Source organism: Thalassotalea ponticola (assembly GCF_041379045.1).
GTDB lineage: Bacteria > Pseudomonadota > Gammaproteobacteria > Enterobacterales > Alteromonadaceae > Thalassotalea_A > Thalassotalea_A ponticola.
In genome coordinates, this window is the sequence record NZ_CP166871.1 from 921706 (window position 1) to 1152391 (window position 230686).

Consider the following 230686-nt stretch of genomic DNA (forward strand, 5'->3'; position numbering starts at 1 on the left):
AAGCTGTCGCGGTGCCATCGCTCTGCTAGAGCATTGTCTGCTTTATTCGGTTATACTCTCAGCTCTAATTAAGCGATGAACAAGAATGTAATTTACTTATGACTAAACAGAGCGGCAATCGAACCTTGATGGGGTTTGATTTTGGCACGCGCCATATCGGTGTGGCGATAGGCCAAGAAATTACACAAAGTGCACGAGGTTTAAAAGCGATAAAAGCCCGCGATGGCATCCCAAACTGGGATGATATCGAAAAGCTGTTGAAAGAGTGGCAGCCTGATTTACTGGTGGTTGGGCTACCGTTAAACATGGATGGCTCGGAGCAACCTCTGACTGCCCGAGTGAAAAAGTTTGCCAATCGCTTGCACGGGCGCTTTGGCGTTATCGTTGAATTACAAGACGAACGGCTAACGACAGCCGATGCCAAAGAGCAGTTATTTAGTGACGGTGGGTTTCGCAACCTACAAAAAGACAACATAGATTGTATGTCAGCAGCACTTATTGTGGAGAGCTACATGGCGAGTAACATCGCCAATGGTTAGTGCGAACAGCTTGCGCCAAAACTCACGTTAATTGAGTAAATACCGCTGGCGCTTAATGTATTCCTTAATGCCTTGAGTGTAGCTTTGCGTTGGCTCGATCATGTCGTCGGCGTAGACAAGCGAGATATTACCCCATTGTAACTTGGCGTGATGAAGCGCCTTTTCTGCGTGGCTAAGCATGTCTTGCAGTTGATAGCCGCTAATTTGGTTGTCGCTAATCCCAGAGCTAATAGTGAGTTCTAGTTTAAATCCCGCCACTGCTGTGGTACTGCTATCTAATGCATCTTGGCGTAATTGTTCAGCCAGAACACTCACTTGCTCGGCATCGCTATTGACTAACAATGCCGCAAATTGGTCATTGCCCAACTCGCCGATTAGGGCGTTACCACCAAAGTGATGACGCATGCGCTTGACGGTAAAGCGCAATAGCCTATCGCTAATATCCATACCGTGCATATGGAAAATACGACGAAACATATCAATATTTACCACCACTAAGCTGACATTTTCTTGACCTTGCTTGGCGACCTGTAACTGTTGCTCGGCGCGTTCGATAAATGCGTCTCTCAACAGTGCACTGGTTACATTGGAATAGTTAGCGCGCCGCTTGCTCTGTCTTAAGCGAGCACGGGCAATGCGGTTAAGTCTTAGCAACCAGGCGATGTATTTGAACGAGGCAATTACGGCGATCACCATGATTGCGGTAAAGAGATAACCGCCCCAAACGTGTAAGCTTATATTATTGGCCAGTTGCCGTTCGCTTTCATTGCGTTGCAGGTAGCTGTCAACAGCAACCCACGACTTTTCAATAGAGTGGCTTATGGCTTGATACAAAAGCGCCTTTTCATTTTCTTTACTCAGTACCTGGCGTTTAAACATCAACAGTTGCTGTTGCCTTTCAAAGCGCTGTTTCGCGGTTAAGTTATCCGCTAATTGCACATCTACTTTTAAAGCGCGTAATAACAATGGATGGTTACCGTATTTCGAGCGGTAGTTAAGAACGGTATCAACAAATATTTGCGCCTCACGTCGATTGCCAAACTGGCTGTTTACTTCGGCCATAACCGTGGCATAACGCAATATATTTAAGTTAAAAGCTGCTTGCTGTACGTCTGGCCATGAGCTCGCCAATAGTTGATAGGCTTGATTCAGGTTGCCTTGATCAAGGTACATGTTAGCGTGCATCCATGTTAATTGGTGGCTTACTAGTGGCTCATTGGCTAACGAGCAAAGCTGCATTGCCTCGTCGAAAGTGGCTTCAATGTTGTTGATTTTTTTCAAGGCATAGGATGATTTAATGCGCTCTCGATTTAAAAAGCACATTTGTCTAACGGTCGGCAATTCCCCGTCGGTTGTAAATAACTGTTCATAGATATCAAGCGCTTGCTGATACTGATGCACATCGTTGTAAAACATCATGAACGTCGTTATTGCATTGACATAAATACCGTTGCGGTGCTTGATTGACGCCATTGACTGTTTTGCCGTCATATACATAGCCGTTGCCATACGGTAGTCTTCTTGTAGCAAGTGCAGTCGCAGCATTTTCGCGTTGGCGCGCAAGCGAAAGTAGGGGTCATTTGACGCGGTATTACGCGCGTGCATGGCGATGGCTTGATCGTATTGTGCGTTAATAGACAAGTGATACGCTTTGAGGAAGTAATACTGCTCTGTTTGTCGCTGCGTCATTCGATTTAGATTGTTTTCAATGCGCTGTAACAATGCCTCACTGCGACTTACATCGCTACTGCGCACGTCAAGCGCTTCGTGAATTAAATCATCGATTTGTTCTTGATAGATAAGATTCTTTATCGGGCTATTTGCTGACACATTAAAGGCTAGCACTATACTCAATAGTGCGAACAGGGCTAACTTAGCCAATGTGTTGTAGCCGCTAGCAGAGCAAAATATCACCGGCGAACGACAGAAAAAACGAATCATAGAGGTATATTGAAGCATCGTCATAGTCCCTTATTTCGCGTGAACGTATGACGCTCGGTCCAATCGGCGCTGAACAAGGCGATATTACTTTTTGCTTCGGGCCATTGTGCTCGGCTAACGGCCATATTCATGTCGGTGAAAAAGTACTTGGCACTTGAGTTACTTTGCACACTGTCACTGATGCCTATGTATAGTGTTACATCACTTTTGCTATAACCAAGTTTTTCAAGTAGCTGATAAAACTGTTGTTCAACAGCTCGCGCAATACCGTGCATCGATGCCGTTAAAATATCATAGCGCACCAAGATAAACTCATTACTTCCGGCACGGGCAATATGGTGTTTATTATCGGTATATTTAGCCAGTAACTTACCAACTTGGATAAGGAGTTCATCGCCTTTTTGATAACCGTGCGTTTCGTTCAGTCGACGCAAGCCCTGTAATCTCAATTGCATACCGGCGTAGTGTACACTTTGATTTGGGTCATTCACATCTATGTGAGCAACCTCTTGATACACGTAGTGTCTAGATAATAGCTTGGTAAGTGGATCTCGTGTCCAAGCATTTCGCTGTTGCAAGATTAATTGGCGGATATGCATTTGTCGACTAAACACCAGCAGCGAAAGGAGCGCGATCACCACAAAGGTTACTCCCCAATAGAGCATGGTCGAATTAAGGTGGTGTAACAGCGACGACTGGCGTTCAACCTCTTCACGGGTAGCCAGTAAGTCATTGGCCTTGCGTTGCTCAATAATCTTCAAGGCGTTGATATTAAGCATGACGTTGCTCAGTTGTCGTTGCCGTTGCAAATCAATATCTAACTCGTCTTGTTGCGTTGTAAGGTAAAGATTTTGAATGCTAAGTGCTTTGTCATATTGCTGGTGCTGATAAGCAAAATTAGCTAAGCGCTCAAGTGCGTACTCTCCGGTAAATGGCAGCAAAGGCATTGACTTAATTGTTTGCCACGCATTATCGGCGACGTCTTTTGCATCGTCAATCAGCTGGCGTTGCTGATATATTTCGGTCATTTGTAGGTAATAACTCAGATGCAGTGTTTTTAGAGGTTGGTTAAAGATGACCAATTTATAATGTTTGAGTAACGCCAAAGCTTGTTCGGTTAACCCGTGAGCGTTAAATATTCGCGCCGCATCGGTAACCAGCAATGTGGTAAAACTCAGTTCACCAAGAGCAACACAGTGTTCAGCAAGGTCGTGAATGCGTCGTTGGTTGTAGTCGTTAAAGGAAAAATGCATATCGATAAGGTCAATAAACACTTGCTTTTGACATTGCTCTTGTTGATTGAACAAGGCTCGATCGAGCAGACTTTGATATAATTTAGCGCCGTCAACGTTGCCGTTGCGCAACAAAAAAAAGCTGATCGCACTGTACATATCATTGCGCTGATGCGGTGTTAACTCACTTTCATTAAGCTCAATCAGTTTGGTTAATGCCGAATATCCAGCAAAAGAGTTACCACTTAGCAAACTAAGCTGTACGCGTTTAACTAAACTCGCCACTTGAATATCGTTAAAAGGCGACTTAGACAAGGCAGAGTAGATAGGTAATGAACGGGTTATGTTTTGCTGAGTTTGCCAAAGCCAATTGGCTTGATGAAGCCATTTTCGATGTTGAGAATACAGCTCAAGGCGCGACAAATTAGTATGTTCACTAGCGTTGTGAAATTTGTTTGTAGGCGCCAGAAGTAGTGGCGTAGATTGCTCGCTACTTGCCAACTCAATCGGGTGTGACCACTGTTTGATGTCAAGGGCACTGCTTGCGGAGCTGATTGAGCGAGCCAAGGGGGACACTGGAGCACTTAGTGCTGCATTTGCTACGAAGGCAGTTAATGCCAATAGGGTTAAGTTACACACCAATCGGGTTAATCGCCAACTGAAGCCAGTGTGTTTACGCGTACACTCACCAGTGGTTAATAAACCATTGGTTGCGTTAAATCGGCATTGCTCTGTGTACTTTACTAACATCTATTACATTCAGGTCTGTGGCTAGCCAACAATATCGGCAATCGCTTTACTCGGCGCTTTAATTGGCGTTAACGTGAAACGGGCACAAGTGTATCACGTCGTGCATTGTAACGGGTAACTATTACCGTATTTGCCTTGGTGCAATGACGCGCGCTTTAACTGTCCGCTTTATCGGTGCTGAGCTTGCGCCAATAAAATGGACAGTCAATGCCAACGTCTAGTGGATTAAACGAGCGCGAATGGTACCGTCAATCGCCCTTAATTGCTGCAGCGCAACTTCACTGTCTCTTGCTTCTACATCAATAACTACATAACCAATTTTTGCATCCGTTTGCAAGTATTGAGCGTTAATATTGATATCGCGTTCGGCAAAGGCGCGAGTGATCTGATTGAGCACGCCCGGCTGGTTTTTGTGAATGTGGAATAAACGCGAGCTACCAGTGTGTGCAGGTAACGATACTTCAGGAAAATTAACAGCGGACAAGGTCGAGCCGTTGTCTGAGTACTTAATGATTTTACTCGCTACTTCGCGACCGATGTTTTCCTGAGCTTCTTTGGTTGAGCCACCAATGTGTGGGGTTAGCAGCACATTGTCAAACCCTCTCAATGGCGAAATAAACTCTTCGTCATTGGTTTTCGGCTCAACCGGAAACACATCGATGGCAGCGCCGCCGACGATATTGTCAGTTAAGGCATTTGCCAAGGCGTCAATGTCAACAACGGTGCCTCGAGAGGCATTAATAAAAATGACTCCTTGTTTCATTTGTTCAAATTCTGCTTCGCCAATCATATTTTGTGTTTCGCGAGTTTCAGGGACGTGCAGTGATATAACATCGGCACAGTTTAACAGCTGTGTTAAACTGGCCACTTGCTCGGCATTGCCTAGAGGGAGTTTGGTTTCAATGTCGTAGAACTTTACCTTCATACCAATGTGCTCGGCCATGATGCCAAGCTGAGTGCCGATGTGACCATAGCCGATAATGCCCAAGGTTTTACCCCGCGCTTCAACTGAGCCCGCTGCTGACTTATGCCAGACACCGCGATGTGCTAAGGCACTTTTTTCAGGAATACCGCGAAACAGCAGCAACAGCTCTCCTAATACCAACTCAGCGACTGAACGAGTGTTTGAAAAGGGCGCATTAAATACCGGAATACCGCGAATTTGCGCTGCATCCAACTCCACTTGATTGGTGCCAATGCAAAAGCAGCCGATTGCCGCAAGTTTATCTGCATGCTCAAGAACTGACTCGGTAATTTGCGTACGTGAACGAATACCTAAAAAGTACACACCTTTGAGTTTGTGCTTTAGCTCCTCATCGGTGATAGAGCCTTTTAGATATTCAATATTTGAGTAACCATTTGCTTTAAATACTTCCAGAGCCGATTGGTGTACACCCTCTAGCAGTAATATTTTAATTTTATCTTTGTTCAGTGACGTTTTACTCATGGTTTCTCTCTATGCTGCAGTCTGTTCAATGCGTTTATTTTGCACCATTTACACATGGTTTGCGCGAGCGGAGTGTGTTCTGCTTTTGCGGTGAATTCCTTGTAATACAACGGTGTTATAAGTATTTTTTGTTATCGTAAACAGGAGGTGAATACTGATGCTTAAATTAGCATATAGAGTGAAAACTCGAAAGTGTTTTTTAGGCGATGTTAATCGCTTTTATATGATCCATCAGAGCGGATAAAAACAGCTAACAACAGAGGGCAGAGCGGCAACGTTGCGCTTGATATTGCACCGCTAAGCGATTGTTACCAATGCAATATCAAGCAAGGGGCCGTGTCACAGCAGCAACAAGTGCGTTGTGTTTTGATGGCTATGGGCGACGAAGTTGGCCAATGACTCGGGTTCCACTGTCGCTACCTAAGATAAGGACATCAGCACCGCGGTGGGCAAATAAGCCATTGGTCACCACCCCAACGATGGCGTTGATATTAGATTCCATTGCTTTGGGATCGAGAATGTCCATATTGTAAACGTCTAAAATGACATTGCCATTGTCGGTTACAACGCCTTGGCGATAAACGGGGTCACCACCGAGTTTGACCAATTCTCGAGCAACATAACTGCGCGCCATAGGAATCACTTCAACGGGCAGTGGAAACTTACCCAGCACGCCTACCTGTTTCGAGTCATCGCAAATACAGATAAAACTTTTCGCCACCGCTGCGACAATTTTTTCACGAGTTAACGCCGCGCCACCGCCTTTGATCATGTGCATGTGTTCGGTGATTTCGTCGGCGCCATCTACATAAACTTCAAGGTTGTCTACACTGTTGAGGTCAAATACTTCGATGCCGTGTTGTTGTAAGCGCTCAGTTGAGGCTTGTGAGCTTGAAACCGCGCCTTTTATCCGATGTTTTATTTCAGCTAGGGCGTCAATAAAGTAGTTCACCGTAGAGCCAGTCCCTACGCCAACAATAGAATCGTCTTCGATAAAGTCAATGGCTTTAATCGCCGCCGCTTTTTTCATTTCATCTTGCGTCATTTGCTTGTCCAAATGGCTTAATGTGGTGATTTAAATTATAACCATGCGCTAGCCAGTCGTCATCAAAAACCTTGTAATATTCAAGGTTTATACCGAAATTATCTCGGGTAATGGCACATCCCAATGCGCAATCGGTAATTGACTCAGTTGCTGACAGCGATGAGCTACGCCAATCGGGTACGGTTGACAGCGCTGTTTTGCTTGCTCGGTTGAGGCGTTCCGATACAGCGTGTGCCAAGACGACAGTGTTCGATCGTAAAATCCTCCCCCCATACCGAGGCGATTGTTACTTTGATCAAAGGCGACTAATGGTGTCACAATGACATCAAGCTGGTTTCTTGGTATGACATGCATTGCGTTTAACGCCGGCTCTAATATGCGATAATCGTTAACGACTAAAGGAGAATCCTGTCGATATTGCAAAAACAGTAGGTGGCCGGAACAAAACGGGTGAATAACCGGTAAATAAACCTGTTTGTTGTGTTGCCAACACCAGGCAATAAACGCACTGAGGTCGAGTTCGCCATCGTTGGCGAGGTACACCGCGATATGCTGAGCCGATTGGACACGTGGGTGTGCGGTTAAGCGATCGCATATTGCCAGTTTAGCGGCCTCTTGTTGTTCTGCTGACAGCGAGCGTCTTTGGTTGCGCACTTGTTGGCGTATGGTTTGTCGTTGCGTTTTTAATGCCTGTGATGCGCCGTCTGGTAAGTGATTGGTGTTCATTAGTTGGTTAACGCCATGACCTGTTCAACCAACTTACCGATAGAGCGGTTAGCTTGGGCAATATTTTCAGCGAGCATGTAGGCCGGTGTTGAAACCACCTGATAGCGCTCATCCACCACTACCTGATCGACGTTACAGTTGACGTGCTGGCCGCCCATCTCATTAATGGCCTTGGCGGTATCGGCATCGTTACCTATGGTTAGTTTTACGCCAGCAGGGTAAACGCGAGGAATAATCACCGGGGCAATACAGGCATAACCTACAGGCTTATTAGCATCGGCAAACGCTTTACAAATATGTAAAACCTGATCGAGTACATACGATTGAGCGCCTTGCTCGGCAAAGTTGGTTAAATTTTTTGCCGCGCCAAAACCGCCGGGTAAAATGAGCGCGTCAAACTGGTCAACATTCAGTTGCGCTAAATCTTGAATATCACCACGGGCAATACGCGCCGATTCCACCAACACATTGCGCGACTCATCGCTTGGTTGTTGTTTAAAGTGGTCGATAACATGATGCTGTTGGATATCGGGGGCAAAGCATTGATACTGTCCGCCGTTGAGTTCAACGTGCAACAGGGTTAACACCGATTCGTGAATTTCACTACCGTCAAAAACACCACAACCACTGAGTATAATGGCTATCTTTTTCATACTATCCTCGTTAACTGACTTGAGTTGCAATACGGTTGTTGGTGATGCCACCAACTGCGAGACAAACGTTGCACCTATTGGCTCAACCGAGCTCGCATCGACCATTGCTACCGGGTAAATAAAGCTTACTGAAAGCGGCTTGACCAAGCAAGCCAAAAGCGATACTAGGCGATGTACTCAAATTACCGATAAAGCATCAAATCAAGACAGTGATAGATGGTTTAGACACATTCAATAAATGAGTAAAACAGTTGGCTGGCGCGGCTTTTTGGGAGGTTGTTTGGGTCGATAACAACCCTTTGATTTAACAGGAGAAAGGTGTTCCCCAAGGTGCCGTCTTCAACGTCAGCCCTTGAACACCGTGTGTTCAAGGCGGAGACCGTGTACTCACCGTAGGCTTCCCAATGAGACTTGGGCATGCTCAATAGCAAATACGGGGCCCCCTAAAGGTAGAAGTATCGGCTCAGGGACATAGTTGAATAAACCAACACCCCAGGGAACATAACATCGGTTCAATTAGATACCGATATAACTAATTATACACAGATAGGTCAGATACCCAACCGCCTGTAGATAAAAAAGTGATATGCGCGAGCATTTCAAAAAATGCCTGAACACCAGGGAGGTTGTGTGGTGAATTCTCAGGCGGCGCGAACTTTACGGAAAATGTTAACGCATTTCAATAGCTTCTTGGTAAATATTGCAAATTATCTAGAACATCGGTGAAAACATCAGCAACACTGGTCGAAATGCGCTGCAAGTGTTAGTATTTGCCTACATTGCAATGTTTTATAACCCCTTAATGGGTACGGCTTAATGATATGAGTAACAACACCAACGTAACTTTCGCTAACGTGCAAGCCTCGTTAGGAGGAGAACACTTTTCGGCGCATGCATCGGAAATACACGGCCTGCTAACCGGTATTGTTGCCGCTGGTTTTAGTTTTGATGATCAGAGCTATTTAACCTTAGTCAGTGACTTTTTTAATAACGGCGAAGGTTTAGGTAAGAGCCTTAAAGATCTGTGCAAACAACTTTATGCCGATATTTGGCAATCGGTTCTAGATGATAACTTCACTTTTCAGTTGTTGCTTCCCGATGATGACGAAGCGTTATTTGAACGCAGTCAGGCATTGGGTTTGTGGGTGCAAGGCTTTAACTTGGGCTTTGGCTTACAGCAAAAAGACAACAAAGAGTATTCGGCTGAAATTAAAGAAATCATTAATGATTTTGCCAATATCGCCAACTTATCGACCGAAATCGATGATGATGAAGATACTGAAAACGCCTATTTTGAAATATTAGAATACGTGCGTATCTCAAGCTTATTGTGTTTTGCCGAACTCGGCGCAAAACCAGCGCAACGAAGCCCCGATAAGATATTGCACTAACTCCACGTATTTTTCACAGAGACTTTTTTGATGATGAAACACACTCGCATTGACGTGGCTGAATTTGTTGAACGCCGCCAACGTCTATTGGCGCAAATGCCTGATAATTCGGTTGCTTTAATTCCGGCTAATAAAGAAGTGACTCGCTCACGCGATACTGAATTTTTATTTTGCCAAGACAAAGACTTTTACTATTTAACAGGCTTTCACGAGCCGGATGCCCTGTTGGTGTTAGTGAAAGGCGAACAATCAGAATCGATTTTATTTTGTCGCGATAAAGATCCGGCACAAGAGGTGTGGCACGGTCGTCGCGTAGGTGCAGAAAAAGCGCAACAAGCGTTTAACTTTGATCTCACTTATACCTTAGATGAGCTTGAGCAAGTGTTGCCAATGTACATCAATCAACGCGATGTGCTGCTGTTTGCCCAAGGCGCGCAGAAGACTTTTGACGAGATGGTGTTTGCGATTCTCGATATTTTGCGAGCCGGCTTTAAACACGGCTTTAAAGCACCTCATACGCTAACCGATATTCGCGATTTGATTCACGAAATGCGCCTGTTTAAGTCGCCGGCAGAAATTGCCATTATGCGCGAAGCGAACGCGATCACTGGTAACGCCCATTGTCGAGCGATGAAGTTTTGCCAACACGGCGTGTTTGAGTATCAAGTTGAAGCGGAAATCTTACACGAGTTTGCCAAAAACGGTGCGCGTACCGCCGCTTATGGCTCAATTGTTGGAGGCGGTGAAAACGCAACCATTTTACACTACACCGACAACGATGAAGTATTGATTAATGACGAGTTACTGCTTATCGATGCTGGTGCAGAGCTCAGCGGTTATGCCGCTGATATCACCCGAACATTTCCGGTAAATGGCAAGTTTAGCGAACAACAAAAAGCCTTGTACAACGTGGTGCTCGATGCGCAAAATGCCACAATTGAGGCGATAAAGCCAGGTGTGTCGTTTGCCCAATTGAATACCATTGCCTGTGACGTGTTAACACGTGGCTTATACGATTTGGGGCTACTCACCGGCGACTTGGACCAGCTGATTGAAGAAAAAGCGTGTAAACAGTACTTTATTCACGGCTTGGGACACTGGTTGGGCTTAGATGTTCACGATGTTGGTGACTATCACGTCGACCAAGACAAAAACCAGCGCCGTCCATTTGAACCGGGTATGGTTTTGACCATTGAGCCTGGTTTGTACATCGATGCTGAAGCCGATGTTGACGAGCACTACCAGGGGCTGGGTATTCGCATTGAAGACAATATTTTAGTGACTGAAAACGGATTCGAAAACTTAACCGTTAACGTGCCCAAAACGGTCGATGAAATTGAAGCACTTATGGCGACCAGCAACCAGTAAATAGGGTGTGCTTTTTAAGCACACCTAGCCGACAGGAATCACGCGATGCAAACAGGCAAATATTTTGATGTCATCATCTCTGGCGGTGGTTTAGCTGGCGCGTCGATGGCTTTGGCCTTAGCTAAGCAAAGCCAACACAATAAACGCCCTTTGTCGATTGCCCTCATCGATGCCGCGCCAGTTGATAAGCAATTGCCGTCGAGCTTCGACGCTCGTGTTCTCGCCTTAGCTAATGGCAGTGCAGAGTATTTGCAGCAACTGGGGGTATGGCAACAGATCAAAGCCGATGCAACGGCGATCAAATCCATTCACGTTTCTGATCGTGGACATTACGGCAAAGCGCGTCTGTACCACCAAGACTACAACGTTGACGCTTTGGGTTATGTGGTGGAAATGCAGGTTATCGGACGGGCGTTATATCAGGCGTTAAAAAATTACCCTTCGGTTGCATTGTTTAATGCTCAACAGATCGGTGATGTTCATTGGCATCGCGATCGCGTAGAAGTCATACTCAACCCGTCGTCAATAGCGGACAACACCGATGACATTCCAGGCTCTCAGTCGCTGAGCGCGACGTTGCTTATTGGTTGCGACGGTGGTCAGTCGGTATGTCGTCGCCAAGCCAAGATTCAAACCACAGAATTCGATTATCAGCAAACCGCGATAATAGCCAATGTAGAGTGTGAGGCCCCCCATTTAGGTCGTGCTTTTGAACGCTTTACTGACAGTGGGCCTCTGGCCATGTTGCCTATGAGTAACACCGCCGTGACTATGTCATCTGGGCAAACGGATAGCGCGCTCTGTAGTTTGGTGTGGACGCTTAAACCTGAGCAGGTGGCGCCACTGATGTCGATGAGCGATGGTGATTTTGCCCATGCGCTAGCCGAGCAGTTTGGTCTGTGGTTGGGACGAGTAACTAAAATAGGTAAACGCGATCGCTTTGATTTGAAGTTAATTCAAGCCAATGACAGCATTGCTCATCGCATGGCATTAGTGGGTAATGCAGCGCATACGTTACACCCGATTGCTGGGCAAGGTTTTAACTTGGGAATTCGCGATGTAAAACAGCTAGCCCAGCAAATTATAAAGGCGAAACAAAGCGGTGCTGATATCGGTGATTTTAGCTTGTTACAAGAGTATGCGCAGCATCGCGCAAATGATCACCAGCAAGTCATTCACTTTACCGACTCTATGGTACACCTGTTTTCTAATGACTATCTGCCATTGGCACTCGGGCGCGGTATTGGCTTAAAATTGTTAAACTATATTGCTCCGCTCAAACAAGCACTTGCTCATAAAGCCATGGGGCATCACAACTGATGGTTATCAAAGCACATTAGCGACACAACGAGATAAGACGTAAATAGTATGCAACAGTATGATATTGCCATTGTGGGTGGCGGAATGGTTGGCTTAAGTGCCGCGTTGGCAATACGCGCGGTTGCTGACTTGCGCGTTGCGGTTATAGAACCAAAACCGATAACCGAGTTAAGCGCTGAGCCGTGTTTGCGAGTGAGTGCAATTAACGATGCCAGTGAAAATCTGTTGCGCCAACTCGGTGTTTGGTCACTGATCACTCAGCAGCGTCACCAAGCGTATCGACACATGCACGTGTGGGACAAAGACGGCATCGGCAAACTTGATTTTAGCGTGGCTGATGGTCCACATCTAAGCAAAGAAAAAAATGATATCGGTCACATTATCGAAAATGATGTGATTCGCAAGGCGTTGTGGCACAAGGTGGAGCAAGACAGTGGTATTGAGCTTATCAATGACACGATAACCAATATGGCCATGGGGGAGTCGGAAGTATTTATCAGTTTGGCTAAGCAAGGAGCCTTATTGAGTAAGTTGTTAGTCGCTGCCGATGGGGCAAATTCGTGGGTACGCCAGCAACTTGAGTTGCCACTCACCTTTAGAGATTACGACCACCACGCCATCGTTGCGACAGTTAACGTTGAACACGGTCATCAGGATACCGCGTGGCAAGTGTTTTTAGACACTGGACCACTAGCCTTGTTGCCACTGTTTGAGCGCAACAGCTGTTCGATTGTTTGGTCGCTACCGCCCGAGCAAGCCGCGCAAATGATGGCCTTAGACCCTGCTGAGTTTGACAAACGGATCAGTGCGGCAAGTGATGGCAAACTCGGTTTGGTTACACTTAGCAGTGAGCGCGTGTCGTTTCCTTTAACCATGCGTTTAAACCGCAGCTTTGTTAAACAGCGCGCTATTTTTATTGGCGACGCTGCACATACGATTCACCCTTTAGCTGGCCAAGGTGTTAATTTGGGCTTTGTTGACGTAGCGGCATTTGCCCAGACACTAGAGGCAATTTTGCAAGATAATGCCGAGCTCAATGACAACAAAGCTTGGCAAAAGTTTAGCCGTTGGCGAAAATCGGATGCGGTGGAGATGATGGCGGCAATGGAAGCGATAAAGCAAGGCTTTGCCATGCAAGCGAAGCTGCCAAAATTTATCCGCGGCATTGGTATGTCAATGTTAAATCAAATAAAACCACTCAAACAGCTGATGCTCAAACACGCCATGGGACAGCGCAGCGATTTACCTCCTCTTTGTCATTATAAACAAGACCTCTAATTAACCTTGTGAGCCACAATAGGCTAGGGCTGTTAAGGCTCGCCTATTGGCTGGTGATAGACAGACTTTCAACACCAAAATATCGAGACGAGCGAGTAATACTGTGGTGTTACCTCAAGCAATTTTTCTGTCTAAGTGTGGATTGGTTAGCATTCTGTTAACAAAAGCATTGGCGTTAGGTGAGATTTGTGAAATTAAATTTTGCATTTGGCTTTATATGCAAATTTAATTCGTCTTGGGTTTGTTTTGTTGTTTTTTGTTTTAAATGTGTGCATTTTAAAATTGATTGGCTGTTCGCTTTTCAGTATAATTTGGCGCAAATTTTTTAACGCTTTGGTTACGAATCGTTACTAATGCCGTTTGCCCGTTAACTTAGGCTGTTTATAGCGCCTAACGTTACAGCTAACCTATTGAAAAAGTGAACATTATGACAAATAAAACCGTTCTTCATGGCAAGCACTTAGAAGCTGGCGCTAAAATGGTCGATTTCCACGGTTGGGAAATGCCAATTAACTATGGCTCTCAAATTGAAGAGCATCACGTTGTGCGCAATGACGCAGGCATGTTTGATGTATCGCACATGACTATCGTTGATGTTAACGGTACGCAAGCAAAAGACTTCTTACGACGCTTAGTTATTAACGACGTGGCAAAATTAGATGTCGCAGGTAAAGCCCTTTACACTGGCATGTGTAACGAGCAAGGTGGTGTTATTGACGACTTGATCATTTATTACTTCACCGATACCGATTATCGCTTAGTCGTTAACTCGGCTACACGTGAAAAAGACTTAGTATGGATCAATGAGCAAGCGAAGAATTTTGACGTAACCATTACCGAGCGTCCTGAATTTGCGATGATCGCTGTGCAGGGCCCACAAGCGAAAGCAAAAGTAGCAACCATTTTAAACGGTGAACAAACGGCAGCGGTTGATGGTATGAAGCCATTTTTTGCGGTTCAAGCGGGCGACTTATTTATAGCCACGACTGGTTACACTGGCGAAGCAGGTTACGAAATTGCCGTAGCTCAAGAGCAAGCGGCAGACCTATGGCAAGCACTTGTCGATGCCGGTGTAAAACCTTGTGGTTTAGGTGCACGTGATACGTTGCGTTTAGAAGCGGGGATGAACCTTTACGGCCAAGACATGGATGAGAGCATCACCCCACTTGCAGCGAACATGGCATGGACCATTGCCTGGGATGATGCCGAGCGCAACTTTATTGGTAAAGACGCGTTAGCCACTTTGCGAGAAGCGGGTACCGAACCAAAACTAGTTGGTTTAGTGATGGAGCAAAAAGGCGTGTTGCGCGGTGGCTTAAAAGTGATCACCGAACACGGCGAAGGCGTTATCACTTCGGGTACGTTCTCACCAACACTAGGTCATTCAATTGCGATGGCGCGTGTACCAAGAGCTACGCAGCTAGGTGATACAGTTCAGGTAGAAATGCGTAAAAAGCTGGTAGATGTGCAAGTAATTAAGCCAAGCTTTGCTCGCAACGGTAAAAAAGCGTTTTAATTGACGTCGCTAAAACGTCGGTCATAAGAATATAGACAAGCCTTGTCGTTATATTTGATATAAGGCTTTTCATCTGTAATTTATTGGCTAAAATGAAGGCAATCTTGCGCTGTAACAGAGCAGTAATAAGGCCGAGATCCGATAGATTTCAGGGTAAAAAGTTAACCATTTACAAAACATTTTAGGAACAAGAAAATGAGCAACATTCCTTCAGAGTTAAAATATGCGTCTTCTCATGAGTGGGTTCGCGTTGAAGGCGACGGTACAGTAACTGTTGGTATCACTGAACACGCACAAGAACTACTTGGCGATATGGTTTTCGTTGAATTGCCAGAAGTTGGCGACGACGTTGATGCAGGTGATGACGTTGCGGTAGCTGAGTCAGTAAAAGCGGCTTCAGATATCTACGCCCCAGTTAGCGGTGAAATCATTGAAGTAAATGACGATCTTGAAGACTCTCCAGAGCTTGTTAACTCTGATGCCTTTGGCGACGGTTGGATGTTTAAAATTAAACTAAGCGACGAAGGTGAGCTTGACTCATTATTAGACGCTGAAGGCTACCAAAACGTTGTTGACGAAGAATAATTTCGTATAAACAAGTATGTATAAACCCTGAGTAAAAACTCGGGGTTTATTGTTTATTTACCAAGGGGATTATGGCTGATTATGGTTTTAGTGCCTAGCAATATCACAGATGTTGTGGGTAGCTAAAATTTTGCCTTTGCCCTTGGTATCCCTCTTTTCAAAGAAAGTGAAGTAAAAGTCTATGTCTACGCAAACTTTGAGTCAGTTAGAGCAAACTGAAGATTTTAGCCGTCGCCACATTGGTCCGGATGCAGAACAAACTGCCGCCATGTTAAAAGAAATTGGCGCTGACAGCGTTGATGCGCTAATTGATGAAATTGTTCCTGCCAACATTCGCCTTGATAACTTGCCAAACATTGGTGAGAGCAAAAGCGAAGTAAAAGCGTTAAGCGACTTAAAAGCAGTAGCGGGTAAAAACAAAGTATTCCAATCAAACATCGGTTTAGGTTACTACCCAACGTTAACACCAAACGTTATTTTGCGTAACGTATTGGAAAATCCAGGTTGGTATACAGCTTACACGCCATACCAGCCAGAGATTGCACAAGGTCGTCTAGAGTCACTCCTTAACTACCAACAAATGTGTATGGACCTAACCGGTCTAGACTTAGCAAGTGCGTCGTTACTTGACGAAGGTACAGCGGCTGCTGAAGCGATGGCATTAGCGAAGCGTGTTTCTAAAAACAAAAAATGTAATGCGTTTTTCATCGCTAATAACGTTTACCCACAAACTATCGACGTTGTTAAGCAACGCGCGGAAATGTTTGGTTTTGACATCATCGAAGGTGATGCAGCGGATGTTGTTAATCACGATGTGTTTGGTGCATTACTACAATACCCAGGCGCAGAAGGTGAGATTGTTGATATCGCACCATTAATAGCTGCGGTACAAGCCAACAAAGGTGTTGTAGCAGTAGCTGCTGACATCATGGCGTTAACGCTATTAAAAGCACCGGGTGAGCTAGGCGCAGACGTCGTAATTGGTTCAAGCCAACGCTTTGGTGTACCAATGGGCTACGGCGGACCACACGCGGCATTCTTTACTACCAAAGATAAGCACAAGCGTTCATTGCCAGGTCGTATCATCGGTGTATCAAAAGATACCCGCGGTAAAGACGCATTGCGCATGGCGATGCAAACGCGTGAACAGCACATTCGTCGTGAAAAAGCCAACTCAAACATTTGTACTGCTCAGGTATTACTAGCCAATATGGCGGCGTTCTACGCCATTTACCACGGTCCAAAAGGCTTAAAAACCATTGCTAACCGCATTAACCGTTTCGCTAACATTTTAGCGTTGGGTACGGCACAAAAAGGTTTGCCTGCATTACACGCTAACTTCTTTGATACGCTAACGTTTGCGGTAGAAAATAAAGACGCTATCGTTGCCCGTGCATTAGCGGTGAATGTTAACTTACGTACAGATGTTGACGGTAAAGTGTCTGTTTCTTTAGATGAAACAACAACACGTGAGCACGTAGCCAAACTATTTGATATCTTACTAGGTGAAGGCCACGGTTTAGACGTAGCAGAATTAGACGCAGCGGTTATTGCTTCTGGCGAGTCGTCAATTCCGGCTGAGTTAGTACGTGAATCTGCGATTTTAACGCACCCAGTATTTAACTCGTACCACTCTGAAACAGAGATGCTACGTTACATCAAAAAGCTTGAGAACAAAGACCTTGCATTGAACCACTCAATGATTTCACTTGGTTCTTGTACCATGAAGCTAAACGCAACAGCGCAAATGATCCCAGTATCATGGCCTGAATTTGCCAACATGCACCCGTTTGCACCACTAGATCAAGCGCAAGGTTACTCAGAAATGATTAACGAGCTTGGCGATTGGTTAGTAGAGCTTACTGGCTACGACAACATCTCAATGCAGCCTAATTCAGGTGCACAAGGTGAGTACGCCGGTCTTATCGCGATTCACAAGTATCACGAGAGCCGTGGTGAGAGTCATCGTAACATCTGTTTGATCCCATCATCAGCGCACGGTACTAACCCTGCTTCTGCGCAAATGGTTGGTATGAAAGTTGTTGTAACGGCATGTGACAAAGACGGTAACGTTGACTTAGCAGATCTTCGCGCGAAAGCCGAAGAGCACGCTGAAAACCTATCGTGTATCATGATCACCTACCCATCAACGCACGGTGTTTACGAAGAAACCATCACCGAAGTGTGTGAAATCATTCACGCTAACGGCGGTCAGGTTTACCTAGATGGCGCCAACATGAACGCTCAGGTTGGTATCACTAGCCCAGGTTTCATCGGTGCTGACGTATCTCACCTTAACTTACACAAAACCTTCGCTATCCCTCACGGTGGCGGTGGTCCAGGTATGGGCCCAATCGGTGTTAAATCTCACCTTGCGCCATTCTTACCAGGTCATGCGTTAGTTGAGTTTAACAGCGATCTTAACGGCAACGGTGCGGTATCAGCAGCGCCATTTGGCTCAGCGGGTATCTTATGTATTTCTTACATGTACATTGCTATGTTAGGTAAGAAAGGTGTGACTGATTCGACTAAGTACGCAATCACCAACGCTAACTACTTAGCGCACAAACTAAGCCAACACTACCCAATTTTATACACGGGTAACAATGGCCGCGTAGCGCACGAGTGTATCGTTGACCTTCGCCCACTGAAAGAAGCATCTGGCATTACTGAGATGGACGTTGCTAAGCGTTTAATGGACTACGGTTTCCACGCACCAACGATGTCATTCCCAGTAGCTGGCACACTAATGATTGAGCCAACAGAATCTGAAAGCAAAGTTGAGCTTGACCGTTTCGTTGAAGCGATGACGTCAATCCGCGCTGAAATTGCCAAAGTTGAATCAGGTGAGTGGACTGTTGAAGACAACCCTCTTCACAACGCGCCACACACATTAGCCGATATTACTGACGCTAACTGGAACCGAGCATACAGCACAAGCGAGGCCGTATTCCCAGTACCAGCTGCAGCAGCTAACAAGTTCTGGCCAACCGTTAACCGTATCGATGATGTATACGGTGACCGTAACCTAATTTGTTCATGCCCTGCAGTTGAGACGTACATCGACGCAGAGTAAGTGCTGTCACTTTCGAATAAAGTTTGAAAGTAAAACTTAGAAAAAACGAGCTCAATTGAGCTCGTTTTTTTATGCTTTAAACATTGTAATAAAACCAAATATCTCAGAAACTTAACCCTAACATTTCGGTTGAAATATGCAAAATGCGATAACAAGCCAAATCGCAATATATTGATTCATATTATAAAAACTCAATAACACCCTCTTATAATAAAATCAGGGTGCCTAAACCTAAAAACACAACAAAGCCGACGATATCGGTTACAGTCGTTAATATTACAGAACCAGATAATGCGGGATCGATTTTAAATTTATCTAGGGCGACAGGCACAACAACACCAACTAAGGCCGCTGCTAAGATGTTTAAACAAATCGCGACAGCAATAACAGCACCGATCAGGCTGTCATTAAACCAAAACATTGCCAGCAACCCAATAACCACGGCCCAGACCACCCCGTTTAATCCACCGACTTTAAGCTCTTTTTTTAATAATGCCCCAAGGTTCGCCTTTGTTATTTGATTTAATGCCAAGCCCCTAATTATTAGAGTTAATGATTGGCTGCCTGCAATTCCTCCCATACTCGCCACTATGGGCATTAACACTGCGAGTGCGACAACTTGCTGTATTGTAGCTTCAAATATGCTAATAAAAGCACTGGCTAATAAGGCCGTTATTAAGTTAATACCTAACCATAGCGCGCGGCTTTGAGCGCTTTTTTTCACAGGTGAGAATAGATCTTCATCTTCATTCATACCTGCGCTGGCCATTAACTGCCGTTCGTAGTACTCACTAATCAAGTCGGAGGCAGCCAAGGCATCTAGTCTTCCTATCAGCTTCATATTTTCATCTATAACAGGCAACGCACTATAGCCAGAATGGTGAACATTAGTTGCGGCTTCGTGAGTTAATGATGTTGCTTCTAAGACAGGAAATTCTTCAATAGTTAAGTCGGCTAATGGAATGTGCTCGGGTTGGCCGTATATATCTACGATTGAAATGGCATCAGAAAAATGACCAAATCGATTAACCAAAAATATCGTGTCGCAAAGCTTTGGCACATCTCTACGTAATAATCTATTTGCATCCCTTACACGAGCGTTAATAGGAAGAATTAAAAAATTATGATTAACCCAATGTCCAACTTGATCTTCGGGAAATTCATTGGCTTTTGTAAAGTAAGATTTTTGTACTTTATCCAGAGCATTATATGCTTGTTCCATCAACTCATGAGGAAAGGAGCTGGCTAATTCTAGTAAGTCTTCCGCATTGATCTCTTGAAAAATTTCTGCCCACTGTTCTTCATCAGTTGCATTAACTAACACCTCACGAGGGTCACCGCGCATATCTATCAGCACATTAAGCTTTTTGTTTACCGGGATTTTTTCCCAAAGAGATATGCGCTCTTCTATTGGTAACGATTCAAGTAAAAGAGAAAGTTCACTCGCATCCGTCTGAATAACAACATCACTTGCAATATCGGCGTTTGTGTCTTTGTCTAATATTTCTTTAATTAAATCGGGTAATGGCTCAGTCATTGAAGCTCTCATTTTTATGCTTGTATTTATCGGCGTAGCGTTAAGTCAACGTTTTAAGGTTTAACTTATAATTTGGTCATCTGGTTTTCTTGGTGGTATCGAGATAACTGGAAAACTATATATAAATCTACGCTTCAAGAACAATGGAAATGGGCAGTAAAAATAAAACAGCTATTATATTTCATTGCCTTACTACAGTTGAATGGTGAAGATTAACAGTTTATAACGTTAGCAAACCCCAAGCAATTAGATTGTATGAGGCTTATACAGAGGTAAGGCATTTCTTTAAAGAAAAAATTGTAGCCCTCCCTTAAAATCAGAATCGCTTTTATAGAGTTTTCCGTTTACTGTTAACCTAACGGAGACAACAATATGAAAAACAACGATTCACGGAAACACAAATCTTCGCCATTTTGCAAGAAGATGAAAGGGGCGGATTAACGGTACTCTATTTAAATCGTAAGCACGGAGCATCTATTACCAGAGGAAGTCCCAATACGGTGAAATGAAGCAGTTGATACTCCTCTTAAAGTCTTGCTCATTCTATAGAGCTTTTTTGAGGCCGACTTGAGAGATAGAGAACTAAAACACCCCATAAGGCAGATAAGATTGATCCTAAAATAATTGCCAATCGATCAATTCTAGCTTCACCTGCACCGCCATGAGCAAAAGCCAATGAAGCAATAAATAGACTCATTGTAAAACCAATACCACATAATACTGACGTTCCATAAAGCTGTCCCCAATTACTTCCTTGAGGCAACTGACAAAGCTTGAGTTTAATGGCGATAAAACTGAAGCTAAATACGCCCAATTGCTTACCGATAAAAAGCCCCAATACAATACCGGCAGGCACTGATGTAAATAGATTACTCAAATTCGTAGTATCGAGTTGAACCCCTGCATTAGCAAATGCGAATAGGGGTAACACACCTATTGCTACGTAAGGATGTAAGTTGTGAAGCAGCTGACTGAGCAGGCCATTTTTATGATCTGTTTTTCCTGCTTTGGAAAGCGTTAAAGGAATAAAAAAGGCGTTAACCACACCAGCAATGGTGGCATGAACACCTGACTTTAAAAAACAAATCCAGATAAAAATACCAACTAACAAATAAGGCGCTATTCGATTAACACCAGTTCGATTGAATGTGAATAGGATAAGATAACCAATACTTGCCAAAAGTAACGACAGCCAAGAAATAGAATCGGTATAGAAAAAAGCGATAATAATAATGCCAGCCAGATCATCTAGAATAGCTAACGTCATCAAAAATAATTTTAGGCTCGTTGGCACCCGATTTCCTAATATCGAAAGCACTGCTAGGGCAAACGCAATATCTGTTGCCGTAGGTATTGCCCAGCCATGAGCTGATAGTGTGTTGCCCCAGTTAAGGGATAAATATATTAATGCAGGAACCAGTACTCCACCTAAAGCTCCTACAACGGGTAACATCAGCGTGCGTCGATCTGAGAGCTTACCAACTAAAAGCTCTTTTTTTAACTCAAGCCCGACTACAAAAAAGAAAATCGCCATAATACCGTCATTTATCCACAGCAATAACGGTTTGTTGATACTAAAGGCTTCTGCTCTGATTTCTATCTCAGCAAAAAGCAGAGCATTATAGGCTTCTGCTCCTCCCGTATTTTTAATGAGCATGGCAAGCACAGCCATTATTAATAGCAATATGCCAGACAAGCTTTCAATCGTAAAAAACTTACGGGTTGAGTCCAGGGTTCTCATGATTACTCCACTAGTCAATGTGTCGAACTTGCTTTTGCCTGCATAGCTTTAATATCACATTATTTATCGTATTCGACAATACGATACAAACGTCTATCTATTCAAAATATTCTGCAGAGAATAATAAGTTCTTTATTTATGCGCCAAAAGTAAAAAACTTTATTAAGTTGACTCAATCTCAAGGTGACTATTTTTATCAGGAAGAATTGGCGGAGTACGTTAAGCCTTAACGACATACTCTGATAGCCACGTAGAGAAATAAGTTATCACGCCCTGCTCAGCTCTTACGAGTCGTTAAATGGTATTTATCAATTAACACATGTCGCTTACTTGGTAATATGTTTAACTGATCAAGGTTACCCTTGGTTACCTCAATTAGACGCTTATCCATTACTTTGAACCAAAACCACGGTATATAGGCGATCACAAACATGCCAAAATAGCCGTTGGGTAGTGAGGGCAGGTCTGCGAAGTGCCTTAACGATTGATAGCTTCGCGAGGCATTGGCGTGGTGATCAGAGTGGCGTTGCAGGTTAAACAGCGCCCAGTTTGAAAAGACATGATTACTGTTCCAGCTGTGCTGTGGTTGTGGTCGCTCGTATCTACCCGATGCGAGCTTTTTGCGTTTGAGACCATAGTGTTCAACGTAATTGGCCGAGGTAAGCTGCCACATTGACCAAAACGCAGCAATCAGTAAGTAAGGAACCACGGCTAATCCCAGCCATAAGCCCATAGCAAGGTACACACTAAGAGTCATCAGCACGGTTTGCAGAAATTCATTTTTTAGCGTCCAAGGCGACAGCCCTTTAGATATAAAACGCTGCTTTTCAACGTTATAGGCGCGAACAAAGCCGCCCGGTAATTCTCGAAGGGCAAACTGATAAATACTCTCGCCCATTTTGGCTGAAGCGGGATCTTCAGGGGTGGCAACATGGGCGTGATGGCCGCGATTGTGTTCAATAAAAAAATGGCCGTAAGCGGCAATAGCTAATACGGTTTTTGCCATCCACTTATCTAATTTATGTCGTTTATGACCTAGCTCGTGACCAATATTTAAACCATGACCGCCCACGTAGCCGGCAAGTAATGCCGTTGCTAAATAACCGAGTAGTGATAAATCAACATGCGCGACAAACCAGCCGAGAAAAATAAAGCTCGCGATGACAACGGGGACATGGATTAAAGCGATGATGCGATAGTAAGGATCGGCTTCTAATTGCGCAATGACCGATTCTGGTGGGTTACTGCTATCTTCGCCCAAGATCACATCGAGCAGTGGAAACAGGCCGTACCAAATAATTAAAAAAGCCCATAAAAACAACTCACGGTGAAATTGCATATGCAGAAGCGGCCCCGTTATCGCAATAACAGGAATGAGCAGTGAAACAAGCCACATGTAACGCTTGTTATCGATGTAGGTGTCACCATTATCCGCAACAAAGGTATTGCTAGTACTCATTGTTTGAGTCTCGACGTATTTTCGCTAAGTGACTACAAGTATAAGAAATGATTTACTTTTTTAAAGCGAAGAGGAAAATTGCTAAGGGCCTACAGCAAAGGTAAAGGTATTTACATTTAACTGTTTTTATCTTACTCTCAAGGGGCTTTCACTGTTGATGATACTATGACTAAATCAATAACTACTCACATACTGCTTATGGTTACGCTTATTGCCTTGATTGGGCAAGCGTTTGCGTTTGCGGGTATGTCGTGTGAGATGATGAGTCATGGAGCGCAGCAAGAACTACACAGCCTGAAACACGGCTCTGCAGGTCACAGTTCTATGTCACACGGTTCAATGTCACACGGTTCAATGTCGCACGGTTCAATGTCGCAAGGTGAAATTAAGCACAGCGGCATGGAACACAGCGCAATGCAACACACGGATATGGACCATAGTAAATCAGCAGCAAGTCATATAGCCTTCAATGGTGCAACAGACAGCGAAAATTGCTGTGGCGCCGAATGTACATGTCCTGACAATGCCTGTTCATCGACGAGTGCCGTTGCATCCCATGCGCATTCAACCGCGTATATGACTAATTTAGCTATTCGCATCGTTGCCTCGCAACAGCATGCATTGCACCTATCTACCTCTCTCTATCGACCACCCATATTTGCCTAATACGGGATTAGTACGCCTATTTTTTAGCAAAAATAGGGTGTTTGTACTTATACCGCGCGTTTTTACTATCTACTCGACCTGTTTTGGTAACGAGATAACCTGTTTACTTTAGGCAAAATGAAACATTTTTTATTAATTTGGTCAGCTTTGACGCTGTCACAAGACGATAACGCGAGTGCAGTTGACAGCGTTGTAAATCGCTATAAGGAGCTGCTGTAATGTCACTTTCTTCGAAGGCTAAATTCATCGCTTTATTCGGCTTGATGCAAGGCGCGATAATCAATGGTGCTGCCGCGAATAGCACGACTATTGTGCAACCGATAACGCTTGAGCAAGCGGTAGAACTAGCACAACAAAATGATCCTTGGTTACACAGTAATACATTGCAGCAGCAAGCACTTGAACAACAGAGCGTTGCGGCTGGGACATTACCCGATCCGACGGTATCGCTCAGTTTAATGAATATGCCAACCGATAGCTGGGACTTTGGTCAAGAAGGCATGACACAACTCAAAGTTGGTGTAACGCAAAAATTTGTGCGCGGCGATAGCCTGGCCATTAAACAACAGCAACTGGCGATTGAAAGTAGTAAATTTCCGTTGCTAAGAGAAAACCGACAAGCGATGGTTAAGCGCACTGTTGCTGAATTGTGGTTGGATGCGTATTTGGCACAACAAACCGTTGCTTTAATTGAGGCTGATCGCACGTTGTTTTTGCAGATGGCGGAGATCGCCACCGCCAACTATGCCAATGTGATTGGCAATACCAAGCAACAAGATGTGATTCGCGCCCAGTTAGAGTTGATTCAACTTGATGACCGGCTCACCGTTGAACAACAAAAATTAGAAACGGCGTTGGCGCGTTTACACGAGTGGCTGTACGTATACGATGTCAATACCGCATCGCCAACATTCGATTTTGATAAACAAGTCACGCTTTCGGCGGTCGATTCTACTTTGCCTGTTGTGGTTCTAAATAGACCATCGCTGTTAAATCAAAATAATTATTCGCGTAATGCGTTGGCGCAAGAGTTAGCAACTCACCCGGCGGTATTGGCTATTGATGTGCAGCAACAAGCGAAGCAACAAGCGGTATTGCTCGCCAAACAACAATACAAACCGCAATGGGCGGTGAATGCCAGTTATGGCTATCGCGATAATACGCCCGCTGGCGATGACCGAGCGGATTTGTTTTCACTAGGCGTGAGCTTCGATGTGCCGCTATTTACTGCTAATAAACAAGACAAAACCGTCGCTGCATCGGTAGCGGAAAGCGAAGCGGTAAAAACCGAAAAATTATTGCTGATAAAGCAAATGATCAGCGCCGTTGAAGCCGAAGTAAAACAACTACATCGCTTATCCGAGCGTCAAGCCCTTTATCAACAACAACTGTTAACACAAACACATGATCACGCAGAAGCAACGTTAACGGCTTATACCAATGATAATGGTAACTTTGTTGATGTAGTACGCGCTCGAATTAGCGAATTAAATGCGCGGATTTCGGCGTTGCAAATTGATGTGAACGCATTAAAAACCGTTGCCCGAATTAATTACTTTTTACCTCAACCTGGCAATACTGAGGCGAATGCCGATGAGCGCGTTTCAACCGTATCAGCTCAAAATCTTGGAGAACACTAATGTCAACGAACAAAAACACCTCAGCGATAAAACTGCTTGCTGCCGTTGCAATCGGAGCGGCCCTTGGCGCAGCTGGCTGGCACCTTTTGTTCGCTGACAATACAGCGACCGATAACTCTGCTGGTGAAGAAAAAGAGAAAAAACCTTTGTACTGGGTTGCGCCTATGGATTCAAACTATCGCCGTGACAAACCTGGTAAATCGCCAATGGGTATGGATCTTATCCCGGTTTATGAGGAAGATAATGCCGGCGATGATTTCGGCCCTGGCGCTGTGAAAATAGCGCCTCATGTGATTAATAACCTTGGTGTGCGCACAGCGCTTGTTGAGCAAAACCACATCGACATGGAAATCGCCACGGTTGGTTATGTAAAGTACGACCAAGACAAAATGGTTCATGTTCATCCGCGTGTTGACGGTTGGATAGAAAAGTTGTTTGTAAAAGCCGAAGGCGACCCGGTCAAAAAAGATCAAGCGTTGTACAGCTTGTATTCACCGCAATTGGTGAATGCGCAAGAAGAATTGCTTCTCGCCATAAAACGCAATAACCGCAACTTAATTGATGCGGCAAAAAGTCGTTTAGAGGCATTGCAATTATCGCCACAGTTTATCCAGCGTCTCGAGCGCTCGGGCAAGGCGCAGCAATATATTACCTTTTATGCGCCACAAGATGGCGTTGTCGATGGCTTAAACGTCCGCGAGGGTTTTTATGTTACCCCGACCAATACCTTGTTGAGTATTGCCCAGCTTGACCAAGTCTGGGTAGAGGCGGAAGTGTTCGAACGCGATGCGCAACTCATCGCCCCTGGTTTATCGGTGTCGATGACCTTAGATTATTTACCCGGCAAAACTTGGCAAGGCGTGGTGGATTACATTTATCCTACGTTAAATCGCGCTAACCGCACCCTGCGGTTGCGCTTAAAGTTTGATAACCCACAGCAGCTACTCAAGCCCAATATGTTTGCTCAAGTCACTATTGATGCCAAACAACACCGCGCTAGCTTGCTAGTCCCTAAGCAAGCGGTGATCCGCACCGGTAAGCAAGACCGCGTTGTGCTGGCGTTAGGCGATGGCCAGTTTAAGTCGGTTGCGGTAACTCTTGGTCGAGTGAGCTCTGAGCATATTGAAATTCTCGATGGTATAGAAGAAGGTGATGAAGTGGTGACTTCGGCGCAGTTTTTGATTGATTCCGAATCAAGTAAAAACTCTGACTTTGAGCGCATGAGTGTTAGTGAGCAACCTGCATCGGTTTGGATGGCGGGGGAAGTGAATAATGTTATGGCCGATCACAATATGGTCAATATCACTCATGAAGCTGTAGCCGAATGGGAGTGGCCTGAAATGACCATGGACTTTATGGTCGGTGACAGCGTCGATATAGACAGTTTAAAGGCAGGGCAAACGCTGCACTTTGAAGTAACCAAAAGCGATGACGGTCAGTACCAAGTCACGGGCATTCACATTATGTCAGAGCCTTCGGACGCAGAAGAAACAGTCTCAACGGCGACCGTAAAAGGGATGATCAATGCTATTGATAACCAATCTCGGATAGTCAATATCAGCCGTGAGGCGATCGAAAAATGGGGACGACCAGCGGCAACCATGGAGTTTATCGTCGATGATAACATCGATTTAACGGCGTTTGCTGAAGGCGATGAAATCACCTTTACCTTTGAAGTAAGAGACGATTTTGTCATTGTCGACATGAGCAGTGCAACTGAGCAAGATGAACATATGAACCATACGGAACATATGGATCACAGCCAGCACCATTAAACACGAGTAATAGGCGATATATAAATGATAGAACGTATTATTCACTGGTCGGTATTTAACCGTTTTTTCGTGTTGTTGGCTACAGCCATATTGGTTGGTTCGGGTATTTTTGCTCTTAAAAACACCCCGGTTGATGCCATTCCCGATTTATCCGATGTGCAGGTGATCATTAAAACCTCATACCCGGGGCAGGCGCCACAGGTTGTCGAAGATCAAGTCACTTATCCATTGACGAGTGCCATGCTGTCGGTACCTGGCGCGCAAACCGTGCGCGGTTACTCGTTTTTTGGCGATTCGTATGTGTACATCATTTTTGATGACGACACCGATTTGTACTGGGCTCGCTCGCGCGTATTGGAGTACCTATCGCAAGTAGCACCGCGCTTACCCGAAACGGCTAAACCGGAACTTGGCCCCGATGCCACCGGGGTTGGTTGGGTATATCTGTATGCCTTGGTTGATAAAACCGGTCAACACGACATCAGCCAACTACGCAGTATTCAAGACTGGTTTTTAAAGTATGAGTTGCAAACGGTAGACGGCGTTTCTGAGGTGGCGGCGATCGGCGGTATGGTTAAGCAATACCAAGTAATGGTTAACCCAGAAAAACTGCGCGCCTACGATATACCGCTTAGCCTTATTCAAACCGCCATCAAACAAGGTAACCAAGAAGTGGGCGCCTCGGTGGTGGAAATGGCTGAAGCCGAGTATATGGTCACCGCGTCGGGTTATATTCAATCAATCGCTGATTTAGAGGCTATTCCGCTAGGGCTTAATGTCAATGGCACACCTTTGCTGCTGGGCGATGTGGCCGACATTAACTTAGGTCCACAAATGCGTCGGGGTGTTGCTGAGCTCAACGGCGAAGGTGAAACGGTTGGTGGTGTGGTGGTGATGCGCTTTGGTGAAAATGCGCAGCAAACCATCGCGGGCGTTAAACAAAAGCTGGAACAGCTCAAGCGCGGCTTACCTGACGGTGTTGAAATCGTCACCGTTTATGACCGCTCGGGTTTGATTGAACGGGCGGTAGATAATCTTTGGTCAAAGCTGCTCGAAGAGTTGGCGGTAGTCGCCCTAGTTTGTGTGGTGTTCTTGTTCCATATCCGCTCATCGGTGGTGGCGATTATCAGCTTACCGCTAGGTATTCTCGTGGCGTTTGTCATCATGTATTTTCAGGGGGTTAACGCCAACATCATGTCGTTAGGCGGGATTGCCATTGCTATTGGAGCTATGACTGATGGCGCGATTGTGATGATTGAAAATATGCACAAGCATATGGAAAAAACGCCACTAACCGAGCAAAACCGCTGGGAAATTGTCGCTAAGTCGGCATCGGAAGTCGGCCCTGCGCTGTTTTTTAGTTTGTTAATCATTACCGTCAGCTTTTTACCGGTGTTTATTTTAGAAGCGCAAGAAGGGCGTATGTTTGCCCCATTGGCTTACACCAAAACTTACGCGATGGCGGCTTCTGCGGGTTTAGCGATAACGCTAATTCCGGTGCTGATGGGCTATTTTGTTCGTGGCAAAATTATTTCAGAACATAAAAACCCAGTAAACCGTTTACTGATTGCCGGCTATAAACCGCTGTTAAAGCAAGTGCTAACCTACCCGAAAGCGACGATTATCGCCGCGGTGATTATCACTTGGTTTGGTTTTACACCGCTTGATGATATTGGTAGTGAGTTTATTCCTGAGCTCGATGAAGGCGATTTGATGTATATGCCAACCACTTATCCTGGTATATCGATTGGTAAAGCGCGTGAGTTATTGCAACAAACCGACAAGCTTATTCGCACCGTACCTGAAGTGGAAAACGTGTTTGGTAAAGTCGGCCGCGCCGAAACGGCAACCGATCCAGCACCGCTAACCATGATTGAAACCTTTATTCAGTTAAAGCCTCGCGACCAGTGGCGCGAAGGGGTTACCACTGACAGCCTCAAACAAGAGTTTGATAAGTTGGTTAAGTTTCCTGGCTTAACCAATGCTTGGGTGATGCCGATTAAAACCCGTATCGATATGTTAGCGACTGGCATCAAAACGCCGGTCGGTGTCAAGGTGGCCGGTGCGGATTTGGCTGTTATTCAACAGATCGGTCAGCAAATTGAACAGGTGCTGAAAGACTATCCCGGCACCGCTTCCGTTTATTCTGAGCGAGTGGCTGGTGGTCGTTACATTAAGGTGGATATCGACAGGGTTAAAGCCGCTCGCTATGGTTTGAACATCAGCGATGTGCAACAAGTCGTCGCAACCGCCATCGGTGGCATGAACGTTGCGCAAACCGTTGAAGGCCTCGAGCGTTATCCGGTGAACTTGCGTTATCCACAGGATTACCGTGACTCGCCAGAGCAGTTAAAAAGACTACCTATTGTCAGTGCTAACGGCCAGCGCATTGCCTTGGCCGATGTCGCAAATGTGTATGTTGAAGACGGTCCGCCAGGTATTAAAAGTGAAAATGCGCGAATCAACGGTTGGACCTTTATCGATATTGACGGTGTCGACATCGGCCGTTACGTCGAAGGTGCCAAAGCGAAAGTCGCCAGTGACATCGATTTGCCTGCGGGTTATTCCATTAGCTGGGCAGGGCAATATGAATACATGCAACGCGCGCAAGAAAAGCTAACTTATGTGGTGCCGTTAACCTTGGCTATTATTGTTGTCTTGTTGTATCTCAACTTTCGCAGCTTTGCTGAAGTTATCATCATTATGGCGACGTTACCCTTGGCGATGATCGGCGGTATCTGGCTGATCTATCTAGAAGGCTTTAATTTCTCGGTTGCTGTGGGGGTTGGCTTTATTGCCCTTGCCGGGGTGGCAGTAGAAATAGGCGTGATTATGTTGGTTTACCTAAACCAAGCGTATCAACACGCTATTGAGCAAGCGAAAGCTGAACAACGCTCATTTACCCATAAGGATCTTATCAACGCCATTACACAAGGCGCAGGTCTTCGCGTACGTCCGGTGATGATGACAGTCGCAACCATCATCATTGGTTTATTGCCGATTTTATACGGTACAGGTACCGGCTCTGAGGTAATGAGTCGTATTGCTGCCCCTATGGTCGGCGGTATGGCGAGTGCGGTGATCCTAACCTTATTAGTATTGCCCGCGGTGTACCTGTTGTGGAAGAGCCGAACGATAGAGGACGATAACAAGCCGCCATTTAATGCGTTGAAATCCAGTCGCAAGTATCACAAATGGTTGATGGCATTCATCGGCGTGCAGTTCCTGTTCTGGTCAGTTAGTGGCGTGTATATGGTGAGCATGGATATTCACCATATACACGGCGAAACATTAGTCAAAAACGATAACCCACCACTTGAATTAAGCCAGGTTCATTATACGACTGACGCATTACTCGATGCGTTTCCTGCTGCTTCCAATATTTCGCTTGATAAGCTGTTAGATAAACACGTGTATCGTTTTACCAATGGCGAACACGGTAAACTAGCCATCGATGCAAGTACGGGGGAGGTTGTACCTCGTATTGATCAAACCACAGCCAGCAAAATCGCACAGTATCACTATTCTGGCTCGGGTCAGATAGATACGATCACGCTGATGACGTCAGCATCCGAGATGCCTGCAGAGCTCTCGCCACGGCATTTGCCATTTTGGCAGATAAAGTTTGAGGGCCTTTCAACGCCGACCTTATACATAAGTGAGCACACGGGTGAGTTGGTGGCTAAACGGCACAATTTTTGGCGATTGTTTGATTGGATGTGGCGTTTCCACATAATGGACTACGACGATGGTGAGAATGTATCAAACTGGTTTTTATTTGTAATTGCAACACTAGGACTATTAGCAGCCTTCTCTGGAGCCGTGTTGACCTATTACCGCGTCGCTTTCCCAAATAGAAGTGAGGCGCTTTGATGTCGTTAATTAAATCAACCAAAACTGTTCATAAATGGCTTTCATTAGTCGTTGGTGTGCAACTGATCATTTGGTTGGCAACCGGTGTTTATTTTAATTTGAGCGATCACCATAAAGCCGGTGGGCACGAATACCGCGCTCATTCACACAGTGAACAACGCTTATCAGCGTTTGAATTAACGCCGATAACCGCAATAGCAAGCAAACAACCTATCAGCGTAAAACTGATATGGGTACTGGAACGTCCATACTATTACTTTGTTTACCAAATGGGAGAGCACAACTATCAGAAAAAACACGCTGAATTATTCGATGCCGTGACAGGAGAGCCATTTAGTTTATCTGCCTCTCAGGCGCTAATGATTGCTCAGCAGTCGTATTCTGGTCCAGGTCAGCTGAACCAAGCTGAATTGGTCCAGCCTCCATTTGACGATTATGTGGCGCAGCAAAATCCGCTGTGGAAAGTTGACGTAGCAGATGACAACAACACAACCATCTATTTAGATGCGGTTACAGGGCAAGTGCTTCGTCATGCCAATGACGACTTTCGGCTTAACGATTTAATGTTGAAACTGCACTTCATGGATTATGGCAATTCTGGCGGTTTTAATCATTGGCTGATAATCTGTTTTGCCATTTTTACCTTATTGTTATCGATTACCGGGGGAATTTGGTTAATTCAACAATACCAAAATGGGTTACTAAAACTGAGTTGGAGTCGAAACTTTCAAACCGTTTCGGTGACGTTTGCTGGTACTGGAACACGCTGCGATATTTCAGCCAATGAAAGTGATTCTATCTTAGAAGGGTTAGCCAGTTCTCGCGTTCATTTGCCGTCGAGCTGCGGCGGTGGAGGAACGTGTGGAAAATGTTTGTTTAAGAGTGTCAAACCATTACCGATAACCTCAGCAGAAACAGAACAATTATCAGAGCAGCAACTCGCTCAGGGGTATCGACTCGGCTGTCAGCATAAAATTGCCGAAATCGACGAAGTAGAAGCTATCTCTAGCAGTGACGTAGGTGCGCACGAATTAATGGTTGTGTCGTCAACATTTATCACCCCGTTTATCAAAGAATTGAAATGTAAAGTTAAGTCGGGTAAGCCACTAACGTTTAAGGCTGGTGCCTATATGGAGTTTGATATACCAGCGGGTACGAATCAGTTACGCCCTACCGACATGCCCAAAGCGTTTGAAAAGTACTGGCGCCAATACGCACCGACAACCTTCAGCCACGACGGCGGAAGTCGTCATTATTCGCTAGTAAACTTTGATCAAGAAACGGATCAGTTAACTTTTAATATACGCTGGCAAATTAGCGAAGATGGGCACAGAGCTGGAGTTGGTTCTTCTTATTTGGCGGCACTTGAAGTGGGAGATACGGTCATAGCAAAAGGGCCTTACTCTGACTTTTTTGCCACGTCAAATCAAGCATCTGATCAGCAGCGACGCATATTTATCGGTGCTGGATCTGGGCTAGCGCCACTGAGAGCAATTATTTTTGAGCAACTGAAAAAATACCACTGTCAACAACCGATGATGCTGATCTATGGTGCTAGAACGGAAGATGATTTGCTCTACCACACAGAGCTAGAAGAACTCGATGAGCACTACGACAATTTTACTTATATTCCCACCTTATCGTTAGCGTCATCGCAGTGGCAAGGCCATCGGGGGTACGTACAAAAAGTCTTGGCAGCGCAACTCAATGAAGCGATGGACCTGGATACCAGCGAATTTTATCTGTGTGGTCCAATCGCCATGATGAAAGAGGTTGAAACGATGCTCCTCGATATTGGTGTGCCTGAGCGGCTGATATTCAAAGATAGATTTAGTCGTTAATCGACAACCTTGTTCAGACGATTAGCAATCAGAGCTTCAAATTGAAAAACGAACTCTAAAACAGACCTGATGCGCTGTGTTTAGTGCGTTTGAAATGGCAGGTTTACTCATCTTGTTAATTTAGTAAGGTGTTGATATATAGAACGTATTAGCCTTGTGGTGATAAACGTGGTAGAAAAACAGTACGGCTTATTGAACGACGCTGTCAGCTAAGAGACAGCGGTAGGTGTACTGTTATGAAAGTTCGGCACGTTATTTTTTTCACCCTGATCATCGCCAATGTGGTGGTGTTACTCACTCATTGGTATGGTTGGTTGCTGTTGACGATACCGTTGTTGGTGTTAGCAGCTTATGACGTATGGCAAAAACGGCATACCATATTACAGATTTATCCGGTGATTGGTCATTTGCGTTATCTGTTTGAGAGCATTCGCCCTGAAATTCAGCAGTACTTTGTTGAATCGAATATTAATGGTCGCCCGTTTAACCGCGAATATCGCGCGCTTGTGTATCAGCGAGCCAAAGGAGAAACCGACAAACGCCCGTTTGGTACTCAATTTGACGTATATCGAAGTGGTTATGAATGGATAGAGCACTCATTATCGCCTAAAGCGATCATTACTGATAACTTAACTGTGCGCTTTGGCGGTGATGATTGCCAGCAACCCTACACCGCATCGCCGTTTAATATTTCAGCGATGAGCTATGGGGCGCTCAGTAAAAATGCCATTATGGCGCTGAATAAAGGAGCTAAATTGGGCGGCTTTGCTCATAACACTGGCGAAGGCGGCTTGAGTCCTCATCATTTAAAATACGGTGGTGATTTGATATGGCAGATTGGTACGGGCTATTTCGGTTGTCGCGATGAAGCGGGACAATTCGATGCTCAGCTGTTTGCGCAAAAAGCGAGTTTAGAGTCCGTTAAAATGATAGAGCTAAAATTATCACAAGGTGCCAAGCCGGGCCACGGTGGTATTTTACCAGCGCAAAAGTTAACTGAAGAAATAGCAGCTATTCGCCATGTGCCAATGGGTCAAGACGTGTTATCACCAATGGCACATTCCGCCTTTTCCTCGCCGACAGGATTGTTAAAGTTTATTCGCGAGTTACGTCACTTGTCCGCGGGTAAACCGGTTGGCTTTAAGTTTTGCTTGGGTAATAAGTGCGAATTTTTTGCCATCGCTAAAGCCATGTTAGCGACTAACATAACCCCTGACTTTATTACCGTAGATGGTTCAGAGGGGGGCACGGGGGCCGCGCCGATAGAGTTTACTAATTCGGTTGGCACGCCGTTACTCGATGCGATTATTTTTGTCGATGATGTGTTGGTCAGTCTCGGTCTTCGCGAGCATATTAAGATCATCGCTTCGGGAAAAATAATTTCCGCATTTCACATTGCGAAAATTATTGCGGTTGGCGCTGATGCGGTGAACTCGGCGAGAGGGATGATGTTCGCGCTAGGCTGTATTCAATCAAGGTCTTGTAACACCGATAAATGCCCAACCGGCATTGCGACACAAGACCCAAGTCGCTATCGGTTCTTAGACATTGACGAAAAAAGTCAACGAGTGTGCAATTATCACAACGCGACGATGCGCCATTTGACTGAGTTATTACAAGCTTGTGCAATTACTGATCTCCAGCAACTGACTCGCCAACATATAAAGCGACGTATAAACGCCACCAGCAGTACGGATTACGAGGCGTTGCACCCAAGTCAACGTGAAGGCTGTTTGCTCAAACCAGACACCGTTCCCGTGCAGTGGGCTACCGATTGGCATCGCGCCAGCGCCGAACACTGGTAATCCATGAACCGAGTAATTAATCTCAATAATCAGCATAACATATTGTAAATTAATGCTTTTAGCGATAAGTTAAACGATATCTTGGCGTAGGCGTTTGTTTGCTGGTTATCAACCAAATGCCGTATTTATTTGAACCAATTATTGAGGCCTAATATGATCACACTAGCTAGAAGCTGTGCCGTTACCTTGTGTTTAGTACCCAGTGTACTGTTTGCCGCGGATTATAAAATTCTGCACATTGGCAAGTTGCTAGCGGTACCCGGTGAACAGGTACAAACTCAGCAGTCGCTTGTCATAAAAGACAACAAAATAGAGCGCCGTGTTAGCGGTTATATCGACGCTGTTGAGGTTGATAAAAACGCAAAGGTAATAGATTTAAAAGACAAATTTGTATTACCGGGTTTGATGGATATGCACGTCCATTTGCAATATGAATTTAGCCCGAAAAGCAAATTAGAAGCGGTTACTCTGTCAGCCGAAGACGTGGCGATGCGCAGCGTTCACTTTGCTGAAAAAACACTGCAAGCGGGGTTTACCTTAGTGCGCGACCTCGGCGGCGATCCACAGCCTATGTATGCGTTGCGCGACGGCATAAATAAGCAGTGGATTGCAGGCCCGCGCATTGTCGCATCGGGTCGAGTACCGGTAACTGGCGGTCATGCTGACGTAGATGGCATGCGCCACGATTTGCTGGAAAAATACACCTCAGATACGGTGTGTAATGGTCCTTACCAATGTCGTGCAGCCACCCGTAAAGCAATTAAATATGGTGCCGATGTTATTAAGATCACCTCAACCGGAGGGGTATTATCAGATACCGATACGGGGACGGGAGTACAAATGGCCGACGACGAACTTGAAGAAATTGTCACAACGGCTCACGCCCTAGGGCGCAAAGTTGCCAGTCATGCCCATGCGGCTGATGGCATCAATGCCGCCTTGCGAGCAGGAGTCGACTCAATTGAACACGGCAGTTATGCCGACCGAGAATCGATAGAGTTGTTCAAAGCTGGTGGTGCTTACCTTGTACCAACCTTGCTTGCCGGTGATACTGTCGTGCAAATGGCCAAAAATAGTGACTTTATGTCACCGGCTATCAAAGCAAAGGCGTTGCGCGTGGGCAGTGATATGATGGCGAATTTTAGTAACGCCTACAAAAGCGGAGTAAAAATTGCCTTTGGCACCGATTCAGGTGTGTCAAAACACGGTCGAAATGCCGATGAAGCGCTGTTGATGCATCAAGCGGGGATGCAGCCGATGGATATCATTGTATCTGCCACAGTAAATGCGGCTGATTTGGTTGATATGAGTGACCAACTCGGCAGCTTAGAAGTGGGCAAGTTGGCCGACATCATTGCCGTTGACGACGACCCTTTACAAGATATCAGTGCCTTACAGCGGGTTAGCTTTGTGATGAAAGACGGTCAAGTGTATAAACACGTCGACTAGGTGAACATTTGCCTAGTCGCACACCTGGAATGTTCGCTCCAATCACCGCAACGCAGATAGGTTTTTGCATTATTTATCTGCGTTAGCCTGTTGTTTTAATTCACTATAAATAGCTATTGCTAGGTTGAAATACAGATTTTTGCCTATAGTTAATAATGTAAGCGCGGTCAACGTTTTGAGATCTGTTGTTGCAGGTTCGACTTAACGCAGGATGATTGTTATCAATGTATCTATGTTTGCGTAACTGCATATGTCTTCTCATTGAGTCATTGTTAATTGGGGCAGGTTCTGATGATGGCAACCGACATACGTTCTGCAATTATCGCCGAAGGCGGTGGTCAAAAAGGCATCTTTACCGCGGGGGTACTCGATGCTTTTTTAGAACAAAAATTTTACCCGTTCGATCTTAAAGTCGGCGTTTCTGCTGGAGCGCAAAATATCGCTGCCTACTGTGCTCGCGCACACCAGTACGGCCAGCAAGCCATTGAAGTATTAACCACCGAACAACAGTTTTTTCGTCCGGCGCGCTTTTTTACCGGTGGTAATGTCATTGACTTAGATTGGTATTTTCACCAGGTTGAACACCACCAAAAGTTGCGGTTTCCAACACAACCACGCAATTTGACGCCAAACAGTAATTTTTACGCGGTTGCCAGCCACTATCAGTCATTTGAACCACATTATCTGCACACGTGGCATGACAATATGGTGGCTCATCTAAAAGCTTCAAGCGCGATCCCATTTTTATATCGCCCCATGGTCAATGTAGACGCAAATATCATGGTCGATGGTGGTGTTGCCGATCCTATCCCTGTGCGTTGGGCCCACCAACAAGGAGCGACACACATTTGGGTTATTCGCACCGTTGAGGCACACATTGACGGAAAAATGCAGGTTATGGAGCGATTGAAACCGATTATGCGCCGCATCAAGCAATCACCCCGAGTGTTTGATATGTATCACCATCATCAGAACCGCTACGCAGAAGCAGTCGACTTTCTCAATGCGCCTCCGGTTGGCGTTAATATCGTACAAATTGCTCCAACTAGGCCGCTCAAATCTATGGTACTTGGCTCTAGTCTTGAGGCGTTAAAAGACGATTATCAACACGGTGTTGAGCAAGGCTTACAAGCGGTTCACCAGTATCGTGCAGTGATAGAACAAGCAATGCTAAACAAGGTCGTTGCTGAGCCGTAATTAGCCCGCGTATTTACCCTCTTTATTCGCCTCTTTATTTGTACTAATGTCAACTTGGTTTTGTATCGGTGAAATGTTGTTTACATCGAATTAACAAGGTCGTGGGGTCTTGGTTAAACGGTAATTTAACTTAAGTGTCTGTTTTTATTGCTTTTGATTTATTGGTTTTTCGGCTGATTATACAGAGTGGATTAACAAGTCATAATCCCTTTGTTAACACCGGTGCTACAAAATGCTACACAAATGAACTTACGTCTGACCGCCAAATGCGTTTATATCTTATGCAGCCAAATTTACTTGGCGATAATAATTATAACGACATTTTGGAGTTGAAAGTGAGAATAAACACCATCACAAGTGCGTTAGCGGTTGCTTTGTATAGCGCCGGTTCAATGTACGCTGCTGCGGGTATAGCACCAGAAAATGACGTTCACACGTTAAACAAGCTAAACCTGACTCAGGAGCAAATTAATCAATACCAACTGAGCGCTAACGGGCAAACCGCTACCGGTTCAATGTTGGAAAATGATGGATTAAACGTTCAAGTTAATTCGCAACGCGCTAAGTTCCAGCACGAAGCCGATATCACGGGCGAGCATGTCTACGTCGTCCGCTTAAAAGACAAGCCAACCGCATTGTACAAAGGCGGTATTCTCGGTCTACAGGGAACACATGTACAAACCTTAAACCGCGACTTAGGTATCAGCAGCCTTTACGAAGCGGGTAAGCCTACTAGCGATCGCGTTGTTGCTTACACTAACTATCTTGAAAACAAGCAGTTAGCAACAATAGCAGAAATGAATCGCGTTGTTGGTACGAAACAAATTCGCAACCAATACACAACAGCGGTAAACGCCTACACGGTTGAATTGACCCAAGAAGAGGCGATGCGAGTTTCTCAATTGCCGCAAGTCGAATTTGTACATCGCGCTAAAACCTATGAGCTGCACACTGATGCAGGTCCACAAAAAATAAGTGCCGATCAGGTTTGGACAGGTTCAACAGAGCAGGGCGTACCGTACAAGGGTGAAGGCATCATCATGGGTATCATTGATACCGGTATTAACTCTGATCATCCTTCTTTTGCTGATGTTGGCGACGACGGTTACGATCACACTAACCCTTGGGGTAGTGGTGTATACGTAGGCGCTTGTGCTGAAGCCGGTAATGAAAACCTGTGTAACGATAAATTAATCGGTATTCGCACCTATGATGTTATCACCGATGCGTTTGACGCTATGATCCCTGGTTTCCCAGCCATTGGTGAAGATTATCAGGGCCACGGCTCACACGTAGCAGGTACGGCGGCGGGCAACGTGTTAAACAATGTTGATTACGTACTGCCAGAATACACGGGACAGCCAGCTGACGGTACCGTTATTAAAGAAGACATGTTCAACCTGTCTGGTGTCGCGCCACACGCGAATATTATTTCGTATCAGGTATGTCACGCATCCAATGACTCGGGTTACCGAGGCTGTCCATGGGAGTCGATGATTGGCGGTATTGAAGACTCAATCAAAGACGGCGTTGATGTCATCAACTTCTCTATCGGTGGTCAAGACGATACATCACCTTGGGATGACGGCATAGAACTAGGTTTCTTAGCAGCACGCGAAGCGGGCATCAATGTTGCTGTGGCAGCGGGTAATGGTGGCCAAGCCGGTGGTGCAAAAGAGTTCTTTGGTTCAATTGACCATGCCTCACCTTGGTTGGCCTCTGTTGCGGCAACCACACACGACCGGGTGATTAAGGTTGACACGCCAGTTACTTTTGAAGGTTTTGCAACCGATGCCGACGGAGCGCCTCTAGGTTCTGAAGTACCTTGGTGGAGCGACACAGGACGCGTGGGTGGCGCTATTAACGAAAGCGAAATTACCGGTGTTGTTGTTTGGGCCAAAGACTACGTCGATGTTAATGGTAACAAAGACTGGCGTGGATATTGTGGTACAGAGTATCCAGCGGGAACGTTCGATTTTTACAAAGACGGTACACCTATTGTCGGTGCGGCTGAAGGTGATACTAACGTAATCGTCGTTTGTGCGCGTAACGATTTACGCGATCCAAATGGTATCGCTCGTACTGCGAAAGTCGCTAATGTAAAAGCGGGTGGTGCTGATGGCTTCATCATGTACAACTATGCCAAAGGCGATGGGGTTCCCAGTGTGTCTTACGAATTGCCAGCTGTTCACCTTACTTATGAACAGTGGGAAGGTGAAGTTACCACTTGGGGCGAGCCAGGATATAACTACGGTTTTAAAGACTGGATTGATTCATACTCTGAAAAGGGTCATATGATCACCATTGGCGCAACGGCAATATTTAACGATCACAATCCTGAACACGGTGACTGGTTAGCTCCGTTCTCGTCTCGTGGTCCAAGTAATTCAACACCAGAAATGCTTATTCCGCAAATTGCTGCACCGGGTGTAAACATCTATGCTGCATACGCCGATGAACATCCATTTGTTGGTAATATGGGTAATACCGATTATGTCGCTATTAGTGGTACCTCAATGGCATCGCCACATGTTGCTGGTGCGATGGCGCTAATTCGTCAAGCTCACCCTGATTGGACACCGACTGAAGTGCAATCAGCACTGATGCTAACTGCCGATAACGTTGTTCGGTATCGCCGTTTGAACCAAGCGAATGGCGATGTTGGCGAAGCGTTTATTTATCGCGCTGGCGCGGGTCGTATTAATGTGGCCGAAGCTATCGATACCGGCCTAGTTATGGATGAAACCATTGAAAACTTCAAACTGGCTAATCCAAATAACGGTGGTCAAGTACACCGCTTGAACATTCCTCAGTTAGTCAACATGGAATGTAAGCCAGTGTGTCAGTGGACTCGTACATTTAGAGCGACCAAAGACGGCTCTTGGACTGTCGATCACAGCGATGTTGTTAACTGGAACTTCGACCTTCGCAGCCAATCAGCGCAAAACGGCGTGAATATTTCTGCAACGCCAAGTGAATTCACGCTAAATGCTGGTGAAACACAAACAGTTGTATTTGAAGCGTCAATAATGGATACCCAAGACTGGTTCTCTAATGCTGAAGTCGAATTACACTCAGATGTTATTTTGACCGAAGTAAGCGGTGCTAGCTCAGAGGTTCACCTGCCAGTGGCCTTTAAGTTCTCGAAAAACGGTATGCCTGCTCGCCTTCGCGCTGTCGCTCACCGCAACGAGGGTAGCTTCCAGTTTAACGGTTTAGAATTACCTGCATTAGACACACCTTACACGCGTGTGTATCAACCGGTTAAAGCCGACGTCAAAACCGTTGCCTTGCCAAAAGATGATGATGGTTACTTCCCGTGGTCGTCAAATTCAGATGATGTTCCAGCATCATTCCGTATGGATGAAGCGACACACGTTGAAATGATCGAAGTACCAGCTGGTGCGAAACGCCTTATCGCAGAAGTGCAAGGCACCGTTCAGTCAGATCTTCACGGTCATATCGACGAGGGTAATGCGCTGATATACGTTGGTAAGGATTATAACCAAAACGGTGAAGCAGATGTGTCTGAGGAAATTCTTTGTGTATCAAATCACATTGAATTTAACAACTTCTGTAACATCAATAATCCTGAAGAAGGTACCTACTGGGCGGTAATATACAACCCAGGTAAATTGACTGGGCAAGCGCCTAATTGGACTGAACGATACCCAGATATTGCTGATGAGGAATTTGCTTATACAGTTGCTGTGGTAACCGATAGCGTTGCCTCTGATATGTCACTACACGTTGAGCCAACGGATGGTAAAAATACCGTCAGTGCGACATTAAGCTACAACATGCCAGAGATGGCGGAAGGCGATATTTACTACTCAGTACTTGATTTCGGTACCTCTGAAATCAACGCAGGTAACGTCGGTAAAGTTGCGTTCAAGCTTGAACGTGGTGTTGATGACATCAATCTAGATGTTACTCAAACCAAAGCGCGTGCGGGCGATGTGATTCCATACACATTCGAAGTACAACCGAATGATACCGGTGCTGATCGCGCGTTTACCATCACCGCTAACATGCCTCAAGGTTTGCGTTTTTCTGCGGAGGATATTTTTACCTCTAACGACGAAATCGTTACCGATATCAGTGTTGATGGTAATGTTGTAACCATTTCAGGTGTGCAACCAAACACCGCAGGTATTAAACCGCGATACATTCAAACAACCAACGTTGAAGATGCAATGTGTCGTATGCCTAACTTTGGCAACTCAAACCCAGGTGGTTATGTCGACCTTGAAGAGTTTGGTTTTGCGCCAATATTCGGAGGTTTCAATAAAGGCGTTGACGAAAATGGCAACCCAACCGGTGATAACAACATTTTAATGCGCGAAGGTATTCAGCTACCTATCTCGGCATTATTTAATGGACGTTATGACGCTTGGCACTTGTACAACAACTCGGATCGTTTGAATATTAACCCTCAAAACTCGATTCAGTTACGCGGTACTGGTGTGTTCGATTTATGGCAACAACCATTCTTCTTCCCATACCACTTGGGCTTCCCGTATAACTCATTCCCGTATGAGTCGGTAGGACCACTATGGCGTGGCATGGGCATTGGTGAAATGGGTACAGGCCCTGAATTTATGTCGGTTCCATTAATCAACAATTGGACTGAAAAAGCGGGTATTTCTTTAGCGAGTACGCAAACAGGTTGGGGCATCATCGAAGTCGATAATGCGCGCAGCTACCGTTCGCTAGGTAGAGATTACACTCAGCCTAACCGTCCGTTCAAATGGGAAGAAAAAGACGACCGCTTTGATTACCAGCTAGTGTTTAACGTCAACACTCGTCACGGTAAAAATGAGCATGAAATCTATTACGCGTACGACAACATTGATTTTGGTTCACAAAACGGCCGCGGTGCTATTGGTTTACAAGGCTTTACCGGACCAGTTTACTCGCGAGGCCCGATTTCAGGTGGGTTCCTTGGCGAAGAGTATGCGTATGATGATCTCGACAGCAAATTGCACGACGGCTTAGTCATTTGTTACGACTACTATGGTCCTGAGTCTTCACAATTTGAAGTTACGGTATGGACACAAGTTGAGCGAGATGCGACTGGCGTCGACCAGGTCATGACAGCCACCAGTGTTGTTGACGGCATGGCAAACGTTGAAATGAGTCATACTTTAGCGGTACCAACCAATATTCAGCTATCAGCTATTGCAGACATGGACGTTGCCGAGAATGACTCTGTGCAATTCAATGTCTACTACGCAGATAACTCTGAATTGGCAAGCGTAAATGAGATTATGGTCTCTGGTGAGAATATCTCAGCAACGGTTGAAGGTCATGAGCCAGGTTCTGCGATTACGATTACACCGAAGAAAAACTTCCACGGTGAGACACAAGTAACGGTAACCGTTGCGGATATTGAGAATCCAGCAGATAAAGCAAGTACGACGTTTGTGCTTAATGTTATCTCGGATGGCAAGCAAAAAGGTTGTACCGATAGCTCGGCAAACAACTACGATGCTAACGCTAACGAAGATGACGGTAGCTGTGAATATCCTGAACTTGCTGAGAAAGATTCAGATAGCTCAGGTGGTTCTTTAGGTTACTTTGCAGTGATGCTATTAACCATGCTTGGATTGCGTCGTCGCATGCGCTAAGCACCTCGAAATAAAGATAAACTGAGTTTTATCCTATCAAGTAAAGCCGAGACACGAGTCTCGGCTTTTTTTATGCTCACTCATGACATAGCTATGTCATGCTCTATCGATGAAAAGCCCTAGCGAGGGTGCTTTTTGTTAAAATTTTGGTAAGGATCAAAGGTCTTTTCAGCTGTGCTCTGGGCATCTGTGTGTGATCGTTGATCTGTGCTTTTGGCGGTGTTTTTACGAGTTTGTTGTCTCACCATTTGGTTACCAGACCACGGTGAGTTGCGGTTGTCACGCTGTCTAGAGGCGCTGGCTTTTTTTAATCGCAATCGCTCAGCATCTTCTAAGCTCAGCTCTTGTGGCGCTCTTGGCTTTTGCTCTAACGGGACAATTCGCTCTCGCGGCGGCAACTCAAACATCTCATCAGTGGCGCGAGGTAGGTTTTTGAACTGGTAAAGATAGAAACTTTCAACTTTGTGTTGCGCCCATTCGGTTTTCTTTACAAACTTTATACTGGCTTTGATGCTTGGGTTTTTCTTGAAGCAATTGAGGTTGAGGTATGCTGCCAGAATTTCCCAACCGTAATGGTCAACGAGCTCGGTTAGCACCTGTTCAAGGCTTGTACCGTGTAAAGGGTTATTTTCATATTCTTGCTGAGTATACATGGGTCCGTACTCTGTTACTGAATCGATACGCTATCTGAATCTGCGCTATGTGGGTTGCGCTATAGCAGTTGCGCTATGGTAGTTGATAGTATAAATCTTTTTTTGATAGTCAGCTTGAGCAATGTGCTTTTGAGATCTGTGACAGGTCAGTCTTTACTCAGTTTCGGCGCCACTGTGGTCGCTTTTGGCAAATGAACTACGACAGCGCGTCTGCTGTTGGACACAAACGGGGAATGCTAACGCTGACCCTTGCCCCACCGAGCGAGGCGGCGCTTTTAGTCAATTTACCATGGTGGCGGTTTACAATAGATTCAACAATGTACAGTCCTAAGCCAAACCCGGTTGTGGTGCCTTGGTTATTTACTCGCGGCTTGTTAGCGTCAAAACCTGGCCCGTCATCGTCAATGTGGAAGGTGACATTTTCTGGTTCAACATCCACACTGACCGACACTTTTTGCCGCGCATAGCGCAGGGCGTTATTCAGTAAGTTAGACAGGGCTAATTCTAGTTGTGCTTTATTAGCGTTTATTTGCGTGTCTTGCTGATGGTAAACAATATCAACACCAGTGTGCAGGTGTTGGTATTTGTCTGCTAAATTGGTGAGTAACGACTTGACGCTAATACTTTGCAGATACTGGGGATCAACCTGTTGAGAGCTGCTAAATACCATGTAGTCAGTGGCTAGGGTTTCTAACTCTGCAACGTCCATTAACATGCGGCTTAAGTGCTTATCCTCGATGTTACCTTCTATTCGCTTTAATACGAACTTCATTCGAGCCAGTGGGGTACGCACTTCATGGGCAATAATTTTAGCAACATCTTTTTGTAAGCTAACAAACTCAACTAAGCGATTACTCATGGTATACAAGGCGTGGGCTAGGGGGTATACGGTTGATTTCTTACTGATCGTAAGAGGTTGGGTTTGCTGATTTTCACCAAATTGCAACGCGCATCTTTGTAAAAAGGCCAAATCGCGAAACATCGGCCACATCAATACTAAAAAGATAATCGCCAGCGCACTGTAAAAAAATAAAATTAGATAATTGTCGTTTACAGGTTCTAATTTGGTCGGTATTGGTCCCCATTGTACATAGGTTTTTGTGTCGTGCTCGCGCAAGTAGTAGGTGTGTTCACCAACGCTATAGGCGATTAACTCGTTATTGTTCAATCGCCTCATTAGCTGAGCAGAAAGCTGAATATTGGCTTTATCGAGGTAGCTAAAGCTTGCCCCTGTGGCGCTGTGTTGGGCGGTAAATACGGCGTCAACAGGGATGTTATACTGCACAGGTGGCGCATAAAACTGGGTATATAGTTTGCTGAAGCTAAAGACGAGAGCAAATACCGCAAGTAATATAAATGAATAAAAACGAATAAAATGACTATGCATTATTGAGATAGGCCCAGTATTTAAAGACGTAGCCTTTACTGCGAATTGAAACAATGGTTAATTCATCAAAGCCGGCCGCAAGAAGTTTCTTGCGCAAACGGCTGATGCGTAGATCGGCGGCTCGATCTTTGCCGTCATAGCTGCGGCCAATGAGGTCAGTAAATAGACTATCGCGATCGACCACATCGTCTCCGCGTTGAGCAAAGTACCAAATAACTTCAAATTCTTGTGCAGTTAAATCGAGCGTTTCACCACAGTATTTGGCTTGCGAGGTGGTTTTATCAAGACTGAGGTTACCCAAGGTTAGTGATGAGGCAAGTGCTCTTCTTTCGACCATGCGAATATTCGCCCTCACTCGAGCTAACAGTACTTCGGGATCCACGGGCTTTAAAATATAGTCGCAAGCGCCGGCGTTCAAGCCCTTAACTTGAGATGACGAGTCGGTCATTGCGGTGAGAAATAGTACTGGTACGTGCGGGTTACTCAAGAAACTGGGGAGCAGATTAAAACCGTCGGTATCCGGCAACATGATATCGCAGAGAATGATATCGAATCGATTTTGCTGAATTTGGCGCAGCGCGTTTTCACCGTCATTGACACAAACGACATTAAATTCAAAATCACTCAGGTAATCACTTACTAACTCGGCAAGTGGTAAATCATCTTCAATTAACAGAAGGTCGTAGTTTTTAACCGCCATTATAATATCCACCCTAGATTTCGTCTCGGACGCTGGTTAGCTGGTTTAAACTCAGCAATAGCGAGCGTTTTTGAATAAACAAGGTCATTGTTATCGGAATTTACGATGGTAATCGTGGTATTTTCGTCGATAGACAACAGCTGTTGAAACTTCACCTGTTTAACGTGAACAAAGCACTGTTTGATGTTTAACGCTTCAATGAGTAAACATATATTCATTGGCGTAGTGAATTTTAGCTCGGCATCAAGTTCTACTTGGCACGATTCACTGAGCTGATCGCGAATACAAACTTGCGGTGTGATATGGACTTCAGCTAGGTTTGATGAAGTCGACAATGCCTGTTGCGCCATCGCCATAAAGGTTGGCGCACAGTACGTGATAATCGTCAGCAGGTGTTTCGAAAGTGGCGTGAATCTCATGTTAAAGCCTGTACGAAACGCCGATAAAACCAGCAGAGTAGTGTGTTTTATCAACTAAAAGACTGGCTTTCATTTTACTGTCAAACCAATGATGTCGATATGAAAAGCCTAGCGACCAAGTTGGATTAAAGTGATAGCGCAAGCTCAAGCCTGCCCATGAAGATATGGTGTCACCAACCGCGTTTTGCCGTATGTAAATGGTGTTTTCTTGCGTTGTTAACGAGTAATAGTAATCGCTGATATCTGATGATTTATAGGTTGCCCCGATCTGAGCGTTGACACTTAAACTCTGCCAACGCATCGGCTTAGATAAAGTTAATGACAGCTCCTCACCATGATGGACAGAGGTTACATCTTTGGCGATGGAGAAATTGAGCCGATATAACGAACTAACTCGGCTCAGATTAAAGCCCGCCATATAACTGAGATCTCGCTCGACGTCCTTTAGATTTAGTGGCTCTTTATTCACTTGCCAAGGTGTTTGGCCAAGACCGGCTATTGAGGCAATTTTTTCGCCACTCGATTGAGCAAAAAAATAACCATCGCTATTGACATAGCCATATGCATCGAACATCCAGCTAGGTGACTCGAACAAGCTGTAGCCGACAACCAGATTTTCAATATACACCTTGTCACCGTAATAACTGAATTCTGGTAATAGCGGCGAGCGAATGTGCTGTCGTTGTTTTAAGGGATTTTCAATACCACCAAAACCGGCGGTCAAGCGCAGGTCAAATACGCCGGGCTGCACCGTTGTTGTTTGCTCATAGGGCTGAGCCAACGATACCGGGCTACTTATTAGCGAAGCGATAACAGTGAAAAGAAAAACAGCGTACTTCATTGGTAATACATATCGCTTATTGGCAAAAAAGGTTAATTCGTAATCAACGGTTTTTTAATATAAATGGCATCGTATTGCAATCAACTAACGGCTTTTTTATGTACAGATTTGTAGATTTAACCTTGTATTAACAATTTGTTAATGTATCAGTGATGTTTGGGCGTTTCGTTGATGTTGCTATTTAGCGCATTTGGCAGTTGAATGAGGAGAGTTAAAACAGATGTTGCCAACCGAGTTTTGCTAAGCCAAAAGTCGACACAATAGCTAAACAGGCAACAGAGGATGGGGCCTCTGACCATCAAACGTACCTCGTTTAGACCGCTAAGATTGGTTTGTTGTGTTGCAGGATAAAACCGAGGGTACCCAACATTGCTGTGGCTCGGGTATATGTTTACAGCTGATCTTCAACGGGTAGTAACGAAATAAACCATACTTTGAAACGTTCCCAAGCGGAGGTTTTTGGCTCATTGTCAAACCGTTCACCACTGAGTTTATCCGACCAAATTAATGCGTCTGTATTAGGTTGCTCCAATTCCACTTGCCATGCGTATTCTGCCAGTTTTTCGTCAATCCATTGAGCCAGTAATGAGCTTAGCTTTTCACTTGCTATCAGTACCCCCATTTCGGTGTTTAAGTGAAACGAACGAGGATCTAAATTCATCGTTCCAATGAAGATCTTTTTATCGTCAAAGGCCATAGTTTTTGCGTGCAGGCTTGCTTGTGATGAGCCGGAGATTTTTTTACCCTTTTTACGTTTTTTCGCCACTAAATCACTTGGCTTTAGCTCCCACAATTGGACCCCAGCGCGCAATAAGTCGGTGCGATATTTGGCATAACCAGAGTGCACTGCCGCGACATCAGTTGCCGATAACGAATTGGTTAAAACGATCACTTCAACCCCGTTTTGAGTCCATTTACTGAGCAACTCAACCCCTTGCTCGGTAGGAATGAAATAGGGCGAAACAATAATCGCTTGGTTGCTGGGATCACCCATTTCTTCAAATAGCGCAGCCGACATATTTGCTGACTTATCATCTACGTTATTTATCAGTTTGTCTGGGTGATCGTAAAATAATAACGCTGGTTGCCAGTCCAGGTTGAGCTCTTGCCCGAGTAGGCGATCAACAAAGGTGCTTTGTTTTAACAGGTTAACGTAATTACTGTTCTCATTAGCGATTAAATAGTCGGTGAGCTCATTGCCTACGCTTGCTAAGGCTTGTTGAGTGCTGGTACCCCTCAGAAGCTCAATGGGATACGACAATGAGTGGTTCCAATAAAGATCAAACGCCGTAGATGCTTCTGGGACTATTTTGCCAACCGCCATGACATCGAGATCGATAAATTCCGAGGTATCTGTTGCCGAAAAATAAGCGTTGCCCATATTGCGACCACCGGTGATAAACACACGGTTATCGACGATAAAACTCTTGTTGTGCATGCGCCGTGAAAGCTGGCCGTAGTCAGTGATAAATCCCATGGCACGCACCGCCCTGTTTGGAAACGGGTTAAACAAACGAATTTCAAAGTTAGGGTGTACAGCAAGGGCTGCCAAGTCGATTTCATTTTCAGCTTGCCCTAAGTCATCGAGAAGTAATCGCACTCTGACTCCGCGATTGGCGGCATCCAATAAAAATTTGGTGAATATAAGCGTCGTTTGCTGGCGATGATATAAGTAATACTGAACATCGATAGTGTGTTCTGCGGCTTGAATAAGCGCCAAGCGGGCGACAAACGCATCGACGCCATCAGCTAACGGATGAAAGCCACTGAGTTCAGGATCGTGATCCTTGATGGCGCTGGCGATAAGGCTTGGGGTATTGGCCGCAATGGCATAACTCGGTTCTATGTTGTCGCGTTCGGGGAGTTGCGCACAAGCTGAAATTAGTAAAAGAAAAACGGCAACAAGAAGCGATTTGGCCTGGTTTCGTTGCAACATATGGTTTCCTGCCTAAGAGATGGACCTCAACTGAGTTTTTACATTCATACTTACCGCGATTTACAATCGCAACCGGGCCATTTAGCCTGTGATGAAATTGTTATAACTATAGCTTATATAAAAGAAAAAGCGTTGAAGTCTAACCGAGTAATGACAGCGCTGATATTGGCTAGGGCGGCAAAAATAACATTTGAATTAACCCTAACGTTTCTTTAGTGCTATCTTTAATGGGACAGTCAGAACCATAGGGGATACAAATGAAATACTTAATTGTCGTATTGACGTTTTTAATGTTGTTAACAGCCTGTGAGGACAGTAAAAAAGTCGCTGACCAAATGACGGATGCAGCCAAAGATGCAGCGCAAAGTGTGACCGATTATGTCGACTCAATTGATTTTAGTCAGTTTGGAGAGGCAGCCGATCAAGCCAAGGACCTTGCGACCTCCATTCAAGAGGCAGTCAGTGTGGATATGAATGACTCGGATGCGGTTGAGTCAGTCAAAAACAGTATCGCTAATGCGTATAATTGCTTTGCTGGTTCTACTTCTGACGAGGAAGCAACCGATTTTGTCACTATGTTGATCGACAAAATTAAAAATGAAGATATTGTCAGTTTGATCAACCAAGCAATAGAAAACGCGGCAACCATTGGTGAGTGCATGACTCAGTAACCGTAAGACGCTGTCAGCAAGTATGCATTGGCATCACTCTCAGCGTTTGTGGTAGCTTGTACTACCGCAAGCGTTGTGCTGACAGCATTACACACCTAGCAACCGTCCCCCCATCCACGCACGCACCCGCCCATCCACGCATCATTGACGATACCCGCCTAACACGGTGAGGCCATAACTTGGTTCAAACAGCCAGCTCAAATGAGTACATCAATCTAGAAAAAGCTGCGAAAAGGCAATCGATTAGCACCTCATTAAATGTGCAAAATGCTTTTGTAGGTGGCAATGTTGACGTCAAAGTTAAAGTGCTGATTTAAATGATCGCGAAATGCCTCACTTGCATCCGGTTCGCCGTGAACCAAATAGATAGAGGTGCCTTGCTTTAACTTTGAATCTTTTAACCACTGGCTCAGGCCGAGATAGTCAGCGTGACCCGATAAACTGTGCAGAACCTCAACTCGCGCTTTTACCGGTAGCCACTCTCCGTGAATCTTGACCGAATCATTACCTTGGATCATTTTTGCTCCACGAGTCCCCCCTGATTGGAAGCCGGTAAACAGCACCGTGGTTCTATAATCACTTACCAAGCGCTTTAAATGATGTAGGATGCGGCCGCCTGTGGCCATGCCGCTACCGGCGATAATAATATGTGGCATGGTGACCTCACTGATGGCTTTTGACTCATCGACAGAGCGAGTTTGTTCGGCGATTTTGCACATCTGATTGCATTGCTCAGCTGACAGTTTGATCAACTCACTATATTGCAGATAAAAGTCCAACACGTTAATCGCCATTGGGCTGTCTAAAAAAATCGGTAGCTTAGGTATGCGCTGTTGTTCAATCAAGCTGGCGAGAATATGCTGTACTGCCTCGGTGCGACCAACAGCAAAACTGGGAATCAACACAACCCCACCTTTTTGCGCGGTTTCATTGACTAACTTGGCAACGACTTCAAACGGATCTTCTGGTTTGTGCAGTCGATTGCCATAGGTTGATTCAAGTAATAAATAGTCTAACTCTGGCAGCGTTTTTGGGGGGGACATAATGACATCGTCGCTCTTGCCCACATCGCCAGAAAAGCCAATGGTTTTGCCTTCTGCCCGCACAATTGCCGTCGCAGCACCGAGAATATGGCCAGCACTTTGTAGATAAATATCGAAGTCACCAACGCTAAATTGTTGCTCAAATTTAACCGTTTTAAATAAGCTCAAACTCGCTTGGGCTGTCGCCTCGTCGTAAAGCGGACGCGGTTCGTCGTGTTTGCTGAGTTTGTGCTTTTTATAAAACTTGCTATCGTCTTCTTGGATACGACCACTGTCGGGTAATAAAATTGAGCAAAGCGCCGCACTTGCGTGATGGGTATATATAGGCCCTTTAAATCCTTGCTGATAAATAGCAGGAATAAAACCAGAGTGATCTAAGTGAGCGTGGGTTAACACGATTGCGTCGAGATCATTAATGTTCAATGGCAAGGGTTCTCGATTGCGACGTCGCAACCATTTGTAGCCTTGGTATAAACCGCAGTCGATTAGTATTTTGCTGTTGTCAGTTTCAACTAAATATTTTGAGCCGGTTACGGTTTCGGTACCACCTAAAAATGTAATTCGCATGACAAAACCCTCTATCTCGTTGGTGAATATTGCAATCTAGATTGCGGCGAATCAGGTACGGCCTTTAATCGCGCATCACATGGCTATGCTAACTCTTGGCTACCACCACCGGCGTTGTTAATGAGTGTGGTCAGTGACCCGAATGCGGCAACGGTATCGCTGACAACCGCCTCTAACTCGTTTTGTTTGGTGATATCACATTGTAGGGCTATGGCATGTCCACCGTTGGCATTAATCCCATCTGCGACCTGTTTGGCATCGTCCAAGTTGCGATCGGATACTGCGACTTTGGCGCCTGCACTGGCAAAGGTTTCGGCAATGGCTTGACCAATACCGGCTCCTGCTCCTGTGATAAGTGCCACTTGATCACTCATGGTAAAATCATTTGGATTAAACATATCGGCAACTCGTATATAGCACACTAAAAAGGGGTACGTTAACCATAGTTGTTGGCCGGTTAACTGACAAGTCTCGTCGCCATTTGGGCACCTTAGAAAATGATTAATTTACTTAACTTTATGGCTGATTTTTATATCGTGAGCTAGGCTAAATCACAAAGCGCTCAATGGTGGGCGCTTTGTGATGGAGATGAACATGACTACGAAATTAATTAAGGTTTGGCTGTTTTCATTGCTAACTTTTGTTGCCGTACAAAATGCCTATGCTGATAATCACGAACCACCGTTTATTGGCGGCCATTATTGGGAAGTTACTGGCATTAAATTAGCCGATGGCGCGGGCTTGAAATACGCAAAATGGCTAGCGACAGAGTGGCGAAAAAACCTTGAGTTTGCCAAAAAACAAGGTTGGATAGAAAGCTATCATATCTTGAGTAATACTCATCCTCGCTCAGACGAGCCCGATTTGTATCTAGTGCGCATCTTTAGCCAACAAGCATCGGTTGAAGAGGGCGAAAATCGCCGTAAAACCTATATGGCGTGGGCGAAAAAAAGCATGGAACAAATGCAATCAGAAAGTGGTAATAGAGCGGAATACCGAACCGTTATGAGCACGGTGCAGTTACAGGAAATGCTGTTTAGAAAGTAACAATATAAACGATATCAAGGTACCAAGAGCTAGCCTTACTGTGGACATCGATTTTGGGGCGAGAGCTTTTTTTTATGCTGCGTACGGTTGTGTTCGTCACGCGGTTAAACGACATCACTTATCGCCTTCAAGGCACTTATTGTGCAGATAAAAAAAAGCGAACCTTAAGGTTCGCTTTTTATCGTTAAATAATAGTTAAACACAGTGTGTTTTTATTATTTTTTACCTAGGGCACGACGGCCAACTAGAGGCAACAACAATAGTAAGTAGAACAAGCTACCACCTGAAGACTTGTCGTCTTTTTCAGCAAGATCTTTGTCTTTGATCTTCTTAACAACACTTACGGTAACAGAGGCTGATGCTTCGTACATACCGTCAGATACGGTTACAGTGTACTCGTATTCACCTACCGCTAAGTCGCTGATAGTTGGTGTTGCAGTATTTGCATCGGTAATCGTACCTTGACCTTCCCACTCAAACGTTAGCGCATCGCCATCAGCGTCTGCAGCCATTGCGTTAAGAGTAACAGAATCACCTTCTTCAACTTCAACAACAGCAGCGTCGAATGCCACGGTTGGCATATCGGCTTCTGGCATTACTGTTAACATGAAGCTTGTGGTGTAGCTATCTGATGGGTATAGGTTATCGGTAACGGTAACAAATACTTCGGTTTCGCCACTAAAGTCAGCAGCTGGGATGATATCAATCATTGAACCAGGCTCATGACCGTGAACCGTTGCACTGATGTTGTCACCAGTAACGGTAATGGTATTCGCACCTTGGTCTGAATCAGAGTATGCAACCATGATACCTTCTAGCACAGAGTCTTCAGCAACCATTTGATCGTTGATAGCACCGACTTTGATGTTACTAGGAACTTCAACAATGTGCTCAACAACCATTGCGTCTAGACCTTCAACGTTATTGTCTACATTGAATACTAGTGTATTACCCGTAGCGTTTTCGTTGATGCGTGCTTGGAAAGTCATCTCAAATTGAGACGCTTCTGGGCCCACTAAGTCGTAACAAATGATCAAGTCATCTTCAAGTTTGTCTTGCAAACCATTGTAGCTAAATGACGTACCTTTGTAGCCATACAGTGGCGCGAAACTGCTGCGCGCACCGTGGAAACCTTGTACACCGATTGAGCCGTCGCCCGATGATGAACCAAAGTCAAGGTTGTCATACGCTTTGATGATTTCAAAGTCGCCTTTGTTGTAGCTAGTGTTCATGTTTAGGATTACTTGGAAGTCATAGCTGTCACCGTGCATCGGTTCGAAAATAGGCTCCCATGTATCCCAATTTGTGCCAACGTAGGTTTCGCTTTGTGCGTTGTCCCACTCAATAATAAGTTGCTTATCTTGAGTCATCGCAACAGAGACACCGGCATTTAGCTCTGGGTCGTTGTGTGGCATGAACGGAACGCTCATCGACGCACCATCACTTGACAAGAAGCCACCTTTCCACATAACACCAATCATTTGGTCAGGGAAGCTCCAGTAAGGGAATGGCAAGTGAGCATCAAAGAACATTGGCATACCATTTAATTCAACGTAACCGCGAGGGCTCACGTGAATACTGCGCGTACCGGCGTACTCGTGGTTGTCGTATAACGCATACTCAACATCGTCGTACCAGAACAGGTTAAATGGCAATTCAACGTTTTGCGTGTTACCACCAAAGCTTGGGTAAATACCAAACTGTTGAAGGTCAACGTAACCACCGTCAGATGGGCCACCAAAATTAGGTGTCATACACATCGCATCGTTGAGACTCGTGGTCATTACATATTCGTATTCCATGTCTCGTGAGTCGAATTGTGTTGCTTCAACGGTAAAGCCGTTATTCATTTCTTCGATTTGTGCATCGAATTGGCTTTTCACGCTAACTGAACCAGGGATCAAGGTTGCACCTTCAGGCATAGCGGCCGCTAAGCTGATGTTGCGATCTTGACCGGTTTTGTTAGCAACAACCTTTAAGGTAACATCAACGATGTCTCCACCTTTTGCTTGGTCTTGGCTTGCGTCAACGCTAACTTCGTTAACACCACGCTCCAAGCGAACAGGCACAAGACCTACGTTGCCAGGGTTACCAGCGTCAGTACCGATATCAAATGCAGAGTAAACGATCTCACCTTTTTCAAGGCCGTCGAAGTTCCAGTGCATTTCAACTGCGTACGGAGCGATACCATCTGTGGTTGTAGGACCTGTTACGGTGATCTCGTTGGTTACTTGGTCGCTGACAACAGCCGTCGCCATGCGGTAAGTATCTTCAGGACGGTCGCCGTCCCAGTACATTTTGTGGTTGTGAACAACAACCCAGTACTTACCAGCGTCAGGATTGTTGATGTTACACCAGTTGGTTTCCCAAGCGGCATTTGACCAACAAATCGCTTCTTCTTGCAATTGTACTTCGCCATCGCCGTTAGCATCGATACCCATAAGCAGTGATGAAACGCCTTTGTCCCACTCGTTAGCCGCTGTTGACGACACGTGACCAAGCATTTCAGCGATAACGCGCTTGCTACCAGCAGGTACGTCAATCCACACAACCTTGTCACTGTCTTCAATTAAACCGTCATTAAACGGGCTGTAGCTATCGTCATCTTGAGGTAAGGTGAACTCGATTACATTAGCTTTTTCAGGTTGGAATGCACGCGAAGTAAAGTCTTGGATGGCTTCCGTTTGTAGGCCACCAATAACCTCTTTGCCACTGTCGCGGTGGATAACACTTTCAACTTTAGTTGGTAATGCACCGTGATCAAATCGCAATGCTGCAGGCCATAACACTGAAGGTATTTCAGGGTTGTCTGCGGTTAAGCGGATTTTACCGTGTACTTCTAACTCAGAACCGTGCAGACGGTTTTGGCTGTCAAGTACTTCACCTTCGATAAGGATGGTTTGGATGTCACCAGCTTTAAGCTCAAAGGTTTCAGGGTAAGCGCGAAGCTTAACACTGTACTCACTTGTTTCTGTTGAAACAGTCCATGTACCGTCGCGTGTTGCCTTAACGGTTCTTACCCACACACATTTTTGCTTACAGTTCATGTCAAGCACTTGTGGTAAGTTCAAGTTGCGAGGGTCGCCACCGTTTTGAGGGTTAGCGTCCATAAAGTTTTCAATACTTTCGTCCATGATTAGACCAGCATTGATCGCATTAGCAACGTTGATAACACCGGTACCAGCATCGTAGAAGCTTGCTTCTTTAGGACCTTGCCAATCTACAACTTTCGCTGGAGTCGCAGTCATTTGCAACGCAGATTGAACTTCAGTTGGCGTCCACTCTGGGTGAGCTTGTTGTACAAGAGTTAAAGCACCTGCAACGTGCGGGCTTGCCATTGATGTACCACTTAAACTAGCCCAATCAGCTGATGATGGGTACATAGTGAATGGATGCTCATCGGCATACGGCGCGTAAATACCAACACCTGGCGCAGCAATTGTAGGTACAAACAAGTGTTTGTGAGTAACAGATGGACCACGCGATGAGAAATCGGCAATGACATCAACGCGTTCTTCGTTGATACGTGTTGAAATCTCACTAGCGGTAATTGTTGCCATATGGCCTTCGCCTGTTGACAACCACTCCACTAATTGTGAACCACCTCGTGCATCAATATGCGCACCAGGAAGTGAGTACACATCATTGACAATATTGCCTTCTGGGCCGTAGTACTGTTCATTGTATAAAACAAAACCACCAGCGCCACCGGCTAATACGTTATCGGCCTTAGCTACACGTGCCAGTTCACCGCGCTTACAGACAACGATTTCACCGTTGAACGTACCTTCCGGGAACGGCTCAGCACATAATTCATCACCGTAGCTAGCCGCTAAAACGATGTTCGAGCTGTAAGCGTCTGAGATACCGCCACCAGTAATATCCATTGGAGGCGTGGTATCACCGCCGCTCATTTCAGCAATTGATTTACCTTCAACGGCTATCTCACGACCGTGTTCACTTGCGGCAACAATGGTTTGCCAAGGAGCCGTGTGAGAGATGTTGTAGTGACCAGCGTTACCAGCTGCTACTGCTACGTTGATACCGGCTTCGCGAGCCGCTAGGAAACCAAGCTCCATCGCGTCTTCCCAAGGGAAAGGCTCACCACCACCGATAGAGAAGTTAATGGCATCAACACCGTCTTTAATCGCATCTTCAATCGATGCAAGAATCGACTCGTCAGGACAACCCACATAAGGATCGTTGCCACCACCAGGGTAACATACTTGGTACGAGATAATGTTGGCATGAGGAGCAACACCAGATACTCGAGGGAAAGTAAAGCCTGTTTCAATACCGTCGCCGTCACCTGGCTCGGCTTGCATTAATGGTGCGTCGAAAATAACGTTACCAGCAGCAGTACCAGCTACGTGAGAACCGTGACCATTGTAATCTTCACCGTTTTTCGGGCGAATTAGCTCATTTGGAGCCCAAGGATTAGGGTTGTCTTGGAACTCATCAGCGTCGTATACGTCGGTAATGACACTGTAACTGCGAACACCAATAAGTTTATCGTTACACATGTGCTCTTGGCCGGCTACAGTACAGTCACCGACGTAAACACCTTCACCCCATGGGTTAGTGTGATCGTAGCCGTCACCGCCGATGTCGGCGAATGCCACGTGGTCGGTATTGACACCAGTATCGATGATACCGACGATCATGCCTTCACCTTTAAGCTCGGTTTGCACCACGGTGTCACCTGTCCATGCTTTATCGGCTTCGATGTGCTCTGGACCCACGTCGGTTAGTAGCTCTTTCATACGAGAGCGTTGAATGCTCGCAACTTCCGGTAATTTCGCTAAACGCACCGCTTGTTCTTGGGTCATGCGAACCGACATACCGTTAAATGCAGTGGTGTATTGGAAGCGTGGCTGCAACTGAATACCTACGGCATTGCTTGCTTTTTGTAAAAAGCTACCTTGCTTGCTTAGTAGGTAATTCTCATATTTGGCAATTGCTTGTTTATTATCACGTGTCGCTGAGAACAATTTATGCTCGCCAGTTGCTTGAGTGGCGTTTAAGGCAGTTGCCTCGTAGCCTGAGATGTGACCATTGTAAGTCGCAACTGGGTTGTCATTAAGGCGAATGATATAGGTTTGTTCACCGGTTACGTCTGCTTCAGGAACAAATTTACGCTTGCTTCCTAGCGGTTGTAAATGGCGGTTAACACTACCACGAGGGTTTTTCATTGAACGTTCGTTGTGTTTTACAACGCCGTCTCTTTTTAATTTGCTTAATGCTGCTTGAGGAATATCAAGTCCCTTCAACGTTGAACCATTCATTGGTGCAACATCGTTGGCAGCTGCTATGGCACTGTAGCTGTAAAGTACGGTACCGATAGCTAAAGCTACGGATTTCATTTTCAAGGTTTTATCTCCTGTTATTATTATCGGGTTACATGTTTTGGTGAGCGTGTTGCGAAGCTTTTAAGGTTAAACGTCGTAACAAATATTCAACAAAAACGTAACGCCCTATTATCAGTACCATAGATGGATGAGTGATATTGTTCGAAATTGTTTGAGTTGTTACAGAGCGTTGTTCACCGGCCAATTTGATCGCGGGCAAAGCTTGTTTTAGGGTTAACGAATAATGCTTATTTTGGTGATAGACAGTGGTTAAATTGCTTGCTAGTATGCACAAACAGTTCACAATCATTACAAGTTGTTAACCACTTTTCATGTTGTATCGTTCACTAGCAATGCTGTTATTTTGCTGTATTAGTGCAATTGGCAATGTAATCGCAAACGAAGATGATCAGGTGGCCATCAAACAATGGCACTTTTCTTTATCTGCAGGCTATGGTGTTATTGAAACACCGATAGCGCGTAACGATGACTTAGAATTTTATCTTTACCCCCGCGTAAGCTATTACAGCGACCGATTTTTCATTGAAAATACTACCTTAGGCTACGCTGTGTATGAGCAGGGGCCGGTGATTATTGATGTGGTCGGTAGACTCAACGAGGATGGTTTGTATTTTAAACTGGACGACGTTGGCGTACTCAGTGCGGTGGGGTTTGATGCTGGGCGAGGTGAGCAGTTTTACGGTGTTGATGACGTTGAGCGCGATTTGTCGTATCTCGCAGGGGTCGCGGTGAACTATGATCTTGACTTTGTTTACGCCACGGCGGGTTATTATCACGATATCAGTGCTGTACATCACGGTGATGAAATCGATTTAAGCCTGTCTAAAGTACTCACGATTGATCAGCTTTCTGTGCGCTTAGAACTACAAGCCAATCGAAAAAGTCGTGATTTAATTGATTATTATTATCAAATTTTGCCTGAAGAATCGGTGATTTTTGTTGGCACTTACCAACCCGGTAAGGCCAGCATTAACTACCAAACAAGTGTTAGCTTTGATTATCAGCTATCGCGTCGTTGGTCACTTACTGCTTTTTATCGCAAAACGTGGTTAGGCGATGGCATTAGCGACAGTCTCATTATCGACACCGACTCGGTTGACTTATTTTTTACCGGGGTAACATATAGGTTTAACCGATAATGAATAAGCCGTTGTATTTCTCTGTTATCCTTGTGTTCGTGTACTTTGCCAGTGCATCCAATGCACACGCTGATGATTCGTCAATAAAAGACTCTCGCGGTATTTTATGGGGAGAACACAAGGCACAAAAACGCAACCAATTGCTTACCTTGCAACCGGCGATTTGTGTTGTTGAACAGCGCGGCGACCTGTGTGAGCAGACAGTGACCGTGCGTTTGGCCTTGCCCAAGCGCACCGCTATTTGTATTTATCAAGACGGTATTAAGACACCGCTTTGGTGTCATGACAAGGCGCAGTATCAACTGTTTTCGATAACCGTTAAATCAGACAAAAATATTAATCTTTATATAGAAGAGCAAGCCCATAAAACGGTGATTGGCTCATCGCAAATTTCGGTAAATGTATTTCAACCGGCGCCCACACGGAAAAAGCGCCGTTATGGTTTAGGGTTTTTGTAATGCAAACACACGATAGTTCTATTTTATTGATTGAAGATGATATTCCGCTAGCCAATTTAATTAAAACGTATCTCGAGTCAAACCGTTGCAGTGTCACCCATATAGCCAGAGGCCTTGATGTCAAAAAACTCGCTAATGATCGTCAGTTTGATTTGGTCGTATGCGATGTCATGCTACCCGACATAGATGGTTTTCGATTGCAGCCCATTTTGCAAAAGAAATTGTCCTGTGAAGTTATATTCTTAACCGCTATTAACGAAGACAACTCGCATATAAAAGGGCTAGAGCTCGGTGCTATCGATTATATTGTAAAGCCCGTCGAGCCTAAGGTTTTACTGGCACGGATCCGCGCTAATCTAAGAAAAAGCTTACCGCACGTGTCGTTGGACATGTTAAAACTGGGTGACTTGGTGCTCGATAGAAAGCGCAAAGTGATTGAATATCAGGGCAAGCCATTAGAACTCACAGACAACGATTTCGACTTGATGTGGATCTTTTCGCAACATCAAGGGGAACCTCTGTCTCGAGAGTTTTTATTTCAAGCCGTTGTCGGGCGCGAATACAATGGGTTAGACCGTATTATTGACGCACGAACCATGCGTTTGCGCAAAAAAATCAGTGACTTCAATATTCCAGGCCTGTCTATATCCACTCTTTGGGGCAAGGGCTATTTATTTACCTACACTCAACACTAACGGCGTTGAGTAAGTCAGCTAACACGAGCACGTATGCGCTACCAATTTTACCGTTTTTATTTATTGCTGATCTTATTGGCAAGCATCATCATTTTGTCGTTTAACCAAATCGTCAAGACCTTGGATGACTCAAGTGAACACTACTCAATTAACATCGATTATTTGTTTTCTGCCTTTGAGCATCAAACCAACAAGCTTGGAGAATCGAAGCTTGGTCTACCACAATTTGAGTATTTGAATGCTGGTGATTTGGCGCTCCCTGAGTCGTTGCAAAGCAGTCTTAGCCAAGGTCAGGCCATCGCGTTACTCAATGACGACAAGCAAACCTATTACTACCGTAGGGCAATACATAGCGATCAAGTGATTCGACTTGGTCCCGTTGCCGTAGAAAGAGAAAAAAATAGTTACTTTATTTACTTGGTGATGGTGTTTTACGCCTGTTTAGCCATGTTGTTATTGGCGATGATGCGTCCGCTATTTAGAGACTTACAACGGTTGCAGAACGACGCCGATAATTTTGGTCGACAACCGGTCACAATGCAAAGCCAGATCAAACCGTCATCGAGTATATACCCACTTGCCAAAGCCTTTAACCGAATGTCCAGTAAGATCGTTGGTTTAATTGATATGAACAAGGACTTATCGCGGGCGATATCACATGAGATACGAACGCCCTTAGCGCGGATGAAATTTATGTTGGCGATTATTTCAGACAAACTCGATGGCCAACAACAGCAACAAATATCGAGTGACATCCATGAAATTGAGTTTTTGGTTAATGACTATTTGTCATTTGCAAAGGTCGAAGGGCACACGGAAAAAGACAACTTTAAACTCTATTCTCCGCGTTCATTTTTAAAACTTATTCAGCAAAAATTTGCCATTTATGCCGACGACATTGATTTTCAAATGAACGCAGGTGTCGAAAAAGCGCGTTTTGACAAGGACAGTTTAGCGCTAGCAACACAAAACTTACTCACCAATGCCCTGCGTTATGCCGATAGCCAAATAAGGGTAAGTTTCTACGTTAAAGATCGGCGCTGTTATTTACAGGTTGAAGACGATGGACCTGGTATTGCAGAGCAAAGTGACAGCTTACAACAAGCATTTAAACGAGACAGCAGTGATGACGATGCGCACCAAGGTTTTGGTTTGGGCTTGTATATCGTGAAAAACATCAGTTTGTTGTACGAAGGGGAGTTTACCATCGCTCGGTCATCCGAACTTGGTGGCGCAAGCATGTTGTTGAGTTGGCCAAACGAACGCTAGAGTAGAGCATGTGTCGAGTAAGCAACAAGGATTATGGCTTACTCGAATCAGCATTTGCTCCTTGTCGCGTTACCACAAAAGGTGTGATCGTGATGCCTAGTACCCGCGCCAAAGCGATAGTTGGGCTTGATAAAGAGGACTGTCTTTATTGCTCTGACGGTGATTTTATTGGTGTGATAAAGCCGGCAAACTGCGCATTCGTTCAATAGCCTAACGAAGCGAAGCACAACCGCTGCTAGCTTTGATCTAGTTTGCACTGGCGATTGCGTTAGCGACTGTGGCATTATGTGCTAATACGTTTTTACTCACCACAATACACGGCGCCTTACCTATGCTTACAACCTTTATTGCTGACCAATTATTTGATGGTCATCAGTTTTACCAACAGCGACCGATAACAATTGAAAATGGCAAGGTCGTGTCGTTTGATAGGGTGCAAGGGGCGAAACAACAACGCTTATCAGGATTACTGGTACCTGGGTTTATTGACGTGCAAGTTAACGGCGGTGGCGGGATACTGTTTAACGATTTCCCCAATGTTGAAACCTTAGCCACTATGGTTAAAGCGCATGCGCGATTTGGCACCACAGCGATGCTACCGACGGTTATCACCAGTGACTTTAGCACCCAATTACAAGCCGCCGATGCGGTGAGCAATGCGATACAACAAGGCATTGCCGGGGTGATCGGTATCCACTTTGAAGGGCCACATATTTCAATTCCCAAACGGGGCATTCACAGCCAACAGCACATTCGAGAGTTAACGAAGCAAGAGCTTGAGCTTTACTGTAGAGATGATCTTGGTATTAAAATGGTCACTTTGGCTCCAGAGCAAGTCGATGAGCAGTTAATAAAATTGCTAACCGCTAACCACGTGATCGTCTGTCTTGGTCACTCCAATGCCACGTATCAACAAACCCAACACGCGTTGCAAGCTGGGGCGCGCGGTTTTACTCATTTGTACAACGCCATGTCAGCGTTTACCTCACGCGAACCGAATATGGTTGGCGCAGCGCTAGAAGATGAAAACAGTTGGTGCGGATTAATTTTAGATGGTCATCACGTTCATCCGGCGAGTGCAAAGTTGGCGTTAAAAGCCAAGCCTCAAGGCAAACTCATGCTGGTTACTGATGCGATGTCGACTGTTGGCAGTGAGCAGCGCTCGTTTCAGTTTGAACAGCACCAGATTGAGCAACACGGCAACAAACTCGTCAGCCAAACGGGGCAATTGGCGGGATCGGCTTTAACTATGATTGACGCGGTAAACAATGCGCGCCATATGTTAGCATTAAACGCCGAGGAATCTTTGCGCATGGCGAGCTTGTATCCCGCTCAGTTTACGCGGTGTCACTCACGTGGGCAGTTGGTTGTCGGCGGGGCGGCAGACTTTGCGTTGCTGCAATTAATTGACGACAGTTATCGCGTCACGAGCACGTGGATTGGTGGCCAGAAAGTGGCGGTAAACTAAGCGAAGGTTCACCGTTCAAAAGGCACCCGCAGAGGCGTCCTTTATGCCACTTTTAATCAGCAAACGGATAACACCATAAATGGCGGTGGTTAAAACACATTCGCACCTAGCTTTTCGGCGATATAATCAATGGCTTTTTGCGCTCTGACACTATTGCCAGCGCTGTCTAGGCGTGGCGAAAATACGGCGATAGAAAACTGTCCAGGGGCAACGGCGATAATACCGCCACCAACACCACTTTTGGCTGGAAGTCCAACTTTATACGCCCAGTCACCGCTGGTTTCATACAAACCGGCAGTCGACATTACCGCGAGCAAATGTTCGACATTGTCTTCGCTCATCAGTTGTTTGTTGGTAATTGGGTGTTTGCCATTATTGGCCAACGGCGCTGTCATTATCGCAAGGTCTTTGGCGGTAACGCCGATTGAGCATTGGCGAGTGTACAAATCTAAGTTCATTGCCACATCACCGTAAAAGCGTTGATGGGCTTTGAGTAATTGTGCGATGGCTAAATTGCGATCGTTGGTTTCGGTTTCTGACTGGTAAACCGCGTCTAGAACCGGCAACTTCGCGTTGGCAAATTCGTTGTACCAAGATGCAACTCGTTGCCACTTCGTGGTCTCGTTGCCGTCTAACAAGCTCATCGTTGCCATGGCACCGGCATTAACCAGCGGATTAATGCTGCGCGCTTGGTTAAGCTCAATGGCTATAATTGAGTTAAAGGGCATGCCCGAGGCGTTAACCCCCACTTTTTCGGCTACTGTATCAGCGCCTTGTTGTTCAAGTGCCAACGCCAAGGTAAAAACCTTTGAAATCGATTGAATAGAAAAGCGCTGTTCAACATCGCCATAGCTATACACTTTGCCATCAGTAGTGACCAAGGCGATACCAAATAATTCGGAATCGACTTCGGCTAAAGCGGGAATGTAATCGGCGTTGGCCCCTGTTTTATCCATTTTATACAAGCTGTGGGCACTGGCCAATATGGCATTTATATCAACGTCTTTGCTGGTTTGAGCACAAGCCGACACGGGCACCAAAAGGGTAATAATCAATAACCATCTACTGAACATGTTTGATCCTTAGTATTTAAATGCGAACGATGTTTGAATACGGGTGTTGTCAGCACTCTGACCCACTTTGTTTTCAACCTCGCCATACTGCAATTCGATACCTATTTTACTCATCGCAATTGGCGACCAGATGACGTTGAGAGTAGTGTACAAACTCTTTGCAAAGGCATTGTCAAATTGGCTGGCCAAATTGTCGAGTTCAATGTAGCTTAGCCCAACCGAACTGCTGATGCTTTGCTGCCACTGGTGATCTAAGTAGACAAAGCCGCCGATCGCTTTTATCGCGCGAAGATCGCCTTGCTGATTTACTCCCGCGTCAGCACCACCGGTTTGGTCTGCGTAGTAATTACAACACGGATCATTGAGGTATCGGCTGATCCCTTTACCGTAAACGAGTTGGTATTTGACCGTGTCTGCACTAGAAACCGCGTATGCGCCAGAAAGATTAACCCCCCAGGCATAAGTGCTATCACGAGCACTACCACCGTCGATAAATTGTGCTTCATAGCCGAGCTTTCTGATAATAAAAGAGCTCTTGAAGTGACCAAAGGCGCCACTTTGATAATAATAGGCGGTAATATCGGGTAGCTCGTTTACTTCGTCGTATTGGTAGCTCGACGGGGCAAGTAAATTTGGCAGCGCAAAATCAGAATCTGAACGTTCGATGGAGAATGCTAACCTTTCGTTTTCACTGAGCAAATAGGTATATCGCAGCAAAGGTTGACGGGCAAAAACCATCGAGTTTGGTCCCCAGTATTCCAGTGTGTTGGGGAAGGCATCAATATCCATGAACCCGGTAAAGGTTTGTCCGGCACCAAAATTACCCAGCTCTCCCCATAAGTGCAACAAGTTAAAGCTGGCATTGCCATCTTGTTGAAACATATCAAATTCAAATCGCGTTTTCATATCGCCATATGCGGTGGGGGTGATGCTCTTAACATACAGCTTTGATTGGCCGGCAGTTAGCAAGGTATTATCATCGACAGTATCGTTTTCAAAGGCAATTGACGAGGGCTGAAAGCCGGCGCGATTGGTCATTTCACCACTGTTGTAGATAGCATCAAGCCATATTTGACCGCCAATTTGTAAGCGTGTATTAGTGCCGCTTAAGCGAATCGAACGGTCAGGGGTTTGATATTTGTGACTGGAGCGTTGTTTGAATGCGCGTACAGCGCGAAAAGTTTTATCATCGTCGATTGCTTGTTGCTGGTTAATTTGCTCTGCTTGAATCTGATCTTTCAAGCTTTCAATTTGTTCATCCTTGTCGGTCAGCACTTGCTCCAAAACCTGCAAGCGTTGCTCTAACTCGGTCATTCTGGTATTGATATCGTTATCTTCCGCTCGGGTTAGATTAGATGCTAGAGATAAGCTAACAGCTGAGATTGTGAGTATCGACTTAACGTGTGTTGGCCGTAGCGTTCGGTCAGTAGTGGTAGCCATGAAATTTCCCAGTATCGGTGTTATTGTTTTACAACCTGTGTTGTGTAACCGGTGATTGTTCAAGTCTAGGTCAGCAGCTTAAAACTCGCCAGACAAAGCCTTGTCGATAAGATAATAAGTAATTGTTTTTAAAAATCTTGCTTGTTATTAGTAAGCTAATTGAAGTCAGTCCGATATCGTTGATAAAAGTGTGTTTGTTAACAGAGGCTACAAACACTTGGTATTGGCCGATTGAAGTGGTATAGCTAATATAACAATATCAGCGCAGTTGATGCGCGCTGCTAAGATAAAGCCTAATAACAACTATGACAGATCACCAGAGTCGAAGCGTAGCAGGTACCAAGAGAGTCACACTATAAATGATTAAATTAAATAAAATCAGATCGTTATTGGCAGTGTTTAGTCTGCTGCTCATTACGTGGTCAAGTTTAGCGAAACAAGCGCCAGTTGTGGTGTTTGTTCACGGCTCGTGGGGCGGTGGTTGGGACTATAAAACGATGCAATCTCTGTTACAGCAGCGCGGTTTTGTTGTGTACCGGCCAACCTTAACCGGACTGGGAGAGCGGGTGCATTTAAACACACCCGACGTAAATCTAGATACTCATATTCTCGATATTGTTAATCTGATTGTGTTTGAAGAGTTAGACGATGTCATTCTCGTTGGCCATAGCTACGGCGGCATGGTGATCAGTGGTGTCGCTGATAAAATTCCTGAAAAGATCAAACACCTTGTGTACATGGATGCGTTATTACCAGAGCACGGCGAATCGGTATTTAGCTTAAGTGAGCCAGAATATGTCGCTCATCTGAAGCAACTTGCCGACAACAACAAAGGTCAAGAGTGGGCCATTCCACCGTATTGGCCGGATTGGGGCAAAGATGTTCCTCACCCTATGGCGACCTATCAACAGCCAATTTCCCTAACTAACCCCAAAGCCAAAAATATTGCGGCTACCTATGTTTTAGCGGTTGAGCCCAGCAGCGACAACGACAGTTTTAAGATGTTTGCCGAGCGAGCGAAACAACGCAATTATCGCTATCTAGAGTTACCCACATCGCACAATATGCAACGCACTATGCCTGAACGATATGCCGACATTATTAACGACCTGCGTTAATGCGTCGGTATCGATAAATTAACCCCACTCGCCGATGTTAATTGCAAAGCTGGTGCTTTGCTGGTGTTGGCAAATATCTCACCTTTTCGACCTTTAAACTATATTGTTTATACGGTACTAATTGACCAAGGTAGCTTAGCGAAACGCATTCAGCTCGTTACCTTGGCACCGAAACACTAATCCATATGAGGTACTGTTCTATCTTATATTAGACAAATCTAAAATAAGATAGTATATTAGCTTTATCTTATATAAGTTGATGTGTGCAAGCGCTGGCTTTTAACTCAGCTTGATATCACATCAACCAGGTTAGTCGCGGTATTTTATGAGCTATTCACATTTACTTAATTGGGCATTAAATAAGCCAAAGCAGGTATACGCCATCATCTTAACCATGGTACTTGTCGCGTGTGCCATGTTGCCGTTTTTACAAATAGATACTGATCCTGAAAATATGCTTGATCAGCATGCTCCGGCTCGAGTATTTCACAATCAAATAAAACAACAGTTCGTGATGCACGATATGGTCGTGGTGGGCTTGGTGAGCGATAGCTCAATTTACAGCGTCGAAAACCTGACAGCGTTGCACACCTTATCTACCTATATTCAAAGCTTAGACAATGTCATTTTACAAGACTTCCTCGCCTTGGATGTGGTTGACAATATATCTCAGCTTTATGACAGTGACGGCAATAACCAAGGGATCAAATTTTCTTATTTGATGAAACAAGCGCCTGAATCGGGCGTTGAGGCCAGTGCTATACAAACGGCGGTCAAGCGATTGCCTTTGCTGGAAAACACCTTAGTTTCACAAGACAACAAGGCAGCAGCTATCTATATTCCCCTAACATCGAAAGACGTTAGCTATCAAGTCGCTGAGCAAATACGCCAATATGCCGATAATATGAAGACTGATCTTGCGGTTCATATTACCGGCTTGCCCATTGCTGAAGATCAATTTGGTTACGAGATGTTTGTGCAAATGGGCGTGGCTGCGCCACTGGCTGGTTTGGCCATTTTTATCTTGCTTTGGTACTTTTTTAGAAACCTGCAGTTGGTTATTGCGCCAATGGTTGTCGCCATGGCGACGGTGCTCATTATTATGGGGGCGCTGATTGGCATGGGCTATACCGTGCATATTATGTCGTCGATGATCGCCATCTTTTTGATGCCTATTGCAGTGGTTGACTCGGTTCACATCTTATCGGAATTTGCTGATCGCTACCGTGCAGGCGATAAGGTGAGCGACGTACTCGGAAAGGTGATGAAACACCTGTACAAACCCATGTTGTTCACCTCGCTGACATCATCGGTAGGCTTTTTCTCGTTACTACTGACACCGATCCCGCCGGTTAAAGTGTTTGGTGCATTCATTGGTGCGGGTATTTTACTGGCTTTTGCCTTTACCGTATTGTTTATTCCTGCTTATATTTCACGCATGTCACCACAGGCTATTGAACACTTACATGACTCTGTTGCCCGACTAGAGCAAAAAGGCCTGTTGTCAAATGTATTAGTAGCACTTGGCCGTTTCGCCCGAACCAAAGGCAAGCTCATTATCGCCGTGGCTGTGGCGCTATTGGTCTTCAGTGTTGTCGGTATTAGTCGCATCCAAATTAACGATAATCCGGTTAACTGGTTCAAACAAGATCACCAAATACGCGTTGCCGACAAAGTGTTAAATGAGCATTTTGCAGGTACTTACGACGCCTGGTTGGTGTCATCGAGCAATGCTGATAACAGTCAAGACAATAGCGCAATTGAGCAGCAACTAAGCCAGCTAAGCGAGCAAGGACTTGACGTTTCTCTGTTGTTATCACATCTAGAGCAACGCGGTATTGATCAGGACTTGCTGTTTATGATTGATGACTTGTCGTTCACGGCTGATAGCAAATTCGCTAACAACATAACATCAATCGCTGAGTTGGCTGAACGCAGTTTAAATAAACAAAAGGTGTTTACTCAGCCCGAAATGCTTGAATGGCAAAGTCAGTTACAAGCAAAACTGATTGAGTCGGGATTAGTGGGCAAAGTCAATTCGATCACCGAAATTGTTAAAACGGTAAATCGAGAGCTTCAATCGGGCGACGACAAGGACTACGCAATTCCATCCTCAAGTGATGCGGTGGCACAAACCTTATTGCAGTATCAATCGTCGCACAGGCCACAAGACTTATGGCACTTTGTTAATACCGACTACACGCAAAGCCTAATGTGGTTGCAAATGGTCAGTGGCGACAATCAACACATGAGCGCAGTCGTGGAGTGGGTTGAAACCTATATTGCGGCTAACCCTGCGCCGATTGACCTCGAGGTAAACTGGGCGGGTAAGTCGTATCTCAATGTGATTTGGCAAGACCTTATGGTCAGTGGCATGTTAAGCAGTTTGCTGTCGAGTTTTGTCATTGTGTTTTTAATGATGGTGTTACTGTTCCGCTCGCTTAAATACGGCTTGTTGGCTATGTTGCCACTAACGTTTACCATCACCGCTATATACGGTCTCATTGGCTGGGGCGGTAAGGCCTATGACATGCCTATTGCGGTACTTTCGGCGTTAACCTTGGGGTTATCAATTGATTTTGCCATCCACTTCTTACAACGTCTAAGAGAGCTACGCCAAGAGTTAGGCTCAATGCAGTTGGCGTTGGAACAAATGTGTTTTGAACCGAGCAAAGCGATTTCACGCAATGCGATTGTCATAGCCATTGGTTTCACACCATTGTTATTGTCACCGCTGGTACCGTATATAACGGTTGGCTTTTTCTTAGCGAGCATTATGGCTGTTTCGGCAATGGTCACCTTAGTGTTACTGCCAAGCATTTTATCAATGCTTGATCGAAGTTAGTGACACCTTTGTTTAACAAGGTTCAGAAATAGGAGTACTTTATGAAAGACATTTTAAAAAACACAGTATTACTTAGTGCGTTTGTGTATTTTAGCGCGACTGCCCAAACCATGCCTGTTGAGCAGATCATTGATAAAGCCAATCTAGTGTCATATTACGCGGCAGATGATGGTACAACAGAAGCCAGAATGATGATTGTTGATCAAAACGGCAATAAGCAGATGCGCCAATTTCGTATATATCGCAAAGACATCAGTGATCGCGGCGCGCAAAAGATGCTGGTTGTTTTTTCGCGTCCAACCGATGTAAAAGGTACGGTATTTCGCGTTGAAAAACACGTTGAAAGCGACGATAACCGCTGGCTTTATTTACCTGCATTAGATTTAGTAAAACGCATATCGGCAGGTGATAAACGCACATCGTTTGTCGGCTCTCATTTTTATTACGAAGACGTATCGGGGAGAAATCCAAACGATGACACCTATGAGTTAATCGCCACTGATGAATCGTATTATCAAATCAAAGGTACCCCTAAAGACGCTGGCTCGGTAGAGTTTGCTTACTATCAAGTAAAAATCGACAACAGCACGTTTTTGCCGATGGAAATGATCTACTTTGATCAACAAGGTAAGGCAATGCGCAAAATGACGGTGAAAAAAGTGGCCGTGATCGATGGCCACCCAACGGTGATGCATTCACGTATAGAGCAGCTTGCCGACGGCTCGTATACCGAAATGCAGTTTCGCAATGTGCGTTATGATCAGGGCTTAGACGACAGCTTGTTCAGCGACCGCAGTTATCGCAATCCACCAAGCCAATAGTCGTTCAGCAAAAGTGGTAAATCGTTATGCAAAACGCTATGCGAAGCAATAGACAACATACTCAGCCAAATACTGGGCAACACACTAAGCACAACAGCTTGTTGACGACTTTGGTGGCCTTGTCGATATCAATGAGTCACACCAGTGCCTTGGCAAGCCAAGCATTGGCTGCAGAGCTCGGAGAAATGGGTTCGTATACCGCAACCCCTAGTGCTTTTTACGAGGCTCAAGAGTCGCCAGTTAAGCAATCGCAACACGCTCAAAACCCCGCACAGAGCAATACAGAAAGCGATAAAGACAGCAATACAAAAAGCGATGACTGGAGTGATCAAGAGTGGGGTGATGACAACCAAGATCAGTCACCTTGGCGTATCTCGGGTTTTACCGAGCTAGCTTACGGTGCGTTTATTGATGATCACGTGACCGATAACGCGCAGTCAATATCGGAATTGCGGGTGCGACTTGACGCCGCTTATAGCACTGATGCGTTAACGGTGAATGCAAAAATTGATGCATTGGCGGATATGCTGCTCAATGACAATGATTACGATGTTCGGGAGCTTAATATAGGCTTTAGTCCCACAGCGCAAACGGATGTTATCGCTGGTCGTCAAGTCATTACCTGGGGTACCGGTGATTACTTATTTTTGAATGATTTATTTGCCAAAGACTGGCAAAGCTTTTTTGCGGGCCGTGATGACGCTTATTTAAAAGCGCCCAATGACGCCTTGCGAGTGTTGCATTATGCAAAAAGCTTTACCCTAGATGTTGTCTATGCGCCAGAGTTTCACGCGGATAATTATATTCGAGGCGAGCGATTTTCATTTTACTCGCCAGTAGAGCAAGCCGTTGTAGCACCGAGCGAGTTTAACGTGCTAGACAGTGACAGCGAGCAATATGCCATGCGTTTGGCCGCCACACAAAATGGTATTGAATACGCCTTATATGGCTACAAGGGCGTGTGGACAACTCCGATGGGGAGCTCGGTTGAACCTCCCTTTGCCGGTTACAGTTATTTTCCTAGCCTTAACAGCTATGGTGCCAGCATGCGTCGGCCAGCTTTTGGTGGATTATTTAATACCGAAGTTGCGGTATACAACAGCCTTGATGACAGCCAAGGTGATAACCCGTTTGTGGCCAATGATCAAATTCGCTTTTTACTAGGCTATGAGCGAGAAGTGATCGCTAACACAACGGCATCGGTGCAATTTTATTTAGAGCACACGCAGGACTACCAAGCACTAAAGCAAGCGCATAACCAAACACCGATGCTTGCCTCGACACCATTGATTGATCAAAACAGACAAGTGCTTACCTTGCGCTTGACCTCGCGAGCAATGCAACAAGCACTGACTACAACGTTATTCGTGTTTTACTCACCGACTGATCAAGACGCTTACATTAAGCCGTCGATAAGTTATCGCGTTAATGATAACTGGCAGCTGGCAACAGGCGCTAATGTGTTTGTCGGAGAGCAGCAAGTGACATTTTTTGGACAGCACAAAGCCAATTCAAATATTTGGTTACGTGCCCGTTATAATTTTTAGGAGCGCATTATGACCGTAGAAAAAGCAGTCTTTCGTTTTGCCGGATTTATGATTTTGTTATCACTGGCGTTAACCCATTTTGTACACCCAGCATTTTTCTGGTTTACCGCCTTTATTGGCGCAAACATGTTTCAATACTCATTTTCTGGATTTTGCCCTGCCGCAAGCGTATTTAAAAAGCTCGGTTTAAAAACCGAAGCACAAGTTGCAACGAGCAAATAGCCATGTGAACCAAACGCTTGGCTAACCAATTTAGCTAGGCGTTTGCTACTATAACTAAACGAGTCGATATCGCATCTGGGAGTATTGCTCGATAAAACAAAGCACAAATGCGTCAGGGGGATGGGTGAAAATAACCGTTTTAGTAGGGCCACCTTGCAGTGGTAAGTCAAGCTTCCTTAAGCGGCTTGACTATGACTTTGCGATTTCATCTGACGCAATTGTTGAGCAATTATGTCGGCATAACGAGATAGCGTATCACCAGTTTTTTCAGCTACCTGCAAATCATATTATTCGGCAACAACACAAACATTTGTTTGAAGCAGCCATCGAACAAAGTAAACAGTATCAGCACGTGATTTGGGATTTAACCAACTTAACGCGAAAATCGCGAGCACGAATTTTCAGTTACTACCCCAGTGCCGAGTTTAACGCTGTGGTGTTTGATTTCGTAGGTTATGAACACCTACTATTAGCGCGTAACGAGCAACGCTCAAAGCTAACCGGTAAATACATCGACCCAGAGGTGTTACGAGCCATGTGCCAAAGCTATCAAACAGTTGATTTAAACGAGGGATTTCGCCACATAGAGCACGTTAGCATTGTTAATGATTAACGCTACATATAGCAATCGGTAGCGATTACTAACTATCATCAACAAGCACAAAGGCAAGTGAGTTATTCGAATATTACCTTCCTAGCTTAGCTTTAACTGCAAATCGCGCTGATATTCACTTGCGCGTTAATGCGCAAGTGAACGGCTACTTTCCTGCTTGCTGTCGGTTTGTTCACGTGACGAGTTTATCAACCAACTCGCCCACAAAGCAGCTAGAACCGAAGAAACCAGCACCCCTAGCTTAACTTGTTCAAAATAATTATTGGTATCGCCTTCAAAGGCCAGCGAGCCAATGAATAAGCTCATGGTAAAACCGATACCACAAAGCACACAAACACTGTACAGTTGCAACCAACTGGCGCCTTTGGGTAATTTGGCTAAACCAAGTTGTATTGCCAGCCAGCATGCACCAAAAATACCCACTTGCTTACCAATAAATAAACCACAAATCACCCCGAGCGTTACAGGGTGCAGTAAATCATCAATACTCAGACCGGTGAGTACAATACCGGCATTGGCAAACGCAAATATCGGTAAAATAGCAAACGCCACCCAAGGCTGCACGCTGTGTTCTAGGTCGAGCAAAATTGAATTTCCGTCTTCATTTTTAACATCAAATGGAATAAACATCGCAAGCGCAAAACCAGCCAACGTGGCGTGAACGCCCGATTTAAGTACCGCGGCCCACATAATAATACCCACCAATATGTATGCAGAGTGGTAGCGCACGCGATTGCGATTGAGCAGGTAAAGTACGATTAAACAGCTTACCGCCACAAGTAGCGACAACGGCGATAAGTCTTGTGAGTAGAACAAGGCAATAATAATAATGGCGCCGATGTCATCGAAAATAGCGACAGAGAGTAAAAACAGTTTAAGCGATAAGGGCACATAGCGAGAAAACAAACTAAACACCCCTAAGGCAAAGGCGATGTCGGTTGCTGATGGCACCGCCCATCCTGCTATAGAGTTAGGGTTGCCCCAATTAAACCAGGTGTATAACAGTGCGGGAAATACAATACCCGCTAAAGCGGCAATCGCCGGTAGCATTATTTGATCGCGAGAGGATAGCTCGCCATCGATAATTTCGCGTTTTACCTCTAAGCCAATTAAGAAGAAAAATATCGCCATTAATCCATCGTTAACCCACAGTAATAAAGGTTTAGCGATGGCAAAGTCGTCAATGCGAATTGACACAGGAACATTGAGAAAGTGTTGGTACATAGGATTCAAAGATGAGTTAGCGATAATCATCGCCAGTACTGCAGCAAGAACCAGTAACAAGCCGCCTGTTGCGTCATGTTGGATCATTTTTCGAAAAATAGTTTTTGTCATATGGTTAGACATACTCCTTTATGAAAACGATAACCTATTCAATATAAATAAATTTATAACGAATATCAATTCAGTTTTCCTATTGATAAGCTTTGCTTTAAGCGAGTAGTAAGTAGCAAAAACGTCAACTTCTTTGCTGTTTGCGTAAAGAAGCGCTAACGAAGATTGTATATAATGAGGGTTTAGTTATTAAAACGGTTTTTAAAGTCTAAAACAACCAGTTTTACATGGCTTTTTAAGCAGCCCATTCGCTTTGTCACATCAAAACATGCCATATCGTACTTTTGCATAAAAATACACTTTTACGGGTGAGGTTTGTCTGTGTCTCGTGCATCAATAGGCATCATTGTTTCGTTAGTGTTAATGCGATGTTTCAGTACTTCTTCTGTAGTTGGCTTTTTAACCGAGCAGGAGCAGGTAGCTCATTGGACGTTGATAGAGCGACTCATTTCAAGTAGACTAACGACGCTTTTTTAGAGCATATATTCAAGTCATAAAATAACATAACCATAATAACCTCTGGCATTGAATGTTTTAGTTAGTACAACGAGTATCAAAAGCGCCTTTACTAAATTAGTAATAACACAAAAAGGCACTTTAAAAATGGATTTTAACGACTTTGTAAGAGCAATAGTCTCTAACAAGTAATAATACCACATATACCCGCTATAACAGGTGTTGGCCGATGTGGTAAATAAGGATAATAAAACAAGGTTAATGCATAGATTGTGCGTATTTGTGGGTAACTCTGAGCGACAAACCAAAACATTGCTTGCCCGCAATCACGCATACCGCAACAAGAATCAAAGCCTTTAAATACTCGAGATATCGAGTTGATAAATAATAAATTGAAGATATCCCGTTAAAGCATACTTAGGTGCATTAACTAAGTGCATTAGCAACTGCATTAGCAACTGCATTAACGCTGATATCGCTTTGTGCAATGAGGTCATACACAGATCTCATCGCTAACAAGAAAAATTGAAAGTACAGCATAAATTACCGCGTTGAGGAGCTAGACCTTTGGGCGGAAGCGTGGATAAAAACATAAATATTTTAATCGAAAAATGAGCCTTCTATCTCAACCTAAAAAGCGAAACTCCTGGCAAATTATGGTCGATACTGTAAAAGCCTTGCTTTTGCGCGAAGTAAAAACACGATTTGGAGGTAGTCGTATGGGCTATTTTTGGGCGTTATTTGATCCCATTGCGCAAATGGCGTTCTTGGGGGCGATTTTTACGCTCATCGGTAGAGAGAGTATAACCGGTGTACCCATCGCTATTTTCTTAGTCGTAGCCATTATGCCGTATAAGTTGTTTTCTAAATTATTACCACAGCTCTCCGCGGCAGTGTCAGCTAATAAAGCCTTATTTGGTTACCGACAAGTGGCGCCAATTGACCCGGTGATAACCCGTTTGCTCATTGAAATTGTTACCTTCGTCGTGGTTTACTTTTTGGTACTGGTGATTATGGGATGGCTTGGAATCGACTCCGTACCAGATGACTTTTTAAAACTTGTGCTGGTAATTTTTGCTCTGATTTCAATGAGTCTTGGTTTGGGCTTGCTGTTGTGTAGTGCCGCGTTGTATTGGCAAGATACGCCGAAGCTACTGAATATAGCGCTAATGCCCATGTTCTTTATTTCAGGCATCTTTTTTTGGGCAACTATGATCCCGTCGCAATACTGGTTTTTATTTGATTGGAATCCGGTGTTTCATATTACAGAATTAAGCCGCGATGCCTTTTTTGAAAGCTATAACACTCCTATCGGTGACTTAGGTTATGTTGCCACTGTGGCGTTGGGTTGTTTAGCTGCTGGACTGATCACATTTCATATTAATCGTGTTAGGTTTATCACCCTATGATTCGCTTTGAAAATGTTAGCAAGTTTTATAAAACCAAGCAGGGCCGTCATTACATCTTAAAAGATGTAAATATTGAATTACCCACCGATAGAAATATTGCCATTTTAGGCCCAAATGGCGTTGGTAAGTCAACGCTTATTCGCATGATGGGCGGAGCCGATTTACCGAATAAAGGACAGATCACCTCGCCCAAACGAATTTCCTGGCCACTTGGCTTACAAGGTGGTTTACAAGGGTCGATGAGTGGCCGAGAAAATGTGCGCTTTGTGGCGCGAATTCACGGCTACAAAAATACTAAAGAAATTGAAGACAAAGTTGGTGAGTTTGCTGAAATAGGTAAATTCTTCGATGAACCGGTAAAAAGTTATTCCAGTGGTATGCGCTCTAGAGTAACGTTTGGCCTGACCATGGGCTTTGATTTTAATTTTGATGTTTTATTGATTGATGAGCTTTCAGCGGTTGGCGATGCAAACTTTAAGAAAAAAAGTGAAGCATTAATGCGCGAAAAATATGCTCAAACAAAATTGATTATGGTTAACCACTCGATGGGGGAATTACGCAAATTTTGTGATGCTGGGGTCGTGATTATGGACCAACAGTTACATTATTTTGATTCTCTTGACAATGCGATAAAAGAATACGAAACACGTTATGTCTCAAACAGCTAAAAAATTAACACCATTACAACGAAAGGTCCGCAAGTTTAAGCGCGATCCTAAATTATTTGTCGCTGACTCGAAAGCGTTTGTTCAAACTAGACACACTATATACCTGACGTGGGCAAAGCTTGGCACGTTCGCGTTAGTGGTCTTAGCGTCATTGCTGGTGATTGTTTATTACACCGTTATTGCAAGCCCTAGGTTTGTGAGCGAATCACAGTTTGTGGTAAAAGAAGCCGGCTCCAACGAGGTCGCATTAGGTGGATTGGCTGCCTTAGGTGGTTCTTCACCCTCTATGCGTGATGCTCTTATTTTGCAAACTTTTATTGAGTCGCGTGAAATGGCAATGAAACTAGATGCCGCTGTGCAATTAAAAGCACATTATGAAAACACCGACTGGGATTTCTTTTCAAGACTAGAAGCAAATAGCTCAAAAGAGGAATACATCGAATATTATCAACGACATATTAAAGTATTCCACGACGAAATGTCGGATGTGTTATTGGTTGAAATACAGACGTTTGATGAAAACTACTCACTTGAGGTTGCTAACGAATTACTGCGTATCAGCGAAGAGTTTATCAACCAGTTAAGCGATAAAATGGTGTTGCAGCAACTTGATTATGCACAAAACGAAGTGAAGCGAGCCTATCAAGAGTTAAGTGACCAACAAAGTAAGCTAGTGCAATTTCAAGACGACTTCAAACTCTATAGCCCAGAGATAAAAGGCGGTGCGTTAGTTGAGGCCATTAATCAGTTGGAAATGGCACTTATCAACGAAGAAGCTGAGTTAAAGTCTCTACTTGTGGTAATGCGTGAAGACTCGGTAGATGTTCTAACGAAAAAGATTCGCATTGATTCGCTCAAAGCTCAAATCGCCCAAGAACAAGCTAAATTAACGCAAAAAGATCAGGTCTCGTTAAATAAAGTAAATCGCGAATTTAAAGAAATTCAGTTAAAGAGTGAATTGGCTGCCGATTTATATACCTCAGCATTGGTTAACTTAGAAACGGTAAGAGCTGATGCATATGGTAAGGTCAAACACCTACTTGTCATTGAATATCCAGCATTAGCTGAAGATCAAAAATATCCACGCCGCTTGTACAGTATTTTTACTTGGTTTGTTGCCTTGTTACTTATTTATGCAGTTGGGCGAATGGTTTACACAATAATAAAGGAACATCAAGAATGATAAAGTCGTTACTGCTTTCAGCAGGCTTAGTATTGTTCTCTGCTGCAGCGCACAGCAGCATCTCGATAGCACAAAGCGCCTCTGATGAAAATCCACAAACCATCGATCAAACAAACCTGAAGAACCTATATGGTGATTGGGTATTTAAAGGTGGCTTTAAAGATACTACGTTTTCAGCAATAAACCCGGCGTACAAAATTGCTCAAGGCGACTCGTTGTTGGTGCAACTTTGGGGTGGGGTTAACTTTCAAGAAACGATTATCGTTGACCCTCGTGGCAATATTTTTATTCCTAAAGTTGGCCCAATTAACGTATTAGGGGTGAGTAACAGTGACTTAAACGATGTTATTAATAAAAGTATTCAACGGGTATACAAAGCCAATGTTGAAGCATACGTTAGCTTAGTGTCGAGTCAAAAAGTAAAAATTTTCCTGTCTGGTTTGGTTCAAAAGCCAGGTCTTTACGAAGGTCAAAGTGCCGATAGTATTTTTCGCTTTATCGATTTAGCCGGTGGGGTGCGTCGTGATATTGGTAGCATGCGTCATATTCAAGTAAAGCGTAATAACCAGATTAAATACAACATTGATCTTTATGCGTTTTTACAACGCGGTGAACTGCCGGTTATGCAGTTACAAGATGGCGATGTGATCTTTGTGGGCCCTAAACGAGGCGAAGTGGAGATTGAAGGGGAAGTTGGTTTTCAAGGAAAGTATGAAATTAAAGAGTCAACCGCTAACCTCGACAATATTATGTCAGCGGTTATAGCCAATGACAAAGCCACGCACATTACCATAATAGAGCCGCAACACAACAAGCTGGTAAGCGCTGCGGTAAAAGAAATAACCGCACAACAATACCCAATAAACAGCACTCAGCTTGCCGATATTGAGGTGGAAGCAGGTGCCTTGATAAAGGTGTCATCGCAGCTAAAGCCAACCAGCATTAGTGTTGACGTGTTAGGCGAGCACGACAGTGAATTTGAAATGGTTTTACCTTGGGGTGCTAGCTTAGAAGATTTGTTAAATCGCGTTGAGTTTAACAAGCTGTCAAACGACAAAGCAATTCAGTTGTTTCGAAAGTCAGTCGCCAAGCGCCAAAAAGAAATGCTTAACGCGTCTTTATCGTCTCTTGAGCAAACCGTACTCACCACACGCTCAGATTCAACCGAAGCTGCACAGCTTCGCGAGGCAGAGGCAAACACCATTTTACAATGGATTGAAAAGGCCAGACAGGTGCAGCCTAAAGGACAGGTACTGTTGTCTGAGGGCTATGAACCAGCAAAGATTATTTTGCAACAGGGTGACCAAGTTGTTATCCCAAGTAAACGCAATTTAGTGATGGTACATGGTGAAGTATTATTCCCAACCGCAATCGCTTTTAAAGAGAAAATGAGCGTTAAAGAGCTCATTGGAAAAGCTGGTGGCGCCACCGCAGATTGGGACGAAATGAATATTTTGCTGCAAAAGCCAAACGGTGACTTCGTTAAAATCGATAACGGTAACCTGAAAGAAAAGAATTTAGTTAAAGCAGGAGATGAAATTTTTGTACTGGCCAAACCTGACATGAAGGAATGGCAGCTTACCAAAGACATCTTCCAAGTCATATATCAAATAGCAGTATCAGCTGCTGTTGTAGTCGGTTTATAAGAAATAAAGGATCTCGCTATGAAAAAAATAATAGTAACAGGCATGGAACAGCCTGAATTTAGGGAAATTGCACTGTCATTGAATACTTTATTCAATGCAGATGACAATTTGCAGATTAATAAGCAATTGTTCACTGGTAGTATTTTAGAAAGAGACAAAGAAGATAAACGCTATATTCTTCTTTACACATCCGTGGAATGCTATTTGGCTAGCAAGTTTAAAAATCAAGAAGTGAGTCAAACCAAACTAGCCGACGCTATTGATTATTGGATGGAGTGCCATTCGCAGATGTTGCACTTTTATAATCGAAATTCGGATAGAGCTATTTTAGTAAATATAGAGGCTATTGGCTGTTCAGAGGATGTTATAAGTGCTATTGACGCAGCGTGCAATACTTTCGCTGTTAAGAAGGATTTCTCTCACTCTTCACCTGAATTAAACGTCCCTTCTTATAACGAAGGTGAATTGTCTCTGATAAAAACGATTACCAACCTATATTCTGATGAGCCGGCCTCACTCTATGCTGATATGGAAGCTGTGGCAAATATCAATCGAGAGTTTAACCGAGATAATATGAGTTTACTTTCAGCGTGGAATTTTATTAACGAAAGTGTTTCCAAGTCGCATCAGTTCATCGAATTAGAGTCGCAAATCGAAGACTTAGAGAATTCAAATAGCGAACTGAAAAACCTCGTTCGTACGCATGAATTGGATAACGAGACTCTATATTCAAATCTTCACGCTTTGCAAATTGAAATTGAAGAATTGAACATAAAACTTCACTCTGCAGCCGCAAATTATCATGGTGCGCTTTTACAAAAAGATGATGAAATTAAGTCCATTAAAGATGAAAAGCTTAGAGTCGATAAACAGGTAACGATTAAATCTGATGCTTTGGAAGAGACGCGCAAAGAACTACGACATGTTAAATGGCTCAATACAAAGTTAGAGCAGGAAAACTTGGAGACTATAAAACAGCTTTTATCGGTACAAGAGTCTTATGAAAAGCTGACCTTAAAAGTTGAAAATGACGCTGTAAATTATCAAACCGCACTGTTACAAAAAGATGGCGACATCAAATCTATCACAAATGAAAAGTTTAGAGCCGATAAACAAGTAACAATAAAATCTGAAGCGCTAGAAGAAACACGCAAAGAATTGCGACATTTTAAGTGGCTTAGTAATAAATTACAGCAAGAAAACGAAGAGAGCTTAAAGCAACTTCTATTAGTGCAAGAAAAATACGAAGAGTTATTTGAGAAGAAAACAGCAAAGCAAACTTCTGTTACACAGCAAGTGACGCCGATAAAAGCTGTAAACACGACCGTTAAAATTACTCCGTTAACAAATAAGCAACGCAAACTTCGCAAACTAAGAACGCGCCCTGTCATGTTTATTACGGATGCAGTCAAAAATAAAATCCAACCTAGAAAAATTGCCAGTTAAGAGCTTGACGTGAAAGTACATTCAAAATTAGTAGATAAGCTATCTATATTAAAAGAAATTTATCCCATTAACGGAGCGATACAAATAGGTGTCAACGAGTCTATCGTAAACCGCTGTATTGATTTAAACATCGAAAAAGTATTTTTTGTTGAAGCCGATGGTAAAGTCGTCGATAAGTTAAAGCCTAAAATACAACATCGAGACTGGCTAATTAGAGAAAAAGTGGTTGCCAAAGACAACCAAGAACGCTCTTTTTACTACGCCAATAACCCTAAGCATAATGGTTTAGTTGAAATAGAATCACTGAAAAAGTATTGGCGTAATCTAAAAATTGCTCATGTTAATAGCGTAAAAACAGTTAATTTAGATGAACTTATGGCAAGTTTAAAGCAAAATGCAAACTGGTTGACTATCGATTGCTTGCCAGCGGTAGAAGTCTTAAAAGGCTACGTTGATCGACTTAGCGAGTTAGATGTCATAGTTATTAAAGCAATATTAGATAAGCCTGATGATTCGTTACTCAACAGTACTGTGTCTGAAGCTGATGATTTTTTAGCTACTTTCGGCTTTGAAAGTATCTCTATCGACGATGATTTAAACCCTAATATTGGCCATGTTATCTATATTCGAAAGCATCAAAGTAAAGAACCAAACTCTTTGGTATCTCAAGATGTATTCAATACTCTAGAGCAGAAGTATAAGCAACTAGTAGAGAATACTGCCAATCAAAATAAAACAATTGAAGCACAGCAGTTTGATCTTCAAAACTCGCTTGAAGCGCAAGAAAAACTCAATATATTACTTGAAGAAATGCAAACCGCATTAGAAGAAAAAATAGCTGAAGTTGAGCGGTTAGAGCAGGTGCGTCAAGAGAACCAAACTTGTTCAAAACAATTAGCATTATTGGCCACGAATAAACTATCTTTGGAAGAAAAAATAGCAACTGTTGAGTTCAACCTTGATGACTTAAAAGTTGAAAACTCACGTTTAAATAAGGTTGTTACGGACTTAAGTTTGGAAAATACAGAGTTAAAAAAGCAGCTTGAATCTAGCTATAAGGTTGCGGAACAACTTTCGTCTCAAAATCAAACTTTAAGTCAGCTGGCTGAAAATCAGCAGAAGATGTTCTCATCGTTAGAAAATAACATAGTTAATAAATTTCAAACCGGTCTCCTAAACTCGGTTAAACAAATCGAGTCTTATATCGGAGTTCAAAACTATCTTGAGACTGGTAATTTGGCAATGGATTACCATGGATGGCCAATTAGTAGTGATATCGCTTTATTTCTTCTAAATAAAATAGAACGAAATAACTACGATCTCATCATCGAGTTTGGTAGTGGGACATCAACGTTGCTATTCGCAAAAGCGTTAAAAAACAAACAACAGCACAAATTACAAAACAGCGCTCCGCGATTAGAGTCCGTGGAAGTGTTAAATGATAATACGCCAGGGAAATACTTAGATCTTCCTAAACAAATTGTGACATTTGAGCATAACAAAAAGTATTTCGAAAAGACTATGACATCACTCACCGATGCAGGAGTGAATGAACTGGTTGACTTGATCCATGCTCCTTTGGTTGATTGTCGGGTCAATGGACAGGATTTCTTATACTACTCGTGTGAATCAATGTTAAACCAGTTAAAGCATGTGTTTGCAGGAAGAGTTGCAAAAGTACTTGTGTTAATTGATGGACCACCTGCGAAGACAGGCCCTTTAGCGAGACTACCCGGTGTCCCCTTATTGTTAAATTACTTAGCAAACCATCAACTTGATATTGTACTTGATGATTTCAATCGTCAAGAAGAAAAGGATATTGTTCAAAGTTGGAAAAAAGTATTTGATGATCGATTTATCAGTTACGAAGAGGAAGAGGTCATGTGTGAAAAAGGTGCTTACTTCTGTCGAATTAACCCTTAATAGACCAAACCTTAAATATCTAAGTAACAATCCACTAATTAGAATTTCCGCAAATTATTATGATAGAAAGTATTTTTTCCCAAGCAAATAGCGCCTATTTAAATGGCGATTACTTTAGAGCTAAAAAGCTTTATGAACAAGCCGGCAATAAATATGGTGCAGATTTCGTAAAGTTAAATATTAAACGTTGTATTGAAGCACTATCTGAAACACAGGCCAATGCAACGAACTTAAAGAAAGTGAATGATGTATTTGATCATGTTTACATGGTTAATTTACAACATAAGATAGAAAATAGATTAAAAGTCGCTACTCATTTAAAAGCTAATGACATTGACTTTGAATTGTTCGAAGCGACTAATGGTTATGTAGGTGAGCCAGCCGAAATTTTTCAAAAATATCAAGCAAGAAGTCTAGGCCAGCTAACAAAGTTTCCTCAATTTAATGAGCTTGAAGTTAAGCGAGGTAAAGGTTTTATAGAATCTGCCGGTGCTATCGGTTATATATTCACATACTTACGTATCGTGCGTGACGCAAAGCAAAAAGGGTATAAACGAATTCTTATTGTAGAAGATGATGTCTTATTATCCGAAACCTTTGATCAAGACTTTACCCGCTTTATTGATAACGTTGCGGATGATTGGAAAATTTTGCAACTTGGTGCATCTCAGTATAACTGGGATAGTGTCGATGTTGCCAAGGCGACTCAACAAGGTTTTTATTTGCCTCGTAGACTCGATACGTGTGGTTCATTTGCAATAGCTCTCGATTCAAGTATTTTTGATGAGTTAATTGAAGTTCAAGAGGCATTTGAGGCACCGTTCGATCATATTTCACTTGGTGCAATTTATGAAAAGTATTTAGGAAAGTGCTTTGTTGCTTTTCCAAATATCATAATGCCAGATGTAGAGGATAGCAGCATTCGTGGAGGTCGCTGTCAATCATCACATGGAGCAAAAATGAAATGGCAAGTAGAACGGTTCGATTTTCCGCTAAGCAAACCAACCATAAATGTTGTTATTGATTCAAAAGAAGCTCTGAGATATTTACCTAGTTTCGATAAACCAGCAGAACAGCCATTTGAGTTAAGGGTGTTTATAAATACTGTCGACGGACCTAGGGTCATCCACAATTTAGAGTTAATGGAACTCGATTATAATCAACTACAACCAGTTTCAGGTCGCCTAACTTTACCTGAAGCCAATTACTCCGTGAAAGTCGCGCCTTTAAAATATCTTACAGAATCAGATATAGCTGATTTTATCGAGTTTTCTTTAGGCATGGTCGATAAAAACGGTTCTAACTTAGAGTTGCTAGACGTAGAGTATCCTAACATTGTCGAAGGGCGTATTTCGGTAATTATCCCAACATATAAACGTCCAACAAATCTTGCCAATGCGCTGCGTTCTGCAGCATCACAAGCATACTTTGATAAAGAAATTTTAGTTGTTAGTGATAATGGAGATGAAACTAAATATAACGATGAAACCAGTAAGATAGTTGAACAAGTTAAAGCAGAGTTTCCTCAAGTACTTATCAATTTATTGTTCCATAAGAAAAATAGAAATGGCGCTGCGGCAAGAAACACGGGACTTTTTGCTTCAACAGGCGAATTTGTATGCTACCTAGATGATGATGATATTTATCTTCCGGGGCGTTTAGATAAAAGCGTAGAGGCATTGCGTAACCAACCTAAAACTGTTGGCGGTGTATATGGTGGCTTTCTAGGTTGGAACTCGCCCGTAAATGACGAAAATCGCTATGCCACAGGTGATTTAACCAAAGAAATTTTAACTTTGGATTACATGAAACATTATTTGCATACTAATACGGCGACATACAGACGAAGTGCAGTTTTAGCTATAAATGGTTTTGATGAATCATATCGCCGCCATCAGGACTTGGAGTTTAACTTACGCTATTTCGAATTGTTCCAGATAGGAGCTGTAAATCACTCTATGGTGCGCATGAACCCAGAACCATCGGATGTAAGCAATAAAGTTTTCAATACCGGCATGCTAGAATTAAAAGCTAAGTTTTTGGGGCAGTTTAGTTCCACCATTGAGTCATTCGGCAAGGAAACTGCTGAACTTATATACAGAACTCATTGGAAGGAAGTATCTCGTTACACAAATCGCCTCGACGAAATGAAAGATTTCTTAACCTCACAATATAACAATGGCCAACTACAGATCGCGTTGGAGCTTGTTGAAAATAAATAAAAGCTTTTATTAATATCCATGTGCTCAAGCACCTAAAAACCACTTATGGTAACGTAGGTGTATACATTTTCTTACTTATCATTTGTAAAAAACGCTTCAGGATGATGAGTACTTGATAACTAGTTACACCTTAAAATAATGCTTTTATAAAGGCTAAAAAATGTTGTATTACCAATCTAATAAAACGGACTTTTTGTTATCAAACTTTGAAAGTCACGTTAATTTACCCAATGAAATGAGTCGAAAATATAATGAAACTCGACTTTTTGGGTATTGTTTAAATTCTGAAGATTACTTTCGTAACGAAGCTATTGATGAAGATTGTTTTTCAGCTTTGAAAAAACAAAATATTGATTTATCTGGGGTCTTCTTAGCTTTGAATTTAAATGAACATAGTGCAGAGTTGGTCATAGACCCTTTGTGTCAATTTAATATCTTTTATTATTCAGATGGAACGAAATTTGCTGTATCTAGTTGTTTGGAAGCATTAAGTAAATATGTTGCTTTGAAGGACATTAATGTAACTTACTTGTACGATCAAATAGCCTATCAAAGCCCCATGCGTGGCGAGACCATTTTAAAAGATGTTTTTTATATTCAATTCGACGACATATCTTATAACCAAAGCTCGAGAAAAGAATTTACGTTTGTAGATTCGCACCCGCTTATAAGTATCAATCGACCAGACTATGATAAGTATGACCACTTTAGCTTTTCTGACTTAAAAAAACTTTACGCTCAGCGCTTAAATTCACGAGCTAATGTTGTTGCGAATACTTTTGATAAAGTTAGTCTTCAATTAACAGGCGGAGCCGATAGTAGACTAGCTGTTAGTAGCTTTTCCAAATTTGATAATATTGAATGCTATGTTTATGGAAATGGTGAGAGCCAAGATCGGTTGATCTTCGAGGAGATTATTAAGGCGCGTAACATATCACCAGCTACAAATGTCAGGTTTATTGGGCAGTCTCTTAGCACTCCATATCGCATAGTGAAGGGATTAAAAGATAGTAACTTTCTCAAGTTGAATAATCTCAACACTTACATGAATGGTCCAATCCCTGGCGACGCTAAATATTGTAAAATCACTGGGTATTATGGTGCTAACATAAGTGGCGGAGTCGCTCTTCCTCCTAGTGACACTTCGTCAAATGCAAGGTTAAAAAACATACCTGAACACTTGTTTACCTACCATGATTATGTGGAAGAATTTTCACAAAGAAACAATAAATTGCGTCCATCAGCGATTAATGATTTATTTTATATAAATAATCGTGGCAAAAGTCATTACGCGGCCCACTCCATTGCAGAAAATAAAAATGTAGCTTCAATAGACATTCTATATGACTTTCTTAATTTGTTACTTGTCAAAAAGTGTCCATATAGTGATTGGGAAATAGATAAAAATGCTATCTCTATCGATTTGATTTATGAAAATGATAAAGCCTTAGCCTTATTTCCATATGATAATAGAGCGGTTCCCAAATATAGACTGTTTGAAGATATTCCGCTTATAAATTGCTTTGATGGTTATAGATTTCAATCAAAAAAGGTAAAAGATTTTGACGTTGTAAGACCGCAAGTCGAATTCGAAAATTATGGCTTTTTGGTGAAAGGAAGCGAATTTTTATCTACACAAGAGATGTTAAACTTAAGCGAACTAAATGAAATTGCGAAAAGCTATGATGGATTGTCTTACCTTACCCAACAAGCTGATATACAAGCAAATATATATTTATACTTTTTACTAGCGCAAAAGTTCTTACAAAGTTAGCTAATCGTAATTACCCACAAATTACTCCAAGAGAAGTTGTAAATTTAATGAATATTACTATCGCCGGTACAGGTTATGTAGGCCTGTCTAGTGCTGTCTTGCTCGCACAGCACAATGACGTTATCGCATTAGATATCGTTGCTGAAAAAGTCGAGTTAATTAACAATCGTAAATCGCCAATCGTTGATGCTGAAATCGAGCAATTTTTATTGCGTGATGATTTGAGCTTGTTGGCGACAACCGACAAACAAATGGCGTATAAAAACGCTGATTACGTGTTGATTGCAACACCAACCGATTACGACCCAGAAACCAACTACTTCAACACTAAGTCTGTTGAAGCTGTGATCAACGATGTAATGGCAATAAACCCTGATGCGGTGATGATTATTAAGTCAACCGTACCGGTTGGTTTTACTGCCAAAATGAAAGACGAGTTGGGCTGTGAAAATCTAATTTTCTCACCAGAGTTCTTGCGTGAAGGTAAAGCATTACACGACAACTTATATCCATCTCGTATCATTGTTGGTGAAGAATCAGAGCGTGCATCGGTTTACACCGAGCTATTAATGCAAGGTGCGCTAAAAGAAGACATTCCAGTATTATTTACTAACTCAACTGAAGCCGAAGCCATTAAGTTATTTTCTAATACTTACTTGGCAATGCGCGTTGCTTACTTTAATGAGCTAGACAGCTACGCTGAATCACACGGTTTAGACACGCGCCAAATTATTGAAGGCGTGAGTTTAGACCCGCGTATTGGCAGCCATTACAATAACCCTTCGTTTGGTTATGGTGGTTACTGTTTGCCTAAAGATACCAAGCAGTTATTGGCTAACTACCAAGACGTGCCAAACAATATGATCCAAGCGATTGTTGATGCCAACGTTACCCGTAAAGATTTCATTGCTAACTCAATTATCAAACGCGACCCAAAGGTTGTTGGGATATACCGCCTAGTGATGAAGTCGGGCTCAGATAACTTCCGTGCGTCGTCAATTCAAGGTGTAATGAAGCGTATCAAGGCCAAGGGTATCGAAGTGGTAATCTATGAGCCGGTAATGGAAGAAGACGAGTTTTTCCACTCAAAAGTTATTAAAGACTTGAATGAGTTTAAACAAATGTCTGATGTCATCATCGCCAACCGTAAAACCGACAACCTCAGTGACGTGGTTGACAAGGTATACACTCGAGACTTATTCGGTAACGACTAATTTAAATTTGTTACGAGCGCATGGCCACTAGGTCATGCGCTTTTTATCCTATGCAAAATCTATTTAAACAAGCAGCGTTAAAATATACCTCAGGCGATTACGATGGTGCGCTGGCACTCTATCAGCAAGCCCGAGATAAATTTGGCGATGAGCTTGTTCGTTACAATATTGCCTTATGTGAACAAAAACTCGGTAACCGCGTAGATAACACAACAACCGATGTTGAGCACGATGCAACTTGGTTTAACACCTACTTTGATAAAGTGTATGTGGTCAACCTTGAACACGATTTAGCAAAACGCTTTAAAATGACCCGACAGCTGACGCAATGTCACATTGAGTTTGAATTGTTTACGGCATCCAATGGTTATGCTGATAACTTATATCAGCAATTTGTACAGTATCAGCAAACCCCAAATGGTGCTCTAGAGTTTTTTGCTAAATTTAATTCTGTTGAAAAGCAACGCAGCACAAAGTTTATTGAATCTCCTGGCGCATGGGGCTATTTACACACCTATATTCGCCTCTTAAGGCAAGCCAAAGAGTCCGGTTATAAACGCATTTTAATACTTGAAGATGACGTAATCCTAGCCGATAACTTTTTTACCAAATTTAAGCAGTTCGCGACGACCATTCCTAGCGATTGGAAGGTGTTGCAGTTAGGTGCGTCACAGTATAACTGGCAACATGTAAATGTAGCTGACGCGCAGAAAAATGGTTTTTATAAGCCTTCACTGCTTGATACCTGTGGCTCGTTTGCCATAGCGATCGACGTGTCTATCGTTGATGAGCTTATTGAACTCGCGAGCACCTTTGAGGCACCGTTTGACCATTTGCCGTTAGGGCATATTTATCAAAACCATTCAACGTCGTGTTTTGTCGCGTTTCCTAATTTAGTAATGCCAGATGTCAGTGACAGCTCAATTCGAGATAGTCGATGCCAAATCGAGCATGCGCAATTGATGAAGTGGGACGTGTCGCAATTTGAATATCCTCAGTCATTGGTATCAATTGGTGTTGTGGTTGAGTCAATTGATAGTCTTCGTTATTTTGCAACTTTTGCACCGGCTAATGACAGGCCGTTTTTGTTGAATTTATACGCAAATACGTCGCTGGGGATGATACCGTTGCACAATATGGAGGTTGCGCAAAAATACGCAGGAGATTTTCAAGCGCTTGAACACTCTTTGCTGCCGCCTGATTGCGATCTGTCTGCGGTTATTAAGGCAGAGCATGTACTCAGTGAATTAGATATTGTCAATTTTATCAGCAACCAGTTAGGCGGTAACAATCGCAACTACACACAGTTATGCGAGTTACCAAGTCGTGCAAAAACCTTGGTCGACGGGCGTATATCGGTGATTATCCCAACATACGGACGCGCTGAATCTTTACACCAAGCGTTGCTTAGCGTCGTCAGTCAATGCTATGACAATACGGAAGTGATTGTTGTTGATGACAATGGTCTGCACAGTGACAACCAAGAGCGCGTAGCGGCTATAGTGCAAGATATCAAAGATCATCATCCAAACTTTAACCTGCACTATATTGTGCATCCGCGCAATCGCAATGGTTCTGCAGCGCGAAACACGGGGTTTCTCGCATCTACAGGTGAGTATGTGTGCTTTCTTGACGATGATGATGTGTATTTACCTGGGCGCTTAACCTTGTGTGTAGACAAGCTAAAGTCAACCAATGCAGACGTTGGTGCGGTGTATTGTGGCTACATTAATGGCAACGAACAAGGGCAAAATCAAAAACGCTACGTTGGTGGCGACCTAAGCGAAGATATACTGCTGTTAAACTATCAAAACAATTATCTGCATACCAACACCGTAACCTATAAACGGGCGGCGGTAACAAAACTAAATGGCTTTGATGAATCGTATATTCGCCATCAGGACCTGGAATTCAATTTACGCTTTTTCCAGCACTATAAAATCGATGTCGTCGCCAAGCCCTTAGTGCATATTCGACCGATGCAGGTCACTCATGAAAATAAAGTATACAATGAGACGATGATGGCAGTTAAATTTAAGTTTTTAACTCAGTTTCACTCGTTGATAGCGTCATTTAGTGATAAAATTCAGCGCAAAATTTATCAACGTCATTGGCATGAGCTTCTAGAGTTCAGTTCATCTCGCAAAGCGTTAAAGCAGAAATTAAAGCAACGTGATAATCGTATCGATTTAAATTTGTTTAAATAAAAAAGTATCAACATTTTGACCTACACGCCTCACCCCAATTTTCAACTTAGTGTGATTGTTCCCGTGCGTTTAATTAAAGAGCGCATGGACATCGTCGATCGTCTCGGTTTTTGTCAAACCGGTTATCAAGAAAACACTGTCGAGTTTATTGTCGTTGACGATGGTTCTGTGGTGGAAAATGCTAAGTTGCTAAAGTGTAAGTGCCTAGAGTTGGGAATACGATACGAGACAACAGGTGCCGATTCAGCAACACCGTTTAATTTGGCTCGTGCTCGAAATTACGGTGCTAAAGTTGCCACTGCTGAGTTAATCATGTTTATGGATGCTGATCTCATTCCATATCCAGGTTTTTACGACGATCTGCTTATTGAAGCTGAGTTGCTTAATATGCGTACCACCGTTGACCATCTGTTAATGTGTCCGGTGATATACCTAACGGAAGAAGGCTACCGTTTATACAACAGCACCGAGCAAAGATTGCGCAAGTCGTTTTGTATCAATCAAATGATCGAATCGAACAAGCAGTATGTATCAAAGTACTCACATGGCACGTCTGTGGTGTTGGTGAATCGATACTTTTACTTAAGTTGTGGTGGTCAAAACGAACATTTTGAAGGGTGGGGGTACGAAGACTACGAGTTTACAACTCGCATGATCCGTAAAAATATGCGCTATCCACAACCTAGGAATTGGCACTCCATGAAGGGTAACTTCATGAATATTCGTAAATATCGAGGTTGGAAGTCTATTTATCGCTTATATGGTGACTGGTTAGGCTCAAAAGGTATTTATTTGATTCATGCGCCACACCCGATCGATGGCGAATATCATCAATTTAAGCGCAAAAACGAAAAAATACTCAAAGAGCAACTTGAGCGAGATATCAATGTCATTGAACCAAAACCGATCACGGTCGCAGCTGACACTGTAACCGCTCTTTACAAACAAAATCGCTACAGCGAAAACCGTTATTTACATAATTTTCTTGGTAACAGCGTTACCTACAATGGGCTGATGTTTGATAGCGATACGAGTATCAAACAGTGGATTGAGAAAAATAATGTCACGCAGTTTTTATTTGAATTACCACTGATAAGCGATAATTGCCTGGCGCTACACACTTGGTGTGTCAATAACAACTTTAACTATATTTGCTGTGGTCGCGGTGCGTTGCCTAATTCAATATTTTTTGAGCGCAATAACTCGGTGCGCTTGCAAAAACATTTGCCCGATGATTGTTGGAATAAGTCGCTGTCACCTGAACAGGTTATCAAGGTTTCAAACTACATTGAGCACAAAGAAGCTAAACGCAAAAAGAAGTTAGAAAAGCTGACTAGCGGTTTATTTGCCAACGTAAATAAAAAGATTCTGCTATTCACCGCATGCGATGAATACTGCACATTAGCAGATGATGAACTATCGACCATTATTGTGTATATGTCGCAGCAATTGGGGCATGAATGGTTAATCGTTTATCCACAGAGTCGAGAGCTTAATATTGAGATGACCGATCGTATAATCGCCGTTGACGAGGACGATCTGTTCGAAGCAGAAGAATTAGCAGATTCGCTAGTGGCATTGAATGCAGCCTCTGCCGTGCATGGTTTGATTTGCAATAAGCCAGTATATTTATTGGAGCAAACTTGGTACTCCCATCCGCTGCTAAATGTGACGGTGCATTCAAATCAAGCGTTGGTTAGTGCGATCAAGCAAGGCTTTCGACCGAGTACCACGCATGTAATGCGCTTCGTTTATTTTTTACGCTTTAAGTTGTATTCATTTACCCAATATCCAACCCAGTACATTAAAGACATGGATATGACCAACGTTGTGGCGGATAAATTTATAGAAATTCGCGGGCTTGCTGAACACACCATTCATTTTAATCGCGGTCGTGACGTGATTCCTTTTAGCAGTCCACAATTTGATCGCTATTGGAGTGACAACTACCAACGTTTAAATTATCTAAAAATGGTTGCCTCGCGTAAGAGTTTAAAAAAATTCGTTGCAAACTTATTTAAGAAAATAGCCTAACTTTACCCGTAAAATATTTAATGACTCTTTGGACTTCATCAAAAGGGATTTTTCAGCGTCGTGCCGTAATTGAGGCATGCTTGCAGGAAAAACTCGCGTTACTCAAGCCGTTTAGTAAACCCGGTTCAACGGATACCGTTGTAGGGTGGGGCTTAAAAAAGAATACGCAAAAAGCAAAACGTTTTGCCTCAATTAATAACCTTGATTATCTCTACCTGGAAGATGGCTTTATTGGTTATGTAGGGCACCCTGCGACTAATGGTCACAGTGTATCTCTTATTGCCGACGCAAACGGGCTCTACTACGATGCACGGACGGTATCAAAATTAGAACAGCTTATCACTGTAGAAAAGTCTGATGCGCAACTCGACCGTAGCCAATTATTAATGAGTAGTTTATGTGCTAATGGCATTACTAAATACAATTGTTATTCGTCACCGGAGCTAACAGAATCACTGCGCGATAAATTTGCTAAAGACGAGCACAACAAAGTCCTTGTCATTGACCAAGTTGCCGGTGACTTATCTATCGAAGGGGCACTTGCCAGTGAGCAAAGCTTTATCGATATGCTTGATAGCGCGCGCGCAAACCATCCCAACGCCACCATTTACGTACGCGTTCATCCGGATACCAAATTTGGTAAAAAGGTTGGGGTATTAGCGAGTCAAAAACTCGACAATGTTGAAATAATTGATGACATTTGCCATCCGCATGCATTGCTCAAGGCTGTTGATTATGTTTACACGGTGTCATCGCAAATGGGGTTTGAAGCCCTGTTGTTAGATAAACCGGTTTATTGCTTTGGTATGCCGTTTTACGCGGGCTGGGGGCTTACCCAGGACGCATTAAAAAGTAGTCGTCGTAAGGGCGTTAGTTTGCAAGCTTTGGTACACGCGTCGTTAATAGACTACCCGAAGTACGTTAATCCAATTACCAAGCAAGTATGTGAGGTGGAAGATATTGTCGAGCTAATCGTCGCGCAATATGTCCAACCTAAGTGGCAAACCTTGTATGCGGTAAACTTTTCAACGTGGAAAAAGGCCTTTATTGAGTCGTTCTGTAAAAAATATGCCATCAATGTACGCCATGTTAATAACGTACCAGACTCACTGAATAAACATGAACAAGTCTTGTTATGGGGAATGAAAAACGCACAATTAACCGGCGCACTTAGAGTTGAGGATGGCTTTATTCGTTCGGCCGGTTTAGGCTCAGATTTATGCCGCCCTTCTTCGCTGGCGTTTGATGATATGGGTATGTATTTTGATAGCTCAAAACCGAGTCGACTCGAGCAATTAATCAGCAGCGCAAATCTGTCATCAACTCAATTAGCAAGGGCAAAGGCATTGCTCAATACCTTAAGACAAAACCAGGTGAGTAAATACAACGTGGGGCAAGTCAGTGACTATCAGTGTCAGAATGTTAAATCACCGATTTTACTGGTGGTTGGTCAAGTTGATGGCGATGCATCGCTAGCCCAAGGTAGCCCATTTATTGGCTCTAATGAAGAGCTATTGCGCGCTGTGCGTGATGCAAATCCAACCGCACACATTATTTACAAGCCACACCCCGATGTTGTTGCAGGTAATCGCGACGGGAAAATATCATCGCATTGCAAGCAATACTGCGTCGACGAAGAAATTACCGAATTGTCTTTAAGCAGTTTGTATGCGCATATCGATCAACTGCATACCATGACTTCGTTAAGTGGCTTTGAAGCGCTTGTTCAAGGGGTGAAGGTAGTCACTTGGGGGCAACCGTTTTATGCCGGCTGGGGATTAACCAAAGATATGCACCCTCTAACACGACGCACTAAATGCAAAACTCTAGAAGAGTTGGCTTTTGCTGCGCTGATTCAATACCCAATATACATCGACTGGACAACTGGCTTATTCACCTCAGCTGAAAATATTGTTCAACAGATTCAACAACAGCAACTAAATCAAAAGATTTCACTATCGCCCATGCAAAGAATTTTTACCAAGCTTGGCTATTTATGGCAAGCATTGACAATGCGTTTATCATTTTAACGGAGTACTAATGAAACACGTATTATTTCTGCAAAGTCCGTTAGGCACCTTTTTTAAACATCTTGCCAATCACTTTTCTGTGCGAGGGCATAAAACTTTCAAAATTAATTTTAATGGCGGAGACCGCGTCTACGCTGGCGCAGACCATCAGTTTGACTATCAGGGAACATCGGCTGATTGGGGGCGCTATTTGATCAGTTTTATTGAACAACACAATATCACTGACCTCGCGTTATACGGTGATTGTCGCTTTTATCACCGTGTCGCGATTACCGTTGCTAAGGCGAAAGGGCTGCGGGTTTGGTGTTTTGAAGAGGGCTATTTACGCGCTGGTTTTGTTACCTTAGAGCAAGATGGCTGCAATGCATATTCATCTTTAAATCGATCTGTTGATGTCATAAAGTCAACCAAGGCAATGCCTGTTAAGAGCAATGTGCAAGTAGGTCCAACCTTCAAAAAAAGGCTTTGGTATGCAGTGCGTTATTACGTGAATACTACTTTGAAGCAAAAGGAGTTTCCGCACTATGAGCATCACCGACCGTGGACCAGTTGGCAAGAATGTGGTTTCTGGCTTAATAACTTCAAGCAAAAAGTTATATCTCGAATTACCGACCCTGCAGTTAAACGCAAGGTGTTTAGGCAATTCGATAAGCGCTTTTTCTTGTTGCCACTGCAAGTGCAGGTAGATTATCAGTTGCGCGAACACTCACCTTTTTCATCTGTTGCTGAAGTCATTGAGCACGTGATCATCTCATTTGCAAAGCACGCTGATAAAAACGACGCATTGTTAATTAAACATCACCCTCAAGATCGCGGTTTTTGCAACTATCAATCGCTAATCCACAAACTTGCTGGGCAACATAACTTGAAAAACCGTGTTTACTACGTACACGATGTCAACTTACCAGATATTTACCGACATGCCAAAGGTGTGGTTACCGTTAATTCAACGGTAGGGATTTCGGCGCTAATTCATCATTTGCCCACCATTACCTTAGGTAAAGCCATGTACGACATTGAAGGTATTACCTACCAAGGGAAACTTGATCAGTTTTGGACTTCAGGTTTTCAAGTTGACCAAGCGTTGTTCGCTAAATTTCATAGCTATGTTCAGCAACAGACTCAAATTCCTGGAGATTTTTACAAAGGTCGTCGACCGCTAATTAATCAGGTTTACGATGTGATCCAGTCTTCTTCTCAAATTACTGAAGTTCGCAAAGCGAGCTAAATCAAAGGATACTTTTTATGACTCACAATGAGCAACTTAAGCAAGTAAAAAAAGCAGTCATTCCGGTTGCGGGTCTAGGCACGCGCATGTTGCCAGCAACCAAAGCCATTCCAAAGGAAATGTTGCCTGTAGTTGATAAACCACTGATTCAGTACATTGTTAACGAATGCATTGCTGCCGGTATCAAAGAGATTGTATTAGTAACGCATTCATCGAAAAATGCGATTGAAAATCATTTTGATAAATCTTTCGAGCTGGAAACAACACTTGAAAATCGAGTAAAGCGCCAGCTACTTGAAGAGGTTCAGGCTATCTGTCCAAAAGATGTAACCATCATGCACGTGCGTCAAGGTGAGGCCAAAGGCTTAGGGCATGCTGTGCTAAAGGCCTTACCCATTGTTGGTAATGAGCCATTTGCAGTTGTGTTACCTGATGTTCTTATTGACGATGTGACCAGTAATTTAAAAACCGAAAACCTTGCCGCAATGCTAACTCGTTTTAACGAAACTGGCACCAGTCAAATTATGGTTGAGCCAGTGGCGCAAGAACTTGTGAGCAGCTATGGCGTGGTCGACTGTGGTGGTCAACAACTATCGGCAAGCGAATCTTGTCAAATGACAGCGATAGTTGAAAAGCCAGCGGTTGAAGACGCACCATCAAATTTGGCGGTTGTCGGTCGTTACGTTTTATCGAAAGAGATTTGGCAACTACTTGAAATGACCCCTCCGGGTGCCGGTGATGAGATTCAATTGACTGATGCTATTGCCACGTTGATGAAGTTAGAAACCGTAGAGGCGTTTCACATGACCGGTAAATCTCACGATTGTGGTTCAAAACTCGGTTATATGAAAGCCAATGTTGAATACGGCTTACGCCATCCTCAATTGGCTGAAGAATTTGCAACTTACTTGCGAAGTCTTTCATTGTAATTACTTTTCTTTTTTCTAAACGATTTAAAACCAGAGCTTGCTCTGGTTTTTTTATGCCTATTTGAACACTAAATTCAGTCTCTTTGTTGCGCAAATGAAGTTCGTTGCCTACGTTTAAAAATGTACCTACACGGAAGTCAAAGGGCGGTATTACTGGTGCCGTTTTTTGGTGATTGTTAATCTTTCTTTGCCATTTATTTTTACCCGTAATTCGCAAAACAAATTTCTTAAGGATTTTTTCCAACAATAAGAATAGAGGTTTTGCAACATATGCTATCCATTCGCACACACTCGTGCTTGAAGGTAGCGTTGCTCGCAAGTGTGATGTTTTCACAGCATGGAGTAGCTTTGGAACACGAAGTCGCATTTTCGTATGGGCAACCTATTGAAGAGCAAAATATTGACATACAAAAGCTTGAACTAAGTTACTTTTTTCCCGAATCGAACGCGGTGAATTCACTACCGGTCTATTGGTACCCAGTGGTAAACGCTGGACAGCTACAGACGTCGGCAGGCTCTGGCACCATTGCTGGTGGAGGACTTGGCTTAAGTTGGTATTTGGCTAACCAATTTAAAATTGCCGTTGAAGGTGGGATGTACTACTACGATAATTTTCAATTTGGTGAAAAGGGCGTTGCTTACAAAGATTACGGCGGGCCATGGCAATTTTATTATCGCATTGGGCCATCGTATCGATTTGATAAACATGCCCGAGCCGGCATTGCCTTTCAACATATATCTAACGGCGATCGCTACAATTCAAACCCGGCGTTTGACGCTTATCAAGTCTATTTTGCCTATTTGTTTTGACCAAAGCCGGTGTTACACGTCGACCAATAGGGGAGACCTAAAAAAGCGCTAGTGCATAACTAGCGCTTTTTTAATGACAATGTAGGTTATGGCTGTTGAATTGGTAACTCGGGTTTTAATAACTTGCTGTAATAGGTGGCGATATCACCAATTCGCGCCGGGATGATTGTCGGAAAGTCACTGCGCAAATGGTATTGCTCAAAGGTGGTCGAAAAAATCGTACTCTTGCTGATTCGGTCGAGTTCCGTTAACAGTGTTTTTGCATTGTGCTGGTGATCTAGGCAGCAATCATAGTATTGGCGCACAACCTCAAGTACTGACGAACCCTGCTGTTGCAGCTGATGATCGACTGTCATAAAGTAAGCAACACCCGACCAATTCACGCGCTGTATTGCACCATTGCGCCACATGTTTTCACTCACCGTTGCTAGCGTGCCACGCATCGTCCGGGTATTGGTTTGGCCGCGTTCAAGTCCTAAATTCAGTTGTTTGATCAATTCTTGCTTATCATAAATAGCGGCATTATACATCGTAAGGTGTTGCAGATAGGTGGCAAAGCCTTCACTTAGCCAAGCAACATTCAATTTAAGGTGTGGCCAATACAAATGCGCCATTTGATGATAAACGGTTTTGTCTTGGCGCAGTTGTTGTGCCGTTGCGGTTGAGTTGATGGTAAAGATGAGTTGGTTGTAATCGTTGTTTTCATGTAAAGCCGTGCGCACAATTGCAAATGGAACGGGCTCATCACCACTACTTTGCACTTTTATATTGACGGGTAATTTTGCTTGTTTCAGCTCGGTTAAGGTTTTTTCAGTGGCCCGTTTAGCAAATTCAAGCCAAGCGATTATTTTCTCTTGTTCGCTCGCTTCTCGTGCGTTTGTTTCTACTTCTAATTGCACCGCCTGACTCGGTAATGCCAACACTGCGATAACAGCAAAAATCAGGTGCACTAACACGTGTTGTAACCCGCGATAATGTTTAGACAGCATATAGATTTCCTCACAGCTTAACCAATCTAATCTCAATTAAACGTTGTACATTGTTGTTTTTAACCTTGTTAACGTTTTTAGCTTAACCTTTAAAAGCATTGCTGAGCAAGCCATTACACAAACCGCGAAAAAAGGAACTGACATCCAAATACTCGATGAACGCCGAGTTTATTTTGCGAACATTAGGGTTGTGCTTTGCTAAGCATAGACCGATTTTTGAAGGAAAACGCGACTTTAACCAATGCCCGGTAACTGAATACGGTTTGAACAGCTAAATAGCTGTCGTGTTTATTCTCGTAATCTTGCTAGGTATAATAAATCTTATTCAGAACACTTATTACCCAAAAAACGCAATCTTAAGTAGTGAGTTACAGCAACACTGTGCTTATTACCACGATTCAACAACAAAGGCATTAATATGACTCAGCATATCGACAGCAACCCGCACAACAGTGAATATCACATTGGCACTCCCGGACAAAAGTGGCAACCAAAACACGTTGCCATGTGGTTGGCTGAACAAACCATTAAACGCAGTTATGTGCAACAGGTGGTTAATAAAATTGATGCGTTGTCAGAACGTTTTGAAGTCATTGAATACGGCCAACTAAATTACACACAAGGACAGTACCCGTTATATGCGTTGATTAAGAAATCCGCTGACGATAACAAGCCCTGGGTACTGGTAACCGGCGGTGTTCACGGTTACGAAACTTCAGGGGTACAAGGTGCACTTCGCTTTGCAGAAACGGAGGCTGAGCGATACAGCCAACAGGTTAATCTGGTTATTTTACCGTGTATTAGTCCTTGGGGTTACGAAACCATCAATCGCTGGAATGAGTCTGCCATCGATCCAAATCGTTCGTTCTATAGCGATTCACCAGCCCCAGAATCCGAGCAAGCGATGGCGTTTGTTCATCAGCTAGGGCAGGTTTTTTTATTGCATATCGATTTACACGAAACCACCGATAGCGATAACAGTGAATTTCGCCCGGCACTTGCCGCGCGCGATGCCATTGTACAAAAAACGTGGAACATCCCCGATGGCTTTTACCTTGTTGCCGATAGTGATCGTCCAGAGCCACAATTGCAAAAGGCGATAATAGATGAAGTTGCTAAGGTAACCCACATTGCACTAGCCGATGAGCAAAATAAACTCATTGGCGTCGATCTAGAACAGTTTGGTGTGATCAACTACGCGGCGAAAAAGCTCGGTTTGTGTATGGGGTTAACCAATGCGCCTTATGTCACCACCACCGAGGTATATCCAGATAGCCCAAAAGTTGATGACGAAAATTGTATTTTAGCGCAAGTGGCAGCAATTACGGGTGCCCTTGATTATGTGCTGTCACGCTAATGCGATGTGTCGTGAATCGTTGTAATACAAGGCACAGAGTGTTTTGAGTAATTCAAGTCAAGCGCTACTGCAGCGCTATTTACAGCAACAGCAGTTATCCCAATCTCAGCTGTTGCAATCGCTGTGGAGCGGTTATGGGAAAATTGTTCGCTACTACAATAGCCAAGATGACGTATCGGTGGTTGCCAAGCAAATCCAATTGCCCGATACACTCAATCATCCGCGCGGTTGGAGCTCAAATACGTCGCATCAACGAAAAGTCACCTCGTATCAAGTAGAACGTGACTTTTATCAGTATGTGGCGCCATTGTTATCACATTGCCGACTTCCTCGTTTATTGCATAGTTTCGGCGACATGCCCGATCTGGTTTTGGTGCTCGAAGATTTAGACCAGGCAGGTTTTAACAAGCGCTACGTCGCATTAGATGACAATATACCGCTTAGCGCTATTCGTTTGTGTTTACACTGGTTAGCGCAGCTTCACGGTCAGGGACTGTTATTAACCCATTCGACAACTCAGTCGAATAACCAAGCCCTGTCGCACCTTTGGACAACAGGCTGCTATTGGCATTTGGCAACCCGGCAAGACGAATTTAACAGTATGGCAGAACAACCGTTAAAGCGCTGTGCTAAACGGCTTGATTTAGCGCTTAGCAACGCGCGTTTTCAAACCGTGGTTCACGGCGATGCGAAAATTGCCAATTTTTGTTTTGCACAAGACGACAGTGCGGTTGCCGCCGTCGATTTTCAGTACACTGGGCTGGGCGTTGGGGTAAGAGATGTGATGTATCTGTTTACCAGCTGTTTAGATCAAACAGCGCTGGAATTACACCATCAATCACTACTTGATTACTATTTTGATTGTTTACAGCGGGTTATTGCGGCTACTAGCATAGGCCTCAATGGGGCTGAGCTTGAGGCGGAATGGCGATCGCTTTATCTGGTTTGTTGGGCAGACTTTCATCGATTTTTAATAGGTTGGTCACCGGATCATTACAAAATTAATGCCTTTATGCAGAAAATGAGTGAGCAAGCGCTAGCTGAGTTTACTTGATGCAAAGCCAACACAGGACAGGGCGTATCTGACGCTGTCCTGTGGTTAAATATAGCCCCTAGTTAGCCAGTTGGCTGACAACCTGCTGTAGCTGTTGATTTAACTCTTCGTTGATCAGTTTGCCGCGTTCAACATCAAAATTGTCGTAAAAACTCGGCAGTGAAAATGTGCCCTTAACAATACCATCAAAAAATGGTGCTGACTGCTGGGCAGTTGCCAATACGCTCTTGGCACCGCCTGGCCCCGGTGATGTTGCCAGTAAAATCATCGACTTGTTTTGATACACCTTCATGTTAACTCGAGAAGTCCAGTCGAACAGGTTTTTAAAAGCCGCGGTGTAACTGCCGTTGTGTTCTGCGTACGAAATTACCAGCGCGTCGGCACTGCCTATTTTATCAAAAAATGCTTGGGCCAGTTCGGGTTTGCCTAACTCGGCTTCCGCATCTTCACTAAACAGTGGTAATTGGTAATCGTTAAGATCAATAACTTCGACATCAGCGCCATCAACCATGTTGGCAGCATAGGTCACCAATTGTTTGTTGATAGACTTTGAACTTGATGAGGCAGCGAAAGCAATAATTTTCATAAAAATTTCCTTGCGACAATAAAAAACAACAGCGAACATATATCAGTTGTCGTATCATGCCTAAATTAGCCGATAATAACTAGCGCTATATATCGAAAGGGATATTCGATTTTTACGAATATTCCTGTATCGATGGCTTTCGCGTTGGCCTAGGCGTCGGTCACATAGTCGGTCACATAATTACGCCGTGTCAATGTAAACTAAAGTGTCTGTTTTTGTCGTATGACGTGCAGACAATGCACAAATCGCATACCATTTTTATAAAAATAGTGTTATTACCGTATCTATGATCATTAAAAAATATTTCGCTTTATTCATCGCGCTATTCGTTGGCTTCATTTCATCCGCTCACGCGAACGAAGGCAAGCCGCTATCACTGGATCTCAGTGCAGATAAACCCCTTTGGGAAATGGGGTTATTTAACGCCGCCTTTTACGGGCCAATTTATCCCGCGGCAGAAGATTATCAAAGCAAGGTACTGCCGGTGCCGTTTGTTATTTACCGAGGTAAGGTATTTCGCTTGGGGGACGACTCGATTGTTAAAGCCGTTGCGGTTGAGCAGGAGCGTTTTAAGTTAGACTTGAGTTTAGGCGGTGCCTTTAATGCCGATTCAGAAGACGCTCGAATACGTCAAGGCATGCCCGATCTTGACTTCATGTTTGAAGTAGGACCCGAAGCGAGCTTTTTAATGACCGAATTTTCAACCTTGCCCGAAGGCTTTGATGACAACGGTGAGCTGTGGTTAAATTTGCAATTACGCGCTGCATTCTCAACGGATTTTGACAGCATTACCCAACGGGGTTATGTATTTCAACCTGAGCTTGCCTTCACTTTAGACGATGCTTTGGTTGAGGACTCGAGGTTCTTTTTCAGCATCGCGCCGACCTTTAGCAGTGATAAAAATCAACAGTATTTCTATGATGTCGGTCAAGCTTATGTATTGCCTAATCGTCCCTATTACAAAAGTCACGGTGGTTATTTGGGGACCAAAGTATCCGTTGCCCACCGAGTCCAGATCAACAAAAGCATGATGCTATTTGGGGCAGTACAATTAGGTTTTTGGCAGCAAGGGCAAAATATTGACAGTCCGTTGTACCGCGAGGAGTTTACCTACTCTCTCGCCTTGGGGTTAAAGTGGACCTTGTTTAGCTCAAAACAAACGGTGGGTTTGTAAACCACCTAGAGCCAACCTGTTTACCGGCACTGATAAGGTAAACAGGTGGCTGATACTAAGGCATTGTAGTCTTTGCAACCTGCAAATAAACACGTACAATCTGGTCTAACCAGGCAAAATCCTTATTTTTTATGTCGTTACCTATAAAACAAACATCCGTTTTCGTCAGTGTTGACGAACAACAATTGCACATGCGTCATATTTTTGCCGATTGCGATGCAGAGCAAAAGCGGCCCGCTCCGATATTGATGGTTCACGGTGCCATTGAAAACGGACGTATATTTTATACCGAGTCGGGTAAAGGGTTAGCCTGTTTTTTGGCTCGCCATGGTTTCGATGTGTACGTCATGGATATGCGTGGACGCGGCAAGAGTACGCCAACACTCAACGGCCAATCGGATTACGGCCAACGCGAAACGATATGTACCGACATCCCCGCCTGTATTGATTTTATTTATCAGCATCACGCAGAGCCACTGCACTTTATTTGTCACTCGTGGGGCGGGGTATTAGTGGCTAGCTTACTGGCTAGATTTCCTCAATACATTGACAAGGTGCGCAGCCAAGTGTGTTTTGGTACCAAGCGAAGTATCTATCAACAAAATCTTGAAAAATGGCTCAAGGTGGATCTGATTTGGAATCGTATCGCCCCGTTACTCGCTAAAAAACACGGATTTTTTGATGCTAAGCGTTTTAATATTGGCGCCGATAGCGAGTCGCAGAAAAGTTTAGCCGACAGCGTCGCTTGGGTTAAAAAAGGCCCTTGGCGCGATCGCCAAGATGGCTTTGACTACTTTGCTGCGGCGCAAAGCACACCGTGGCCGGCCACGTGGCACCTAACCGGTATCAATGACAGTATTTTAGGTCATAAAGATGATGTGCAACGCTTTATCAAAGAGTGCAACATTAGCCACGCGAAATTTACCTTACTGGCAAAGAAGTACGGAAATTTGGTGGACTATGACCACAACAATATCTTAACTCAACCGAAAGATAATCAAAGTAGACATTAATAAACATCAGGTAAGGGCAAAAGCTACCTTTTTCATTTAATCATTAGCATTGAATGTTTATGTAGATACTTTATAGTGGCTCGCCAATCTACTTGAGGCTTATTTATTTTTATTAGAGTAGGTTCTGCCTTTTCATAGTTTGTGGCGATTAACTAATCATGTTATCTATCACCTTAATCAGCTCATGATCTTGCCAGTCATCTAACGCGTCTCCTATTTGAATTTCAATACGACAGCTATTGTCGTCTGTTTTAATAATTCTATCGAATAACCAAATCTTGTCACTTTTAGCGAGGGCAAGTGCTTTGCGTTCTAATTCATCAGCCTCAATAGGTAGTTCAATTAAGAAACTATTACACTGCACAGGATTTGGAATAGCTTTAGAGCCAAACGCCCTTTTAATGGAGTGACTCAATTCTAGTGCTCGTTCGTGAAACTCTGGAATTCTAGGCAAATAATTTTCTATCCCCCATAAAGCAGTCAATACATAAGGAAAAGCAGTAAACAGTTCCCCTCCCAATCGACTTCTCCAAGGCTTTAATTGCTCTACGAAGTCTGCATTTCCTGCAATGATTCCTCCAGCGGCTGCGCCGAGTGTTTTATATAAAGATATGTATACAGAATCACCAAGTGCGGCAACTTCTTCATATGGTCTATCATAATGGCACGCTGATTCAAAAAGTCTGGCGCCATCAATATGCAGTGGAATGTTATTTTCTTTTGCAAATTGTTTTAAATAGATGAGCGATTCCCATGTTGGTAATTTAAACCCAGCTCGCCTAGTAGGTAACTCTACGCATATAGTAGAGAGGGCTTTAGGTAGGTTTTCTATATCTTTGGTGTCAATCGCTTTATCAGGTTTTCCGAACATAACGGCGTCTAGCCCTAACAGCTCTTTATAAGCAAACTCTTCGTCAACTTCCATATGAGATTGGGGGTGAATGGCTACTTTCTTGAAATTAGACAGTGAAGACCAATGCAGTAAAGCACTATGTTGGCCTAACGTGCCTTTGGGAACGAAAAGCGCACGTTCTTTACCTAGAATAGTTGCTATTTTTTGTTCAAGTAGCTCTATAGTTGGCCCCGTGCCAAATAAATCAATATTTTGATAAAACCCTAAACTTTGCTCCATTCTTTCAATCCATTGCTTATGACTAAGTGGCTTGTGCCGAGTTAAGAACTTATTACATTCCGACATCAATGGGTGACCGAGTAAAACACCTTTGTACATGTTATTTCCTATTCGTTTGTGGGTACATAAGTGGACGCATAAATGCTTGGCTAAAATTAGCGATTAATGAGCACAATCGAAGCGTTTTGCGTCCTTTAAATTAACTTATTAGGCTCATAATTTATTACTTCATATTGACATAATATAATAAATGCAATAAATTGCGCAATATATTGCGTATATTTGAGTGGTTCATCAATTTGAAAAATATAGAAACAGCTCGAAGGGGGTTCACTCCTAAGTTAGCTTTGGATTTTGCTTCCTTAATTGAGAAACAAGCAAAGCCAATATATGAAAGAATAGGATTGAAAATTCCGGTGATAACTTCATCAACTGTGGTCGTTCTAATTGAACATGAAACGGCCTCACTATTAGATATTGCAAGATATCTCGACATTCCTCATCAGTTAGCATCACAGCGAGTGAAAACTCTTTTAAAACTAAATGTGATTTGTGCTTATAAAGACCCGTCCGACAAGAGAAAGACAAATTACCAGTTAACTGAATTTGGAATCGAACAGGGCAGTATCCTCATGGACTACTTAGACAAAGCCGACTTGGTTTTTGAAGAGCTAAATGATGAGTTAGGGCTGGACTTAAAGAGTCTCCTAACCCTATTAAATAAGAGCTTTGAAATAACAACATTAGAACAAAGAGTTTTTAGCGGGGAATAATAATGAATAAATTGATTTTATTGTTGATTGTTAGCGTGCTTTTTAGCCATGCCTATGCAGCTGATAACAAGCAAGCCCTTCTGCAAGCGGCTGACGTCATTGAGTCTCAATTTTATTCAGAAAAGGTAGCTCAAAGCTTATCTAGCCATTTGCGAAAAAAAGAGTTTTTGAAAAAATATTCTGAGCTGAGAGATAAGCAAGAGTTCGCAGAAAAGGTATCGCAAGAGCTTCGAACTTTGTCTGGAGACAACCACATAGGCATTGTCTATTCTGAAAAGGATGTTAAGAGATATAAACTACGTGCACAAGCACAATCGAATAAGCAAGCTGAACAAGAAAACGCTAGAAATTATCAGCGTAAGCTCGCAGAATCTAAAGCGGCTAATTTTGGTATTCAGCAAGTCAGAATGCTAGAAGGAAATGTCGGGTATATTGAATTTAGTTATTTTGATGGTTTTGTTGATGAAAGCACTCCTGTCTATGATTCAGTGATGAATTTTCTAGAAAATTCGGAAATGGTGATAATAGACCTTCGAAGGAACGGTGGAGGCAATAGCCGTATTTTGCCACTAGTCTTAGGGTATTTTTTAGGGCCTGAGCCAATACATTTCGCTGACAAAATAGAACGATGGCAAAATAAACATACGAAGCTGTTAACAATTAGCTCTGCAAATGGGGCAAAGCATTTTAATAAGCCACTGTATATTCTGACAAGTGGTACTACATTTAGTCTCGCTGAACATTTTACTTACCATTTGAAAGCGTTCTCTCGTGCAACAGTTGTTGGTGAAAGAACTTACGGAGGTGGTAAGGCCTTTGATCCTGTAGTGCTAAATGATGAGTTCTATTTAAGACTTCCAAGAATAGAAATGAACAATTCAATCACCGGAAAAATGTTTGAAGAAGGCACAGGTCTTTTTCCAGACATAAATACAAGTTCAGAACTCGCATTTGATGTTGCTTATTTAGATGCTTTAAAAGTTTTAAAAAGTCAAAATGCTGACGAAGAGAATAAAAGCTATTACAACTGGCTATCAAGGACTGTCGGTGCCAGAGTCAATAGAGATTCTTTAAAATTCTACTTACCTGATTTAGTTAGAAACCATAAGTTTGGTGAATTTGTTTTTGAAGTGAAATCTGGCGAGTTATGGATGTCTTTCCGTGGTTTACCCTGGGTTAAATTGATCAACTTAGGCAACGGTTATTTTTATGACGATAGGTCAATTCAAAGGCAATTCTTATTTAAAGAGCATAATGGAAAAACAGAGTTGCATGTTTTCAGGCTTTGGCATCAACCTAAGGTCATAGTTGAAAACTAAGAGCGTGTGTTTATAGAGAAGCGCCGATTATTCAGCCTTATCTTTGAACTCACACAAGTCTTCAATAATACAAGCACCACAGCGAGGCTTACGCGCAACACAAGTATAACGACCGTGTAAGATTAACCAGTGATGAACATCAACTTTAAATTCTTTTGGCACCACTTTAAGCAGTTTTCGTTCAACTTCCACCACGTTTTTACCCATTGCGAATTTAGTACGGTTTGAAACTCGGTCTATATGTGTATCCACCGCTATGGTAGGCCACCCTAAGGCGGTAACCGATCACTTTCCAGAGGTTGCAACGTGGTTGGCACATCACTAGTGTTAGTTTTTAGCGGATCTCGGTTCGACGCATTAACTACGTACCGATAATAATCGCCGTTTACGCTGGTCAGATGAGATTATCAGGTAGCCTAAATGGCTATAATTTCATATAATTTCGGCATATGTTTCGCTGTATTTTTTATTCGCACTAGGAGTCTCTATGCGCTTTTTATCTCGTCGTTTGGTGATGCCAAGCGACCTTAACTATGCCAATTCGTTATTTGGTGGTCGCGCTCTTGAATGGATTGATGAAGAAGCGGCGATTTACGCCATTTGTCAATTAGAAACCAACTGTTTGGTAACGAAACACATTGGCGAGATAAGCTTTGAATCGCCTGCGTTACAAGGCGATATCGTTGAATTTGGTTTGGCTACCAAGGCTGTGGGACGCACGTCAATCACGGTTACCTGTTTAGTGCGCAACAAAGAAACCAAAAAGACCATTTGTTTAGCCGACGATATTGTCTTCGTGCAGGTTGATCCACAAACTCGCCAACCGATTGCCCATGGTAAAACACAAGAACAGCTTATCGGTCAAACCGAGCGCGAATTGCGAGCTCTAAACCTACTCGACACCTAACCTTTATTGCTCATCGGATGGTGTTATGGCGTATGCAGGGTCAAAGCTATAAGCTGTAAGCTGTAAGCTTTAAGGCTGTAAGGTTAGAAGCTGTAAGCTATAAGCTGTAAGGCTGTATAGTAGTAAGGCTATAAGGTTAGAAGCTGTAAGCTATAAGCTGTAAGGCTGTATAGTAGTAAGGCTATAAGGTTAGAAGCGGTAAGCTATAAGGATAGAAGCTACAAGCGATAAGTCGTAACACCTACATTACTTTGTTATCGGTTACGTTGCTCACACCACGCCCGTTGTTGCTCAGTTGACATAAAACTCCAAGCGACAAAGCGACTGATTTTATGACCTTGTGCCATTTTTACGACTTCCACGACTTGTGGATTAACTTTCTTTAACGCGCGTTTTATTTGGCTGACATTGTCTTTGTTGGAAACCAAGGTGGTGAACCACATCACTTGCTGGCCGTAGTATTTGCTTTCATTAACCATACGGCGAATAAATTTTAATTCGCCACCAGAGGTGTGCAGCTCGTTGTGTTTACCGCCAAAGTTAAAGTTATCAGCGGGCAGTGACGCCGCTGTGTGCTTGGCAAGCTTTTGCCATTTGCGTTGGTTGGCTTGTCGGGCTTGTGCAAGCGAGTCAAAAAAAGGCGGGTTGCAGATAGTCATATCTATCAGCTCGCCTGGTTTAATGACGTTGTTAAAACAGGTGTTGCTGTTGACTTGATGGCGCAGTTGGATTGCGCCGGACAATTGATTTTTGTCGATAATCGTTTGCGCGTTGTTCAGTGATGTTTTAGCGATATCACTGGCAATCACCTGCCAACCATATACTCGGTGGGCGAGCAGTGGGTAAATAACACTCGCCCCTGTGCCAATGTCTAATAGCGTTATTTGCGTTGGGTGTTTGGCGATTGTATTGTCATTAGCGCGCTTGAGAATATCGGCTAAATAGTGAATATAATCAACGCGACCTGGAATTGGCGGACACAGATGACCTTGCGGTAAATGCCAGTATGAAATTTGGTAGTGATGCTTCAACAGAGCACGATTAAGTAACACGACGGCGGCGTTATTACTAAAATCAATGGTCTGTTTACCGCCTTTGTTAACAACTAATGGGGCGAGTTTAGGCTCAGCCTCAATTAATTGCTTAAAGTCGTAATCGCCTTGATGCAGGTTGCGCGAATGCATTATCACAGATCTTACGGGCGCAGACCTAAACGGTAACTGCCGTCGGGAAAAAACTGCACCGCTTGTTTGGCTTTTTTGGCAATTAACAGTGGCCCATCATCCATCATTAAGAAGTTTTTCCAACAGCGAATAAACACATCAAAGCGAGTTTCTATGACTTGTTTGCGCGAATTGCAAAAATAAACGGTGGCGTTATCTTGCCAATCGCTAAGGTAATCGCTAAGCAGCTCAGGTAAAGCGTCATCGTCACTCTCCCACGCATCTTGCCAGTTGCCGTTTTCCTGCCATGTATTGCTTTGACCAGGCCAGTCTCGCTCATCGATAAAGTCTGGGTGGTCGGCGTGCTTCGCGATAAATTGCCCCCACAATGTGGCTGAACGCGCCGTGGTCATGGCTTTTATGTGCTGGCGATCATCATCGCTAATGGGCAGTTGTTTAAAGCGAAATACCCAAGCGTATTTTAGCTCATCTAAATTGATGTAATTCATTGCCGATAGTTTCTGCAGGTTGTCGATTAGATTGCCTGATTATAACAAACTGTCTGCTAAATTAATGATATAACGGCCCGTATTTATCAATTTGGGTCAAATAAAGGCGTAAATGTAATTCAACCTGATGATAATCACTCATCATGTGCTCACACAATTGATAAAATGCCTTGTTGTGCTGTTTTTCTTTTAGATGTGCTAATTCGTGCACACAAATCATTTTTAAAAACGGCTCTGGAGTTCGCTTAAACAATTGGGCTATGCGTATTTCATTACTGCGCTTAAGCTTGTTGCCGTGTACTTTGGTAATGTAGCTGTGTAAGCCTAGGGCATTGTTGATGACGTGAATTTTATTGTCAAAACACACCTTGTTCAACACCGCCGATTTCTTTAAGTAACGCTGTTTGAGGTTGAGCACGTAATCGCGTAATTGCCCATCGTTAGCAATTTGATGACAGCTCGGGTACCGCGCTAATAACCAATTGCCAAGCACATTGTCAGCAAGCAGTTTTTCTGCTTGCTCAACAATAGCTGGGGGATAGCCTTGTAAGTAGTTCATGGTACTCATTGCTAGGGCGTGTTTATTTTAGCCAAATATGCTGCGCATTAATTGCATAGCTTGTTCAACACTTTTACCGTTACTTACACTTTTGATCAAGGTATCGCGCAAGTCGTGAAGAAAGTCTTCTACGCCGTCTTCAGCTAGCGCTTTATCAACGATCATCGCCGCCGTTTCTTTACTGCGCTTGCCGGCTTTATTGATACCTGCGCTGACTTTAACCGCTTTTGGCTTATCGCGCATACGCACGTAGTTTGAGCGAGCTGCTTGGCCTTCATCGGCGTAAAAAAACAAATCAAACATCAGTGCTCGATGTTGCCAAATAAAGGCTTGTTCATCGTCTTCTGGCATGTCACAGCGATACCAGGCGAGTACCGGTAGTACTTGAATGAGCTCGGTGTAGTAGGCGTCAAAATCTTGGTTGCTAAATTTAGTAATATTTAAACCTTTGCAAAACGCCGATAATTTGCCATTGGTGATCGGCACAAAAACATCCGGACGACGCATTGCCAGCAAACGCGTTGCCGGCATAAGTGGTGCTTTATCACCGTCACCATGCAGCGCAAATATCGCTTTGTAGTCGGTTACAAACTGGCTGTAGTGAGTTTTTTCAACCTCGCCTTGCAACGGAATGTGACTGAGCGCTTGTTCAAACAACTCGGTGTGATTAACCAGTAAACGATGAAATGTTTTGGCTGCTTTGGTCGAGCCAAACCATTCAACGTCGAATGGGTAGTTGTCGATATCGTGATTGGCGCTGTGCTTACCTGCGATAGTTTGCAAGTCAACCAAACTCAACTCGCTTAACGGCAGTTGGCGAATTGTATTAATGTACTCGAGTAAGCGTTTGCGCTCCGCCAGTGATTGGCGCTCGGCCATTGCATCAATAGCCTGATAAAAAATTGGCCAAGGTGCGACGCGAAGCATTTTTAGCTGCACTTGTGAAATACCTTGCGACAAACACTCTTCGAGTTTTTTCAAAACCGGTAGTTGCTTGTCATCGAGTAAGTCAAAATTGATCTCTTTTTCACAGACGTGAAGTAGCTTTTGGCACCAGCCGAGAAAGTCTTCGGGGTAATCGTTAACTTTTACCGCCATTAAATTCAGGGCAAGATCGGTAATACAGGTCAATGCATTTTGGTAGATCGCATCTTCAACAGGGCAGGTGTTTAATTTAGCAGGAAGAGTAAGCAGCTTTCTCATTTAAGGCACAGCTCCAATTCGGGAATCGAGATTAAGGGCGGCGATTCTACCGAGATGGCAATTGATAGCAAGGCAAACTCTGTAGCTTTTTGTGAATTTTTTAACAAACGCTCAATAAACCATCAGACAAAAGTAACCCAGAGTTAAAATATGTTATTTGTCGGGTAATACAGATGAATAAACAGCCAGAAAAGCAGCGAGTATAAACGGCGAGTGTAAACGGATGTCGCGGTTGCGTTTAGGCAATAGTTGGCTAGCATAAACGTTACCAGCATCAAATTTAATGCTCGTGTTAACCCAAGTCACCATAGCGAACCGACAATGAATAGCCGTGCCACTCCAATAACCGTATTGGTTGTTGACGACAATGCCGACAATATTGATATTTTGCGGCAAATTTTGCGTTCTGAGTACAAGGTCAAAGCCGCCAAAAACGGTGAGCTTGCTTTGCTGATCGCCACGACAAAACCCAAGCCTGATTTAATTTTACTCGATGTAATGATGCCTGGCATGGATGGCTATGAAGTTTGCCGACAATTAAAAGCCAATCCGATCACCGCAGCGATTCCGGTGATCTTCGTTACCGCCAAAAGTGAGGAGCAAGACGAGCAAAAGGGGTTGTCTTTAGGTGCCGTTGATTACATTACCAAACCCGTCAGTGTACCTATTGTTCGGGCGCGAGTACGCACTCACTTAGCACTGTATCATCGCCGACAGCAGCTCAATGCTTTGGTTGCTAAGCGCACCCAAGAGTTGGAACACACTCGGCTTGAAATTATTCGCCGCCTAGGGCGTGCCGCTGAATACAAAGACAACGAAACGGGGATGCACGTGGTGCGGATGAGTTATTATGCCAAATTGCTAGCAGAGCAAATAGGCGCCAGTGACGAATGGGTAGAACTGTTGTATAACGCTGCCCCGATGCATGATATCGGCAAAATTGGCATCGCCGACTCAATTTTGATGAAACCCGCCAAACTCGATCATCACGAGCGTCAAGAAATGCAAAAGCACGTTGAATACGGCGCTGATATTATCGGTTTAAACAGCTCTGCGTTACTTACCATGGCAAGAGAGGTGTGTTTGTATCACCATGAAAAGTACGACGGCTCAGGCTACCCGCACGGCATAGCAGGTTCTGCCATTCCGTTAAGTGCGCGTATTATCACAGTAGCTGATGTGTTTGATGCGCTAACCTCAGAGCGGCCCTATAAACAAGCGTGGACTTACCAGCAGGCGATTGACTACCTACAGCAGCATGCAGGATCCATATTCGATCCAGACTTGGTAACTGCCTTTATCGCCTGTGAACAACAAGTCAAACACGTGATGCAGCAATACAACGATGCCCATGAACAACAGCTGTTTGGCAATAAAGTGCCTTAACCACAAACGTCGGCTGATATTGGCACAATCACCACGGCCAGTATTGGCGATGGTTGTGTTTTTTATCAGCACGGTAACAATCGTTTTATCAAACCGACTGTGTTGACCGTTAGTTTGGTGATAATATCGACGCAATACCGCCACCAACAGCCCTAATCGCAAGGCAAATACAGACTTTTCCCTATAAAAACTAAGTTTTTTTAATTTTTTGTAGTTTTTTTTAAATTTCCTATTGAAAAAATATTGGCCACGCCCCACTTACCAATATATCTAAGATGTAATTAAATTTTTTTTCGGAGATCCTCAAGATGGGCAAAATTATTGGTATTGACCTAGGGACAACTAACTCTTGTGTTGCGGTTCTAGACGGCGACAAAGTTAAAGTTATTGAAAACGCAGAAGGCGATCGCACAACCCCTTCAATTATTGCGTACACAGCAGACGGTGAAACGTTAGTTGGTCAACCAGCTAAGCGTCAGGCTGTAACAAACCCTGAAAATACATTATTTGCTATTAAGCGCCTAATTGGTCGTCGCTTTGAAGACAAAGAAGTTCAGCGCGATATTGAAATCATGCCATTTGCTATCAAAAAGGCCGACAATGGCGACGCTTGGGTTGAAGCCAAAGGTCAACTTATGGCACCACCACAAGTATCGGCTGAAGTTCTAAAGAAAATGAAGAAAACAGCAGAAGATTACCTCGGTGAAGAAGTAACCGAAGCTGTTATCACAGTACCTGCATACTTTAACGACTCACAACGTCAAGCAACCAAAGATGCTGGTCGCATCGCTGGTTTAGACGTAAAGCGTATTATCAACGAGCCAACAGCGGCAGCCCTTGCTTACGGTATGGACAAGCAAAAAGGTGATCGCGTTGTAGCCGTATACGACCTTGGTGGTGGTACATTCGATATTTCAATCATCGAAATTGATGAAGTTGAAGGCGAGCACACCTTTGAAGTACTTGCGACTAACGGTGACACTCACTTAGGTGGTGAAGACTTCGATAACCGCTTAATCAACTACCTAGTTGAAGAGTTCAAAAAAGAACAGTCAATTGACTTAACTAAAGATCCACTGGCGATGCAGCGCTTAAAAGAAGCTGCTGAAAAAGCTAAGTGTGAGTTGTCGTCTGCACAACAAACAGATGTTAACTTACCGTACATCACTGCCGATGCAACGGGTCCTAAGCACATGAACATCAAAGTGACTCGCGCTAAGCTAGAGTCATTAGTTGAAGACATGGTTAAAGCCACACTTGAGCCGTTAAAAGTCGCTCTTGCTGACGCAGATTTATCAACCTCAGAAGTGACTGATATTATCCTAGTTGGTGGTCAAACACGTATGCCACTAGTACAAAAAATGGTAACAGACTTCTTTGGTCGCGAGCCGCGTAAAGACGTTAACCCTGACGAAGCGGTAGCTTCTGGTGCAGCGGTACAAGCGGGTGTTCTTGCTGGTGATGTAACCGACGTTCTACTACTAGACGTAACGCCATTGTCATTGGGTATCGAGACCATGGGTGGCGTAATGACCAAGGTTATCGAGAAGAATACGACGATTCCAACCAAGCAATCGCAAACCTTCTCAACGGCGGAAGACAACCAAGCAGCGGTAACTGTACACGTTGTTCAAGGTGAGCGTAAGCAAGCATCACTGAACAAGTCTCTTGGTCAATTTAACCTAGAAGGTATTGATCCAGCGCCACGTGGTGTACCGCAAATCGAAGTGACATTCGACATCGATGCGGACGGTATTCTGCACGTAACAGCGAAAGATAAGAACACAGGCAAAGAGCAGAAGATCACCATTAAGGCATCTTCAGGTCTGTCGGACGATGAAGTAGAGCAAATGGTACGCGATGCAGAAGCAAACGCTGATGCGGATGCGAAATTTGAAGAGCTAGTGAGCGCGCGCAACCAAGCGGATGCGATGGCACACGCTACGCGCACTCAAATCACTGAAGCGGGCGACGACTTGCCAAGCGAAGACAAAGAGAAAATCGAAGCGGCTTTATCTGAACTTGACGCGGCAATCAAAGGCGATGACAAAGACGCGATTGAAGCAAAATCTCAAGCGGTAATGGAAGCATCGGCGAAATTGATGGAAATCGCTCAAGCCAAGGCACAAGCTGCACAAGGTGGCGCAGAGCAAGCTGAGCCGCAAGCAAAACCTGCAGATGACGTTGTTGACGCAGAGTTTGAAGAAGTCAAAGACGACAAAAAATAATTAACCGTACGGTTAATCATTGAGATAGAGCGCTGTTGTCAATTATTGATCTCAGCGCTTTATTGTTTGATCCACAAGCTGAACATTCAGCTGGCCTAAACAGAAGTAAATACAGGTATGTCAAAACGCGATTATTATGAAGTGCTCGGTGTGTCAAAAGACGCAGGAGAGCGCGAAATTAAGAAAGCCTACAAGCGTATGGCGATGAAGTTTCATCCCGATCGCACCAAAGGCGACAAAGACAAAGAAGAGCAGTTTAAGCAAGTCAAAGAAGCTTATGAAGTGCTTAACGACTCGCAAAAGCGTGCAGCCTACGATCAATACGGCCATGCAGCGTTTGAGCAAGGTGGCTTTGGCGGTGGCGGCTTTGGTGGCGGTGGTGCTGACTTTGGCGATATCTTTGGCGACGTATTTGGCGATATTTTTGGTGGTGGCCGAGGTCGAGGTGGCCAGTCACACGCGCGCCGTGGTGCCGATTTACGCTACAACCTAGACATGAGTCTAGAAGAAGCGGTAAAAGGTAAAACAGTCGAACTAAAAGTGCCGACCTACGTAAACTGTGAGCCGTGTGATGGTTCAGGTGCGAAAAAAGGCTCTTCGGCAAGTACCTGTCAAACTTGTCACGGTCACGGCCAAGTGCAAATGCGCCAAGGCATGTTTGCCGTTCAGCAAACCTGTCCAACCTGTTCAGGACGCGGTAAGGTTATCAAAGACCCGTGTACTTCATGTCACGGTCAAGGTCGCGTTAAGAAAACCAAAACCCTATCGGCGAAAATCCCAGCAGGCGTGGACACTGGCGATCGCATTCGCTTAACCGGTGAAGGCGAAGCGGGTGAAATGGGCGCTCCTGCGGGCGATCTTTACGTTCAGGTTAACGTTCGCGATCACGAAATATTCGTCCGTGATGAAAACAACCTTTACTGTGAAGTACCGATTAGCTTTACCAAAGCGGCGTTAGGTGGCGAGATTGAAGTACCGACGCTAGACGGCAAGGTGAAACTGAAAATTCCAAGCGAAACGCAAACCGGAAAAATGTTCCGCATGCGCGGTAAAGGTGTGAAGTCAGTTCGCAGCGCAGTGACGGGTGATTTAATGTGTAAAGTGGTCATTGAAACACCGGTGAATCTAAATAGCGAACAAGTTGAGCTACTAGAGAAGCTGCAGGAAAGCATGGGCGAGGGCGCGGATGCCGCTCGATATCGCCCCAAAGAGCAAGGCTTTTTTGATGGCGTAAAGAAGTTCTTTGACTCATTAAAATAATATCGAAAAGGCTGCAGTGCAGCCTTTTTTTGTTATACATAGTCGCTCAAAATTTTGAAACTATTAGCCGTCATCTAGGTGAAGACCGACAGCTCCTAGGAGGTTCCAGCCAAAAACATACTGGAATGACGGCCAATATTAATAACTCATGTGTAGGCATTATGGCTAGATTAAAACAGCAATACCCAGCCAATGGCTTCTTTGGTATTGGTGTGTTTAACAACAAAGAGCAAGTAAATATCGGCACCTTGTGGCGCAGTGCTTATATTATGGGCGCTGCTTTTATCTTTACCGTTGACAGCAAATATAAAAAGCACACCAGTGATGTGATTAATACCTGGCAGAAGATTCCGTTATTTCACTACCGCGACATGGACGATTTAATCGATCACTTACCTTATGATACGCGTCTTGTTGGCGTCGAGCTCGACGATAGGGCAGTTGATATTGCTACCTATCAACACCCATGCCGATGTGTGTATTTACTGGGTAATGAGCAGTCGGGTTTACCACGCGATGTGATCGCGCGTTGTCACCAGCTGATCAAGCTACCGGGCGAATACAGTTTAAATGTCTCGGTGGCAGGTTCGATAGTCCTCTATGACCGTCAGCTTAAAAAGCCAACGTAAATCGGGCTTAGATACAATTAGTTGAACAATATCACCGTGTTTTTGTCTGTTATAGTAGGTGGTTTGTCAACGTCAAGTTAACCTTAGCACATTAACTTGTGCAAACGAGTTTTGCTACAATATCAATAGCGTAGCGTTTTATCAGCGCACCAGGCCAAGCGTTAGTAAACCTGGTAGCTAGATTGGGGAGAGAGATGAACAAAAAAACGATAACGGCCATGCTTTGGCTGATAGCGAGCCAACCGGCTTTCGCTGAAATCCAAGAGGCTGTGGAAATGATCAATCGCGGTGATTTTATCGGTGCCGTTGAAGAGTTGAAACCGATGGTAGAATTAGGTCACCCCGTTGCTCTTTATCACCAAGCGGGTTTGTACGAAACTGGGCGAGGGGTAGAAAAAAGCGATATTAAAGCGTTTGAATTGTATCAACGCGCGGCCAATCGAGGCATTGCCGAAGCACAGTTCAATTTGGCACAAATGTATTTAGAAGGGCGTGGAACACCGGTTAATAAACGCCAAGGCTTTGAATACACGCGCAGGGCTGCACAAAAAGGTTTGGCTGCCGCACAATACAACTTAGCGTTGATGTATCACCACGGGGTTAACACCAGTCAAAACTTCGTCAAGGCGGCAACGTGGTACGAAGACGCGGCGAAACAAAACTACGCTTTGGCTCAGTTTAATTTAGCTATTTTGTATTACGAGGGTAAGGGCGTTTCCAAGGATATACAGCAGTCTTATATTTGGAATCGCGTAGCGGCGTTTAACGGTTACGGCCCAGCTGAGCAAAGTATGGATATGGACTCTCGGGAGCTATCGCGAGATCAAATAAAGCGCGCTCGCGAACAAGCTGATCAATTGTATTTAAAAATAGCCCCCAAAGAAAACGAATACAAGCCATTTAGTTGGCAACAATAAAGATCTGGTGTGCTGGGTGAACTAGGTTGATATGCGGGCGAAAAAAAAAGCTATAACGGATTGTCGTTATAGCTTTTTTTATGTCGTCTACAGCGCTTAGCTTAAGCGCAATTCGGTGCCTGTCTAGCCTTGACAAAACCCGGTGATCTTAGCGATCAAGCCTGCTGCATCAATGCCCAGCTCTTGGTGGATTTCAGCTTGCGTACCGTGCTTGATAAATTCATCGGGTAAACCGATGTTAAGCATCTTGTTGGCATAACCTTGGGCGAGCATATATTCGTTTACCGCAGAGCCCGCGCCACCGGCAACGGCATTGTCTTCTACCGTAACAATGTAGTCGTGAGAGGCGGCTAAATCATCGATAAGTGTCTTATCGAGTGGCTTGGCAAAGCGCATATCGGCGACGCTGGCATTGATCTCGTCTGCGGCTTGTACGGCCACTTGCAGCATGGTGCCAAACGACAAAATGGCAACGTTTTCACCCTTGCGTTGTACCCGCCCTTTACCAATTTCTATGGTCTGATCAATTGGCTGTAATTCAACGCCGATTGCATTGCCGCGCGGGTAGCGCACGGCAGCAGGTCCATTGTGTTTGTGTCCAGTGGTGAGCATCAAACGGCATTCCGATTCATCGGCAGGACACATGATCACCATATTCGGGATACAACGCATAAAGCTCAAGTCAAATGCGCCTTGATGTGTCGGACCATCGGCACCAACAATACCAGCGCGATCGATAGCAAACAACACCGGTAGGTTTTGAATCGCAACGTCGTGAATTAACTGGTCATAAGCGCGCTGTAAAAAGCTCGAATAAATAGCCACCACCGGGTGGTTGCCACCAATGGCCAAACCCGCTGCAAAAGTTACTGCGTGTTGCTCTGCGATGGCTACGTCAAAGTACTTATCGGGGAAGCGCTGACTAAATTCAACCATACCCGAGCCTTCGCGCATTGCCGGAGTGATTGCGACTAGCTTGTCGTCCTGCTCCGCCATCGCACATAGCCAGTCACCAAAAACCTTAGAGTAGGTGGGCAAACCTGGTGCGCTTTTCGGTAACGATTGGCTGCTCGGATCAAATTTAGGTACCGCGTGATACTTGATTGGATCTTGCTCTGCTTGCTCATAACCTTTACCTTTTTTGGTCACCACATGCAAAATTTGCGGCCCCTTGAGGTGCTGCATATTGCGAATGGTATCGACCAAAGCGTTGACATCGTGACCGTCGATGGGGCCGATGTAGTTAAAGCCCAATTCTTCAAAAAATGTTGACGGTACCACCATACCCTTGATGTGCTCTTCTGCTCGCGACGCCAATTCTTTGATCGGCGGAATAGAGTTTAAAATGCGTTTCGAGCTTTCTTTGAGACCAGTGTATAAACTACCGGAGAGCAATTTGGCTAAGTGTTTGTTTAATGCACCGACGTTTTCTGAAATGCTCATTTCGTTGTCGTTCAACACAATGAGCATATCTTTGTGAATATCGCCACCGTGGTTTAACGCTTCAAACGCCATACCTGCGGTCATTGCGCCATCGCCAATAACAGCAACCGTTTTGCGTCCTTTGCCTTCTTTTTCTGCGGCTACAGTCATGCCCAGTGCGGCTGAAATCGAGGTACTCGAATGACCAACACTGAGTACGTCGTATTCACTTTCTTCACGCCAAGGAAACGGGTGTAGCCCGTCTTTTTGTCGAATACTGTGCAGTTGATCGCGACGCTTGGTCAAAATTTTGTGCCCATAGGCTTGATGACCTACATCCCAAATAAGATTGTCAAACGGGGTGTTATACACGTAATGTAAGGCAACGGTGAGCTCTATCGCACCTAATCCAGAGGCAAAGTGACCACTGCTCTTACTCACCGAGTTGAGTAGGTACTGGCGCAACTCATTGCTGACTTGCTCTAGTTGGTCCTGAGCAAGACTGCGCAATTGATGAGGCTCGTCTATCGTTGCTAGCAATGGGTAATCAGACATTTCTATAGTCATAATAATCAAATATATTTAATGGGCACGTTTAATGATAAACGTTGAAAAATCAGCTAAACCTTGGGTGTCATAAGGTAACGTAGCTAAAGCGCTAAGGGCATTTTCGAACAGCTGTTGTTCTTTTTCAATCGCGCCTTGTAAGCCGAGTAATGCAGGATACGTAGATTTGTTTGCTTGCAGATCAGATCCTGACGGTTTCCCCAACGTCTCGTCGTTACTGGTTATGTCAATAATATCATCGTGAACTTGATATGCGAGGCCGATTTGTTCAGCAAACCGGCGCAACGCACTAGTTGCCTGCGCCGACAACTCGCGACAACAGCTCGCAGGCATCATGATCGATGCGCTCAATAACGCACCGGTTTTTAGCTTGTGGATAGTTTGCAAATGTTCAAGGCTGACTTGCTTGTCGGTCGCCGCTAAATCCATGGCCTGTCCACCGCACATACCGACATAACCGGCGGCACGTGCTAACTGTTGAACAAGTTGCAATTGGCCCTGGGCGTCAATGTGTCTAAATTGATGGTTTGCTATGATATCAAAGGCTAAGCTTTGCAACGCGTCACCGGCTAATATAGCGGTCGCTTCGTCAAATTTGATATGGCACGTGGGCTGCCCACGGCGCAGTTCGTCATCATCCATTGCTGGCAAGTCATCGTGAATCAATGAATAGGCGTGAATACACTCCAATGCGCCGGCGATAGGATCGATGTCGGCCAAATCTAATTGCAACATGTCCGCGGTAATGTAGGCCAAATAAGGGCGCATTCGCTTGCCACCAATCAATAAACCATGGCGCATTGCCGCTAGTAAACGGGGATCGTTACACTCCAGGTTATCTAACTGGTTAGTTAAATACGCATCGATACGTTGTTGATAATCGGCTAGGTTGTGCAACTGCATTAGATTTCTGTGTCGTCACTAGGGTTAAATGGCGCAAGCTGTTGCTCGCCATTTTTGTTGAGTAGTATTTGGATCTTTTGCTCAGCAGTGTCCAGTTTTTTTTGGCTTGCTTGGCTTAACGCCAATCCGCGCTCAAATAATTTCATTGAATCTTCGAGCGACAATTCACCTTGTTCTAATTGAGCTACAATATCTTCTAACTCTGTAATAGACTCTTCAAAGCTTTGATTTTCAGGCTTTTTCACTGTTATCACCGTTATTGCTTCGAGTTTATCCCGAGCTCGTTCATGAATAAACGTTCATTTTAACCTGTATTGCCGAGAAATGGTATAGACTTTAAATACCTACATACATTGGCGAATCGCTTTATCGTTCGTGTATAATACCTCAGTTTTTTTAATCGCTCGGTTTTGATAATGAAATTTATCGTAAAGTTACAACCTGAAATTACCATTAAGTCGCGTCCCGTGCGCAAACGCTTCACCAAAATCTTAGAGTCGAACATCAAAAATGTATTGCGTCGCGTTGACGATAACGTTCGCACTAAGATGAACTGGGACAATATCGAAGTAACCAGTACATCGCAATCTATTGAAAACCGCCTTAAGTTAATTGAAACACTTAAGTGCATTCCCGGCATCACGCATTTTCTCGAAGTGGTTGAATATCCGTTTGAGTCGATGCATGACTGCTTTGAAAAAACCTTAGCAATACACGCTCATACGATTGAAAATAAAAGCTTTTGTGTGCGAGCTAAACGGGTGGGAGAGCATGACTTTAGCTCGCTGCAGCTAGAGCAATACGTCGGTGGCGGGTTGAATCAAAGTGTTGAATCGGCACGAGTACAGTTGAAAAAGCCGGATGTAACCATTCGCATCGAGGTCAATCGAGACAGGCTGTTTATCATCAGTGAGCGTCACCAAGCGTTAGGCGGCTTTCCAATTCCAACTCAAGAAGATGTGTTATCGCTGATGTCTGGCGGATTTGATTCAGGCGTCGCCAGTTATCAAATGATCAAAAAGGGCGCTCGTACCCATTTTTGCTTTTTCAATTTAGGTGGTGCCGCCCATGAATTAGGGGTTAAGCAGGTGAGCTATTACCTGTGGAATAAGTACGGCGCATCGCATAAAGTGAAATTTATTGCCGTTGATTTTGAGCCTGTTGTCGCCGAGATACTTGAGAAAATCGACAACGGTCAAATGGGCGTGGTGTTGAAGCGGATGATGATGCGCGCAGCAACGCTAGTGGCTGATAAAATGGGCATTGAAGCGCTCGTTACCGGAGAAGCCTTGGGGCAGGTGTCAAGCCAAACACTAACCAACCTCGGGGTTATCGACAGAGTAACGGAAAAACTTATTTTGCGCCCGTTAACGGTCTATGACAAGCAAGATATTATTGATATTGCCCGCCAAATTGGTACCGAAGATTTTGCTAAAGTAATGCCGGAGTACTGCGGCGTCATTTCGCAAAAGCCAACCGTGAAAGCGGTGTTGTCAAAAATCGAAGCGGAAGAAGCGAATTTTGACCTAAGTTTAATCGAACGCGTGGTAGAGCAAGCGCGGGTAATGGACGTTCGCGACATCAATGCTGAAACAGAGCAGGAAGTGCAAACCATCCAAGAGGTTGAGATGGTTGCCGATGCCGGTGCCGAGCACGTGGTATTGGATATTCGCAGCCCAGAAGAAGAAGATGCGAAACCGCTCGACCTTGAGCACGTCGAGGTTAAGCACATTCCTTTTTACAAGTTAGCAACGCAGTTTGGTGATTTGGCGCAAGACAAAACCTACTTACTGTATTGTGACCGCGGGGTGATGAGCAAACTACAAGCTTTGTATTTACACGAAAGCGGTTTTGCCAATGTGAAGGTGTACCGCCCACAATAGCGATAATTCATTCTGTACATGATCAGCCGGTGCAACGTATGTTGCGCCGGCTTTTTTGTTACATATTACGAGCAAGCTAGGTGACACCCTCGCCCGTTATCAGGCTATGTGACAGAGCAATGCGGCCCTGTAAACTTTGTTATTTCACGAGATTCAACCTAATCCAGTAGTTAACTGTACACACCCTGTACAGTTAACTACTGGGCTTGTCGTGACATTTTTACTATACTTTGGCGTATCAAGGATAACGATGCGCTAATCAGTACTTAGCTAACGGGACGAGCTCCCAAGCTAGCAAGGATAGGCACGAAAGGGCGCGCAATAGAAATTAGCTCCTATACCTTTAATTGGTGCTAGGGCTTTGCTTGTGTTGGCATAAGCCAGAGCGTTGGCAACCTATTGGCGCGCTCATTTATAACAATAATGTTAGGGTTTAAGATAATGAATAATAAATTTACCAATTTAGCTGGTGCAGTCGCATTGGCTCTCTCTCTTGTTGGTTGTGGCGGTGATAGTGACAACGAAACCAAGGTCGCTTTTTCACTCGGTGTGTCTGATGCACCTGTTGATGGAGCCAAACAGGTTGTCGTCAGTATTGACCAAATCAAACTCATTCCTGTAAATAGCGATGATGGCTCGGATGATAACGGACGCGATACTGTGGTTATCGACACGTTTGATGGTGCGGATATGGTCACTGTTGACTTACTGCAATACACGGGCTCGGATCAATTAACCATTATCAATGAAGATGATGGTATTGAAGTGGCGTTAGGAAGCTATAAGATGGAACTTGTGGTTGATAATAGCCAATCTTGGGTTACCTTAGACGACGATGTTCAATACGATTTAAAAGTACCTAGTACGCGCTTAAAACTCGGTCAGTTTGATGTGGTCTTGGGGGCAACGCAAACGGCAGAAGGTCCAGCGTATACGGTTGAGTTTGATTTGCGTCAGTCGTTGGTGTTGCGCGGAAATGATGCCGCTAAAAATGGCTTTATCGTCAAGCCTCATGGGGTACGTATCACCGCCAGTAGCAGCAGTGGTCATATCGCCGGCGATGTCGATTTGGTAGCGTTAATTAACGAGTCTGAGCTAAGCGGCGTAATGCCAACCTGTACCGGTGAAAGCCATACGGTGTACTTGTACCAAGGCGATCAAACGGGCAATGAGCTAAACCTCATCGACAATATCGACGTCGATGATATCGAATACATTGTGCCAAGTGCTGACGCATTACCAGAAAACCCTGTGTCCCCATTTGCCAGTACAAAAGTTGAAAAGGTCATGGTCGAAGATGACAACGGTACAGCTGGTGAAGTGGTAGAGTATCGCTACCAATTTGGCTTTGTTCCAAACGGTGAAGGCTTTGCTACGGATGTCGATGCCAATGATGCTGTTTACACACTGGCCTTTGCTTGTAATGTATCAGGTGAAGGATACCAAGACGATCCAGTGCAATACGACGGTTTGTTGATCGCCAACCCTGTGGATCAACTCGCGGTGGTTAATGTGCTGACCGGTGAAACCGTGATCAGCAATTTTCCCGTTGCCACTGAAGCCCAATAGAGTGTAAATAGAAGGCAATAGAGCCGCGCTAATTATCAAGCGGCTGTCCTGTTAAATAAAAAGCGCTAAGAACAGAAGCTCTTAGCGCTTTTTTTATGCCTGCTTAGCGTTGGTTTGGTTAAAGAGCGGTTAAGCCCAGTACCTGCTTGCCTTGCTCAAACACGATATCAACCGGAATATTGGCCTTTTCAAGCTTGGCTAAATCATTGGCCAGTTGCTCTCTGATCAAGCCAAGCTCTGTAACCATCTCAGCCACACCTTGATAGTCGCCATCGCCTTGCAAACTTAAAATACGCTCGGATAACGAGTCTATCGCCGCACTCATTTTCGCCATGTCAACGCGATACAAGCCACGGTCATCACGGGTGAATGCTCCCTGGTCGGCAAAGTAATTAAAGCGCACCATATTGGCTTTACCGTGCGCAGAACTTGCGCCAAAGCGCACTGAGCGGAAAATACCAGCCATAAAAGTGGTGTAGTAATCTTCTAGTTGGCCTTCACTGATAACGTCTTTTTCAAGCAGTTGTCGCACCATATACAAACCTAAAATATCGGCTTTACCTTCCTCTAAAGCCGACGCGTGTTCTTTCAGTGCACTGCGCACCGTACCCTTGTCGTTAATGGTGTTTTTAATGCCTAAACCGTGAGCCACTTCGTGAAACATGGTGTTGGCAAAAAACGCATTGAAAGTGATATGTTTACGCTGGTCTTCGGCGATAAGTTGCTCGGCGATAGGTACCAAAATATGGTCAAACTTGGCTTGCATCGCATTTTTTAACTGCAGACGGCGGGTGCCTTTTTCTAATTGCACTTGTTCGTCATTGGGCAAGTTAATGGCAATGGTTTTGCTACCCGCATTGGAGTGACCCGCGTAGTAAATTACGTCATACGCGTTTAAGTCGGCATCTGAACCCGGTGTTTCAGCTTTGTATTTTTTTGCCACCGGTAAGTCTTTTTGTAACTCGGGTAGGTACTGAGCGTACTTGGCCAGTTTTTCACTCCAAGCCATGTCTTTGACTAACACATACGATTCAAATGCGGCGCGATAACCATATAACTGATCTTCATAGGTTTCAATTGGACCGATAACCACGTCAATGGGATTGTTTTTCATATCCATCCAGGCAAAATCAGACGGTTGATAGTTATCGGTGAGAAGCGCCTTAGCACGCATGGTTAAGTAATTGGCAAACTCGTTGTCTTCGGCAAGCGTTGCTGCTTTGTTGAGTAAAGCGGCTGCGCGTTCAAGTGCTTCAGCGTAAGCTTCTGAGTAAGGCTGAGCGTAGAGTTTTCCCTGTTCGTCTCGACGCACCAGTGTATACAAGCCATCTTTACCGTTGAACTGACTTTGCTCAAACTCTTCTTTACTCATGTCGGCTGGGTAAAATTGTGCCCCCATAGGCTTTACGTCGGTCTCAGATAAAAACGGCTTGTCACCGTTTAACCGATCCCAGGGACCGTAGTTAATCTCGGCGAAACGCTGTGCCTTTGCACCGTCAATTGACGCTAAAAATTGGTCTTTATTATCACCGTATGCTTGACGCCAAAAAAGTTCATCCATAATTTTTGAGGCATCGATAAGCAGCGCCAACATTTGCTTTTGGTTATTGCTAAGGTGGCTCAAGTCGGCGTTTAAGGTGACTTGTTTATAAATATCTAAGCGAGATTGTGCTTCTGGTAACAACTGTGCGCTGTGATGTGTTGCAGTGTGCGTATTATCACAGCTAAAAAGTGTTGTCGCTAATGCGATTGCAGCGGTCACTTTCGCCAGTTTCATTGTCTTCTTCAAAATATATTCCCCAAATATAGGTTGTATTAACCCTAAGAGAATAAAAATAATCAACGCGTTTCGCAAGCAACAGTTGATTAAATCCGGCATCGATAACCGAAAACCAATATTGGACTTGAATACAAAGCTTTGTTATTAATGAGTAATACAGCGTATATTTTTTCTGGTGTTAGGCGAGGGCGTATTATGAGACATGTGGTGATTTCGTTTTTAGGCGATGACAAGCCAGGTTTGGTTGAACAGTTAGCGACCATAATTAAACGTCACAAAGGCAATTGGCAAACCAGCAGTATGCGCCATTTGTCGGGGTGCTTTGCCGGTATTTTAGAGGTGATGGTCGCCAAGGAGAATGCACAAGCATTGATTGATGAGCTAAGTGCATTTGATGCGCTTGATATGCATATTAAAGTTGCCGAGCCGGTACTGTATAACGACAAAAAAATAGCCATCGATATTACCGCCAACGACCGCCCCGGTATTATTGGCGATATTTCAGCGGTGATTCACAAGAGCCATGGCAACTTAGTAAAACTGGTAAGCAGTCAAGGCAATGCGCCGCACTTTGGTCAACCTATTTTTAAGGCGTCGCTTTTAGTGGCCATTAATACCGAGCAGCATTTAGCCCAATTAATCGGTGCGCTTGAAGATATCGAAGACGACTTGATTGTTGATGTAAATATCTAAATAAGATAAAAAAAAACGGCTCGCAAATGCGAGCCGTTTTTACTTGCGCGAGGGAGTTTGTTACAACGACAGACCTAGCTTTTTGAATTCTTTTTCTACCACCGATGCTGGTAGCGGAATGTAACCGTCTTTTTCAACGATTTTTTGACCTTGCTTTGACAACACCATTTTTAAGAACTCCGCTTCTTTTGGCGCAAGAGGCTTGTTTGGGTGTTTGTTTACATACACATATAAGTAACGCGATAGAGGGTAGTCGCCCGACACCGCATTTTCCATATTTGCTTCAACGTAGTTTGTACCTTTTTTGCTTAAAGGTAATGCACGTACGCCTGAGGTTTTGTAACCAATACCTGAGTAGCCAATACCGTTAAGTGATGCCGAAACCGACTGTACTACCGATGCTGAACCCGGTTGTTCGTTAACGGTGTTTTTGAAGTCACCTTTGCACAGTGCTTTCTCCTTGAAGTAACCGTAAGTGCCTGATACGGAGTTGCGACCGTATAACTGGATGTCTTTGCCAGTCCAGTCACCCTCTAAGCCAAGTTTGCCCCAACGATTGATATCTTGCTCGCCTTTACATTTGCGATTTGAAGAGAAAATCGCATCGACTTGCTCAATACTAAGACCTTGGATGGGGTTATCTTTATGTACAAATACTGCTAGTGCATCAATTGCTACACGTACCGCAGTCGGCTTGTAGCCAAATTTTTTCTCAAACGCTTGAATTTCTTTTGACTTCATTTTACGGCTCATCGGGCCCATGTTTGACGTCGCTTCAGTCAATGCCGGCGGCGCAGTAGATGAACCAGCCGCTTGAATCTGAATATTAACGCTTGGGTAGGTGCGTTTAAATTCTTCCGCCCAAAACGTCATCATATTGGCAAGAGTATCTGAACCAACAGATGATAAGTTACCTGAAATGCCACTGGTCTTTTTGTATACCGGTAGGTTTTCATCAAGCGCTAGTGCGTTTGAGCTGGTAAGTGATGCCACAGCTAAACCAACACCGGTTAGTAAGCTTTTAAGTTTCATAGTGTATCTCCACAAGAGTAATATCTAAATTGTTAACTTTATCGATGCAAATACTAATGCGTAAGTGTGACACTTTTATGACAATTAACATTTTTTGTTAAGGCCGTATTGATACCTTAGCGCGATCATGAAGTGCTATGTAGAAAGCTAGGGCTATAGTCAAAGTTTGTAGTCAAAGCATGTTTTTTGAGGCTGCTGTGTAAGATTCAAAACACCAATAACACGGGATGCAGTATCCGTCTTACCACTATTGGTATTTCAGTTATTCGAAAACCAACACTTGGGTGAAGTGAGAGCAAATTTGCGGTAAGCGTCACCATTTATCCTGTCGTTATCTGACCGCATTATTCACCACGCGTTGTGTTATCCTCTAAATTGAGGCAAAAGCAGGCTTTGTGAGCGACAGAACAGAGGTCAGCTGTGTAGAGGTAGCCACACTGCCACAGAGCAATGCTGCACGGGATAATCACACACGTAATGCCAATAAACGTTGCCCAAACTCACGTTTATCAATTGCGCATAGCGTTAGGCATCCATCGTTGATGACTTATCAGGGGGGGATATTCTCGCAACAGGTACGTTAAAATTGTCATTAACATGTTATTAACTGTTCATTTTTTTTGTCAAAAATATGACACATTGTCACAAAAGTGTCATAAACTCATGGCACACTAGCGGCAAATAAGGCTGACACCCAAATTATTTGTATTGTTTGTTAAACCAAACCGGTGTGAGCTGATAAAACTATTTTGTTTAATAGGACTAAGACAATGAACTTAACGAAAACAACTATCGCAGTATCTTTATTAGCAGCTATGAGTGCACCAGCAATGGCGAGCAACGACATTAACTTTTACGGTAAAGCAAATGTTGGTTTACAAAGCTCTGATGAAGGTGGTGAAAAAACCACTGAAGTAAAGTCAAATGCATCTCGATTAGGAGTTAATGGTGAACTGGCTGTAAATGATAACCTGTCGGTTGTTTACAAGGCGGAAATGCAGTTAGAGATGGCTGATGACAGCGCTGATAATATCAAAGCGCGTAACCAATACGTTGGTTTAAAAGGCGACTTCGGTACGGTGTTATTAGGTCGTAACGATACCATGTTAAAGCAATCTCAGGGTAAAATTGATTTATTCAGCGATTACGAAGGTGATATTAAAAACCTTTGGAAAGGTGAGAACCGCATGGGTGAAACCTTAACTTACACTACCCCTAAGTTCGGTGATTTTTATGCTGGTATTACCTATGTTGCAGAAGGTGATAAAGACCAAATAAGCAAAAATAACGGTGACGATGGCTTTTCTGCAGCGTTAATGTACGGTGACGCAAAACTTAAGAAATCACAATTTTTTGCTTCGATTGCAATTGATAGTGATATTGAAGGCTATGACAACATGCGAGCAAGTGCACAAACTAAGTTTGGTGCGTTGACGTTAGGCTTGATTGTACATAATCAAGAAGAAGTTGAGTCAGGCAACGAAACCTCGGGTGTTATGGTTAGCGCCGCATATAAGATCAATGACTTTACTTTAAAAGGTCAAGTACAATCAGCAGAAGAAGATTTTGGTGATGATGTAGAGTACATGGCTTACTCAGTGGGTGTTGATTATGCGCTTGCGAAAAACGCTAAATTGTTTGCGTGGGCAACCTCGATTGACAACGATAAGAGCTTAACAGGTGAAGAAGACAGCACCTTTTTATCAACTGGCATTGAATACAAGTTTTAATGTGTTAGTTAATACGCTCTAATAAAAGCCATGCGCTCGCGCATGGCTTTTATTGTTTTAACGTTGGTGTCGAGAGTATCACATTAGTCAAATAAAGTTATAAAAACGTATTGTAAACATAGGATTATATATAAGCACATGATGTTATAGACGGCTTGCCTGAAGCTGGTATAAGCTGTGTAAAAGCGTTATTCGAAAATGTGATGATTTAATGGTGCTTGTCATAAAAGTGTCATATATGGTTGGCAAAATATGCCTACTCGACCTTTTAGACATTATTTTATGTTGGAACCGCTATGGAACGAAGTATTCTCGTTGTTGAAGATGAAACACCCATTCGTGAAATGATCGCGTTTGTACTCGAACAAAATGGCTTTAATCCAGTTGAAGCGAGTGATTATGAGCAGGCGAAATCCTTATTAACCGATCCGCTTCCGGATCTGGTATTACTTGACTGGATGTTACCGGGGGGGAGCGGTTTAAAAATTGCACGTGAAATAAAACAGCAAGATTACACACGTCATATTCCGATTATTATGCTTACTGCGCGGTCGGATGAAGATGATAAAGTAAAGGGGTTTGACGTTGGCGTTGACGATTATGTCACCAAGCCTTTCTCGCCTAAAGAGCTTATTGCGCGCATTAAAGCAGTAATACGTCGCGTTGCACCAACAGCACTAGAAGAAGTCATCGAATGCCATGGACTAACGCTCGACCCTGTTTCACATCGTGTCGCCATTGATGATATACCGATAGAATTAGGACCTACAGAATTTAAGATGCTGCACTTTTTTATGACCCATCCAGAGCGTGTCTACTCTCGAGAGCAACTGTTGGATAATGTCTGGGGCACCAATGTTTATGTTGAAGACCGCACTGTTGATGTACATATTCGTCGTTTGCGAAAATCCATTGCGGGTCGTGGTCACGATGAATTTGTGCAGACGGTAAGAGGTGCAGGTTACCGCTTTTCTACCAAAGTTACATCGCAATAGACAGAGATTAACACGCCTTATGATATATCGCTTTTCGGCGCGACAGTTTTTAGTGAAACAGCTGGTTATTTTTGCTTGCTGTGGTTGGCTAGGTTATCTGTTTGGCTATATGTGGCCCGCACTGTTACTGTGTGCGGCGGTAACCTTAATTCTACATTATCGCGCTTTGATAGGTTTGATACATTGGTTATGGCATAAAAACTTACTCTACCCGCCGGTATCTAAGGGAGTATGGGGACACGTATATGATGGGTTTTATCGCCGTATTAAGGGCTATCGCAAAAAACAAAAAACGTTAAGTAAAACCATTCGTCAATATCGCGATGGCGCCGAAGCTTTGCCAGATGCTGCCGTTGTTTTAGATCTGCACTTTAACATTCGCTGGTCAAACAAGAAAGCCAATCGTTTGCTCAATATTCGCTGGCCTCAGGACTCCGCTCAACGCATCACCAACTTAGTGCGCTCGCCAGAATTAACGCGCTATTTAAAGAAACGAGAATTTAATGAGCCGTGTTCGCTTGTCTCTCCGGATAAGCCGGAGCAACAACTGGAAATGCGTTTTATGCCTTATGGCCAATATCAGTATTTACTGTTAGCTCGAGATGTCAGCCAACTCAAACGAATTGAGAAGATGCGCCGCGACTTTGTTGCTAATGTTTCTCACGAGTTAAAAACGCCGTTAACGGTTATGCGTGGATACGTAGAAATGATGCTCGACGAAGATACTATGCGCCCCCATTGGCAAAAGAGTTTGCAATCAATGGAGATGCAAGTGTCGCGCATGGATCGCCTTGTACAACAGTTATTAGTACTGTCTAAAGTTGAGCTAAATAACCCCGACGATATGGAACAACGCATCAACATTGCCACGATGATTGATAATATTATCACCGAGGTACAGTGGCTTAACCACCAAAAGGCTCACGATATTCGATTAAATATCGATTCGACGTTAGATCTTTTGGGGGTAGAGTCTGAAATTAAAAGCGCGTTCTCTAATTTGATAATCAATGCCATTAATTACACCGATGATAACGGTGTCATAGAAATCCGCTGGAACAGGAAGGGCGATGAGTGCAGGTTTAGCGTTACCGATAATGGCTGTGGTATCGCACCAAGTGATATTTCAAGATTAACGGAACGCTTTTATCGAGTCGATAAATCTCGTTCGCGTGACACTGGTGGCACGGGGTTGGGGTTAGCGATTGTAAAACACGTCGCTAATAACCATAACGGAGAGCTTATTATTGACTCTGAACTTGGCCAAGGTAGCACCTTTGTCATTGTGTTTCCAAGCTCACAAAGTATCGTCGGTTAAAACTTAGCTGGGCATCAATCAAAATAGCGACTAAAAAGTACTGTTGAGCTAAGTTGCTGCCCGATCAGGGCGTAGGTCACGGATGCCTTAAAAAAATAGATATATTGTTGCGTCCATTTTGGTTATTATTTTCCCTCTTATCTTTTCATTCGATAATCACCCTTACCTTGAAATATAGGTTGGTCTAGGAATTTCATCATGTGGTTTAAAAATTTATTTATTTTTGCGTTTACGCGCCCGTTTACCATCACCGAAGAAGAACTTGAAAGTGCCTTGCAAGAGCACGTATTTGCACCCTGTGGTAAAACAGAAATGTCACGCTTTGGTTGGAGTAGCGCGCTAGGCAAACACGGAGATCGTTTGTTGCACCAAGCAAATGGTTGTATTTTATTGAACGCCCGCAAAGAAGAAAAAATATTGCCCGCATCTGTGGTTAAAGAGCAACTTGAAGCAAAAATAGAGCAACTTGAGCACGAGCATAGCCGCAAGGCCACTAAAAAAGAAAAAGAGCAATTCAAAGAAGACATTACCTTTGAATTATTGCCGCGCGCTTTCTCGCGTATCTCCGACACTCAGGGGTATATTTGTGCTGAAAAGAATATTATCGTGGTCAATACCAGCTCGCGCGGTAAAGCCGAAGACTTTTTAGCTTTACTACGCAAGTGTTTAGGCTCATTACCGGTAACGAGTTTTGCCGCTGAGGCTGGCGCTGAAACGATCATGACCAACTGGCTATTAGAGCAGAGCTTACCCGAGCGTTTTGTTATTGGCTTTGAAGGTGAATTAAAGGCGATGGGCGAAGATGCCGCGGTTATTAAGTGTAAAAACCAAGACTTATTATCAGATGAAATCATCGCTCATTTAAATACCGACAAACAAGTGGTTAAAATTGCGTTTGATTATGAACAAGTGTTGAGCTGTATTTTATGCGATGATCTATCGGTTAAACGGGTTAAGTTTCACGACAGCGTATTTGAACAAAACGATGATATAAACAATGACGACATCTTGGTTAAAATCGATGCCGACTTTACCTTGATGACAGGCGAACTAAACAAGTTTATCGAAGATATGTTAGCCCAATTTGAGCTTACAACCGATGCTTATATAGAATCGTAAAAACCGCTGCACAGCGGTATTTTATCGGGCGCAATTACACTTAGTTACAGCTGTTAACTCAATGTGTATTGCGCCTTTTTGTTATCGGCATTAAAATAGCGCCCTTTTATATATCCAGACAATGTTTAGGGTTTTTAGATTATGTTTGTTCCAGAGTTGTTATCTCCAGCCGGTAGCTTAAAAAATATGCGTTATGCATTTGCCTATGGCGCCGATGCGGTATATGCCGGCCAGCCGCGTTACTCGTTGCGAGTGCGCAATAACGAATTTAACCTTGAAAACCTTAAAATCGGTATCGATGAGGCGCACAGCTTAGGTAAAAAGCTGTATGTGGTTAGTAATATTTCACCGCATAACGCCAAATTAAAAACCTATTTACGCGATATCGAACCGGTTGTGGCGATGAAGCCAGACGCGCTGATTATGAGCGATCCTGGTCTTATTATGATGGTGCGCGAAGCGTATCCAGATATGCCAATTCACTTGTCGGTTCAAGCCAATGCGGTTAACTGGGCAACGGTGAAGTTTTGGTATCAACAAGGTGTGGAGCGCGTTATTTTATCGCGCGAATTAAGCCTAGATGAAATCGAAGAAATCCGTATGCAAGTACCGGAAATGGAAATCGAGGTTTTCGTCCACGGTGCGCTGTGTATGGCCTATTCAGGTCGTTGTTTGTTATCTGGATATATCAACAAGCGAGATCCGAACCAAGGGACCTGTACCAACGCCTGCCGTTGGTCGTACAACGCTCACGATGCCAAGGAAAATGAGCACGGTGATATTATTGCAATAGAACCACAGCAACCTATCATTGGTAGCGAACAGCCTGAAATTTGGACGCCAAATGGCAATGCAGATCCAGAGTTTAAGCCAACCGATGAAGTGTTCTTGTTACAAGAGCAGGGGCGTCCTGGTGAATACATGCCGGCGTTTGAAGACGAGCACGGTACCTACATTATGAACTCAAAAGACTTACGCGCGATTGAGCACGTTGAGCGTTTGGTGAAAATGGGCGTACACTCGTTAAAAATTGAAGGTCGCACTAAGTCGTTCTACTACTGTGCTCGTACAGCGCAAATTTACAAGCAAGCGATTGTGGATGCGGTTGAAGGTCGCAGCTTCAACGAGCGCTTAAAGTTAGACTTAGAGCACTTGGCAAGTCGCGGTTATACCGAAGGGTTCTTATCGCGTCACCGCCACGATGGCTTGCAAAACTTTGAATACGGTTACTCAAAATCCGACTCACAACAATTTGTTGGTGAAGTGTTGGGACGCACTGACGATGGTTTGCTGGAAATCGAGGTGAAGAATAAGTTCTTAACGGGTGATGAAATCGAACTGATGACGCCAAAAGGCAATAAGAGCTTTGTACTAGAGTATATGCAAACCCGTAAAGGCGAAGAAATTCACGATGCCAAAGGCTCGGGTTACATTGTACAAATTAAGTGCGATACCGACCTTGATATCGAATATGGTATTATCATGCGCTACTTAAATGACGGTGAAAACACGCGCCACCCATTTGCACAAAACCAAGACGGCGCCAAAGCGGCAAAAGTCTAGTAACAAAAGAGTTTGTTACGCTTTACGTCGTAAGCGAATAGGGCGGTAAATTACTGCCCTAATGTGCTAGCTAATAATGTCAGTAATTTAGGTACCAATAATGGCTTTAAAGATTCTTGATAGCTGTATCAACTGTGATATGTGCGATCCTGAGTGTCCAAATACAGCGATATACATGGGGGAGGAGATCTATGAGATCGACCCTAACCGATGCACTGAGTGCGTCGGTCACTATGACACGCCGCAGTGTGTTGCCGCTTGCCCAATCGATTGTATAAAGCCAGATCCAGAGCACAAAGAAAGTGAACAAGAGCTTTTAGTTAAATGCTTTGAATTACACGGTATCGACAACTAATCATCAATGCAACACCTCGCTTTATGCGAGGTGTTTTGTTTTCATCAATTTTGTTTTGACAGAAAAATTTAAAGTCGCCAACGTTTAAATAAGATTCTAAGTTATGGATTTCGCAACTACGGTTAGCCCACTTATTAACGGTCTTAGCACCTTCGCTTTAATTTTTATCGCTGAACTCGGCGATAAGTCGCAACTGGTCTGTATGGCATTAGCGGCGCAATATCGCGCACGGTCTGTTCTACTTGGGGCAATTAGTGCGTTTATGTTACTCAATGCATTGGCGGTGGTGGTCGGTATGAGCTTCAGTCAGTTCATACCTGAGGTAGCATTAAAGTTATGCGCCGCTGGTTTATTGTTGTTGTTCGCTTGGAAAACGTGGCAAGGTGATGAGCAAGATCAAGATGATTCGCCCAGTAAACTAACTAAAGGGGTGGCTCTTTCGACATTTTTATTGATTATCGTTGCTGAAATGGGCGATAAAACTCAACTGGCTGTGGCGACGATTAGCATGACGCAAACACCTGTTTTGGTATGGCTAAGTGCCACCTTAGCATTAACCGTTAGTTGTGTGCTTGGCGTCTATGCCGGTAAACGCTGGCTATCTCGTCTTGATGAAGACAAATTAAAACGCGTAACAACATTACTGTTTATCGCCTTTTCGTTGATGATTTTATCATCGTTAGTGTTTTAGTACCTTATTACCATTGGCGATTGGAGAATTGTCAAAATAATCAGTATTGGTATACTGGGCAGTCTTGTCGTTAGCTTTACAAAAACTTATGAGTGGTCAAAAGTCGAGCCGAAATACAGCCAAAGTACGGCATATTATGCTGCCGTCATTTTTGCGAAGAGCAATGCGAGCATTCGAATTAAAGGCGATTATCCGTCAATCAGGATGTGAGCTAACGCGTATTGGTCGCTCTCGGAATTGGCGTTTGAGTGCTAGCCGTGAGCAGTTATTGCAGATAAGTGAGTCGTTGCGCCAGCATGAAGAACCTAGCTGGCAATGGGTGCTGGCATTACTTGAAAGTAAAATAGGGACCTACACAGAGGCCGATATTCTGGAATTTGTAAAGCGCAACCCAAATATCAGTGTTAATGAATTGGTGACGTTAGCTAACTGCACGGTAGCCCAAGCACGTCAAGCATTGGATTCTTATGAGTTTTTAGAATAGTTATTGTAGTAATAATAGCTAGATAGAGGTAAAAAACGCCTGCGCTTTGTAAGTAAGATAGCGCAGGCGTTTTTGTATTTATCGCATATTGTTGCTGTTGGCTATAAACGATTACTTGCTAATACGCTTGTACTTAATACGGTGTGGCTCGTTGGCTTGTGGACCAAGAGTTTTCTTCAACCACGCATCGTATTCGGTGTAGTTACCTTCGAAGAAGTTCACTTGTCCTTCATCGCGATAATCGATGATATGAGTGGCAATGCGGTCTAAGAACCAACGGTCATGGGAGATAACCATGGCACAGCCTGGGAACTCCAGTAACGCTTCTTCCAGTGCACGCAAAGTCTCTACGTCTAGGTCGTTGGTTGGCTCATCCAACAGCAATAAGTTACCACCGGTTTTTACCAATTTCGCTAAGTGGACACGATTGCGCTCACCACCTGATAGATCGCCGATGAACTTTTGTTGATCGTTACCTTTAAAGTTAAAGCGCGATACGTAGGCACGTGCTGGGATTTCGTAATTGCCGATGCGAATGATATCGGCACCTTCTGAAATTTCTTGGTATACGGTGTTAGTATCAACCATGTCATCACGAAACTGATCAACAGATGCCAACTGTACGGTCTCACCTAGGCTCACACTGCCCGAGTCGGGGTGTTCAACACCCGATAGCATTTTAAATAAGGTTGACTTACCGGCACCGTTAGGACCGATAATGCCGACGATTGCGCCTTTGGGAATTGAGAAGCTCAAATCGTCAATCAGTACGCGATCACCGTATGATTTGGTCACGTGCTCAACGTCTAATACTTTGTCACCAAGACGAGGCCCAGGTGGAATGTATAACTCGTTAGTTTCATTGCGCTTTTGATTTTCTTGGCTTTGTAGCTCTTCAAAACGGGCCATACGCGCTTTTGATTTCGCTTGGCGACCTTTGGGGTTTTGACGAACCCATTCAAGCTCTTGTTTGATGGTCTTGGCCATGGCGTTTTCTTGGCGTTTTTCCATTTCTAGACGGGCGTCTTTTTGCTCTAGCCATGACGAGTAGTTACCTTCCCATGGAATGCCTTCACCGCGGTCAAGCTCTAAGATCCAACCGGCAACGTTATCTAAGAAGTAACGGTCATGGGTAATCGCCACCACAGTGCCTGAATAGTCGTGTAAGAAGCGCTCTAACCAAGCAACAGATTCGGCATCCAAGTGGTTGGTTGGCTCGTCCAGTAACAACATGTCGGGTTTTTCAAGTAACAAACGACACAAGGCCACACGACGGCGTTCACCACCGGATAACACGCCAATTTTTTGCTCCCACTCTGGTAAGCGAAGCGCATCGGCTGCGCGCTCAAGGGCGTTGTCAATATTGTGTCCGTCGTGAGCGGCAATGATCGCCTCTAGTTCGCCTTGTTCTTTGGCAAGGGCATCAAAATCAGCGCCTTCTTCGGCGTATTCCATATACACTTGATCTAACCTTGCTAGTGCGTCTTTAACTTCAGACACTGCTTGCTCGACGATTTCGCGTACGGTCGCATTTTCATCGAGCTCCGGCTCTTGTGGAAGGTAACCCACTTTAGTACCCGACAATAACTTTGCTTCACCGTCAAAGTCTTTGTCCACACCCGCCATAATACGCAGTAGGGTTGACTTACCGGCACCGTTAAGACCGAGCACACCAATTTTGGCGCCAGGGAAAAACGAAATAGAAATATCTTTTAAAATGGTTTTCTTTGGAGGCACCACTTTAGAAACGCGGTGCATTGAGTAAATAAACTTGTCAGGCAGAGCCATGAGTTAACCTTAATCAAAGTTGAAATGTAAATAATTATGGGCGTTATTTTAGTTTATAGCCGTCGCCTGTGACAACTAATTTACCGCAATAAAAGCGCCAACAGTCAAGGCTGTCAATCTGCTAGCTAATAGCGTTAGCGTATTAACTGTACAGAGTTAGATAGTGAGCCATTTACCATTATCACCATTCTACGGGGTTCAATATCGAGCCGAATGTGATATAACCTAAAGTATCCATTTCAATCGCTCAACGTTGAGCATTAACTAACCTAAGTAATCGATTTGAAAGCGTTAATTTCTCCAGTGTTATCCACTGTTATGTTGGCTTGGTTGATCCTTTTTACGAGCTCAATCACGCTTAAATCGCATCGCGTAAACGCCAATGAGTTCGTGCCTTCGAGCGAACTGCAATCCAAGTTAGAGCAGGTCAGTGCCATGGCGGATATCGCGGTGGTTGAGCAGCAGATGCTTGAGCTTATCGCTTTATTTGAGCAAGACAGTAACGCAGTCGAACAAATATATCGAGCTTGGGTAATGACCTTGTTTCAGCGTGGTGAGTTAGAAAAGGCTGCCCAAACCGCTATTCTTGGCCGTCAGTATGGTGAGCGCAAACAAACCTTGGAAACGGTGGCTAAATTTCATAAATTGACCGGGGTGATTTATTACTATCAAGGCAATTATTCTCAAGCACTGAGCCAGTATCAGGCGGCTATTGATTACTATATCGAGGCCGACAAACCAATAGAGTTAGCGCATTTATACAATAATATGGGCCTGGTACTCGATGCGAAAGGGGAGCCGACCCTAGCGCTCTCAATATTTAAAAAAGCCAAGGTGCTTTATGATCAAGTAGGCACTGAAGACGATCAGTTGGATATCAACTTTAATATCTCAGGCTTGTATCTTAGCTTGAATCGCTACGATAAAGCGCTGCAAATTTTACCGTCCATTATCAATACCAGAGAACAACGAGGCAATCTGTACGATGCGGCGCAAGCCTATGTTTATATTTCCCTTGCGCACAAGCAAGCGGGTAATTACCAACAGGCCGAGCAGTATTCGTACAAGGCGTTGAGATATTATCAAGATAACAATAAAGAGTACGACGTCATTGGTCAGTACAATAACTTAGCTGAGTTGTATTCGGTGATGGGAGCCTATGAAAAAGCAGCCGATTACGCACACAAGTGCTTAGTTAACGCCGAAAAGAACAATTATTCTAAGATGTATTCAAACTGTTCATACATCAATGCTCAGATACAGTACCAACGGGGTAATATTGACATGGCACTCAAGCATGTCAATGACTCACTCGAATTAAGCCAGCAGCGCGAAGATCAGATGCTTGTGCTTGATAATCAGCGGCTACTGTCACTTATTCTGGCCGCCAAAGGTGAGTTTAAGCAGGCTATGGCCTGGTATCGTCAAAGCGATGCAGACTACACCGAGCTAAGTAACCGTCAACTTTCTCAGCAACTCGATCAGTTTGAATCAGAACAACTAGCACAGCAGTTAAAATTGACTCAAAAGCAGCGTCAATTAGACAGTGAAACCCACCAAAAGAAACAACAGATGAGCGATTTTGTCTTTGTTATTACGATCATGTTGGCCTTATTGGTGTTTCTTATCTATCGCAAATACAAGGACCAAAGATACAATCAAAATTTGGCAAAGCAAGTGCACCAACGCACCCAACAATTTGAACTTGCCAGCGCCAAGTTGGCGAAGGCAAACCGCATTAAAAGTCAATTTCTGGCTAATATGAGTCATGAAATTCGCACGCCTCTTACCGCCATAATTGGCTTGTCTGAGGCCATTGTTCACGGTGAGTTTAAAGCGCAAGACGTTGCCAAAGAAGTCGACGTTATTCACGCCAATAGCAAACATCTATTATTGCTGGTTAACGATATTTTGGATCTCAGTAAAATGGAGGAGAACAAGCTGAGCTTGTCTCCATCACTAAACGACATATCATTGCTCAGTAACGACTTAGCCAATTTATTTGGCGAGCAGGCCAAACAAAAGGGGGTCGACTTTGTCATTGACAATCAGCTTCCTCAGCCATGCTCGGTTTATGTTGATCATTTGCGCATCAGACAAATTATCATCAATTTGTGTGCCAATGCGATAAAGTTTACCGAGCAAGGCTCGGTCTTGGTAACGCTAGGGGTAGAGCACGAGCAGCTTGTGGTAACTGTAAAAGACACTGGCATCGGCATGGATGAAAGTCAATTGTCCTCAATTTTTGACAGTTTTGCTCAAGCTGACGCGAGTATTCACCAACGCTTTGGTGGTTCAGGGCTTGGCTTACATTTGTCAAGCCAGTTGGCCAAACTGATGTCGGCAAAAATATCGGTAACCAGTACCTTAAACAAAGGTAGTTGTTTTAGTTTTTCGATGCCCGTGCAGCGAATTTTTAATGACCAATTATCGGTTAAACAGCTACCAGCTAATGCACTTTCATCGACTAAATTAACCGGTCGGGTGTTACTCGCCGATGACAATACAACGAATCGACGTTATATCGCTCAATTGTTAACGGGGTTAGGTATCGAGGTCTTACTCGCCAGTGACGGCTTAGAGGTGTTAGATACGGTAATAGGCAGTCATCGAGCTACGAGCGATCACACTGAAGATCACAGCGCCATTGATATGATCCTGCTCGATATTCAAATGCCCCGCTTGGATGGCATTGAGACCTTTAAGCAGTTAAGGGCGGCAGGGTATAAGAAGCCGATAATTGCGGTTACTGCTAACGCGATGACCCATGAGGTACAGGGTTATCTCGAGCTTGGTTTTAACGCCCATATTCAAAAGCCGATTGAGCGAGAGCACTTCGTCGCGACATTGGCGCGCTATTTGTCTGAGCGCTCCGATTCACAAACAAAGTCAAATAAACAAGAGAGCTCAGCCAACAGGTGTATCGCCGCGGATATGACCGATTTGATTGAGCAATTCGAGCAAAGCCTACCACATGTAGAACAGCAAGTTATCGACTTTCATCAACGTCAAAACTGGTCAAAATTGCAAGCGGTAGTGCATCAAATTGCGGGCTCGGCATCGCTGTTTGGTTATTCAACACTATCAGAACTTGCCATCCGTTTAGATGAAAAACTGCGCCAATACCTCGCCTCTGACGATGCTATCTTAACGACGCCTGATGATGTTGGCCTTGTAAATCACAACAATGCGTCAACGACACTCAATATTGCACAACGCTGTGTTTTAGACGAGATAAGCGGACTCACAAAGCAACTGCGTGTACAGCTCAAGACCCGCAATATGGCATCGTAATCCGCGGCGCTTAGTCATACTCATTTGGGGTCGGCTTTGATGGGGAAATCGCCGGTGCGCCACAGTTTACCAATTGTTGAGATAATCCAGTTCGCCAATTGCGCAACGCAAGTACCGCCGTTGTACCGTGACGCTTAGGCAGGGGTAATCGGCTATCTTCGTCATTTAACTGATTAAACTCTGCCACCAAACGCTGCAATTTTTGTTGAAAATGATGATTGCTGTGTTGACTGAGCATGCCGTTTAAGACGATCAAACACTCATCGTCGCGTGAAAAGCTACTATCGAGAAAGGCTTGTGCAACAGTACGCTGAAAAAACTGTTGAATAGGTCCGTTTTTTCGCCAGTGGAAATGACTATCAACGAGCAACTTTATGCGATTGTTCGGTTGTAATTCGATGATTTTAAGTTTGTCGAGGGCGATTAATTTTTGCAAGCATTCGGTTTCAGAGAGCTCATAGTAATCAACAATCTCTTGCATCGTCCACTTATTGATAACACATAGGGTGACCAGCAATAGTGTTATATCAGCGACAATGTCTTGTTCTTGTTGCACGCTTAGTTCGGTGAGTGTGGTGCGTTGGCGTTCAATCTGTTTGAGTAAGTCAGTTAACGACATATCCATCATCAACGCCACCATCTCAAGCCGGTGTAATGAAAAATTACCTTCTGAAAACAAACGTTTAATGCTAGCCTGAGAAAGGCCTAGTTGCTTGGCAACATGAGCATAAGTTAATCCGTGACTCTTTAGTAATTTTTTGACGCCATCGAGTAGTACTGAAGTTTGTGACATACGGTAAGGTGAGTAATATCTAAAAAGGTATTGTATATTAATACCTTTGGTAGTGAATATTGCAACAAAAATAATTTTAGTAGCATTTTTTGTGGTGTTGCCGCAGGCTAAGCCCATGACTAATCTCGATAGGATTTCGACTAGATGAAACAATTACTGCGCATAACAGGTTATTTGCCGTACATGGTAATGGTTTTTATTAACGCATTTGTTGATCTTGGCCACAAAATAGTGGTCCAAAACAGTGTGTTCAAGCTGTATGATGGCAATACGCAAATCGTGCTTACAGCTATATTGAATGCATTGATACTGCTGCCATTTATCTTGTTATTTACCGTCTCAGGACATTTGGGCGATAAGTATCCTAAACCACACATTATGCGTATTAGTGCCATCGTTGCAGTTGTTGCAACTAGTGTTATCACCCTGTGTTACTATCAAGGTTGGTTCGAGGCTGCGTTTGTTATGACCTTAGCCATGGGAATTCAATCGGCAATTTATTCGCCGGCAAAATACGGCTATTTAAAAGAGCTCATCGGCATTGAAAACTTAGCCAAAGGCAACGCCAGCGTTCAAGCTGTAACCATTGTTGCCATCCTTGGCGGGACATTTGTCTTTTCTGCATTTTTTGAAATGCTGGTACCAGAAATACGCCCGTTAACGCCACAGACAATCTTGCCATCAATGGTTGTTATCGGTTGGGTGTTTGTCGCGTTGTCATTGATTGAGTGGTATTACGCTAGTAAATTACCCCATACCAAAGACAAAGATCCGTCCAAACAGTTGGTCTTTTCCCGCTATATCCGTGCCAGCTATTTAAAACAAAACCTTAAAAGTATTTGGTCCAATCGGGTTATTTGGTTAGCCATTGTTGGTTTATCCATGTTTTGGTCGGTGTCGCAAGTGATGTTGGCTACATTCCCCTCGTTTGCAAAAGAGGTACTCGCTTCGGACAATGCGCTGATAGTACAAGGCATTATGGCATGTACGGGTATTGGTATTATTATTGGCTCAATCATTGCTGCTAAAGCGTCAGAACACCACATTGAATTAGGCTTAATACCTCTATCTGCGATAACCTTTAGTGGCTGTTTAATTACCATCGCTCAATTGGACTCGGCGTACGCCATGGCTGTGTTATTCTTAATTGCCGGTATTAGCGGAGGGGTGTTCATCGTCCCGTTAAACTCGCTGATTCAATATCACGCCAAAGACGATCAATTGTCTACCGTACTGGCAGGCAATAACTGGATCCAGAATGTGTGCATGTTAACGGCGCTTATCATTACCATTTTATTAGTTAATTGGGGGATTCAAGCCGTTGGTGTATTTAAAGCGCTGTTTGTTATTGCTCTGATTGGCAGTCTATACACTATTTGGCAACTTCCTCATTCGTTGGTACGGATTATCGCCAGCTTTATTATGCGCCGCCGATATAAGCTTGACGTGGTTGGTTTTGACCATCTACCGACGCAAGGCGGTGTACTGTTGTTGGGCAATCATATCAGCTGGATCGATGGCCTATTGGTACAAATGGCCTGTCCGCGCAAAGTGCGCTTTGTGATGTTGCGCAGTATTTATCAACGCTGGTATTTGCGCCCGTTAATGGATTTGTTTGGCGTGATCCCGATCAGTCGTGGCAACTCAAAGGACTCGCTTGCCGCCGTTAACAAAGCCCTTAAAGCGGGACATGTCGTGTGTTTATTTCCCGAAGGGGCTATTTCGCGCACGGGGCATCTAGGTGTGTTTCGCACCGGCTTTGAACGCGTTGTTGATGGTGTTGAAGGCTGTATTGTGCCATTTTATTTACACGGCCTTTGGGGCTCTCGTTTATCGCGTTCATACAGCGAAAGATTGCGTGAAAACACGGCATCAAGTTGGCGACGAGAGGTGGTCATTGCCTTTGGCAAACCATTGCCAATGGAGACTGATGCCCAACAACTTAAGCAATATATCTTTGCCTTGGCCGATGATGCCATTGATCACCAAAGCCAGACTAGCGAACCGTTGATCTCCAGTCTGATTAATAATGCCAAACGCCGGTTGACATCAGCGGCGATGATAGATCAGCAAACGACGATAAGCTACAGTCAAATGATCAGCTCAGCTTGTGTGTTGGCAAGGCAACTGCCTGAGCCAAAAACGGAGCAGCACATCGCCATCCTGTTGGAGTTAAACGCCGATAGCATATTGGCTAATCTCGCGGTCTTAGCCAACGGACAAGCGGTGGTTAACTTAGATCAGCATCAGAGTAGTGAAACACTTTTGGCGCAGTGTAAGGCGGCGAGTGTTGATACGGTGATCACCAGTAAAGCGCTTGCCCACAAGCTAGTTAGCGAGACCCAGCCAATACGTAGCGACAATGATATTAGGGTGTTATACATCGAACAGTTACACTCTGGTGTCTCTGCCTGGCGCGTTTGGCTGTCGACAATGGCTTTGCGCGTTTTGCCTTCAAGTTTGTGTAATAGACTTCTGACTCATCAGGTGAGTATCGACAGCGCCGCGTGCATAGTGTTCCCCTCATCTACCGCTAACAGCCAACAGGGCGTTGCGAACAGCAACTTAACTGGGGTAGTGCTCAGTCATCGCAATATTGGCCGCAATATCCGTCAAATCAGTGATGTTGTATGCGTTCGCGATGGCGATGCGATGATGGCATCAGTGCCGATGTCGCAAGCGCTGGGATTCATCGCTACCAATATGTTAGCACTAATTGAAGGCATCCCTTTGGTGTTTACTCCAGATGGTGATGATGTGTTGAGCTTAGCAAACGCGATTGCTCGTAATCGAGTGACTATGTTGTATTGCAATTTAGAGCAGCTTCGCGCGTTAACCACCAACGAAGAAGTAAAGCCGTTGATGTTACAGTCATTGAGGTTCATTGCAACGGGTAGTGCAGGCTTGACACAAGCACAATGGCAACAGTTGCGCCAGCAGTTTAGCGATAAGTTTAAACTCGATATTTATCAAGGCTACGGGGTTAGTGAAGTGACGCCGGTAGCCAGTTTAAACATTGCCGATAAAATTGATTTATCCGACATGCAAGTACAAGTAGGCAGTAAACCAGGCAGTGTTGGTATGCCATTACCTGGTTGTGCTTTTCGCATTGTCGATCCTCAGACGATGGCGCCATTAGCAACGGGTGATATCGGTCGAGTGTTACTGGCATCGGGTAAAATGATGCTAGGCTATGTCAATGCACCGCAACAAACTGCTGATGCCTTTGTTGAACTTGACGGGCGTCGCTGGTTTAAAACGGGTGATACGGGTTCACTTGATGCGGATGGCTTTTTAACACTGAGTGAGTAAGCCAGAGCTTCTGGTGTTGCGCTGCGAGAGCGAATGTCTGATGTGGACACAAAAAAACGCCTGCAAAAGCAGGCGTTTTTGTTCATCGATAGTACGCGTTGTTATTTAGCTAATAAACCGCGACGCTCGAGTAAGTGATCCGGATTTGGTTCTTGACCGCGGAAGCGTTTATACATTTCCATCGGATCTTCGGTTCCGCCACTTTCTAGTACGTTTTCTCGGTAACTTGTCGCCACGTCTTGGTTAAAGATACCTTTGTCTTTAAATACTTCCCATGTATCGGCATCAAAGATATTTGACCAAATGTAGCCGTAGTAACCCGACGAATAACCGCCTGAGAAAATATGGGCAAAATAGGTTGAGCGGTAGCGCGGTGCAATTTGCTCAATTAAGCCAATTTCTTCCATCGCTGCTTGTTCAAACGCGTCCGCATCTTGTAACTCAGCCGTTTCAAGAGTGTGCCACTTAAGATCGAGAAGTGCTGCTGCCATGTATTCCGTGGTCGCAAAACCTTGATTAAACTTACCGGAGTCTTGGATCTTTTTAACAAGTTCTGCTGGGATCACTTCACCGGTTTTGTAGTGTTTAGCAAATTGTTTCAACACTTGTGGCTCGGTCATCCAGTTTTCCATAACTTGCGACGGGTACTCTACGTAGTCGCGAGGTAGTGAAGTACCGGTTAATGAGCGGTAGTAACCGTCAGATAGCAAGCCTTGAATAGCGTGACCAAATTCGTGGAACAAGGTTGATGCTTGGTCGAAGGTAAGCAGTACTGGCTCATCACCAACTGGAGCAGGGTAGTTTAATACGTTGTAGATCACCGGCTTTTCATTCTCGCCGTACATTTTGTATTGCTTTTGGAATGAGCTCATCCACGCACCGCCGCGTTTTGACGGACGCACGTAAAAGTCAGTCATGTAAACACCAATGCTTGAACCGTCTTTGTCGAACACTTCATAGGTGGTCACATCTGGGTGATATTTTGGTAAGTCATCGCGTTGTTTGAAGGTAACGCCCCAAAGTTGCTCTGCGGTGTAGAACACGCCCTGCATGGTGTTATTTAGTTCAAAATACGGCTTAGTGATTGACTCATCAAGGTCGTATTTTGCTTTGCGTACTTTCTCTGAGTAGTACCACCAATCCCACGCTTTAATTTCGCCTTTAAACCCTTCGCTTTCAGCGTAGGCTTGCATATCGGCAACTTCTTGTTTGGCGCGTTCTAACGACGGACCCCAAACGCGGTTTAATAACTGGTATGCGTTTTCCGGCGTTTTTGCCATGTTGTTTTCTAACACGTAATGGGCGTGGGTTTTGTACCCTAGCAATTGTGCACGTTGGTAGCGAAGCGAGGCCATTTCAGAGGCGATAGCTTTGTTGTCATTGGCGTTGTCATTATCACCGCGGTGTGTGTAGGCGTGAAACATCTGCTTGCGCAATTCGCGGTTGGTTGAGTAGGTTAAAAACGGGTAAAAGCTCGGGCGATGAGTGGTAAATACCCACTTGCCGTCATGGCCGCGCTCTTTAGCCGTAGCCGCTGCCGCCGCAATGATTGACTCTGGTAAACCATCTAGATCGTTTTTGTCATCAATAACCAATTCAAACGCATTGGTTTCCGCTAATAAGTTTTCGCCAAACTCAATAGACAGCTTGGAAATTTTCTTATTCAATTCACGAAGCTTAGTTTTGTCTTGTTCATTTAAGTTGGCACCGGCGCGAACAAACCCCTTGTATGCGTTTTCAAGTAGTGTGTTTTGTTCGGTATTCAAGTTTAACGCGTCTTTTTGCTCATATACCGCTTTTACGCGCTTGAACAGTTTTTCATTTAAGTAAACATCGTCAGCCATCGCCGATAATTTTGGCGAATACTCTTTCGAAATGGCTTGCATTTCAGGCGTAGACATAGAGCCGATCAAACCGTAAAAGGTATTAGTTACCTTGGTTAGTAAGTCGCCTGACATTTCCATTGCTTCAATGGTGTTCTCAAACGTTGGCTTCGCCTTGTTGTTAGCAATCGCTTCAATGGCCGCAATTTGCTCTTCCATCGCGCGGTCAAATGCTGGACGATAGTGAGCGATTTTGATTTTTTCGAACGGTGGAACTTTGTATGGAGTTGTGTAGTCGCTAAAAAATGGATTTTGCATGGTAGCGTCGGCGTCGCTTACTACTGTGGCGACTTGATTTGAATTTACGTCGTTGTTATTGGCATTACAGCCTGCTAAAGCAACAGCCAGAGCGATAGGCGTCAAGATACGTGCTTTCATTTAAACTCCCCTATTAGGTTTTTGATTTCAGCGCAATAAATTTATGATAAACGTCTTATTTATTATATGGTTATCGTAAAGGTTTGCCACTTTATAAGCGTTGGTCACCCCATTTATACGCGGATAAATAATTTTAAGCGCACTCGTTTTATAACAAAGTAGGCGATAAGTAAATGATTTTCGTTGAATTAGCTAAGCTAAATTGTTAGCAAATGCGACACAACTAACAGACCCGAAGCAGATGTGTTGCTTATTGTTCAGGTAAACTTTAGCTCAAACTCGAGCTTGCCCTAGTGATCGTGGTAACAGATAATTAGGTACACGCCTGTTGGCGTCAGCGCCTAATTCAAAATGGTATCCACAGAGGCTTATGTATGTCGCTTAACTTAGATAGAACACAACGCTTGGTGATTAACACCGAGCACATGGATTGGCAACACTCACCCAGCCCTGGGGTGTGGCGCAAAAAATTAGAGCGAGAAGAGCAAGAATCGGGTTTGACCACCAGTATTGTTCGCTACGATGCACATGCTAGTTTTAGTCAACATCATCACCCTGGTGGTGAAGAGATTTTAGTACTCGACGGTGTGTTTGAAGACGAGCACGGCCAGTATCCCGCGGGAAGTTACTTTCGCAACCCGCCAGGTACTAAGCACAGCCCTGCGAGCCAGCAAGGCTGTCAGCTATTTGTTAAATTAAATCAGTTTCAATCGGGCGATGATATACCGGTCAATATCAATACAAGAACACAGCCCTGGTTACCGGGACGCGTACCAGGCCTAACGGTTATGCTTTTGCATTCATTTGCAACCGAGCACACCGCATTGGTACGCTGGCAACCCGGAACCTATTTCCTTGAACACGTGCACCCTGGTGGGGAAGAAATCTTGGTGTTAGATGGCGTGTTTGAGGATGAATACGGTCAATATCCCAAGGGCACTTGGATACGCTCACCTCATTTTTCAAAGCACACGCCGTTCAGTGAGCAAGGTTGTACTTTGTTTGTTAAAACCGGCTATATGCGCTAATCACTCAGCGAGGTGAAGCGGCGAATTGACATCGGCCAAGCCAAAGGGTAGGGCTGAGCCCTAGCAATAGCCGGCAAAGCACTATTTATTGACATTGCTCTGCTTGGCCTCGCTCTGCGCGGCGTTAGACCTGTTCTCTTTGGTGACTAATAAAAACGTTAAATACATCTTTGTTGGCAGGGAAAAGATAAGTCCTGCTGCCATGCAAGCACCGCCTAGAATCAGACCGTTAATGCCCAAGCGCGTCGGCAAGTCACTATAGCTCAATATATAGTGACCGACGAGTAGCAATAGTAAGCCAATGACAATGCTAATTTTCAAATATCGAATTTGCGTTTTCTCATCCATAACACCGTTATCATAACGCATTACAGACTGCGATGAAATCTAGTCATGGTAGATTTCAATCAGGTGTTTCCTGGCGTGACTTTTTCAGCACATAACATCAGAGCCCTGTAAAATTCATAAAAGTGTCAATAAACTGTCATATAACCACGTTATCTTTGTGTGTTAATGGCTTGTAAATTGAGCGCAAGCAGTTTTTTGTTGGGTTAGGTCATGCACAGTCAGTGTAACCATGCTATCTACAGCATTGCAGTGCAAGTTCGTTCCGTGAATCCATATGCTCGCTGAAATAAGTTTAAGGCATTGTTTATAAGCTGTTTTTGTAAAAGTAAATACTCTAATGGGTAGGGTCTGACGCGCTTTTTTTTTCGAATATTTCGGATGTGTAACAAAACTGTCATATTTCTTACTTATAATCGCCACAGCTAATAATTTTACTCAGCATTAAAAGGTTGTTCTGTGTCGATAACAGCAAAAACAATGAAGTCTAGGCAAGTTAAAAATAATCTTGCCCGATGGATGATTTCCGCAGGAGGGGTCAGTGTCCTGTTCACCCTCGTTCTGATCTTCTTATATCTTGTTTACGTGATAAAGCCAGTATTTGAATCAGCAACGGTTGAACCTTCGCAGCAAATACAATCGCTAGCTAAAACTACTTTGGCAACGGGCGTCGATGAATTAAAGGAAATTGCCTTTGATATCGATAATCAAGGTATTATTCGTTTTTATCAAATCCAGGCCGATAACAACCGCCAAAAGAGTCAGTTGTTACTCGAGCGTGACTTAGTTCGCAACGATGAGCAATTAGTCTCGGTATACAGCTCAAATGACGGTCAGTATATTTTGTTGCTCGACGGCGGTTTGGTGCGAATTGTACGACCGACCTTTAAGGCGGAATTTATTGGCGACACGCGTATTATTCATCCAGGCCTTGATTTTCCGCTTGGTGAAGAGGCGATTTTGGTGGATGAACAGCAACAGGCCATTCGTCGTCTGTCGTTTGCGATGAGCACAGAGCGCGCTACTTTTATCGCGGTCACCGCAGATCAACGTTTAATTAAAACATCCTTAGTTGCCGAAGACGACTTCGATTATGACCCTGAGTACTCTGCTGAGTATCAGGTGGTGAAAGAAAATGTTGATGTCATTAATTTTGTAGGCATTACGCCAGATATGAGCACTGCGTTTGTTGCCGTCGGAGATCGCGTTGATGTCTATGACTTTGCCGATGAGTGGGACGTTCCTAAACGCGCCGAATTTATTCCGGTCACCGAGCCTAATCAACACATAACCTCAATGGCTTTGTTATCCGGCTCGAGTTCGGTTTTGTTGGGCACAAGCGACGGCCAAGTTCATCAATACTTTGAAGTGGCGGCGGAAGATGGTCGACACTTCAAACGCATTCGCTCGTTTGCGGTAAGCGATAGTGAAGCGGTTGTTGAACTTTATCCTGAGCGGTATCGCAAAAGCTTTTATGCTGTTACCGAGTCAGGTCTGGTTGGTATTTACTACACCACCTCAGAATCCGAGTTGTGGAAAGGGAAACTATTAAATCGCGGCCAACAAGTTATGGCTATTACGCCTCGAGCGAATGGCCTGGTTATCGCTGTGGATAGCGGTATAGAGCTACTGAAGGTTGATAACGAGCACCCAGAGGTGACTTGGTCTGCGTTATGGCAAGAAGTCTGGTACGAAGGTTATCCAGAGCCAGATTACATTTGGCAATCAACCTCGGGTTCGGATGACTTTGAGGCCAAGTTCTCGTTGATGCCAATCTCGTTTGGTACGATGAAAGCGGCGATGTATGCAATGTTGTTTGCTGTACCGATTGCTATTTCTGCAGCCATTTATACGGCCTACTTTATGCCACCAGTTATGCGTCGTAGCGTTAAGCCTACCATCGAGTTAATGGAAGCGTTGCCGACGGTTATTCTCGGATTTTTGGCTGGCTTGTGGTTGGCGCCGTTAATAGAAAAGAATTTGCCTGCGGTATTTATGCTGTTAATCGTTTTACCATTGACAACGGTTCTCGTGGCATTTGTTTGGTATAACTTACCGAAACAATACAAAGTGTTATTACCAGAAGCGTACTCGCCATTGATATTGTTGCCGTTTTTAGTGTTGGCGTCATGGTTGGCATTTGCTTTGTCAGGTACGGTTGAAGACGCTTTGTTTGCCGGTAATATGCGTCAATATTTAACCAATGACTTAGGTATTGACTTTGATCAGCGCAACTCGTTAGTTGTTGGTATCGCCATGGGCTTTGCGGTTATTCCAACCATCTTCTCAATGGCCGAAGATGCGATATTTTCTGTGCCAAAACACCTCACTTCCGGCTCCCTTGCGTTAGGGGCTACACAATGGCAAACCTTAGTTAAAGTCGTGCTATTAACCGCAAGTCCCGGTATTTTCTCTGCCGTTATGATGGGCTTAGGTCGCGCTGTTGGTGAAACCATGATCGTACTGATGGCAACGGGTAATACGCCGGTAATCGATTGGTCAATCTTCCAAGGTATGCGCACCTTATCAGCCAATATCGCGGTGGAAATGCCTGAATCAGAAGTTGGTAGTTCGCATTATCGCATCTTGTTCTTAGCCGCGTTCGTACTGTTCGTATTTACATTTTTCTTTAACACGTTAGCTGAGTTTGTGCGCCAGCGCCTACGTGAAAAATACAGTTCTCTTTAGGGGTTAATGAACAATGAATAATTGGTTTAAATCAGGTTCTCCTTGGGTGTGGCTAAGCGCCGCCGGTGTGACTATTAGCTTGATTTCTGTTGTTGGCTTATTGTTTTTGATTGCCTCTCGAGGGTTGTCGTACTTTTGGCCATCAGATATCCATCAGTTTCAATTACAAGATCCAAGTGGCGTACGCTCAACGGTTATTGGTGAAATTTATGACACTGAACAAGTCCCTGCCTCGCAGCTAGAGCATATCGAACTCGACCTAGGCGACGCTGAGTATGTCACTCGTTACTTAGTTAAAACCGGTAACCGAGAGTTGGTACCGCTAGATTTTCGTTGGGTGTTGGGGCCGATGATCGTCGAGCGTTCACTGCCGCAAAACGTTGCGGTGATAGAACGTCGCACCAATGGTAACTTTTACGGTTTTATCGAACAGGTATACATGGATGGCAAGCCTGTCGAGGCGGCGCAACTCGACTCGTTTATTGAGCGCGTTAATGACTTGCAGGACGATATTAACGAGTTGCAAAAAGTTGATATCGGCGCCATTAACTACGAGCTAGAACGAATTCGCTTACAAGAGCGAAAAGCGCAACTTGATGGCGAGCTTGATGATAATCTGCAAGCTGAGTTTGACAGTCGCAGACAAGCTCTTAATGCTGAATATTTGCAACTGGAGAGTCGTTTAGCCACCCTCAGAGAGGAGGTGCAGCGCGATAAAATCGTCGTTCGCGCAATGGACGGTACATCGGTCGACATCCCGTTAGACATGGTCATTCAAATTAACTTTAACAATGACATGGGCTTTTTTGCTAAGTTAGGTATGTTCTTTGCGCAAATTGGTGCATTTATTGGTGATGACCCGCGCGAAGCAAACACCGAAGGCGGCGTTTTTCCTGCTATCTTTGGTACCGTGTTAATGGTGTTGTTGATGACCGTGATTGTTGCCCCTCTCGGTGTGGTTGCGGCAATTTATCTACACGAATACGCTGGTAACAACGCGTTTACCAAGTTACTGCGCATTGCCGTTATTAACTTGGCGGGTGTCCCATCAATTGTGTATGGTGTGTTTGGTTTAGGCTTCTTCGTGTATATGGTCGGTGGCTCGCTTGACCAACTCTTTTATCCTGAGTCTTTACCAAGCCCAACATTTGGCTCGCCTGGCGTACTTTGGTCAGCGTTAACACTGGCGATATTAACATTACCGGTGGTTATCGTTTCAACCGAAGAGGGCTTGTCGCGCATTCCCGCGAATATGCGTCATGGCTCATTGGCATTGGGGGCGACGAAAGCGGAAACTCTTTGGCGTATTATTATTCCGATTGCCAGCCCTGCAATCATGACCGGTATCATTTTGGCAATTGCCCGAGCAGCTGGAGAAGTCGCGCCATTGATGTTAGTTGGTGTGGTGAAAATGGCACCGACCTTGCCACTTGACGGTAACTTCCCGTTTTTACATCTAGAACGCAAGTTTATGCACTTAGGCTTTCACATATACGATGTCGGTTTTCAAAGCCCCAATGTTGAAGCTGCGCGCCCATTGGTTTACGCCACGGCACTGTTGCTGGTAACCATCATTGTTACCCTAAATATGACTGCAGTCAGCATTCGTAACCGTTTACGTGAAAAGTATAAGGCGTTAGAGCACTAACGAGATTGTGCTCTAACCACCCATTAAAGATTTAAAACAGAGTATGTATAACCATGATTAATGTGAAACCTGAAATTGCAATGCCAAGCAGTGAGATCATCGATATTAATAACTTATCACCAGAGCAAGTAGCACTGGAAATAAAGGGATTAAATTTATACTACGGTGACAAGCAAGCGTTAAATGACATTTCGATGAAGATACCCAAGGGCCAAGTAACCGCGTTTATTGGACCAAGTGGTTGCGGTAAATCAACTTTACTGCGCTGTATTAACCGCATGAATGACTTAGTCGACAGTTGCCGTATTGAAGGTCAGATAGAGCTTCACGGCGAAAACATTTATGGCAAGCACGTTGATGTTGCTCAGCTGCGTCGCAAAGTCGGTATGGTATTTCAACGTCCGAACCCATTTCCGAAAACCATTTACGAAAACGTCGTATACGGGTTGCGTTTGGTTGGCGAGAACAATCGACGCGTGTTAGATGAAGTATGTGAGCGCTCATTGCGAGCCGCCGCACTGTGGAATGAGGTTAAAGACCGACTGCACGACAGTGCCTTGGGCTTATCAGGTGGACAACAACAACGTTTGGTTATTGCGCGCGCGATAGCCATTGAACCTGAAGTGCTACTATTAGATGAACCTACATCGGCACTGGATCCCATTTCAACACTGACCATTGAAGAACTAATCAATGATCTAAAACAAAAATACACGGTGGTTATAGTAACTCATAACATGCAACAAGCGGCTCGTGTATCCGATCAAACCGCCTTTATGTACATGGGCGATTTAATTGAATACGCAGACACCAACACCTTGTTCACTACACCAAGTAAACAAAAAACAGAAGATTACATTACCGGTCGTTACGGTTAATCAAGGAGTCGTATTATGGATACATTAGATACTGGCCGACACATATCAGGCCAATTTAACCAAGAGCTCGATGCTGTTCGAAATGACGTGATGATCATGGGTGGCTTGGTTGAACAACAGCTCAAAGACGCGTTGCGTTCAGTACATGAAGACAATGAAGAACTCGCACAAAAAGTACTATCAAGTGATTACAAAATTAATCGCATGGAAGTGTCAATTGACGAGGTATGTACGCGTATCATTGCAAAGCGTCAACCAGCTGCCAGTGATTTGCGCTTGATTATGGCTATCATCAAAACAATCGCAGACTTAGAGCGCATTGCCGATGAAGCGGAAAAAATCGCCAAGGTTACATTAGAAGATTTCAGTGCGAAGCAAAAAGAGTTGGTCCTAAGTTTAGAAAACTTAGGACAATTAACCTTGAAAACATTAAATGCATCGCTTGATGCGTTTACTCGTATGGATTTTGATGCTGCGTTAAAAGTACATCAAAGCGATGAGCGAATTGATCGCGAATACGAAGCATTAATGCGTCAGTTAATGACCTACATGATGCAAGACCCTCGTTCAATACCGTCGATTATGTCGGTGATTTGGTCGGCTCGTGCACTAGAGCGCATTGGTGACCGATGTCAAAATATCTGTGAATACGTGATTTACTTTGTTAAAGGCAAGGTGATTCGCCATATTTCGGCCGATGCGGCGCATCAATTATTAGAGCAGTGAAATTCGTCTTTTGACAACAAATTTTGAGAAATAAGCTAGAATTGCTACAGCAAGCCTAGCTTTTAATTTTAATAGGTAAAAATTTAACTTTTTTGTGTGAAAATGGTTGATATTTATACGCTATTTTTTTTAATTTGTAGCGAAATAGTGTATATTGGCAGCGATTTTTAATCACGCAGTTAAGCCTGCAGGATAATAAATATGAGTGGAAATAATATACTGGGTGTGTTTGCAAAGTCACCCATCAAACCTTTGGAAAAACACATTCGTAAAGTACATGAGTGTACGTCGCATTTACCTGACTTTTTTAAAGCTTGTGCTGAAGAAAATTGGGAAAAAGCCGAGGATATTCGCAAAACGATTTCATCACTTGAAAAAGAAGCTGATAAGTTGAAACGTGAAATTCGCAACGAATTACCCAGTGGCATTTTTATGCCAGTGCAACGTACCGATGTACTTGAGTTGGTTAGTCAACAAGACAAAATTGCCAACAAAGCCAAAGACATAGCGGGTCGCTTTTTAGGTCGAAAAATGGAAGCGCCAGCGTCTCTGTTAGCCGACTTTGACGCCTATGTAAGCCGCTGTTTAGACGCAGTAAAACAAGCGGCAAAAGCGATTAATGAACTTGATGATCTACTTGAAGCAGGTTTTCGTGGCCGAGAGGTTGATTTGGTTGAAAATATGATCGAAAAACTGGCCAAAATCGAAGATGATACCGACCGCATGCAGGTTGAGTTGCGTCGCAACTTATTGGCGATTGAAGATCAACTCAACCCAGTTGATGTGATCTTTTTATATCAAATTATTGAGTGGGTTGGCGATTTGGCCGATCTTGCCGAGCGTGTTGGTGCGCGTTTAGAAATTATGCTCGCACGCTAAGGGGTAATTCATGGAAATTTTAATCAATTACGGTAGTGAGCTGGTAATTTTTGCTGCTATCGTAGGTTTCTTCATGGCTTGGGGTATTGGTGCAAACGACGTAGCCAATGCGATGGGAACCTCGGTAGGTTCTAAAGCACTAACCATAAAGCAAGCCATTATTGTGGCGATGATTTTTGAATTCGCCGGTGCGTATTTGGCCGGTGGTGAGGTAACATCAACCATCCGCAAGGGTATCATTGATGCGTCCTACTTTGTCGATATTCCAGAGCAGTTAGTGTTCGGTATGATATCGGCACTATTGGCAGCCGGTACTTGGTTATTGGTTGCCTCGTATATGGGCTGGCCTGTATCAACAACGCACTCAATTGTTGGTGCCATCATTGGTTTCGCCGCTGTTGGCGTCTCTGCTGATACCGTTGCTTGGGGCAAAGTTGGTGGCATTGTTGGTAGCTGGGTTATTACACCGTTAATTGCTGGTGTGTTCTCGTTTATCATTTTCAACAGTGCGCAAAAACTGATTTTCAATACTGAAAACCCGTTAGAAAAAGCCCGTAAATGGGTACCTATGTACATGTTCTTGGCCGGTTTTGTCTTGTCGTTAGTGACCATTAAAAAGGGTCTAAAACACGTTGGTTTGGACTTGGGTACCGCGGAAGGTTATATGTACGCGATTGCAGTAGCGGTTATCGTTGCTATTGTCGGTAAAGTATTTATCGCTCGCCTAAACTTTAAAGATTCAAAGAACAAGAGTGCCGATTACGTCAACGTTGAAAAAGTATTTGCGGTACTTATGGTTATCACCGCTTGTTGTATGGCATTTGCGCACGGCTCAAACGACGTAGCTAACGCTATTGGTCCATTAGCTGCAGTGGTATCAGTTGTTGCCAACGAAGGTGAAATCGTTGCTAAGTCGGCATTAGCGTGGTGGATTTTACCCCTTGGTGGTTTGGGTATTGTTGCCGGTTTAGCCATTTTTGGTCATCGCGTAATTGCCACCATCGGTCACGGTATTACCCATTTAACGCCTAGCCGTGGTTTTGCTGCCGAATTAGCAGCAGCGTGTACCGTTGTGGTTGCCTCAGGTACCGGTTTACCAATTTCGACCACGCAAACGTTAGTTGGTGCGGTACTTGGTGTTGGTATGGCGCGCGGTATCGCCGCTATCGACTTAGGTGTTGTTCGCAACATCGTGGTATCTTGGGTTGTAACTCTGCCAGTTGGTGCTGGTTTATCAATTATCTTCTTCTGGATGATCAAAGGCGCATTCATGTAAGCGCTGCGTTCAGTTGCAAACGCATACGGTAAAACCAGGCTTCGGCCTGGTTTTTTGTTGTTTAGCCAGTAATTTAGGTATCGCTAAGCCCTGACATATACACGATACACAAGTATTCAATTGGCATTTGTTAAGTTGATAGATTAGATTATAACTACCTATGCTTAATAGATTTTTTTAATGAATAATCATTTGCCCAACCTTAAACATCTGCAGTATTTGGTGGCGCTGTACAAACACCAACACTTTCATCACGCAGCAGACGCGTGCTTTGTCTCGCAGTCGACATTGAGCAGCGCGATAATTAAGCTAGAACAATTGTTAGACTGTTCGTTAATAGAGCGTCAGCACAAGCATTTTGTGTTTACACCGCACGGCAAGGTGTTGGTTAGAATGGCAGAGCAAATACTGTATCAAGCGGATCAACTGGTCGACTTTGCCAGCGCTCAGGGGAACATTGATGCCGGCCGAATCTACATAGGCAGTATCCCGACCGTCGCGCCGTTTTTGCTGACTGATGTTGTCGATGTTGTCAAACAGCGTTATCCAAAATTGGAACTGTACATCACCGAGGCGCCAACCGCCGAATTACTGGCTCAATTACGAAGCGGAGATATTGACGTGGCGGTACTGGCGACGCCGGTTGATTTACACGGTCGAGATGACCTCAAAATGACAGAGCTTGGCAATGACCCGTTTTACATCGCTGGTGATAAAAAGCTCGTAGAACAAGTGATTAACGAGTCTTCCTATCAACACCTTCCAGCGCAATCGATCTTTTTACTCTCCGATCAGCACTGCTTAACAGAGCATGCGATGAGTGCCTGTAAATTGATTGATAAAAGCAAACTACACCCCTTCTCAGCAACGTCATTGGCGACGCTATTACAAATGACGATCCATCATTCTGGCATTACCTTTTTACCCGAAATGGCGGTAAAAAAGGGCATCGCTAACTTACCAAAACTGTGTGTATTACCGCTACCTGAGCAACCCCTGCGCACGATCACCATGTTAGAGCGAGTAGACAGTCAACGATCAGCGAGTTTTGCACTACTTGCTAACGTGATTAAGCGTTTATTCGAAAAAAATTAAACGCAGTTAAAACTTTTTTCAAACTTGTCGCGACTATAGCTAACAGAAATAACATGAATGGATTGGACCGTTGTTTGAACGCAGTGAAAAAAGCCTGATAAAACTCGCTCAGCGCGGTAATAAAAGCGCCTGGATGAAGCTCATAGGGCAATACGAAAAACAAGTGTATAACTACGCCTTGCGCATGGTTGGTAATCGCGATGACGCATTGGATTTAATGCAAGATATCTTCATCAGCGTGTTTCGAAATTTAACCACGTTTCGCGGTGACAGCCAATTTAAAACCTGGTTATATCGCATTGCCCACTATCGCTGTGTCGAATTTTATCGTCGTCACAAACCCACCTTGTCGCTTGATGAGTCACCGCCGATGGTTGACGACAGCAATCAATTTTGTCCGTTAACCGATGCTGAGCAGCAGTCGCAAGCTAAGCGCTTGACCATTGCCATGCAGACGTTATCAGTGAATCAACGGGTGGTGATTGAACTGAAGTTTTTTCATCACTTTACGTTTGAAGAAATCGCAACTCAAATCGGTGTTTCAAGTAACACCGTCAAATCGCGCTTATACGCGGCATTAGATAAATTAAAACACGTGCTGGAGGTAGAGTATGTCTGAACGCATCGAAGACGCTTTGTTTAGACGGTGGCTTGATAACACCATTACCGCCGACGAAGCGGAGCAATTAGAACAACTTGCAGCAAAAGACGATGTGCTTGCCGAGCGCTTAGCTAGTGCGCGCTTACTCGAACAGCAAGCGCTGGCTTGGCCGTCTGAAGCTGTGCCCAAGTGGGATAAATCGGTCACTTATGAGTCGAGTCATAAGCCTTGGTGGCAATGGCAAGGGCTATCTGTTGCTTCAATGGCAATGAGTGTGTTAGCGATTGCGCTGGTTTTGTTTAATGTTCAATTTAGCAAGTCAGAGCAAGGGTTTACGGTTCAATTCGGTCAATCTGAGCAGTTACCCAAGGATATAGAAGCACTGATCAATCAACGTTTACTCGCGTTTGCCGAAGAGCAACAGGATGTGCTTGCTGACTTTAATGACGAGCTGTTATCAAGACAACAAGATAACAACCTGAAGTTAGCGACATATGTACTTAGTGCATCGCGCACCGAGCGACAACAAGATATCGCCAGTGTTGTCAATTTCGTCAATGAAACACGCCAAGAAGACAACTTAACACAGTCTATTCAGTGGCAACAATTAAACTATCAATTACAAAACCAATCGTTAGAAGCGCATCTTAATACGCCTCTGCCAACGAACAGTTCTGACCCACAATTTGCACAGTAACAGGAGTAAATACATGAAAATTATAAAATCTTTAATCACTAGCGCGATTACCGCGTCGTGTATAGCGAGCTCTGCTGTTGCGGCGTCTGATTATAAAAATTTACACGAGCAAATCGCCATTATGGAAGATATTTTGACTCGCTCGGCTGTCGAGGGCGATGACAGTAATAGCGCGCGTCGTATGGTCTCGGTAAGTGGCTATTATCTGGCTGAGCAAGGCGCAGTGTTTACAGTTGACCTGAGCCATCGAAGTGCGTTTCACGCGCCCAGAGTTCAGCGTGTATTTAGAACAGCTAAAGCACCCAAAGTCGCGCCAAAGGATGTCACCATAGTGACTGAAAACGGCACGCAGGAGATTGATGAGGAGAGCTTATTTGGCGGCGACTTTGAACTGATCATAGAAGATGCAATAGAAACCGCTAATGTGGCCGTTGAAGTCGCCCGAGTAGATGTTGAAGAGCGACGTCAACTGATGGAGAAGCAGCGTGCGCTAGCGTATCAGTTGCGTGACTTGGCTCGTGAAGAAAGGGACTTAAACTACCAACGCTTACACGTTGAACAAGAACAACAGGACGATGTTAAAAAGCAACTTGAGCAGATAGAACAACGCCGCAAAGAAGTTATGGCGTCAAAGCAGCAAGTACAGCAACAAGTAAGTGCGTATAAACAAGAAGTCAAAGCAATAAGAGAACAGCGTCAAGCAGAACACAAACGCTTTTTAGAGTCACTGGAGACGCAAGTAAGTAAAGCGCTTTGTCTATATGGCAATGGTTTACGCGACTTACCTGATGACGAGCATATTAATGTGGTAGTAAAACCTGGTCGCCATCATGAGCAAGCGCAACAACGGGTGTTGGTATTTAACAAAGAGGATGTTAAACGCTGTGTGCAAGAAAAAATTGATGCTAAAGCGCTGTTAAGCAAAGCCAAGCGCTATAAATTTTAACAACAGACGACAGAGGGACGTGCTTGGCATCATTGAGACAGCTTAACAAGACGTCATCAACGGCTATAAAAAAAACCTCAGCGCGCTGAGGTTTTTTTTATAGCATTAACTCAGTGGGACAATATGGCGGTCAGTAAAACCAGCCTACTGTTCCATTGGTACATAAAAACTGTCTTTAAGCTCGAAGTCACCTTCAGCTTTAACCAATTTGTCGTTTTCAAAGTAAACCGTGAACTTGCGACTTTTGTCTAGTGCGGCCTCTTTACCTGATAAAAATTGATATACGTAGTACCAAGTGTCGTCGTCAAATGTACTGGCTACGACAGGGTTGCCAAGGACAAATTTCACCTGCTCTTTGGTCATTCCCACTTGCAATTTATCTATTTGTTTTTGTTCAATGTAATTGCCCTGTGGTATATCAATTCGATAAGCACACGCTGATGTTAAGCAGACTGCAATACCGATTATCAAAGCTCGTATCATATTCTTACTACCCTAAAAAGTGATGTTGGCATAATAACCAAGCAGACGACCATATGAAAGCTTTTTATCGCCTAAAGTTAACTTGTGGTTAGCATTTGCTGTCTATTTGTTCAAAGCGCGTGTTTTACCTAAACACCGACCTATCACGACTCCAGCAAAGTGGTAACGTTACTCAAAATATACTTCAATACGACATAAAAGAGCCAATACTAAGGTCGTGGTTATTTGCTACGCCGTTAATAGCTCTCTTGCGTTAGCGATACTGTGCTCGGTGATCACATCACCGGCTAACAAGCGAGCGATTTCTCGTTCTCGTTGACCGCGGTCTAATTGGTTTACCTTGGTTTCGGTATGCTTACCATCACTGAGTTTGGCAACAAACAACTGTTGGTGTCCGCGTGAGGCGACTTGCGGTAAATGGGTAACACAAATCACTTGTGTTGACGCGCCTAATGCTTGCAGCTGTTTACCAACCATAGCAGCAGTCGGGCCACTGATACCAACGTCTACTTCATCAAAGATCAGTGTTGGTGTGATAACCTTGGACGATAAAATAACTTGAATAGCTAAACTAATGCGCGAAAGTTCACCACCAGAGGCAACTTTGTGAATGGGCTCTAACGGTTGGCCTGGGTTCATACTGGCAACAAATTCGATTTGCTCGTTGCCATAGGGTTGTACTTTATCATCATCAACAGGGCGAATAGCGACATCAAATCGAGCGTTTTCCATATTCAGTTGTTGCATCGATTTACTGATTTGCAGTGCCAGTTGTTTTCCAGCCTTAATGCGCTTTTGGCTCAAGGCGCGGCATGCTTGTTGATATTGCTCGTGGCACTGCGTTAACTCATTGTCGATAAATTCAAGCCGAGAATCGTCGCTATTGATACTGTTCAATTCGTGCTTGAGCTGGCAGTGGTGCTCAAATAAGTTTTCTGGCATTACTTGATGTTTTCTCGCCAGTTGCATTGCCGTGTTGTAACGCGTTTCGATTAAGGCGTATGTTTCAGGGTCAATATCAATGTTTTGTTGATAGTAACTCAAGTCGTTTTTAGCTTCTTCCAAGGCGATTCGCGCGTCGTTGAGTAGCTCGGCAATCGCAGCGGCTTGACTGTCTAAAGCACTGAGTTGGCTCATCTGTTCGGCGCATTGCTGAGTGAGTGACAAGGCGCTAAATTGTTCGTTCTCGGCCAGTTGTTGCAAACAGCTAGACGATAATTGTAACAGCTGCTGGGTGTTAGCGTGGCGTTTAAAGTCGTTTTCTAGTTGCTCAAATTCATCGGCTTGTAAGCCAAATTCATCTAATTCGTTTACCTGGTATTGCAGTAGCTGTAATTGCGCTTGACGCTGTTCAACACTGGCCAATAACTGCTGCTTCTCTTGAGTTAAGCTGCGGTATTGATGGTAATAGTTTTGTACTTTCTCTAGCTGAGGCTGGTTAGAGGCAAATGCGTCCAGTAACTGACGTTGCTCACTTGCCTTTAACAATAATTGGTGGTCGTGTTGACCGTGAATATTAATCAGCTTTTCGCCAAGCTGTTTTAATTGCGCTAGAGGCACTGGGTTGCCATTAATAAATCCTTTTGAGCGTCCTTCTTTACTGATCACTCGGCGAATAATACACTCGCCATCTTGCTCTAATTCGCAGTGTTTGAGCCATTTTTGTACAGCCGTTAATTTGCCTATATCAAAGCTTGCGCTGATTTCTGTTTTATCGCAGCCAGCACGCACCGTATTGGTTGTTGCTCGATCGCCTAAACACAGCCCCAATGCATCGATGGCAATGGATTTACCCGCCCCTGTTTCACCGGTAATGGTTGTCATACCGCGGTGCCAGTCGATTTCAACAAAGCTGACAATGGCAAAGTTTTTAATAGCAAGATTGGTAAGCATAAACGACACTCATTTATCGACATGTTTCACTGTGTATCGGTATTTTTTTGAGCTTTAGATACACAAAAATAAAACACTGTTAATTTATACAGTAAAATTAACAGTGTTTTTTCAATAATGCAAGTGTGTTTTTTCAACAGATATCAAGGTGAGATCTCGACGGGCTTACCGCAACGTTCAACAGTCCCTAGTACACTTTGTTGCCCCAACCGAGCTTAGTGCGCAATACGTTAAAGTAATCGTGATCTAGGGGGTGAACTAGGCGCAATGTGTACTTGCTTTTTTTAATGTGAATTTCATCACCCGGCATGGCGGCCAAGATTACGTGTCCATCACAACTGACTTGCAGTTCTTCGTGATTTTTTTCGCCAATGACAATTTTTATATGACTGTCGCCATCTACCACTATAGGGCGGGATGACAGGGTGTGGGGAAACATAGGCACCAAACTTAATGCGTTCAATGTTGGGGTCATAATGGGGCCACCTGCTGACATCGAATAGGCTGTTGATCCGGTTGGCGTAGAAATAATAATACCGTCGCTGCGCTGTGAAAACATAAAGGTGTCATCGAGATACACCGCGAACTCCATCATGCTAGCTACTTTGCCGGGGTGCAAAACCGCCTCATTCATCGCGGCGTTGGCGCTTTTTAACTGGCCGTGGCGATACACTTCGGCAAACAGTAGACTGCGGTGTTCGGTATTGGAGTTTCCGGCTAAAATCTGATTTAGCGGCTCGATCACGTTATCGGGGGATAAGTCGGTTAAAAAACCGAGGTTACCGCGGTTGACGCCGATAACGGCAATGTCGTGGTTTGCCAATACCCGGGCTGCACCTAACATGTAGCCGTCACCGCCAACTACAATGGCCAACTGCGCTTGCTTACCGATATCGACAATATCAAAGGTAATGGATTTATCGAAATTGAGCTGTTCACTCACTTTGGTCTCAACCATTACCTGATACCCAAGATCAGTTAAGTGCTCATGCAGTGTATTAATGGTGGCTAGAGCGCCGTCGTGATTGGGTTTTCCAATTAACCCTATTGTTTTATATAACCTGCTCATCAAGTGGCTCGTATAATGGGGAGCTAAATTTAGCAATCGATAATGGCAGTTTTACCAAGAAATTATTGAAAGTAAAGCTTAGCGGCTAATTTTAGTTAAAATTTAGGCTTGAAAGCGTATATAATGCCCCCATAAACAGTTACGTTAAAGTCGGTAACGTCTGGGGAAACTGATCACCTCAGGCTAAGATATTGTGGAGTTATCTATGACCAATGAGTCACATAAACCTGAACAGCAAGAACATATTGAAGAGCCAGTAGTAGCGCAAGAAACCGAGCAAGTGGTAGAAGAGGTTACTGCTCAACAAGGCAACGATGAGACAGATTCAGTTGATGATCAAGCCGACGTTGAATCTTTAACCGAAGAACAACAGCGCATTATTGAGTTAGAGCAAAAGCTGGCCACGGCATTGGCGACTGTCGACGACCAAAAAGACAGTGTTATTCGCGCTAAAGCAGAGATGGATAATATTCGTCGTCGCAGTGCACAAGAAGTGGATAAAGCGAAAAAATTCGCTTTAGAAAAGTTTGCCGCTGAGATGTTGACTGTTGTTGATAATCTTGAGCGCGGTTTAGCAACCATTAACGCGGACGATGAAAACCAAAAAGCAACCTACGAAGGCGTTAACCTGACCTTGCAAGGTTTGTTGTCAGGCTTAGACAAGTTTGGTGTTAAGGCGATTGATCCGCAAGACCAACCGTTTAACCCTGAGCAACATCAAGCAATGTCGATGCAGCCAGTTGAAGGCGTTGAAGCCAACACGGTTGTAGCGGTGATGCAGAAGGGTTATGAGCTAAACGGTCGTTTAATTCGTCCTGCCATGGTTATGGTCTCTAAATAAAACCAGTTGGTTTAAGGTACAAAGCGCGGCGTTATCGCTATCAAACGCGACTCTGAGCAGTAACAAGCTTTTCCCATAAGCTTTTACACTGACGCTTTTACCTAGTGCTATTTTCAATGAAAACGCTCGCAGCTATGCGGGCGTTTTTTTGTGTGTTTTTTATTTTATAGGGATAGGAGATGAGCCGGTCTGACTCGTTTTGAGCAGAGTAACCTTTCTGACAAATGTTATAAATACGCGTACAGAGTGAATAACGGCGTTTCGAGCTAATAAAAAAGCCTGCTTTTAAGGCAGGCTTTTACTTTTACTAGTGACGCTATAACGTCATTTATTTAGCGTTTAGGGTCACGTTTATCGTTCAATATCAATCCGCTGCCAATCATCATCACTGGTAAGGCGAACCGATCTCACCTTGGCACCTTGCGTTGGTACATTGGTATACTCAACATTGACTTGATTAATTTGTCCAGGCCATACATCTTGCAGTGCACGCATACTGATGTAAATTGCGGTTAAGTCTTCGGGTTGGGCGATTTCTTGATACACCCAAAAAAACTTGCCTTCAACTTCAAAGCCGACTTCGCCTAACGCCAGCATTTGCTGGTGTTGATTTAACAAGCGAAACTGCTTTTGAATGTAGTTGGCAAACCGTTGTTGGCTCTCTTTGTCGGCAACTAAATCAGCAGGCGAGCCAAGGATATCGGCAATCGCATGCTCGGCGTCGTGCAGATAAAAGCGATGCGACACTTCAATATGGTGGTTTCTGTCGTTAAACAAAATACTGGTATAAGCCTGCTTTTGCTGATGTGCACGGGTGGTTGTGCATATCAAACAGAATACAAGCGCCAGCAGAGTTAACAGCGATGTTGGCAAAGGCGATTGTTTGAACATGGTTTACTTTTTAAATACCTTAGTTTCGGGCTCTGTCAGCTCTGTTTTGCTGTCGTGCATGATGTCACGGTATTCCATTTTCTTCGACTTTTCTTTCTTGAATGCTTCAACGCGCGATTCAATAATGCGACGAGGGAAGTGGTTGTTATGTACATCAACATCAGCAGTTTCCCAGTGTGGGTCAACGGTTACAGACGCTAACTGTTTGCCTTTTTCAGTGACAATTAACTTGCTCACCGATTTCGGCGAACGACGCCAAATTTCAGCTGGAATGTGCATCGATTCAACGCTGCCATCTTGGTATGTTAGCTCAAGTAAAATTGGCATAACCAAACCGCCTAGGTTAGAGAAGTTAATCACGTAATAGTTCTTATCTTCTTTTACGGCACGAGCAAAGGCTTCGCGCTCCCACGGCTCAAGGCTGTTTAACATTTCCTTGTATTCGTTGCGCTCTTTGTTGGTTACCGTCCAGCGATCGTTGTCATCGTGGAAATCGCGCACGTCAGGGTTTAACTCTAACCATGTTTTGATGCCTTCTTGCTCGTTGCGATCAACGTGCAATGAACTCGGCTTGTTCAGCTCTTCTTGACGACGACGGTCAAAGTCGATATCTGGATTTTTAGTATCTAAACGCAGCTTGTATACGTTGTCTACAGAGATATCAACGTGATCTGTGGTGTAGAACCAACCATACCAGAACCAATCTAAGTCAACACCAGATGCTTCTTCCATGGTACGGAAAAAGTCAGATGGGGTAGGGCGTTTGTTTTTCCAACGCTGTGAGTATTCGCGAAAGGCAAAATCGAATAAATCACGACCTAAGATAACTTCGCGCAAAATGTTTAACGCAGCTGCTGGCTTAGTGTAGGCATTAGGGCCTAAGCGCAACACGCTATCTGACTGGGTCATAACCGGTACTTGTACGTCAGATTTCATGTAGTCAACGATATCGCGAGGTTCAACGCCCCATGGAATTGTAGGATCCCACTCACGACCAGCCACACCGTCTAAAAAGCTGTTCAAGCCTTCGTCCATCCATGTCCACTGACGCTCGTCAGAATTAACGATCATCGGGAAGTAGTTGTGACCGACTTCGTGAATAACCACACCAATTAAATAGCGTTTTTCAGCCAAGGTATAGGTTCGACTGCCGTCTTCGTGCCACTTAGTACGCGGTCCGTTAAAGCTGATCATTGGGTATTCCATACCGCCAACTGGACCGTTTACGCTGATCGCCGTTGGGTATGGGTAATCGAAGGTATAGCGCGAATAAACGTCCATGGTGTGAATAACCGACTCAGTCGAATACTTCTTCCATAAATCGCCGCCTTCTTTTGGAAAGAAAGACATCGCCATGACCAGCTCTTGCTCATCGCCACCCTGGTGGTATCCTTTGGCATCCCACATAAATTTGCGCGATGACGCCCACGCAAAATCGCGCACATTTTCAGCGCTAAAGTGCCAGGTTTTGGTTTTGTTGGTACCCGCTTTTTCGTTTTCGAGCGCTTCTTCTGCGGTTACAACAAACACCGGACGTTTGGCATTTTCAGCTTTTTTAAGGCGTTGACGTTGCTCTTTGGTGAGTACCGAAGACGCGTTTTCTAAAACACCGGTAGAGGCGACAATGTGATCGGCAGGCACCGTCATTTTTACATCGTAATCACCAAACTCGAGGGTGAACTCACCGCGACCTAAAAACTCTTTGTTGTGCCATGCTTCGTAATCAGAAAACGCTGATACGCGTGGAAACCACTGAGCAAGTAAAAAGATGTCGTTGCCACCTTCGTTGGCATCATCTGGAAAGTGCTCGTAACCGGCACGTGCCGAAATCGCATTTTCTTCAACAATGTTGAAGGCAAAATCAATGTTAAAGGCGACATCTTCTCCAGGCTCTAAGGCGTTGGGTAAGTCGATACGCGCTTGGGCACCTACCATAGTGACCTTCATTTCTTTGCCGCGTTGATCAGTAACCGTAAACACATCGTAACCGTAGCTATTATCGGCGTACGCGTGTTGTTTGCGAAGTTCGCCAAAACTGATCTTGCCTGGCTTATCGGCCGTTGGTTTTTCGGTGGCTGGACCGCGACGACCAATGCCGCCAAAATCGGCGCTCAGCTCAGACATTGAATCGCGTTTAAAGCGGTTTTGTTCAAGCTGCAACCAAATGTATTTTAAACGATACGGCGAGTTGTTGTGATAAGTAACCGTTTGCTTCGCTGTTAAACGGCGAGCTTTTTCGTTAAGGGTAACGTCAATATCGTAGTCAACTTGTTGTTGCCAGTATTGTTTACCCGGTTCACCAGCAGCGTTTCGGTAGTCATTTGGCGTAGGAAGAATTTCTTCCATCTGCCGAAACTTGTCTTCAAAATCGCCTTTGGTTTGTTTTACTGCCATGCTAGACGCAGAGCTAGTAAAGGCTGCGCACGCGGTGATGGCAGCCAATATATATTTGAACTTCATTTGAGCCCCTGAAATATAACAATGAAATTAGCGCTAGGGCCGGTATGATATCGCGATAAGTGAGAAGGGCAACAGCAATACGTCAAAATGCAAAATTTTGCGACAAGAGGATGTTGTTAATAGTTTACATCTTTAGCCAATGGGGCGATTTAGAGCCATAAATTCAGTATTTAATGATTGCCACACACCCTATTGGTGGATGCTAAAGCGCAATAAGTTCAGTAAGCTCAGTAATAGGCTCAAGCAACAAAGCACATAACCAGCCAATAACCAACAAAAAACACACCAAGCAAACTTACGCGGTTAATGCGATGTTGAAAATCGACGTTGAATGGCAAACACCAAGGCGCAATACACACTGAAAACTGCTATTGCAACAACAACCAAGTTAACGGCAATGGAGGCAAATAAATCAGGCGCTTTCATAAAGGTACTCATTAGCGAGTCTTGATAATAAAAAAACCAGGGATAACCATCGGCAAAAACAACGTCGTGCATCAACTTAAATAGGCGTTTAAAACCCACCAGTACAAACGTCATCACTACAGCTATGACAACCGTTGCCAGACAAATAATTTTTAACTTCGTACTGGGCACTGGCAGGCGTTTGCTAATATAAAGCATAGCTAGCAGGACGCTGATTGCGCTGGCGATAAGCGCCGTTTGCAAAAACGCGTTAACCACGTTAGCTACATCGTTTAAATGTCCTACTTCATCGTGAGTAAACAGCCGAGTAATTTTTCCTTGGCTGGTAAAACGGATATTTTCTAAGCCCTTGCCGTCGTTGTTTATTGCCCTAACGACTTGTTGAAAAAGAGCCACGTGTTGTTTTTTGTCGGTACTGGCAAAATGCTGCTTGTTAAACCGGTTTTGTGGGGCAAAGGTTAAGATGTGCTCTTTTATATCAAGGCGATCGTACCAACTGCTGTATGCAAAATTAAATTGACTGTTTATCTGCCAACTCGCGCCGAGCGAAGCGATAAACGCACTGCTACAAAACAGCAACCACATAAATGTATTGGTGAGTTTTTTAATGTTATGGTTCATTGGGTATGCAATATTCACCGTACTTACACTACCAGCTTAGTGATATGTTTGTAGACCGTTACTTATCGAATTTTGTTTCATATTGTTTGTGTCGTTTAAGGTGTTTTGCACGGCATAGGTAGCAATATGTTGTTCAATTTCCAGAACATCGTACCAAACCGCGTAGGTGAAGTTTATTTTGCTATTAAGAACCCAACTTAAACCAAAACATACTGCGAGTAAACATATCGATTTAGCTACCCAAGCGGTTGCATAATAAAGTTGAGTTTTTGAACTGTTAGTCACTTGTGTTATTCGATGCAGTAGCTTGTTTGTCGAAAAGATAATAATCGATATATCGATAGCTCAGGATTTCTGACATGTATCTTTACATTTTTCTGTAGTTAACGTGTCAGGAAAATTTACAACTAATTATGATATTTTCTCAGCAATTTGACAAATCGGTATTCCACTCCTAGTTTTTTGTAAGAGCACGGAGTTTGCGATGTTTGGGGATGTCGCTTGTGCAAGGATGAAAAGGGAACGACAAAAAGTGAATAATGATAATGCAAGCGGGCTGTTGCTGGTAGGGTTTGATCTGACGTTAACGTCAAAATGTAGTGAAGTGATATCACAAATGTGCAACTTTGATACGGTGCATTCTATGGACCGTTTGGAAGCTGTGGCGACGTATCTAGAGCCGGAGGCCATTGTATATGTTATGGATTATACGACTTCAACCCACCTCTATAATCTCCAATATTTAAGACAGTCATTTCCAGATGCTTTGCTTTATATTGCAACTACGTCAGTATCGATTCCATTGTTGAAACAAGCTATTCAAATTGGCATTGCCAATGTATACATGTTTCCATTTTCACCAAAAGATGAATTGGAATTTGTCGAGACATTAATGAGTAAGACCTCCTTGCGCTGTGATATAACGGACAACTATTTCAACGTTGTTTCTGATTTGAAGTTTAATCGAGATAACCCTGTTGAGTCATTACTTGATATTATCGAAAGGGATTTTGTAAAGGGGCCAACGTTACAAGATTTATCAGATGGCTTTCACTTAAGTCCAAGTCGTTTATGTCATATGTTTAAAGATTACTGTGGTCTGACTTATAGTCACTATTTGCTTTGTCGACGCTTAGAAGAAAGTGAACGATTATTATCGGATAGTGACAAGTCTGTAACAACTATCGCTTACAGCTTAGGTTTTGCTAACCCGTCTCATTTTAGTCGAAACTTTAAAGAGCACTTCAATATAACGCCAAATGCGTTTTCCCAAGGCGACAGAACCGTAACCTTGAGTAACACTTACATTAGGTATCAGCGATTAAGAGCTAAGTTATTACCATTAGACTCATATGAAGACACCAAGTCTATGCCAACAAAGCAATATGCAGCTCAATAAATTATTAGCTAAGATAGGGAGCACTCTGCTTTATGTGTGTTTCGTATTTACCTCTAGCGCTAATTCTATCGATATTACTATTTCCAACTCCAATAGCGATGCGGTGTTCAGTAACCGCGCCGTCGTTAACTGGTTACCTGACAATCAGCATACTCATTTTTTAGAAAAGTTAGGGCGCCAATATGTGTGGTTTGAAAACGTCACACCGACGGTAACGGGAATGGAACTGTACAAACTGCTGTTTGATCTAGGGTGGCTAGACTACATAGACATTAAAACATCATCGGCAAAACACCTTCTCGAATTAGATGCGAAGCTAACACTTGGCATGTTTAAACTCATCGAGCTGTCGGCTCATTCAGATGGAACCAAAGTTGATTCTGAACAATTGCTGATTAGTGCAGTAGAACAAAATAAAGAAGACGAGCTGTTGTGGTCAATAATTCCCGACTATGTACAGGTAGGGTTACTGAGAGATTATATAGAGCGTTTTCGTCAGTTAGATAAAAAACAATGGCCACAGGTTGACGATAACTTTTATCCTAAGTTAGGCCAAAGTCATGGCAAAGTAAAAGCAATACGACAAATATTACTGTATCTAGGGGACTTACCGAAAGAGGCGCAAACGAGACAACGACAAGACATATTTGACTCAGTCGTGATTGCAGCTTTAAAGAAATTTCAACAACGCCATGGGTTGACCATTGATGGTCGCTTGGGACCTAAAACCTATGAGCAATTGCAGATCACTCCTGGCCAGCGATTAAAGCAATTGCAGATGAATTTATGGCGGTGGTTCACTTATCCTAAGTCTGAGCCTGAACGGTACATCTTAGTTAATATTCCGAGTTATACCTTATTTATGATGGAATCCGGTAACCACGAGTTTGATATGAAAGTGGTTGTAGGTAAGCGAGATAACCAAACTCCTTTGATGATAACGGAAATTAACCGGTTAACAGTTAACCCAACCTGGACACCAACTTGGAATATAATAAAAACTCAGTTGATTCCAGAATATGAAAAAGACTATTTGTCATTACACAGACAAAACTTTCAGTTGCTGACTGGGCCTATCAAAGCACCACAAGTGAAACAAATAGACAAACCTGATATCGATATAGCGCAAATGCTTCAACAGTATCGCTTGGTGCAATCACCCGGTGATAACAACGCCCTTGGGTATTATCGATTCAATATTCCCAATGAATACGCAATATATTTACATGATACGCCAGCCAAATACGCGTTTAATCAGCAAAATAGAGCCTTAAGTTACGGTTGTGTTCGATTAGAAAATGCTTCTTTTCTGGCGCAAAGAATCAGTCAATATGACGACAATATCACTGACGACAACATTTTTAACGCTCTACAATCGGGTAACACGTCGCATTTTAGGTTACATACGCCAATCCCCGTCTTTATTACCTATAAGACGGCTTGGGTAAATGAAAAAGGGGAATTGCAATTTTTTCCAGACGTGTATCGCAAAGATAGAAATTTTGAGGTTCATATTCCAAGGTTCGTTTATCGTGACGACACATTGTCAAAGTTATAGAAAAGTAACTTTATTAAGCCGGAAGGTTCTTAATTTTAAAATATCGAACGTGATAGTAATTACTCATAAATAAGTTTTGAGCGCTGCTTGATTCAATGCTTATTTGGACGCTTTTGTTTAACAACTTTTTATATATTTAGTAATTTATTTGATATATGGAAAGTAATTCATTTTGGATGATCAATTGCATGTTAAATTGCTGCGTTAAATCTGAGGTTAGTTTGTCAATAATCTGATTATCTTTTGTAGATGTGTATGATGAACTAACCAAATACTTTATTTTTTTATTGTTCATTTCTGAGATAATTGCTTCTTTATAAATGTTATAGTTACTATTTTTTTTATCGCTAAAAAATTGACAAATTGGCCAAGAGTAATAGTAGTAGAATGTATTTTTTAAATTTGAATAAGCATCAATTGTAATGGGGGGGCGAGTGGAACAACCTATATACACAAAAGAGCCATAAGCTTCCGTTGGTAATGAACCAATGGTTCGAATAATCTCTGTGTGTTGTGGTGAAAAGTAATTCATTGCTAGCTCAGTTCGTTTAAATCCAAAAGCTAATACAATAGATAAGCAAAGTAGTTGAACAAATTTTGAAATTGATTCTTGTTGAATTAAAATTGCGATAAGAGTAATTAGAACAAGAATTACGGGAGCATAATGGTACTGAATAAACTTCCCCTGTATCAGAACAATAAAAAAACCCAAGATTGCTAAACCAGCTAATCGATTACATAAAATCACGTGCTCAGATTTCTTTTTAGTTATGAAAATAATAAAGAGAGATAAAGCTATAAAAAGAAAAATGCCGGTATATATCAAGCTTGTTGATATAAATAAGTCCCAACTATTTCGTTTTGAATAAAGATTCGTCAATTCAGATAAATATAAAAAGTACTCGGGAGAATAGACGTAGCACCCTAAAATATATATTGCTCCTCCTAGGACAAAAAATGTTAAATTTTTTAATTCTGTGCTGCGTTTTTTATTTTTTCGGTTCCAAAAATAAGTTAATACAGGGACAAGGTAAAAATAGGGTTTTCCGAGTAAGCCTATTAATGCTAATACTAACTCTAATTTTCTGGGCGTATAATTTATGACTACTGACTTTAGTAGCCATGGAGTCAGCAGTAGAAACGATATATAGTCTTTGGCGTAAATTATATTTGGAGAATGAATGAACAAAGTAAACAGAATAATAAAACCAATGAACTGGTAGTGCTCTAATTCAATATCTTTGCATGTTTTTGCTAATAAGATATAAAAAGTTATAGTTAATAAGCAATAGTAAATGGTTAACGCTGTTATTGGTGGTACTCCCAAATTATTCGAGATAATTATCGGGGGAGAGTAATATAGCAGTCCTATAAGTGGAGATATTTCAACAAAATCAATGTAATACTTTTTACCTTCAAAAAAGTTATTTGCAAGCTGACTCAAATAATAGTTATCTGGATGAATCACAAAATTATTGGATAGCAAAAGAATAAAACTACATAAAACAACCAAATGTAGTAATTGGGATTGAAGCATATGACGTCTTACGTTAAGCATTCACATAGACCCAATATTTTAAAACAATATAGCCAATCCATGGCATCGATGCGGCAACTAAGAGTATACAAAGTTCATCAGGGATAGTGAGTTGTTGACAAATTTCAGTAGTAACATAAATTATCAAGCAGTTTAGTAATGCTAATATAAAGTATTTTTTTAAGCTACTTAAAGAAAGTTTATGAGAGAAACTCCATTTTGTATTTAGTGTATAAGCTATTATAAAAGAAAGTAAAAATGCAAATGTGTTTGCTACGAATATGTCAAATAACAATAGCTTAACGCACATATATGCGATAAATATATGCGTTAGTGTATTAGCTATACCTACACAGCAAAATTTAATAAATTCCTTCCTAATAGTTATCATCTATTTAACTCTTTTTTTTCGTCATTACTCGTTTTTTTAGCTATTAAACTTATGGATAAACCTAAAGGGGCGGGGACAAATTTTAATAGCCAAGTTTCAAATCGAAATATATGAAACAAAAAGCTATTCAATAGTTCGTTGGGGGGCGAGGAGCCTGTAGGGGTAACCCTCCTCGTAACTTTGTCGAAAAAACGAGTTAGAACAGCTAAGGGTAACAATAAAAAGTTGAAATACTGTTTATGAACTACTTTAAATCCAGAACTTTCAACTTTTTTAACTAAATCATCTATTTTATAGCGGCGAAAATGATGTAGTTTAATATCGTGAGGACCAAACAATTGCGGAATAGATGGAACAGTAATAAGAATCTTTCCATTATTCTTTAAGCTATCATATAAAACTTTTAATGCATCAACATCTTCTTCTATATGTTCTAAAACATCAAAAAGGCAGACAACGTCAAATGCGTCGTTTGAAAACGGGTACTCGTAGGGGAGTGATCCTTTTATTATTTTTATATCTGTAACCGTCCTCGCAAGTTTGACCGCCTCATCATTCATTTCAATCGCGGTAACAGTGCCATAGTTTCCTAATAGCTCTAAATTACCTCCGACACCACAACCTACTTCAATAATAGATGAGTTGGTATCGGATAAAGTTTCATCTAATAATTTTTTAATAACTAAACGACGTCCTCTAAACCACCAATGGTTTTGCTGTTGTTTAAACATTTCGGTATAGCATGATAGTTCCATATCGGGGTTAATACTCCTTTTCAATTATATAAAGAGGTCTTTGCTTAGCTTCCATATATATTCGGCCAATGTACTCACCTAATATCCCAATTCCAATTAATTGAATTCCACCTAAAAATAAAATAATGACTATTAGTGAAGAGTAGCCAGGTACATCGATTCCAGAAAGCAAAGCTAGTGCTATGATAAACACTCCATAACAGAAAGATAGCAACGCAACTATTACGCCAATATATGTCCAGATTTTAAGTGGGATCGTGGAAAAACTGGTTATGCCCTCTATGGCTAAATTCCATAACTTCCAAAATGTAAATTTACTTTCACCATTTTCTCTACAAGGGCGCGCATAATTGATCGTTGACGATTTAAATCCAACCCAGGAGAATAAACCTTTCATGAATCGTTGAGTTTCTGGTAACTCATTAATATGATCGACAACCACTCGCCCCATCAAACGAAAATCACCAACGTTTTCTGGTATTTTATGGTCAGCCATTTTGTTATGAAAATAATAAAAACCTTTTGCAGTTAGACGTTTTAAATAGCTATCACTGTTTCTGTCTACTCTTTTAGCTAAAACAATTTGATACCCTTTTTGCCATTCATCGAGTAACTTTAAAACTAATTCTGGAGGATCTTGCATATCGACGTCTATCGGAATGACAGCGTCACCTTTGGCATATTTTAATCCTGCGGTTAACGCAGCCTCTTTGCCAAAGTTTCTAGAAAATGAAATAATTCGAATTTGTGGAGTATTACGTTTCTCTTCTCGTAACGTTCGCAAGGTTTCGTCATCTGAGCCGTCATCGATAAATAAAAATTCAAAGCCGACATTTTTGCATTGCATGACCTCTTTCATCTTTTTGATAAAAAGGCCTACACTTTGTTGTTCATTATAAACCGGACATACTATTGATATCATTTATCACTTCCTATGGGTAAATAAACATCGTAGGTTTTGCCACTGATGAAAGAAATTTGGTCACCACTATTGAAGTAGTGTCCTAATATTTTCTTAAGTTGTGGGTTTTTTTTAATAAAGCTTTCATATTTGAAGTTTTCAGTAAAGTAGGATGGCGATTCTGAGCTTTCAATAAATATAGCTTTTGGTTGATAATCCGAAATTTCTTTATAGATTTTATCCATTACTGGTAAAGTTATGTCGTTAATTTTTTGTATTTGGTCTTTAGTTAATTTTTCGGGGGCTCTTTGCATAGTATCAATGGCTGGGAGAGGCCAAAGTGCCGGGAATCCTGATACCCAATTGGCCTTTGTATAGTGTCTTATAAAGGTTGATGGCCAAACATTTGTTGAAAAAACGTAAACGTTCTGATTTGCGAAGTTTCGATTTATGTAATCAGCAGTATCTCGAAAAGAGTCAATTCCCAAAGACTGAAATGATGGTGCCTTTTCTTGTAGTAATTTAGCGACTACGTAACTTTTATTTATTAGGTGATAAGAAGAAAAAAGAATGAGAAAAGTAGCCAGGGTCATTAATGTTTTAGGTGAATTTAAAAATGATGAAATCTGTTTTAAATAAACAATCGTTGTAATGCCAAAACTGAATGTCAATAAAACAGAATGTGGAAGTAACTGATATGAATAGTGTGACTGCAATAAAAATACAAGGAGGCCGATAAAACTTAAATATAAAAAGTAGTGAATTAAATTACGCTCAATTTTATTCTTTATTGTAAAACTTACGGCTATCAAAAATAGCAATAGCAGTAGGTTTACTTCTAAATTGAAAAGTTCAATAGGAATTCCATAAGCCCAATACGTTGCAACGGCCAAGGGAACCATCTTAGGAATATAATTAGGTTCGAGTACAATCAGATAGAGATAAAAAAAACAGCTACAAATTGCAATTAAAGACGATTCTAAGGTGAGTAAATTTTTAACCACTGGTTTTTGAATAAACCTCCAAAGTTCTGCACCTATAAAAAACAAGATAAAATAAGGTTTTATGCAGATACCTATAGTTGCTGAAAATGCCACTATAGTTTTACTTTTAAAAGGTAAGGGGGGGGGATTTAACCCTTGAAAAAAAGTCGAAATAAAATACGGTAAAAGTAATATTATAGCTAGATGGTCTCGCTGACCGAAGTCGTATTGGGCACTTCCATAACAGCTAACAATAACAGCTATAAATAAGTAATACCTTTCGGTCGAGCTAAAATGACTTTGCTTAAAATAACTTACAAAATTAATGATAAAAGGTAGCGTCACGATAAATGCATATAGCTTTAGAGACAATACGCTTGAAAACTCGAACGCCTGATTTATAGCAACGACAGGTACCAACAAGTAAAAAATAATGGGAGGGTTTAACTCCATTATTTCCGAATAAAGTAATTTTCCTGCTAACCACTGTTCTGTTGCAGTGTAAAGCCAGCCAATATCATGATTTAAGTGTAGGGCTAGATTCGAAAATACATAATACAGGATAAGGCTAGCAAGACTTACTAACCTTATCCAATATATGAAACGTTTTATATCGAATGCGTTTGATTTTACAAATAATGCTTTACTAATCATTTTACCTTCATGATGTTCTTTTAAGGTGAGCAAATTGCCGGAAAATATTTGTCAATATCAGGTTTATAATGACTGCAGAGCTTTTCTTTCATGAAATGTTTAGGAGCCTTTCCGTCATAGTCATCAAATACAGAAATATGTCGCTCTGTTATATCAACTATAACAAATTGATTTAACTCGGGTATTAAGGCCAGTTGCCAGTTCTTGTATAAAATAGAACGGTGTATTTTTCCAAGTATCTCTTGGTAAGATTCTTCTTTAACAACAGAGTGTCCTTGCTCGTTTACAGTATAGTGGCCAATAGAGTTATAAATGACACTTTTAACATCGATATCACTATTGTTGAGTGACTTCATCGGTAAAGAAGACTCGACATAAATATAATTTTCTTCTGAGTCTATTGAAGAGACTATTGGTAGTAATCGACCTTCGGTTTGTTCGATTTCTATATCCACTTGTTTGGCGATGGTGGGAATAATATCGAGATTCGAAAATAAGCCATTATGAATTTTGCTCTTACTGACGCTTTGTCCTTTTTCATATTTAGCAAAAGCTAGCAAAATCTGTGATTGGCTATGGTCGAGGACGTTAGTTCCATGGCCATGAGAAGTTGATTTTATATATTCTACATTTGTCGTCATCTTATCTTTATCTAGAGCAAAACTCTCTCCATGGTCAGACACGACATAAACGAGCGCATTGTCCAAGTAGCCCTTGCTATTTAATTTATTCATTAAGTCAGCAAATTGATTATCTACTTGAGGTAGTAAAGATTGATACATAAAGTGTGTGTGATTGCCTTGCCATAGATCTTCGTTAACCTCGATAAAATTTTGAGATGTATATGGCCAATGCAACATACAAAAATGAATAGCTAAAAAGTTTGCTTGAGTCGGAGATAATTGCTCTAGAGCTGCGTCATTAAAGCTGTCGGGTTCAAAAGTCCTACCAACAGCGCGATTCATGTTGATAAATGGCAGGAAGTAATATCCAAATCGAGTATTGGTGAGAATGTTTAAAATTGGAAGATCGGAAGCGCTGTTTATTAAATTGTCTGTTATACCAAGTTTGGGGCCAACTATATTGTCGAAACCATAGCTTGTATCTATGCTGTTAAACCGTCTTTCATCTAATGCCCAAGTGGTGTTATACCCCTCATTTTTAATAGTATTTATGAAAGGTATATTTTTATTTACTAAATTATCTGGAGTTAGATTGAACCGCCCTCCATGTGAAATTGGATATTGGCTTTTCAGCAAGCTTAACCAAGAAACATAAGTTCTTGGGAATACGGTATAAGTTTTGTCAAAGACTTCAGCACTTGTGAGAAACTTATTTAGGTTAGGTAATAAATTGTGTTTGAACCCTTTGTGAGCTAGGTGATCCGGCCTTAATGCATCTACACCTATGATGATGATATTGGGTGTTTTATCTGATTTGAATTTGTTTTCTGGCGTATAAAAAAATGGAGGGGTCAAAAACAAACAGAGTAACGCACACCAAATAATAGCTTGTCTTTTAGTGTGATATTTATAAACGTTATAAACGAATAAAACGAGAATTGTTGTTGTTAAAAATGTAATAAGCGGAATAGAAGATAGCCAAGAAGTGCGCAGTATACCCAAAAGTGACGTGGGACTAACGTAAGCGTTAACGGCCAATACAGTCAGAAAATGAAGAGAACAAATATTAAACCAAACGAGTGTTTTAGCCGAATCATCAGAAAGTTTATTGAAAAAACACTTACAAGAAACCGTAATGACATATGCCCAAACTACATTAATGACTATAAATAGTGTAACAAAAATAATGACTTCTATGATAACTGCAAAATTAATGAGGTTCAGCACTTTTTCATTCGACAAAAGAGTCAGTATGGAAAAGTTTGATATGGGCTGTAATGAGCTTCTAAATGCTAAACAGCACACACTAAACAAGGCTATAAGAGCCAAGGTACGGAAAAATGTTCTTTTAATTGTTATCATTTTTACTCACTACTGATTTACTATTTGTAGACGATTCTTTGTTATCTTTATCTTTAGGTATTACAAACTTTTCAAATTCCGAAATCAGCTTACTCTCCTCTCGTGATGAAGGCCATTGACCTGATTTTATATATCGTTGTGCTGCAATATTTAATTCATCTTCGTCCTGAAAAATGGTCTCTTTAAAGGCGTAGTCCTGATAACCCAAATAAATTATCGGTCCCCAGATAATTGCCAATAGCGCAGTCAACAACGCTTTGTGAAAGTTTTTTTGACTCATTACCGTATCTCCTTACTTAGTAATACTCCGCCTAGCTTTAATCACATTGATAACGAATCTTAAAAAATAAGTTCAAGAAATTTTGGCTAGGTCATTATTCTTTTAGTGATCCTAGATTAGTTATGGATGGGCATTTTTGGCAATTACAGGGACGTATTTGTTCTAAACTTCGCAATTTCGTGTCAAACAATGCAATTTCGTGTTAAGCGAAACCCAAATTAGCCTCTAGTCTTAATCTGTCACTGTGCAAAAACAGTAACATTTGAACAGCAAGGATTGGTGCTTGCTGTTCTTATTTGAATTAATTTCAGGAGATGAATAGATGAATACTTTCAAAAAGTTAATGAAGGACTTTATTGAAGATGAGAGCGGTTTAACAACAGTTGAGTACGCAATAGCTGGAGCGCTAGTTGCAGGATCATTGGTTGTTGCATTTACTCAATTGGGGCAGGCAGTAGGCTCAACAATTAGTTGTTTAACAAGTGCTGTAGGTGGCGGTTCTACAAACTGTTAATCAGTGTATAGCTTACTAACTACGGTGCGTGGTGATGCTCGATTACGTAAAGTTAGCGATGATGTCAGTCATATTGCTAGTGTTTTTAATATCGTTTTATACGGATTTACGTTTTCGACGCATCCCAAACATCTTATGCATCGCTGCACTTTTTGTGGGGCTTGTGTTGCAATTCGTCTATAACGGTATATCTGGACTGGTAGACGGATTACTTTGCGTTGGGCTGGCTTTTCTAATCCTTTTTCCGTTTTTTGCATTACGGGTTCTCGGCGCAGGAGATGTCAAATTGATGATCGCTGTTGCCAGTATGATGAACACCGAATTCTTCTTATTGACGCTTGGTTATGGCATGGTCGTTGGTTTTTTTACCAGCGTACTGTTCGCTCTGTATAAACTGGGGTTCAAAAAATTGATAGCGATAATTCGTCATTACTTACGCTGTTTGTATTTGAGACAGTTTATTTTGAGTAACGATAATGGCCTTATGAAGCTTAAGGTGCCTTATGCACCCGCGTTGGCTCTTGGTTGGGTAATTGCTTGTAGTCAAAACGAAGAAGTATTGTTTTTAGTATCCGCATTTCGTTATCAGGTGGGAATTTAATTATGGGGCTGTTTAATTTCGGTAGGAAAAAGGAACTAAAAATTGAGGAGCCTAAGGCTATGACTCATGCCGCCGAAAATCAGTCTGATGTTCAGGTGGAGACAATGCCTGAAAGCTCTGAATCTGAAAGTAAAGGAACTGAATCTGAACCTAATGCAGATATTTCGTTATTTCAACACATCAGTAGCAGTGAAGTTCAGCAAGAAACGTCGCCATTATTTGAAAGCTTTCAAGAAACTAAAATCGTAGATAATTCGAACAGTAAATTAGTTCATTTAGCGCACTTAGCTCCTCGCCCAAAAGACATCAGTGATACCGGTTTATCCGAAAAAGTATTACTTGAAATATTAATAAAGGCTCTTTATAGCAATGGCGTTTGTACAATTCGAGAACTGGCAAAGTTTACCTGTCTTGCTGGCGGTATTCTGCAAACATTGATTGATATAGCTAAGCAAAAAAAATTAGTAGAGAATCATCAGGTTCAAAATAACCAAATGCGTTTCGGCTTAAGTCATATTGGTGAATTATCCGCTGAAAAAATGCTGGCCAAAGCAGGTTATCAGGGACCCGCACCCGTACCGTTGAATCAGTATGCGCAAATCGCGGTTAAGCAATCGAGCCGTAATCACCTAGTAACGAAAGAGTTGCTGATGAAGGTGTTTTCTAATTTAACCTTTTCTGATGAGTTATTGGAAAAAGTTGGCCCCTCACTAAATTCATTTAAACCCGTACTTATATACGGTGCTCCGGGTACAGGTAAAAGTTATTTCTGTCGTCACCTAAATTTGGTTTTTGGAGATACGGTACTAATTCCTTATTCGATCGAAGTCAATGGTGAAATCATCAGGATTTATGATCCTGAAATTCATCAGAAAGTGCCTGTCGAGCCTGCTGAGCCTGAAAACGGCGTATTGAGTTTAACCCAAGGATTTGACCCTCGCTGGGTATTGTGTCAGCGACCGTTAATTGTTACCGGTGGTGAACTTGATGCAGAAATGCTCGAAGTGCGATTTGATCCGCAAAATAAAACCTATAAAGCGCCACTGCAGTTAAAAGCTAATAACGGCATTTTGCTACTTGACGACCTTGGTCGTCAAAGAATAACGCCTAAACAACTGTTTAACAGATGGATAGTACCATTAGAGGAAAGAAGAGACTTCTTATCTTTGCAATCGGGGGCTCACTTTGAAATTCCATTTGAACTGATTATGTTGTTTTCTACCAACCTTTCTCCAACCGATTTGGTTGATGATGCCTTTTTGCGCCGTCTGGGCTACAAAATTCAATTCGAAGAACTTGCTGAATCTCATTATCGACAAATTTGGGAGCAAGAGTGTGAAAAGTTTGGATTGGTGGGTAATAGCGATGTTTTTGAATACCTTGTTAATCAATTACACAAAACCCACGGTAAGCCTTATCTACCATGTTATCCAAGAGATTTACTATCCATTATAAGTGATCAGGTCAAATACAAGGGGCTCAAAAATGACGTTAATTGCGAACTGTTAAATTTTGCCTGGACAAGCTATTTCGTTAGCGAATAACGATAATAATTGGGAGCAAACAAATGAACAAGAATGTATTGATATTTATATTACTATCCCTAGCTTTTGGAATTGCTGCGGTGTTTATTGCCCAAGATTGGTTGGATGCGAACAAAGTAGGAAATAGTGAAGAGGGTAAGAAGGCGGCAGTCGTCGTTACTTCAGCGTTGCCTGTGGGAACCATTATTGAAGCGAAGCACGTAAAAACTATGCAAGTGTCGGAAAAACTCCTGTCGGAAAAAAGCTTTACTAAAACTGAAGACGTCATTGGCTTAGTTGTTAAGAGTCAGCTTTATCCTAATGACATAGTTCGCAATGAGCGTGTTGCCGAGAAAGGGGCAGGTAGTGCATTAGCAAGCCTTATTGCCCCAAATATGCGTGCGATTAGTATTCGTGTAAATGATGTGGTTGGTGTTTCGGGCTTTATTCTGCCCGGAAATCGCGTTGATGTTTTGATGACTTCGAACCGCACTGGAACAGTACAAACAGAAGTTGTTTTGGAAAATATTAAGATTTTAGCGATTGACCAGCGAGCTTCATCAGATGAAAACAAACCAACGATAGTCAGAGCCGTTACTGTCGAAGTTGACTTAATGCAGGCAGAAGTTTTACTGAGCTCAAGAAACCAAGGGAGTTTGCAATTGGCATTGCGTAATCCAAATGATGAATCGCGCACTATTATCGCGAGTGATCCAGAGCCCGTTAAAGCTGAAGCAGAGATAGAGCAACCAGTAGAAACAGAAAAAGTTATAGCTGCAGTAGATTCTCGTAGAAAAGTCGAGGTGATAAAGGGAGTTAAACGAGAAACGGTGCAAACCACCAATTAATTAAGTTAGGACTATAACAATGAATATAAAACTAATCGTAGTGCCGTTTATTATGCTGACATTAAGTGTTTTTCTAGCAGAACAAGCGTATGCTGGCGGACCATTTAAGAAAGACGGTGATGTCGTCACTGTGCCCATTTTTAAATCAGATAGCCTGAGAGTCAAAGGTGATATTCAACGTATTTCAATTGGCAATCCAAATGTTGCCGATATTTTGATTTTGCGAAGTGATGAATTGTATATCTTGGGTAAAGCATTGGGTACCACAAATGTCATGCTTTGGGACGAAAACGACAAGCTTATAGATGTTATCAATTTACAAGTTACACATGATCTCAATAGCTTAAGAAAAAAATTCCATTACTACCTGCCAAGTGAAGAAATAGGCGTTGAAAGCTCGCAGGGGCAACTTGTGTTAAGTGGACAGTCTTCGTCTCTTGCAAAGATGGATCAAGCGGTGGAATTGGCCCGAGCATACGCTGAATCAGCAAAAAGTATTGGTGGTAAAAAAAGTGAAGTCCTCAACATGTTGAGCGTCGGTGGTGGTCACCAAGTGATGTTGGAAGTCACCGTAGCCGAAGTGCAAAGCGAAATTGCGAGAAAATTAGATTCAAAAATGTTGCTGACCTTTGACGGTTCAGATGGCTATGGCGGTGTGATCAGTGGTGGTGACTTTTGGGATGCCTTAAACGTGGGGCCTGCTCTGAGCAAAGGCTTCTTTGGTACTTACCTTGATGGTGACATGTTATTTCAATTTGCTTTTGATGTTGCCAAGCAACATGGCCTTGCGAAGATTCTTGCCGAACCAAACATTACCGCACTAAGTGGGCAAAAGGCTGAATTTTTATCAGGTGGAGAATTTCCCATTCCTGTTCCGGGGGGAAGTAATAACGGCACAACAATTCAATATCGTGATTTTGGTGTCGGGGTAAGCTTTGTACCAACCGTGTTAGATTCAGGAAAAATTAATTTAAACCTAAATGTGTTAGTGAGTGAATTAAGTACCGCAGCCGCAGTACAACTCGTTCCTGATGGCACAAGCTCACGCTTTAATATTCCCTCTATCGTCAAACGTTCAACGTCTACAACCGTTGAACTAGGCGACGGACAAACTATTGCTATTGGCGGTTTGATCAGCGACACCTTAAGAGAAACCGTCGATAAGATTCCCGGGCTTGGTGATATTCCGATTCTTGGTCAGTTGTTTAAAAGTCAACAGTTCCAAAAATCACAAACCGAGTTGGTCATTATGGTAACACCTCGTCTAGTTCGCCCGTTTAATAAGAAGAGGGTTGTACTGCCCACGGACGGTTTTGTTCCAGCTAACGATTTGGAGTTTTACTTATTAGGTAAAATGACAGACAAGAAACAGCCCGAAAGCTTAGATGTAGCGCCAAATGAAATGGAATATAGCAGTAATGATGTGTTGCCAGATAACGGTGGTACACAATCATCTTATGGTCATGAAATTCAAACAGAGGAAGGAAAATAATGAAAAATATCCTTATCTTGTTGTTAAGCGCAACCCTATTTAGTGGCTGCAGCACCGTACCTGAATATCCTATTTCCGGTACCTACGCAAAAATTAATGAAATGCAAATTCTTGACCCAATGGCGCCTGATAATAACAACGGTATCGTCAATGAGCTAGATGGAAATTATGGTAAGAAAGCAATGAATGCTTATAAAGAATCAACCTACACATCCAAAGAAGGGCGGACCAATACTAGTGCAAAAGAGGTTGGCAACTAGTTGATAATGAGAGAAATATTTGATCGAGGTGAATGATGTTAGAGAGAGGTCAGTCGATTTTTAAACAGAGGGGTAACATCTTGGTGTTGTTCACCTTAGGTATTTTCGTCATTTTAGGTATGGCCGCGTTAGCCCTTGATGGCGGGCATATCATGCTTAACAAAAACCGACTGCAAAACTATGTTGATGCGGCCGCTTTGCATGCGGCAAAAACATTAGATACTGGCGGAAGTCATGCAGAAGCTCGATCTGCAGTGGTCGAAATGTTGACGACTAATCTGGCCCATGGTGACGCATTTGAAATTGCTAACGGTGTCTCGCCGTTGCCGGCACCCGGCACCGTACTAACTAGCAATACAATAACCGCACAGGTGAGCGTCGATTTCTCTTTACGCCCAGATCCTTTTACCAGCAGTACAGATACCGCAGCTCGTTATGTCATGGTTCGCGTTATTGATGTGGAGTTGAATGGTTTCTTTGCTGGTTTATTTGGTTTAGATAAAGAAGTTTCAGCTTCAGCAGTAGCTGGTCCGAGTACCGCAATTACATTCTGCTCTAATGACTTAGTGCCGATGATGATTTGTGGAGATTCATCGCAAACAGCCGAAACTAACTTTGGCTTGGGCGCAGGTGAGCTATTGGCACTTAAAATTGACGCTGATCCTAATTCCCCCATAGGACCAGGTAATTTTCAATTAATCGAACTAGATGGGTTAAGTGGCGCTAACGATTTACGCTATGCCATGGCTGGAGCAGACGCGAGTGAGTACTCATGTTTTTCGCCTGGTGTTGGCAATGCAAGCGTACCGACCCAGCCGGGTAATGTAGTTGGTCCTGTTGCCGACGGCCTCAATACTCGGTTTGGTGATTACCACGGTACGATGAAGGGGGAAGAAACTAGCTACCCAAGAGATCAAAATAATTGTGAAGGTAACCTGATTGATTTTGATGAGGATGGCAATGTTGTTATACCTCAGAAAGATAATGACGACGGTACGACATCAGATGACTACTATACCTATCAAAATTATTTGGATGATATTAGCGCACAAGCCTGTAATACCTCTTCAACGTATATTCGGCAAGGAGACTATATCGATCCGGATAGTAACAATACCGTAAAACCTCATCGCCGTGAAATACGGGTTGTTATAGGTGACTGTGGTGACGGTTCCATCAATGGTTCAAATAATGTCGACTTTTTAGGCTTTGGTTGTTTTTTCCTTACTCAACAAGTTGCACACACTGGAAACGAAGCCTATGTGGTTGGAGAGTTCAATGAAGTCTGCTCTGGCACTGGCACGCCATCAGGTGTCGCGGAAGATAATCCAGGCCCATACACGATAGTTCTTTACCACGTACCAGGAAGTACTACATCATGATACGTCAGAGGAGCTTCGCCAAAAATATTGAAAGGCAGCAAGGTTTGGCCGCAATAGAGTTTACTTTAATTTTACCTTTGCTGCTGTTTTTCACCTTTGTGGTCGCTGAGTTTTCACGTTTGTTGTATCAGTATAATGCCTTAAATCACATTGCCCGAGATGCTTTGCGTTATGCCATAAATGATGCAAGAGATGGCTCGACGGGAAATGTATCAACAACGAATATTGCTGCCGAATCAAGAAATATTGCTATGTATGGAGGGCTTACTGCTAGCGGTATCTTATTACCTAATTTAGCGGCTACTGATTTTGTTTTTACAGATGCGGTGGGTACGGATGGGGAGTTTATTACCTTAACGGTAACCTATGATTGGCAGCCGTTGATTTTTAGCCAGTTGCCTTTGTTTGTCTCTGCTAACCGTATCGACATGACATTTCCTCTCGTTGTGCGTTATACCATGAGAGCGTTATAAGATGAATGTACGCAACAAAGTTAAAGGTTTGTATACGGTAGAATTTGCCATTGTTGGTAGCGTATTTTTACTTTTGTTTTTTGCGGCAATAGAAATTTCTCGTTTGATGTTTACATGGAATGTTTTAACCGAAGTATCAAGACGCGCAGCCAGAGTCGCAACAGTGTGTAATTTACTCACCGACAATACAGATATCACGTCAATACCGGTAGCCACGTCACCACCTTCAGGTGTCACCAGTGCAGCGATTGCAGGCGTGGAGAACATTATCCCAAACTTGAGTGCAGCTAATATCAGAATTTCATATTTAACGCGGACGGGCGCCAATGCATCTTCGTTGTCTACGCTGAATTTGGTTCGAGCCGAAATCATTAATTATCAACATGACCTGCTGATCCCTGGTCTGTTTATCACTCTGAACTCACCAACGTTTAGTACAACGTTACCAGCTGAGAGTTTAGGGGCAACCCGATGGGGATATACAACGTGTTAACAGAAAACATTATTTATTGTGAGGGTCTCATTAGCACAGAATTTTAATACCGAGGATGCGATGAAAAATAAAGTACGTAAATTGTCTGATTGGCAAGAAAATAATAAAGGCTTGAGTCAACCAAAAGTGATAAAGGAAAAATCAATAATGTCTTTACCTGTATTAATCGAATCACTATTTGTTTGCGCTGACCCGAATTTACGAGTGACTGCAGAAACCTTTTTACAGCAAATTAAAAACCTAAAGGTAAGCTATGACAGCCAGCTAAATACTACTAATAAAGACTATCAAGTGGTCTTTATCGCCCATATAGGGAATGAAAATGAGACTAGACGTAATCTAGAACGTGCTAGCAATGCAGGCTATCCAATTGTATTAATTGCTGAAAATATTTCTCAAGAAATTATGAAGCAGGCGATTTCTCTTAAAGTGCAAGATGTATTATCGGTGACTGAATTTGAGAAGGAAGCCTTTAACTCACTCAAAAAAATAAGCGATGAGATCTTAAGTCAAGTTGAATTAGCGCCGGTCATTTCAATTATCAATGGCAAGTCTGGCAGTGGTGCTAGTTTTATTGCCAACTGTATGGCACAACTCGTCGCAGAAGGCAGTAGTAATAATAAAAATATTGCAGTTTTAGATGGTGATTTACAATTTGGCACCTTGGCGGATAGTATGGGGTTTAGCCCCGATTACTATTTAGACCAGGCGCTACAAGATGCGGATGAGCTAGATTCTACTGCGGTTAAAGCCATGATGTGCCATCGTGATAACCTTAGTCTTCTACCGGTAAAATCCTTTTCTCAGTTAAACGAGTTGAGTCATATCGATCAGCTGCAGCTATCCCAACTAATACACAAAATTCGCTCTTGCTACTCTTATTTGTTATGTGACTTATCTCGAGGGTTAGAGCGTTTTTCATTCAATGTTTTGGATGTATCCGATTCAATTTTTATTGTTGTGCAGCAGAATATTGTCAGTATTAGACAAGCCAAGGCGCTTGTTAAACAATTGACCGAACGATTAGGTATTCCTAAACACAAGATTTCGATTCTGCTTAATCGCTACTCTAGCAAGTATAGCACAATCGGCGCTAAAGACGTCGCAGAGGCAACCGGCGTAGAGTCGGTTTTCATTATCGAAAACGACCACCAGTTTGCCAATGCCTGCACCGATTTAGCCAAAACCGTCAAAGACATCGCCAACTCAAAAGTCATTAGACAAAATATTCGCACGGTTATTGCAGAAGCAACACCTGTTGCATGTGCAGAGCAACAAGCCACAGGCAGTTTTTGGTCATTCTTTAAGAGGGATAGGTAAATGGAAATGGTCTCAGAAAATTACTTTGAGTCATTAAGTGTACAAGACTTACAAGTAAAACAAGAACTATATAATCAACTATTAAAAATGATGGATTTGTCGGTATTAGAAACAATGGATTCTGCCAATGCCAAAGAACAAATTACCGAAGCTTGTAACCAGTTACTTAACGAAACATCTCGACCATTAAACTTGTCGGTACGCCAGAAAATTATCAAGCTTATTATCGATGAAATATTAGGTCTTGGTCCATTAGAAACCTTGTTTGCTGATCCGACAATCTCCGATATCTTGGTGAATAATTACGACAACATCTTTGTTGAAAGGCACGGCAAACTCGAACGAGTACCAGTGCAATTCTACGACAATAATCACTTGCTCAATATCATTGATCGCATCGTATCCGGCGTTGGTCGTCGTATCGATGAGTCGTCTCCTATGGTCGATGCTCGCTTAAAAGATGGCTCTCGTGTTAACGCAATTATTCCGCCACTGGCATTAGATGGCCCTTCACTTTCTATTCGCCGTTTCACCGTTGAAAAACTTAAAGCGCGTCAATTAATTGAATATCGCTCTATGAGTGAAGAGATAGGCAAATTGATCCAAGCTGCTGTGCACGGCAAATTGAATGTATTAATTTCTGGTGGTACCGGCAGTGGCAAAACAACACTCCTAAATATTTTATCCGGCTATATACCATCAGATGAGCGCATCATTACCATTGAAGACTCTGCTGAGTTACAACTGCAACAACCACATGTTGTCAGACTGGAAACGCGTGTTGCCAATATAGAAGGTAAGGGGGAGGTGTTACAACGTGATTTGGTAAAAAACTGTTTGCGTATGAGACCGGATCGTATCGTTATTGGTGAGGTACGTGGTGCGGAGGCTATCGACATGTTAGCAGCTATGAATACTGGTCACGAAGGTTCACTAACCACCTTACACGCTAACAGTCCGCGTGACGCACTAAGTCGATTAGAAAATATGGTTTGTATGAGCGGTCTTGAGATGCCTGTTCACAATATTCGTGCACAAATTGCGTCTGCGATCGACTTGGTCGTGCAACTGCAACGCCAAGAAGATGGTAAGCGCCGTATTACGAGTGTTTCAGAAATAAATGGGATGGAAGGAGATGTGATAACCATGTCGGAGATATTTACTTTTCAACGTCGCGGCAAATCAGAAGATGGGGAAATCTTAGGCGAATTTAAAGCGACAGGTGTTGTTCCTAATTTCCACAAACAAATTCTGCTTAAGGGGATAGATTTGCCTCATTCTGTATTTGGTGTAGATATCGAAACCATCAATTTCTAGGAGAAACGTATGAGTACCGAATTAACCTTCCTGTTATTGATTTTTGGTGCGGTGATATTCATGTCACAAACCTTGCTAGTGTCAGTATACAGCCCGCAACGGGCTAAAACCAAAATGCTGAAAAACAAGTTAAAAGATTTGGCAGACTCTGGCGATACACAACTCGACTTGATAAAAGCGAAACGGTTGGAAAAGTTACCTCCAGCACTTCGCTACATTGAAGCTGAAACCTTTGTCGGTGAGATTACTTCCAAACTGGAAATGGGAGGTTCTAAACTATTTGGCTATCAATATATTTTATTTACTCTACTTATTATCGCTGTTGTTTCACCGTTGGTGTGGACGTTTACTCGAGATTGGATATTTGTGGTAGCGGTTGCTGCCATTATTTGTTTTGGCGCATACGTTAAATTAAACCGTGATATCACAAAGCGTTTTGAAAAAATTGAAGAGCAATTTCCCGAAGCATTAGATGTTCTTAAACGTGGTTTACAGGCAGGTTATGCATTTTCAGAGGCATTAAAACTTGTGTGTGAGGAATCTCAAGGTGAATTAGCCTACGAGTTCAATTTAATGTTTCATCAAATCAACTTTGGTAATGACATTAAAACCGCACTGTATAATTTTGTAAATCGCGTTCCTATTACTTCAGCGATGGCATTTGCCAGTGCAGTTAGTATCCAAAAAGAAACCGGTGGTAATCTCGCAGAGAAAATTGAAACGCTATCTCGGGTGATCCGACAGCGATTCAATTTTAAGAGAAAGGTTAAGACTTTGTCCGCCGAGGGGCGTTTATCGGCATGGATATTGGTTTTAACTCCGTTTTTTTTATTTGCCATGCTACATCTTGTTTCACCGGGATATTTAACTCAATTGGTGGCTTCTGAGGAAGGTATTGATCTATTGAAATTTGGTCTGATCAGCATGATGGTGGGTATTTATTGGATCAGCAAACTTATTCAGATCGAGGTTTAGTATGGACTATTTACTGTCACTAATTCGTCAATACACAGATGATCAACAAACGGTGCAAATCATATTTTATACTGTTACGGGGCTGGCTGGAGTTACGTTAGCTGCAGCAATTAGTTTGCTAGTTTCCGGTGTCTATTCACCATTGAAAGTGCAATTGCAACGTCTTAAAAATGGTGAGAAAGAGCCGGTGTCAAGACATGAAGGTTTCACCAAGTCATTGGAGCATACGCTTGATAAATCAAGTTGGTTACCGGCAAAAATGGGTGGTGATAGTGAAAGTAAAACGTTATTAATCCATGCCGGTTATCATAATGAAAATGCTTTAAAAATTTATAATGCCATAAAGCTTTTCTTACTTTTAGCTGCAGGGATTGGCGCGTTAACTGTGTTACAATATCTACCAAACATGTCATCAACAGTACAATTTTATATTGTCCTGTTGATTGTCGGTTTAGGCTATATCTTACCTGGTCTTGTTCTTACCCATCTTGCCAACAAACGCATGAATGGTTTTCGGAAATTTTTCCCCGATGCGTTGGATTTGCTGGTGGTCTGTTGTGAGTCTGGTTTGGGGTTACTTGAAGCATTTCAGCGCGTCAGTAAAGAGATGGAATTTTCTCATCCAGAGCTATCTCATGAGTTAGCGTTAGTGTGTCGCAAAGTTCGTGTTGGTTATTCGATGCAGGAAGCATTGCATGAATTCTCTTATCGAACAGGCCTTGAGGACATACGTGGCTTAAACTCCGTGATCGTACAAAGTTTACGTTTAGGCACGGGGATTGCTGATACATTACGAGTATATGCGGATGAGTACCGTGACAAACGGTTGCAAGCTTCTGAAGAAAAGGCGGCTAAGCTTGCTACTAAGATGTTGTTTCCTATGCTTTTTTGTATTTGGCCGTCATTTTTTATTGTTGCCGTAGGACCTGCTATATTAAAAGTGATGAGTGTTTGGGATAGAGCATTTTAATAAAGCATGGTGGAGTACATATGCATAAGTTTCAAAAAATACTAAAAACAATGTTGGTGATATTTATAATGACAGGGTTATTTGCTTGTCAGTCGATTGAAGAGTCGCCAACCTCAATGCAACAGTATGCAAGACAAGATTTATTGGGTGACGAGAAAACTACTACTCACCTGACAGCTAAAACCTTTGAAAGTGCTTTTGAGCTTGCACAGAAATCCGAAAATTCTGATGACCTAGAACAAGCCCTGTATTACTACATTCAATGTCTAGAATTTCAGCCTGATAACGCTGAGGTGTTGTATCGAATAGCAAGAATCCACGATCGCGCAGGCAATCGTAAAATTGCCACTCGAGCCTACAGAGAAGCTCTGCTAAATGATAATACAATGGTCATGGCGCATAAAGCGCTAGGGATTATTGAGGTTGCAAATGGCAATTTTGAACGTGGTAAGAGTCACTTGTTGCAAGCCATATTTCACGATCAAAAACGTCTAGAAAGCCTTGGTGCGACAAAGGAAATGGGGTCTTTTGTCCCTGACTTGGAATCTCCTATTGAAGCCTATAATGTAATAGGTGTTTTAGAAGACATGGAGAGAAACTTTGGATTAGCGAGAACCTATTATCAACTCGCTCTGAAGGCTAACCCAAGAACCGCTAACATTCTGTCAAATATCGGTTACTCCTACTATCTCTCTGGTGAATTAGTCCTAGCTGAAAGGTATTTCAAAAAAGCTATTAATATCAATAATACATTTGAAAGAGCTTGGACTAACTTGGGGCTGGTCTATGCACGGAAAGGTCAATATGATAGGGCCATTAAAACGTTTAAACAGGTCATGCCTGAACATGATGCTTATAACGATCTCGGATATTTTGTTCTACTCGAGGGGCGCGTAGAAGAGGCCGAATACTTTATTAAAAAGGCAATTAGCCTTTCACCTAAGTATTTTGAAAAGGCCAATGTAAATTTAGAAAAAGTAGAGATGAAAAAGCGCGAACTTAAACTGGATAAAGAGTCAGTTCCGGAAGTTACCACGGGAGCAATATCCTTGCAACAGAGTAATTCGAATGACATGTCTGAAACTGACATTGTTGTGTCTGCAGACACAACAATGGTAAATACGGGTCAATAAAATAATTTAAAAGAGAGTAACTGTGATAGCTGTGAATAAAGGCGAGTTATTGATATCGGAACTAGAACGCAACGAGTTTGGTTCCATTGTGCAAAGAACCATAGCAACCGATATACAAATTGTTGAATTAACGCATAAGAATTTTTCTGCGACTATATCTCTTTACGGCGGTCAGGTATTGAGTTGGAAGCCAAATAAACAACGAGATGTCTTTTGGCTTAGCAAGAGAACGTTTTACGAAAAAGGCAAGGCGATTCGTGGAGGTATTCCTTTATGTTGGCCTTGGTTTGGTGCTCATAAAGACGCTGGCAATCACGGTTTTGCTCGTAATGTCAACTGGCAGTTGGATAACTTCTCTGTAGATTCAAGGGCAATTACCATAAAACTTAGTCTAGAGGGAGAACAGGCGTACAACGTTTGGCCTTATAAGTACCGCGTGGTGCAAACTATAGTCATTTCAGACACATTTTCACAGTCTCTCGTCGTACAAAATTTGAGCGACAGGGTGTTTCAATTTAATGGCGCATTGCATAGCTATTTTCAAGTAAGTGATCCAGCTAATGTTGCTGTACCAGGATTAAATAGTCATTTTTATGATGATAAAATTAGCTCATATCTAAACTGCCCCCCGCGTGATGTACTTGATTGTACTGGGCCAATCGACAGAATTTATCACAGTGATGCATCGGTTACGCTGTTCGATAAAGTATGGAAGAGAGCAATCGAAATTAATAAGTCGAATTGTCCACAGTGGGTGTTATGGAATCCGGGCAAAGACATCGCTTTATCAATGGACGATATTCATCAACTAGGAGAAAACGAATTTGTTTGTCTTGAAGCTGCGAACACGAACGGTGTTACGGTGAATCCAGGAAAATCCGCGGAGCTTTTTCAAGAAATACAAGTTTATAACCTCTAAAAAACTATATGATTTAGTCGGTTAAGCTGGTTTGATTTGAACGGGCTAGTTTACCCGCAAATGATTTAACAAAATTTGATGAGTAAATGGAATTTTTAAGTAAAAACCGCGCGGCAAGGTCATAAACGGTTTGCCGTGCTTATCAAATGCTTGGGTTTTCGCTTTTGAGTTGGCGGCTTTGGGCCTCAGTTGCATGACTTGACCGACTCTGGCGTTAATTTTTTCTACTTCGCCCATGGCAATCATATCGGTCAGTTCTTGCCAATCTTGTGACAACAACAGATCTTCCTCGGCATTTGGTTGCCATAAAAACGGTGTACAGACAATGCGCTCTCGAATAGGAATGTGACGTTCCGATATTATTGGTACCCACAGCACTTTTTTTAATTTGTTGCACACGTGGCTACTTTGCCAGGTTTCGCCAACAAAGCCGGTGAGAGGGGCGACGCAGACAAAAGTGGTTTCCAGTGGTTTTCCGCTAGCGTTAATGGGCAGGGTTTTTAATTCAATACCCAAATCGGGAAAGTCGGGTAATGGCAATGAACCGGCATGAGCGCCCAACACAGTTTCCAGTAATAACCCAATCCAGCCTTTTTCCCGGTTTAGATTATCAGGCACCGCAATGCCGTGTTGTTCAGCGAGTTCGCCCAAGCTACTACCGGCAATAGCATCGGCGTTTTTAAGTAATTGCTGCTCACTAGTGGGAATACGAGTCATAAAGCCTGTTTTGTTATTTAAGCGAGTATTGTTCGCTATTATGTCGCGATTGACAAAAAATATAAATTCTTTGTGTGATTATTTGCTCAAACGACAACTTTGTGGAACAATCAATTTTAACAGCAACGTTTGAACGGGAGTTCTTGTGATTGATGCCGACGGCTATCGCGCCAATGTTGGCATAGTAATTACAAATGGTAAAGGCCAGGTTTTTTGGGCCAGACGCTATAATCAGCACTCGTGGCAGTTTCCGCAAGGCGGTGTCGACGAGGGTGAAACAGCTGAACAAACCATGTATCGGGAATTGTATGAAGAAGTAGGTTTAAAGCCTCACCAAGTCGAAGTGGTCGCTACCTCTAAACACTGGTTAAAATATCGATTGCCCAAACGCTTGATCCGTCACGACAGCAACCCTGTTTGTATCGGACAAAAACAAAAATGGTTCTTGTTAAAGCTCACCTGCGCTGATGAGGATGTTAACTTATTGCATTCATCACACCCTGAGTTTGATGATTGGCGATGGGTTAGTTACTGGTATCCAGTACGACAAGTGGTATCATTTAAACGCGATGTGTATCGTCGGGTGATGAAAGAGTTTATTCCCATGGCTTTGCCAAAAGGACAATTTACTGGGGTCGACGTACCCAACAGTAAAGTGAAAAAAACGAATCACTCACGCCGCAACCATCGACGTCGTAAAGCCAAAAGTTAAAATGTAGTTACTTTGCCTTCACAACAAAAACCACGCTTGTCGTGGTTTTTTCTTTATCATTACTATACAACTCATGCTCGATACAGTTAAGTTGCTGATTTTAAATAACAACTAAAATAGTTTATACTTAGTCGCAAAACGGATGAAAACAACTCGCTACGACCGTACCGTATCGCTGTACGACACCAATCAACAAGAGATAGTATGTTAACCACCTTACGCCGCATAGTTTTGTCATTTTCACAGCAGCCAGAGCTAGATGCGGCGTTAGATAATATGGTGAGTGACGTCAAGCGAGCAATGAACACTGACTGTTGTTCAATTTACTTAGTCGACTACCAGAAACAGCACTTTGTGTTAATGGCCTCAGACGGTTTAGCCAAAGCGTCTCTAGGGCGCACCACCATTGAATTTTCAGAGGGGCTGGTTGGCTTAGTGGGGCAACGCGAAGAACCGATAAACGTGGCCAATGCACGTTCTCATCCGCGTTTTAAGTACGCACCAGAAGTACAAGAAGACGACCTCAATGCCTTTTTGGGCACGCCCATCATTCATCAGCGCAAAGTGTTAGGGGTTATTTCTGTACAGCAACGCAAAGCACGTCAATTTAATGAAACCGAAGAAGCGTTTTTAGTGACATTGGCCGCTCAGCTCGCGGTCGTTATTGCCAATATTGAAAGTAAAGAAGTCTTAAGTCGCAACAAAAACCAACAAAACCGACAAATTATTCAAGGGGTTCCGGCATCACCTGGTTTGGTTATTGGGCCGTTATACGTAAGTTACCCTGAAGCATCTTTAGCGGGCGTTAACTTAGTAAAAACAGACAACGCCGGTAAACAAGCTAAGCTGCTGAGCCGAGCGGTGGCAAAAACCAAGCAAGATTTATTGCAAATGAGCGAGCGGATGCGCGGGGTCATTGCCGACGACACGCTTGATATATTTGAGATGTATCGACACTTGCTTGAAAGCGCCAGTTTAAGTGATGAGATTTTCGCCAAAATAGAGCAGGGCTGGTCAGCCCAAAGTGCGCTTAAGTTAGTGATTGAGCAGTACGTGCTGCAATTTGAGGCGGTAGAAGATGCTTATATCCAAGAGCGCGCTACCGATATTAAAGACTTAGGTAATCGGGTACTGTTTCATTTACAACAACAAAACCAAGTCACTGAACCCGTTCCTACAGGCAGCATTCTTGTTGCTGACGAGGTAACCGTATCATTATTGGCGCAAACGCAAAACAAAGGCGTTAAAGCGATAATCTCCTTAAAAGGTTCAACGAACTCGCATGCGGTTATTCTCGCAAGGGCCTTAGGCATACCGGCGATTGTTGCCGTAGGTGATGTCCCGCTGTCGCTATTTATTGACAAACAAGCGATTATCGATGGTTATTCAGGACAAATTTATCTCTCACCCGATGTCGCAACACTCAAAGAATACCAACTGTTGGTCAAGGAAGAGTCCGAGCTACAGCAATTAATTGCCAAAGATGCGCATTTACCGGCAGTGACGTTAGACGGTCGGACGGTACAGGTATTGTTAAATGCGGGACTGAGTTCGCAATTTAACGAATCAATCAAAAATGGTGCATCGGGTATTGGCTTGTATCGCACAGAAGTGCCGTTTATGGAACGCGCCTGTTTTCCCTCTGAGCACGAACAAATAGACTGGTATAAACGCGTGTTGCAATTGTTTCCACGCCAGTCGGTGGTTATGCGTACACTTGACGTCGGCGGCGATAAAGCGCTGTCGTATTTTCCCATAAGCGAAGACAATCCGTTTTTGGGATGGCGCGGCATCCGCATCACGTTAGATCACCCTGAAATATTTCTCGTACAAGTCAGGGCGATGCTAAAAGCAAATATTGGCATCGGCAATCTCGAAATCATGCTGCCGATGGTGTCTAGATTAAGCGAAGTGGATGATGCTATTAGGTTGATAAATCAGGCCTATTTCGAGGTGGCTAATGAAACTCAACAGGAAATTGAAAAGCCTAAAATCGGTATCATGATCGAAGTGCCATCACTGATTTTTCAGCTTGGCGAACTCGCTGAAAAAGTTGACTTCTTTAGTGTCGGCAGTAACGATCTCACGCAGTATTTACTGGCTGTTGATCGCAACAATGTGCGCGTTGCAGCGCTTTATGATGCGTATCACCCTGCCGTACTGCGAGCGCTGAAAATGATTGCTGATCAGGCGCAACAGAGTCAAATAGAGCTCAGCTTGTGCGGCGAGTTGGCCAGTGAACCAGGTGGAGCATTACTGCTCATGGCCATGGGCTACGATAAACTCAGCATGAGTTCGCACAGCGTGATTAAAATTAAGTGGTTAATCCGCAATGTTAATTATCACCAATCACAACACATATTAGCCCAGTGTTTGGCGCTGCAAAATGCTCACGATGTGCATACGTACCTCAATGCCCAACTCGAATTATTAGGGTTAGGTGGTTTTGTTCGTGCAGGTAAATAATTTGCCGACTATGGTTAACATAGCAGTGCGGTATTTGTCGGTAACCAAGTTGATTGACACAAGAGTGCCATACTCTTTGCCAATCTCGCGATAGTTATACAAGGTCATGTTTCTCTCAGTCTTTTTAGTTTGTATGTTTATAGGCACGCTCGTCGGCTTCCTCGCCGGTTTACTCGGCATAGGTGGTGGCTTGATCATTGTGCCTGCGCTCGCATTTTTACTACCCAAATTTGGTGTTGCCAAAGATATTGTCATGCCCATTGCTCTGGCCTCTTCACTGGCATCTATTGTAATCACCTCGTCCATGGCGGCATTTAATCACCATAAGCTCGGCAACATACCGTGGAAAATTGCCAAGAAGCTGATGCTGTATGTGGCAATAGGCGCCGTTATAGGCGCAAATCTCGCCGACTTACTATCGGCAAAACAGTTAAAAGCAATATTTGCCACCTTTGTGATCATGTTAGCGACTTATATGTTATTTTCGATTCGGCGAGTATCACAACGCGATTTACCCTCTGATCGGGCGTTGAAGTCTACATCTGCGTTTGCCGGTGTCATTGCCAGCTTGATGGGCATCAGTGGCGGCGCTATTTTGGTGCCGTATTTAACCTATTGTGGTATGAATTTGCTACATGCGATTGGTATATCTACCGCATGTGGCATGATAGTATCGCTTTTTGGCACAATGGCGTTTATGATAGCAGGACTTGATAACCCAAATTTACCCGAGTGGAGTTTGGGCTACATTTATTGGCCTGCCGTGCTTGGTATTACCTCAACGTCAACAATATTAGCGCGTTACGGGGTGAAATTAGCAAGTCGCCTACCAGTAAAAACAATAAAAAAAGTGTTTGCCGCCTTCTTAATTATCGTGGCAATAAGAATGATGTTTTAAAACGGAAAGTCTATGACATTAGCAGCAATTCAATTTCCGCAAATTGATCCCATTATATTTTCCATCGGTCCGGTTGCCTTGCGCTGGTACGGATTAATGTACTTAATTGGTTTTGTCTTTGCGTTGGTTTACGCCAACAAAGCCGCCGATAAATCCAATGGTATTTGGACCAGAGAACAAGTCAGTGATTTACTGTTTTATGGTTTTTTAGGGGTGATTATCGGCGGCCGTGTAGGTTACGTTTTATTTTATAATTTTGATTACTTCCTCGCCGATCCCCTGTACTTATTTAAAATATGGACCGGAGGCATGTCGTTTCACGGTGGGTTACTTGGTGTTATTACTGCTCTGTTTGTCTTTGCCCGCAAAGAAAACAAGCGCTTTTTAGATGTTGGCGACTTTGTTGCCCCTTTGGTGCCGTTTGGCCTAGGCGCTGGTCGCATTGGCAATTTTATCAATGCCGAACTTTGGGGGCGTGAAACTGACGTCAGCTGGGCGATGGTATTTCCCACCGATCCGCTCGGTCTCGCCAGACACCCATCGCAACTATACGAGTTTTTCCTCGAAGGTGTGGTGTTGTTTTTCATGGTCTATTTGGTCAGTAAGTACGTTAAAGCGCGCGGCGTTGCCAGCGGTACGTTTTTAGCTGGTTACGGATTATTCCGCTTTATTGTAGAATTTTTCCGCGAGCCAGATGCCCATTTAGGATTTATCTTTAGCTTCGTGTCGATGGGACAAATACTCTCGCTGCCAATGATAATTATCGGTGTTGGCCTAATCGTTTGGGGATTGAATCATCCGACCGCAGTACACACTAACAAGTCAACAAAGGGAGCGTGTTAATGAACCAGTATCTACAACTTTGTCAGCGCATTATCGATGAAGGCGTTTGGGTAGACAACAAACGCACCGGTAAACGTTGTTTAACCGTGATTAATGCCGATTTAGAGTACGACGTAGCCAATAATCAATTTCCGTTAATTACCACTCGCAAGAGTTTTTACAAAGCAGCTATTGCTGAGTTGCTCGGTTATATTAAAGGCTACGATAATGCTGCCGACTTTCGCGCCTTAGGTACCAAAACTTGGGATGCCAATGCCAATGAAAACAGCGCTTGGTTAAACAATCCATACCGCAAAGGCGAAGACGATATGGGACGCGTTTACGGCGTTCAAGGGCGGGCGTGGAAAAAGCCTGACGGTGGCACCATCGATCAGTTAAAAAAGGTGGTAGACAACCTAAAAGACGGCATTGACGATCGCGGTGAGATTATCTCGTTTTACAACCCAGGTGAATTTCACATGGGCTGTTTGCGTCCGTGTATGCACACCCATAATTTCTCACTGCTCGGGGATACCCTTTATTTGACCAGTTTTCAACGCTCTTGTGATGTACCTCTGGGACTCAATTTCAATCAAATTCAGGTATTCACCTTTTTAGCTTTAATAGCGCAAATCACCGGTCACAAAGCGGGCACGGCGTATCACAAAATTGTCAACGCTCACATTTACGAAGACCAGTTAGATTTAATGCAAAATGTGCAATTAAAGCGCAAGCCTTTTCCTGCGCCGCAATTAGAAATTAACCCAGACATTAAATCGCTTGAGGATATTGAAAAGTGGGTAACCGCTGATGACTTTAAAGTAACAGGCTATCAGCATCACGATCCCATTCAGTACCCGTTCTCTGTGTAAGTCGTTAAATCTGCCGTCAGTCGTTCGTTGCGGAGCATCAACCGCATTAGAAATAAAAGGCTACAAATAAAAGGTGAATAGCTGAGCTATTCACCTTGCTTTTTTTGGAAAGGTAACTTATTTGCAATTCACCAAGTGCGTTGTTGGATATTGCAACAAGCTAATAAAAGCGCTTGTTATTGGCGCTAATTTCTTTGGCGACGCAGCAGCAAGCCAGCAACACCACTGAGTAAAATTAACAGCGTGCTTGGTTCAGGTACATCTCTAGGGTCCGGACACCTTGTACCTTGACAGGGTGTGTTACCAACATAGCGTTTGTACAAGGTGATATGTGATACGTCTTGGCGTTTGCCGTCGCTAAAATCGCCTTTGTAAAACACACTTTCCCAACTGATTGAGTACATACTTGATTCATCGTCAAACGCACTGCTTAAATCGATTAAAAAGCCCACGTAACTCGATGACTGGGTATCTTTTGAATTTGAGCCTTTTAAAACAACCATGATTTCATAGCCGTCCATATCACCAAATGTTAACTCACCCATCTGACCATCATCCAAATGATCGTATTTTTCGATAAGCTGCCAGTCGCTATAGCCAAACATTTGATGTTTATTGACGTATAACTCAGATTTAATCTTATCATTGTTGGACTCACCAACATCGCAACCACTGCTGTTTGACACGGCGCTTTCGATTGCATCACCCAACCCTGAGCCAAACTGCTCAGCGCAAGAGATATAAGCGGCCTTAACGCCAAACGGTTGCCACAGCAACAGTACTAATGCGAACAATAGGTATTTTTTGTAATGCATGAAAGCTCCAAGGTGTTGTTATTTATTCACTATTTTCTACTGGGTTAATTTAAGCACTATTCATGCCAGTATTTTGCAGGTGACGTTTTTAATGTGCTAGCGAGGTTTTTTGCATTGATGTCGATAATGCCGTGCTTGCTGATGTAAAAAAAAGCGACACAAAATAATTGTTAACTTGTTGTAGAGCTGATGTTGTTAGGTGTAGTTAAAGACGTTTACACGCCCTAGGGCAGTTAACCGCACTCACAGGTATGCTTGATTAAAAGAGTCTAAGAGATTGTTTTTTGATGAGGTTTTAATCATGAGGGCGCGGTGGTCATCATCGTCCGATAGCAGTGTTAAAAGTTCGTAACATTGCAAGGTAATGCAATTTTTAATGCCGTATCGCTAGTTAATGTGAGGCGACAGACAGTGTTCAGCGATGGGATATGACAGATAAAAAAATACCGCCCTAAGGCGGTATTTCTCAAAAACGTTTTTGCAAAAACTTATCGAGGCAACTTTATAATTAAAGCGCTTTGATTTTTGCATTTAAGCGGCTCTTAGCACGAGCAGCTTTGTTTTTGTGGATTAAACCTTTACTTGCGTAACGGTCTAAAATTGGGGTAGCAGCTGCTAATTCTTTTGCAGCAACTTCTTTATCACCAGCTTCGATAGCAGCGATAACTTTTTTCACGTAAGTACGCATCATAGAGCGACGTGAAGCATTGTGTTGGCGACGCTTTTCAGATTGGATAGCGCGCTTCTTAGCAGTCTTAGAGTTAGCCAAGATGAACTCCTAAAATTTAAATAAATATAGCCATAATTTAAGGATGCGAAATATGCCTGTTTTTTCTGCTCATGTCAAATATTTTATCAGCATAATAGACATTAACTACTTATTGGCTTTAAATAGCGGTTTTAACGCAGCCCCGCAAAGGCTATGATAGTAACACAAATCGCCCTTGAATCGAAAGTTTACTGGGCTTGGTTACGAAAATAATCAAAACAATAACAAAGGAGCAGTAATTTTGGCCAAGCGCTTGCTCAAATCAGGCTTAGTCGTCAGCTTTATGACCTTACTATCTCGAGTACTGGGATTGGTACGGGATGTGGTTATCGCTGATAAGATCGGTACCAGTGCGGGTGCGGATGTATTCTTTTTTGCCAATAAAATTCCTAATTTCTTGCGTCGCCTATTTGCTGAAGGAGCCTTTGCACAGGCGTTCGTTCCCGTCTTGTCGGAGTATCAGCACCTCGATGATGAGAACAATAGTCAAACAAGTCGACAGTTAATCGCTAAGGTCAGTGGTACGTTAGGCGTCATTGTGACCTTGGTTACCGCATTTGGTATGATTGCATCGCCGCTGATGGTTGCGTTGTTTGGTTTTGGCTGGTTCCTCGATTGGCTTAACGACGGCGCCAATGCCGCTAAGTTTGATCTTGCCTCAAGTCTATTGGTGATTACCTTTCCCTATTTGTGGTTTATTTCGCTTACCGCCTTAGCGGGCTCTATTTTAAATACCCTTGGCAAGTTTTCCGCAGCCGCCTTCACCCCGGTGCTACTCAATGTGTGTATTATTTTAGCGGCGATATATGGCTCTGATCTATTTGAACAACCGGCCTATGCGTTAGCGTGGGGGGTATTCTTTGGCGGTTTGAGCCAGTTTTTATTTCAATTACCCTTCCTTTACAAAGCGGGCGTGCTGGTAAAACCGCAATGGGGATGGCGCGATCGCGGGGTTCAAAAAATACGCAAGCTGATCATTCCTGCACTATTTGGCGTATCGGTTACGCAAATTAATTTATTGCTTGATACCTTAATTGCCAGCTTTTTAATTACCGGTTCAATTAGTTGGCTTTACTACGCCGATCGTTTGTTAGAGTTTCCTTTGGGGCTATTTGGCATTGCTATTGCAACGATTATCTTACCGAGTTTATCGCGTTTACATGCAGGACAGAACAAGGCGCAGTTTGCGGCAACGTTGGGTTGGGCGCTAAAAGTTGTTAGCTTATTGGGTTGGCCGGCCATGGCGGGCTTAATCGTATTGGCCCAACCGGTTATCATGGTACTTTTTATGCGTGGCGAATTCAGTCAACACGATGTCCAACAAGTATCGTATGCGTTATTTGCTTATATGAGTGGCTTGGTGAGCTTTATGTTTATCAAAATACTCGCCCCGGGCTATTACGCCCGACAAGACACCACGACACCGGTTAAAATCGGCATCATAGCGATGGTGGTGAACATGGTATTTAACCTTATTCTCGCACCGCTGTTTGGTTATGTGGGACTCGCTATCGCCACCGCTATATCGGCGACGGTTAATGCCACATTGCTTTACATCGGTTTAGTGAAAGCCAATATTTATCGATTGGATAAACACACCTTTATCGTGATGGCTAAATTGGTGGCCAGTGCATTGGCAATGGCGTTACTGCTTTACTGGCTGTCACCGAGCTTTAATCAATGGCTCACTTTTAGTTTGTTCGAAAAAGTATCGCGCTTAGCCATACTTATTGGTGTTGGTGCAATGAGCTATTTTGCTCTAGCGTTGCTGCTTGGAGTAAGAGTTAAGCACTTTACCGATAAGGTGTAAATTAGCAATGCGTTAGTCACAACGCGGCGACCTGTCGACTCGTCACCGCGATTAACGCACTCGCTTATGCAATCTGGATATTGATGTCAAAGTTGCAACACAAACCGTTGCACATTGCTCATCAATCGTAAATTTTCAGATAAAACTTTAAAAAATATACAAACTTGCGTTTAGATGCTGATTATTGCGCCACACTAAGATATAATTCGCTGGTTTTATCAACGTATGATGTGGCTTGTAATGCGTTGCTCTATGCAAAGCAAGTAAACAATTGAGGTAGGGTTCTTATTTAAATGCAATTGGTTAGAGGTATCCATAATATTCGCGATGCGCACAATGGCTGTGTGCTAACCATAGGCAATTTTGATGGCGTTCACCTAGGTCATCAGCGCGTGATTAAGGCTTTGGTTGCAAAAGCAAAAGAAATGAACCTGATGCCGGCCGTTATGGTATTTGAACCTCAACCGCAAGAGCTGTTTAACCCACAGTCAGCGCCAGCGCGTTTAAGCCGCTTGCGCGACAAGTATTCTTTACTCAAAGAGCTTGGCGTAAAACGTCTTATTTGCGTCAACTTTAACTTTGCTTTTGCCGCCCAATCACCTGAGCAATTTGTAGAACAATTACTGGTTCAAAAGCTCGGTGTTAAGCACTTGATCATTGGCGATGATTTTCGCTTTGGCAAAAATCGCTTGGGTGATTTTTCAATGTTACAACGTGCTGGCCAAACTTTTGGTTTTGGCGTTACCGATACCAAGAGTTTTAAGCTGGATCAGTGTCGTATTTCGAGCACTGAAATTAGAAAGGCACTTCAACAAGACGATTTGGCCGAAGCACAAACCATGCTCGGTCGTAAATACAGCATCCGAGGGCGTGTTGTACACGGTGATAAACAGGGACGCCATTTGGGCTTTCCCACAGCAAATGTATTACTAAAGCGCTGCGTATCGCCGATTCGCGGCGTTTATATAGTACAAACCCACTTAGACGGTTTGTCATTTTTTGGCATCGCCAATATTGGTTCGAGACCAACAGTAAGGGGCACCCGACAACAGTTGGAAGTGCACATTTTTGATTTTAAAGGCGATTTATACGGTAAGCAGATTGAAGTGGTGTTATTACACAAACTGCGCGATGAACAGCGTTTTGCTTCAATCAGCGAATTAACCGCACAAATCAGCCGAGATGCAGAACAAGCGCGTCAATATTGCCAACAGCTTGGCTAATACTGAACAATGCACGTAACTAATTGATAGCGACGGATAAATATTTAATGAGTGATTATAAACATACTTTAAATCTTCCAGATACCGAGTTCCCGATGCGTGGTAACTTGCCGCAACGCGAGCCTAAAATGTTAAAAGAGTGGGCTGATAAAGATCTTTACGGTCAAATTCGCGCGGCGAAAAAAGGTAAAAAGTCATTTATTCTGCATGACGGCCCTCCGTACGCAAACGGCAATATTCACTTAGGTCACGCAGTAAATAAGATTTTAAAAGACGTGATAGTCAAAGCGAAAACGCTGTCTGACTTTAACTCGCCTTATGTACCAGGTTGGGATTGTCACGGTTTACCGATTGAGCTCGTAGTGGAAAAAAAATGGGGCAAGCCCGGCAAGAAGCTTGATGCCGCTCAGTTTCGTCAAAAATGTCGCGACTATGCGATGACGCAAGTTGACGGTCAGCGAGAAGACTTTAAGCGTTTAGGGGTTTTTGCTGATTGGGATAAGCCGTATCTAACGATGGACTTTGCCACTGAAGCAAACATCATCCGCGCACTGGGTAAAATTACCGAAAACGGGCACCTCCACCAAGGCTTTAAACCAGTACATTGGTGTACTGACTGTGGTTCGGCATTGGCTGAAGCCGAAGTTGAATACAAAGATAAAGTGTCTCCGGCGATCGATGTCAAATTTAACGCCGACGATAGCGTTGCCGATTTATTTGATCACCCGGATGGTCACAAAGGTGAAGGTCAAATAGGCATCGTTATTTGGACCACCACGCCTTGGACGTTACCGGCTAACCGCGCTGTTTCGGTTCACCCTGAATTGCAATACAGCTTAGTGCAGGTTTCTACCGAGCAGGGGCCAAAGCGCTTTGTGTTAGCCACTGATTTGGTCAAAGACTGTATGGATCGCTTTGGTTTTGAAAAATACCATGCACTGGGTTTTTGCCAGGGCCGCGATTTGGAAAATGTACGTGTTCAACACCCGTTTTACGATATGACCGTGCCGGTTATTTTAGGTGACCACGTTACCACTGACTCTGGTACGGGCTGTGTTCACACCGCGCCAGGCCACGGTGTTGACGATTTTAACGTTGGTCGTAACTACGAGTTAGAAGTTGCTAATCCAGTGGGCGCAAACGGGGTGTACTTAGCGGACACGCCATTATTTGCCGGTCAACACGTATTCAAAGCAAATGACAATGTCGTTGAAGTGTTAAAACAAAACGGCGCATTAGTGCATCACCACGCGTATGAGCATTCATACCCGCATTGCTGGCGTCACAAAACGCCGATTATTTTCCGTGCGACACCTCAGTGGTTTATCAGCATGGACAAAAACAACTTGCGCAATGACTCGTTGAAAGAAATCGCTAACACCAAATGGATCCCTGATTGGGGACAAAGCCGCATTGAGAAAATGGTCGAAGGTCGTCCTGATTGGTGTATTTCTCGCCAACGCACCTGGGGTGTACCAATTGCTTTATTTGTGCACAAAGATACGGGAGCGTTGCACCCTGATTCGGTTGAACTAATTGAAAAGGTCGCCCAACTAGTTGAACAGCAAGGTATTCAGGCGTGGTTTGACTTAGAGCCAGAGCAGTTAATCGGCGATGATGCAACAGAGTACGTGAAAGTGACCGACACACTTGATGTGTGGTTCGACTCTGGTGTATCTCATTACTCTGTAGTTGACGCACGTGAAGAGTTTGACAAACGCGCTGATTTGTATTTAGAGGGCAGCGACCAACACCGAGGTTGGTTTATGTCGTCGATGATGTCATCGGTAGCGATGAACGGCAAAGCACCTTACAGTGAAGTACTGACACACGGTTTTACCGTTGATGTAAACGGGCATAAAATGTCTAAATCGTTGGGCAATGTTGTTACGCCAAGCGAAGTGACCAATAAAATGGGCGCAGATATTTTGCGTTTGTGGGTGGCATCTGTGAACTACACCCAAGAAATTACCGTATCTGATGAAATATTTAAGCGTCAGGCTGATGCTTATCGTCGAATTCGCAACACGTCGCGTTTCTTGTTGGCCAACATGAATGGTTTTGAGCCGAACAAACACATGGTTGCCTTAGACGATATGGTTGCCCTTGATCGCTGGATTGTGGCCAAAGCAGCTAGCTTGCAAAAAGATATTATTGATGCCTACGACAATTATGAATTCCACGCCGTAGTACAAAAGTTAATGAACTTCTGTACAACCGAGCTTGGCGGTTTCTATTTAGATATCATTAAAGATAGACAGTACACTGCAAAAGAAGATTCAGTTGCGCGTCGTTCGTGTCAATCCGCGTTGTTCTTAATTGCCGAAGCGATGGTGCGTTGGATGGCTCCGATCACCTCATTCACCGCGCAAGAAATTTGGTCAGCGCTACCAGGCGAACGCGATGAGTTTGTATTTACCGGTGTTTGGTTTGACGGTTTAAAAGAGCTTGACGAGTCTGTTGAATTAAACGATGCGTATTGGACTGATATTTTAGCCGTGCGTACTGAAGTCAACAAAGCGCTTGAACAAGCTCGACGCGATGAGGTTATTGGTGCGACACTACAAGCTGACGTAACCTTATACGCGACCGACGAACTCGCCGCTAAGCTTAACCACTTGCAGCAAGAGTTGCGTTTTGTGTTAATAACGTCATCGGTCAATGTCGTTGTTGAAGCGGCGCCGCAAAGTGCCTACCAAAGCGCCATTGATGGGTTGTCTGTTGGGGTGACTAAATCAACAGGCCACAAGTGTGAGCGTTGTTGGCACTACACCGATGATGTGGGTACCCATACAGAACACGCAGAGCTTTGCGGTCGCTGTATCACCAACATTGAAGGCGATGGCGAAACACGTCAATTTGCATAAGTTAACGAGTAACGAAGAAGTAGTCTGATGGCACATATTTTTAAACAAACAGGGTTGCGCTGGCTGTGGCTAGCGCTGTTGATGCTTATTGTTGATCAAGCCACCAAGCAATTGGTGGTGGCAACCATGGATTATCGACAAAGTATCGCCGTCATGCCGTTTTTTAATTTGACCTATGTACACAACACCGGCGCTGCATTTAGCTTTTTAGCTGACCAAGGTGGCTGGCAGCGTTGGTTTTTTTCAGCGATAGCGGCGCTGATGAGTGTGTTGTTGGTGGTTTGGATGGCGAAAACCCCGAAACAGCAAAAGCTGATCAGTATTGCCTTTGCGCTCATTTTAAGTGGTGCATTGGGTAATCTTATTGATCGCTTGATGTTTGGCTATGTTATCGATTTTCTAGACTTTTACCTAGGAAATTACCATTGGCCAGCGTTCAACGTTGCTGATTCAGCGATCTTTGTTGGTGCTGCGCTGATGATTTTCGACGCCTTTACCAGTGATGATAAAACAACGCTTAATGCCCAGTCTCAAGAGTAGTATTTTATGAGTGAAGTAACCGTTTCAGAAAACAGCAGTTTGTTAATGCATATCACCATGACCTTGTCAGATGGCTCTGCCGCTGACAGCACCAAAGTGAACAACAAACCTGCCCGCGTCAATTTAGGTGACAGCAGTATCTCACCGGCATTTGAGCAGCAATTGCTCGGTTTGAAGCAAGGCGATGAGAAAGAGTTTACCCTAGAAGCAAAAGATGCATTTGGTGAGGTAAACCCCGAAAATATTCACTATGTTGACCGCCAGCGATTTACCGCTGAAACGCTACCGGAAGTAGGCGCGATTATGACCTTTACCGCTCCTGGTGGCGAAATTCCGGGCGTTATTCGAGAAGTTAATGACCTCGCTGTTACTGTCGACTTTAATCACCCTTTGGCGGGGCAAACGATTAACTTCGCGGTTGAAGTGGTTGAAATATTATAAAGGGCACAAGCTATGGAAATTGTTTTAGCTAATCCGAGAGGTTTTTGCGCCGGTGTAGATCGAGCAATCAGTATTGTTGATCGCGCATTGGATATTTTTGGCGCGCCAATTTATGTGCGTCACGAAGTTGTGCACAATAAGTTTGTGGTCAATGGCCTTAAGCAGCGCGGTGCAGTTTTTGTTGATCAATTATCTGAAGTACCGGACGACAGCACTGTGATATTTTCGGCTCATGGCGTGTCGAAAAAGGTCCGTCAAGAAGCCAAAGACCGAGGCTTAAAAGTATTTGATGCAACGTGTCCATTGGTGACAAAAGTACACATGGAAGTAACCCGTGCTTCGCGTAAAAATCACGAGTGTGTTCTCATCGGTCACGCCGGTCACCCTGAAGTAGAAGGGACGATGGGCCAGTATGAGTCTGAACAAGGCGGTATTTATTTGGTCGAATCGGTTGCCGATGTTGACGCATTGCAAGTAAAGAACCCCGACGTTCTGTTTTACTGCTCGCAAACCACCTTATCGGTTGACGATACCGCTCAGGTCGTTGACGCATTGCGCGCGAAGTTTCCAAATATTGAAGGTCCGCGCAAAGACGACATTTGTTATGCGACACAAAACCGACAAGATGCCGTGCGCTCTATCGCCCAAAAAGTACAGCTATTGCTTGTGGTTGGCGCCAAAAACAGCTCCAACTCAAATCGCTTGCGCGAGCTAGCCGATAAAATGGGTACAACGGCTTACTTGATTGATGGCGCAACCGATATCGAACAGCAGTGGCTTGAGCAAATTGACTCTGTTGGTGTAACGGCTGGGGCATCGGCACCTGAGGTATTGGTAACAGAAGTTGTTGATCGCCTCAAGGCTTTGGGCGGTCGAGTGGTTATCGAAAACCCAGGTAGAGAAGAAACCACGGTATTTGCCGTACCGGCAGAGCTCAAGTAACTCGCTTCACGTATTGCTTGTACCGCACTGAAAAGCTCGCATTAGCGAGCTTTTTTTTTATGGCTAATAACAACGTAAAACCAACAACGCTAAGGTTAAATTGGAGTCACAGTCACTTTCGCTGTTCTGAGTTCTATAATTTGGATGTGGAAATAGCAACGGGTGCTTTTAGCACTCGAGCGGTTGTACCGCTGGTCACCGCTTGTAATAGAGATATCAACAATACAAGGATGTAGAATCGATGTACTCATTATTTTTATCTGTCAGCGCTTGTCTCGTGCTGTGTATTCTCGCGATAGCTGATTGCGTTCGCTTTGTTACGGCTAAATCATTACCTACACGAAGTTGGTTTCGCCAGCGCGGCGTAACCTTAATTGAATTATTAGTGGTGATTACTATTATCGCTATACTATCCACATTTGCCTTGCCAAGCTTCAAACAAATGTGGTTAAAGAGCGTAGTCACAGCTGAAACTACTCGTTGGCAGCAAGCGTTTTCGTTTGCCCGTCAATCAGCCATTTCGCTGTCGTCTATCGTCACTTTGTGTCCGAGTATAGACGGAAAAAGCTGCGCTAAATTTTGGCATCAAGGGGCAATCGTATTTAGCGACAGTGACGGCAATAAGCAAGTCTCGACTAACGAGCACATCCTGTACCGCATCACGCCTAGTTCAGATAAAATACGATTGACTTGGCGAGCCTTTCAAAACAGAAATTACGTGCAATATCAGCATAATGGTTTTACTTGGTACCAAAACGGTACATTGCGCTTATGTGTAAAAGGCGAGTCTCAACACTATAACAGAGCGCTGATTATTACCCGTTCAGGGCGTATACGTGTCTCTAAAGATAGTAACGGTGATGGCATTCACGAGGATGCCAATGGGGTTGATGTACAGTGTTAGGGCGCATTACTCTTTGTTTAATATTTCTACTGAGCGACGAAATCGTTTAAATAAAGGCACAAATGATGTTGTTTCGTCGCCTAAATTCATCAGTTTTAACGCCGAGTCAAACGACTTTCGTCTCAGCCCAAGTAGCTCATTGTAGAACATCTAAACAAAACTCAACACGCCCTGGGGGGCTATTGCACTTTGCGGCTCTTATAAGCAGTGCGTGTTTATTTGGCCTAAGTGATCAAATGCTTGTAATTGTTGCACGTGATCAATCACAAATACGGCACACTGTGTATCGCGCAGCTGTTGCCCCCGGGCGCGTGCCGTTATCACAAATTTATCCACGGAGTGCTTAGCAAAGGTTTTTACCGTCACTGTTAAGCTGTAGTGTTGAGCAAAGCTAAGACTGGTAATTGGCCAATCAGTGTCAGCAAATACTTGTAAATCCTGGTGATAATAGCCGTGGTCAGCAAAAAATTGCATTTGCTTTATCGCCAATTCTATTAAGCTTTGTCGCGCATCATTGCGATGTATTTTCAATATCCAAGACTGATAATAATTAACACTGATCACCGCCATAATGGCGACGATAGCGAGGGTGATGAGTAACTCAATTAAAGTAAATCCCGCTTTTGTACGCACTGTTATTAACGTTGTCATCGCCTGATTTCCTTTGCTTTTGATGTGTCATATCACATACTGAGTAGATAATTCGTATCTCGCCTAGTTGACAGGAGTTGCCGCTTATGGGGCATTATTGGCCACCACCTCAATCGCGATGAGGTGTACCTGTTGAAAATGGGCATCATTATTCACTTTGGTTCGGGTAAACAGGTGAAATAAGTGATGTCTGGGTAACGATGTAGCTGAATTACTGCCGCCGCTGATGTTGTTGTCACTTTTACCTAAGTACACGGCAACGATTTCTGAGTTATCTGATACTCGCTCACCAGTTTGCCAATCTACTAGGTCAAGTGTTAATGAATTATCAATACCGCGATAAAAGCCTTGTATAGCGGTGAGGTCATTGCCGTTTGCTATGTATTGTTGTAGCTTGTTTTTTCCGTAGCGATATAACGCTTCGCTATTGGCATGAGCACGCTGCTGATTGAAAAAAGACTTAAGCTGCGCACTTTGATTTAGCCCCGTTTTATAAATGGCGTTGGCGACAAATAACACGATAACCAATAATATCAAGACAAAAATTAATACAGAGCCTCGCGGGTGGTTGATGGCGGCGGTTGGCATTTTTTTCTCTCCGTGATAAACATGTGTATTCGTGACACTAGACTGCATTTCTGTGTCGTTTGCTAATACGTCATTGTTGATCTCTGCCAATAGCGTTTCTAGGGTGCGGGTTAATTCGCTTAATGGCGTGTCGCTAAGTGATTTGCCGCCGTCCATTTAGTACAATAAGAACGTTTTTTTGAAGCGCTGTCGGTAAAAATTGTCGTTGACGCTGTAAACTGCGTTGCCAATGAGATAACTTTGCTTGTCGACATGTTCTCGATCTCGGCACAATGAGCGCACCAGCAATTCTACCTCTATTGATCTAACAGCCGGCCAATTGGTATTACTGTCGGCGACTTGGTAGTTGTCAATAATCATATCTCCATCTAGATCGAGCCCCAGTGTTACTTGTAAATGTTCAACACCGCGTAATAGCTCTTCTGGTGTCGGTAGCCCTTGCTTAACGGTTTGCCAAAACAATGAGGGGATAGGTAGGCCATGACATAACTGGTTGCTGTCACCAATATAATAACTGTGGGTAAATACTTGATGTTGAGTGCCTGAGTTAAGCGTGTTACTGCTTAGCGCACTATCTTTACCAAAGTAAAAACGAGACTGGACGCCATTGGTTTTAACGTACAAGTGGTTGGCATTGAACGCGGTGGGTAATTCGTGTTTTACACCGCGTAGGGTCAAAATATCTCCATGTATATAGCCATCTTGGGCAATACACGGATAGTTTTGCGTACCGTCGTTAACGACAAAAACCGTTTGTTGTATTGCGCTTGACCAACTTCGAGAGTTAGCCAGACATTCATCGCTGATGGTACTGATATAGGCACTACCCGATAATTGTGTGTGTTGCATTAAGGTCCGCCAATAGCGAACTTCTTTGATGTCATGGGCGATTAAGGCAAAGGCGAAGCGCGCCGTTTCACTGATGTCATTTAATTGACGATGGTAATGCGCGCGTTTGTTGACAGCGACCAAACTTGACACTGCCAATGACAAAATAAATAGACCGAGCGATAAGCTTATCATCAGCTCAACTAAACTTATGCCTTTGATTAATCGGTCGTTACAGCGAGCTTTTTTGTCCTCTATTTTCTGCACTGTCATGGTTGTCATTCAATTGTATAGTGTACACACTGGTAATTTGCGTTATTTGCAGGACAAGGCTCACTGGCGATATTGACACTGCTTAGACGTTGGCTATAAGACCAATAAACGCTAACGTCAATGCGATTGGCATTGGCGCTTACCACACTGGCCGCATTAGGCAGTTCGCGAGCCAGGTCTTGTTGCCAATCGATTAATTGGTATTTAGCCATATCTACCGGGTCGCATTGACTTACTTGGCAATCGACATTGAGTATCGCCTGTGTACTCGAATGGGTGTACTTATCAGCGTGCAGTGGGTTTGCGCGAATATACGCTAACATATTGGCAATAAAAGCGTGTGCTTTAATACTGGCCAAATGATGTTGGTGTAATGAAATACTGTGCAGGTGGACTCTTAACACGCCCATCATGACTATGCTGAGAAGAATTAAGCCGATCAACAATTCAATTAGCGAGTAGCCTTTTTGATCGCCAACCATAGCCTTTATCATAAATACATCCTTGTAATTGTTTTAGTCATAACAGTTAAATGTTTTAGCTACGTAAAACAGCACCACAAAAAACAGAACCTCGTAAACCATGGTCATTTGAATTAACCCAATCAAAATATGGGCTGTAAACAGCTATTGAGTACCGCAGGTGACATAATGTGGCTGATCAAAAGTCTAGTTTGAACTGTAAAAATTGCTTGTGTTGATGAGTAATTTATAAGGGGCAGAGTATCGAAGATATGGTTAATCGCTGTGGCCAATGTTATTTTTTAAAGTATTCAAATTACCCGTCAAATGGTCACACTTATCAACATGAGAAGCGCCTTACTGCCGTTTAACCGCATTACAGGCACTAGCTTCGTTCTATCAATAAGCACTAACTATAAGCGCTAACTGTCAGCAGTAACTGTAAACAGTGTGCTCAAGGCATTTCGACCATTAAAGGCGAGTGTATAAGAGCTAATTGACTTGCTTATAAATGATAAAAAATAGCGGCTATTAACGAGAGTTGTGTATTAATGTACATACTCAAACTTACACACTTAATTAGGCGCAGAACAGACGGCGTTTGCGATGCACTCTCGCTTGTGAAAAATGTGTAAACATTGATGAAAAACAGCCCGTTAGCGATCATAAATGACAATAAAAACTAGCGCATATAGAATTAATGTGCTACGTTGTTTAAAGGTCGTAAAAATAGCGATCAAGCGGTATCAAACCGTACACACTAGGATGCGGTGTATTGGTTTGTTTATTTATCTAAAAAAACTAAATTGGATGTTCAAGCGATACAAGGGAAGCGCTTCTGTAGATAGGATTGTGTCTACAGATGGGGTATTGGAAATAATGAAAAAAATAAACGGCATCACACTTATTGAATTATTAGTCACTATATTCGTGTTGAGTATATTGGTGAGCGTTGCCGTGCCCAGCTTTCTTGACTCTCTAAGAAAACAAAAATTAATTAGTGCCGCCGAACAAATGTACTCGTTTGTTCAACAAGCGCGCTCTGAGTCCCTCGCTCGCTCCGAACCCATTTTTGTTAACCTCGCATCTTTAAATACATCCTCGTGGTCGTACGGGATGAAGGGGGAAGCTTGTAACCCCACCATTACGTCAAATACCGATTCAGCAGCCTGCGTTTTAGTTGTTGATGACGGTGACGGAGTATTTAACGCAGCTGCTGACAGTGTCATACATCGCGTAGACGGCAGTGAACACGACAATATCAACTTAAGCCTAAAAAACGGTAGCGGTAGTACCGCACAAATCGTATTTGATCCTGCGCGAGGCACAGTTGATGCAAGCCAAGACTTTAAATTTTACAATCAACAACAACAGTCAGTGGTCGTGCGCGTTAATAAATTGGGTATTGTCAAAATTTGTTCTGACGATTATGCGGAGTATAAATCATGCAACGCGTAATCAATCACAGTAGACAAATGGGCTTTACCCTAGTTGAATTATTGCTGAGTATGGTATTTGGCTTAATCGTCATTTCTGGCATAACCGCGGTTTACGTGGCCGTCTTGTCTAGTAGCTCAGAAACACTGCGAGCGGCAAAGTTAAACAGCCAGTTGATGACGATGATGACGGTTATCGCTAACGATGTTCGTCGCGCCGGTTATTGGCACAACGAAGACCGAGACTTACCATCAACCAATCCTTTTAATGTCGAAGATGACTCTTTGTTGGCCATTGTTAAATCGATTGGTGATAACAGTAAAATAGTCGAAGACACCGACGAAGCCGGACGGTGTATTTTGTACAGCTATGATCGCAATGAAAATGGTGACGTTGATGATATCGGAGCTGATAACGAATACTTTGGTGTGCGCTTAAATGACGGCGTGGTTGAAATTCGAAACCAAGGTTCGGTTACTGATGGCGACAATTGCAGTAATGGCGTCTGGGAAGCGATTTCAGATGCTGACTTGTATCAAGTCACCGAATTGTCATTTAACCCGGTGGGCTCTGCCTGTGTCAACGCATCAGAACCCAATGATCTCGACTCACCAAATGATGCCGACGCCGATGTTGATAACGACATTGAAGCAGACTGTTACCAAATTGATCCGGTTGCCGGCGATGTGACCGTTGAAACCCGAGAAATTTTAATTACCTTGGCTGCCCAATTAAATGCCGACGCCAACGTGGTTGCTCAAATACAGCAATCGGTACGGGTGAGAAACGACGTTGTGAGGATACGCTAATGAGTCCACTAAAAAAACAACGCGGCTTAGCCACTCTGGCCATATCGATAATTTTACTGATCTTAATTACCTTGGCATCGCTTTACTTAGGGCGAACTCTTATCCAAGAAAAAACCTTGGTGGGTAATGATATTCGCGCTAAACAAGCGTTTGAAGCAGCCGAAGCCGGAATAGCTGTCGCACAAGAGTATTTTGTTAAAGGTATTGCTGAGAATACCGCAGACGGTAAGTATGAAATATTTGCCAGTGTCGCGGGCGAGCCAGATGATTCGTTTCGAGGCACACTTGGCGATAATCGCTTTGAAGTAACCCTCGAAGAAGTTGAAATTGACGGTATTATCGCGATGGCGATTACCTCAACAGGGATAAGTAGCGACGGCAGTGCACGTAAGACGGTTCACTCGGATATTGTAGCGTTAAATCCGCTGCCTAATATCCCTGACAACCCAATAAGTACCAAAGGCGCCTTTATTATTGGCGGCTCTGCAACCGTTACCAATACAGAGGGACACAGTACCATATGGAGTGGTGAAGATGTTGACGTTGGGTCAAATAACTCGACCAAAACAGAAGTAGCCAACCCCAACGACGACGGCTATCCCGCGTGTATGGATATTCCCAATGCGTGTAGCACGATGCAATCGTCGAATCGCGAAATGGCAGGCTTAGATATCATTGAGCACGACACCGATTTAGCTAACTTGACCGCCGAAGAAATGTTCATTAACTTTTTTGGTATTGCGCCGAGTTCTTATAAAGAGACGATGGCGACACGGGTTATTGATCCGTTAAACCCGAGTGAAAGCCGAGGCGATTGCGGTAATAGCTGGGACGGTTGTGCCCATTTAGCACAAAACGAGGTGGTTTGGGTTGAAGGTGACTTGGTTGCGCAGGGCAAAACCGTTGGTTGTGCTGTTGCAGTGACTGGGTCAAATAGCTGTGCAGAGGCGGATGAAGCCCCCAGCATAGTGATTGTTAATGGTGATGCAGAGTTTTCTGGTACACCGCACTTTTATGGCATTTTGTTTATTATGGGCAACCTTAATGGTACCGGTAATATGACAGTACACGGCGCTATGATCTCGGCAGGTCAAGGCCACACGGGCTCTGGTAGTTTAGACGCTTATTACAATTCACGCTTATTAGAAAAATTGCAAAGTAACGGTCCTCGGGCTGTATCTGCTGGCAGTTGGAAAGATTTCTAGGAGAGACAATGAACACTTTTAATAAAAAGAAAGGTTTCGGTCTGATTGAAGTATTAGTGGCGCTAGCAATTATGGCCATTGGCTTTATGGCCGTTGCAACTTTTCACACCTCGCTTATTGGCGAAAGTGCTAACACCAGAAACCGAGCTGAGGCGATGTCTTTGGCGCAGGAGCGCATTGAGCAAATGCGCAACTACACCGACTTAGCCCTTGATCAAGATGCGTTTAATGACTTGTTTCCAATCAGCACAAGCGCAGCCAATCAAACCAGTCACCAGGGTACAAATACCTTGTTTACGCGACAAGAAACGATCACTGAAAATGACGATACTCGCGAAGTGACCGTACAAGTGTTATGGCAAGATGGCAACGGTGAAACGGAAGTTGTGGAATTATCTACAGAGCTTGCTTGGCGCTCGCCAAGTTTAGCCGGTGAAGTCGATGCCACCAAAGCCTCTCAACCGATTGTTCGCTCAGCGACCGGTCGCGCCCGATTAGGTAAAGGGGAAGTGTCAGAGGAAGAGCGCGGACAAGTTGACTATGCCACCAATGGCGATACCACCGGCTTGTTAGATCGCGGTGATGGTGACTTGCGGTTAACCTCGGAAAACGACGTGGTACTGACTCTGGAAGACGCGTGTGAACTCGATAACGGTGAACGTACCAGTAAACCTTGTACTGGTTTTGTTGAAATATCGGGTTCGGTATATATTGACTTGGATGAAGCCGATCTCGATATTTTTGATGTTCACGTTATCGCTTCTGATGCCGCTTATTGTCAGCGTTATATCATCAATGTGCACGGTGAGGCTGAACGCATCGATAAGCACAAAGAGAAAGGCTTATTTACCGCCAATGGTGACTACGAATACTTCAACTACACCTGTTATTTAGGTGGCGGCTGGCACGGTAATATCGGTTTGCTTATTGACGGTCCTGAATGGTCTTGTATGGGCGACCCCAATGCTGATATCAAAGCCGATGAACCGAAAGTAGCCATTCGTCGCGTTTACCGCGGTATGGCGTATAAAATCGATGACAAAGACGATCCAGTAACAAACGCAGATGGTCAAACAATTTATTATTCTGTTGGCGTGGCAGATGCGCTTAAATTGCCAGCAGAGGGGCAGGCTGGTCACGATTTTGTGATCGCCAACTTAGGCTCAAGTGATGATACGGTGTGTACAGAAGATACCCAGCACACTTCAGCAATTATGCTAAAAAACGACGCCACAGTAAATGGTGTTGCAGGTGGTTTGTTTGCCGGTGTGCCGACTGATTTCTTCTGTTTAAATCAAAACGTCGCTTGGGTGGACGATTTGAAAATGACAGCGTTTGATTACCAAATAGACGATACATGCCCATTTGACCCAAGCGATCCGCCGTCTGAGGAGCACATCATCACCGGTGATGTACATATAACCGCAAGTCTTAGCAACGCAAACAACAAGCTAGACAACTTTAATGTGTACACCTCTGATGGTTATGGCAACTGCGAGATTTATTTAGAGTCAGCTAACTTTACTTCTGATTTAAACATTGATGTTAAAGTACCTTATCGTTGTAAAGTCTACGATTGGGGCAACGGCTGGTCAGGTTATGTACAAATTACTCCTGATATTTCAGTATTCACGTGTAATCGATTGACCATTAACGTCAGTGAAGATAATGCCTTAACAGGCGATAAAGATTTGGGTGACTTTAAGTGTACCGATGGTTCAGACTCTGGTACTGATCCACAGCCTAGTCTGGGGACGGTAACGATCACCGGTAACATTGTGCACTCTGGTGGAGCAAAATTGGCATCACTTGTATTTGCTGGTAATCAGTGTGAATTAGCGAGAAATGCCACCTCGTACACCTGTGCAAGTCCTGAAGTTGATTTATCACTGGTGCCAACGTTTAAAGCGGTGTATACCTCGACTAAAGACAATGTATGTGTCACCAGTAGCAGTGCAACTCGCAGTGTTATGTCTGTTGCCGACGGATTACCGACAGCGACGGTCACAGTGGATAGTGCCTCAGCATCGTATAATATCGATATAGGCTTTTCTCCGGACGAATGTAGTAATTTAGCGAATTAGATATGAAAGGAAAAATCAGCGGTTTTACGCTCATAGAGCTTATGGTGGTGGTGGCAATTATCGGTATTTTAGCCGGTATTGCATACCCCTCATTTGCTGACTACGCCATGAAGGCGCGTCGCGCTGACGCCAGAGCCGCAATTATGGATGTGGCACTGGCGCAAGCCAAGCTGCGCACCTCGTGCCCTACCTACGCAAGTATGCTGGATGGGGCGAGTGATTGTGCAGCCGGTAAAGTTGGTGCTGCAACATTGAGTGACAATGGTTATTACAGTCTGGCGTTATCTAATGCCAGCGGTAATGCCTATACCATTACCGCAACGGCCCAGGGAGTGCAGGTGCAAGACACGGAGTGTGCATCGATGACCTATACCGTCAATGCCGCCAATCCTAGAGGATTGAAAGCGCCATCGTCGTGTTGGTAAGTTAAATCTAAGTACTTGCTATAACGTCGATGCAAGTCCGTTTAACATAAAAAAATGGCTACAATGGCCGCTACCGCGTCAACAGCAGTGAGTACAACCTACCTCCTACCGCAAGTTAGCAAACAACATCCAATTACCGTGAATTCTGGGGCGTTAATTTCGACCCGTTAATTCAAGTGATAGCAGAGAATAGCGGTTATTGACTATCTCTGACTATACCTATGCTTAACCCTTAACCCTTAACCCTTAACCCTTAACCCGTAATCCCAATCACTGGTGCCACTCACGAATCTTGACCTCCCGTGATCATCGACCAACAACTGCAAACCGAGTAAGTTATATTCATAGCAGAGTCTACTGCGTGACATGTAGAATCTAAATCGCTTTATACTGACCCTAGCGCTCGTTGGGGACAGGGCTATTTAGCTAATGCCAGAATTGATACATATCGCAGATATAACACGCAGCGGGTCGAATAAGTGGCCTGTGATGTGCTGATAGAAGACTTCATCGAAGAGACCTTATTGAAAAACGTACAGATGAGCTTATTGATAAACGCGATCTGTGGGCGAGTACGAGATAGGGATAAGGGGACTAATACAACAGCAAATACAACAGCAAATACAACAGTAACTATAACTGCTCAGGGGGGATACGCGACTTAATTTTAACTTGACGTTGTTGTATACAATACACGCAAGGTATCTGTTGCTGATTACATTGGCAGGGTTAATGGTTTATGCAAGGGGGGAAGTGGTTATGGTTTAGGCTGATTAATGCCTTGGCGTCGCTGCTAACGACGCCAAGTACTCGTAACTAAGGTATTAAACGCGACTTTGCTGTTCAAGCTGTTTATAGCGGTAGTCGCTAGTTGTTAACCACTGAATAAGGTCACCGCTTGATAGTGCCCTTGATAGCACATAACCTTGTACCATGTCGCATTGGTTGTCGCTGAGCCAGGTAATTGTCGCCTGATCTTCAACGCCCTTGGCAACCACGCGCAAGTTAAGTTGATGAGCTAGGTTAATCATTGAAACTACAATCTTTTGATCATTGGGCTGTTGCATCACGTGATCAATAAAGGTTTTATCGATATTCAATTCTTTAACAGGTAAAAAGCGCAGTTGTGCAAGCGACGAATAGCCAGTACCGTAGTTATCAATCACCAAATTGATACCGTATCGATGCAGTTTGATTATATTATCAACGGCAGCGGACGAGTGGTCATCAAAGGCCTTTTCACAAATTTCAAAACTCAGCATTTCGCGAATGCCGTGGTCATTACTGAGTTTATCGATCAAGTATTGACAAAATTCTGAATCCAATAAGTTTTGCTGTGAAATGTTGATGGCGATCTGCAACACAATACCCTGATTTCGCCATTCTAGGTGTTGCTCAATGCACTTGTCGACGACCCATTTACTCAAGGCGGTAATTTGGCCTGTTTTATCTGCAGTATGAATAAAATTGTCTGGCGTAATTAAGCCGTTAACAGGGTGATTCCAGCGCAGTAGCGCTTCAACACCATCGATACAGTGGCTACTTAGGTCAAGTTTAGGTTGAAATAGCAACATAAACTCATCATTGTCAATTGCCCCGTTAAGGCGATTGACCAGTTGCAGTCGGTCCAGCGTATTTAGGTCGATTTGGCGATCGTATACTTGAAAGTTTAGGTTGTCGCGCTTGGCAAGTTGCATTGCCGAGTCTGATTCTTTCAACACGCGCTTAGGTTGAGACCAACCATCGCTTACCGTCACGCCAATATTGGCTTCTAGATGAATAGCAATCGTTTGATAGATAAATGCCGGTTCAAAAACGCGGTTAATATCCTCTACCACACTATTGATGTCTTTTTGTGTTTTGTGGTCAAAGCGCAGTAAAAAGCCATTTCCAGATATGTGATAAATCGGCTGTGACAGCTTACTTAAGCGATGGGCTACCTCGCTGATCACATCGTCACCGACGTCGTGACCAAAGTTATCATTAATTTCGACAATGCGACGCACGTTTACTTGGCATAAAAGGTAAGGCTCTTTTATACTTTCCATTTCGCGATAAAACTGGCTGCGATTGGGCAAGCCAGTCATAATGTCGCAGTACGCCTCTTGATAAATTTTATCTTCTCGCTCACCAATGGCGCGTTCCATGACTTTTACTTGCTCAGCTAAATCGTGTAGTTCTGCTGTCGCGCCAGCTAGCTGTGTTTGAGTTGGTTGGCCATTAGTAATATTTTTTACTTGGTTGATTAGCGCCGAAATAGGCGATGCTAAGTAGCGCTGGATAAAGTAAGCACCGAGCAGTGCGCCAAGTAAGGTTAACACCGGCACCAAGTACGAATTCGGATTTGCTAGTGCAACTGCGTCACTGAGCTCAGCTTTCGTTTGAAACATCATTAGGTTAACCACAGGCTGCTCAGCCTGACTCAAGGCAATTTGTGTACCGTATAACTGACCTTGGGCGAGAGAGTCTGCAACTTCAGAAATAGACGGGGCAGTATGTAATTCTGCTAATGAATTACTGGTAATAAGCCATTGCTCACTATCGCTGTGATTAATGGCAAGGTGAAAACCGGTAAGCTTGGCTATTTCATCAAAAAATGTTTGGTTCAATTCAAAGCCAACTGCCACATGACCAATAATAACGAAGTCTTGTAAAATCGGTGTCACGAGCAATTGATATACGCGCTTATTGTCAACGTAGTAAGCGTGTACAGGGTGGTCTTTTAGCCATTGTGTTTGACCAAAGCCCTGATTGAGTTGTGTTGCGGGGGAGAGACGTTTTATTTCTTTGTTGCTATCTTTCACCTCAAGTTGACCAAAAATCACCCCGTTGGTGTCAATGGCAAGCGCTAAATCGGCGTCCAGGTGTTTGCGATAGTTGTTTAGTGCCAGCGACACATTTTTGATCGGACTCGCAAATTGGTCGATTAAGGCTTGATCACTGGCGGAGATTTGGGCAAAGGTTGACAGCAATCGACTGCGCATCGCAAGTTTGTCCGATACTAACTGTTGTGCTCTGTCTACGGTTGCTAAAAGCTGTTGTTGATTGCGTTGCTCAATACTGTAGTGATGAGCTATTAAGGAAATCGCCTGAATCGACACGAGTATCAATGCAAATAATAAAAATGCTCTGTTGCGCAGGCTAGAAAATAATGACGTCATAGGGTTTTCACTGTTGCTGAGGAGTCCATTTTTTAACAGTTTATTATCACTGTTCTACAGACAGTTTATCTGCCCTAAGATGACAAATTTTAACTGGAAAAGCAAGTGGTTATTGCTCTTGGCTGATGGTTGATGTCGGCGTTATAAGTGCCATGTCGCCAGCATATCGTCCCACTGAAGTGTGTCCCCTAGACAAATAAAAAAGACGCCCTTGAGCGTCTTTCATTATGGATTTGGTGGACATCTTGTCAAAGAATTGGAACCAATTATCTTCAGAGTTAAGCGATTGGGATGTAGCCCTATCTAGTATTGCTGCTTGAATCTGAGTGAAAAACTTTGACGGCAATCGGTTCAGCGCCCGCTTAGGGAGTTGAATCGCCGTCCGAATGCTCTGTAACAAGCAGAAAAACCTACTTTCATTGGATACAGTATCAGGTTTACTAGCACCTCTGTGTGATTGAACACTGTTGTAATTCAATGATCCCGGACACCATTTTAGGTGTTATTATTACCACTAAATTAGAAATGTTAAATGACAAGAAAACGTCGTACTTTTTCGCAAGAATTTAAATTGGAAGTAGCGAGCCTACTTTTGAATAAAGTCGACTTAGATAGCTTTTTGACCTTTCGTTTTAAACGAACATTATTAAATTAATTCCTTTTTCTAGACTTACTAGTGATGCTCCTTCGGTTGTTAAGTCTAAATATATTATTTACAATCATATACTTGGTATACTACCTTCTATCGAAACGAAGAAAACTTTCGATTCAGGAATTGCCTCCTATTTATGACAAAAATAGCCCAACACAGGATGTGATATAAGAAATGTCTAAAAAGTTAATATTGATAATACTTCTTTTGTTTTCTATCGGAAATGTATATGGTCATTCAGGAGGATTGGATTCAAGCGGTTGTCACGGGGGGAGTAAGCCCTATCATTGTCATAGGGCACAGTCTGAAATGGTTGGTAACCGACTTAGGTGTGATTTAGGTAGTCGCTCTAAGGAGTGCGCCTCCTCTCTTTATGGAGCTACAAACAGTCTGTACGATGAAGCTACAAACAGTCTGTACGATGAAGCTACAAACAGTCTGTACGATGAAGCTACAAACAGTCTGTACGGCAGATATAAAGCCAACAGTTTTCAAAATCAAAAAGAAAAAGACACCCCAGAAATTAGGTACCAGTCGTTTTCTGTTGAAGGACATACAAATTGGTCCATCTTTAAATACTATCCAAATACTAACAATGAATATGTGGTCGCTAGAACAAACAGTGCGAATCAAGTTGGTTCAATTAACTTTTTCTTTGAACCTAACAAGCAGTGCCGTGAAATGCTTTATTTTAGTATTCAAATGTCAAGCAATTATGAAACCGCATTGAATGAGAAAGGAAAACTAACGTTAAGGTTTGATAACCAAGAAGTAAAAGCAATTGACGTAGATTATATAGCGAGCAAAGGTAAAAATTGGCTGTATATAGACTTAACTCCCTTAAAAGATGAACTATTAGCGAGTACCAACTTCGTTTTTCGAGTTGAAGATTTTATTAAAGACAAGCCAAGTTATCAATTTTCACTAATCGGCTCTCGTGCTTCTTATGCAAAGTCAAAAAACATTTGTTTAAATACAAATACCTACATACTCAACTATTAACAAGCAAGCTAAAATGCAAGCCTGCAGTTAAGAAAATCTTATTATTGGTTAGTTGTCAAATAGTTGTGTTACACCTCTAATTAGGTGGCCAAATTTGTTGTACCACTACAATGAAAGGTAAGCAGGTTTGCGAAGACTGTATATAGAGATAATTTTAGATTTAGGTTAGATAAATGGAAATGAAATTAAGAAAAGTAATTATAATATTGCATATAATTTTTGCATTTAACGTTTTGGCCACAGAACCTGAAAAAATTAATGAGGCAAAAGGTTACTGTGAAAGTTTTCAATTCAATATCGCTGACAATGTTCAGCCTCCTCAAAATATTGAAAAAGCGACTTATGTGTTGCTTAATTCGATACCAAAGGCAGCTAAAGCTGATTTTCTAGAAAATGAAGGAAGTTTTAGAAGTTGTCCTCCAAACCTTGTAGTTAATCGAATTAATATTCAATTAGAGAAATATTGGAATTTAGGAAGTAATGAAGGAAGCTTAGTAAGCGAGCTAAATAAAATGGGTTTTTGGGGGGCAATGGAGCAGACACGACTACTCTTAACCTTGACTTGGTATTTAGGAGAGGGGAAATCTGTTGATTTAAACCTTCCGGTGCGTCAAAAGTTTTTAATAGAGCATGACCAGAAGCCTGTTTTATATGCGGATGTACCCTGTACATTCGATACAAAGCAAAATTTTGCTACCTCCGATACAATGATAGGTGGGTATTCAAGGTTTTTACGTTGGGCGCAATGTGAAAATGGTGATGTCATTAATTATTTATGGGAAAGAGGTTGGTTTAAGCCATCAGAATCAGAGTTTCGAAATTTTTGTGAAGAGCCTTTGGGGGACCAGGAAAGCTTTTGCAAATAGTTTTTGTAACCACCCCATTTTTAGATCAGATCCCGATAGAGTTTTCCTTTAATCGTTGCTCGTAAATCTTGGGTGGTAGATCATTGAGCGATTCATGTGGTCGCTCATAATTATATTCTTCTATCCAACTATCGGTTATTTCTCTTACTTCCGTCAACGACTTAAACAAATAACAATCTAAAATTTCATTTCGGTAAGTTCGATTAAATCGCTCGATAAACGCATTTTGAGTAGGCTTACCAGGCTTTATGAAGTCCAGTTTAACACCGTGCTGCTCAGCCCATAATTCAAGGGCATGAGAAATAAATTCGGGACCGTTATCTTGCCTTAAACGTTTGGGATAGCCTCGATATTCAGCTATACGATCCAGAACACGGATCACACGAGTGGCGGGCATGCCAGTATCAATTTCGATAGCTAACAGCTCTCGATTATAATCATCAATGACGTTGAACGTTCGAAACGAACGGCCGCAGCTTAAGCTGTCGTGCATAAAATCCATTGACCAGCAATCATTAGCGCTCGTCGGTACAGAAAGAGGCTCCGGATCACGAGTCGGCAATCGTTGTTTATGTTTGCGTCGAAGGTTTAGTTTCAAACCGCAATAGACGCGATAAACGCGCTTATGATTCCAATGATGCCCAAGTAACCTCAAGCGCTTAAACATCTTTCTAAAGCCGTATCGCGGATGCTTCTGAGCGAGCTCCGCAAGTACATCAATAATCGCCCTGTCATCAGCCGACTTAGGTTGATAATAATACGTGCAACGACTGATCTTAAATGCCTGACACGCCAACACAACACCTAACCCAAGTTGCACATGTGCATATTGAGCTAACCGCTTTCGCTCTGATGGCTTTATAGCTTTTTTCAATAACGTCTTTGAGCGCCATGTTTTGTAAGCTGACATCGGCAAACATCTTTTTGAGCTTTCTATTTTCGTCTTCAAGCTCTCGAAGGCGCGCCAATTCAGATTGCTTCATGCCACCGTACTTTGATTTCCACTGGTAGTAGGTGCTTTGTCCGACACCGTGCTTGCGACATAAGTCGGGGACGGTTAATGCACCCGTTTCACCTTCTTTCAAAATGGCGAAGATTTGCGTTTCCGTGAATCGTTGTTTTTTCATATTGTTGTCTCCGTTAGGTTAACAGTAAACGGAAAACTCTATAAAAGCGATTCTGATTTTAAGGGAGGGTTACAAATGGTTTACGACAATAAAATGCGGTGCCTTGACAAAGTGAACCTTTATGTATAATTTTTAAAAGTGAACTGTGGTGTTTAATTTTGATTAAAGGTAAAAAGAGTAGGCAATGGATGGGAAGCAGAGTCGACTGTTAAGAGGCGCAACGTGGCAAATTGGGTTAAATAGTCTGAATAACCCTAAAAATTCTAATATCAGAGAGTTTCTTAGAAAGCCTAAGTTCAATGTAAAAGATTCTAATATCACATATAGAGTTATACACACTTGGACTAAAGATGGGTTACTAAGTGATAATCGCCCCGAAGGTTCAGTGTCTTGGCGGCGCCTGAATTTTATTGAAGTCATTTGGATTCGAGTTCTTAATGAGCTACGCAAATATGGTTTATCAAAAAAACAGCTAAGAGAATCGTATAGAACAGCTTTTAATTATTTCACAAAACCTGAAAGTGCCTCTCTATTTGAAGTTGCTGTTTGTTTGGTACTTCAAAAAAAATCTATCACTCTGTGCATTTTTGAGGATGGTTGGCTAGAGCCTATGCTCGAAGATGAAACTTCTATAAATAAAATTCTTAACTTACATGGCAGCTATATACAAATAAACCTTAACAGTTTAATGCGTGAAGTGTTCCCAAACGTTGATAAAGAAGAAGTCAAACTTCCTATGGATATATCCAAGGAAGAAGAAGAGGTATTAGCGATTTTAAAAGCTCAAAACTTAACTCAGCTTTCCATAAGTCTGAAAGGTGGGCAATTAGTTAGTTTAGATAAATATTTTGAATTTAATAACTTTGAAGATGCCAATAAATTTTTGTCAAAAGTTAGGTTTGGTGAAATAAAGATAAAGAAACGACATGGGAAGTTTTGCTTCTATGAAGTAATAGATAAAGAAAATATATAAGTACACTTTACTACTGAAATCCTCAGCTTGAGTTTACTTGAAATTTAAAAATAACTAGTTACTGAAAGCCTCAGCTCTAGTCCATTTAGGATTGGTCTATGATACTGAGTGTTGAGGCTGCCCGTAAGATACTGGGCGATTTAGGTAGTGAATTTTCGGACTCTGAAATTGAAAAATTGGTATTTAGTTTAGAAGAAATGGTAAATATTTCATTTAATTGCCTTCTTGAAGAGGTCAAGCCAAATGAAAAGTAGAAAATCTATTTCGCAAAAGCAGTTAGTCGCGAATCAAAAAAATTCAAAACTGGCCGGCGTAAAATCTAAAGCTGGAAAAAATATCACAAAATTAAATGCTATAAAGCATGGTTGTTTGTCTTGCCATATATTGCCGTATGAGTCGCCTGTATTCGATGAAGTAAAAGCACAACTAGAAAAAGAAATGGAACCTAGGTGTCTACTTCAATATTTGTGTATCGAACGAATAGCCTTGCATACGATTCAGCTTAGAAGGATCTCTTTCGCAGTGAATGAATTCTTGCAAGCCGTTGAAGACCCTAGAGTCGTAGAGTCTTATTTGGATGTTCCTATATTCGATGAAACGGTAGTCAATGAAGGTTATCAGCCCCAAGTCTTACCTGCAGATATGGAGAAGCTCCTGCAAATTTATAGCCGATATGAAACGGCAACAGAGAATCGCTTATACCGAGCGATTAAAGAATATAAACAGTTATCAAATTAAAAATGGATTCGTTTGGAAATATGAAAGCAGTCATTTATTGTCGCGTATCTTCGCGCAAACAGGTTGACCAAGGTCACGGTTTAGATGGGCAAGAATCTCGATGTTTTGCTTATGCCGAGAATAATAAAATGGACGTTATATCAGTTTTTAAGGATGAAGCAATTTCTGGTGGTGACGATGTAAGGCCTTCGTTATATGAACTTATTGAATTAGTAGAGCAGCACGATGAAAAAGTATTCGTTATCGTTGATGACATAAATCGCTTAGCTAGAGATGTAGTTCTTCATAGAGGCTTAAAAGCTTTAATTGAAAAAGCTGGAGGTGAATTACGCAGTGTAAATTTGCATTTAGATAACTCACCCGAAGGGCAATTCGTTGAGACTATCGTTGCAGCAACAGGTGAGCTTGAAAGAGAACAAAATAAGCGTAGGGTACTAAGCAGACAAAAGGCGCGTTTAGAAGCAGGGTATTGGACATTCTACCCACCATTAGGTTACCGGTATGAAAAAGATCCTGTTCACGGTAAATTGCTCGTACCATATGAGCCTGCGGCAACCATTATAAGGCAAGCATATGAAAATTTTGCATCAGGTGAATTGGAAACTCAAGCTGATGTTAAAGCATTCTTTGAAACGAGTGGGCTTAAAAACTCTAGGGGCAATAAATATGAAATTCGATTTGAAGAGGTTAAACGTATTTTAACTCGTCAAATATATACAGGATATATTGAATACCCGAAGTGGCAAGTAAAGTTAAGGCAAGGGCATCATAAGCCAATTGTACCTTTTAGTGTCTTTAAAAGAGTTCAGGAAAAGATCAACGGTAAGAAAAAAGCTTATAAAAGCTGTAATGAGGAAGACTTTGCTTTGCGAGGCCTTTTATTGTGCTCTGGCTGCGGTGAGCCTTTAACTGCATCTTGGAGCAAAGGCCGAAATAAGAAATATGCTTATTACCGTTGCAAAAATACACATGGTTGTAGTGTTAAATCTAAAAGTATTAGTAGAGATCAAGTGGAAAATGATTTTGTTGAGGTATTACAAGACATCCATGTGAAATCTGAAGTATTAAAACTAGCTCAGGTGATTAGTGAAAAAGTTTTTAAAAATCGCTCCGAAGATAGAGGTAAACAAACCAAGTTATTGCGAAAGTCGCTGTCAGATATTGAGGATCGGAAGTCTTTAGTCATCGACAAAATTATCAAATCCACAAATGGTATTGTTATTCAAGCGCTAGAAAACGAAGTTGATAAGTTAGAGCAAGAAAAAATAATTGTGGAACAATCTATAAATGACAGTGCAAAAGATAATGTAAATTTATCTGATTTACTCTCTAAAGTTAGTGATTTTTTAATGTCGCCAGCCAGTTATTGGCAAGAAGGTAACTTAAAACAAAAGAGGCTGGTTCAAAACTTAGTATTTACAGATAGAGTTGAGTACTCAAAAATAACTAAATTTGGAACCGCCAATTATTCTTTGCCATTCAAGCTGTTACAGCTTGAGAACGGAAAAAAATGTGAAGTGGTGGAGCGGGGGGGATTTGAACCCCCGTCCGAAAAACCTACATCCTCGGTACTACATGCTTAGTCGTTCTTTTGTTTAACCAGTCAGACCCCGAACGACAGGGTTCTTTCTGGTGAGTCTGATACTGTTTCGCGGTTCACCGTCAGACACAGTTCCCTCGCTAACCCATTTAGTGTGACCATCGCTTCTCAAGCCAATAGGTGAGACTTTGAGAGGATGGCTAGCATTAAGCTGCTAGTGCGAACGTTTCGTCGTTTGCAACTATAGTTTTGCGGCTTTTTACCAGGCCAACCGCCCCTGGGCATGCACCTTGGGTTTCGTGAATCCCGTCGAATCCTGAATCCGCCCCGAGTATCATTTTACCGTTGGTGTAAACACTTACACGATTTAACGCTAAGTGACTGATATCGAGCATTCTAGCCCGTCTGAGTATGATGAGCAAGAGTTAAATTCAAGCTCATTGTGTTTCATTTTGTGTACCACGTTTATTTGGACAAATGTTAATCCACTAAATTCATTTGTAGGTTAAAACTCCTTCAAAATTGTTTGAATCAGTATCTGATTATTATCAATAGTTATTTAATTTTTTTTACCGTTTTTTGGGGATTCTTAGGTCTGACGTTAACCGCGATCTGAATTACTACATGATGGAGCAAGTTTTTACACTATTTGTACAACCGAAAATGTTTTTGTTTTACCGACCCATTCTAATTGCACCCTCCGTGGTTTGGCACTTTTTTTGCTAGGCATGCTGCGAGTTTTTACAGGAGACAAAAAATAACATGAAACAGAAACTACTTATTATATTTATTGCTATTTTAAGTTTGTCAATGACGGCTAAGTCATCGGCTAACTTGATACATCTTGAAGGTGAGATTGAATATCAAACTGACGTCGTTCACATTAGTTTTTCTATTGCTCAAGATACCAGCGATCTTAGATTCTGGACTGACAGCTTTATGAATGGGCTGAACTTCGACCCTATTGCCGCTCTTTGGGATTCTTCTGGAGTGTATATAGGCCAGAGTGATGATAATCCATTTGTTAATCCCGAGACGCAAACAGTCTATGATTCAGGATTCAGTCTTAGCTTTTTGGCAGCGGGTGACTATATCTTGACGATAGCGTCATATTCAAACTTTGCTTCAGGCTCTCATTTAAGTGAAGGATTTAGATATGATAGCTTAGATCCTGTTCCTATTGAGCAACACTGGACGAGAGGAACTGGATATTATAGTGTTTGGCTAGATGGAGTTGACTCAGCCCGAGTGGTTTCAGAGCCAAGTACCATGATGATGGTATTACTCGGCCTGACTGGATTAGTACTGCGTCGATTTAAGCGTCGATAGACATTCTATCTATCGATTAATCAACAACTCGTAAAACTCCGAAAAGCTCTGCCTGCTCTTGCCAGAGCTTCTTGCTTGTTACATAAGGGGCAAATCGATTTTTCACATTGTTGTCTTCATTACGTTGACAAAAAGCGGAAACCCCTAACCAGCCGATTCTAACTCTAGGTGAAGGTTAAACAGGTACAATACGTAGCAAAACCTCACGCGCCAACGATCACATTGCGCCAATTGGTTCTGAAGTTTATCAAAATTAATTTTTTAGAAAACTATCCTGATATCGATGCGCTGAATGCGTACAAACCTTGCGATTTTCCAATCACTTGCTCCCATGTTTATTCTGTAAAGTTTTTGTTAATAAGGTATACTGGCGGTCTTTGAGATTACAACAAAGAATAACAACGAGGTAATGATGGCTCAAAATAAATTATTGGAAGTCTATGAAAAGTGGAGCAAGTTTCCCTTTGGAAATCGACTTTTTTCCTGGTTTTTTGCTCGCTGGGCTCCGTATTTTAAAACCATAAATCCACAGGTCAAAGA

The 230686-nt window shown here is 43.2% G+C and carries 182 protein-coding genes, 2 other RNA genes and 3 pseudogenes (1 of these 187 cut by a window edge); 124 read left to right on the forward strand and 63 right to left on the reverse strand.

Going from position 1 to position 230686, the window contains the following annotated elements:
- Nucleotides 1-98 precede the first annotated feature (98 nt).
- Nucleotides 99-539 (forward strand): Holliday junction resolvase RuvX, encoded by a 441-nt coding sequence (gene ruvX / locus ACAY30_RS04055; protein WP_290250718.1) that lies wholly within the window; start codon nucleotides 99-101, stop codon nucleotides 537-539.
- Nucleotides 540-566: 27 nt separating this feature from the next.
- Here the strand turns inward: ruvX and ACAY30_RS04060 are convergent, their stop codons facing one another.
- The 7 genes from ACAY30_RS04060 to ssrS form a co-directional block, all read right to left on the reverse strand.
- Nucleotides 567-2498 (reverse strand): GGDEF domain-containing protein, encoded by a 1932-nt coding sequence (locus ACAY30_RS04060; protein ID WP_290250717.1) that lies wholly within the window; start codon nucleotides 2496-2498, stop codon nucleotides 567-569.
- 2 nt (nucleotides 2499-2500) lie between these two features.
- On the reverse strand, nucleotides 2501-4462 hold the full coding sequence (locus ACAY30_RS04065; protein ID WP_290250716.1) for a diguanylate cyclase domain-containing protein: 1962 nt from the start codon (nucleotides 4460-4462) through the stop codon (nucleotides 2501-2503).
- Nucleotides 4463-4679: 217 nt separating this feature from the next.
- On the reverse strand, nucleotides 4680-5909 hold the full coding sequence (gene serA, locus ACAY30_RS04070) for a phosphoglycerate dehydrogenase (RefSeq protein ID WP_290250715.1): 1230 nt from the start codon (nucleotides 5907-5909) through the stop codon (nucleotides 4680-4682).
- Between the two features lie 373 nt (nucleotides 5910-6282).
- The gene (rpiA, locus tag ACAY30_RS04075) at nucleotides 6283-6954 is read right to left on the reverse strand and encodes a ribose-5-phosphate isomerase RpiA (protein WP_290250714.1); all 672 of its coding nucleotides are present in this window, start codon (nucleotides 6952-6954) and stop codon (nucleotides 6283-6285) included.
- Nucleotides 6955-7041: 87 nt separating this feature from the next.
- Nucleotides 7042-7680 (reverse strand): 5-formyltetrahydrofolate cyclo-ligase, encoded by a 639-nt coding sequence (locus tag ACAY30_RS04080; protein WP_290250713.1) that lies wholly within the window; start codon nucleotides 7678-7680, stop codon nucleotides 7042-7044.
- Entirely contained in the window at nucleotides 7680-8333 is a 654-nt protein-coding gene (elbB, locus tag ACAY30_RS04085) for an isoprenoid biosynthesis glyoxalase ElbB (RefSeq protein WP_290250915.1), read from the reverse strand. The genes ACAY30_RS04080 and elbB overlap by 1 nt, the downstream gene beginning before the upstream one ends.
- Nucleotides 8334-8651: 318 nt before the next feature.
- Nucleotides 8652-8835, reverse strand: a non-coding RNA gene (gene ssrS / locus ACAY30_RS04090) — 6S RNA.
- Between the two features lie 319 nt (nucleotides 8836-9154).
- Between ssrS and ACAY30_RS04095 the strand changes: the two genes are divergently transcribed.
- The 7 genes from ACAY30_RS04095 (at nucleotide 9155) to gcvP (ending at nucleotide 18867) form a co-directional block, all read left to right on the forward strand.
- Nucleotides 9155-9724 carry a UPF0149 family protein gene (locus ACAY30_RS04095; RefSeq protein ID WP_290250712.1) on the forward strand — a complete coding sequence of 190 codons (570 nt, stop codon included), beginning with the start codon at nucleotides 9155-9157 and terminating at the stop codon, nucleotides 9722-9724.
- Between the two features lie 33 nt (nucleotides 9725-9757).
- Nucleotides 9758-11092 carry a Xaa-Pro aminopeptidase gene (pepP, locus tag ACAY30_RS04100; protein ID WP_371190245.1) on the forward strand — a complete coding sequence of 445 codons (1335 nt, stop codon included), beginning with the start codon at nucleotides 9758-9760 and terminating at the stop codon, nucleotides 11090-11092.
- Between the two features lie 45 nt (nucleotides 11093-11137).
- Nucleotides 11138-12412, forward strand: a complete 1275-nt coding sequence (ubiH, locus tag ACAY30_RS04105) for a 2-octaprenyl-6-methoxyphenyl hydroxylase (RefSeq protein WP_290250710.1) — start codon at nucleotides 11138-11140, stop codon at nucleotides 12410-12412.
- A 48-nt stretch (nucleotides 12413-12460) separates the two neighbouring features.
- On the forward strand, nucleotides 12461-13690 hold the full coding sequence (locus ACAY30_RS04110; protein ID WP_290250709.1) for a UbiH/UbiF/VisC/COQ6 family ubiquinone biosynthesis hydroxylase: 1230 nt from the start codon (nucleotides 12461-12463) through the stop codon (nucleotides 13688-13690).
- 427 nt (nucleotides 13691-14117) lie between these two features.
- A complete protein-coding gene (gene gcvT, locus ACAY30_RS04115; protein WP_290250708.1) occupies nucleotides 14118-15206 on the forward strand; it encodes a glycine cleavage system aminomethyltransferase GcvT in 1089 nt (362 codons plus the stop codon).
- Nucleotides 15207-15401: 195 nt separating this feature from the next.
- On the forward strand, nucleotides 15402-15791 hold the full coding sequence (gene gcvH / locus ACAY30_RS04120; protein WP_290250707.1) for a glycine cleavage system protein GcvH: 390 nt from the start codon (nucleotides 15402-15404) through the stop codon (nucleotides 15789-15791).
- A gap of 181 nt (nucleotides 15792-15972) precedes the next feature.
- Nucleotides 15973-18867: an aminomethyl-transferring glycine dehydrogenase gene (gcvP, locus tag ACAY30_RS04125; protein WP_290250706.1), complete on the forward strand. Its 2895-nt coding sequence runs from the start codon at nucleotides 15973-15975 to the stop codon at nucleotides 18865-18867.
- Nucleotides 18868-19072: 205 nt separating this feature from the next.
- On the opposite strand, the gene ACAY30_RS04130 is transcribed toward gcvP, so the two are convergent.
- From ACAY30_RS04130 to ACAY30_RS04140, 3 genes are all read right to left on the reverse strand, one after another.
- The gene (locus ACAY30_RS04130; RefSeq protein WP_290250705.1) at nucleotides 19073-20404 is read right to left on the reverse strand and encodes a magnesium transporter; all 1332 of its coding nucleotides are present in this window, start codon (nucleotides 20402-20404) and stop codon (nucleotides 19073-19075) included.
- Nucleotides 20405-20942: 538 nt separating this feature from the next.
- A complete protein-coding gene (gene nhaA / locus ACAY30_RS04135) occupies nucleotides 20943-22145 on the reverse strand; it encodes a Na+/H+ antiporter NhaA (protein ID WP_290250704.1) in 1203 nt (400 codons plus the stop codon).
- A gap of 277 nt (nucleotides 22146-22422) precedes the next feature.
- Nucleotides 22423-23604, reverse strand: coding sequence for an alkane 1-monooxygenase (locus tag ACAY30_RS04140; RefSeq protein ID WP_290250703.1), 1182 nt, complete (start codon nucleotides 23602-23604; stop codon nucleotides 22423-22425).
- 165 nt (nucleotides 23605-23769) lie between these two features.
- Between ACAY30_RS04140 and ACAY30_RS04145 the strand changes: the two genes are divergently transcribed.
- From ACAY30_RS04145 to ACAY30_RS04185, 9 genes and pseudogenes are all read left to right on the forward strand, one after another.
- Entirely contained in the window at nucleotides 23770-24270 is a 501-nt protein-coding gene (locus tag ACAY30_RS04145; RefSeq protein WP_290250702.1) for a hypothetical protein, read from the forward strand.
- A gap of 218 nt (nucleotides 24271-24488) precedes the next feature.
- Nucleotides 24489-25910, forward strand: coding sequence for a TolC family protein (locus ACAY30_RS04150; protein WP_290250701.1), 1422 nt, complete (start codon nucleotides 24489-24491; stop codon nucleotides 25908-25910).
- The gene (locus tag ACAY30_RS04155) at nucleotides 25910-27685 is read left to right on the forward strand and encodes an efflux RND transporter periplasmic adaptor subunit (RefSeq protein ID WP_290250700.1); all 1776 of its coding nucleotides are present in this window, start codon (nucleotides 25910-25912) and stop codon (nucleotides 27683-27685) included. Before ACAY30_RS04150 ends, ACAY30_RS04155 begins: the two co-directional genes overlap by 1 nt.
- Before the next feature lie 24 nt (nucleotides 27686-27709).
- A pseudogene (locus tag ACAY30_RS04160) lies at nucleotides 27710-30826 on the forward strand (efflux RND transporter permease subunit); the annotation flags it as partial.
- Between the two features lie 731 nt (nucleotides 30827-31557).
- Nucleotides 31558-33399: a 2Fe-2S iron-sulfur cluster-binding protein gene (locus tag ACAY30_RS04165; RefSeq protein ID WP_290250699.1), complete on the forward strand. Its 1842-nt coding sequence runs from the start codon at nucleotides 31558-31560 to the stop codon at nucleotides 33397-33399.
- A gap of 236 nt (nucleotides 33400-33635) precedes the next feature.
- Nucleotides 33636-35204 (forward strand): FMN-binding glutamate synthase family protein, encoded by a 1569-nt coding sequence (locus ACAY30_RS04170; protein WP_290250698.1) that lies wholly within the window; start codon nucleotides 33636-33638, stop codon nucleotides 35202-35204.
- 153 nt (nucleotides 35205-35357) lie between these two features.
- Nucleotides 35358-36653 (forward strand): amidohydrolase family protein, encoded by a 1296-nt coding sequence (locus tag ACAY30_RS04175; protein WP_290250697.1) that lies wholly within the window; start codon nucleotides 35358-35360, stop codon nucleotides 36651-36653.
- Nucleotides 36654-36944: 291 nt separating this feature from the next.
- On the forward strand, nucleotides 36945-37850 hold the full coding sequence (locus tag ACAY30_RS04180) for a patatin family protein (protein ID WP_290250696.1): 906 nt from the start codon (nucleotides 36945-36947) through the stop codon (nucleotides 37848-37850).
- 335 nt (nucleotides 37851-38185) lie between these two features.
- Nucleotides 38186-43480, forward strand: coding sequence for a S8 family serine peptidase (locus ACAY30_RS04185; RefSeq protein WP_290250695.1), 5295 nt, complete (start codon nucleotides 38186-38188; stop codon nucleotides 43478-43480).
- Nucleotides 43481-43599: 119 nt separating this feature from the next.
- On the opposite strand, the gene ACAY30_RS04190 is transcribed toward ACAY30_RS04185, so the two are convergent.
- The 6 genes from ACAY30_RS04190 to ACAY30_RS04215 all read right to left on the reverse strand — a co-directional run bounded on the left by ACAY30_RS04190 (nucleotide 43600) and on the right by ACAY30_RS04215 (nucleotide 49416).
- On the reverse strand, nucleotides 43600-44133 hold the full coding sequence (locus ACAY30_RS04190) for a VF530 family DNA-binding protein (protein ID WP_290250694.1): 534 nt from the start codon (nucleotides 44131-44133) through the stop codon (nucleotides 43600-43602).
- A gap of 196 nt (nucleotides 44134-44329) precedes the next feature.
- Nucleotides 44330-45418, reverse strand: coding sequence for an ATP-binding protein (locus ACAY30_RS04195; protein ID WP_290250693.1), 1089 nt, complete (start codon nucleotides 45416-45418; stop codon nucleotides 44330-44332).
- 94 nt (nucleotides 45419-45512) lie between these two features.
- Nucleotides 45513-46220, reverse strand: coding sequence for a response regulator transcription factor (locus tag ACAY30_RS04200; RefSeq protein WP_290250692.1), 708 nt, complete (start codon nucleotides 46218-46220; stop codon nucleotides 45513-45515).
- Entirely contained in the window at nucleotides 46220-46639 is a 420-nt protein-coding gene (locus ACAY30_RS04205) for a DUF3019 domain-containing protein (protein WP_290250691.1), read from the reverse strand. The genes ACAY30_RS04200 and ACAY30_RS04205 overlap by 1 nt, the downstream gene beginning before the upstream one ends.
- Nucleotide 46640: 1 nt before the next feature.
- The gene (locus ACAY30_RS04210; RefSeq protein WP_290250690.1) at nucleotides 46641-47480 is read right to left on the reverse strand and encodes a MipA/OmpV family protein; all 840 of its coding nucleotides are present in this window, start codon (nucleotides 47478-47480) and stop codon (nucleotides 46641-46643) included.
- A gap of 391 nt (nucleotides 47481-47871) precedes the next feature.
- Nucleotides 47872-49416 (reverse strand): phospholipase D family protein, encoded by a 1545-nt coding sequence (locus tag ACAY30_RS04215; RefSeq protein ID WP_290250689.1) that lies wholly within the window; start codon nucleotides 49414-49416, stop codon nucleotides 47872-47874.
- Nucleotides 49417-49673: 257 nt separating this feature from the next.
- Here ACAY30_RS04215 and ACAY30_RS04220 point away from each other — a divergent pair, with 257 nt between their 5' ends.
- Complete coding sequence (locus ACAY30_RS04220) at nucleotides 49674-50087, forward strand: hypothetical protein (protein WP_290250688.1); 414 nt, start codon at nucleotides 49674-49676, stop codon at nucleotides 50085-50087.
- A 254-nt stretch (nucleotides 50088-50341) separates the two neighbouring features.
- Here ACAY30_RS04220 and ACAY30_RS04225 read toward each other — a convergent pair whose 3' ends face one another.
- Together ACAY30_RS04225 and ACAY30_RS04230 are read right to left on the reverse strand one after the other, a co-directional pair.
- Nucleotides 50342-51697: an MBL fold metallo-hydrolase RNA specificity domain-containing protein gene (locus ACAY30_RS04225; protein ID WP_290250687.1), complete on the reverse strand. Its 1356-nt coding sequence runs from the start codon at nucleotides 51695-51697 to the stop codon at nucleotides 50342-50344.
- Nucleotides 51698-51780: 83 nt separating this feature from the next.
- Nucleotides 51781-52095 (reverse strand): SDR family NAD(P)-dependent oxidoreductase, encoded by a 315-nt coding sequence (locus ACAY30_RS04230; protein ID WP_290250686.1) that lies wholly within the window; start codon nucleotides 52093-52095, stop codon nucleotides 51781-51783.
- Between the two features lie 196 nt (nucleotides 52096-52291).
- Between ACAY30_RS04230 and ACAY30_RS04235 the strand changes: the two genes are divergently transcribed.
- Nucleotides 52292-52744, forward strand: coding sequence for a hypothetical protein (locus tag ACAY30_RS04235; RefSeq protein WP_290250685.1), 453 nt, complete (start codon nucleotides 52292-52294; stop codon nucleotides 52742-52744).
- 215 nt (nucleotides 52745-52959) lie between these two features.
- Here the strand turns inward: ACAY30_RS04235 and ACAY30_RS04240 are convergent, their stop codons facing one another.
- On the reverse strand, nucleotides 52960-58107 hold the full coding sequence (locus ACAY30_RS04240; protein ID WP_290250684.1) for a S8 family serine peptidase: 5148 nt from the start codon (nucleotides 58105-58107) through the stop codon (nucleotides 52960-52962).
- A 317-nt stretch (nucleotides 58108-58424) separates the two neighbouring features.
- Here ACAY30_RS04240 and ACAY30_RS04245 point away from each other — a divergent pair, with 317 nt between their 5' ends.
- The 5 genes from ACAY30_RS04245 to nagA all read left to right on the forward strand — a co-directional run bounded on the left by ACAY30_RS04245 (nucleotide 58425) and on the right by nagA (nucleotide 63142).
- Nucleotides 58425-59252 (forward strand): MipA/OmpV family protein, encoded by an 828-nt coding sequence (locus tag ACAY30_RS04245; RefSeq protein WP_290250683.1) that lies wholly within the window; start codon nucleotides 58425-58427, stop codon nucleotides 59250-59252.
- On the forward strand, nucleotides 59252-59710 hold the full coding sequence (locus ACAY30_RS04250) for a DUF3019 domain-containing protein (protein ID WP_290250682.1): 459 nt from the start codon (nucleotides 59252-59254) through the stop codon (nucleotides 59708-59710). Before ACAY30_RS04245 ends, ACAY30_RS04250 begins: the two co-directional genes overlap by 1 nt.
- A complete protein-coding gene (locus ACAY30_RS04255) occupies nucleotides 59710-60405 on the forward strand; it encodes a response regulator transcription factor (RefSeq protein ID WP_290250681.1) in 696 nt (231 codons plus the stop codon). Before ACAY30_RS04250 ends, ACAY30_RS04255 begins: the two co-directional genes overlap by 1 nt.
- Before the next feature lie 33 nt (nucleotides 60406-60438).
- The gene (locus ACAY30_RS04260; protein WP_290250680.1) at nucleotides 60439-61674 is read left to right on the forward strand and encodes an ATP-binding protein; all 1236 of its coding nucleotides are present in this window, start codon (nucleotides 60439-60441) and stop codon (nucleotides 61672-61674) included.
- A gap of 331 nt (nucleotides 61675-62005) precedes the next feature.
- Complete coding sequence (gene nagA, locus ACAY30_RS04265) at nucleotides 62006-63142, forward strand: N-acetylglucosamine-6-phosphate deacetylase (protein ID WP_290250679.1); 1137 nt, start codon at nucleotides 62006-62008, stop codon at nucleotides 63140-63142.
- 89 nt (nucleotides 63143-63231) lie between these two features.
- Here nagA and glsA read toward each other — a convergent pair whose 3' ends face one another.
- Nucleotides 63232-64215, reverse strand: a complete 984-nt coding sequence (gene glsA, locus ACAY30_RS04270; protein ID WP_290250678.1) for a glutaminase A — start codon at nucleotides 64213-64215, stop codon at nucleotides 63232-63234.
- 9 nt (nucleotides 64216-64224) lie between these two features.
- Entirely contained in the window at nucleotides 64225-65655 is a 1431-nt protein-coding gene (locus ACAY30_RS04275) for a DcaP family trimeric outer membrane transporter (RefSeq protein WP_290250677.1), read from the reverse strand.
- A 359-nt stretch (nucleotides 65656-66014) separates the two neighbouring features.
- Here ACAY30_RS04275 and ACAY30_RS04280 point away from each other — a divergent pair, with 359 nt between their 5' ends.
- From ACAY30_RS04280 to ACAY30_RS04305, 6 genes are all read left to right on the forward strand, one after another.
- Nucleotides 66015-66773 (forward strand): alpha/beta fold hydrolase, encoded by a 759-nt coding sequence (locus ACAY30_RS04280; RefSeq protein ID WP_290250676.1) that lies wholly within the window; start codon nucleotides 66015-66017, stop codon nucleotides 66771-66773.
- A gap of 325 nt (nucleotides 66774-67098) precedes the next feature.
- On the forward strand, nucleotides 67099-69618 hold the full coding sequence (locus ACAY30_RS04285; RefSeq protein ID WP_290250675.1) for an RND family transporter: 2520 nt from the start codon (nucleotides 67099-67101) through the stop codon (nucleotides 69616-69618).
- Nucleotides 69619-69659: 41 nt separating this feature from the next.
- Entirely contained in the window at nucleotides 69660-70439 is a 780-nt protein-coding gene (locus tag ACAY30_RS04290) for an outer membrane lipoprotein-sorting protein (RefSeq protein ID WP_290250674.1), read from the forward strand.
- Nucleotides 70440-70477: 38 nt separating this feature from the next.
- Nucleotides 70478-71986 carry a hypothetical protein gene (locus tag ACAY30_RS04295; protein WP_290250673.1) on the forward strand — a complete coding sequence of 503 codons (1509 nt, stop codon included), beginning with the start codon at nucleotides 70478-70480 and terminating at the stop codon, nucleotides 71984-71986.
- A gap of 9 nt (nucleotides 71987-71995) precedes the next feature.
- Nucleotides 71996-72208 carry a DUF2892 domain-containing protein gene (locus ACAY30_RS04300; protein WP_290250672.1) on the forward strand — a complete coding sequence of 71 codons (213 nt, stop codon included), beginning with the start codon at nucleotides 71996-71998 and terminating at the stop codon, nucleotides 72206-72208.
- Nucleotides 72209-72332: 124 nt separating this feature from the next.
- Nucleotides 72333-72821: an ATP-binding protein gene (locus ACAY30_RS04305; RefSeq protein WP_290250671.1), complete on the forward strand. Its 489-nt coding sequence runs from the start codon at nucleotides 72333-72335 to the stop codon at nucleotides 72819-72821.
- 126 nt (nucleotides 72822-72947) lie between these two features.
- Here ACAY30_RS04305 and nhaA (ACAY30_RS04310) read toward each other — a convergent pair whose 3' ends face one another.
- The gene (gene nhaA / locus ACAY30_RS04310) at nucleotides 72948-74156 is read right to left on the reverse strand and encodes a Na+/H+ antiporter NhaA (protein WP_290250670.1); all 1209 of its coding nucleotides are present in this window, start codon (nucleotides 74154-74156) and stop codon (nucleotides 72948-72950) included.
- A gap of 812 nt (nucleotides 74157-74968) precedes the next feature.
- On the reverse strand, nucleotides 74969-75109 hold the full coding sequence (locus tag ACAY30_RS04315) for a hypothetical protein (RefSeq protein WP_290250669.1): 141 nt from the start codon (nucleotides 75107-75109) through the stop codon (nucleotides 74969-74971).
- A 222-nt stretch (nucleotides 75110-75331) separates the two neighbouring features.
- Here ACAY30_RS04315 and ACAY30_RS04320 point away from each other — a divergent pair, with 222 nt between their 5' ends.
- The 15 genes from ACAY30_RS04320 to ACAY30_RS04390 all read left to right on the forward strand — a co-directional run bounded on the left by ACAY30_RS04320 (nucleotide 75332) and on the right by ACAY30_RS04390 (nucleotide 97335).
- Nucleotides 75332-76021, forward strand: coding sequence for an ABC transporter permease (locus ACAY30_RS04320; protein WP_371190113.1), 690 nt, complete (start codon nucleotides 75332-75334; stop codon nucleotides 76019-76021).
- Nucleotides 76018-76689, forward strand: a complete 672-nt coding sequence (locus ACAY30_RS04325; RefSeq protein ID WP_290250667.1) for an ABC transporter ATP-binding protein — start codon at nucleotides 76018-76020, stop codon at nucleotides 76687-76689. The genes ACAY30_RS04320 and ACAY30_RS04325 overlap by 4 nt, the downstream gene beginning before the upstream one ends.
- A complete protein-coding gene (locus ACAY30_RS04330; RefSeq protein ID WP_290250666.1) occupies nucleotides 76673-77872 on the forward strand; it encodes a lipopolysaccharide biosynthesis protein in 1200 nt (399 codons plus the stop codon). Before ACAY30_RS04325 ends, ACAY30_RS04330 begins: the two co-directional genes overlap by 17 nt.
- The gene (locus tag ACAY30_RS04335) at nucleotides 77869-79518 is read left to right on the forward strand and encodes a polysaccharide biosynthesis/export family protein (RefSeq protein WP_290250665.1); all 1650 of its coding nucleotides are present in this window, start codon (nucleotides 77869-77871) and stop codon (nucleotides 79516-79518) included. The genes ACAY30_RS04330 and ACAY30_RS04335 overlap by 4 nt, the downstream gene beginning before the upstream one ends.
- 18 nt (nucleotides 79519-79536) lie before the next feature.
- On the forward strand, nucleotides 79537-80964 hold the full coding sequence (locus ACAY30_RS04340) for a hypothetical protein (RefSeq protein WP_290250664.1): 1428 nt from the start codon (nucleotides 79537-79539) through the stop codon (nucleotides 80962-80964).
- Nucleotides 80965-80973: 9 nt separating this feature from the next.
- A complete protein-coding gene (locus ACAY30_RS04345) occupies nucleotides 80974-82887 on the forward strand; it encodes a hypothetical protein (protein ID WP_290250663.1) in 1914 nt (637 codons plus the stop codon).
- Nucleotides 82888-82946: 59 nt separating this feature from the next.
- A complete protein-coding gene (locus ACAY30_RS04350) occupies nucleotides 82947-85109 on the forward strand; it encodes a glycosyltransferase (RefSeq protein ID WP_290250662.1) in 2163 nt (720 codons plus the stop codon).
- Nucleotides 85110-85269: 160 nt separating this feature from the next.
- Nucleotides 85270-86883, forward strand: coding sequence for a hypothetical protein (locus ACAY30_RS04355; protein ID WP_290250661.1), 1614 nt, complete (start codon nucleotides 85270-85272; stop codon nucleotides 86881-86883).
- 47 nt (nucleotides 86884-86930) lie between these two features.
- On the forward strand, nucleotides 86931-88097 hold the full coding sequence (locus ACAY30_RS04360; RefSeq protein ID WP_290250660.1) for a nucleotide sugar dehydrogenase: 1167 nt from the start codon (nucleotides 86931-86933) through the stop codon (nucleotides 88095-88097).
- A 50-nt stretch (nucleotides 88098-88147) separates the two neighbouring features.
- Nucleotides 88148-90304 carry a glycosyltransferase gene (locus ACAY30_RS04365; protein WP_290250659.1) on the forward strand — a complete coding sequence of 719 codons (2157 nt, stop codon included), beginning with the start codon at nucleotides 88148-88150 and terminating at the stop codon, nucleotides 90302-90304.
- Nucleotides 90305-90319: 15 nt separating this feature from the next.
- Nucleotides 90320-92338 carry a glycosyltransferase gene (locus tag ACAY30_RS04370; protein WP_290250658.1) on the forward strand — a complete coding sequence of 673 codons (2019 nt, stop codon included), beginning with the start codon at nucleotides 90320-90322 and terminating at the stop codon, nucleotides 92336-92338.
- A gap of 20 nt (nucleotides 92339-92358) precedes the next feature.
- On the forward strand, nucleotides 92359-94368 hold the full coding sequence (locus ACAY30_RS04375; protein WP_290250657.1) for a capsular polysaccharide biosynthesis protein: 2010 nt from the start codon (nucleotides 92359-92361) through the stop codon (nucleotides 94366-94368).
- Between the two features lie 10 nt (nucleotides 94369-94378).
- The gene (locus ACAY30_RS04380; RefSeq protein ID WP_290250656.1) at nucleotides 94379-95596 is read left to right on the forward strand and encodes a capsule biosynthesis protein; all 1218 of its coding nucleotides are present in this window, start codon (nucleotides 94379-94381) and stop codon (nucleotides 95594-95596) included.
- Between the two features lie 17 nt (nucleotides 95597-95613).
- Nucleotides 95614-96525 carry a UTP--glucose-1-phosphate uridylyltransferase GalU gene (gene galU, locus ACAY30_RS04385; RefSeq protein WP_290250655.1) on the forward strand — a complete coding sequence of 304 codons (912 nt, stop codon included), beginning with the start codon at nucleotides 95614-95616 and terminating at the stop codon, nucleotides 96523-96525.
- Between the two features lie 348 nt (nucleotides 96526-96873).
- On the forward strand, nucleotides 96874-97335 hold the full coding sequence (locus tag ACAY30_RS04390) for an acyloxyacyl hydrolase (protein WP_290250654.1): 462 nt from the start codon (nucleotides 96874-96876) through the stop codon (nucleotides 97333-97335).
- An 86-nt stretch (nucleotides 97336-97421) separates the two neighbouring features.
- On the opposite strand, the gene ACAY30_RS04395 is transcribed toward ACAY30_RS04390, so the two are convergent.
- A complete protein-coding gene (locus tag ACAY30_RS04395; RefSeq protein WP_290250653.1) occupies nucleotides 97422-98324 on the reverse strand; it encodes a hypothetical protein in 903 nt (300 codons plus the stop codon).
- Between the two features lie 418 nt (nucleotides 98325-98742).
- Here ACAY30_RS04395 and ACAY30_RS04400 point away from each other — a divergent pair, with 418 nt between their 5' ends.
- Nucleotides 98743-99681, forward strand: a complete 939-nt coding sequence (locus ACAY30_RS04400) for a M14 family metallocarboxypeptidase (protein ID WP_290250652.1) — start codon at nucleotides 98743-98745, stop codon at nucleotides 99679-99681.
- Nucleotides 99682-99724: 43 nt separating this feature from the next.
- A complete protein-coding gene (locus ACAY30_RS04405; RefSeq protein ID WP_290250651.1) occupies nucleotides 99725-100735 on the forward strand; it encodes a phosphotransferase in 1011 nt (336 codons plus the stop codon).
- A 58-nt stretch (nucleotides 100736-100793) separates the two neighbouring features.
- Here ACAY30_RS04405 and ACAY30_RS04410 read toward each other — a convergent pair whose 3' ends face one another.
- Nucleotides 100794-101321 (reverse strand): NADPH-dependent FMN reductase, encoded by a 528-nt coding sequence (locus ACAY30_RS04410; RefSeq protein WP_290250650.1) that lies wholly within the window; start codon nucleotides 101319-101321, stop codon nucleotides 100794-100796.
- A gap of 286 nt (nucleotides 101322-101607) precedes the next feature.
- Between ACAY30_RS04410 and ACAY30_RS04415 the strand changes: the two genes are divergently transcribed.
- Together ACAY30_RS04415 and ACAY30_RS04420 are read left to right on the forward strand one after the other, a co-directional pair.
- Nucleotides 101608-102495 carry a MipA/OmpV family protein gene (locus ACAY30_RS04415; RefSeq protein WP_290250649.1) on the forward strand — a complete coding sequence of 296 codons (888 nt, stop codon included), beginning with the start codon at nucleotides 101608-101610 and terminating at the stop codon, nucleotides 102493-102495.
- Between the two features lie 131 nt (nucleotides 102496-102626).
- The gene (locus ACAY30_RS04420; protein ID WP_290250647.1) at nucleotides 102627-103508 is read left to right on the forward strand and encodes an alpha/beta fold hydrolase; all 882 of its coding nucleotides are present in this window, start codon (nucleotides 102627-102629) and stop codon (nucleotides 103506-103508) included.
- A 148-nt stretch (nucleotides 103509-103656) separates the two neighbouring features.
- Here the strand turns inward: ACAY30_RS04420 and ACAY30_RS04425 are convergent, their stop codons facing one another.
- On the reverse strand, nucleotides 103657-104739 hold the full coding sequence (locus ACAY30_RS04425) for a low specificity L-threonine aldolase (RefSeq protein WP_290250646.1): 1083 nt from the start codon (nucleotides 104737-104739) through the stop codon (nucleotides 103657-103659).
- A 200-nt stretch (nucleotides 104740-104939) separates the two neighbouring features.
- Between ACAY30_RS04425 and ACAY30_RS04430 the strand changes: the two genes are divergently transcribed.
- A complete protein-coding gene (locus tag ACAY30_RS04430) occupies nucleotides 104940-105413 on the forward strand; it encodes a hypothetical protein (RefSeq protein ID WP_290250645.1) in 474 nt (157 codons plus the stop codon).
- A gap of 2 nt (nucleotides 105414-105415) precedes the next feature.
- Nucleotides 105416-106732 carry a S41 family peptidase gene (locus ACAY30_RS04435; RefSeq protein ID WP_290250644.1) on the forward strand — a complete coding sequence of 439 codons (1317 nt, stop codon included), beginning with the start codon at nucleotides 105416-105418 and terminating at the stop codon, nucleotides 106730-106732.
- Nucleotides 106733-106759: 27 nt separating this feature from the next.
- On the opposite strand, the pseudogene ACAY30_RS04440 reads toward ACAY30_RS04435, so the two are convergent.
- Nucleotides 106760-107011: pseudogene (locus ACAY30_RS04440) on the reverse strand (endonuclease III); the annotation flags it as partial.
- A 208-nt stretch (nucleotides 107012-107219) separates the two neighbouring features.
- Between ACAY30_RS04440 and ACAY30_RS04445 the strand changes: the two are divergent.
- Nucleotides 107220-107639 (forward strand): acyl-CoA thioesterase, encoded by a 420-nt coding sequence (locus ACAY30_RS04445; protein WP_290250643.1) that lies wholly within the window; start codon nucleotides 107220-107222, stop codon nucleotides 107637-107639.
- 254 nt (nucleotides 107640-107893) lie between these two features.
- Here ACAY30_RS04445 and rlmF read toward each other — a convergent pair whose 3' ends face one another.
- From rlmF to ACAY30_RS04465, 4 genes are all read right to left on the reverse strand, one after another.
- Nucleotides 107894-108823: a 23S rRNA (adenine(1618)-N(6))-methyltransferase RlmF gene (rlmF, locus tag ACAY30_RS04450; protein WP_290250642.1), complete on the reverse strand. Its 930-nt coding sequence runs from the start codon at nucleotides 108821-108823 to the stop codon at nucleotides 107894-107896.
- Between the two features lie 11 nt (nucleotides 108824-108834).
- Nucleotides 108835-109311 carry a DUF2947 family protein gene (locus tag ACAY30_RS04455; RefSeq protein WP_290250641.1) on the reverse strand — a complete coding sequence of 159 codons (477 nt, stop codon included), beginning with the start codon at nucleotides 109309-109311 and terminating at the stop codon, nucleotides 108835-108837.
- A 61-nt stretch (nucleotides 109312-109372) separates the two neighbouring features.
- Nucleotides 109373-109870, reverse strand: coding sequence for a M48 family metallopeptidase (locus tag ACAY30_RS04460; RefSeq protein ID WP_290250640.1), 498 nt, complete (start codon nucleotides 109868-109870; stop codon nucleotides 109373-109375).
- 27 nt (nucleotides 109871-109897) lie between these two features.
- Entirely contained in the window at nucleotides 109898-111073 is a 1176-nt protein-coding gene (locus ACAY30_RS04465; RefSeq protein ID WP_290250639.1) for a hypothetical protein, read from the reverse strand.
- A gap of 321 nt (nucleotides 111074-111394) precedes the next feature.
- Between ACAY30_RS04465 and ACAY30_RS04470 the strand changes: the two genes are divergently transcribed.
- The 5 genes from ACAY30_RS04470 (at nucleotide 111395) to ACAY30_RS04490 (ending at nucleotide 117493) form a co-directional block, all read left to right on the forward strand.
- Nucleotides 111395-112459: a two-component system response regulator gene (locus ACAY30_RS04470; protein ID WP_290250638.1), complete on the forward strand. Its 1065-nt coding sequence runs from the start codon at nucleotides 111395-111397 to the stop codon at nucleotides 112457-112459.
- Nucleotides 112460-112767: 308 nt separating this feature from the next.
- The gene (dnaK, locus tag ACAY30_RS04475; protein WP_290250637.1) at nucleotides 112768-114687 is read left to right on the forward strand and encodes a molecular chaperone DnaK; all 1920 of its coding nucleotides are present in this window, start codon (nucleotides 112768-112770) and stop codon (nucleotides 114685-114687) included.
- 117 nt (nucleotides 114688-114804) lie between these two features.
- Nucleotides 114805-115947, forward strand: a complete 1143-nt coding sequence (gene dnaJ / locus ACAY30_RS04480) for a molecular chaperone DnaJ (protein ID WP_290250636.1) — start codon at nucleotides 114805-114807, stop codon at nucleotides 115945-115947.
- Nucleotides 115948-116108: 161 nt separating this feature from the next.
- Nucleotides 116109-116576, forward strand: a complete 468-nt coding sequence (locus ACAY30_RS04485) for an RNA methyltransferase (protein ID WP_290250635.1) — start codon at nucleotides 116109-116111, stop codon at nucleotides 116574-116576.
- 194 nt (nucleotides 116577-116770) lie between these two features.
- The gene (locus ACAY30_RS04490) at nucleotides 116771-117493 is read left to right on the forward strand and encodes a tetratricopeptide repeat protein (protein ID WP_290250634.1); all 723 of its coding nucleotides are present in this window, start codon (nucleotides 116771-116773) and stop codon (nucleotides 117491-117493) included.
- Nucleotides 117494-117616: 123 nt separating this feature from the next.
- Here ACAY30_RS04490 and dxs read toward each other — a convergent pair whose 3' ends face one another.
- Genes dxs through ACAY30_RS04505 form a run of 3 tightly spaced genes read right to left on the reverse strand, consistent with a single transcriptional unit; the run spans nucleotide 117617 to nucleotide 120630 of the window.
- Complete coding sequence (dxs, locus tag ACAY30_RS04495; protein ID WP_290250633.1) at nucleotides 117617-119482, reverse strand: 1-deoxy-D-xylulose-5-phosphate synthase; 1866 nt, start codon at nucleotides 119480-119482, stop codon at nucleotides 117617-117619.
- Nucleotides 119483-119497: 15 nt separating this feature from the next.
- Nucleotides 119498-120385 (reverse strand): (2E,6E)-farnesyl diphosphate synthase, encoded by an 888-nt coding sequence (ispA, locus tag ACAY30_RS04500; RefSeq protein ID WP_290250632.1) that lies wholly within the window; start codon nucleotides 120383-120385, stop codon nucleotides 119498-119500.
- Entirely contained in the window at nucleotides 120385-120630 is a 246-nt protein-coding gene (locus tag ACAY30_RS04505) for an exodeoxyribonuclease VII small subunit (RefSeq protein ID WP_371190125.1), read from the reverse strand. The genes ispA and ACAY30_RS04505 overlap by 1 nt, the downstream gene beginning before the upstream one ends.
- Before the next feature lie 171 nt (nucleotides 120631-120801).
- Here ACAY30_RS04505 and thiI point away from each other — a divergent pair, with 171 nt between their 5' ends.
- Nucleotides 120802-122268: a tRNA uracil 4-sulfurtransferase ThiI gene (gene thiI / locus ACAY30_RS04510; RefSeq protein WP_290250631.1), complete on the forward strand. Its 1467-nt coding sequence runs from the start codon at nucleotides 120802-120804 to the stop codon at nucleotides 122266-122268.
- A gap of 441 nt (nucleotides 122269-122709) precedes the next feature.
- The gene (locus ACAY30_RS04515; RefSeq protein WP_290250630.1) at nucleotides 122710-123837 is read left to right on the forward strand and encodes a DUF4382 domain-containing protein; all 1128 of its coding nucleotides are present in this window, start codon (nucleotides 122710-122712) and stop codon (nucleotides 123835-123837) included.
- 118 nt (nucleotides 123838-123955) lie between these two features.
- Here the strand turns inward: ACAY30_RS04515 and ACAY30_RS04520 are convergent, their stop codons facing one another.
- A complete protein-coding gene (locus ACAY30_RS04520; protein ID WP_290250913.1) occupies nucleotides 123956-125614 on the reverse strand; it encodes a Zn-dependent hydrolase in 1659 nt (552 codons plus the stop codon).
- A gap of 198 nt (nucleotides 125615-125812) precedes the next feature.
- Between ACAY30_RS04520 and ACAY30_RS04525 the strand changes: the two genes are divergently transcribed.
- Nucleotides 125813-126310 (forward strand): glycine cleavage system protein R, encoded by a 498-nt coding sequence (locus tag ACAY30_RS04525; protein WP_290250629.1) that lies wholly within the window; start codon nucleotides 125813-125815, stop codon nucleotides 126308-126310.
- A gap of 60 nt (nucleotides 126311-126370) precedes the next feature.
- On the opposite strand, the gene ACAY30_RS04530 is transcribed toward ACAY30_RS04525, so the two are convergent.
- Entirely contained in the window at nucleotides 126371-127342 is a 972-nt protein-coding gene (locus ACAY30_RS04530) for a PstS family phosphate ABC transporter substrate-binding protein (RefSeq protein ID WP_290250628.1), read from the reverse strand.
- Between the two features lie 770 nt (nucleotides 127343-128112).
- On the opposite strand from ACAY30_RS04530, the gene ACAY30_RS04535 reads away from it, so the two are divergent.
- From ACAY30_RS04535 to ACAY30_RS04570, 8 genes are all read left to right on the forward strand, one after another.
- A complete protein-coding gene (locus tag ACAY30_RS04535) occupies nucleotides 128113-129072 on the forward strand; it encodes a porin (protein WP_290250627.1) in 960 nt (319 codons plus the stop codon).
- A 296-nt stretch (nucleotides 129073-129368) separates the two neighbouring features.
- Entirely contained in the window at nucleotides 129369-130067 is a 699-nt protein-coding gene (gene phoB, locus ACAY30_RS04540; RefSeq protein WP_290250626.1) for a phosphate regulon transcriptional regulator PhoB, read from the forward strand.
- A 19-nt stretch (nucleotides 130068-130086) separates the two neighbouring features.
- Entirely contained in the window at nucleotides 130087-131385 is a 1299-nt protein-coding gene (phoR, locus tag ACAY30_RS04545; RefSeq protein WP_290250625.1) for a phosphate regulon sensor histidine kinase PhoR, read from the forward strand.
- A gap of 198 nt (nucleotides 131386-131583) precedes the next feature.
- The gene (rdgC, locus tag ACAY30_RS04550) at nucleotides 131584-132504 is read left to right on the forward strand and encodes a recombination-associated protein RdgC (protein WP_290250624.1); all 921 of its coding nucleotides are present in this window, start codon (nucleotides 131584-131586) and stop codon (nucleotides 132502-132504) included.
- Nucleotides 132505-132645: 141 nt separating this feature from the next.
- Nucleotides 132646-134067, forward strand: a complete 1422-nt coding sequence (gene yegQ / locus ACAY30_RS04555) for a tRNA 5-hydroxyuridine modification protein YegQ (RefSeq protein WP_290250623.1) — start codon at nucleotides 132646-132648, stop codon at nucleotides 134065-134067.
- Between the two features lie 100 nt (nucleotides 134068-134167).
- Nucleotides 134168-134422, forward strand: a complete 255-nt coding sequence (locus ACAY30_RS04560; RefSeq protein WP_290250622.1) for a YfhL family 4Fe-4S dicluster ferredoxin — start codon at nucleotides 134168-134170, stop codon at nucleotides 134420-134422.
- Nucleotides 134423-134525: 103 nt separating this feature from the next.
- Nucleotides 134526-135113, forward strand: coding sequence for a TMEM165/GDT1 family protein (locus tag ACAY30_RS04565; RefSeq protein ID WP_290250621.1), 588 nt, complete (start codon nucleotides 134526-134528; stop codon nucleotides 135111-135113).
- 163 nt (nucleotides 135114-135276) lie between these two features.
- The gene (locus ACAY30_RS04570) at nucleotides 135277-135597 is read left to right on the forward strand and encodes a ribosome recycling factor family protein (RefSeq protein ID WP_371190129.1); all 321 of its coding nucleotides are present in this window, start codon (nucleotides 135277-135279) and stop codon (nucleotides 135595-135597) included.
- Nucleotides 135598-135708: 111 nt separating this feature from the next.
- Here ACAY30_RS04570 and ettA read toward each other — a convergent pair whose 3' ends face one another.
- Entirely contained in the window at nucleotides 135709-137385 is a 1677-nt protein-coding gene (gene ettA / locus ACAY30_RS04575; RefSeq protein WP_290250620.1) for an energy-dependent translational throttle protein EttA, read from the reverse strand.
- A 282-nt stretch (nucleotides 137386-137667) separates the two neighbouring features.
- Between ettA and ACAY30_RS04580 the strand changes: the two genes are divergently transcribed.
- Entirely contained in the window at nucleotides 137668-140679 is a 3012-nt protein-coding gene (locus ACAY30_RS04580) for an ATP-binding protein (protein WP_290250619.1), read from the forward strand.
- 10 nt (nucleotides 140680-140689) lie between these two features.
- Here ACAY30_RS04580 and ACAY30_RS04585 read toward each other — a convergent pair whose 3' ends face one another.
- On the reverse strand, nucleotides 140690-141472 hold the full coding sequence (locus tag ACAY30_RS04585) for a helix-turn-helix transcriptional regulator (RefSeq protein WP_290250618.1): 783 nt from the start codon (nucleotides 141470-141472) through the stop codon (nucleotides 140690-140692).
- 144 nt (nucleotides 141473-141616) lie between these two features.
- On the opposite strand from ACAY30_RS04585, the gene ACAY30_RS04590 reads away from it, so the two are divergent.
- Nucleotides 141617-144784, forward strand: a complete 3168-nt coding sequence (locus ACAY30_RS04590) for an MFS transporter (protein ID WP_290250617.1) — start codon at nucleotides 141617-141619, stop codon at nucleotides 144782-144784.
- Between the two features lie 101 nt (nucleotides 144785-144885).
- Here ACAY30_RS04590 and ACAY30_RS04595 read toward each other — a convergent pair whose 3' ends face one another.
- Entirely contained in the window at nucleotides 144886-147045 is a 2160-nt protein-coding gene (locus ACAY30_RS04595; RefSeq protein ID WP_290250616.1) for a M3 family metallopeptidase, read from the reverse strand.
- A 374-nt stretch (nucleotides 147046-147419) separates the two neighbouring features.
- On the opposite strand from ACAY30_RS04595, the gene ACAY30_RS04600 reads away from it, so the two are divergent.
- Complete coding sequence (locus ACAY30_RS04600) at nucleotides 147420-148073, forward strand: cupin domain-containing protein (protein ID WP_290250615.1); 654 nt, start codon at nucleotides 147420-147422, stop codon at nucleotides 148071-148073.
- A gap of 81 nt (nucleotides 148074-148154) precedes the next feature.
- Here the strand turns inward: ACAY30_RS04600 and ACAY30_RS04605 are convergent, their stop codons facing one another.
- Entirely contained in the window at nucleotides 148155-148442 is a 288-nt protein-coding gene (locus ACAY30_RS04605; protein WP_290250614.1) for a hypothetical protein, read from the reverse strand.
- Nucleotides 148443-148898: 456 nt separating this feature from the next.
- On the opposite strand from ACAY30_RS04605, the gene ACAY30_RS04610 reads away from it, so the two are divergent.
- From ACAY30_RS04610 to ACAY30_RS04655, 10 genes are all read left to right on the forward strand, one after another.
- On the forward strand, nucleotides 148899-151106 hold the full coding sequence (locus ACAY30_RS04610) for an ABC transporter permease subunit (protein ID WP_290250613.1): 2208 nt from the start codon (nucleotides 148899-148901) through the stop codon (nucleotides 151104-151106).
- Nucleotides 151107-151119: 13 nt separating this feature from the next.
- Nucleotides 151120-152754 (forward strand): phosphate ABC transporter permease PstA, encoded by a 1635-nt coding sequence (gene pstA / locus ACAY30_RS04615; protein ID WP_290250612.1) that lies wholly within the window; start codon nucleotides 151120-151122, stop codon nucleotides 152752-152754.
- A gap of 53 nt (nucleotides 152755-152807) precedes the next feature.
- A complete protein-coding gene (gene pstB, locus ACAY30_RS04620; RefSeq protein ID WP_290250611.1) occupies nucleotides 152808-153632 on the forward strand; it encodes a phosphate ABC transporter ATP-binding protein PstB in 825 nt (274 codons plus the stop codon).
- A gap of 15 nt (nucleotides 153633-153647) precedes the next feature.
- Nucleotides 153648-154358 carry a phosphate signaling complex protein PhoU gene (phoU, locus tag ACAY30_RS04625; RefSeq protein ID WP_290250610.1) on the forward strand — a complete coding sequence of 237 codons (711 nt, stop codon included), beginning with the start codon at nucleotides 153648-153650 and terminating at the stop codon, nucleotides 154356-154358.
- 201 nt (nucleotides 154359-154559) lie between these two features.
- Nucleotides 154560-155237, forward strand: a complete 678-nt coding sequence (locus ACAY30_RS04630; protein WP_290250609.1) for a TIGR00153 family protein — start codon at nucleotides 154560-154562, stop codon at nucleotides 155235-155237.
- Between the two features lie 10 nt (nucleotides 155238-155247).
- Nucleotides 155248-156513, forward strand: coding sequence for an inorganic phosphate transporter (locus tag ACAY30_RS04635; RefSeq protein WP_290250608.1), 1266 nt, complete (start codon nucleotides 155248-155250; stop codon nucleotides 156511-156513).
- A 180-nt stretch (nucleotides 156514-156693) separates the two neighbouring features.
- Nucleotides 156694-157608 carry a LysR substrate-binding domain-containing protein gene (locus tag ACAY30_RS04640; protein WP_290250607.1) on the forward strand — a complete coding sequence of 305 codons (915 nt, stop codon included), beginning with the start codon at nucleotides 156694-156696 and terminating at the stop codon, nucleotides 157606-157608.
- Nucleotides 157609-157678: 70 nt separating this feature from the next.
- Nucleotides 157679-158227: an RNA polymerase sigma factor gene (locus tag ACAY30_RS04645; protein ID WP_290250606.1), complete on the forward strand. Its 549-nt coding sequence runs from the start codon at nucleotides 157679-157681 to the stop codon at nucleotides 158225-158227.
- Nucleotides 158220-158906 (forward strand): hypothetical protein, encoded by a 687-nt coding sequence (locus ACAY30_RS04650; protein ID WP_290250605.1) that lies wholly within the window; start codon nucleotides 158220-158222, stop codon nucleotides 158904-158906. The genes ACAY30_RS04645 and ACAY30_RS04650 overlap by 8 nt, the downstream gene beginning before the upstream one ends.
- A 13-nt stretch (nucleotides 158907-158919) precedes the next feature.
- Nucleotides 158920-159852, forward strand: a complete 933-nt coding sequence (locus ACAY30_RS04655; protein WP_290250604.1) for a hypothetical protein — start codon at nucleotides 158920-158922, stop codon at nucleotides 159850-159852.
- Between the two features lie 144 nt (nucleotides 159853-159996).
- On the opposite strand, the gene ACAY30_RS04660 is transcribed toward ACAY30_RS04655, so the two are convergent.
- The 3 genes from ACAY30_RS04660 to nadK form a co-directional block, all read right to left on the reverse strand.
- On the reverse strand, nucleotides 159997-160335 hold the full coding sequence (locus ACAY30_RS04660; protein ID WP_290250603.1) for an outer membrane protein assembly factor BamE: 339 nt from the start codon (nucleotides 160333-160335) through the stop codon (nucleotides 159997-159999).
- A gap of 228 nt (nucleotides 160336-160563) precedes the next feature.
- The gene (recN, locus tag ACAY30_RS04665) at nucleotides 160564-162228 is read right to left on the reverse strand and encodes a DNA repair protein RecN (protein ID WP_290250602.1); all 1665 of its coding nucleotides are present in this window, start codon (nucleotides 162226-162228) and stop codon (nucleotides 160564-160566) included.
- A gap of 187 nt (nucleotides 162229-162415) precedes the next feature.
- Nucleotides 162416-163297, reverse strand: coding sequence for an NAD(+) kinase (nadK, locus tag ACAY30_RS04670; RefSeq protein WP_290250601.1), 882 nt, complete (start codon nucleotides 163295-163297; stop codon nucleotides 162416-162418).
- Between the two features lie 205 nt (nucleotides 163298-163502).
- Here nadK and grpE point away from each other — a divergent pair, with 205 nt between their 5' ends.
- On the forward strand, nucleotides 163503-164138 hold the full coding sequence (gene grpE / locus ACAY30_RS04675; protein WP_290250600.1) for a nucleotide exchange factor GrpE: 636 nt from the start codon (nucleotides 163503-163505) through the stop codon (nucleotides 164136-164138).
- A 351-nt stretch (nucleotides 164139-164489) separates the two neighbouring features.
- Here grpE and ACAY30_RS04680 read toward each other — a convergent pair whose 3' ends face one another.
- From ACAY30_RS04680 to ACAY30_RS04690, 3 genes are all read right to left on the reverse strand, one after another.
- Complete coding sequence (locus ACAY30_RS04680; RefSeq protein WP_290250599.1) at nucleotides 164490-165029, reverse strand: DUF6702 family protein; 540 nt, start codon at nucleotides 165027-165029, stop codon at nucleotides 164490-164492.
- Nucleotides 165030-165032: 3 nt separating this feature from the next.
- On the reverse strand, nucleotides 165033-167489 hold the full coding sequence (locus ACAY30_RS04685; protein ID WP_290250598.1) for a M1 family metallopeptidase: 2457 nt from the start codon (nucleotides 167487-167489) through the stop codon (nucleotides 165033-165035).
- Nucleotides 167490-167792: 303 nt separating this feature from the next.
- Nucleotides 167793-168536, reverse strand: coding sequence for a DUF1461 domain-containing protein (locus ACAY30_RS04690; protein ID WP_290250597.1), 744 nt, complete (start codon nucleotides 168534-168536; stop codon nucleotides 167793-167795).
- 532 nt (nucleotides 168537-169068) lie between these two features.
- On the opposite strand from ACAY30_RS04690, the gene ACAY30_RS04695 reads away from it, so the two are divergent.
- Entirely contained in the window at nucleotides 169069-169935 is an 867-nt protein-coding gene (locus ACAY30_RS04695) for an AraC family transcriptional regulator (RefSeq protein ID WP_290250596.1), read from the forward strand.
- Between the two features lie 34 nt (nucleotides 169936-169969).
- Nucleotides 169970-171493, forward strand: coding sequence for a L,D-transpeptidase family protein (locus ACAY30_RS04700; RefSeq protein ID WP_371190136.1), 1524 nt, complete (start codon nucleotides 169970-169972; stop codon nucleotides 171491-171493).
- A 136-nt stretch (nucleotides 171494-171629) separates the two neighbouring features.
- Here ACAY30_RS04700 and ACAY30_RS04705 read toward each other — a convergent pair whose 3' ends face one another.
- From ACAY30_RS04705 to ACAY30_RS04735, 7 genes are read right to left on the reverse strand one after another with little or no spacing between them, the layout of a single operon-like run.
- Nucleotides 171630-173030 (reverse strand): hypothetical protein, encoded by a 1401-nt coding sequence (locus ACAY30_RS04705; RefSeq protein ID WP_290250594.1) that lies wholly within the window; start codon nucleotides 173028-173030, stop codon nucleotides 171630-171632.
- A gap of 13 nt (nucleotides 173031-173043) precedes the next feature.
- Nucleotides 173044-173421 (reverse strand): GtrA family protein, encoded by a 378-nt coding sequence (locus tag ACAY30_RS04710; RefSeq protein ID WP_353958575.1) that lies wholly within the window; start codon nucleotides 173419-173421, stop codon nucleotides 173044-173046.
- Nucleotides 173418-174176, reverse strand: coding sequence for a bifunctional 2-polyprenyl-6-hydroxyphenol methylase/3-demethylubiquinol 3-O-methyltransferase UbiG (locus ACAY30_RS04715; protein ID WP_290250593.1), 759 nt, complete (start codon nucleotides 174174-174176; stop codon nucleotides 173418-173420). The genes ACAY30_RS04710 and ACAY30_RS04715 overlap by 4 nt, the downstream gene beginning before the upstream one ends.
- A 7-nt stretch (nucleotides 174177-174183) precedes the next feature.
- A complete protein-coding gene (locus ACAY30_RS04720; protein ID WP_290250592.1) occupies nucleotides 174184-175098 on the reverse strand; it encodes a glycosyltransferase family 2 protein in 915 nt (304 codons plus the stop codon).
- Nucleotides 175095-176714: a hypothetical protein gene (locus tag ACAY30_RS04725; protein WP_290250591.1), complete on the reverse strand. Its 1620-nt coding sequence runs from the start codon at nucleotides 176712-176714 to the stop codon at nucleotides 175095-175097. Before ACAY30_RS04725 ends, ACAY30_RS04720 begins: the two co-directional genes overlap by 4 nt.
- Nucleotides 176715-176734: 20 nt before the next feature.
- Nucleotides 176735-178699 (reverse strand): sulfatase-like hydrolase/transferase, encoded by a 1965-nt coding sequence (locus ACAY30_RS04730; protein WP_290250590.1) that lies wholly within the window; start codon nucleotides 178697-178699, stop codon nucleotides 176735-176737.
- Complete coding sequence (locus tag ACAY30_RS04735; RefSeq protein WP_290250589.1) at nucleotides 178686-178979, reverse strand: hypothetical protein; 294 nt, start codon at nucleotides 178977-178979, stop codon at nucleotides 178686-178688. Before ACAY30_RS04735 ends, ACAY30_RS04730 begins: the two co-directional genes overlap by 14 nt.
- Nucleotides 178980-179301: 322 nt before the next feature.
- On the opposite strand from ACAY30_RS04735, the gene ACAY30_RS04740 reads away from it, so the two are divergent.
- The 15 genes from ACAY30_RS04740 (at nucleotide 179302) to ACAY30_RS04810 (ending at nucleotide 193199) form a co-directional block, all read left to right on the forward strand.
- Complete coding sequence (locus tag ACAY30_RS04740) at nucleotides 179302-179493, forward strand: Flp family type IVb pilin (protein WP_290250588.1); 192 nt, start codon at nucleotides 179302-179304, stop codon at nucleotides 179491-179493.
- A gap of 61 nt (nucleotides 179494-179554) precedes the next feature.
- Nucleotides 179555-180094 (forward strand): prepilin peptidase, encoded by a 540-nt coding sequence (locus tag ACAY30_RS04745; RefSeq protein WP_371190247.1) that lies wholly within the window; start codon nucleotides 179555-179557, stop codon nucleotides 180092-180094.
- A 2-nt stretch (nucleotides 180095-180096) separates the two neighbouring features.
- Complete coding sequence (locus ACAY30_RS04750) at nucleotides 180097-181638, forward strand: AAA family ATPase (RefSeq protein WP_290250587.1); 1542 nt, start codon at nucleotides 180097-180099, stop codon at nucleotides 181636-181638.
- 23 nt (nucleotides 181639-181661) lie between these two features.
- On the forward strand, nucleotides 181662-182465 hold the full coding sequence (gene cpaB / locus ACAY30_RS04755; RefSeq protein WP_290250586.1) for a Flp pilus assembly protein CpaB: 804 nt from the start codon (nucleotides 181662-181664) through the stop codon (nucleotides 182463-182465).
- Between the two features lie 19 nt (nucleotides 182466-182484).
- Nucleotides 182485-183957, forward strand: coding sequence for a type II and III secretion system protein family protein (locus tag ACAY30_RS04760; RefSeq protein ID WP_290250585.1), 1473 nt, complete (start codon nucleotides 182485-182487; stop codon nucleotides 183955-183957).
- Nucleotides 183957-184217 carry a hypothetical protein gene (locus tag ACAY30_RS04765; protein ID WP_290250584.1) on the forward strand — a complete coding sequence of 87 codons (261 nt, stop codon included), beginning with the start codon at nucleotides 183957-183959 and terminating at the stop codon, nucleotides 184215-184217. Before ACAY30_RS04760 ends, ACAY30_RS04765 begins: the two co-directional genes overlap by 1 nt.
- Nucleotides 184218-184249: 32 nt before the next feature.
- Nucleotides 184250-185599: a TadE/TadG family type IV pilus assembly protein gene (locus tag ACAY30_RS04770; RefSeq protein WP_290250583.1), complete on the forward strand. Its 1350-nt coding sequence runs from the start codon at nucleotides 184250-184252 to the stop codon at nucleotides 185597-185599.
- Nucleotides 185600-185643: 44 nt separating this feature from the next.
- Nucleotides 185644-186072 (forward strand): TadE/TadG family type IV pilus assembly protein, encoded by a 429-nt coding sequence (locus ACAY30_RS04775; RefSeq protein WP_290250582.1) that lies wholly within the window; start codon nucleotides 185644-185646, stop codon nucleotides 186070-186072.
- A gap of 1 nt (nucleotide 186073) precedes the next feature.
- Complete coding sequence (locus ACAY30_RS04780) at nucleotides 186074-186565, forward strand: TadE/TadG family type IV pilus assembly protein (RefSeq protein WP_290250581.1); 492 nt, start codon at nucleotides 186074-186076, stop codon at nucleotides 186563-186565.
- A gap of 60 nt (nucleotides 186566-186625) precedes the next feature.
- Complete coding sequence (locus tag ACAY30_RS04785; protein ID WP_290250580.1) at nucleotides 186626-187885, forward strand: AAA family ATPase; 1260 nt, start codon at nucleotides 186626-186628, stop codon at nucleotides 187883-187885.
- Complete coding sequence (locus ACAY30_RS04790; RefSeq protein WP_290250579.1) at nucleotides 187886-189202, forward strand: CpaF family protein; 1317 nt, start codon at nucleotides 187886-187888, stop codon at nucleotides 189200-189202.
- Nucleotides 189203-189211: 9 nt separating this feature from the next.
- Nucleotides 189212-190177: a type II secretion system F family protein gene (locus ACAY30_RS04795; RefSeq protein WP_290250578.1), complete on the forward strand. Its 966-nt coding sequence runs from the start codon at nucleotides 189212-189214 to the stop codon at nucleotides 190175-190177.
- Between the two features lies 1 nt (nucleotide 190178).
- The gene (locus ACAY30_RS04800; RefSeq protein WP_290250577.1) at nucleotides 190179-191147 is read left to right on the forward strand and encodes a type II secretion system F family protein; all 969 of its coding nucleotides are present in this window, start codon (nucleotides 190179-190181) and stop codon (nucleotides 191145-191147) included.
- A gap of 20 nt (nucleotides 191148-191167) precedes the next feature.
- Nucleotides 191168-192280 (forward strand): lipopolysaccharide assembly protein LapB, encoded by a 1113-nt coding sequence (locus ACAY30_RS04805; protein ID WP_290250576.1) that lies wholly within the window; start codon nucleotides 191168-191170, stop codon nucleotides 192278-192280.
- 22 nt (nucleotides 192281-192302) lie between these two features.
- Complete coding sequence (locus tag ACAY30_RS04810; protein ID WP_290250575.1) at nucleotides 192303-193199, forward strand: D-hexose-6-phosphate mutarotase; 897 nt, start codon at nucleotides 192303-192305, stop codon at nucleotides 193197-193199.
- 45 nt (nucleotides 193200-193244) lie between these two features.
- Here ACAY30_RS04810 and mutH read toward each other — a convergent pair whose 3' ends face one another.
- A complete protein-coding gene (gene mutH, locus ACAY30_RS04815; RefSeq protein WP_290250574.1) occupies nucleotides 193245-193916 on the reverse strand; it encodes a DNA mismatch repair endonuclease MutH in 672 nt (223 codons plus the stop codon).
- Between the two features lie 145 nt (nucleotides 193917-194061).
- Between mutH and rppH the strand changes: the two genes are divergently transcribed.
- The 5 genes from rppH to ACAY30_RS04840 all read left to right on the forward strand — a co-directional run bounded on the left by rppH (nucleotide 194062) and on the right by ACAY30_RS04840 (nucleotide 199686).
- Nucleotides 194062-194628, forward strand: a complete 567-nt coding sequence (gene rppH, locus ACAY30_RS04820) for an RNA pyrophosphohydrolase (RefSeq protein WP_290250573.1) — start codon at nucleotides 194062-194064, stop codon at nucleotides 194626-194628.
- A 204-nt stretch (nucleotides 194629-194832) separates the two neighbouring features.
- Nucleotides 194833-197094: a phosphoenolpyruvate--protein phosphotransferase gene (gene ptsP, locus ACAY30_RS04825; RefSeq protein ID WP_290250572.1), complete on the forward strand. Its 2262-nt coding sequence runs from the start codon at nucleotides 194833-194835 to the stop codon at nucleotides 197092-197094.
- Between the two features lie 133 nt (nucleotides 197095-197227).
- A complete protein-coding gene (locus ACAY30_RS04830; protein ID WP_290250571.1) occupies nucleotides 197228-197992 on the forward strand; it encodes a sulfite exporter TauE/SafE family protein in 765 nt (254 codons plus the stop codon).
- Between the two features lie 12 nt (nucleotides 197993-198004).
- The gene (gene lgt, locus ACAY30_RS04835) at nucleotides 198005-198835 is read left to right on the forward strand and encodes a prolipoprotein diacylglyceryl transferase (RefSeq protein WP_290250570.1); all 831 of its coding nucleotides are present in this window, start codon (nucleotides 198005-198007) and stop codon (nucleotides 198833-198835) included.
- The gene (locus tag ACAY30_RS04840) at nucleotides 198835-199686 is read left to right on the forward strand and encodes a thymidylate synthase (RefSeq protein ID WP_290250569.1); all 852 of its coding nucleotides are present in this window, start codon (nucleotides 198835-198837) and stop codon (nucleotides 199684-199686) included. The genes lgt and ACAY30_RS04840 overlap by 1 nt, the downstream gene beginning before the upstream one ends.
- A 185-nt stretch (nucleotides 199687-199871) precedes the next feature.
- On the opposite strand, the gene ACAY30_RS04845 is transcribed toward ACAY30_RS04840, so the two are convergent.
- Both ACAY30_RS04845 and rpsT read right to left on the reverse strand, forming a co-directional pair.
- Nucleotides 199872-200501, reverse strand: coding sequence for a PEP-CTERM sorting domain-containing protein (locus tag ACAY30_RS04845; RefSeq protein ID WP_290250568.1), 630 nt, complete (start codon nucleotides 200499-200501; stop codon nucleotides 199872-199874).
- Nucleotides 200502-201009: 508 nt separating this feature from the next.
- Nucleotides 201010-201270, reverse strand: a complete 261-nt coding sequence (rpsT, locus tag ACAY30_RS04850) for a 30S ribosomal protein S20 (RefSeq protein ID WP_290250567.1) — start codon at nucleotides 201268-201270, stop codon at nucleotides 201010-201012.
- Nucleotides 201271-201511: 241 nt separating this feature from the next.
- Between rpsT and murJ the strand changes: the two genes are divergently transcribed.
- From murJ to ACAY30_RS04885, 7 genes are all read left to right on the forward strand, one after another.
- Entirely contained in the window at nucleotides 201512-203080 is a 1569-nt protein-coding gene (murJ, locus tag ACAY30_RS04855) for a murein biosynthesis integral membrane protein MurJ (RefSeq protein WP_290250566.1), read from the forward strand.
- 293 nt (nucleotides 203081-203373) lie between these two features.
- Nucleotides 203374-204303 (forward strand): bifunctional riboflavin kinase/FAD synthetase, encoded by a 930-nt coding sequence (gene ribF, locus ACAY30_RS04860; protein WP_290250565.1) that lies wholly within the window; start codon nucleotides 203374-203376, stop codon nucleotides 204301-204303.
- Between the two features lie 47 nt (nucleotides 204304-204350).
- Nucleotides 204351-207170, forward strand: coding sequence for an isoleucine--tRNA ligase (gene ileS, locus ACAY30_RS04865; protein WP_290250564.1), 2820 nt, complete (start codon nucleotides 204351-204353; stop codon nucleotides 207168-207170).
- Nucleotides 207171-207197: 27 nt separating this feature from the next.
- Entirely contained in the window at nucleotides 207198-207710 is a 513-nt protein-coding gene (gene lspA / locus ACAY30_RS04870) for a signal peptidase II (protein ID WP_290250563.1), read from the forward strand.
- Nucleotides 207711-207716: 6 nt separating this feature from the next.
- On the forward strand, nucleotides 207717-208151 hold the full coding sequence (gene fkpB / locus ACAY30_RS04875) for an FKBP-type peptidyl-prolyl cis-trans isomerase (protein WP_290250562.1): 435 nt from the start codon (nucleotides 207717-207719) through the stop codon (nucleotides 208149-208151).
- Between the two features lie 12 nt (nucleotides 208152-208163).
- Complete coding sequence (gene ispH / locus ACAY30_RS04880) at nucleotides 208164-209093, forward strand: 4-hydroxy-3-methylbut-2-enyl diphosphate reductase (protein WP_290250561.1); 930 nt, start codon at nucleotides 208164-208166, stop codon at nucleotides 209091-209093.
- A 241-nt stretch (nucleotides 209094-209334) separates the two neighbouring features.
- Nucleotides 209335-209997, forward strand: coding sequence for a GspH/FimT family pseudopilin (locus ACAY30_RS04885; RefSeq protein ID WP_290250560.1), 663 nt, complete (start codon nucleotides 209335-209337; stop codon nucleotides 209995-209997).
- A gap of 198 nt (nucleotides 209998-210195) precedes the next feature.
- Here ACAY30_RS04885 and ACAY30_RS04890 read toward each other — a convergent pair whose 3' ends face one another.
- The 4 genes from ACAY30_RS04890 to ACAY30_RS04905 all read right to left on the reverse strand — a co-directional run bounded on the left by ACAY30_RS04890 (nucleotide 210196) and on the right by ACAY30_RS04905 (nucleotide 212831).
- Entirely contained in the window at nucleotides 210196-210648 is a 453-nt protein-coding gene (locus ACAY30_RS04890) for a type IV pilin protein (protein ID WP_290250559.1), read from the reverse strand.
- Between the two features lie 84 nt (nucleotides 210649-210732).
- Entirely contained in the window at nucleotides 210733-211392 is a 660-nt protein-coding gene (locus ACAY30_RS04895; protein ID WP_290250558.1) for a hypothetical protein, read from the reverse strand.
- A complete protein-coding gene (locus ACAY30_RS04900) occupies nucleotides 211393-212337 on the reverse strand; it encodes a PilW family protein (RefSeq protein ID WP_290250557.1) in 945 nt (314 codons plus the stop codon).
- A 5-nt stretch (nucleotides 212338-212342) separates the two neighbouring features.
- The gene (locus ACAY30_RS04905) at nucleotides 212343-212831 is read right to left on the reverse strand and encodes a prepilin-type N-terminal cleavage/methylation domain-containing protein (protein ID WP_290250556.1); all 489 of its coding nucleotides are present in this window, start codon (nucleotides 212829-212831) and stop codon (nucleotides 212343-212345) included.
- 846 nt (nucleotides 212832-213677) lie between these two features.
- Here ACAY30_RS04905 and ACAY30_RS04910 point away from each other — a divergent pair.
- The 5 genes from ACAY30_RS04910 to ACAY30_RS04930 are packed head-to-tail and all read left to right on the forward strand — an operon-like array spanning nucleotide 213678 to nucleotide 218758.
- The gene (locus ACAY30_RS04910) at nucleotides 213678-214256 is read left to right on the forward strand and encodes a GspH/FimT family pseudopilin (RefSeq protein WP_290250555.1); all 579 of its coding nucleotides are present in this window, start codon (nucleotides 213678-213680) and stop codon (nucleotides 214254-214256) included.
- On the forward strand, nucleotides 214244-215044 hold the full coding sequence (locus tag ACAY30_RS04915) for a hypothetical protein (RefSeq protein WP_290250554.1): 801 nt from the start codon (nucleotides 214244-214246) through the stop codon (nucleotides 215042-215044). The genes ACAY30_RS04910 and ACAY30_RS04915 overlap by 13 nt, the downstream gene beginning before the upstream one ends.
- On the forward strand, nucleotides 215044-216249 hold the full coding sequence (locus tag ACAY30_RS04920) for a PilX N-terminal domain-containing pilus assembly protein (RefSeq protein ID WP_290250553.1): 1206 nt from the start codon (nucleotides 215044-215046) through the stop codon (nucleotides 216247-216249). The genes ACAY30_RS04915 and ACAY30_RS04920 overlap by 1 nt, the downstream gene beginning before the upstream one ends.
- Before the next feature lie 8 nt (nucleotides 216250-216257).
- Entirely contained in the window at nucleotides 216258-218333 is a 2076-nt protein-coding gene (locus ACAY30_RS04925; RefSeq protein WP_290250552.1) for a prepilin-type N-terminal cleavage/methylation domain-containing protein, read from the forward strand.
- A 2-nt stretch (nucleotides 218334-218335) separates the two neighbouring features.
- Complete coding sequence (locus tag ACAY30_RS04930; protein WP_290250551.1) at nucleotides 218336-218758, forward strand: type IV pilin protein; 423 nt, start codon at nucleotides 218336-218338, stop codon at nucleotides 218756-218758.
- Nucleotides 218759-219582: 824 nt separating this feature from the next.
- Here the strand turns inward: ACAY30_RS04930 and ACAY30_RS04935 are convergent.
- A complete protein-coding gene (locus ACAY30_RS04935; RefSeq protein ID WP_290250550.1) occupies nucleotides 219583-221919 on the reverse strand; it encodes an EAL domain-containing protein in 2337 nt (778 codons plus the stop codon).
- An 826-nt stretch (nucleotides 221920-222745) separates the two neighbouring features.
- Here ACAY30_RS04935 and ACAY30_RS04940 point away from each other — a divergent pair.
- A complete protein-coding gene (locus ACAY30_RS04940; protein ID WP_290250549.1) occupies nucleotides 222746-223573 on the forward strand; it encodes a hypothetical protein in 828 nt (275 codons plus the stop codon).
- Between the two features lie 173 nt (nucleotides 223574-223746).
- Complete coding sequence (locus tag ACAY30_RS04945) at nucleotides 223747-224439, forward strand: hypothetical protein (RefSeq protein ID WP_290250548.1); 693 nt, start codon at nucleotides 223747-223749, stop codon at nucleotides 224437-224439.
- Between the two features lie 25 nt (nucleotides 224440-224464).
- Here the strand turns inward: ACAY30_RS04945 and ACAY30_RS04950 are convergent.
- A protein-coding gene (locus tag ACAY30_RS04950; RefSeq protein ID WP_290250547.1) for an IS3 family transposase occupies nucleotides 224465-225566 on the reverse strand; the annotation gives its coding sequence in 2 pieces (ribosomal slippage) (nucleotides 224465-225311 and nucleotides 225310-225566; 1104 coding nt in all).
- A 184-nt stretch (nucleotides 225567-225750) separates the two neighbouring features.
- Here ACAY30_RS04950 and ACAY30_RS04955 point away from each other — a divergent pair.
- The 4 genes and pseudogenes from ACAY30_RS04955 to ACAY30_RS04970 form a co-directional block, all read left to right on the forward strand.
- The gene (locus ACAY30_RS04955; RefSeq protein ID WP_290250546.1) at nucleotides 225751-226539 is read left to right on the forward strand and encodes a hypothetical protein; all 789 of its coding nucleotides are present in this window, start codon (nucleotides 225751-225753) and stop codon (nucleotides 226537-226539) included.
- Between the two features lie 98 nt (nucleotides 226540-226637).
- Nucleotides 226638-226793 (forward strand): hypothetical protein, encoded by a 156-nt coding sequence (locus ACAY30_RS04960; protein WP_290250545.1) that lies wholly within the window; start codon nucleotides 226638-226640, stop codon nucleotides 226791-226793.
- The gene (locus ACAY30_RS04965; protein WP_290250544.1) at nucleotides 226783-227277 is read left to right on the forward strand and encodes a hypothetical protein; all 495 of its coding nucleotides are present in this window, start codon (nucleotides 226783-226785) and stop codon (nucleotides 227275-227277) included. The genes ACAY30_RS04960 and ACAY30_RS04965 overlap by 11 nt, the downstream gene beginning before the upstream one ends.
- A gap of 20 nt (nucleotides 227278-227297) precedes the next feature.
- Nucleotides 227298-228254 (forward strand): annotated as a pseudogene (locus ACAY30_RS04970) (recombinase family protein); the annotation flags it as partial.
- A gap of 541 nt (nucleotides 228255-228795) precedes the next feature.
- Here ACAY30_RS04970 and ssrA read toward each other — a convergent pair.
- Nucleotides 228796-229146, reverse strand: a transfer-messenger RNA (tmRNA) gene (gene ssrA / locus ACAY30_RS04975).
- Nucleotides 229147-229579: 433 nt separating this feature from the next.
- Here ssrA and ACAY30_RS04980 point away from each other — a divergent pair.
- Nucleotides 229580-230146, forward strand: a complete 567-nt coding sequence (locus ACAY30_RS04980; RefSeq protein ID WP_290250543.1) for a DVUA0089 family protein — start codon at nucleotides 229580-229582, stop codon at nucleotides 230144-230146.
- A 412-nt stretch (nucleotides 230147-230558) separates the two neighbouring features.
- On the forward strand, nucleotides 230559-230686 hold the start of the coding sequence (locus tag ACAY30_RS04985; protein ID WP_290250542.1) for a hotdog fold domain-containing protein. It continues 337 nt past the right edge of the window; 128 of the gene's 465 nt are visible here — the first part of the coding sequence; its start codon is at nucleotides 230559-230561; the stop codon falls past the right edge of the window.

Bases quoted from the DNA above. Each gene is read 5' to 3' on its own strand.
- ruvX (WP_290250718.1), top strand. From the start codon at position 99: ATGACTAAACAGAGCGGCAATCGAACCTTGATGGGGTTTGATTTTGGC.
- ACAY30_RS04060 (WP_290250717.1), bottom strand. From the start codon at position 2,498: ATGCTTCAATATACCTCTATGATTCGTTTTTTCTGTCGTTCGCCGGTG.
- ACAY30_RS04065 (WP_290250716.1), bottom strand. From the start codon at position 4,462: ATGTTAGTAAAGTACACAGAGCAATGCCGATTTAACGCAACCAATGGT.
- serA (WP_290250715.1), bottom strand. From the start codon at position 5,909: ATGAGTAAAACGTCACTGAACAAAGATAAAATTAAAATATTACTGCTA.
- rpiA (WP_290250714.1), bottom strand. From the start codon at position 6,954: ATGACGCAAGATGAAATGAAAAAAGCGGCGGCGATTAAAGCCATTGAC.
- ACAY30_RS04080 (WP_290250713.1), bottom strand. From the start codon at position 7,680: ATGAACACCAATCACTTACCAGACGGCGCATCACAGGCATTAAAAACG.
- elbB (WP_290250915.1), bottom strand. From the start codon at position 8,333: ATGAAAAAGATAGCCATTATACTCAGTGGTTGTGGTGTTTTTGACGGT.
- ACAY30_RS04095 (WP_290250712.1), top strand. From the start codon at position 9,155: ATGAGTAACAACACCAACGTAACTTTCGCTAACGTGCAAGCCTCGTTA.
- pepP (WP_371190245.1), top strand. From the start codon at position 9,758: ATGAAACACACTCGCATTGACGTGGCTGAATTTGTTGAACGCCGCCAA.
- ubiH (WP_290250710.1), top strand. From the start codon at position 11,138: ATGCAAACAGGCAAATATTTTGATGTCATCATCTCTGGCGGTGGTTTA.
- ACAY30_RS04110 (WP_290250709.1), top strand. From the start codon at position 12,461: ATGCAACAGTATGATATTGCCATTGTGGGTGGCGGAATGGTTGGCTTA.
- gcvT (WP_290250708.1), top strand. From the start codon at position 14,118: ATGACAAATAAAACCGTTCTTCATGGCAAGCACTTAGAAGCTGGCGCT.
- gcvH (WP_290250707.1), top strand. From the start codon at position 15,402: ATGAGCAACATTCCTTCAGAGTTAAAATATGCGTCTTCTCATGAGTGG.
- gcvP (WP_290250706.1), top strand. From the start codon at position 15,973: ATGTCTACGCAAACTTTGAGTCAGTTAGAGCAAACTGAAGATTTTAGC.
- ACAY30_RS04130 (WP_290250705.1), bottom strand. From the start codon at position 20,404: ATGACTGAGCCATTACCCGATTTAATTAAAGAAATATTAGACAAAGAC.
- nhaA (WP_290250704.1), bottom strand. From the start codon at position 22,145: ATGAGAACCCTGGACTCAACCCGTAAGTTTTTTACGATTGAAAGCTTG.
- ACAY30_RS04140 (WP_290250703.1), bottom strand. From the start codon at position 23,604: ATGAGTACTAGCAATACCTTTGTTGCGGATAATGGTGACACCTACATC.
- ACAY30_RS04145 (WP_290250702.1), top strand. From the start codon at position 23,770: ATGACTAAATCAATAACTACTCACATACTGCTTATGGTTACGCTTATT.
- ACAY30_RS04150 (WP_290250701.1), top strand. From the start codon at position 24,489: ATGTCACTTTCTTCGAAGGCTAAATTCATCGCTTTATTCGGCTTGATG.
- ACAY30_RS04155 (WP_290250700.1), top strand. From the start codon at position 25,910: ATGTCAACGAACAAAAACACCTCAGCGATAAAACTGCTTGCTGCCGTT.
- ACAY30_RS04165 (WP_290250699.1), top strand. From the start codon at position 31,558: ATGTCGTTAATTAAATCAACCAAAACTGTTCATAAATGGCTTTCATTA.
- ACAY30_RS04170 (WP_290250698.1), top strand. From the start codon at position 33,636: ATGAAAGTTCGGCACGTTATTTTTTTCACCCTGATCATCGCCAATGTG.
- ACAY30_RS04175 (WP_290250697.1), top strand. From the start codon at position 35,358: ATGATCACACTAGCTAGAAGCTGTGCCGTTACCTTGTGTTTAGTACCC.
- ACAY30_RS04180 (WP_290250696.1), top strand. From the start codon at position 36,945: ATGATGGCAACCGACATACGTTCTGCAATTATCGCCGAAGGCGGTGGT.
- ACAY30_RS04190 (WP_290250694.1), bottom strand. From the start codon at position 44,133: ATGTATACTCAGCAAGAATATGAAAATAACCCTTTACACGGTACAAGC.
- ACAY30_RS04200 (WP_290250692.1), bottom strand. From the start codon at position 46,220: ATGGCGGTTAAAAACTACGACCTTCTGTTAATTGAAGATGATTTACCA.
- ACAY30_RS04205 (WP_290250691.1), bottom strand. From the start codon at position 46,639: ATGAGATTCACGCCACTTTCGAAACACCTGCTGACGATTATCACGTAC.
- ACAY30_RS04210 (WP_290250690.1), bottom strand. From the start codon at position 47,480: ATGAAGTACGCTGTTTTTCTTTTCACTGTTATCGCTTCGCTAATAAGT.
- ACAY30_RS04215 (WP_290250689.1), bottom strand. From the start codon at position 49,416: ATGTTGCAACGAAACCAGGCCAAATCGCTTCTTGTTGCCGTTTTTCTT.
- ACAY30_RS04220 (WP_290250688.1), top strand. From the start codon at position 49,674: ATGAAATACTTAATTGTCGTATTGACGTTTTTAATGTTGTTAACAGCC.
- ACAY30_RS04225 (WP_290250687.1), bottom strand. From the start codon at position 51,697: ATGCGAATTACATTTTTAGGTGGTACCGAAACCGTAACCGGCTCAAAA.
- ACAY30_RS04230 (WP_290250686.1), bottom strand. From the start codon at position 52,095: ATGTTTAATCCAAATGATTTTACCATGAGTGATCAAGTGGCACTTATC.
- ACAY30_RS04235 (WP_290250685.1), top strand. From the start codon at position 52,292: ATGACTACGAAATTAATTAAGGTTTGGCTGTTTTCATTGCTAACTTTT.
- ACAY30_RS04240 (WP_290250684.1), bottom strand. From the start codon at position 58,107: ATGAAATCCGTAGCTTTAGCTATCGGTACCGTACTTTACAGCTACAGT.
- ACAY30_RS04245 (WP_290250683.1), top strand. From the start codon at position 58,425: ATGTTGTATCGTTCACTAGCAATGCTGTTATTTTGCTGTATTAGTGCA.
- ACAY30_RS04250 (WP_290250682.1), top strand. From the start codon at position 59,252: ATGAATAAGCCGTTGTATTTCTCTGTTATCCTTGTGTTCGTGTACTTT.
- ACAY30_RS04255 (WP_290250681.1), top strand. From the start codon at position 59,710: ATGCAAACACACGATAGTTCTATTTTATTGATTGAAGATGATATTCCG.
- ACAY30_RS04260 (WP_290250680.1), top strand. From the start codon at position 60,439: ATGCGCTACCAATTTTACCGTTTTTATTTATTGCTGATCTTATTGGCA.
- nagA (WP_290250679.1), top strand. From the start codon at position 62,006: ATGCTTACAACCTTTATTGCTGACCAATTATTTGATGGTCATCAGTTT.
- glsA (WP_290250678.1), bottom strand. From the start codon at position 64,215: ATGTTCAGTAGATGGTTATTGATTATTACCCTTTTGGTGCCCGTGTCG.
- ACAY30_RS04275 (WP_290250677.1), bottom strand. From the start codon at position 65,655: ATGGCTACCACTACTGACCGAACGCTACGGCCAACACACGTTAAGTCG.
- ACAY30_RS04280 (WP_290250676.1), top strand. From the start codon at position 66,015: ATGATTAAATTAAATAAAATCAGATCGTTATTGGCAGTGTTTAGTCTG.
- ACAY30_RS04285 (WP_290250675.1), top strand. From the start codon at position 67,099: ATGAGCTATTCACATTTACTTAATTGGGCATTAAATAAGCCAAAGCAG.
- ACAY30_RS04290 (WP_290250674.1), top strand. From the start codon at position 69,660: ATGAAAGACATTTTAAAAAACACAGTATTACTTAGTGCGTTTGTGTAT.
- ACAY30_RS04295 (WP_290250673.1), top strand. From the start codon at position 70,478: ATGCGAAGCAATAGACAACATACTCAGCCAAATACTGGGCAACACACT.
- ACAY30_RS04300 (WP_290250672.1), top strand. From the start codon at position 71,996: ATGACCGTAGAAAAAGCAGTCTTTCGTTTTGCCGGATTTATGATTTTG.
- nhaA (WP_290250670.1), bottom strand. From the start codon at position 74,156: ATGACAAAAACTATTTTTCGAAAAATGATCCAACATGACGCAACAGGC.
- ACAY30_RS04315 (WP_290250669.1), bottom strand. From the start codon at position 75,109: ATGACCTCATTGCACAAAGCGATATCAGCGTTAATGCAGTTGCTAATG.
- ACAY30_RS04320 (WP_371190113.1), top strand. From the start codon at position 75,332: ATGGGCTATTTTTGGGCGTTATTTGATCCCATTGCGCAAATGGCGTTC.
- ACAY30_RS04325 (WP_290250667.1), top strand. From the start codon at position 76,018: ATGATTCGCTTTGAAAATGTTAGCAAGTTTTATAAAACCAAGCAGGGC.
- ACAY30_RS04330 (WP_290250666.1), top strand. From the start codon at position 76,673: ATGTCTCAAACAGCTAAAAAATTAACACCATTACAACGAAAGGTCCGC.
- ACAY30_RS04335 (WP_290250665.1), top strand. From the start codon at position 77,869: ATGATAAAGTCGTTACTGCTTTCAGCAGGCTTAGTATTGTTCTCTGCT.
- ACAY30_RS04340 (WP_290250664.1), top strand. From the start codon at position 79,537: ATGAAAAAAATAATAGTAACAGGCATGGAACAGCCTGAATTTAGGGAA.
- ACAY30_RS04350 (WP_290250662.1), top strand. From the start codon at position 82,947: ATGATAGAAAGTATTTTTTCCCAAGCAAATAGCGCCTATTTAAATGGC.
- ACAY30_RS04355 (WP_290250661.1), top strand. From the start codon at position 85,270: ATGTTGTATTACCAATCTAATAAAACGGACTTTTTGTTATCAAACTTT.
- ACAY30_RS04360 (WP_290250660.1), top strand. From the start codon at position 86,931: ATGAATATTACTATCGCCGGTACAGGTTATGTAGGCCTGTCTAGTGCT.
- ACAY30_RS04365 (WP_290250659.1), top strand. From the start codon at position 88,148: ATGCAAAATCTATTTAAACAAGCAGCGTTAAAATATACCTCAGGCGAT.
- ACAY30_RS04375 (WP_290250657.1), top strand. From the start codon at position 92,359: ATGACTCTTTGGACTTCATCAAAAGGGATTTTTCAGCGTCGTGCCGTA.
- ACAY30_RS04380 (WP_290250656.1), top strand. From the start codon at position 94,379: ATGAAACACGTATTATTTCTGCAAAGTCCGTTAGGCACCTTTTTTAAA.
- galU (WP_290250655.1), top strand. From the start codon at position 95,614: ATGACTCACAATGAGCAACTTAAGCAAGTAAAAAAAGCAGTCATTCCG.
- ACAY30_RS04395 (WP_290250653.1), bottom strand. From the start codon at position 98,324: ATGCTGTCTAAACATTATCGCGGGTTACAACACGTGTTAGTGCACCTG.
- ACAY30_RS04400 (WP_290250652.1), top strand. From the start codon at position 98,743: ATGACTCAGCATATCGACAGCAACCCGCACAACAGTGAATATCACATT.
- ACAY30_RS04410 (WP_290250650.1), bottom strand. From the start codon at position 101,321: ATGAAAATTATTGCTTTCGCTGCCTCATCAAGTTCAAAGTCTATCAAC.
- ACAY30_RS04415 (WP_290250649.1), top strand. From the start codon at position 101,608: ATGATCATTAAAAAATATTTCGCTTTATTCATCGCGCTATTCGTTGGC.
- ACAY30_RS04420 (WP_290250647.1), top strand. From the start codon at position 102,627: ATGTCGTTACCTATAAAACAAACATCCGTTTTCGTCAGTGTTGACGAA.
- ACAY30_RS04425 (WP_290250646.1), bottom strand. From the start codon at position 104,739: ATGTACAAAGGTGTTTTACTCGGTCACCCATTGATGTCGGAATGTAAT.
- ACAY30_RS04435 (WP_290250644.1), top strand. From the start codon at position 105,416: ATGAATAAATTGATTTTATTGTTGATTGTTAGCGTGCTTTTTAGCCAT.
- ACAY30_RS04445 (WP_290250643.1), top strand. From the start codon at position 107,220: ATGCGCTTTTTATCTCGTCGTTTGGTGATGCCAAGCGACCTTAACTAT.
- rlmF (WP_290250642.1), bottom strand. From the start codon at position 108,823: ATGCATTCGCGCAACCTGCATCAAGGCGATTACGACTTTAAGCAATTA.
- ACAY30_RS04455 (WP_290250641.1), bottom strand. From the start codon at position 109,311: ATGAATTACATCAATTTAGATGAGCTAAAATACGCTTGGGTATTTCGC.
- ACAY30_RS04460 (WP_290250640.1), bottom strand. From the start codon at position 109,870: ATGAACTACTTACAAGGCTATCCCCCAGCTATTGTTGAGCAAGCAGAA.
- ACAY30_RS04465 (WP_290250639.1), bottom strand. From the start codon at position 111,073: ATGAGAAAGCTGCTTACTCTTCCTGCTAAATTAAACACCTGCCCTGTT.
- ACAY30_RS04470 (WP_290250638.1), top strand. From the start codon at position 111,395: ATGAATAGCCGTGCCACTCCAATAACCGTATTGGTTGTTGACGACAAT.
- dnaK (WP_290250637.1), top strand. From the start codon at position 112,768: ATGGGCAAAATTATTGGTATTGACCTAGGGACAACTAACTCTTGTGTT.
- dnaJ (WP_290250636.1), top strand. From the start codon at position 114,805: ATGTCAAAACGCGATTATTATGAAGTGCTCGGTGTGTCAAAAGACGCA.
- ACAY30_RS04485 (WP_290250635.1), top strand. From the start codon at position 116,109: ATGGCTAGATTAAAACAGCAATACCCAGCCAATGGCTTCTTTGGTATT.
- ACAY30_RS04490 (WP_290250634.1), top strand. From the start codon at position 116,771: ATGAACAAAAAAACGATAACGGCCATGCTTTGGCTGATAGCGAGCCAA.
- dxs (WP_290250633.1), bottom strand. From the start codon at position 119,482: ATGACTATAGAAATGTCTGATTACCCATTGCTAGCAACGATAGACGAG.
- ispA (WP_290250632.1), bottom strand. From the start codon at position 120,385: ATGCAGTTGCACAACCTAGCCGATTATCAACAACGTATCGATGCGTAT.
- thiI (WP_290250631.1), top strand. From the start codon at position 120,802: ATGAAATTTATCGTAAAGTTACAACCTGAAATTACCATTAAGTCGCGT.
- ACAY30_RS04515 (WP_290250630.1), top strand. From the start codon at position 122,710: ATGAATAATAAATTTACCAATTTAGCTGGTGCAGTCGCATTGGCTCTC.
- ACAY30_RS04520 (WP_290250913.1), bottom strand. From the start codon at position 125,614: ATGAAACTGGCGAAAGTGACCGCTGCAATCGCATTAGCGACAACACTT.
- ACAY30_RS04525 (WP_290250629.1), top strand. From the start codon at position 125,813: ATGAGACATGTGGTGATTTCGTTTTTAGGCGATGACAAGCCAGGTTTG.
- ACAY30_RS04530 (WP_290250628.1), bottom strand. From the start codon at position 127,342: ATGAAACTTAAAAGCTTACTAACCGGTGTTGGTTTAGCTGTGGCATCA.
- ACAY30_RS04535 (WP_290250627.1), top strand. From the start codon at position 128,113: ATGAACTTAACGAAAACAACTATCGCAGTATCTTTATTAGCAGCTATG.
- phoB (WP_290250626.1), top strand. From the start codon at position 129,369: ATGGAACGAAGTATTCTCGTTGTTGAAGATGAAACACCCATTCGTGAA.
- phoR (WP_290250625.1), top strand. From the start codon at position 130,087: ATGATATATCGCTTTTCGGCGCGACAGTTTTTAGTGAAACAGCTGGTT.
- rdgC (WP_290250624.1), top strand. From the start codon at position 131,584: ATGTGGTTTAAAAATTTATTTATTTTTGCGTTTACGCGCCCGTTTACC.
- yegQ (WP_290250623.1), top strand. From the start codon at position 132,646: ATGTTTGTTCCAGAGTTGTTATCTCCAGCCGGTAGCTTAAAAAATATG.
- ACAY30_RS04560 (WP_290250622.1), top strand. From the start codon at position 134,168: ATGGCTTTAAAGATTCTTGATAGCTGTATCAACTGTGATATGTGCGAT.
- ACAY30_RS04565 (WP_290250621.1), top strand. From the start codon at position 134,526: ATGGATTTCGCAACTACGGTTAGCCCACTTATTAACGGTCTTAGCACC.
- ACAY30_RS04570 (WP_371190129.1), top strand. From the start codon at position 135,277: ATGCGAGCATTCGAATTAAAGGCGATTATCCGTCAATCAGGATGTGAG.
- ettA (WP_290250620.1), bottom strand. From the start codon at position 137,385: ATGGCTCTGCCTGACAAGTTTATTTACTCAATGCACCGCGTTTCTAAA.
- ACAY30_RS04585 (WP_290250618.1), bottom strand. From the start codon at position 141,472: ATGTCACAAACTTCAGTACTACTCGATGGCGTCAAAAAATTACTAAAG.
- ACAY30_RS04590 (WP_290250617.1), top strand. From the start codon at position 141,617: ATGAAACAATTACTGCGCATAACAGGTTATTTGCCGTACATGGTAATG.
- ACAY30_RS04595 (WP_290250616.1), bottom strand. From the start codon at position 147,045: ATGAAAGCACGTATCTTGACGCCTATCGCTCTGGCTGTTGCTTTAGCA.
- ACAY30_RS04600 (WP_290250615.1), top strand. From the start codon at position 147,420: ATGTCGCTTAACTTAGATAGAACACAACGCTTGGTGATTAACACCGAG.
- ACAY30_RS04605 (WP_290250614.1), bottom strand. From the start codon at position 148,442: ATGCGTTATGATAACGGTGTTATGGATGAGAAAACGCAAATTCGATAT.
- ACAY30_RS04610 (WP_290250613.1), top strand. From the start codon at position 148,899: ATGAAGTCTAGGCAAGTTAAAAATAATCTTGCCCGATGGATGATTTCC.
- pstA (WP_290250612.1), top strand. From the start codon at position 151,120: ATGAATAATTGGTTTAAATCAGGTTCTCCTTGGGTGTGGCTAAGCGCC.
- pstB (WP_290250611.1), top strand. From the start codon at position 152,808: ATGATTAATGTGAAACCTGAAATTGCAATGCCAAGCAGTGAGATCATC.
- phoU (WP_290250610.1), top strand. From the start codon at position 153,648: ATGGATACATTAGATACTGGCCGACACATATCAGGCCAATTTAACCAA.
- ACAY30_RS04630 (WP_290250609.1), top strand. From the start codon at position 154,560: ATGAGTGGAAATAATATACTGGGTGTGTTTGCAAAGTCACCCATCAAA.
- ACAY30_RS04635 (WP_290250608.1), top strand. From the start codon at position 155,248: ATGGAAATTTTAATCAATTACGGTAGTGAGCTGGTAATTTTTGCTGCT.
- ACAY30_RS04640 (WP_290250607.1), top strand. From the start codon at position 156,694: ATGAATAATCATTTGCCCAACCTTAAACATCTGCAGTATTTGGTGGCG.
- ACAY30_RS04650 (WP_290250605.1), top strand. From the start codon at position 158,220: ATGTCTGAACGCATCGAAGACGCTTTGTTTAGACGGTGGCTTGATAAC.
- ACAY30_RS04655 (WP_290250604.1), top strand. From the start codon at position 158,920: ATGAAAATTATAAAATCTTTAATCACTAGCGCGATTACCGCGTCGTGT.
- ACAY30_RS04660 (WP_290250603.1), bottom strand. From the start codon at position 160,335: ATGATACGAGCTTTGATAATCGGTATTGCAGTCTGCTTAACATCAGCG.
- recN (WP_290250602.1), bottom strand. From the start codon at position 162,228: ATGCTTACCAATCTTGCTATTAAAAACTTTGCCATTGTCAGCTTTGTT.
- nadK (WP_290250601.1), bottom strand. From the start codon at position 163,297: ATGAGCAGGTTATATAAAACAATAGGGTTAATTGGAAAACCCAATCAC.
- grpE (WP_290250600.1), top strand. From the start codon at position 163,503: ATGACCAATGAGTCACATAAACCTGAACAGCAAGAACATATTGAAGAG.
- ACAY30_RS04680 (WP_290250599.1), bottom strand. From the start codon at position 165,029: ATGTTCAAACAATCGCCTTTGCCAACATCGCTGTTAACTCTGCTGGCG.
- ACAY30_RS04685 (WP_290250598.1), bottom strand. From the start codon at position 167,489: ATGAAGTTCAAATATATATTGGCTGCCATCACCGCGTGCGCAGCCTTT.
- ACAY30_RS04690 (WP_290250597.1), bottom strand. From the start codon at position 168,536: ATGAACCATAACATTAAAAAACTCACCAATACATTTATGTGGTTGCTG.
- ACAY30_RS04705 (WP_290250594.1), bottom strand. From the start codon at position 173,030: ATGCTTCAATCCCAATTACTACATTTGGTTGTTTTATGTAGTTTTATT.
- ACAY30_RS04710 (WP_353958575.1), bottom strand. From the start codon at position 173,421: ATGATAACTATTAGGAAGGAATTTATTAAATTTTGCTGTGTAGGTATA.
- ACAY30_RS04715 (WP_290250593.1), bottom strand. From the start codon at position 174,176: ATGGAACTATCATGCTATACCGAAATGTTTAAACAACAGCAAAACCAT.
- ACAY30_RS04720 (WP_290250592.1), bottom strand. From the start codon at position 175,098: ATGATATCAATAGTATGTCCGGTTTATAATGAACAACAAAGTGTAGGC.
- ACAY30_RS04725 (WP_290250591.1), bottom strand. From the start codon at position 176,714: ATGATTAGTAAAGCATTATTTGTAAAATCAAACGCATTCGATATAAAA.
- ACAY30_RS04730 (WP_290250590.1), bottom strand. From the start codon at position 178,699: ATGATAACAATTAAAAGAACATTTTTCCGTACCTTGGCTCTTATAGCC.
- ACAY30_RS04735 (WP_290250589.1), bottom strand. From the start codon at position 178,979: ATGAGTCAAAAAAACTTTCACAAAGCGTTGTTGACTGCGCTATTGGCA.
- ACAY30_RS04740 (WP_290250588.1), top strand. From the start codon at position 179,302: ATGAATACTTTCAAAAAGTTAATGAAGGACTTTATTGAAGATGAGAGC.
- ACAY30_RS04745 (WP_371190247.1), top strand. From the start codon at position 179,555: ATGTCAGTCATATTGCTAGTGTTTTTAATATCGTTTTATACGGATTTA.
- ACAY30_RS04750 (WP_290250587.1), top strand. From the start codon at position 180,097: ATGGGGCTGTTTAATTTCGGTAGGAAAAAGGAACTAAAAATTGAGGAG.
- cpaB (WP_290250586.1), top strand. From the start codon at position 181,662: ATGAACAAGAATGTATTGATATTTATATTACTATCCCTAGCTTTTGGA.
- ACAY30_RS04760 (WP_290250585.1), top strand. From the start codon at position 182,485: ATGAATATAAAACTAATCGTAGTGCCGTTTATTATGCTGACATTAAGT.
- ACAY30_RS04765 (WP_290250584.1), top strand. From the start codon at position 183,957: ATGAAAAATATCCTTATCTTGTTGTTAAGCGCAACCCTATTTAGTGGC.
- ACAY30_RS04770 (WP_290250583.1), top strand. From the start codon at position 184,250: ATGATGTTAGAGAGAGGTCAGTCGATTTTTAAACAGAGGGGTAACATC.
- ACAY30_RS04780 (WP_290250581.1), top strand. From the start codon at position 186,074: ATGAATGTACGCAACAAAGTTAAAGGTTTGTATACGGTAGAATTTGCC.
- ACAY30_RS04785 (WP_290250580.1), top strand. From the start codon at position 186,626: ATGAAAAATAAAGTACGTAAATTGTCTGATTGGCAAGAAAATAATAAA.
- ACAY30_RS04790 (WP_290250579.1), top strand. From the start codon at position 187,886: ATGGAAATGGTCTCAGAAAATTACTTTGAGTCATTAAGTGTACAAGAC.
- ACAY30_RS04795 (WP_290250578.1), top strand. From the start codon at position 189,212: ATGAGTACCGAATTAACCTTCCTGTTATTGATTTTTGGTGCGGTGATA.
- ACAY30_RS04800 (WP_290250577.1), top strand. From the start codon at position 190,179: ATGGACTATTTACTGTCACTAATTCGTCAATACACAGATGATCAACAA.
- ACAY30_RS04805 (WP_290250576.1), top strand. From the start codon at position 191,168: ATGCATAAGTTTCAAAAAATACTAAAAACAATGTTGGTGATATTTATA.
- mutH (WP_290250574.1), bottom strand. From the start codon at position 193,916: ATGACTCGTATTCCCACTAGTGAGCAGCAATTACTTAAAAACGCCGAT.
- ptsP (WP_290250572.1), top strand. From the start codon at position 194,833: ATGTTAACCACCTTACGCCGCATAGTTTTGTCATTTTCACAGCAGCCA.
- ACAY30_RS04830 (WP_290250571.1), top strand. From the start codon at position 197,228: ATGTTTATAGGCACGCTCGTCGGCTTCCTCGCCGGTTTACTCGGCATA.
- lgt (WP_290250570.1), top strand. From the start codon at position 198,005: ATGACATTAGCAGCAATTCAATTTCCGCAAATTGATCCCATTATATTT.
- ACAY30_RS04840 (WP_290250569.1), top strand. From the start codon at position 198,835: ATGAACCAGTATCTACAACTTTGTCAGCGCATTATCGATGAAGGCGTT.
- ACAY30_RS04845 (WP_290250568.1), bottom strand. From the start codon at position 200,501: ATGCATTACAAAAAATACCTATTGTTCGCATTAGTACTGTTGCTGTGG.
- ribF (WP_290250565.1), top strand. From the start codon at position 203,374: ATGCAATTGGTTAGAGGTATCCATAATATTCGCGATGCGCACAATGGC.
- ileS (WP_290250564.1), top strand. From the start codon at position 204,351: ATGAGTGATTATAAACATACTTTAAATCTTCCAGATACCGAGTTCCCG.
- lspA (WP_290250563.1), top strand. From the start codon at position 207,198: ATGGCACATATTTTTAAACAAACAGGGTTGCGCTGGCTGTGGCTAGCG.
- fkpB (WP_290250562.1), top strand. From the start codon at position 207,717: ATGAGTGAAGTAACCGTTTCAGAAAACAGCAGTTTGTTAATGCATATC.
- ispH (WP_290250561.1), top strand. From the start codon at position 208,164: ATGGAAATTGTTTTAGCTAATCCGAGAGGTTTTTGCGCCGGTGTAGAT.
- ACAY30_RS04885 (WP_290250560.1), top strand. From the start codon at position 209,335: ATGTACTCATTATTTTTATCTGTCAGCGCTTGTCTCGTGCTGTGTATT.
- ACAY30_RS04890 (WP_290250559.1), bottom strand. From the start codon at position 210,648: ATGACAACGTTAATAACAGTGCGTACAAAAGCGGGATTTACTTTAATT.
- ACAY30_RS04895 (WP_290250558.1), bottom strand. From the start codon at position 211,392: ATGGACGGCGGCAAATCACTTAGCGACACGCCATTAAGCGAATTAACC.
- ACAY30_RS04900 (WP_290250557.1), bottom strand. From the start codon at position 212,337: ATGACAGTGCAGAAAATAGAGGACAAAAAAGCTCGCTGTAACGACCGA.
- ACAY30_RS04905 (WP_290250556.1), bottom strand. From the start codon at position 212,831: ATGATAAAGGCTATGGTTGGCGATCAAAAAGGCTACTCGCTAATTGAA.
- ACAY30_RS04910 (WP_290250555.1), top strand. From the start codon at position 213,678: ATGAAAAAAATAAACGGCATCACACTTATTGAATTATTAGTCACTATA.
- ACAY30_RS04915 (WP_290250554.1), top strand. From the start codon at position 214,244: ATGCAACGCGTAATCAATCACAGTAGACAAATGGGCTTTACCCTAGTT.
- ACAY30_RS04920 (WP_290250553.1), top strand. From the start codon at position 215,044: ATGAGTCCACTAAAAAAACAACGCGGCTTAGCCACTCTGGCCATATCG.
- ACAY30_RS04925 (WP_290250552.1), top strand. From the start codon at position 216,258: ATGAACACTTTTAATAAAAAGAAAGGTTTCGGTCTGATTGAAGTATTA.
- ACAY30_RS04930 (WP_290250551.1), top strand. From the start codon at position 218,336: ATGAAAGGAAAAATCAGCGGTTTTACGCTCATAGAGCTTATGGTGGTG.
- ACAY30_RS04935 (WP_290250550.1), bottom strand. From the start codon at position 221,919: ATGACGTCATTATTTTCTAGCCTGCGCAACAGAGCATTTTTATTATTT.
- ACAY30_RS04940 (WP_290250549.1), top strand. From the start codon at position 222,746: ATGTCTAAAAAGTTAATATTGATAATACTTCTTTTGTTTTCTATCGGA.
- ACAY30_RS04945 (WP_290250548.1), top strand. From the start codon at position 223,747: ATGGAAATGAAATTAAGAAAAGTAATTATAATATTGCATATAATTTTT.
- ACAY30_RS04955 (WP_290250546.1), top strand. From the start codon at position 225,751: ATGGATGGGAAGCAGAGTCGACTGTTAAGAGGCGCAACGTGGCAAATT.
- ACAY30_RS04960 (WP_290250545.1), top strand. From the start codon at position 226,638: ATGATACTGAGTGTTGAGGCTGCCCGTAAGATACTGGGCGATTTAGGT.
- ACAY30_RS04965 (WP_290250544.1), top strand. From the start codon at position 226,783: ATGAAAAGTAGAAAATCTATTTCGCAAAAGCAGTTAGTCGCGAATCAA.
- ACAY30_RS04980 (WP_290250543.1), top strand. From the start codon at position 229,580: ATGAAACAGAAACTACTTATTATATTTATTGCTATTTTAAGTTTGTCA.